Below are 228907 nucleotides of genomic sequence, written 5' to 3' on the forward strand. Positions count from 1 at the left end.
CGAGCAGCTACTGGGGACCAAGGTCTACCTGGACCTGCACGTCAAGGTCCTCAAGGAGTGGCAGCGCGACCCCAAGATGCTCGGGCGGCTGGGTTTCTAGACCGCGGGTGTCCGGGTTCGTCTAGCGAACGGCAGCCCCAACGATCCCCACGATCATCTCCCGCGCGTCCCGTCCCTCGGGAGTGGGCTGCAGCGGGTGCACGTGCAGTAGTCCCTGCTCCTCGATGTACCTGACGTCGACGCCGGCGGCGCGGGCCCGCTCCACCCCGAGTCGCGCGTCGGGCAGGACGATGTCGCGGGTGGCGGCGAAGATCGTGAGCGGCCCCAGACCGGCGAAGTCCCCGCACAGCGGGCTCACCCGCGGGTCGTCCACGGGTAGGTCGGCACGCCAGGCGTCGATGAACACCCTCGAACCCTTACGGGCGAGCCACGGGTCGCTGGGTTGGACCCGGTCGATGTCCGGGTTGTCCATCGCCAGGTCGAGCGCGGGGGAGATCAGGATCGTCGCCGGAAGACGTGACGCACCCCGATCCCGCAGCTCCATCGCCGCGGACAGCGCGATCTGACCCCCGGCGCTGTCACCGGCGAGACACACCAGGCCGTGCTCGGCGACCTCGTCCCGCACCAGGTCGGCCACTCCGGCCACCACGCTCGCCGCTGTTCCCCGGTTCGTCGCCGACACCGGGCCCGCCAGCGGGTAGATCGGCACCAGGACGCGGGTGCGGGCCTCGGCGGCCACCTGGGCGCACAGACGCCAGTGGGGCGCGCCGATCTCCTTGGCCCAGCCACCACCGTGGACGTAGACGACGGTGCCGCGGGCGGGCGTGACGGCGGGTTCCACCACGTAGACCGGCCAGCCGTGCCGATCGGCTCGGGTCAGTCGGACGTCGTCGCGCAACCGCGGCGGGGCGAACGACGCCGGACGCACCGCGGCCTCGTCGAGGAAAGCCCGCGCGCGGTCCGGGTCGGCGAACACGCGCTGACGCCGGGTGGCCCGGATCACGAGGGGAATCAGGCGGGACGCGAGACTGGGCACAGCGAGACTATAGCCGCCGTGCGGGAGCCGGGATCCCCTCCGGCGGGTGGCGGTGTCCGGCTCGGTCGCGCGCCCGGCGTGATACCCGCCGCAGCGGCCGGGAGTGGGACAATGACCGTCTGCGCCCACACCGAGAGGAGGTCCGCATGCACCCGTTCACCGACACTGGCCTGGTCGTGCGTACCTACGATCTCGGTGAGGCGGATCGGATCGTCACCCTGCTCACCCGGCACCACGGGTTGGTCAGGGCCGTCGCCCGTGCGGTGCGCCGTACCCGCTCGCGGATGGGCGCCAGCCTGGAGCCGTTCGCCGTGGTCGAGGTGCAGATCGCCCCGGGTCGTGGTCGAAGTGGTCTGGGGACCGTGAGGCAGGCGTCGAGTCGCGAGTCGCTGGCTCGCCCCCTCGTGGCGGACTACCCGGCCTACACCTCCGGCTGCGTGGTGCTGGAGACCGCGGAGCGGCTGGCGGGGGAGGACGGCGCCCCCACTCCGAGGCTGCTCGGTCTCGCCGTCGGCGCCCTCCGTTCCCTGGCCGAACACCGTCGCCCGCCCGGGCTGGTCGCCGACGCGTTCCTCCTGCGCGCCATGGCGGCGTCCGGCTGGGAGCCGGTCCTGGAATGCTGTGTGAGCTGCGGCGTGGTGGGCCCGCACCGGGCGTTCCACGTGGCCTCCGGCGGTACGGTATGCGTGCACTGCAGGCCGCAGGGCTGTGCGATGCTCACACCCGGCGTGACCGAGCACCTGTCGGCTCTGCTGGCCGGTGAGTGGGAGGCCGTCGCCGGCTCGTCGGCGGCCGTCATCCGCCAGGCCTCCGGCATCGCCGCCGCGCACCTGCAGTGGCATCTCGAGCGTGACCTGCGCAGCCTGCCCCTCGTCGACCGCGGGGTGGTCGACCGGGTTCAGGCCGTCGAGCCCCTGCCCGTCGAGCCCCTGCCCGTCGAACCCCCGCCCGCCGAACCCGTTGAGGAGCCTCGTGCCCGGACTACCCAGATTCCGTAGGCGCACCGCGTCGAAGGACGGCGCAGCGCCGGTGACCGTACGGCCGCCCACCCCGCACCCGTCGGGGGAGCGCCCACCCGCGATCCCGTCCGAGTTCGTGCCGCGCCACGTCGCGCTGGTGATGGACGGGAACGGACGCTGGGCCCAGGAGCGGGGCCTGCCCCGCACCGAGGGACACAAGCAGGGCGAGGCGGTGCTCATGGACGTGGTCCAGGGGTGCATCGAGATCGGGGTCCCGTATCTGTCCGCGTACGCGTTCTCCACCGAGAACTGGAAGCGCAGTCCCGAGGAGGTGCGCTTCCTCATGGGATTCAACCGGGACGTGCTGCGTCGCCGCCGCGACGAGATGCACGAGTTGGGGGTGCGGGTCCGCTGGGCCGGTCGGCGACCCAAGCTGTGGAAGTCGGTCATCTCCGAGCTCGAGGAGGCCGAGGAACTCACCCGGGACAACACGGTCATGACGTTGGCGATGTGCGTCAACTACGGCGGCCGTGCGGAGATCGTCGACGCCGCTCGCGACTTCGCGCGACGGGTCGCCGCCGGCGAGGTCTCGGCCGACGACCTGACGGAGGAGAACTTCTCCCGCTACCTCGACGAGCCGGACATGCCGGACGTCGACCTGTTCCTGCGCCCGTCCGGTGAGCTCCGCACCTCCAACTTCCTGCTGTGGCAGAGCGCCTACGCCGAGTTCGTCTTCCAGCACACGCTCTTCCCTGACTTCGACCGACGCGACCTGTGGGCGGCGTGCCTGGAATACGCCGAGCGGGACCGGCGATTCGGGGGAGTGGCGGAAGCCTGACCCGCAGCCCGACCGGTCGGACCCGCGCGCCGTCGTCGAGTGGTCGCAAATGGGGCGTCGCCCGCCGCGCGCTTCTGGGAAAACGTGAGCAGGATCGACCGATAGATGCAGGGGCGCCGCATCCGCGGGCGGACCCCGAGTCAGTCCGCCCGGCCCGTCGGCTCGCCCCTCCCCGCGGCGACGCACGCCGCGCAGAGGCCGAACAGCTCGACGGTGTGGGTCACCTCGGTGAAGCCGTGGGCCCCGCCGGCACGGTGCGCCCACGTCTCGACCCCCGGCTCTTCGACCTCCACAGTGAAGCCACACACCCGACACACCAGGTGGTGATGGTGCGAATCGGAGCACTTCCGGAAGATCAACTCCCCGGAGTCGGTGCGCAGCACGTCCACCGCACCGGCGTCGGACATCGACTGCAGGGTCCGGTAGACGGTGGTCAGCCCTATCGCGTCGCCGCGTTCGCGGAGCTCGGCGTGGAGGTCCTGGGCCGAACGGAACCCCTTGGACTCGTCGAGCAGCGCGGAGATGGCACTGCGCTGACGGGTCGAACGCACGCCGATCGACTTGTCTGGTGTGTCCACCTCCTACTCCTCCCCGGCGTGCCCGACGGCCGCCTCGACGATGTGCAACAGATGGTCGTCGAGAAGCTCGTAGCGGATCTCGCGTCCCCGGCGGTGTGCGGAGACGACGTTGGACGACTTGAGCACCCGCAGATGCTGACTCACCAGCGGTTGCGCGACCTCGAGGGCGTCCACCAGCTCGTGGACGCAGCGCGGCCCCTCGCGGAGTTGAAGCACTATCGCGATCCGCAACGGCGCCGACAGCGCACGGAGCAACTCGCCCGCGGCCGAGACCACGTGCTGCGGTGGCAGCGGCACGGGGGCGGCGTGGGAGCCGGGATCGTGGATCTCCGCGGCAGACCCGGCGTCGGCCGGGGACTCGGGTCCGGATGCCATTGGTTGCAACCTTCCGGGCGCGGTGGGGACCGGCGCCGTGTCGGGTGGGGGACCCCAGTATCCCAGACCGCCGGGGTGGACCGGATACCCTGGTGAGAAGTGCCGCGGGCGCCGGCCCGCGCCGAGGCCGTCCACCCCGACACCTCCGCCAACCGACTCACCAAAGGGAGAACCCCCGACGTGGCATCCTCAGCGTCCGTCATCGACACAGTCGTCAACCTCTGCAAGCGCCGGGGACTGGTGTACCAGTGTGGCGAGATCTACGGCGGAACCCGTTCGGCGTGGGACTACGGTCCGCTCGGAGTGGAGCTCAAGGACAACATCAAGAAGCAGTGGTGGCGGAACTTCGTCACCGGCCGCGAGGACGTCGTGGGCCTGGATTCCTCGATCATCCTGCCCCGCAAGGTGTGGGAGGCCTCGGGCCACGTCGACACCTTCACCGACCCGCTGGTGGAGTCTCTCCACACCCACAAGCGCTACCGCGCCGACCACCTCATCGAGGCCTACGTCGCCAAGCACGGGCGCGAACCGGCCAACGGACTCGCGGACATCAACGACCCCGTCACGGGCCAGCCCGGCTCATGGACCGAGCCGCAGTTGTTCTCCGGCCTGATGAAGACCTACCTCGGCCCGGTCGACGACAAGGAGGGCCTGCACTACCTCCGGCCCGAGACCGCCCAGGGCATCTTCGTCAACTACAAGAACGTCATGACCACCGCCCGGCGCAAGCCGCCGTTCGGGATCGGCCAGATCGGTAAGGCGTTCCGAAACGAGATCACCCCCGGCAACTTCATCTTCCGGACCCGCGAGTTCGAGCAGATGGAGATCGAGTTCTTCACCAAGCCCGACGAGGCGGACGAGTGGTTCAAGCGGTGGGTCGAGGACTGCTGGGACTGGTTCGTGGACCTGGGGATCGACCCGGCGAACATGCGCCGCTTCGACGTCCCGGACGACGAGCGTGCCCACTACTCGGCCGGCACGATCGACTTCGAGTACAAGTTCGGTTTCTCCGGCAACCCCTGGGGCGAGCTGATGGGCGTGGCCAACCGCACGGATTACGACCTCACCCAGCACCAGACCCACTCCGGCGAGGACCTGCAGTACCGCGACCAGGCCTCGGGCGAGAAGTACGTGCCCTACGTCATCGAGCCGAGCTTCGGCCTGACCCGGTCGCTGATGGCGTTCCTCATCGACGCCTACACCGAGGACGAGGCCCCCAACTCCAAGGGCGGCGTCGACACCCGCACCGTCCTCAAGCTCGATCGTCGCCTCTCGCCGTTCAAGGCGGCCGTGCTGCCGCTCTCGCGGAACGCCGACCTCTCGCCCAAGGCGCGGGACCTGGCCGCGCAGCTGCGTAAGAGCTGGAACGTGGACTTCGACGACGCGCAGGCGATCGGCCGGCGCTACCGCCGCCACGACGAGATCGGCACCCCGTTCTGCATCACCGTGGACTTCGACACCCTCGAGGACCAGGCCGTGACCATCCGTGAGCGGGACACCATGGAGCAGGAGCGGGTGGCCATCGACCAGGTCGAGGGGTACCTCGCGCAGCGGCTCATCGGCTGCTGACCCGGCGCTGGCACACTGGTCGGGTGAACAGATCCCGGTCCCCGCTGCGGGCGGTGTCCAGGGCCATCGGATGGCTCCTGGTCACCGCGCTGGTGCTGTGTCTCGTCGTCCCCGGTTTCATCGCGTTCCGTGTGTGGCACGTCGCGCGGGTGGACGACCGCACGGCGGCGGACGCGATCGTCGTCCTGGGTGCGGCCCAGTACGACGGCGTCCCAACCCCGGTGTTCCAGTCCCGACTCGACCACGCCGCCACCCTGTACGAGGAGGGAGTCGCCCCCCAGATCATCACGGTCGGTGGCAACCAGCCGGGTGACCGATTCACGGAGGCCGGTGCGGGTCGCGCCTATCTGGCCACGCTGGGGGTGCCGCCCACCGCGATCCTGGCGGTCGAGACCGGGTCCAACACGGTCGGCAGCCTGGACGCCGTGGCGCTGACCGTGCGTGACCAGGGGGGCGGTTCCGTGGTGCTGGTCAGCGACCCCACGCACTCGTATCGGGCGCGGATGATGGCCCGGGACGCAGGACTGGACGCGTGGACCTCGCCGACCCGACAGGGTCCCGCCGTCTGGACCCGGGAGAACCAGGTCCTGAGCATCATCCGCGAGACCGGCGCGGTGCTCTGGTACCAGTACCACCGGATCGCCGGAACGGACGTGGACTTCCCGGGCTGACCCGCAGCAGCCACCACCGGCCCGGGGCGGACCGGGACGACGACGACGGGGCGCACTCGCCCGACAGGAGACGCGCATGACGGGGTACGCGTACGACGCCGCAGACGCCGAGCGCCGGGTGGGTGAGGGACCCTCCCGGGCGCGGGGGACGGCCAGTGAGCGCAGCCCCTTCGAGAGGGATCGCGCGCGGGTCCTGCACTCGGCGGCACTCAGGCGGCTCGCCGACAAGACGCAGGTGGTCGGACCCGGGGACGGGGACACCCCACGGACCCGTCTCACCCATTCCCTCGAGGTCGCCCAGATCTCTCGCAGCATCGCCGCCGGGCTCGGCTGCGACCCCGACCTCGCCGACCTGGCGGGGTTGAGCCACGACATCGGGCACCCGCCCTACGGTCACAACGGTGAGCGCGCCCTCGACGAGGTCGCGAGAGGGTTCGGGGGATACGAGGGCAACGCCCAGACGATCAGGATCCTGACGCGGCTGGAACCCAAGGTCGTCGACGCTGACGGGCGCGGGGTCGGACTGGATCTCACCCGCGCCGCGTTGGACGCGGCCACCAAATACCCGTGGTTGCCGCGGGAGGGCACCCGGAAGTTCGGCGCCTATCCCGATGACGCGGACACCCTCGCCTGGATCCGCGTGGGTGCGCCCGGGGACACCCGGTGCCTGGAGGCGCAGATCATGGACTTCTCCGACGACGTCGCCTATTCAGTCCACGACGTGGAGGACGCGATCGTGGCCGGCAGGCTGGACCTGCGGTCGCTCACCGACCCGTCGGAGGTCGCGGCGCTGGCCGAGCTGGGCGCGCGTGAGTTCCGAGGGCCCGACGCGGACCAGCTGCGCGAGGCGGCCGGGCGGCTCGGTGCGCTCGACGCGGTCCGCGCCGTCCAGCCGTTCGAGGAGACCTTCGCGGGAGCGGTCGCCCTCAAGGCGCTGACCAGCGAGTTGGTCGGGCGGTTCGTCATGCCCGCCATCCACACCACCCGCGAGGTGCACGGTGAGATGCCGCACGGGCGGTACAGCGCCGCGCTCGAGGTGCCCCTGCACGTGGAGGCAGAGGTCGTGATGCTCAAGACCATGGCCGTGCGGTACGTGATGAGCGACCCGGGACACCGGGCCCGGCAGGACCGTCAACGCGACCGCATCCACCGGGTGGCCGAGTACCTCGCGCACTCGGCGCCGGCCGGACTCGACCCGGTCCTCCGTCCGCTGTGGGACGAGGCCCCGGATGACGCGGCGCGAATGCGCGTGATCGTGGACCAGGTGGCCCTCTACACCGAGAGCCGGCTCGAGCGGATCGACCGGGCGAGCGCCGGCATCCAGGCGGCCTGGGGCTGAACGGGCAGCCGGGTCACCCCACGGCCCGGGTGAGGTCGCCCACCAGGTCCTCGATGCCGAGCGCGCCGATGGACCCGCCGGGGGAGAACCCGGTCCGCACCACCACGAGGTCGGCGGACGGGACCACCAGAATGTACTGCCCGTCGTGCCCCGAGGCCCAGTAGGCATCCGCCGGAATCCCGGGCAGGCGCAGCGGGGAGCCGTCACCCGCGTCGTTGATCCACCACTGCGCACCGTAGGGCTCGGGCTCCCCGCCGGCCGGGACGACGCTCGTCGCGTAGTCCATCCATCCGGCGGGGAGTAGGCGGCGACCGTCGACCTGGCCGTCATCCAGCGTGAACTGCCCGAACCGCGCCCAGTCCCGCGGCGTGGCCCACAGGTACGAGCTGCACACCGACCGACCGGAGGCGTCGGCCTCGAGGACCGCGCTGGTCATCCCGAGCGGTCCGAACAGCAGTTGATCGGCCATTTCGGGCCCGAGGCCGGTGCGCTCGTGCAGCAGGTCGCACACGATGTTGGTCGTGCCGGACGAGTACTGGCGGACCGTCCCGGGGTCGTGGGCGAGCGGTTGGGCGGCGGCGAAGGCGGCCATGTCCGGCTCGGCGAACAGCATCTGCGTGATGGGGGTGCCGAGGTCGTAGTCCTCGTCCCACTCCAGCCCCGAGGTCATGCGCAGCAGGTCGTCGAGGGAGATCTGTGCCCGCTCGTCGGTCCACTCGGGGCGCAGGCCCGTGTCCGCCGGGTCGAGGTCGGCGGCCGGGAACTCCTGCTGTGCCCGCCCGACCAGGGTGGACGCCACGCTCTTGGCCATGGACCACCCGAGCTGCCGGGTGTCCGGCCCGAAGCCGTCGGCGTACCACTCGTCCAGTAGCTCGCCACGGTGGACCGCGACGAGTCCTCGCGTGCCCTCGACGCCGGCGGCCCGGTCGAGTGCCGCACCGACCTCGGCCGGGACGTCGGTGGCATGAGGCAGCCCGATGCCCTCCGGGCGATCCTCCGCCGGTCGGACGAGAGAGCTGTACTCGGAACCCTCGGCGCGGTCATCGCCCACCGCGCAGCCGTACTCGGAGGCCCAGGCCTGCTGGGCGAAGGCGACGCCCAGGACGGAGGAACGCGCCCACCCCTCGGAGTCGTCGATCTCCGTGCGCAGCAACGGCACCAGCGGGTTGGGCGGCAGATCGGACTCCGGGTCGTCACGATCTGTGAGGAAGTGGATCGCGCAGGCGTTGTGCGCGGCATATCCGGTACCGGTCATCAGCATCGGCCGGTACCAGGTGCCCACGGCCACCACCGCCGCGACCAGCAGAGCCAGGACGATCAGTATGGCAACGACGATCTTCCGACGACGGGTCATGGCGCTCAGAACCGCCCGCCCGCGCCGCCGCCGCCGAAGCCACCTCCGCCGAACCCGCCGCCGAAGCCACCACCCCCGCCGCCGAAGCCGCCGCCTCCGAACCCGCGGGAGGACCCGAAGCCGGAGCTGCCGCCGCGGAGCATGCCCTGGATCAACGCGCCGGCGACCATGCCGCCGACCATCGCACCGGTGTTGGACCCTCCCCGGCCACGACCGCCGTAACCGCCCCGGCCGCCGTAACCGCCGGTGTACTGCTGCCGCGAGGCGTCGTTCTGGGCGTGCCGCAGGGCCTCACGGGCCAGTTTGAGGGCGCGGTCGGCCGCGGGGAACGCCGCCGGCCCGGCGGTGGCCTCGGCCGTGGCCAATGACTGCTTGGCCGCGGCGAGTCGCGTCCTCGCGGCCTGTCCGATCACGTAGGAGCGGCTACCGATGTAGTCGTCCGCCTCGCGTACCGCGCCGCGGGCCCGGGTGAGGGCGGCCTGGCGCGCGGCCCGGGCGCGGTGGGCGGTCTCGGCCTCGTGCCCGGCGGCGGCGAGCGCCTCGTCGAGATCACGGTCCACGTCCACCAGCTCGGAGAAGGTCCCCAGCGGGTCGGTCTCGCCGTCGCGACGGGCCCGGTCGAGGGCGTCGCGTGCGGCGGAGGCCGCGTCGGTCAGGCTCTGGCCACTCCGGCCGAGGTCCGGAGACCGCAGGAGCCGGGCGGCCTGGCCCAGTTCCTCGTCGACCTCGGCGATCAGAGCACCGAGGTCGCGGCGGGCGGCGGCGATGTCGTCCGCGGCGTGGTCCACGCCGTCGACCAGTTTCTCGGCGCGCGACAGTTCTTCCTCGGCCGAGCTGATGGCGTCCACGGCCTCGGCCTGTTCGCCGACCGGTCGGGCGAGGGCGGTGCGGGCGCGAGAGGTCTCGGCCTCGGCGGCGGTCAGCAGCTCATCGGCGATCGTCAGGTTGTCCTCGATCGAGGCGAGCACGGCCGCGGGGAACCGGGATCGCAGGTCCGCCATGGACTGCTCGGCATCGGGGATGCGGGCGCGCAGGGTGACCGCGCGCCGGGTCAGGGCGTCGACCGAGGCGGCGCCGTTGATCAGCAGGTCGCGCATCTCGGCGAACGCCGTGGACTGGCCCTCGAGCACGCGTTCGGCACGTTCGGCCCGGGCGGCCACCTCGAGCAGCATCGCCCGGCGCTGGTCCGGGGTCTCGGGGATGTCGTCGTCGAGCCGCTGGATCAGCGAGTGCGCGGCCGCGACCTCCCCTCGGGCGGAATCGAGGGCGGAGCGGAACGGGCGTGTCCGCAGCTCACCGAACTCCCCGGCGGCGGTCTCGAGCGCCGTCGTGGAGGTGTCCACGGCCTGGTCGGCCTCGACCAGTCCGGCCCTGGCGCGGGCGTCGAGGACGTCCACAGGCAGCGCCGACATCCGGGCCGTGTCATCACCGGGGATCTCGCGGGCGGATTCGGCCTGCCTGGCCGTGCGGGTGGACCGTCGCCGGCGGGTGATCAGCAGGACCGCGGCCACCACGGCGATGATCACCGCGATGATCGCCAGCAGGGCCCCGCCGGAGAGCCCGGAGCCCGACCCCTGTCGTTCGAGCCCGTCGGCCGCGCCGATCGCCGCGCCGGCCCAGTCGTCGACCGCCAGTCGCGGCTCGATGTCCCGGTCGGCGATCCGCTGGTCCGCGGCCTGGTCGGCGGACTCGAACCAGTACCCGCGGTCCTGGACCGCCACTGCGAGCAGCACGTCGGAGGCCCCCAGGTCGGACAGTCGGGCGGTCTCCTGCGCCCACTGCTGGACCGGCACGCCGTCGAAGCTGTCGACGTAGGTCACCCAGAGCTGGATGTTGTCGGTCGACCGGAGTTCGGCGAGCCGGCTCTCCACGGCGGCGGTGTCCCCGCCCAGTACGCCCGCGGAGTCCGTGACCTGCTGCTGCAGCCGGGACGGCGGTTCCGCGGAGGCGGGGGGCGCCGCCCACCCGGCCAGGCTGACGAGGAACGCCGACACGAGCGCGACGGCCGCCACCGTGCGGGACCGTGGGCTCCGGACGGCGTAGGGGCGGGGTGGGGGTGCGATCATGCGGCCAGCGTATCGGCCCGGCGCAGGGGGCACGCCGGTCTCCTGCCCGGGCGGTTACTCTGGGCGGCATGGCAGGGCGGATTCCGGAGCAGGACATCGCCGCGATCCGCGAACGCACTCGCATCGAGGAGGTCGTCGGCGAGTACGTCGCGCTCAAACCAGGCGGCGCGGATTCGATGAAGGGGCTGTCCCCGTTCAAGGACGAGAAGACGCCCTCGTTCCACGTGCGGCCGCAGCACGGTTATTTCCACTGCTTCTCCACCGGTGAGGGCGGCGACGTGTTCGCCTTCCTCATGAAGATGGAGCACATCAGCTTCGTCGAGGCGGTGGAACAGCTCGCGGACAGGATCGGCTACCGCATCTCCTATGAGGGCGGCGGGCAGGTGATCCAGCGCGACCGCGGGACCCGTTCGCGACTGGTCCAGGCCAACGCCGCCGCGCAGAAGTTCTACGCCGAGCGACTCCATCAGGACGCGGAGGCCGAGATCGCACGGGCGTTCCTCACCGACCGCGGCTTCGACCTCTCCCACGCCGAGCGTTTCGGGTGCGGGTACGCGCCGACGGGCTGGGACACGATGAGCAAGCACCTGATGCGTCAGGGTTTCGAGCCCAAGGAGCTGGAATCGGCGGGATTGTCCAAGACCAGTTCACGGGGGACGCTGATCGACCGGTTCCACCGGCGTCTGCTGTGGCCCATCCGCAATCTCGCGGGGGAGGTGATCGGGTTCGGCGCCCGCAAGCTCTTCGAGGACGACACCCTGGGCAAGTACATGAACACGCCGGAGACGATGCTCTACAAGAAGTCGCAGGTGCTCTTCGGTCTGGACCTGGCCAAGCGGGACGTCGCCTCCCAGCGCCGGGCGGTGGTCGTGGAGGGCTATACCGATGTCATGGCCATGCACGCGGCGGGCGTGACCACGGCCGTGGCCGCGTGCGGCACCGCGTTCGGTGAGGACCACCTGTCCACCCTCCGGCGGCTGATGTTGGACGACAACTACTTCCGTGGCGAGATCATCTACACCTTCGACGGCGACGAGGCCGGCAAGAAGGCCGCGATGCGGGCGTTCTCCGGGGACCAGCAGTTCTCCGGTCGCACCTTCGTGGCGGTGGCCCCCGCCGGTCAGGATCCTTGCGACATCCGGCAGAAGAAGGGCGACGCGGCCGTCCGCGACCTGATTTCGGCCAGGGTGCCGATGTTCGAGTTCGCCATCCGGTCCATGCTGGAGGAATACGATCTCGACCACGCGGAGGGCCGGGTCGAGGCGCTCCGCCAGACCGTGCCGGTGGTGGCGGACATCCGCGACTCGGCCCTGCGTGACGAGTACGCCCGCCAGCTGGCCGGCTGGGTGGGGTGGGACGATCCCGCGACCGTGCTGCGCCGCGTCCGGGAGGAGGCCCGCAAGCGGGGTCGCGCCCGGGCGGCGGCGCCCGGCCCCCGCGGGCGCGGTCCGGGTGGACCCGGAGGTGGACCCCGCCCGTTGCGGGATCGTGCCGAACGGGGTGGGGTGAGATATGACGACGACGAGGCGGGCAGCCGCGCTAAGCAGCAGGCCCCCGCACCGCCGACGGGCGTCCCCCTGCCCTCGGCGGCCGACCCGGTGCTCTGGCCGCAGCGCGAGGCGCTCAAGGCGGCACTGCAGTACCCGGGCCTGGCGGGGCCGCTCTTCGACTCGCTGCCGGGAGAGTGCTACACCCATCCCGCCTACGCCCTGATCGCGGACGCGCTGTCCGCTGCCGGGGGGTGCGCCTCCGGGAAGAGCGGCGCGAACTGGGTGTCCGAGGTGTCCAAGGGCCTCGAGGACGACGGTCTGCAGCGGCTGGTGGGCCTGATGGCGGTCGAGACGCTCCGGGTGGCCGAGGACGCGCTGCCCCGCTACGTCTCCGGCGTGCTCGCCCGCCTGCAGGAAGTGTGGGTCTCCGGCCAGATCGCCGACCTCAAGTCCAAGGTGCAGCGGATGAGTCCGGCAGCGGACCCGGAGGGGTACTCGGCGCTGTTCGGGGACCTCGTGGCGCTGGAGGAGTACCGCCGCGGACTGCTCGAGCAGGCCGTGGGTGCCACGCCCGACATCGCCTGAGCCAGAGGCGGGATGGTGGGGTGCCGGCCAGCGCGAAGGTAGCGCGGCCGTCTGCTCCCCCTAAAGGCATTGTGACAACATCTTTATTAATCCGGTACGGTTGCTACACACCCGCCGTCGATAGGTAATGCCGGCCCAGGCGCGCGGGACTCTGACTGTTCCGGATAGGTAACCCATGCCCACGTCATCAGGTCGACTCCTACTCCCCGCCGTGCTCGCCGCGTGCGGTATCTGCCTCGGGGTGTCCCCGGCGGCAACCGCGGATGGATGGGACCAGGGTCCGGTCCGGTTCAGCGCATCCGGGGACGACCAGTGTCGGGTCCATTTCACGATCATCAACCAGACGAACGGGTACTACGCTGTCGACTTCGCGGTGGACGGGGAGGAGCCGACGTCGCTGGTGGGCGTGCCGGGGGTGTGGAGCCAGACCGGGGTGTCCGTCCGGTCCAGGTTCTCCTTCGACAGCGTCGCGTTTGACATCACCCGGGTCGTGGGGCGTCTGGGGGTGCAGAACTCGGCGCCGGCGCCCCCCGTCTTCGCCCCGGGAACGGCCCCCTACGTCACGGACCGGGACCCGATCACCACCACCAGAACGGTGGATCTGCTCGATCAGCCACGTCTGCCGAACCGGGCCTCCGACACGCACACCGTCACCTACCAGGTCGTGGTCGGTCCCCAGTCCGTGGACAAGGGTTTCGATCCCGCCGCGGGTCAGTTCGCCCTGCTCGAGACCGAGGTGTCCGGGTGCCAGACCGAGACCGTCTCGACGCTCACCGCGCCGCCGACCGCGGTCGCGGGAACACCGGTCGATCTCACCGTGCAGGTCGCACCCGCGGCGGCCGCCGGCACGGTCCAGTTCTTCGCCGACGACGAGCCGATCGGTGCCCCGGTGGGCGTCACCGGCGCATCCGCGACCCTGCCGCATGTCTTCTCCGAGCTCGGCGACCGCGTCATCACCGCGACGTTCACTCCGGCACCTGTCGCAGACGACTCCACGGACACCCCGTTCGCGTCGTCGACGGCAGAGCCGGTGACCATCGCGGTCCAGGGTGAGCAACCGGGCACCGGATCGCTCGGCCCGGGTTCACTCAGCCCTGGTTCGCTCAGCGTCCTGTGCGGTGAGGGCGCGCACGGGTCTTCTCACGGTGGGTCCCTGGGCTCGACGGGATCGGCCTCGACGGGATCGGCCTCGACCGGGTCGCTCGGATCGGTCTGTGATTCTCCGGGGAGTGCTGGATCAGCGGTCGAGGTGGGTTCGTTGCTCGGGTCGGGGTCGTCAAGTTAGCCGGCGCGGAGTGGCCTGAGCTGGCGATTTGGTTCGTTGGCCGCCCTCGCACTAAGGTGAGTTCTCGGTGTCCGACGTGCTCGTCGGTCGCCGGAAGCAATCCCCCATAGCTCAATTGGCAGAGCATTCGACTGTTAATCGAAGGGTTTCTGGTTCGAGTCCAGATGGGGGAGCAATGGGTCAGGCCAGAGGGATCTCTCCTCTGGCCTGATCGGCATTTCGGGGTCAGCCGGGCTGGAGGGTTCGGAAGTCGCCGCGGTCGAAGTCGACGCGGAACCTCCTGGAGTCGATCCGCCAGCCCGCCGGCGTCCTGGTCCACAGGTCGGAGTACTCGCCGAAGCACTCGTAGCTCAGCCCGGCCTGATCACCCGTCCCGAGGTGGAGCACCCGCGCGTACGTCAGGCTCCTCGCCCGGACCTCGTCTCCGTCGAGCGCGAGGTGCACCCTGTGGTTGCCCAGCAGATGCTGGGAGGGGCCACACCCGCCGAGGTGTTCCCGCACCGTCCGGACGATCTGCTCCCGACCGGCCGCCCCGTACCCGGTCGCGGATTCGGTGAACAGCTCTCCGAGTCCGGCCCAGTCGCGGGTGTCCAGAGCAGTGGCGATGTCTGCCAGCCGCTCGATGATCTGGTCCCTGTCACTCGTCATCCCTCTTTCGTAGCAGGGATCGCCGGGAGATCTCAGTCATCGTCGTTAACCTGGCGCCATGTCCGACGTCGCCGTCACCCTCTCGACCGGCCGCGTCCGCGGCACCGACCTCGGTGATGTCCACCGCTTCTACGGGATCCCGTACGCCGAGGACCCGGTCGGTGACCTGCGGTTCGCCGCCCCGGTCCGTAGAGGGCCATGGGACGGGGTCCGTGATGCGACCAGACCAGCCGCCACCGCCCAGAGGCTGAGGTTCGACCCGGACCCGGCGATCCCCGAGCCGATCGTCGCGGGCACCGACATCCTGCACGTGGACGTGTGGGCGCCGGCGGAGGGTGGCGACCACCCGGTGATGGTGTGGATCCACGGAGGCGGGTGGGAATCAGGCTCCTCACACCAGCCGTGGTTCGACGGGTCGACCTTCGCTCGCCGAGGGATCGTCGTGGTCTCGGTGGGCTACCGCCTCGGTGTCGAGGGCTTCACGCCGTTCCCCGACGCCCCGGACAACCGAGGGATGCTCGACTGGATCACCGCCCTCGAGTGGGTCCGGGACGAGATCGCCGTGTTCGGCGGGGACCCCGACAGGGTGACGGTCACCGGGCAGTCGGCCGGCGGGGGAGCGGTGCTGTGTCTGCTGGGTTCCCCGCCGGCGGCAGGGCTGTTCCACGGGGCGATCGCAGCGTCTCCGGCGGTCCTGAGGGCCCCGGCGACCCGCCCACCCAAGGGGGTCACCGCGGAGGGGCTGGCGGCCGGGGGGCGTGGCGCCGTGGACGAGTTCCATCGGCGCCTACGGCGGGAGAACCAGTTCACGCTCCCGTTCCGGCCGGTGGTCGGAGGCGAGACCCTACCGATCCCTCCCCTCGAGGCGGTCGCCGCAGGCCCGTCGACGAGTGTCCCGCTGCTGGTCGGCTCCACCGCGACGGAGTTCGAGGCTGTCTCGGACAAGCTCCCGGGCCCCGCGCTGGTGCCGGGGGCGGCGTTCATGGCGTTGTCGCAGCAACTTCCGAGGCAGGGGCTCAGGGCGTTGGCCCGGCAGTCGAACGGCCGGTCTCTGCGACGGAGCGTGGGCGCGGTGATCGACGCGGCCGCGATCCATTCCACGGTGGCCCGGGCCGCCGAGACGCGGGTGGCCGCCGGCGACCCGACCTGGGTGTACGACTTCTGCTGGACAGGAGGAAATGGGCCCAGGCACTGCGCGGACCTGCCCTTCTTCTGGGCCGTGCCGGACGGGGAGAACGTGGAACGCTATCTCGGCGCCCCGGCGCCGAGGGGTCTGGTCGAGGCGATGCACGACTCGTGGGCCGGATTAGTGATCGACGGCGATCCGGGTCATCCCGCCTACGAGTCACCCGAGCGGTTGGTCATGGCGTGGGACGACCCGCCCTCGCAGGTCGCCGACGGGCTCTCGGCAGTGCGTGCCGTCTGGTGGCCGGAGGACCGGTGAGGGGTCTTGCTACGATTGCGCGGCACGTGCCGGTGGATGTTCCCGGCGCGTGCGGGGGGCTATAGCTCAGTTGGTTAGAGCCGCGGACTCATAATCCGCTGGTCGCGGGTTCGAGCCCCGCTGGCCCCACCGGGAGGGGCGCCCGCTCCCTGGTCGGGCCGCCGAGGCCCGGTGATCCTCCACCCACAGCGCACCGGAGACTTATAGGTTTCCTCCCATGGACCGGACGGGGGGCATGGGCGATACCGCGCGCGGGGTCGGCGCCGTGGTCCTGGCGTCCGGCCTGTTCGGCGGTATCTTCTACCTCTCCGGGGTGATCGACGCCTCGGCCGAGGTGGTCTTCGGGTGGCGGATCGTCGTGACCTTCGCCTGCTACAGCCTCGTGTTGCTCGTCCCCCCGGGCCGCGCGATGGCGCGTGACTCCTGGGCGACCCTCACGCGGGAGTGGTGGACTCCGCTGGTGTTCGGGCTGCTGTGCGCACTGGTCGGGGTGCAGCTCTGGTTGTTCTCCTGGGCACCGCTGCACGGCCACGCTCTGGATGCGTCGCTCGGGTTCCTGCTCCTACCGCTGGCCCTGGTGATCGGCAGCCGGGCCGTCCTCAAGTCAGAGGTGTCGACCTGGCAGTGGGTGGCAGTGGGGATCGCCGCCGTCGCCGTCGCCGTCAACATCGCGGTGTCGCCGAGCCTGTCCTGGGTGACGTTCGTGATCTGCACGGGGTACCCGATCTACTTCGTCGTGCGCCGCCGTGTCGGCATGGACAAGCCGATGGCGTTCGGGTTGGAGGTGGCGGCGCTCAGTCCCCTCGGCGTGTGGCTGATCGTCTCGGGGGCCCGGCACCCGACCTCGGTCACCGGGATTCTCGCGCTCGTCTCGGTGGGCATCTCCGGGGCCGCCGCGATGGCGGCGTACCTGGCGGCCGCCAGGTTGCTCTCACTGCCTCTGTTCGGCCTTCTCGGCTATCTCGAGCCGCTCCTTCTCGTCGCCGTGGCGTTCGTGCTCGGCGAGAGGATCCGGGGCGTCGACACCATCACCTTCGGGCTGCTCGGTCTGGCCTTGGCTCTGCTCGCGGCCGAAGGCTACCGCGCGGCGCGACGGGATCGACGCCCCCGGGTGGCATCGGGATCAGGGACCCGTCGCGCCACCCGCTGAGGAGGGTCGCCCGGGACGCGGAGTCGGAGGAGTCGCGACACAGTCCCCGGGCACGGTCCTCGGGGACGGGGATCAGTACGCGAGTCCCATCCGAAGCGCGCCCACCGCCTCCGACAGCGCGGCGCGCGCGAGCGGCGTGGCGCCGACGGCGTTGACGAACGGGTGGACCATCGTGGAATGCCGACGGAGCGAGACCTTGACCCCCGCATCGGCCATCTTCCGCGCGTACGCCTCGCCCTCGTCGCGCAGCGGGTCGAAACCGCCGGTGGCGACGTGCGCCGGAGGCAGGCCGGAGAAGTCCTCGGCCAACAGCGGGGAGGCGCGCGGGTCGAGACGGTCGGCGTCGGAGCGCAGGTAGGTGGTCTCGTAGAAGTCCATGTTCCTGCCGGTGAGGAAGAAGCCCTCGCCGAACAGTTCGAACGAGCGGCTCCGCGCCGACATGTTGGTCGCGGGGACGAACAGCAGCTGGAAGTCGGGGGTCTCCTCGCCGGCGTCGCGGGTCTGTTGACACACCACCGCCGCCAGGTTGCCCCCCGCGCTGTCCCCACCCACCGCGATGCGCGTCGGGTCGACCCCGAGGGACTCGGCGTTGTCCCGCACGTAGCGGAACGAGGCCAGGGCGTCCTCGGCCGCGGTGGGGAAGAGGAACTCGGGGGCCAGACGATAGTCCACACTGAGGACCTTGAGACCGCCCATCCGGGCGATGTACCGGCAGGTCGCATCGTGGGAGTCGATGCTCCCGAGCACCCACCCGCCGCCGTGGAAGAACACGAGCATCGGTAGCGCTTCGTCGCCGTGGACGGGGGAGTACAGGCGGGCGGGCAGGTCGGCGCGGGTGGTCTCGTCGTCGGGATGGCCGGCGCCGGCGAGCGGGAGGACGAGGTCGTCGACGACGGCGAGCTCGATCCGGTTCCCCGAGACGGTGTACGCCGACCGCTCGACGGTCTCGCGCGCCTTCTCGAGCGGCATGTCCTCGTACTCGCCCTCGGACAGCAGGGACATCACCCTGACCCCGGCCTGGAAATGCGGGTCCAGCACCTGGCCGTCGATCCGCCGGGGCGCGCCGCCGGCCAGCTGGATCATCGGGCCGGGGAGAGAACCCGAGGCGGTCATGGCCGCCTTGGTGAGGCGGTCGGCGATCGAGGGGCGAAAGGTCCTGTGTCCGGACATCGGTGAGCGCATTGCCACATTGTGCAGAGGATGGAGAGGATGATCGTGGAGAATCGACGAAGGGACTGGTCATGCGTTCAGATTCGGACCCGGTGGTGCATGTTGAGGGCCTGGTCAAGACGTTCGGTGCCACCCGGGCGCTCGACGGCCTGGACCTGGAGGTCCGCCGCGGCGAGGTACACGGCTTCCTGGGGCCCAACGGTTCCGTGAAATCCACCACCATCAGGATCCTGCTGGGTCTGATGCGATCCGATTCGGGACGGGTGACCCTGTTCGGACGGGACCCGTGGCGGGACGCGGTCGACCTCCACTCCAGGTTGGCGTACGTCCCGGGGGAGGTGACGCTGTGGCCGCGCCTGACCGGGGGCCAGTGCATCGACATCCTGGGACGAGCGCTGGGGGGACTGGACCCGGCACGCCGGGACCAGCTGATCGAACGCTTCCGCCTGGACCCCACCAAGCGCACCCGTGACTACTCCAAGGGGAACCGGCAGAAGGTCTCGCTCGTCGCGGCCCTGGCGTCCGGCGCCGAACTGCTCGTGTTGGACGAGCCCACCTCAGGTCTGGATCCGCTGATGGAGCAGGTGTTCCAGGGCTGCGTCCGCGAGGCCATCGACGGAGGTTCCACCGTGCTGCTCTCCAGCCACATCATGGGTGAGGTCGAGGCGCTGGCCGATCGGGTGAGCATCATCCGCGACGGCCGCACGATCAGCTCGGGCACCCTGGGCGACCTGCGCCGCCACACCACCACGGAGGTCCACGCCGTCACCGACACCGATCCCCGCGCGCTGGAGACCGTCGGCGGGGTCGATGGTCTGCGGTGGGAGCGTTCCGGGGACGGGCGGTTCGACGTCCGCTGCCATGTGCCCGCCGAGCGGCTCGCCGAGGTCATGGGGATCCTGCACTCGGCCGGGATACACACCCTCACCGCCACCCCGCCCAGTCTGGACGACCTCTTCCTCTCCGCCTACTCGGGCGCGGGGGCCGCACAGGGACCTACAGAGACGGGCACGACCCCCGGCGGGTTACGGTGAACTCCGCATTCGCCGGCACCGGCCTACTGGCCCGGATCGACCTGCGGACGGGGTGGCGGTCCGCCGCCGCGTGGGTCCTCGGCCTGGTCGCGCTGTATCTGCTCACCGGCGTCTCGATAGCGGCCCTGTACGACACCCCGGAGAAGCTCGCGACCTACTCCGCGTCGCTGGGCGAGGCGATGGTGATGCTCAACGGACGTATAGCGGGGCTCGACACCCTGGGCGGGGTCATGATGAACGAGTTCGCGTTCATCGCCTCCTTCGCGATCCCGATCATGGCGATCGCACTGACCGCTCGGTCCACCCGCCGGGAGGAGGAGACCGGCAGGACAGAACTCCTCCTGTCCGCCCGGACTGGTCGGCTCGCCCCGGTCACCGCAGCCCTCGTCGTCGTCGCCGGTGTCTTCCTCCTCCTCGGCGCCGGGATCTGGGCCTCGACGCTCGTCATCCCGGTCGACCGGGCCGGGGCCGCGCTCTACGCCGCCTCGATCGTCGCCACCGGGTGGGTGTACGCCGCGGCCACCGCGGTGCTCGCGCAGGTGGTGGCCCACAACCGCACCGTGTGGGCGGCCGGCATGACCCTGGCCGGACTCACCCTCGTCCTGCGGGGGATAGGGGACACCAACGAGAACTGGGTGAGCTGGACCTCCCCCCTGGGGTGGCACGGGTTGGTCCGCCCGTTCGGTGACCCTTCAGCACTCCCGCTGATCGTGGCCGTGGTGGCGGCCGGAGTCCTGTCCGCCGCCGCCCTGTGGCTCTCCGGTCGCCGCGACGTGGGCGCCGGTTTGGTACCGGCACGCGCGGGGTCGGCCACGGCGTCGAGGTGGCGGGCGTCCGAGCTCGGCGTGGCGGTGCACCAGCACCTCGGTGCGTTCATCGGATGGACGGTCGGCGTCGTGGCGCTCATGACCATGTACGGCGCCCTGATGAACGTCGTGGTCGAGGCGATCATGTCCAACCCCGCCCTCGCGGCCTTCCTGGTCGAGTCCCCGGCCCTCGTCGACTCCCTCGTTCAGATGCTCGTGGTGTTCGTCGGGATCCTCGGCGCGGGGTTCGCCCTCCAGACCCTCGGCGGACTGCGGGGGGAGGAGACCTCGGGACGGTGGGAACTCGAACTCGCGGCCGGACGCTCGAGATGGGCACTGTTGGCCCTGCACACCGCTGTGGTCGCTGTGGGTGCCGTCCTGGTCGTGGTGGCGGGTTCCGCGGCCTTCGCGCTGGCCACCTCCGTCGCCCTCGACGACCCGGATTCGATGGGGCGCATCGTCGCGGCCGGGTCCTGGCAGATCCCGGCCACGCTCGTGTTCGTCGGTGTGTCGGTGGCCCTGTTCGGGTTGCTGCCCCGCATGCAGGCACTGGCCTGGGCGCTGTTCGCCGTCTCCGCGGTCGTCACGTTCATGGGCCCCACCCTGCGACTCACCGAGTCCCAGATGCGCCTGTCACCGTTCGGTGCGGTGGGGCGGGCGCCCGTCGGGCCGGTCGACACTGTCGGGGTGGCGGTGCTGCTGGTCCTGGCGGTCGCCCTGGTGGGCGCGGGGTTGGTCGGGTTCCGTCGGCGGGACGTGCCGCGGACGTGACCGCGGAGCTGACACACTGACCACACAGTTGTAGACGATCCGGCCGACGACGGCCCGATCTGACATCACCCGGGAGGAACACATGTCGGACGAGTTCGATCGAGACCGGTTGGACGCAGCCCTGGCGGTCGTCGAGGACTGGCCGGTGGAGAACGTCTCGGCAGCGGTCGTCGGTCCGGAGGGGCTCCTGGCCGTCCGTGGCGACGAGGCCCGCGTCTACCGTCTCGCCTCGGTGACCAAACCGATAGTCGCCGTGGCCGCGCTACTCGCGGTCGAGGAGGAGGCGATCTCCCTCGACGACCCCGCCGGCCCCGAGGGCTCGACCGTCCGCCACCTCCTGGCCCACGCATCCGGTCTCGACTTCAGTGATCGCGGGAAGGTCCGTGCCGGGCCGGGGGAGCGACGCATCTACTCTTCGGCAGGCTTCGAGGTACTCGCGGACCACATCGCCGAGGCCACCGGGATCGCCTTCCCCGACTACCTCGCCGAGGCCGTGTGTCAGCCGCTCGGGATGGGATCGACGGTGCTCGAGGGCTCGGCCGGCCACGGCGCGTCGGCCAGCCTCGCCGACCTGATCGCCTTTGCGACCGAACTCGTGGCACCGCGGCTCCTGGCGCCCGAGACACTGGAGGAGGCGGTGAACGAGCAGTTCCGTGGCCTCGACGGCGTCGTGCCCGGATACGGCATGCACAAACCGTGTCCATGGGGTCTGGGGTTCGAGATCCGGGAGGCCAAGTATCCCCACTGGACCGGCCAGCACAACTCGCCGTCGACGTTCGGGCATTTCGGTCAGTCGGGCACGTTGTTGTGGGTGCAGCCCGAGATCGAGACGGCGCTGGTGGTGCTCACCGACCGCGACTTCGGGGACTGGGCCAAGCCACTGTGGCCGGAGCTGTCGGACCGGGTGGTGGACGCCGCCACCCGTCGCAGCCGCCCGGAGGACTCCCTCGGGGGCTGACCCACCCTCCTCGCCGACACGCCGCCGGGGACTCACACCGGCGGGATTACGGTGCTGTAACTTTGCTGAGAATGCAGAAGTGTCGCTGGTGTAATTCGTTCACTTGAGGCACAGTTGTCTACTACAACCACATACGAATCATCGTTCACACGATATCGCGAGGTCGTTGGGGAAGACGTCCCTCAGTGAGTCGGGAGTGAAGCGATGTCTGATCTGAACCATTTCGCGGATACGACGACCGGCGTGGTGTTCATCCACGCCGCGCCTACCGCGTTGTGCCCTCACGTCGAGTGGGCTCTCGCGAGCACCCTCGACGCGTCCTCTGCCATGCGTTGGGAGGACCAGCCGGCCCAGCCGGGCGCCCGCAAGGCGATCGTGGACTGGATCGGTCCGGTCGGCACCGGTGCTCGCCTGGCCGATTCGCTGGCCAAGTGGTCGATGCTGGCCTTCGAGGTCACCGAGGACCCGAGCGACCTCGTCGACGGCGAACGCTTCTCCCACACCCCGGAACTCGGGATGTGGCGCGGCCAGACCGGCGCGAGCGGGGACGTGGTGATCGGGGAGAACAGGCTCCGGCACCTCATGGCCGCCGGCCCCGCCGCGTTCCACGCCTCGGTGGAGGCCGAGCTCGGCACCGCATGGGACCGCGCACTGGAGCCGCTCCGCGGTCACCCCGCCGCTGCCGAGGTCACCTGGCTCTCCCGCGTCGGCTGACGAGCGCTTTCAGGCCGGTCCCGGTTGGCGATTAGCGACTCACGACGACTCGCCGACGAACGCCCGCACCCTCTCGGGGTGCGGGCGTTCTCGCTCCCACGAAGCAAGCACCACGCCCGCCCCCGATAGAGCTGGGGACGGGCGTCGGGCGTCTGCGTGGGTCGAGTGGAACGCCCTCAGATCACAGCGGGATGTTCTTGTGCTGGCCCCGCACGTGGGAAGCGGCGTCCAGTGCCTCGGCGAGGCGCCGACGCGTGTCGGTGGGTTCGATGACCTCGTCGACGACGCCGATGGAGACCGCCCGGCCGACGCCCCCCGCGATCGCGGCATGCTCGTCGGCCAGCCGCTCGTGCAGGGCCTCGCGCTCGTCCTCCGGCGCGGCTGCAAGCGTGCGCTTGTGCAGGATTCCCACCGCAGCCTTGGCGCCCATCACGGCCACCTCGGCATCGGGCCACGCGAACACGGCGGAGGCGCCCAGCGCGCGCGAGTTCATGGCGATGTAGGCCCCGCCGTAGATCTTGCGGGTGACGAGGGTGACGCGGGCGACGGACGCCTCTGCGAAGGCGTGCAAGAGCTTGGCGCCACGCCGGACGACGCCCTCCCACTCCTGGGAGACCCCGGGGAGGTAACCGGGGACGTCGACCACGACGAGCAGCGGTACGCCGAAGGCATTGCACAGCCGGACGAACCTGGACGCCTTCTCGGCCGACTCGGAGTTGAGGCAACCGCCCAGGCGGAGCGGGTTGTTGGCGATCACGCCGACCGTGCGACCCGACATCCTGCCGAAGCCCACCACGATGCTGGGCGCCCACTTGGCCTGGAGTTCCTCGAAGGTCGTGCTTCCGTCCAGTTCGGACGAGTCGAGGATGCCGTGGACGAGGGGACGGACGTCGTAGGCCCGCTTGGGTGACTCCGGGAGCAACCCCGCGAGATCAGTGTGGTCGCCCTCGAGTGCGCGGAGATCGAACTCACCCTGCGCGGACAGGAGGTTCACCAGCCGCCTCGCACGGTGCAGTGCGTCCCGCTCGTCAGAGGCGGCGATGTGACACACACCGGACTTGCGGTGGTGGACGTCCTGGCCGCCGAGTCCCTCCATGTCCACCTGTTCTCCGGTGACGGAGCGGACCACGTCGGGCCCGGTGACGAAGATCTTGCCTGCCGGCGCCATGATCACGACGTCCGTGAGCGCGGGGCCGTACGCGGCACCACCGGCGGCGGGCCCGAGCACGACCGAGATCTGCGGCACGTGGCCCGAGGCGCGCACCATGGCCTCGAAGACGAGGCCGACCGCATGGAGCGCCTCGACGCCCTCGGCGAGTCGTGCCCCTCCCGAGTGCCACACGCCCACGACGGGCAGGTGCTCGTCGATGGCGGTGTCGATCGCGTGGACGATGTGACGGCATCCGTCCAGGCCCATCGCGCCGCCCATGACGGTGGCGTCGGTGGCGTAGGCGATCGTGGGTTCGCCGTCGATCAGTCCCCGCGCGGCGAGCGCGCCCGACGCATCGGGTTCCGTGAGGAATTCCAGAGATGCCGGATCGAAGAGGTTCTCGAGCCGGGCGACGGGGTCGCGCGGGTCGATCTGGGTGTTCTGGTCCACGGTGCTCGTGATGGTCATCGAATGCAGTCCTTTCCGCGACGCACCTCCCGGATGGGAGAGTGCGCTCCTTATGGACCCCCGGACTGGCTGGTGTGGGGGAGGCGAGCGATCCGGGACCCCCGTCCCTGATCGCGCCTACCGCCCGACACCCCGCGTGACGCGGGGTGCTCTCGTGTGTCGGGTCCCGGGCGTGGGGTGGGGACGCGGGCTCGTCTGGTGCACCGACCGCACCTTCGGCCCTGAACGCGTCCCCGCCCCGTGCTCCGGGACGTAGTGTCAGCTCTGGTCGATCTTCTGGATGTAGTCGACCGCATCCTGCACAGTACGCAACTTGGCGAGGTCCTCGTCCGGGATCTCCACCCCGTAGCGGTCCTCCGTCTGGACCGCGATCTCCACCATGGAGAGCGAATCGATGTCCAGATCGTCCACGAAGGACTTCTCCGGGGTCACCTCGGAGGGCTCGATTCCGGTGACCTCCTCGACGATCTCCGCAAGTCCGGAGATGATCTCGGCCTCGGTGCGTGCCATGTGGCGTCCTTTCTGGTGATGTCGTCGCGCCCGGTCGGGCACGGCGTGGTCGTCGAGACGCGACCGCCGGGCGAGGCCGGCGACCGCGGGTTCGTGGGGGTGGTCTACGCGCCGCTGAGAGCGGGGACGGCGTCGAGCGCGTCCTCCAGATCCTCGGGCGTGGTGACGCCGTGCCGGGGCACCTCGCGCATCATGCGCTTGGCCAGGCCGACGAGTGCTCCGGACGGTGGGAGTTCGACGAACGCGTCGACGCCGAGCTTGAGCATGGTCTGCGTGCACAGGTCCCAGCGGACCGGATGGGTGATCTGCGAGATCACGCGGTCGACGGCGTCCCGGCCCGAGGTGACGACCATGCCGTCGGCGTTCGAGAGCAGGGTCAGCTCGGGATCCCGGACCTCGATCGTGTCCGCGAGGGCGCGGAACCTCTCGACGGCCGATCCCATGTGTCGGGTGTGGAACGCCCCGGCCACGTCGAGGCGGCGCAGGCGGGCGCGACTCGGCGGGTTCTGCTCGAGCGCGTCGCACGCCTCGAGCGGCCCGGCGGCCACGATCTGCCCGGCGCCGTTGCGGTTGGCCGGTTCCAACCCGGCGTTCTCCAGGGCGAGGAGGACGTCTGCCTCGACCCCTCCCAGGACGGCGATCATCCCGGTCGGGCGGTCAGCGCAGGCCCGCGACATCGCGGCGCCGCGGACCGACGCCAGCCGGAGCGCGTCCGCCTCCGAGACCACACCGGCGATCGCGAGTGCCGCGACCTCACCGATGGAGTGTCCGGCGACGATCGTGTCGGCAGGCACCTGGCCCCGACGACGGAGTTCTGCGGTTCCCAGCAACGCGGAGGCGACCACCAGCGGTTGGGTCACCGCGGTGTCGGTGATCTCCTGCAGGGTCGCGGTGGTGCCCAGGCGCTCGAGATCGAGCCCGCTCGAGGCGGACCACTCGTCGAGGCGGGCCGAGGCGCCGGGTAGCTCGAGCCATGGCGCGAGCATTCCGGCTTTCTGGGACCCTTGTCCGGGGGCGGTGAGGCAAAGCACGAGTATCAGACAACACGTGTTGCCCTCCCTCGGATGATGTTCTCGTAGCCAGAAACACCGGCCGGATTTTGTGGGGTTCCCACAAATGCGGTGTTGAGTGGGCGAACATCTCTGTGAGCGGAGTTTTCGTTACACGGTGTGACGAGAGTGATTGTTTAGCTGTCCTGAGGGCTTCGTTCGGCGAACTTGCCGAGGACGAGGGCTATGCGCAGGACAAAAGCTTCCCTCGCGTCAAGCGGGTCGAACTCGGTGATCTGGCTCACCCGCTTGAGGCGATACCGCACGGTGTTGGGATGGACATACAACCCGCGCGCACACGCCTCGACGTGACCACCCGAGTCCAGGTAGGCCCTCAGGGTCTCCTCCAGGGACGGATCGGCGCCGCGGAGCGGGGTGACGATCCGCTCGACCAGCATCCCCGCCGCCGCGCGGTCCCCGCCCAGAACCCGCTCCGGCAACAGGTCGATCGACGCCACCGGACGAGGGGCACCGGGCCACCCGGTCGCGGCCGCTGCGCCGGCGATGGCCTCGGCAGCACTGTCCGGGGCCTCGGCGAGCGACCCCACGGTGTGTCCGACGACGACGGGCGCGTCGGGGGAGAAGGCGTCGAGCACCGCCGGTGGGACGGCAGAGGAGGACTTCAGCTCACCTGAGAGGATGACGACCAGGCGTGCCCCCTGGACCACGGCCAGCGCGTGCCTGCCCGCCGCGACGGCGGCTTTGTGCGTGGCGGGCACGGACGCCAGCCCCAGATCGGCCCTGGGGCGCCCCACGATGACGGTGGCAGCCGTGGTCGGGTCCCAGTTGAGCGCCGAGGCCCCGGAGGCGAGATCGGCGTGGCGGTCCCCGCGGACGACGGCGTCGACGAGCATCGCCTCCATGCGGGTGTCCCAGGCGCCCCGGTTCTCGGCGGCGGCCGCGTACACCGAGGCCGCGGTGAAGCCGAGCTCGCGCCCGAACTTCAGCACCGCGGCGATCATGAGCCCGCGCTGGCGCTCGTTGTGGGTGATCCGCGGCATCACCAATTCGAAGTACTCACACGTGGAGCGGACGAGCTGCACGGTCTCCTGGAGGGACAGGCCCTGGCCGAGGCCCTTGGGCAGCAGCTTGAACCCGGCGATCGTGTCGGTGTGCGGGGCCTCGGGGTTGCGCATCCAGGTGACGAAGTCGCGCACGGCGCTCTGGATGATCAGCTGGATCTCCGCCCGCTGGTCGGCGGACAGCCCGGCGAAGAACGGCAGGTCCTCCTCGAGGGACCGGACCGCCTCGGTGGACAGCGTCCCCGAGTACCGGGTGATGCGCTTGAGCAGCGCATCCGAGACCGGTCGCTGATCCGGGGCCCTCGCGGAACGGCGCCGGGACGGCTGTGCGGTCTGTGGCCCGGCCCCCGCCGCCGGTCCGGCCGTCTCGGTCACGCCACCCCGGGATCCGTCGTGGGCTCGGGCGCCGCCATGACGTCGTCGATCTTGTACAGGCGGGCCGCCTCGAGCAGGGTGCGCTTCTCGATGCTGCCCTCTCGGACCAGTCCGGCGAGGACCGCCACGATGATCGATTCGGCGTCGGTGTTGAAGAAGCGACGCGCCGCCGGTCGGGTGTCGGAGAACCCGAATCCGTCGGTTCCCAGGACGGTGAAGTCACCGGGGACCCATCCGCGGATCTGGTCCGGCACCGCCTTCTGGAAATCGCTCACGGCCACCTTCGGTCCCTCGCTGCCTTCGAGAGATGCGGTGACGAACGGGATCCGGGCGTGCTGATCCGGGTGCCGGAGCTCGTGACGTTCACACTCGTAACCATCCCGTGCAAGTTCGTTCCACGAGGTGGCCGACCAGAGGTCGGCGGCGACGTCCCACTTCTCCGCCAGTTCCTTCTGGGCCTCGGCGGCCGCGTACATCGCGACACCCGAGGCGAGGATCGACGCCTTGTGCGTACCCTTCTCGGCCTTGCGGAAGAGGTACAACCCCCGGAGCAGGGCGTCGGAGTCCAGATCCTCGGGCTCCGGCGGCTGCGGGACGGGCTCGTTATAGAGGGTGATGTAGAACGACACGTTGCGATCGAGGCCGTCGGTGTCGTTCTCGTGCGCCGCGCCCGGGCCGTACATCCGCTCGATCCCCGCGCGCATGATGTGAGCGAGCTCGAAGCCCCATGCGGGGTCGTACGAGATGATCCCCGGGTTGGTGGCGGCCAGCAGTGGCGAATGGCCGTCCATGTGCTGCAGTCCCTCACCGGTGAGGGTGGTACGGCCGGCGGTGGCGCCGAGCAGGAACCCGCGCGCGAGCTGGTCGGAGGCCGCCCAGATGGCGTCACCGGTGCGCTGGAAACCGAACATCGAGTAGAAGATGTACAGCGGGATCATGGGCTCACCGTGGGTCGCGTACGCGGTGCCGGCGGCGGTGAACTCGGCCACCGAACCGGCCTCGCTGATCCCCTCGTGCATGATCTGGCCTGTCTTGGACTCCTTGTAGCTCAGCATGAGGTCGTGGTCCACGGAGGTGTAGTTCTGTCCGTGCGGGTTGTAGATCTTCAGGGTCGGGAACCACGAGTCCATCCCGAAGGTCCGCGCCTCGTCCGGGATGATCGGGACCAGACGATCGCGTAGGGACTCGTCCCGCATGAGCTCCTTGCAGGTGCGGACCAGGGCCATCGTGGTGGCGACCGACTGCTTGCCCGAACCCTTGCGGAGCGAGGCCAGGGAGTCGATGTGCGGAACCGACACGGGTGTGAAGGTCTGTCGCCTCTCGGGCACGTGGCCGCCCAGCGCGGTTCTGCGCTCGAGCATGTAGCGGATCTCCGGCGAGTTGGGCCCCGGGTTGTAGTACGGAGGCAGTGTCGGGTCCGCCTCCAGTTCCTCGTCCGTGATCGGGATGAGCTGCTTGTCCCGGAACTGCTTGAGGTCGTCCAGCGTCAGCTTCTTCATCTGGTGCGCGGCGTTGCGTCCCTCGAAGTTCTGGCCGAGACCGAAACCCTTGACCGTGTGAGCGAGGATCACCGTGGGCTGACCGGTGTGCTCGAGCGACGCCTTGTAGGCGGCGTGGATCTTCCGGTAGTCGTGTCCGCCGCGGCGCAGGGCCCAGATCTCGTCGTCGGTCATGTCCTCGACCAGCTTGGCCGTGCGGGGGTCACGACCGAAGAAGTGCTCGCGGATCCAGGCGCCGTCGTTGGCGCGGAACGTCTGGTAGTCGCCGTCGGAGACGGAATTCATGAGGGAGACGAGAGCGCCCTCGGTGTCCTTTTCGAACAGCACGTCCCACTCCCGGCCCCACACCACCTTGATGACGTTCCAGCCGGCGCCTCTGAAGTACGACTCCAGCTCCTGGATGATCTGACCGTTGCCGCGGACCGGGCCGTCGAGGCGCTGGAGGTTGCAGTTGATGACGAAGGTCAGGTTGTCCAGCGCGTCGTTCGCGGCAACCTGCAGGGCTCCGCGCGAGTCGACCTCGTCCATCTCACCGTCACCGAGGAACGCCCACACGTGCTGCTGGGAGGTGTCCTTGATCCCGCGGTTGTGCAGGTAACGGTTGAAGCGGGCCTGGTAGATGGCATTCATCGGCCCGAGGCCCATCGACACCGTGGGGAACTCCCAGAACTCCGGCAGGCAGCGCGGGTGGGGGTAGGAGGGAAGCGAGCGTCCCGGGTGGCTCTTCTCCTGACGGAAGCCGTCGAGGTCGTGCTCGCGGAGGCGGCCCTCGAGGTAGGCGCGCGCGTACATGCCGGGTGAGGCGTGCCCCTGGAAGAAGATGTGGTCACCACCCCCGGGGTGGTCCTTTCCGCGGAAGAAGTGGTTGTAGCCGACCTCGTACAGTGGGGCCGCGCCCGCGTAGGTGGAGATGTGGCCGCCCACACCGATGCCGGGCCGCTGGGCGCGGTGGACCATGATGGCCGCGTTCCAGCGGATCCAGCGCCGGTAGGTGCGCTCCACCGACTCATCGCCCGGGAACTCGGGTTCGAGGCTGGTGGGGATCGTGTTGACGTAGTCCGATGAGGTGAGAGCCGGAAGGGGAACCCGCTGTTTCGAGGCGCGTTCGAGGAGCCTGAGCATGAGGTAGCGCGCCCGCTCGGGGCCTGCCTCCGCGAGCATGCCGTCGAGGGAGTCCATCCACTCCTGCGTCTCCTCGGGATCCGAGTCCGCGAGGTAGGACGCGACCCCCTCCCGGAGGACCGGCACGTTGGTGGGTGCGGAACCATCTCTGGTGCCTACGGTCTCGGTCATGCGTCTCGTCCTCACTTCTGCGATACGTACAGCGGCGACCCGGTGGGGTCACCACACATGTCGGGGTGCAGTGTCCGGTCGGCCGCACGCACCGCGGGTGTGGGGCGGATCGCGAGGTCGACCGGCCACGGGCCGTCGTCGGCCCATGACTTCCCTTGATTGTGCCCCAAAGCGTGATGCGCGACACCGGGCTGCTGTCTGACCGCCCAAATAGGCGGTAGTCGTTTCCCGTGGGAGGGTGCGCGGGTAGTGTTCCTGGTCAGCGAAAGACCAAGACGAACGAAGTCGGATACGAGGGAGGAACACCACGGTGGTCGCCGCGGCGAACCAGCAGGACGGGGCGGATCAGATTGCTGGTCAGCTCGAACTGACGAAGGACATGCTCGTTCAGGAGGTCGGATGGGATTCCGACTGTGACGAGTCGATCAGTGAGGCCGTCGAGGACGCCGTCGGATCGGAGCTGCTGGAGGAGGACACGGACGAGATCGTCGACGCGGTACTGCTCTGGTGGCGCGCCGGCGACGGCGACCTGGTGGACAGGCTCATGGACGTCGTGACCCCGTTGGCGGAGGAGGGGTCCGTGTGGGTCCTCACCCCCAAGACGGGGAACGACGGGCACGTGGAGCCCTCGGTGATCGCCGAGTCGGCCCAGACGGCCGGGATGCTCCAGACCCGCACCGCGGCCCTGGGGGACTGGGCGGGAAGCCGCCTGGCGTTGCGGAAGAACAGCATTCCGCGGAAGTAGAACGACGTTCCGCGGGCGTGATCGCACCCCCCCGGGGGTGCTCGGCCGCCCGGCGGTGGAGCACCCCCGGGGTGGGCTGATCTGACGAACACCGGCGCCGACGGCGCCGGTGTTCTCGCATGCACCGTGAGGGCACGCGGGACCGGAGCCGTGTCCGGATGCCCTCTGGGTCAGCTGCCCGGCCGCGACTCAGCTGCCCGGGGACTCCTCAGCTGCCCGGTCCGAGCAGGACCACCCCGCCGGACACCGACTGGGCGGGCCCCGGCAGCGGAACGCGGTAGGGTCGCCGGTCCTCGCCGGCGTACGGGGCGGCCCGGAGACCGCCGCCCCAGGCCCATAGGTCCCCGCTCCGGTCGATCCCGTACGACGCGGTCTCGGCGGCACCGATCCAGTCCATCGGCGGCACACCGGTGACCTTCTGGGGTTCCGCGATCGAGTTGTCCCCGGCGAGTCCGTCGCCGAGCACACCGGAGGACATCCGGCCCCAGGCCCAGACTCCCCCCTCGGAATCCCGGGCGAGTGCGAAGTCGTGACCGCCGGCCACCTGGACGACGTCGGACAGCCCGTCCACCCGGACCGCGCGGGGTGACTGGCCGCCCATCGGTTCCACGCCGAGCAGTCCGTGGACGTTGTTGCCCCACGCGCACACCTCTCCGGTGCTGGTGGCGATGACGGCGGCCCCGCCCGGGTTGGCCACGCTGACGGCGCCGGGTACGTCCCGGATCGTGCGGACCTGTGTCCCGTCCGGCTCGCCGATCACCTGGGTGAGGTTGATGCCCCATCCCTGCACCTTGCCGTCGGAGCGCAGCGCCAGGACGTTGAGCTGCCCGTCGGCCACCTCGATGACGTTCTCGACCTTGGGAACCGGGCCCGGGGTGGGTTGCTGTCGCTCGGCTCCGCGGTGGCCCCCGCTCGCGATGAACGAGTCGCCCCACGCGGTCACGGATCCGTCGGAGTGGGTCGTCAGGAATGCTCCGCCGACCGCCGCCACGGAGGTGGCATCCCGGACGCCGGGAACCTTCTGTGGCAGTGCAGCCGCGGGCCCGGTCGGCGTGCCGGCAAGGAGTCCCCGGTGATCCTCTCCGACCACCGAGACGGTGCCGTCGGGGTGGACCGCGGCGAGTACGGGGCCCGCATCCGCCACGGAGACGACGTCCTCCCATCCCCGGATCGGCCCCGGTGGGAGCGAACTGCGCACGACACCACCGAGGAGGACGGCCTGCCCCGGAACGCGCGGCGCGGGGGCCGGCGACGCCGAGGAGTCGGGACACCGCGGGGCGGACATCAGAGCGCGGTCGGCGGCGCTGCACCCGGTCGCGCCGGTCAGCGCCAGCGAGAGCGCGATGGCCGAGCCGACGGTCCTCCGGTGGTTCGTCATGGGGGGATTCTGCGGCGGAGACGGACGGTTGTCCAGAGGTTTCCCCATGGGTGTCCCGCGGGGTGGTTCCGCCGTCGCCACCCCCCGGAGGGCAGGCGCCCCGACAGGTCACCCCGGGGTCCACCGCGCCCGGGGGTGGGATAATCTGTCGCACGCCGTCCCGAATCACCGAGGCGGTCTTCTCGCGCGCGTAGCTCAGCGGTTAGAGCTCTGGTCTTACACACCAGCGGTCGGGGGTTCGAGTCCCTCCGCGCGCACTCATGAACAGACATCTGCTCCGCGCGCTCGGGACGGCGTTGGGCTTCGTCGCGGACGCCGCGTTCGCGGACCCGGGTCGGTGGCATCCCGTGGCGGGTTTCGGCAGCCGCGCGGCCGCGCTCGAGCAGGTGCTCCACCCGGACACCGGCCTCGATGGCGACACCGGGGCCCGCAGCGGGACCGGCATCCGCGCCCGGGGGCTCGTCTTCACGGTGGTGCTCGTCGGCGGGGCCGCGGTCACCGCGGGGGCCGCGGAGGCTCTCTCCGCCCGCCGGCCCGCGCTGCGGGTGGCCGTCACGGCGATCACGGTGTGGTCCTGCCTGGGCGGTACGTCCCTCCTCCGGGTGGCGGAGCGGCACGCGGTGCTGCTCGAGCGGGGGGACGTGCCCGCGAGCCGCGAGCTCCTGCCGTGGTTGTGCGGCCGGGACCCGAGCGCGCTCGAGGCCGGGGACCTGGCACGGGCCGTGGTCGAGTCGGTCGCCGAGAACACCTCTGACGCGGCCGTGGCGACCCTGTTCTGGGCGGCGGTGGCCGGACCCGCCGGAGCCGCCGCGCACCGGGCTGCCAACACCCTCGACGCGATGGTCGGGCACCGCTCGAGTCGGTACGTGGATTTCGGGTGGGCCTCGGCGCGACTCGATGACGTCCTGGGGTGGCCCGCCGCGCGTCTGGCGGCCGCCCTCACCGCAGCAGTCTCGCCCGTGGTCGGGGGAGAGCCCTCGACCGTCCTGGCCACGTGGCGCCGTGATGCCCGGGCGCACCCGAGCCCCAATGCGGGGGTGATCGAGGCGGCGTGCGCGGGGGCCCTCGGGGTCCGGCTGGGTGGGAGGACGCCGTATCCCTACGGAGTCGAGACGCGTCCCGGGCTGGGTCGGGGGCCCGCACCGCAGCCACACGATGTGCGCAGGGCGGTCCGTCTCATGCGGTACACCCAGGTCGCGGCAGCCGTCGGTGCCGTAGCGGCTCAGACCGTCCTCGGTGCCGTCGCGGCCCGGGACTGATCGGGGCCGCCGGGGCAGCGGTGGCCGCCGCGGCGAGGGAGCGCGGCCGGGGTCAGGTCCGGAGACGGTCCGCCCGGCGGTGGGCCCGCCGTTGTTCGGCGTCGTCGCGGTTCCCGTACCGGGCCCGGAGAGCGCGTTCGCGGGCATCCACGAGGGCGTCGTCGGCGTGGTCACCGTCCGGGTCGACTGGTGGCGCCGGGGTCTCGTCCGCCTCGGCGTCGCGGCGTCGCGCCCGGATCTCGGCCCAGGCGAAGTAGGCCAGGGCGAGCGGTGCCAGGACGCCGAAGGCGAGCCACTGCAGGCCGTAGGAGAGGTACGGGCCGTTCTCTATCCCGGGGATGGGCACCGGGGTGAGCGAGCCGGGCTGGTCACCGGGGAGCTGGAGATATCCGGCGGGCACGAGCGGGTGGTCGAGGGCCGCACCCAGGACGGAGGGGTCCAGGACCCTCACGGCCGGCAGTCCGTCCACCAGGACCGGCTCCGCCTGGCCGCTCTCCGCCGCCCGGATCCGCGCGGTGATCTCGACGGGCCCTGCGGGCGCGTCGGCGTACTCGGGGACCGTGTTGTTCTCGCCGACAGGGACGAAACCCCTGTTGACCAGGATCTCCGGCCCGTCGACCGGATCGAACACCGTCAACACCTGGTAGACCGGCTCACCATCCACCGCGCGGAGCCGCAGCAGTGCTTCCGCGTCGGGTTGCCACCGGCCGTCCAGCGTCACCAGCCGCCATTCGCGGTCGACGAACGCCTCGGGGGAGTCCACCACCTGCCTGAACGGGGCCGGCGCGGCCTCGATCGACTCGGCGAGGCGGGTGTTGCGGGCATCGAGGTCCTCGCTCTTGCCCAACTGCCACGGGGCCAGGAGAGCGAAGCACGCCCAGGCGAACAGCGACACGGCGAGCAGACCGATCAGCCAGCCGGGACTCAGAAAGCGCCGCAGACTCCGCATGTCCCCAGGGTATCCGCTAGGCCCGGACGGGCTAAGTCAGGAGGGCCCGCACCTCGGCGACCAACCCGGGGAGCGCGTCGGCGATCTGGAGACGGGTCCGGGTGAAGCCGTCGTGGTCGCCGTAGTAGGGGTCGGCCACGTCCTCGCCGTCCGCGGCGGGATCGAATCCCCGCAGGAGGCGGACACGATGCTCGTCGACTCCGGCGCCGAGGAGGTGGTCGCGGTGGCCGCGGTCGAGCGCCACCACCAGGTCGGCCCGGTGATCGGTGGCCGACAGTTGCGCGGCCACGTGCGTGCTGTCGTACCCGTGGGACTCGAGCTCGGCCGCGGCCCGCGGATCCATGCCGTCCCCGACGTGCCACCCACCGGTACCCACGCTCGAGACGGTGACACTGTCGCCGAACCCGGCGCCGGTGAACGCGTGCCGGGCCATGACCTCGGCCATGGGCGAGCGGCAGATGTTGCCGGTACAGACGAAGACCACGTGCACGCGCGGGTCACCACTCATGGATGATCCGCTCCAGCTCCGTGGTGTCCGCCGGGGACCAGCGGGCGCCGTCCCACTCGCCGGGGCTGCCGTAACCCCAGCGCACGATCGCCGTGGGGATCCCGTAGCGGGCGGCACCCTCCACGTCGTGCTCGCGGTCACCGATCATGAGGACGTGGCCCGTGCCGCCCTCGGCCTCCGGTACCGGATCCACGCCGAGCGCGGAGAGCGAATGCGCGATCACGTCGGCCTTGGCCGCCCGCCCGACGCGCAGGTCCGCGCCTCCGATGAACTCGAACGGGTCCTCGAGCCGGAAGTGCTCCAGGATCCGCCGCGCGGCCCGCTGGTCCTTGCTCGTCGCCACGGCCATCCGGAATCCGTGACCGGCCAGACTCGTCAGCAGGCCGTCCATTCCCTCGTAGACCGCGTTCTCGAGCCACCCCACGTCGCTGTAGCGCTCGCGGTACGCGCTCATCGCACGCTGTAGATCGGCGCCCCCGAGCCCCAGTGAGGCGAGGGTGTCCGGCATTGGTGGGCCGGCGATGGAGCGGATGTCTCGTGAGTCGTCCCACCGGGCGCCGACGGTGTCCAGCGCGTGGTGGAGCGACCTGGCGATACCGTCCAGCGAGTCGGTGATGGTGCCGTCGAGATCGACGAGGAGTATCGGGCGGTCGGGCATGCCGTCATCCTCTCAGACCCCGGCCGGCACGCGCCGCCACCCGTCGCCGCCGCCCCCGCGAGCCCCGCCTAGGCTGCCGGTCATGAGCGCCGCGCCCGGATCCGCGTCCGGACACCTGCCCGAGGGACCGTCGTGGGACGCGCTGCGTCACCACGGTGATGCCGAGCTGGTGCCGGGTGCGGTGGACTTCGCCGTCAACGTGCGAGGGGATTCTCCGCCCGCGTGGTTACGGGAGCGGTTGGCGGATCGACTCGGTGACCTGGGTGGGTACCCGACCGCCGACGACGGCGAGGCGGCCGTGGCCGCTGTCGCCGCCCGTCACGGGGTGGGGCCCGAGGGCGTGTTGTTGCTGGCCGGCGCATCGGAGGGGTTCCACCTGATCGCCGACCACGCGGCCCGCCGGGGCCTGTGCGCCGCCGTGCTGCACCCCTCGTTCACGGAGCCGGAGGTCGAACTGCGGCGGGCCGGTGTCTCGGTCGACAGGGTCATCCTGCCCCCGCCATACCGTCTCGATCCGGCGCTCGTGCCCGACGAGGCCGACCTCGTCGTCGTCGGTAACCCCACCAACCCCACCTCGGTCCTCCACCCCAGGGCGACCGTCGCGGCGTTGTGCCACCCCGGCCGCGTGACGGTCGTGGACGAGGCGTTCTGCGACGTGGTCTCCGACGAGGCCGGGCACACGCTGGCCGGCGCCCGGTTGCCCGGCCTGGTGGTGCTGAGGTCGTTGACCAAGACGTGGGCGCTCGCGGGACTGCGGGTGGGCTACGCGGTGGGGGATCCGGCGGTGCTGGCCGAGCTCGCCGCGAACCGGCCGCACTGGCCACTCGGGACGCTGCAACTCGAGGCGATCCGGGCCTGCCTGGGTCCCGTGGCGGACCGGGAACTGGCGGCGGCACGTGCGCAGGTGGTGGCCGAACGCCGGGCGATGGTGGCCACCCTCGAGGCCGCGGGGATAGCGGTCGTTGTGCCCCCCGACGCGCCGTTCGTCCTGGTGCGCACCCCGGACGGGGCGGATCCCGCCGCGTTCCGTGCGGGCCTGGCGCGCCGGGGGATCGCGACCCGCCGCGGGGACACCTTCCCCGGGCTCGACGCCACCCACCTGCGCCTGGCCGTCCGCGACGGCAGGATGGTGGACGGACTCGTCCGCGCGTGGCGGGCGGAGCGGGAAGGGGATCGACGATGACCACCGGTGGGCCCACCCTGGCCGACGTGATCGACCTGCTGGAGCACGCGTACCCGCCGCGGTTGGCCGAGTCCTGGGACCGTGTCGGTCTGGTCGCGGGCGACCCCTCCGCACAGGTCGGGACGGTCGTGGTGGCCGTCGACGCCACCGACGCGGTGGTCGACCACGCGCTCTCCCTGGGTGCCGATCTGCTCCTGGTCCACCACCCGCCCCTGCTGCGGGGGGTGCACTCGATCGCCGCCGACACCCCCAAGGGCCGCCTGCTGCACCGTCTGGTCCTGGGCGGCTGCGCCCTGTACGCCGCCCACACCAACGCCGACTCCGCGCGGCCCGGCGTCAACGACGCGCTCGCCGAGACGCTGGGGCTGAGCCCCGGCAGGCCGCTCGTCCCGACCGGTGACGGCACCGTCGACAGATGGGTGGTGACGGTTCCCGACGACGGCGTCGAGGACCTCCTCCACACGGTCTTCGCCGCCGGGGCCGGTCGGATGAGCGGGTACACCGAGTGTTCGTTCTCCGTGCCGGGCACCGGCCGCTTCCGCCCGGGCGACGGTACGGACCCGGCGATCGGCGTGATCGGCGAGCCGGAGCGGGTCTCCGAGACGCGGGTCGAGTTCGTGGCGCCTCCCGAGCTCAGATCCGAGGTCCGCCGGGCGGTCACGGCCGCACACCCGTACGAGGTCCCCGCCATGGACGTGTTGATCAATCACGCCGGGCCCGGCCCGGGCCCTGAGGACACCGGACTCGGTCGCGTCTGCGACCTGGCGGAGCCGATGTCGCTCGCGGAGTTCACCGCTCTCGTCGGCGCCCGGCTGCCGCAGACACGATGGGGGGTCCGCGCCGCTGGTGACCCGGACACGGAGATCAGGAGGGTCGCGCTGTGCGGGGGCTCGGGCGATTCCCTGCTGGGCGCGGCCCGGGCCGCGGGGGCGGATGTGTACCTCACCGGAGACCTGCGTCACCACGTGGTCGACGAGCACCTCAGGGTGGGCGGACCGGCCCTGGTGGACGCCGCGCACTGGGCGCTCGAGTTCCCGTGGTGCGCGCAGGCCGCGGCGCTGGTCGAGGAGGGGGTCGGGGTGGCGGCCACCGTGTGCGACCTGCGCACCGACCCGTGGACGGTGGCGTCGGGGGGAGAGGGCGACGGGCGGTAGTCTTGGCCCTCATGAAGGCCGACCCCACCGTCCAGCGTCGACTCGTCGACATCGCCGAGCTCGACCTGCGCCTGGGCTCTCTCGCGCACCGGCGGAGATCCCTCCCGGAGCAGGGGGTCCTGGACACGCTCGAGGCCGAGCGGCGTGCCGCCGTGGAGTCCGCGGCGCGGGCCCGGATCCACGTGGAGGACCTGGACCGGGCGATCGCCAAACTGAGCTCGGATCTCGACGCCGTGCGCAGGCGCCGCGCGAACGACGCCGAACTGCTGGCGGGCGGGGGGTTGTCCGACCGGCAGTCCACCGAGCTCGAGTACGAGCTCGGATCGCTCCACCGCCGCGAGGAGAATCTCGTGGCCGAGCTCTCCGAACTGACCGAGCGCCACGAGGCCGTCGTCGCCGACGTCCGCCACTCCGGCGCGATCATCACCGACCTCGACGCCCGTCTGGGCATGGCCACCACCGTCCGCGACACCGCACTCGCCGAACTCGAGGACTCCGTGACCGCCACGACCGCCGAGCGCGCCCGCCAGGCCGAGGACCTGCCCCCCGATCTCCTCGACCTCTATTCCCGTAGTGCCGCGGAGGCGGGCGTGGGCGCGGCGATCCTCAACGGGGGTCGGTGCTCGGCGTGCGCGATGGATCTCGACCGCACCACGGTGTCCGCGTTCCGGACCGCCCCCGCCGACGACGTCCTGACCTGCCCGGAGTGCGGCGTGATCGTGGTCCGCACGGACAACTCGTGAGCGGCGGCCCGGGTTGGACGGGCGCCACCGGGAGGCCCACCCGGATCGTGCTCGCGCGTCACGGTCAGACCCCGCTCTCGGTGGACCGTCGCTATTCCGGCCAGGGCGACCCCGACCTCACCGACCTGGGGGTGCTCCAGGCCGAACGGACCGCCGACCGCCTGGCGCGCATCCCGGAGCTGTCCGCCGTGGTCTCGTCCCCCCTGCGCAGGTGTCTGGGCACGGCCGAGCGCGCCGCCGACGCCGCGGGGGTCCCCCTGGTGGTCGCGGACGACCTCATCGAGACCGACTTCGGGCAGTGGGAGGGCCTGACCTTCACCGAGGCCGCCGAGCAGGACCCCGAACTACACGGACGCTGGATGTCGGACACCACCGTACCACCCCCCGGGGGCGAGAGCTTCGCCGTGGTCCGCGCCCGGGTCGAGCGGGGCCTGCGCCGGATCGTCGAGGAGAGGCCGGGCGGCGTGGTGGCCGTGGTCAGCCACGTCACCCCCATCAAGATGGCGATACGCGCTGCTCTGGGTGCCGGCGACGAGCTGCTCTTCCGGCTCCACCTGGACCTGGCCTCGGTGTCCGACGTGCGCTTCTACCCCGACGGGCCGACGTCGGTGCACCTGGTCAACGACACCTCGCACCTGGACTAGACTCCCCAGGGCGAACGAGTCGGCCGGACGGCCGCGGACAGGGGAACCGGCGCCAGCAGGCGGCAAGGCCCCGGTCCGAGGAAAGTCCGGACTCCACAGAGCAGGGTGGTTGTTAACGGCAACCCGGGGTGACCCGCGGGACAGTGCCACAGAAAACAGACCGCCGCGCTCGCGAGCGCGGTAAGGGTGAAACGGTGCGGTAAGAGCGCACCAGCGCCCCGGGCGACCGGGGCGGCTAGGTAAACCCCACCCGGAGCAAGGTCGAAGGCCGCACCGCCCGCGGTGCGGCTGCGCGGATGGAGTGCAGCGATGCACGGAAGGGCTGCTCGCCCGAGTCCGCGGGTGGACCGCTCGAGGTACCCGGTGACGGTGTGCCCAGATGGATGGTCGTCGCCCTCCGCGTGCGGAGGGCACAGGATCCGGCTTACAGGCCGACTCGTTCGCCCCAGCCCTCCCCGCGGACGTCCGCGGGACGCCTGACCGGGGCCGACGATCGCCTGCGGCCCGTGGAGACCGGCGTGGATATCATTCCGACCATGCCCGCGCCCGCACGCCCGATGAAGCTCCCCGCGCGGTCGGCCGTGCTCAGTGCCCTTCTCGGTGCGCACCCTGCGGAGTCGACGGCGTCGGGCATCGTCGACGTGGCCGTTCGGCTCGGGTTCCAGGAATCCGCCGTGCGGGTCGCGCTGACCAGGATGGTCGCCTCGGGTGACCTCGAACGGGACCGGGGGGTGTACCGACTCTCTCCCCGTCTCATCTCGAGGCAGGAGCGGCAGGATGCGGCGATCTCGCCATCCCTGAAGCCCTGGGACCGTCTGTGGTCGATGCAGGTCGTCACGGTCCCGGCCGACGCGGCGACACGTCTGGCGACCCGGTCCGAACTCACCGGGCTCCGGTACGCGGAGCTGCGCGAGGGGGTGTGGCTCCGGCCCGCCAACCTCGACATCGTCTGTTCTGAGGCATTGAAGGCCAGGTCGGAGGAGTTCTCCTGTGTCCCCACGGACGACGTCGACTCCCTGACCTCACGCCTGTTCGACCCCGCTGGATGGGCGCGCGACGGAGCGGCCCTTCTCGCCGCCGCCGAACACGCCGACGAGATGTCCACGCGTTTCGAGGTGGCGGCCGCGACGGTCAGGCACATCCTGCACGACCCGCTCCTCCCGGCGGAACTGCTGCCCGCCGACTGGCCCGGTGAGCGTCTCCGCGAGTCCTACCGGCGTTTCCGGACCGATTTCGGCCGCTTCGCGAGCGGCGTCCTGGGCACGGGCACCTGACCGCGCGGGATGTGGTCCGGCCCGGGCGGATCGGTAATGATTACACTATGGATCTGATCGTGCGAATCATGTAATACTCCGTCCATGGTGACGCACACGGTGACAAACCAGGCCCCGCCCCTGGTGGGGTACGACGCTGCCGAGCAGCCGGTGATCCTGGAGGCGCTGTCCCGGGCCGGGGCGGGCCACGCGGTGGACGAGCTGCACGAGGTCGGCCGACTCGCCGGGTCCGCCGACGCCCTCGAGTGGGGTGATCGTGCGGAGGCGAACCCTCCGCTCCTCCGGACCCACGATCGGTACGGGAACCGGATCGACGAGGTGGACTACGATCCGGCCTACCACGAGCTGATGCGCCGCGCCGTGGGGTTCGGTCTGCACGGCGCCCCGTGGGCGGACCCTCGGCCCAACCCCCATCTGGTCCGCGCCGCCAAGATGAGCGTGTGGGGACAGACGGACGCCGGCCACGGGTGTCCCGTGTCCATGACCTATGCGGTGGTTCCGGCGCTGCGCCGCTCTCCCGACCTCGCCGCGACGTTCGAACCGCTGCTGTCGAGCGCCGTCTACGACCCGGTTCTGGCCCCGCCGGCCACCAAACTCGGTCTGACGGCGGGGATGTCGATGACCGAGAAGCAGGGCGGGTCGGACGTCCGCGCCAACACCACCCACGCGACGCGGAACTCCGACGGGACGTACTCGATCACCGGGCACAAGTGGTTCACCTCGGCACCGATGTCCGATCTGTTCCTCGTCCTCGCGCAGGCGCCGGGTGGGCTCTCCTGCTTCCTGGTCCCGCGGGTGCTTCCCGACGGCTCGCGCAATCCGTTCCTGCTGCAGCGCCTGAAGGACAAGCTCGGCAACCGGTCCAATGCGAGCAGCGAGGTCGAGTACGACCAGACGACCGGCTGGATGGTCGGAGACGAGGGCCGGGGCGTCGCGACGATCATCGAGATGGTCAACATGACCCGGCTCGACTGCACGCTCGGTACGGCCACGGGAATGCGGGTCGGAGTCGCCAACGCGGTCCACCACGCGGTGCACCGGCGCGCGTTCGGCGCCGATCTCGTCGACCAACCGTTGATGCGCAACGTCCTCGCCGACCTCGCCGTGGAGGCCGAGGCGTCGACGACGGTCGCGCTCTGGCTCGCCGAACTGACCGACCTCGCCGTCGAGGGTGATCCGGAGGCCGACGCTCTCCGACGGATCGGCCTCACCGTCAGCAAGTACCACGTGTGCAAGCGCGGACCGATCCACGCGGCGGAGGCCCTGGAGTGTCTGGGCGGCAACGGGTACGTGGAGGAGTCCCGTATGCCGCGGCTCTACCGGGAGGCCCCACTGCTGTCGGTCTGGGAGGGCTCGGGCAACGTCGCGGCTCTCGACGTGCTGCGGGCCATGGCCAAGCAGCCCGAAACGGTCGAGACGTTCCTCGACACGGTCTCGACCGTGCGCGGGGCGGACCCCCGACTGGACGGCGCCGTCGATCGCCTGGGCGGGACGCTGGCGGCCGTCGCCGCCGGGCGGCCGGAGGAGGCGCAGTACGTCGCGCGCCGGGTGGTCGGGGACATGGCGGTGATCCTGCAGGGCTACCTTCTGCTCCGCCACGGCCATCCGGCGGTCGCCGACGCCTTCCTCGTCAGCAGGCTCGGGGGCGATCGCGGCGACGTCCTCGGCACGCTCCCGGCCGGCGTGGACACCTCCGCGATTCTCGACCGCGTCACCCCGAGGGTCGGGTGAGGGCCGTGGAGAACCACCCGGGCGTGACGGTCTCGACACAGGGTCCGGTGACCGTGATCGGCATCGACCGACCCGACGTCCGCAACGCCGTCGACCGGCCCACCGCGCAGGCGCTCGCCGACGCGTTCCGGGCCTTCGACGCCGACCCCGACGCCTCCGTGGCCGTGCTGCACGGCGAGCACGGGACCTTCTGCGCAGGTGCCGACCTGAAGGCGATCGCGAGCGATGAGGGCAACCGCGTCGCCGCGGACGGCGACGGTCCCATGGGGCCGACGAGGCTCCGACTGGGCAAACCGGTCATCGCGGCCCTGTCGGGACACGCGGTGGCCGGCGGACTCGAACTCGCCCTGTGGGCAGATCTGCGCGTCGCGGAGGAGAGCGCGGTGATGGGGGTCTTCTGCCGCCGGTGGGGAGTTCCCCTCATCGACGGCGGTACGGTGCGCCTGCCGCGACTGATCGGGACGAGCCGCGCGATGGACCTCGTGCTCACCGGACGCCCGGTGAGCGCTGCCGAGGCCGTGGACATCGGTCTGGTGAACAGGGTGGTGGCCGACGGTACGGCCCTGACCGCGGCGATCGACCTGGCCACCGAGATCGCGCGGTTCCCGCAGGAGTGCATGCGACGGGACCGGTTGTCGCTCCTCGAACAGGAGGGCCTCGACGAGGAGGCGGCGATCGGGAACGAGTACAGGCACGGACTCGTGTCACTGCAGGCCGGTGCGGTCGCGGGGGCGGCGCGGTTCGCCGACGGAGCCGGACGGCACGGGTCGTTCGGCGCGACACAGACCACGGAGGGGACCAACCGATGAGCGCCGACTACCGCACACTCACCTACGAGGTGACCGGGGCGATCGCCCGGATCACCTTCGATCGCCCCGAGCACGGCAACGCCATCACGGTCGACACCCCGATCGAACTCGCGTCCGCGGTCGAGCGCGCCGACGTCGACCCGGCGGTCCACGTGATCCTCCTGTCCGGGCGAGGGAAGGGGTTCTGCGGCGGCTACGACCTGTCGATCTTCGCCGAGGGGATGGGCCGAGGCGCCTCGGGCGAGGCCGGCGGATCCGTTCTCGATCCGGGCGTCCAGGCCCGCAACCACGACCCGGCCGCCACCTGGGACCCGATGGTCGACTACGCGATGATGAGCCGGTTCAACCGCGGGTTCTCCAGCCTGTTGCACGCGAACAAACCGACAGTGGCGAAACTGCACGGGTTCGCGGTGGCGGGCGGCACCGACATCGCCCTGTTCGCCGACCAGATCATCTGCGCCGACGACACCCGGATCGGGTACCCGCCGGCGCGGGTCTGGGGCATCCCGGCCTCCGGGATGTGGGCGCACCGGCTCGGCGACCAACGCGCCAAGCGCCTGCTGTTCACCGGCGACCTCATCACGGGGCGGCAGGCACACGAATGGGGACTCGCGATCGACGCGCCCCCGCCAGAGGAGTTGGACGACCGCACCGAGGACCTCGTCGGGCGGATCGCGCAGATGCCGATCAATCAGCTCGTCATGGCCAAGCTGGCGCTGAACAGTGCCCTCCTGGCGCAGGGGGTGGCCAACTCGGGCATGATCAGCACCGTCTTCGACGGGATCGCCCGCCACACGCCGGAGGGATACGCCTTCCAGGCGAGGGCCGCGGCCGACGGTTTCCGGGAGGCGGTTCGGCAACGAGACGAGCCGTTCGGTGACGCCAAGTCCCACGCCGGGCCTGGGAACCCGGCGACGACACGACCGTAACCGGGGGATCCGGGACCCCGCCGCGAGTAGGCTCCGGACACAGGAACGCCGAGCGAAACCGGGAGGTCCGTCGTGACGGAAGAGCAGTGGTATTTCGACATCGCCGCAGGTCAGGCGTTGCAGGGCAAGGTGACCAACTGGGACAACCGCATGGGTCCCTACGCCACCCGCGGTGAGGCGGAGGCGGCGCTGGCCAAGGCGAAGGCCCGCAACGAGGCGTGGGACGCCGAGGACGAGAAGGACTGAGACCGGACGCACCGGACGGGCGGTGCGTCGTGCCACCGGCCTATTTCTTGGTGCTCTTTTTCTTCTTCCGACGTCGCGCCGCGCGCCGGGACTCCGACAGTTCGCGGTAGGCGGCGGTGACGGTGGCCGCGTCGTTCTCGAACCCTTCGAGCGCGCGCTCGGAGAATCCGCGTTCGTGCTCGTAGAGCACCCCGAAGCCGAACGTCGACTCGCCCGCGGACTCCGCGCGCCTGGCGATCCGCCGGATCCACGTGCGGGCGGTCACGCTGTCCTGGACGTCTCCGAGCACCGTGTGCAGTCGCTGGCAGGCGGTGCGAAGCGGGGCGACGGACAGCCCGTCCGACTCCCGTAGGGCGCCGACGTTGCGTCGCAGGGCCTTGGCGCGCTTGCGGACCACGTGGGTCAGCTCCTCCCGCTGGGCCAGGGTCAGCTCCAGCGACTCGAGGTCGCGTTCTGTGCGGGTGCGGGCCTTGGTGAACTTGGCGAATTGCCGGTCCACCCCCCGCAGGATCATGTCCTCCGCCTGGCGCCTGCGCTTCTTCGTGGACGATTTCGGCGCGGACCCGTCAGACGAATCGGTGACCTCGGGCCCGGTGCCGGCGAGCTCGACGAGTAGGTGGAGCCGGTCGATCAGGTCGAGGTAGCGCTCGGAGCCCAGTGCGGCCGTCACCCGCGCGCCGGCCCGCCGCTCCTCCGCCCCGAGCTCGGCGCGGAGCCGCTGCCTGGTCACCGCGCTCACCACATCCTCGGGGTACCCGGCGGCCAGCTCCCCGAGCCGGTGGTCGACCACCTGGATGTCGCGGACCTTGCCCAGGACCGCGGCGAGTACCTTGAGCTCCTCGAGCACCGCGGCCAGGTCGATGTCCGTGTGTCCGGTCTCCGCTTCGAGCTCCTCGGCGAACGAGCTGATCGTGCTGCGGAGACCGCGGACCGCGACCCGCATCTGGTGGACCCCGACCATCGTGACGCGGCGGGCGGCCGGGTCGTGATCGAGGACCCGGTGCAGGTCCTCGCGCAGGGCGTCCTTGACGGCGGAGACGCCCCTGTCCGGAGGGTCGGGGAGGGGGCCGATGGCGCGGGCGAGTTTGGACGACGACGACGAGGTCGTGGCCCCGGCCGAGGTGCACGCGGTGGCGACGGCGGCGAGATGGTCCCGAGCCCGGGGCTGTGACGGATCGACCAGTTCCACCTCCCACTCCCGCCAGTCCCCGGCGGCGTCCGCGGAGGCGCCCGCGGCGACGAGGGATTCCGTCGAGACGTGGTCGTCGCAGAACTCCACGACGGCTGTCCCGTCGGCGTCGCGCAGGATCACGACGTGCCGCCGGTTGTCCACGCGGGCCACGGGCGCGAGCGGCCGGCGGCGGACCAGCCCCGCCACCGCGGCGACGAACTCGGCGGGGACGTCGTCTCCGTGGTCCAGGGGGAGCCGCAGCTCCACACGTCCCGCCTCGGACGGGAGTTTGAGGTGCCACCCGGCGTCGTCGCCGCCGGTGCGGCGTCTGAGCGTGACCTTGTGGCGGGTGAGGGAGAGGTCGACGGTGTCGTAGTACGTGGCGGAGAGCTCGTGCACCACCGGGTCGTCCGCCACCAGCGGGGCGAATGCGCTCGCGGTGGGGACCGGGGTGTCGGGCCCGACCTCGAACTTGCTCTCGATCTCCACCGTCTCGCTGATCGTCATGGACTGGTTGTATCAGGCCCGGGTGAACACGGCGTCCACCTCGTCCTGACCGGCCCGCCTCTCCTCGGACTTACTTGCGGGTAAGATCCCAGTGGTTCGGATCACATGCTCGTCGTTGGGAGAAAAAGTGGATCAGACGACAACCGTCGACGTCCTCGTCGTGGGGGCCGGTTTCTCCGGTCTCGGGGCGGCCATCAGACTCACCGAGGACGGAGTCGACGACCTGATCGTGGTCGAGCGGGGCGCCGACGTGGGCGGCACGTGGCGCGACAACTCCTACCCGGGGGCGGCGTGTGATGTGCCGTCCCACCTGTACTCGTACTCCTTCGCCCTCAACCCGGGATGGTCGCGTGCGTTCTCCCCGCAGGGCGAGATCTACGACTACATCCGCCGCGTCACCCACGACACCGGCGTGCGGGAGAAGATCAGGTTCGGCGTGGAGGTCACCGCCGCGCGCTTCGACGAGACCCGCGGCCGATGGGCGGTGAGCACGACGGCAGGGGAGTACGACGCGAGGGTGCTGGTTCTGGGCGTCGGCGCGCTGTGCGAGCCCCGGCTCCCGGAGATCGAGGGGATCGACGACTTCGCCGGCCCCGTCTTCCACACGGCCCGCTGGGACCATTCGGTGCCCCTGGCCGGTCGACGCGTCGCGGTGATCGGTACCGGCGCCTCCGCCATCCAGGTGGTGCCGTCCATCGCCCCGACCGTGGAGCATCTGGACGTCTATCAGCGCACCGCTCCCTGGGTTCTGCCCCGGATCGACCGGGAGTACCCGGGGTTCGAGAGGGCCCTCTATCGCAGGGTCCCCGGTCTGCAGCGTGCCGTCCGGGCGCTTCAGTACGCCAGCCGCGAGTTCCAGGTGGTGGGACTGACCAGGACCCGTGCGGCGCTCGCCCCGATCAAGGCGATCGGGCGCGCGCACCTGGCCCTGTCGGTGCGCGACCCGGAACTCCGGCGCACGCTGACCCCGAACTTCGAGATCGGGTGCAAGCGCATCCTGCTGTCCAACTCCTGGTACCGCGCGTTGACCCGACAGAACGTCGACGTGGTGACCACTCCCATCAGCCGGGTGACCGAAGGCGGGATCGTCACCGCGGACGGCGCCGAGCACCCGGCGGACGTGCTGGTGGTGGCGACCGGGTTCCACGTCACGGACTCCCCGTTCTTCGAGCGCGTCCGCGACGCGGCCGGCCGGAGACTGGCGGACAAGTGGTCGAGCGAGGGGATGGAGGCGTACAAGGGCACCACGGTCGCGGGCTACCCCAACCTCTTCGTCCTGGTGGGTCCCGCGACGGGCCTCGGTCACTCGTCGATGATCTACATGATCGAGTCCCAGCTGAACTACCTGGTGGACGCCATCCGCACCATGCGCGACCGCGGTCTGCAGACGGTGGAGGTCCGCGAGGCGGTCCAGAACGCCTACAACCGCGAGCTCCGTGAGAACACCGGAGAGACCGTCTGGGTGACCGGCTGCAAGAGCTGGTACCTGGACGCGAAGGGCAACGCCCCGGCCGTGTGGCCCGATTTCACCTTCTCCTACCGCAACCAGACCAGGGAGTTCGACCTGAGCGCCTACCGCCGGACCGCGATCGACCAACCCGCCGCGATGCCGACCGGGCAGGGGGCCCTCCGGTGAGCGCGCCGATCGGAAAGGTGATGGCGGCGCTGGGCGGGCTGACCGCCCGCCGTCCCCGCTGGCGGATGGACGGCAAGGTCGTCGTCATCACCGGTGCCGGTTCCGGCATCGGTCGCGAGCTCGCACGCGAGGCGGCCCGCCGGGGAGCCAGGCTGGCGCTGAGCGACGTCGACGTCGACGGACTGGCCGAGACGGTGAGGCTGGTGGGGGCGGAGACCTCGGCGGAGGTGCACTCCGACCGGCTCGACGTCACGGAGCAGGCGGCCGTCGCGGAGTACGCGGGCCGCGTGGTCGACCAGTTCGGCGTGGTCAACCTCGTCGTCAACAACGCCGGGATCGCGTTCACCGGGTCGGTCGAGCAATCCGGGTACAAGGACATCGCCCGGGTGATGGACGTGGACTACTGGGGGGTCGTCCACGGCACCAAGGAGTTCCTGCCGCACCTCATCGCCTCCGGGGACGGGCACATCGTCAACATCTCCAGCATCTTCGCGATCCTCTCGGTGCCCACCCAGAACGCCTACAACGCGGCCAAGGCCGCGGTGCAACAGTTCACCGAGTCCCTCCGGATGGAGATGCTCGCCGCCGGCCACCCGGTGGACGTCACCTGCGTCCACCCCGGGGGCATCAGGACCGCGGTCGCCAGGAGTGCCGGCGCGGCCGAGGGCCTGGACAGCGCGACCTTCGCCACGATCTTCGACGCCAAGTTCGCACGCACGGAGGCGTCGACGGCCGCGCGGGTGATCCTCGACGGCGTCGAGCGCCGCCGCGCGAGGGTGCTGGTGGGCCCGGATGCGCACGTGATCGACGCGCTCGTCCGGTTGTTCCCGGCCGGTTACCAGAAGGGCACGGTCGCCGTCTCCCGCCACTTCGGGGTGGTCTGACCCGACCACCCCGCCCGAGCGGGGGGGGTCAGGGTCGGAAGCGGTCGGTCGCCTCGAGCAGGTGATGTGTGGTGCCGGGTTCGGCCATCGCGTGCCCCGCGTCGGGGACGATGTGCAGGTCGGAGCCCGGCCAGGCCGCGTGCAGTTCCCACGCGCCTGCCACCGGACAGACCACGTCGTAGCGCCCGTGGACGATCACGGCGGGCAGGTGCGAGATCCTGTCCATGCGGTCCAGGATGGCCCGGCCGTCGAGGAACGCGTCGTTGACGAAGTAGTGGTTCTCGATGCGGGCGAAGGCCAGGGCGAACCTGTCGGCCTCGTCGTCGTCCCCGGTCCCGGGACGGGGGAGCAGGGTGGACGTCGTGGTCTCCCACGTCGTCCACGCTCGCGCTGCCGTGATCTCTGTCGCCGGATGACCGCAGTGCAGGAGGCGGTGGTAGGCGGCCACGTGGTCGAAGTCCTCCCGGTGGACCGCATCGGCTCCCTCGGCGGCCACGAGCGGCGCGAGGTAGCCCTCCCACGCGTCGGGGAACAGGTGGGCGGCGCCGCCCCGGTAGAACCAGTCGATTTCCGACGGCCGGCAGAGGAAGATCCCCCGGAGGACCAGGCCGCGGACGCGATCCGGGTGCTCCTGCGCGTAGGCCAGCGCGAGCGTCGTCCCCCACGAGCCGCCGAACACGAGCCAGCGCTCGATCCCCAGGGTCTCGCGCAGACGCTCGAGGTCGGCCACGAGATGCCACGTGGTGTTGACGGTGAGGTCCGCGCCGTCGGCGACGTGCGGCGCGCTCCGGCCGCAGCCGCGCTGATCCACCAGGATGATGCGGTAGGTCGCCGGGTCGAACATCCGGCGGTGCGCCGGGGTGGTCCCGCCGCCGGGACCTCCGTGGACGAACAGCACCGGCGATCCGTCCGGATTGCCCGAGCACTCCCAGTAGACGTTCTGACCGTCGCCCACGTCGAGCATTCCGGTCTCGTACGGCTCGATCCTCGGGTACGGGGTGCGGAGCGTGATCTGCTGGCTCATCGAGGCCGACCGCCCGGTCAGAAGGAGTGGTCCGGGCCGGGGAACTCGCGCGAACGGACCTCGTCGCCGTACTCCCGGGCGGCGTCGCGCAGCGTGTCGGCGAGCTGGGCGTAGCGCTTGACGAACCTGGCCGTCCGACCGGTGCCGTGGCCCGCCATGTCCTGCCACACCAACACCTGTGCGTCGCAGCCGTTGCCGGCGCCGATGCCGACCGTGGCGATGTCCAGCTCCGCGGTGACCTCGCGGGCGAGGTCGGCGGGGACCATCTCCATGACGACGGAGAACGCCCCGGCCTCCTGCACGGCGCGGGCGTCGGCCCGCAGTTCTTCGGCGGCGTCCCCGCGCCCCTGGACGCGGAAGCCCCCCAGGCCGTTGACCGACTGAGGGGTGAATCCGATGTGGGCCATCACGGGGATCCCGGCGTCGACGATCGCCCGGATCTGTGGGGCCATCCGCACGCCGCCCTCGAGCTTGACGGCCTGGGCGCCGCCCTCCTTCATCATCCGCGTGGCGGCGGCCACCGCCTGCACGGGGGAAGCCTCGTAGCTGCCGAACACCAGATCGGCCACGACCAGGGCCTTCGGCGCACCCCGGGTCACGGCCCGCACCAGCGGGATCATCTCGTCCTCGGTGACTGGGACCGTGGTGTCGTACCCGTAGACCACGTTGGCCGCCGAATCCCCGACCAGCAGGACCGGGATCCCGGCCTCCTGGAACACGCGCGCGGAGACGAAGTCGTAGGCGGTGAGCATGGGCCAGGGTTCCCCCGCGGCCTTGAGCTCGGCCAGGTGGTGGATCCGGGTCACCCGCGTCAGGCCCCGGGGTCCGGCGTCCGGAGTGCCACCGGAACCGTAGACCGGGGTGTCGGGGTTGTCGCTCATGGCGGTGTGGCCTTCCTACGGTGACCTCGAGGCCGGCGGGATGGCCGGTCCCCGGGTGGACAGGGGGCGGTGACGGACGGGGGCCGTCGCGAACGAGTCTGCCACGAGCCGGGGGGCGTGACTCCCCGGGCCACCGGGCGGGAGGCCCGCGAGCGGGGGCCCGGTGAGCGTGTCGGGGACCCGATGTCACACGCTCGTAACACGACAGGCACTAGGTTGGACGGCATGAACCGCCAGCAGGAGTACGTTCTCAGGACCTTGGAAGAGCGCGACATCCGGTTCGTCCGGCTCTGGTTCACCGACGTTCTCGGGACCTTGAAGTCAGTGGCCGTCGCCCCGGCAGAGCTCGAGGGGGCGTTCGGGGAGGGGATCGGCTTCGACGGCTCCGCCATCGAGGGGTTCTCGCGGGTCTCGGAGGCGGACACCGTCGCCAAACCCGACCCCTCGACGTTCCAGGTCCTGCCGTGGGCACACGCCGACGGTGGCCAGCACTCGGCGCGGATCTTCTGCGATGTCTTCAACCCCGACGGCAGTCCGAGCTGGGCCGATCCGCGCCACGTGCTGCGCCGCCAGCTCAACAAGGCCGCCGACCTCGGCTTCTCCTGCTACGTGCACCCGGAGATCGAGTTCTTCCTGTTCAAGGACCTGGACACCAACGGTGCCGAGCCGGTTCCCACGGACAACGGCGGGTACTTCGACCAGGCCGTGCACGATTCCGCCCCGCACTTCCGGCGTCACGCGATCGAGGCGCTGGAGGCGATGGGGATCTCGGTGGAGTTCTCCCACCACGAGGGGGCACCGGGGCAGCAGGAGATCGACCTGCGCTACGCGGACGCACTGAGCATGGCGGACAACATCATGACCTTCCGCTACATCGTCAAGGAGGTGGCCATGAACAACGGGGTGTGGGCGTCGTTCATGCCCAAGCCCCTCCGGGACCACCCGGGTTCGGCCATGCACACGCACATGAGCCTGTTCGAGGGCGACACCAACGCGTTCCACGACGCGGACGACGAGTACCAGATGTCCACCACCGCGAAGTCGTTCGTGGCGGGCATCCTGCGTCACGCCCCGGAGTTCTCGGCCGTCACCAACCAGTGGGTCAACTCCTACAAGCGGCTCATCGGCGGCGGCGAGGCCCCCACCGCCGCCACCTGGGGCCGTGCCAACCGCTCGGCGCTGGTGCGGGTCCCCATGTACACGCCCAACAAGGCCTCCTCGCGGCGCATCGAGGTCCGCAGTCCGGACTCGGCGTGCAACCCCTACCTCGCGTACGCGGTGATGATCGCCGCCGGGATCAAGGGCGTGCAAGACGGCTACGAGCTGCCGCCGGAGTCCGAGGACGACGTGTGGACCATGAGCCGGCGCGAGCGTCGTGCGATGGGCTACACGGACCTGCCGGGGAGCCTGGAGCAGGCCCTCGACGCGATGGAGGAGTCGGAGCTAGTCGCCGAGGCACTCGGTGAGCACGTGTTCGAGTTCTTCCTGCGCAACAAGCGGCGCGAATGGCGGGAGTACCGCAACGAGGTGACCCCGTACGAGCTCCGCAACTACCTCGCGTTGTGACCGGACGGTCGAGGTGAGCATGGATTCGTCGCGGTCCAGGGTGCCCAGCCCGGGCAGGCTCGGACTGCTCGACCAGCGCGCCGGGGACTGGTTGGACTACCTGGGGTGGACCGACGAGGACGCGATCCCGATGCTGTGGGCGCTCTCGCGCGCACCCGACCCGGACCTCGCCCTGGGGGCGCTGGTCCGGCTCAGGGAGGCGCTGGCCGCCGAGGCGCAGGGCGGCGAGGCGCAGGGCGGCGGTGGGGACATCGACGTGGCCGCGCTGGACTCGGCTCTCCGCTCGGATCTCCGGTTGCGCGGACGACTCCTGGGACTGCTCGGCTCGTCGAGCGCGCTGGGGGACCATCTGGTCGCGCAGCCCACCCGCTGGGCGTTGCTGCGTTCGCCGCTGCCCTCCCGTGAGGACGTACTGGCGGACCTTCTGGGAGTGGTCGACGCCGTGCCAGAGGCGCCCGTCGAGGGCGCACCCGCACCGTCCCAGTCCGCTGACCTGCGCAGCGTCGGAACCTATCGCGCGGCGGTCATCGGCGGCGCAGCCGTCAACGTGCTCCGGTCGGCCTATCGCGACCACGTGGCGCTCCTGGCCGCACACGACGTGGCGTCCACGGTCGAGGACGAGCCGGTCCTGCCGTTCGCCGAGGTGGGTCGTCGCCTCGCCGATCTCGCGGACGCCGCGCTGACCGCCGCGCTCGCGGTGGCGGTCTCCACGGTGTACCCGGACTCGCCCATGCCCTGCCGCCTCGGCGTGGTGGCCATGGGCAAGGGCGGGGCCCGCGAACTCAACTACATCTCCGACGTGGACATCATCTTCGTCTCCGAACCCGCGGACGCCAAGACCGGTCGGGTGGCCGGGGAGATGATGCGCATCGGCTCGATGGCCTTCTTCGAGGTGGACGCCGCGCTGCGACCCGAGGGCAAGTCCGGCGAGCTGGTGCGGACGCTCGAGTCACACGAGGCCTACTACAGGCGGTGGGCCAAGACGTGGGAGTTCCAGGCGCAGCTCAAGGCCCGCCCGATGACGGGCGACCTGGCCCTGGCCACCGAGTACTACGACACCGTGCACCCGCTGGTGTGGACCGCCTCCGAGCGGGACGACTTCGTGCACGACGTCCAGGCGATGCGTCGGCGGGTGGAGGAGAACGTCCCCGAGCCGCTCCGGGAGCGCGAGCTCAAGCTCGGTCGCGGGGGCCTGCGCGACGTGGAGTTCGCGGTCCAGCTCCTGCAACTGGTACACGGTCGCACGGACGAGGACCTACGTGTCGCCAGCACGGTGGACGCGCTCGGGGCGCTCCGGGCGGGGGGATACATCGCGCGGGAGGACGGCGCCAACCTGGTGGCCGCCTACGAGTTCCTGCGACTTCTCGAGCACCGTCTCCAACTCCAGCGGTACAAGCGCACCCATCTGCTCCCCGAGGACGGCGACCGCGAGGCGTACCGCTGGCTCGCCCGCGCCGCCCACGTCCGACCGAGCAGCCGGCACGACGCCGCGGAGGTCCTGCTCGAGCAGCTGCGTCAGGTCCGCAGCCGGGTGCGCAGACTCCACTCCAAGCTGTTCTACCGCCCGCTGCTGGACTCGATCGCCGCCTACGACGCGGAGGCCCTGTCCCTGAGCTCCGAGGCCATGGAGCGGCAGCTGGCGGCGCTGGGGTTCGGCGCACCGCGCCACGCACTCGGGCACCTCCGGGCCCTGGCCGGGCAGAACAACCGTCGCGGCCGGATCCAGGCGTTGCTCCTGCCCGCCTTCATGGAATGGCTCGCCGACACCCCGGACCCGGACGCCGGGCTACTGGCCTACCGCAAGCTGTGTGAGGAGCACCAGGACGTCACCTGGTTCCTGCGCATCCTGCGGGACGACAGCATCGTGGCGCGCCGCCTGGTGACGGTGCTGGGCACCTCCGCGTTCGTCTCCGAACTCCTGCTCCGCAACCCCGAGGTGATCCCGGAGCTGACCGACGGCGCCGAGGGGCCAGTGCTCGTGGCCTCCAAGGTCTCCGACATCGCCTCCGCGCTGTCCGCCTCGGCGTCCCGCCACCGCACCCCCGAGAAGGTCATCGCCGCCGCGAGGTCGTTGCGTCGGGCCGAGCTGGCCCGGATCGGCGCCGCCGACGTCCTGGGGTTGGTCTCCGTGCCCGAGGTCGGCAAACGCCTGTCCGCCGTGTGGCGGGCGGTGCTCGAGGCGTCCCTCGCGGCGGTGATGAGGGACATGGCTCCCGAGGGCCAGGCGCCGCCGGCCCGACTCGCCTACATCGGGATGGGGCGACTCGGCGGGGACGAGCTGTCCTACGGATCCGATGCGGACGTGATGATCGTGTGCGATCCGGTGGAGGGAGTCGCCGAGGACGTGGCCGTCCGATGGGCCGTCCAGGTGGCCGAACGGGTGGGCAAGTTGCTCTCCTCGCCGTCGTCGGACCCCCCGCTCGACCTCGACGCCGACCTTCGACCGGAGGGCCGCAACGGTCCCCTGGTGCGGACGCTCGCCTCCTACCGCGCCTACTACTCCAAGTGGGCCGAGACGTGGGAACTGCAGGCCCTGCTCCGGGCTGCGTTCGCGGCGGGGGATCGCGACCTGGGCCTGGACTTCCTGCACATGATCGACGAGTTCCGTTATCCGGCGGAAGGCGTGCCGCCCAAGGTGGTGCAGGAGATCCGGCGGATGAAGGCGCGGATCGACACCGAGCGGTTGCCCAGAGGGGCCGACCCGGCCACGCACACCAAGCTCGGGCGCGGCGGCCTGGCGGACGTCGAGTGGTGCGCCCAGCTGCTCACGATGCAGCACGCGGCGCGGGTCCCGGGCCTGCACACCACCACCACCCTGGAGGCGCTCGAGGCCGCGGCCGCCGCGGAGCTGCTCTCGGAGGGCGAGCGGGAGGCACTGGTCCAGTCGTGGCTCATGGCCGCCCGCACCCGCAACGCCCTGGTCCTGGCCCGCGGCAAAGCGGTCGACCAACTCCCCGGTCAGGGCAAGATCCTGGCGGCCGTGGCCAGCATCTGCGCCGGGTCATCCGACGGCGCGGAGTTCCTCAACCAGTACCTGCGGGTCACCCGACACGGCCGCAAGGCCGTCGACCACGTCTTCTGGGGTGAGATCTGAGGCGTGTTCCGGGTTCGGACCAGGGTTGTCACCGATGCGCCCCGGGGCCGCGCGCCGATACCCTGGGGTCATGGCTGTGAAGATGAACCTCACCCTCACCCTCGACGGCGTCACCTACGGTGAGCTGTACGAGTTCGTCGACGCGGTCCGGGCGGCCGGCGTGCCCGCCGACGAACGCGTGCGCTGTCTGGGGTCCGACGACATGGGCGACCGCTTCGAGGTGGAGCTCGGCCCGGACCTGCGCCGCGCCGGGGCGGCACGCGCGGCCTCGGGTGCGCTCGTCGGGGAGCCGGTCCCGCCCGCCGCGGGACCGTCGTCCTCACCGTCGATCGCCTCGGTGGCGGAGACGGTCCGCTCGATGGTCCGCAACGGTGACGACCTCGACCGTGTGATCGCGGCACTGGGGGACCTGCGCAAGTTCCTGCGGTGAGGCGACCCCGCCCGGTGGCCCGGGCGACGGCCGTCCTGGCCGCGCTGGTGGCCGCGGCGGGGATCGCTCTCCACCACTCGACCTCCGAGGTCCCCGCGGTCCTGGTCCTGGCCACGTTCGCGCTGTGGGCCTGGGCGTTCTCCCTCGTCGCGGTCCTCGCGGCGCTGCGCGCCCGCTCCGTGCTGTTGACGGTCGTGGCCGTGGCGCTGGTCGGGGCGGGGGCGGTCCAGTACGGTCCGCTGGTCTCACCCGCCCGTGGGTACGACGACGAGGGCGTCGACCTCCGGGTGCTGGTGCAGAACCTGGAGTTCGGCAGAGCCGACCCCGTCGACGTGGTCCGTGCCGTCCGTGGCGGCGGGGTCGATCTGCTGCTCACGGTGGAGGCCACCCCGGAGTCGGTCGACGGCCTCCGCGCGGCCGGGCTCGGCGAGACGCTCCCGCACGAGGCCTCGCATGCCGCCCCGCAGGCTGCCGGCGTCGCGGTCTGGTCGAGATACCCGCTCGCGCCGCCCGAGCGGGTCCCCGGCTTCAGCCTGGGGGTCCTGCGCACGGACATGGCCGGCCCCGCGGGTCCGGTGACGGTGGTGGCCGCCCATCCCGTCGCGCCGGTGTTCGACGCCGCGACCGCGGTCGAGGAGGCCGACCGGCTGAGGTGGTACCTCGGCGGGTTGCCCGGCCCGGCCCCCGTGGTGGTGGGGGGCGACTTCAACGCCACCTGGGACCATTCCCGGTTCCGCGGACTGCGTGGACTGGGCTACACCGATTCGGTCTCCGGCGGTGGCGACGGCTGGGTGCCCACGTGGCCCGCCGACAGGCGCGTCCCGCCACTGATCGGAATCGACCACGTGCTCGCGCGGGGAGCGTCGGCGGTGGGGGAGACCAGCACCGTCCGGGTGGGCGGCACCGATCACCTGGGCGTGATCGCGACGGTACGTCTTGCCGCGGACCGGGTCCGTTGACCTACGATGCGCACCATGAGTTCACGCATCCTGACAGCAGCGTCCGGCCTCGGCGCGGTCGCGCTCGCCGTGGTACTCGGGGGTTGTGGCGGAGCGACCGTGGAGGGGGAGGCGCCCGAGGTGGCCACGGAGTCCACCACGACGACCGCCGCGTCGAGCACCCCCTTCGCCGAGGAGCGACCCGAGAAGCCCACCGGGCCCGTGACACCGCCCCCGCCGCCCGAGCCGCAGCCGGAGCCGATGCCGGGGGAGCCCGCACCGGAACCACGAGCGGACGACACCCCGGCGGCCGAGCCCGCTCCCGTCGCCCCCGGGGGCGGTGACTTCGTCGCGCTGCTGCAGAGGCAGGACGTCGTGCTCCCCGAGGGCGTGGATCCGGTGGCCACCGCCGCGGAGGCCTGCGGCCGCTTCGACGGGGGCCAGCAGATGGACGAGGTCTCGGGGTGGCTCGGCGAGTACGGGCGGTTGGGCCCCGAGCAGCAGGGTTTCTTCCTCGGCGCCGCCGTGGGTACCTACTGCCCCCAGAACTTCCCCAAGCTCGGCTGAGCCCGGCCGGTGGGAGCCCGGCGTCTCACATCCGGCTGTACTTGGCCCGGCCCAGGGAGAAGACACCGTACAACGCGATTCCGACGCCGGTCACGATGAGCAGAATCTGCCCGAACGGCTGTTCACCGACCGTCCGCAGCGCCGCATCGAGGCCGCCCGCCTTCTCGGGATCCGCTGTCACGACCGCCGCGATGACGAGGCCGCCGAGGATCGTCAGGGCCGCGCCCTTGGCGATGTAACCGAGCTGGCCGGAGATGACGATGGCCCGCCCGACATTGCCGCCCCCGGTTCGTTCGAGTTCCTCGACGAACTTCTTGGTGACGCCCGTGTAGACGTGGTGCACGCCCACCCCGATGATCACCAGGCCCACCACGACGAGCGCGACCTTGCCCGGTCCGGAGCCGAGCAGCCCGGCGGTGGTGCCGGAGGCCGTCTCGGAGTCCGAATCGGATCCCCCCGAGGCGAACCGGGCGGTGGTGACGCCGAGCGCGAGGTAGACGGCGGCCTTGGCGCCCGCCTTGACCCTGTCCGAGGCCTCCTCGGAACCCAGGATCATCTCGATGACCTGCCAGAGACCCAGTGCGAGGAAGCCGATCGCGCCGGCCCACAGGAGGACCTGGCCACCCGGGGCGGAGGCGATCTCGGCGAGGGCACCGGAGTTGGACGCCTCCTCTCCGCCCGATCCGGTCGCGATCCGGATGGCGATCCACCCGATGAGCAGGTGGAGGATCCCGTTCATGACGAAGCCCGCGCGGGCGAGCCACTCGAGTGCGGGATGGTCGACTGCGGAGCGGGCGGCGCCCCGAACTGAGCGAGGGGGACTAGGTGTCTTCATCACAGCACTCTCCCATGAGCCCGGCCTCGCCACGACCTCGGCGGTTCACCACTCGATCTCGCCGAGGACGTCGTTCCGCCGACGAAGCTCGGCCACCCGCTGCTCGGCCGCGCGGTGCTCCTCGGAGCGGCGCCTGGCCTGTTCCGCGAGCGCGTCCGCCTCGACCTCGGCAAGGAGCAGCTGGAGACGGTCCTTCTGTTCACGCAGGGTCTCGACCGAGGTGTCCATCGCGATGAGCTTGCGTGAGCCCGCGCTGGCATGGAGGAACGGGTTCCGTTCGAGGATCAACCTCGCCTCCTCGGGATCGAGCACCCGCGAGAGCTTCAGCAGCACGGGGTAGCTCTCGCCGTCGCGGCCGGTTCCCGGTTCGTGGTCCGGGTCCAGGGCGGCCGCGACCACCTTGAGTGGTCGGGCCCTCGGGGAGGCGCTCCGGAAGTCCACGTCGTCTGCGTCCACGAGCTCCCGACCCCTTTCCGTTCCCCGCCTCGCGGCGTTCCCCGGTCCTGGGTCAACCGTAAACGCCCCGGCCACAGGGGCCGGGGCGTTTCAACGATTACGGAGCCGACGGATCAGCAGTCGTAGTACAGGTCGAACTCGTGCGGGTGCGGACGCAGGTTGACCGGGGCGATCTCCTTCTCCCGCTTGTACTCGATCCAGTTCTCGATGAGGTCCTCGGTGAACACGCCACCCGCGGTGAGGTACTCGTGATCGGCCTCGAGGCGATCGAGGACCGCGCTCAGCGACGTGGGGGCCTGCGGGATGTCCGCGGCCTCCTCCGGCGGGAGCTCGTAGAGGTCCTTGTCCACCGGGGCGTGCGGCTCGATCTTGTTCTTCACGCCGTCCAGGCCCGCCATCATCATCGCGGCGAACGCGAAGTACGGGTTGCCGGAGGAGTCGGGGCAGCGGAACTCGATGCGCTTGGCCTTGGGGTTGTTGCCCGTGATCGGGATACGGACGCAGGCGGAGCGGTTGCGCTGCGAGTACACCAGGTTGATCGGCGCCTCGTAGCCCGGGACGAGCCGGTGGTACGAGTTGATCGTCGGGTTGGTGAACGCCAGCAGGCTCGGCGCGTGGTGCAGGATGCCGCCGATGTAGTAGCGGGCGACGTCCGACAGTCCCGCGTAGCCGGCCTCGTCGTGGAACAGCGGCTTGCCGTCCTTCCACAGCGACTGGTGGGCGTGCATGCCGGAGCCGTTGTCCCCGAAGAGGGGCTTGGGCATGAAGGTCGCGGACTTGCCGTTCTTCCACGCGGTGTTCTTGACGATGTACTTGAAGAGCTGGATGTCGTCAGCCGCGTGGAGGAGCGTGTTGAACTTGTAGTTGATCTCCTGCTGACCACCGGAGCCCACCTCGTGGTGGAAGCGCTCGAGCTCGAAGCCGGCGTTGGTGAGGTTGGTCGACATCTCATCGCGCAGGTCGACGAAGTGGTCGTAGGGCGCCACCGGGAAGTACCCGCCCTTGGGGCGGACCTTGTACCCGAGGTTCGGCGAACCGTCGGCCTCGGACTCGGCGCCCGTGTTCCAGTTGCCGGCGATCGAGTCGACCTCGTAGAAGCCGTGGTTGGTACCCGAGCCGTAACGGACGGAGTCGAACACGAAGAACTCGGCCTCGGCACCGAAGAAGCAGGTGTCGGCGATTCCCGTGGAGATCAAGTACTCCTCGGCCTTGCGCGCGACGTTGCGGGGGTCGCGGCTGTAGGCCTCACGGGTGAAGGGGTCGTGCACGAAGCAGCTGATGTTGAGCGTCTTGGCCTTGCGGAACTGGTCGAGGCGAGCGGTCGACACGTCCGGTAGGAGCATCATGTCGGACTCGTGGATCGACTGGAACCCCCGGATGGACGAGCCGTCGAACGCCAGGCCGTCCTCCATCATGTCCTCGTCGAAGGCGGCGGCAGCGATCGTGAAGTGCTGCTCGGCGCCGGGCAGGTCGGTGAACCTGATGTCGACGTACTCGACGCCCTCGTCCTTGATGAACTTGATGACCTCGTCCGGAGTGGAGAATGCCACGATGTCGCTCCTCGTCTCTCTGTGCGACGGGCAACCGGTGCCGCCCGTCGTGCGGTGACCTCACGATATGGGCGAGGTGTTGCCCGGCCGTCAACCGAATGTTTCGGCAGTGTTACAGAGGCGGGCCGGGTGGTGTCCCTCCCAATAGGGGTCAGCCTAGTCAACCACTACGGGGGAACGTCGACACGGGGAGCGACCGGGCCCCGGCTACCCTGGGAAGCATGCGCGAAATTGCAGGATCATGGCTCTCCGGCCCGACCTCGTCCGGCAACGAGCCGGAGCAGGACTTCAAGGGTGAGCGGCTCGGGCTGCCCCGGTACGGCGAGGGCTCGCTCGCGCCGCTGGGGGTGCGTCTCGGCGCACTACTGGTCGACTGGTTCCTCGCCTACGGTTTCGTGGGACTCGTCGTCACACTCGGCGGACCGGGCCTGCTCGGGGGCGAGACGTTCTCTGCTGTGGCCAGTTGGGCGACCCCGCTGCTCTGGGGCGTGTCCGGCACCGTGTGCGTCTGGCTCTTCGCCCAGACGCCGGGACAGGCACTCTTCGGGATCGGCACCGCCCGGATCGACGCCGACGAGCGGGTCGGTGTCCTCCGCGCGATCGTCCGGGTCGCCTTCGTGTTCTTCCTACTCCCGCCCCTCGTCCAGGACGAGGACGGCCGCGGGCTGCACGATAGGGCGACGGGTACGGCTTTGATCCGGACCAGGTGACGCCCGATACGGATCCGGTGATCCGGCCGCGCGGATCCGGTGATCCGTCCGCGCTGATCTGCCGGGGCGACCGCTCCGGTCAGCCCCGTCGGCGGGCGCTGCGCTGCATGTTGCGGACCTTCGCACCCTGAGGGAGCGGGCCCTTGGGCATCTGGTTCTGGATGCCGGTCTTGGTGCCCAGCGCACGCAGCCGGGTGTCCAGTGCGTCGACCTTCGCGCGGTTGATGTTCATGGGGTAGCGCGTCAGGCGACGGTTGAGCTTGCGCAGCGGGACCTGCTCAGGGGTCGTCCCTTCCTCGTCGCCCACGATCAGCTCATAGATCGGGGTGTCACCGACGACCCGGGCGACCTTCTTCTTCTCCTGCAGCATGAGCGGCTTGAGCCGGTGTGGCTGTCCCTCGCCCACGAGGACGATCCCGCAGCGGCCGACCACGCGGTGCACGGCGTCGAAGCTGGTCGTCGCGGCGACGGCCTGGTTGACGCGCCAGCCCGATCGGAGCTGGTCCAGCGCCCACGCCGCCGCACCGGGCTGTCCTTCGGCCTTCGCGAACACGGTGTTCTGGACGCGGCGGGAGAAGATCACCATCGCGAGCATCAGACCGGTGAGGACACCCAGTGGGAGCATCCACCATTCCCCGCCCCAGAGGGAACCCAGGAGGAAGAACGCGACGGCGGAGAGGATCAACGCGCCGATCATCAGGGGCCACAGGAGTTTGTCCTGCTTGGACTGGATCTTCAGGGCCTCCCACATCTGCCCGCGCTGCGCCTTGCTCGCCTGCCGCCGTGCAGCCCGAGCCGCCTTCTTGTCCGCCTTGCTGACCTCGCTCTTCGCCATACCGTTCAGGATACGTGGCGGGCACCACCGTCCGGGAACCGCGGTTCGCCGCAGGGGTGGAGCGGCTGAGCCGGACGGGTGGCCCGGGTGAGACGAACGGGTGGCCCGGGTGAGACGAACGGGTCGGGCCTGGACGCGCGGAGGGTCAGGCCCGGGCGCGCGCCAGCACGGAGGAGGCCTCCTGCGAGGCGGCGCCGCCGGAGGTCAACTGTGCGAGGTGCTCCGGAACCTGCTGGCCCCGGTGTTCGAGAGCCTGGACGTACAGGCGCCCGGCCCTGTACGAGGACCGGACCAGTGGACCGGCCATGACCCCGGCGAAACCGATCTCGCGCGCCTGGTCGGACAGCTCCACGAACTCCTCCGGCTTGACCCAGCGGTCGATGGGGTGGTGCAGCGGACTGGGCCGGAGGTACTGGGTGATGGTGAGGATGTCGCACCCCGCGGAATGCAGGTCGATCATCGCGTCGACGATCTCCTCCGTGGTCTCACCCATTCCCAGGATGAGGTTGGACTTGGTGACCAGCCCGAAGTCGCGGGCGGCTCGGATGACTCCGAGGGACCGGTCGAACCGGAACGCCGGCCTGATGCGCTTGAAGATCCGGGGGACCGTCTCCACGTTGTGCGCGAGCACCTCGGGCCGTGACTCGAACACCTCCGCGAGCTGATCCGGATCACCGTTGAAATCGGGGATCAGGTTCTCGACGCCGGTGTTGGGGTTGAGTTCGTGGATCTTGCGGACCGTCTCCGCGTACAGCCACGCGCCACCGTCGTCGAGGTCGTCCCGGGCGACGCCGGTGATGGTCGAGTACCGCAGACCCATTTCGCGAACGGACTCCGCCACGCGCCGCGGCTCGTCCCGGTCGAGGGCACTGGGCTTGCCCGTCGCGATCTGACAGAAGTCGCAGCGCCTCGTGCACTGCTCGCCGCCGATGAGGAAGGTGGCCTCGCGGTCCTCCCAACATTCGTAGATGTTGGGGCAGCCGGCCTCCTCGCACACCGTGTGCAGACCGCCGGTCTTGACGAGGCCCTTGAGTTCCTTGTACTCGGGGCCCATCGTGGCCCGGGTCCGGATCCAGGAGGGCTTGCGCTCGATCGGCGTCTCGGCGTTGCGGGCCTCGATGCGGAGCAGCTTGCGGCCTTCGGGAGTGACAGTCACGGCCGCCAGCCTACGCTCGAATCACCTCACGGGTAGTCGTCCGTCGAGCGCCTCCACCACGTCGGAGGTGACCTGGTCGAGGACCTCCGAGACGGGCACGTCCCGTCCGAGTTCGGCCGAGAGGGAGGTGACCCCGGCGTCGACGATCCCGCAGGGGACGATCCGCGAGTATGCACCGAGATCACAATCGCAGTTGAGCGCGAAACCGTGCATTGTCACCCCGCGCTGGACCCGGATCCCGATGGCGGCGATCTTGCGCTCCGGCCGGCCGTCACCGGCCGGACACCACACCCCGGACCGGCCGTCCACACGGTCGACCTCCACCCCCATCCGGGCGCACGTGGTGATGAGGGCCTGCTCCACCCGGCGGACGTACTCCACCACATCGATGGGGTCCGACAGGGCGATGATCGGGTACCCGACCAGCTGCCCGGGTCCGTGCCAGGTGATCCGGCCACCCCGGTCCACGTCGACGACGGGGGTCCCGTCGACCGGGCGATCCGACGGCTCCGTGCGCTTTCCGGCGGTGTATGTGGCCGGGTGTTCCAGGAGCAGGATCGTGTCCCCGCGGGCTCCGTCGGCCCTCTCCTCGGCGAGCGACCTCTGCAGCTCCCAGGTGGGTGTGTACTCGACGGTGCCGAGGCGGCGGATCTCCGGCTCGACCGGATCGCGGCGCAGGGACTGACCGGTGTGGGACATGCCGTCCACTCTAGGCCGAGGGGTCCCACAGACGACGACGGGCGCCCTCCCGGAGGAGGACGCCCGTGGCGCTGTGGTCAGGACCTAGAGGCCGAGATCTCCCTCGAACTCGGCCCGCTGCAGACGGTCCTTGACCGTGGTGAGGAAACGACCGGCGTCCGCACCGTCGATGAGACGGTGGTCGTAGGTCAGCGGCAGGTAGCCCATCGACCGGATGGCGATCGACTCGCCGTCGTCGTCGGCGTCCACCACGGGGCGCCGCACGATCGCGCCGGTCCCCAGCATCGCCGCCTGCGGCGGGACGAGGATCGGGGTGTCGAACAGCGCACCCTCGCTCCCGATGTTGGTGATGGTGAACGTGCCCCCCTGGAGGTCGTCCGGGGTGAGCTTGGACGCCCGCGCCCGCTCCGCCAGGTCGATGATCGCCTTGGCGAGACCCGGGATGTCCAGGTCCTGGGCGTCGCGGATGACCGGTGAGAGCAGCCCCGCCTCGGTGTCCACGGCGATGCCGAGGTTCACCGAGCCGTGGTAGGTGATCTCGTTGGTGTCCTCGTCGTACGACGCGTTGACGTTCGGGTGCGAGACCAGGGCCTCGACCACCGCCTTGGCGTAGAACGGCAGGTAGGTGAGCTTGACACCGTGCTCGTCCGCGAACCGGCTCTTGGTCCGGGCCCGCAGTTGCGCGACGCGGCTCATGTCCACCTCGAAGACCTGCGTGAGCTGCGCGCTGGTCTGCAGCGACTCGCGGGTCTTCTTTGCCGTGATCTTGCGGATCCGGTTGGCCTTCTTGGTGGTCCCGCGCAGCTCGGCCAGTTCGGGTCGCACCCCGGCCGAGGACGGGCCACCTGCTGGGGCCTTCTTCTCCGCGGGGGCCTCGGTGTCGCTCTCGGCGCCACCCTCGGCCGCGGCGAGGACATCCTGCTTACGGATGCGTCCGCCGATCCCGGTGCCCTTGACGGAGTCCAGGTCCACGCCGTGCTCCTGGGCGAGCTTGCGCACGAGCGGGGTGACATAGGGGGAGGTGCCGGAGCTGGAACCCGTGGCGCCGCCCCCGCTCTCGGCCGCGGCGAGGACGTCCTGCTTGCGGATGCGCCCACTGGCCCCGCTGCCCTCGACGGTCTCGAGGTCGACCCCCTTCTCCTCGGCGAGCGACCGCACCAACGGTGTGGGGGACGGCGAGGTACCGGACTTGGCGGCTTCCGCCGGTTCCGCACGCTCGCCCTGCCTGCCCGAGGACCCCGGGCCGTCGGCCGTGTCCGCGGACTCATCGGCCTTGGCGGCGGCTTTCTCCGCCGCCTTCTTCTCGGTCTTCGGGGTCTTGCCCGCTGCGTCGTCCTGCTCGGCTGCGCCGGCGGCGTCGGTGGCATCGCCCTCCGCCTGCGCGGGGGCGTCATCGGGACGGGCGGACTCGGCGGCGTCGGACGTCCCCTCGTCCTCGGGCTCGTCGTCCTGGTCGGAGGTGTCGCCGTCGCCGATGACGGCGAGGACGGCTCCGACCTCGACGGTCTCGTCCTCGTCGGCGACGATCTTCTGCAGGGTGCCGGCGACGGGGGAGGGGATCTCGGTGTCGACCTTGTCGGTGGAGACCTCGAGCAGGGGCTCGTCCATCTCCACGGTGTCGCCGACGGCCTTGAGCCAGTTGGTGATGGTGCCCTCGGTGACGGACTCGCCGAGTTCGGGCATGGTGACCTCGGTGCCCTTGACGCCCGCTCCCTTTCCGCTGGAGCCGCCGGAGGACTTCGCGGGCTTCTCGGCGGGTGCCTCGTCGGCCTCCTCCGCGGAGGCGTCGGCCTCGTCGTCGGAGTCGTCGTCATCGGAGGAGGAGTCCTCCGCCGGCTCGTCGGCGGGCTCGTCGTCCTGGTCGGAGGTGTCGCCGTCGCCGATGACGGCGAGGACGGCTCCGACCTCGACGGTCTCGTCCTCGTCGGCGACGATCTTCTGCAGGGTGCCGGCGACGGGGGAGGGGATCTCGGTGTCGACCTTGTCGGTGGAGACCTCGAGCAGGGGCTCGTCCATCTCCACGGTGTCGCCGACGGCCTTGAGCCAGTTGGTGATGGTGCCCTCGGTGACGGACTCGCCGAGTTCGGGCATGGTGACCTCGGTGCCCTTGCCGCCCGCTCCCTTTCCGCTGGAGCCGCCGGAGGACTTCGCGGGCTTCTCGGCGGGTGCCTCGTCGGTCTCCTCCGCGGAGGCGTCGGCCTCGTCGTCGGAGTCGTCGTCATCGCCGTCATCGGAGGAGGAGTCCTCCGCCGGCTCGTCGGCGTCGTCCGATCCACCGGAACCGTCGTCGATGACCGCGAGTTCCCCGCCGATCTCGACGGTCTCGTCCTCGTCGGCGACGATCTTGGACAGCGTGCCCGCTGCGGGCGACGGGATCTCGGTGTCGACCTTGTCGGTCGAGACCTCGAGCAACGGCTCGTCGACCTCGACGGTGTCCCCCTCCTTCTTGAGCCAGCGGGTGACGGTGCCCTCGCTGACGGATTCACCGAGAGCCGGCATCTGTACGGAGAAGGCCATGGTGTCGTGACTCCTCAAGAGTTGTGGGCGCTGCCCGCCGGCGCGATCCGCACCCGCGTGAGCGGCGACATGGTGGTGAGCTATCGATTCTTCGAGACGACCCGGGACGGAACCACTGTGGCGGCCCGCCCGGACGATCGACCACCATTGTGCCCTGTGCCACCTGCCGGTGTCGGCGGACGCCCCGATCCCGGCGTCTGTGGGTGCCCGATCCGCCAGGCGGCCGCGCCATCACCGGTGCTCGGGCTCGGTACGATCGATTCGGCGTAGACGGCCCCACCCCGGACGGGGGGCCGACGGGAGGAGACCGACAGTGGCGATCCGCGATCTTTTCCGGCGGCGGCAGACGCGGATCCCCGCGGATCCCGCCGACCTCGCCCACTTCCGGTCCTGGTGCGAGACCCGGGTGGGGATCGAGGCGTACCTGGAGCCCGAGACCCTCGTGTCGGTGCCCGGACTCCTCCTCGTCGCGTTCGACGGCGAGTGGACGCGACGCCCGGTGGGGGATGTGGCCACCGCGCGCAAGCTCGCCGACCAGCTCAAGATCCCCCTCTACGACGCGATGGAGACCGGGTACCCGGACCGGATGCGGCTCTTCGAGGAGGTTCGGATCTCCCGCGAGCGCAAGGAGAGGGCCCGCCGGCTCCGCGAACAGATGCGCGAGAACGATTAACAGCACTGCCGCGCCATCCGACCGCACACCTGTAGCGGAGTTCCGCAGGCGACGTCTCGTGTTGCGAGCAATCGTGGGTCTGGCGTCCATCTGACTCGGATCGACCCCGACCGCTCCCATCGCTGGGTCGCGGCTCTGGGAGGGACTCACCATCGGCGCCGCCGACGGCCCCGGCGAGGACTCGAGACTATTGCGTAACTCATCCTTGATGGTTTTGAAACCTAAGAAGATGCACAGGAAATGTTGCCGTAACAGCAGGGCGAGAGTGTGTCTCTGGTCGCTCGAACCACTTGTGGATCACTTCCACGAGCGACCGGGTTTCCCTTCCCACTCAGAGAAATGAGCGCACATGCTCCAGATGACACCTCGCCGCAGGGCACGAGCGTTCGTGGCCGCTCTGTCCTGCGCCGGGCTCCTGGTCACAGGGCTGCCCAGCGCATCGGCGGCCTCTCCGCTCGACAGCCTCGCCGCCGGCAGTCTCGGATCGAGTACGGGCACTACTGCGCCAGACGCACCCGAGACTCCGGTCGAGCCCGATCCGGGCGAGCCCGATCCGACTGAGCCGATTGATGGCGGGGATCCGACCCTGCCCACCGTGACAGTCGTGGCAACCGGCGGCACCCTCGCCGGCCGGGCGACCACGCAGGACTCGTACTCGAACTACCGCGCCGGAACCTATCCGATGGCCGAGCTCATCCCCGAAATCGCCCCGGCCATCGACCAGATGGCCAACGTGGACATCGTGCAGTTCGGTAACGCCGGCTCAGGTGGTTACACCATCGCGCAGTATCGCGAGCTGACCCTGGCGGTCGAGCAAGCACTCGTGAGCTCGGATGCCGTCGTGGTGACCACGGGAACCGACACCATGGAGGAGTTCGGGTACTGGCTTGACGTCACTGTCCAGAGCAAGAAGCCAGTAGTCATCACGGGTGCGATGCGTCCGTGGGCTGCCGGCCCGACCCCGGATGTCGACCCGGTGTTCGGCAGTGACGGCCCCGCCAACCTGGTCCAGTCGATCCGGCTCGCAGCATCCCAGCAGACTTACTGCTTCGGCACCGTGCTGATGCTCAACGATGAGATACACGCGGCACGCGACGTCACCAAGGGCAACACCATGCGGACCGACACGTTCGAGTCCCGGAGAGTCGGCGTTCTCGGGTGGATCGACGGCGATCGGATCAGTCTCCCGCGTGGACCGTCCAGAGTGCTCGACTGCCAGTCCGACCGGTGGCTCACGCCCTTCGACCTGTCGGAGATCTCAGCGAGCGATCTGCCCAAGGTGGAGATCTTCTACAACTACCAGGAGGCCTCCGGGGATGCGATCCGGGGAATGGTCACCGGCGGGGCCACCGGAATCGTCACCGCCGGTACCGGTGCGGGCGGCATCTCCTCGGCGGCAGGCCAGGCTCGCCGCGATGCCATCGCTCAAGGGGTGTGGTTCGTCTCCACCAGCCGCACCGGCTCCGGGACGGTCGGCCCCACCAGTGCTGCGGGAATGATCTCCGGCAACGAGTTGCTCCCGCAGAAGGCCCGGTTGTTGCTCATCCTGAGCCGCGCCTACACCGACGACATCACCGTCGCCCGTGACTGGTTCGCCACGGCCGGCAATCCCGGGTTCGGCAACGCATCGGCTGCCGTGGACGTGCAGTCGGTCCCGGACGGGGTGCTCGAGCCGGTCGCGTGATCGCACCCCGTCCAGCGTGACCCGTGCGGACGATGTCAGCGCCCTGCAGTGGAGAATCGTCGAACATCTCTCACCGAGAGGCGATGTCCTCCAGGACCGCGAGCATCGTCCGCACGGGCACGCCCGTCCCACCCTTGGGCAGGTACCCCTCGGCGCCGCCGTCGTTGTAGGCCGGGCCCGCCACGTCGATGTGGGCCCACTCGACGCCCTCGGCGACGAACTCCTTGAGGAACAGGCCCGCGGAGAGCATGCCGCCCCAGCGGTGCGGGGTCACGTTCGTCAGATCCGCGACCTCGGAGTCCAGGCCGTCGCGGAGCTCCTCGGGAAGCGGCATCGGCCAGCCGCCCTCGCCGATCCCCCGGCTGAGCTCGGCCACCCGGTCACGAAACTCCTCGGTTCCCATGACCCCGGGGGACTTCTTGCCCAGCGCGACCATCTGCGCCCCGGTGAGCGTGGCGGTGTCGATGAGGTGGGACGGCGAGTCCTCGCACGCGCGAACGATGGCGTCGGCCAGGATCAACCGCCCCTCGGCGTCGGTGTTCTGCACCTCGACCGTCGTCCCGCCGTACATGGTGAGCACGTCGCCTGGCCGGTACGCGGTCGAGGACGGCATGTTCTCGGCCATCGGGACGGTCGCCACCACGGTCAGGTCGAGACCGAGCCGGGCGGCCAGGATGACGGTCGCGACCACGGCGGCCGCACCGCCCATGTCCATCGTCATCTGCTCCATGCCCGCGGCCGGCTTGATGGAGATGCCGCCGGTGTCGAAGGTGACGCCCTTGCCCACCAGGGCGACGGTCGGCCGGTTCTCGTTCCCCCGGTGCGTGAGTCGGACCAGACGCGGTGGCCGGGACGATCCGCCGCCCACGGCCAGGATGCCGCCGTATCCACCGTCGGCCAGGGCGGACTCGTCCATGATCTCCACCTCCAGGCCCGCGGCGGCCGCGAGCTCGGCGGCGCGGTCCGCGAAGGAACCGGGGAAGAGCAGGTTGGGTGGGGTGTTGACCAGGTCGCGTGCGAGGCCGACGCACTCGGCGATGGTGGCGGCCCGGGTCACCGCGTCCGCGCCGCCCTCCGCGACGAACACCCTCACGGAGTCCGCCTTCTCGTCGTCGTCGTTCTTCGCCGTGACCTTGGCCGGCCGGAACGAACCCAGCGCCGCCCCCAGCGCTACCGCCTCGGCGCGGTCGGCGTCGAGCAGGACCAGTGCGGCGCCCAGCCCACGGCACGCGCGCGCGGCTCCGCCGGCCGCCCGGCGGAGCGTCTCGTCATCGACGGCATCGACGGAGGACCCGAGACCGACGAGTACGACGGACCGGCCCGGGACGCCCTCCGGTGCCGGGACGCGGGTGGTGGACCCGACCTTGGTGGGGGCGCCGACGGAGTGGGCCAGCGTGGCCAGCGCCGCGGTGACCGCGCCGTCGAGACCGGGGGCGACGACGACGGGGGCCGCGTCCGAATTGCCGCCGCCATCACCGCGGTCGGTGCCCGCGGCGATACCGACAACCACCACCTCGGACTCGACAGGCGTCGTGACGGCCTCGATCGCGGCGAGGTCCGGGCTGTGGGTGAGGATCGACTGCGCGGTGGGCATGTAAGCACTCCTGATGGTCGGCGGGGACGTACGGGACGTCTCAGATGCCCTGATGACGTGGCGGGACCGCCACGACCAGGGCACCATAGTCTATCGACTACCGTGGGAGCAGAGCCGTACTGGAGATCGCGAGGAGTGGCCACATGACAGACACCGGGGACCTCTACGAGGGGCCGCTGCACTCTCGTCACGTGGAGGCCGGGGCCACTTTCGCCCCCTTCGGTGGCTGGTCGATGCCCGTGCAGTACTCGGGAACCGTCGCCGAACACCACGCCACCCGCACGACCGTCGGGTTGTTCGACGTCAGTCACCTGGGCAAGGCGCTCGTGACCGGCCCCGGCGCCGCCGGGTTCGTCAACACCTGCGTCACCAACGATCTCGACCGGGTCTCCGCCGGCAGCGCCCAGTACACGCTGTGCTGCGACGAGTCCGGGGGAGTCGTCGACGACCTCATCGCCTACCGCGTCTCCGACTCCGAGATCTTCCTCATCCCCAACGCCGCCAACACCGCCGAGGTGGTGCGACGGATGCAGGCCGCAGCGGCCGAGCGGGCGCCCGGGGTCAGCGTCACCGACGAGCACCGCTCCCGCGCCGTGATCGCCGTGCAGGGCCCACTCGCCGGGGAGGTCCTCACCGCGGTCGGGCTTCCCATCGACCTGGACTACATGGCCTTCGTCGACGCCGACTGGTCCGGTGTGCCCGTCCGGGTCTGCCGCACCGGGTACACGGGCGAGTACGGCTTCGAGGTCCTGCCCGCGTGGGATCAGGCCGGCCCGGTCTGGGACGCGCTGGCCGAGCAGGTCCTCGAGCGCCAGGGTGCGCTGTGTGGTCTGGGTGCCCGCGACTCACTGCGCACGGAGGCCGGTTACCCGCTGCACGGCAACGAGCTGTCCCTCGATCTCAGCCCGCTCGAGGCCCGCTGCGCGTGGGCCATCGGCTGGGACAAACCGTCCTTCTGGGGGCGCGACGAGCTGCTGCGTCAGAAGGAGGCCGGACCAGCCCGGCGCATGTACGCGCTCGAGGTCACGGGCCGCGGAGTGCTGCGCGCCGGCCAGACCGTGCGGGCCGGCGGACGCGACGTGGGCATCACGAGCTCCGGCACGTTCTCGCCGACCCTGAAGACGGGGATCGCGCTCGCGTTCGTCGAGCTGGACGCCGGCCTGAAGAAGGGCGACGAGGTCGTCGTCGATGTACGGGGGCGAGAGGTACCGTGCCGCCTCGCGGTACCCCCGCTCGTCGAGATCCGCACCCGCTGACCCGCCCCTTCTCACCTAAGCGAGACGACATGTCCCAGTTCGACATCCGCCCCTCGGCCACTCCGAGGACGGCCACCGAGCGCGAAGCCATCCTCGCCGCTCCCGGTTTCGGCAAGCACTTCACCGACCACATGGTCACCCTCCCGTATTCCGACGGGGCCTGGGGTACTCCCACCGTCGAGGCCTACGCCCCGCTGTCGATCGACCCCTCCGCCGTGGTGCTGCACTACGCCCAGACGATCTTCGAGGGCCTCAAGGCGTACCGGCAGGCCGACGACTCCATCGCCTCATTCCGCCCGGAGCAGAACGCGGCGCGCTTCAACCGGTCCGCGCAGCGGCTGGCCATGCCGACGCTGCCCGAGGAGCTGTTCATGGAGTCCCTCCGACAGATCGTGGCGATCGACCGCGACTGGGTTCCCGCCGCCGGCGGGGAGGAGGCGCTCTACCTGCGGCCCTTCATGATCGCGACGGAGACCGGCCTGGGGGTGCGGCCGGCCGACGAGTACCTCTACTCGGTCATCGCCTCGCCGGCCGGCGCCTACTTCTCGCGCGGTGTGGCCCCCGTGAGCGTGTGGCTGAGCACCGAGTACGTCCGCGCCAGCCCCGGCGGAACAGGTGCGGCGAAGTTCGGAGGGAACTACGCGGCGTCCTTGCGTGCCCAGGAGCAGGCCGCAGCCGAGGGCTGCGACCAGGTGGTCTGGCTGGACGCGATCGAGCGCAAGTACGTCGAGGAGATGGGCGGGATGAACCTGTTCTTCATCCTCGGTACCGGGGACTCGGCGGAGATCGTCACCCCGGAGCTGTCCGGTTCGCTGCTGCCCGGCGTGACCCGCGACAGCCTCATCCGGCTGGCGAGCCATCTCGGCTACCCGGTGACCGAGCGGAAGGTCTCGGTGGAGGAGTGGGAGTCGGGGGTCGCCTCCGGCGCGATCACCGAGGTGTTCGCCTGCGGCACCGCCGCCGTGATCACCCCGGTCGGCTCGGTCAAGCACGCCGAGGGCGGGTACACGGTCGGTGACGGCGGCCCCGGCGAGATCACCATGCGTCTGCGCGAGACCCTCACCGGGATCCAGCGGGGGTCCGTCGAGGACACCTTCGGGTGGATGACCACGCTCGCCTGACCGGGCCGCGGGGCGGGTTCGCGACCGACCCGATTCCATCGTGAAGAGCGTTCCGCACACGTTTCCCTAGAAGGGGGTGTGCGGAACGCTCTTCTCGTTAGCGCGCGAGCCTCACGTTGGCGCGCGGGCCTCGCGTTGGCGCGCGAGCCTCTCGGGAACGCTCGAGCCTCGCGTTGGCGCGCGAGTCTTTCGGGAACGCTCGAGCCTCCAGTTGACTCGCGAACCGCAGCTCAGGCAAGCATGACGGCGACGACCAGGGATGCGGCCGTGCCCGCCTCGATCCCCGCCCCCAGGACATCGCCGTTGACCCCGCCGAGGCGGCGGACGGCGTGGCGCGCGAAGCCCGCGGCGGCAGCGTAGAGCGACAGCCCGACCACAGCCCCGACGGTCGGGGCCCACCATGCCGCCCCCCACCACGTCGCCGGCCATCCCGACCCGGCAAGACCCGCTCCCGCCGCTGCGCAGATCACAGCGACGGCCACCACGGCGGCCCGGGACTGCGATCCGGCGACCATGGCGCCGAAACCCGTGGTGCTCGCCGCCGGGACGCCTCGTCGAAGTTGGATCACGGGCAGACACCGGGACAGGACGAAGGCCGCGATCGGTGCCAGCCACGCGCCGGACGCGACCAGGGCACCGAGGGCCGCGACCTCGGCGAGCAGGACCAGGACCAGGACTGCGGCCCCCATAGCACCCACCGAGCCGGAACGCATGATCTCCAGCGCGCGTTCGGGTCCGGCGTACGAGCCGAGGCCGTCCGCGGTGTCGGCCAGCGCGTCCACGTGCATCGCGCGGGTCAACGCCAGTACCGCGGCGATCCCCGCCACGCCTGCGATGACGGACCCCGCCCCGAGCGCGTACGCCCCGTGGGCGGTCGCGGTGGCGACCACCCCGCAGACGAGCCCCACCACCGGTAGCGCGGTCATGGCCCGACCGGCCTCGGGCGGACCCGGGACGCCCCGCCCGCCGACGGGCAGCACCGTCATCCAGGACAGGGCCAGGCGGACCGCGTCGACCACGGGAGGTCAGGCCTTGCCGCTGACCCCGGCGTCGGCGAAGGTCGCCATCTCCGTGAGGATCGCGATCGCGGCGTGGACGGTGGGAAGCGCGGCGACGGCTCCGCTGCCCTCTCCCAGGCGCATGGAGTGTTCGAGGATCGGGTCGAGCGAGAGATAGGTGAGCGCCGCGGAATGGGCGGGTTCGGCGCTCCGGTGACCGGCGACCCACCACTGGCGCGCCCCGGGTGCCAGGGATTCGGCGAGCAGCGCCGCGGCCGTGACCACCGCACCGTCGAGGATGCAGGGGGTCTTGCGGACCGCGGCCTGCGCGAGGAAGCCCGCCATCGCGGCGAGGTCGGCGCCCGCGACCCTGCGGAGCATCGCGACCGGATCGCGGAGGTCGCCGGAGGCACGGAACATCGCGTCCCGGATCGCGGCGGTCTTGCGCATCCATCCGACGTCGTCGATCCCGGTGCCGCGCCCGACCAGTTCGACCGGCTCGTGACCGGTGACGAGACAGGTGATCACCGTCGCCGGCGTGGTGTTGCCGATGCCCAGGTCGCCCGCGATGAGCAGGTCCGCCCCCGAGTCGACCTCCTCGTCGGCGATCCGGCGGCCGGCCGCGATCGCCGCCCGGACCTCGTCGGGACTCAACGCGTCCTCGCGGTCGATCGACCCGCTGGAGCGACGGATCTTGTGGTCGTCCAGCCCTCCGGGCCGCTCGGCAGCCATCGACATATCGGCCACGCGGACGGTCGCCCGCGCGGCGCGGGCCAGCACGGACACGGCCGCGCCGCCGCCCACGATGTTGTCGGCCATCTGCAGTGTGACCTCGCGCGGGTAGGCGGAGACCCCGTTCTCGGCGACGCCGTGGTCGCCGGCGAACACCACGACCCGGGCTCGGTCGAGCGGGCGGGGCGGGCACGCCTCCTGGCATGACGAGATCCACACCCCGAGCTCTTCGAGCCGGCCGAGCGAACCCGACGGTTTGGTCAGCGCGAGCTGCCGGGCGCGCGCCTCGTCCGCGACGGTGTGGGAAGGCGGGTGGACCGGGGGGAACGTCACGGGGTCGACGTAGTGCGCGACATCCGCCAGACCGGGGAAGTCGTGCGCCGAGAGCGCGGACCCCGACCCGGTCTCCGGCTCGTACTCCGTCCCGGTCTCCAGTGTGTTCTCCGACTCGGTCTCCGGCTCGAGGTCCCGGGCGGTTCCCTCGGCAGCCTGCGGGTCCGCGGCGGCCCCGGTCGCCCCGGCGGTCGCGGTCGCGCCGGCGGCCCCACCGAGGGTGGGTGTGGACGCCGCCGGGGGGGTCGGAACCGGTGAGGCGGGCTGACCGGGGGAGCTGCCCGGTGCGGCGGGGGCCCCGGGGGCGGAGAGGGGGAGGACCCTGCCCGCGACGACGAGGACGGCCGCGTCACACACCTCGGCCAGTCGCCGGTTGAGCGAACCGATCAGGTCCGAGAAGAGACGGCCGGAGTGGGTGTCGGGCACGACCCCCAGTCCGACCTCGGGGGAGACCAGGACGAGCGGACCCGGGTGGGCGGTGATCGCCGAGACGAGCGTATCGACCTCGCCGGACACCGCCGCCCCGCCGTCGGCCCACCCGAGGGTGGCGTCCATCCGGCGGGTGAGCCAGCCCCCGAGATCGTCGACGAGGACCGTGTCGGCCGGGTGATCGGCGAGCACCCGCGGGATCTCGTCGGTCTCCTCGGTGGACCACTCGGCGGGCCTGCGGTTTCTGTGTACGGCGATCCGGGCGGCCATCTCGCCGTCGTCATGGTCCGGTCGCGCGGTGGCCACGTACACCACGTCCCCGCCGGTGGCCGCGGCCACCGATTCGGCGTGGGCGGACTTGCCCGATCGGGTGCCGCCGAGGACGAGCAGGCGCATGGCGTTCCGGGCCTTTCCGTGAATCGTCGGTCAGGTCAGCTGTCGGTCAGGTCAGATGGAGTCGCCCGGGCGCACCCGGGGGCGGGGGGTGCGGAGCATCCGCGGCTGCGTCGCCCGCATCACCGCGTACCACCCCATCCCGAACCCGGTGTCCTCGGTGTCCGGGAACCGCTCCCGGACGACCCGGTTGACCTTGCGTCCGAGAAGGATGCCGTCCACCACCACCACGACGATCAGGATGAGGAACAGATTCTGGCTGTAGAACATCAGTTCCGGGTTGGGTATCAGCTGGAAGATGATCACGAACAGCGCGAGCGGCATGAAGAAGTTGATCAGGCGCCGGTGGGTGTCCACCCAGTCGCGGGCGAAACGACGGACCTCGCCGCGGTCCCGCGAGAGCACGTAACGGTCGTCGCCGGCCATCATGAGCTGGCGGCGCTCCTCACGGGCGGTACGCTGCTCGGCCCGCGCGGCCTTGCGCTCGTCCTTGGTCATGCTGGCCTCGGCGGCCTTCCGGCGCTCCTTGGCCTCCTTGCGGGTGACCGGCGCCGTGACGGGACCCGTCCGCAGGCCCCGCGCGCGCTCCTGGTCCCGCCGCTTGGGGGTGGGCTTGCCCTTGCCCGCGGGCCGACGGGCGTCCCCTGCAGGCTCCGGATCCGTGCCCGGGGAGGACTCCGGCCCGGTGTCGGTACCTGCGGAGCCCTTGCCGGGGTCGTCTTTACTGGAGCCGAATGCGCGCAACTTCACATACCCAGGCTAGGCGATCGATCCCCACCGAGGACATTCACCCGTCACTCCCCGCAGGCGTATCGTGTCAGGCGACGCGGCGTCCGGGGAATAGAGAGCTCCCCGGTGGGCGTTGCACCACCGTAGGACGCCACCGAAGACCCTCTCGGATCGCAAGGAGAACCGACATGACCACAGCGGAGAACACCGCCACGGAGACCACCGCCACCGGTGTGCTGCTCACCGACGCCGCCGCCTCGAAGGCCAAGGCACTCCTCGACCAGGAAGGCCGCGACGATCTGGCGCTGCGCATCGCCGTCCAGCCCGGTGGTTGTGCCGGCCTTCGGTACCAGCTCTTCTTCGACGACCGCTCGCTCGACGGCGACGTGGTGGACGACTTCGGGGGCATCAAGCTCGCCGTGGACCGGATGAGCGTGCCATACCTGACCGGAGCGTCGATCGACTTCGTCGACACCATCGAGAAGCAGGGCTTCACCATCGACAACCCCCAGGCCACCGGCTCGTGCGCCTGCGGCGACTCGTTCAACTGAGTCCACCCGGTCGCTGACGACCCGGGCCGATCGCTGGTCGGCCCGGGTCGTCTACTGTCTGGAGCATGTCAGTAGTCATCACGGGTTCCATCGCCACCGACCACCTCATGACCTTCTCGGGTCGGTTCTCCGAGCAGCTGCTGCCGGACCAGCTCGCGCACGTGTCGCTGAGCTTCCTGGTGGACTCCCTGCAGATCCGCCGTGGCGGGGTCGGCGGCAACATCGCGTTCGCGCTCGGCGTGCTGGGCCGGCGCCCGCACCTCGTCGGTGCGGCCGGAGAGGACTTCGCCGAGTACCGCGGATGGTTGGAGGACCACGGCGTCGACTGCTCGGCCGTCCACATCAGCTCCGCACTGCACACGGCTCGCTTCGTGTGCACGACCGACTCGGACATGGCCCAGCTTGCGTCCTTCTACCCGGGCGCCATGGGCGAGGCGGCCACCATCTCCCTGGCCCGCCTGGTCGACCGCATCGGTCGGCCCGAGATCGTTCTCATCGGCGCCAACGACCCGACCGCGATGAACTCCCACACGGCGGAGTGCCGCGAGCTCGGACTGGACTTCGCGGCCGACCCCTCCCAGCAGCTGGCGTTCCTCGACGGTGAAGCGGCCGCAGCGCTGGTCGACGGCGCCCGGTACCTGTTCACCAACGAGTACGAGTACGAGCTGCTGCTGAACAAGACCGGGTGGACGGCCGAGGAACTGGACGACAAGGTCGGTACCCGGATCACCACCCGCGGAGGCAAGAGCGTGGTGATCGTGGAGAAGGGCGCCGAGCCGCTCGAGGTGGGCATCGTGCCCTCGGACAACCTGCTCGACCCCACGGGCGTCGGCGACGCGTTCCGCGCCGGCTTCCTCACCGGCGTGGTCGACGGCCTCTCGCTGGAGCGTTCGGCCCAGTTCGGTGCTCTCATCGCCACCCACGTGCTGGAGACCACCGGCACCCAGGAGTGGAGCATCGACCCCACCGCCGCGCGCCGCCGACTCGCCGCGGCCTACGGGGACGAGGCCGCCGAGGAGCTCGCGGCGCTGCTGCCGGCCTGATCCCTCCGGCCCATACCCCCGAGCTGACGGCCGGGCGACCGACCACCGTCGACCAGCAACCGACGACAAGAGCGTTCCGCACGCATTCCCCGAGAGGGGGCGTGCGGGACGCTCTTCTCGATGAGTTGGGTCGGGCCGGACTAGAGGCGCACGGGGTAGTCCCGCTGTTCGATGTCCGGGGTGATGCGCCCCTCCACGAAGATGCCGTGCCAGATCATGAAGCACAGCATCGTCCAGATCCGGCGGCTGTGGTCGGACTCGCCACGTCGGTGCTCGTCGAGCATGCACATCACGGCGGCCTTGTCCACGAACTCGTCGGTGCCCGAGGCCAGGACCTGCCCGCGCGCCCAGTCGTGCAGCTCCGGTCCGGCCAGCCAGTGGCGGGTCGGGACCGGGAAGCCGAGCTTCTTCCGGTGCAGCACGTGCGCCGGCACGATCCGCTCGAGCGCCCTGCGGAGCGCGTACTTGGTGGTCCCGTGCGCGACCTTCTCCGTGTACGGCAGGCGTGAGGCGACCTCGTAGACTTCGCGGTCGAGGAACGGCACGCGCAACTCGAGGGAATTGGCCATGGTGACCCTGTCCGCCTTGACCAGGATGTCCCCACGGAGCCACGTGAACAGGTCCAGGTGCTGCATGCGGGCGACAGGGTCCCACCCACGGGAGCGCTCGTAGATCGGTGCCGTCACGTCCTGGTGGCTCCACTCGGGCCGGTAGTCGGTGAGCACCGAGCGGACCTGGTCCTCCGAGAACGAGCGCGCGTTGCCGTAGTAGCGGTCTTCGAGACTCATGGAGCCGCGATGCAGCAGGCTTTTCCCGCGGGTGCCCTCGGGGATCCGTGTGCTCACCCGTCCCAGCGAGCGGCGCAGGCCGCCGGGGATCCTCTCGAACGGTGCGAGCGAGAGCGGTTCCTTGTAGATGGTGTATCCGCCGAAGAGCTCATCGGCACCCTCGCCCGACAGGACCACCTTGACGTGCTTGCGGGCCTCGCGGGCGACGAAGTACAGCGGCACCAGTGCGGGGTCGGCGACCGGCTCGTCGAGGTACCAGATGATCTCCGGGATCGCGGCGGCGAACTCCTCGGGCGAGACCACCTTGACGATGTGCTCCACACCGATCGCCGCGGCGGACTCGGCGGCCACGTCCACCTCCGAGTAACCCTCCCGCTCGAACCCCGTGGTGAAGGTGAGGAGGTTCTCGTTGTGTCGACGGGCGAGCGCGGCGATGGCGGTGGAGTCGATGCCCCCGGACAGGAACGAACCCACGGTGACGTCGGCGCGCATGTGCTTGGCCACGGAGTCCTCGAGAGCAACGGCGATCTCCTCGTAGCGGCGCTCGGCATCACCGTCGGCGACCGGGACCACGGGGAAGGTCGGCTCGAAGTAGCGCTCGATCACCGGAGGGGAACCGGGGGAGAGGGTCGCGTGGCAACCGGACTCCAGGCGGCGGACACCGCGGGTCAGCGTCTCGTCCTCCGGGACGTACTGGAGCGTGACGTAGTGCTGCAGGGCGCGGGTGTCGAGAGAGGTGTCGACGGCGAGGAGGTCGACCAGTTCGGTGATCGACTTCTTCTCGCTCGCGAACGCGGTGCCCCCGGGGCCGGTCGCCATGTAGAGGGGCTTGATACCGAAGGGGTCGCGGGCCACGAAGAGGGTGCGTTCGACGGTGTCCCAGATCGCGAAGGCGAACATCCCGCGGAGCCGGCGGACGGCCGCGGGTCCCCAGTGGTGGAAGGCCACGACGATCGGCTCCCCGTCGCCCTCGGTCCGGAACTCGGCACCGAACTCCTCACGGAGCTGCGCCCGGAGTTCGACGTAGTTGTAGATCTCGCCGTTGAACGTCAGGGCGTAGCGGTCGGGGTTCTCGGGCGGGCCCCAGCGCAGCGGCTGGTGCGAATGAGCGATGTCGATGATCGACAGACGGTTGAATCCGAACGCCAGGTCGTCGTCGACCCAGGTCCCCACCTCGTCCGGACCGCGGTGACGCTGGCACCCCATCGCGCCCAGAACCCTCGATTCCTGGGCGCGGGCGGAGCCGTCGGGGGTGAGCAGACCAAGCAGGCCACACATTCGTCGGGTACCTCGTCGATCGTCGTCGGGGGTGGGGAGAACCCGCGTCTGCGGGCCACGATGGGTTCGAATACTACTGGTCCCGGGGCTCCCGCCCGCCGCGCCGGACGGTGGAGGGGTGGGTTCGGTGAAATGCCGGGACCCGCGGCTTCCAAACTGAGAGCCGTGGTCTACGATTCCTAAGTGTCCCGGCCACGTGGTCGGTGCCGCTGATCAGGAAGGCGTGATGGTGGAACAGCGTGACGGGCGTCGTCGGACGCGCAGGGCTGCACTCGCGGTGTCGCTCGGCACATTGGGCTTGTTTTTGTCCGGTTGCAGCCTCCACACCGACAACAAATGGTGGAACCAGACCATGAACTTCGGGTTCCCCAACGGGATCACGCCCGAGGGCATCGCCATCAGGGAGTTCTGGACTCTCACCGTCATCACGTCGCTCGTCGTCGGATTCTTCGTGTGGGGCCTCATCTTCTGGACCATGGCCTTCCACCGCAAGAGGAAGAACGACGACGGCGAGTTCCCGCGTCAGACCGCCTACAACGTGCCGCTCGAGCTGGTCTACACGGCCGTGCCGTTCGTGATCATCTCGGTGCTCTTCTACTTCACCGTCATCACCCAGAACAAGGTCCTGGACCTCCGGCCGGAGGAAGAGGTCGGCGTCAAGGTCGACGTCACCGCGTTCCAGTGGAACTGGAAGTTCGGGTACAACAAGGTCGACGTCGCGGGTGTGTCCATCGAGGACGGCACCAACGAGGAGGCCCAGCGTGCGGCCGAGGAGGCAGGCGTCCTCTCGGACGAGCAGCGTATGGCACTCGGCCACCACGGGGAGCCCGCCGCCGGTGGCCCGATCCATGGGCGCCTCGCCGAGGACAAGTCGTACCTCCACTTCAACAACATCGAGACCGTCGGCACCTCCGAAGAGGTCCCGGTCCTCGTCCTGCCGACCGGGACCCGCGTGGAGTTCCGTCTCGCGGCGGCCGACGTGATCCACTCCTTCTGGATCCCAGAGTTCATCTACAAGCTCGACGTCATGCCGCACCCCGGTCAGAACCAGCAGCTGAGCATGTTCCAGATCGCGGAGATCGAGCGTGAAGGCGCCTTCGTCGGACGGTGTGCCGAGATGTGCGGCGCGTACCACGCGATGATGAACTTCGAGCTCAGGGCGGTGTCGCCGGAGGCCTTCGCGGAGTACATCCAGTTCCGCCAGGACAACCCGACGGCGTCCAACGCGGAGGCGCTCGCGTCGATCGGCGAGGAGCCCTACTCCACGTCCACGGCACCGTTCAAGACCGGCCGCAGCGATACCCGCGACCAGAACAACATCATCGAGAACGCATCCGCTAACTGACGTCTCTCCCGGTATCACGCGAAGGGCTCCTGCACGATGAACGCAACAGTAAGAATCTTCGACGGACTGGTGGTCTTCCTCGCCATCCTGGCCATCGCGTACACCTACCTCACGGGCACCTCGCGCACCGGCATCGAGTGGGTGGGCTCCACCTCTCTCGTGCTCTCCGCCGGGCTGTGCCTGCTGATCGGTGGGTACCTCCGCTTTGTCGCGCGCCGGATCAGCACGCTCCCCGAGGACTACGAGGAGGCGGAGATCTCCGACGGCGCCGGTGAGCTCGGTTTCTTCAGCCCGCACAGCTACTGGCCGTTCTTCATCGCCTTCTCGATCCTCTTCATCGGTTTCGGCGCGGCGTTCTGGAACTGGTGGGTGTTGCTCGGGGGGGCGACCGCGCTGATCATCACCGCCTGTGCCCTGGTCTTCGAGTACCACTGGGGCCGCGAGAAGCACTGACCGACGGGTCCGACCCCACGAGGCCCCCACCGCGAGAAGCGGTGGGGGCCTCGTCCGTGAGGGGACACCGGCAGGAAGTCGCGTGTCTGGGACCACCGCTCGCAGCCGGGACCCGCGTCGGCGCCCCCGCAGTCGAGACCGTCTCAGACGTCGGGGACACCACCCGGGAACGAGCTCGGGCCGGGTCCCGCACAACGAGCTCGGGCCGGGACCCGCGCGGTGCGCAGGTCCCGGCCCGGATCATGTCCGGTGGTGGACTACAGTCCCATGTCCTTGGCGATGATGGTCTTCATGACCTCGTTGGTTCCGCCGTAGATCCGGTTGACCCGGTTGTCCGTGTACAGGCGGGCGATCGGGTACTCGTTGATGAACCCGTATCCGCCGTGCAGCTGCAGGCAACGGTCGATCACCTCGGCCGCGATCTCGGTGCAGAACAGCTTGGCCGATGCGGCCTCGGCCGCGGTCAGCTCTCCCTCGTCGAGTGCCTCGAGGGCACGGTCGGCGACGGCCTGCGCCGCGTCGACCTTCGCCTGACAGGCGGCGAGCTCGAACTTGGTGTTCTGGAACGAGGCGACCTCCTTTCCGAAGACCGTGCGCTGCTGGGTGTACTCCTTGGCGAAGCGCACCGCGGCCGCGGCCTGGGCGTACGCGCCGTATGCGATGCCCCAGCGCTCGGACGGCAGGTTCTGGCCGAGGTAGTGGAAACCACGGTTCTCCTCGCCGAGCAGATCCTCGACCGGGACCTTGACGTCGCTGAACGCCAGCTCTGCGGTATCCGAGGTGCGGAGACCGACCTTGTCGAGCTTGCGTCCCACGGAGTAGCCCTCGAGCTTGGTGTCGACGGCCAGGAGGGAGATGCCGAAGCGACGGTCGTCCTCGCGCGGGGGAGCGGTCCGGGCACAGACGATCACGCGGTCGGCGTGGACGCCGCCGGTGATGAAGGTCTTGGCACCGTTAAGGACGTAGTGGGTGCCGTCCTCGGAGAGCTTGGCCGTGCTCTTCATGCCGGCGAGGTCCGATCCGGTGCCGGGCTCGGTCATGGCCAGCGCCCACATCTCCTCGCCGGAGACGAACTTGGGCAGATAACGCTGCTTCTGCTCCTCGGTGGCCAGGGCCTTGATGTAGGGGAGTCCCAGCAGGACGTGAACGCCCGATCCGCCGAAGTTCACGCCCGCCCGGGCGGTCTCCTCGGACTGGATGGCCTCGAACTTGTGCGAGTTGATCCCGGCGCCGCCGTACTCCTCGTCGACGTTGATGCCGAAGACCCCGAGGTCGGCGAGCTTGTAGTAGAACTCGCGCGGCACGATGCCCGCGTCGAACCACTCCTGGAAATGGGGGGACACCTCGGACTCGATGAAGGCGCGGATGGTCTGGCGGAAGGCCTCGTGGTCTTCGTTGAACACTGTGCGGCGCAAGGGTGTATGCCTTTCCATTGGACGACCCGCCGTGAGAGGGGGGACGGGGCGATCAGGTGAATGTCTCCTACCAGAAGATCGTACAAGGCCGCGGAGCGCGGCACGGCGCGGGTTACCGACTGGTAGCTTCAGTCCCGTTCCACGCTGCTGTCCCTCGGTGGCCGGAAGTCGAGCGCGTCCGCCGCCACGATGCGGATCGGGCCTCGGATGTCGGCTCCGGAGACGACCTGGCCACGTTGCGTGATGGCGACGACACCGTCTGCGCAGAGGTCCAGGGCGACCTGTCGGGCTTGATCCATGAGCTCGCGCCATCGTTCGCCGCCGACCGTGCGGGCGGCGTCGCTGGGGCAGATCGAGCCCTCGCCGCGGGAGCGGAGCAGCGTCCGGATCGTCGCGGCCAACCGGTCCCGCGTTCCCTCCTCGGTCGGATCCCACCAGGGGGCGCCGCGCTCGCCCAGTGCGATCTTGGCGTCGTGGACCATCACCCGCGCAGCGTCGCCCTCGGACTTCACGAGCCGGCGGCCGGTCATGAGCGCGGAGACGAGTTCGGTTCTGAGGGTGTCCGGGATCGACGGGTCGGTGGCCCTCCATCGCCTTCCCCCGACCACGATGTAGCGACCGTCCTCGGTGTGTTCGACCTCGTTGCGCGTCACACCGCGATCATGCCCGCACTCGGTGGGGGTGTCACGAAACCCGCCGGTCGAGCCACGGAAACCCACCGGGCCGCTAGTGTAGAACGTGTTCTAGTGAGCGTCGGCCCGCGGCCGGTGTCCGGGCCGTGTGCCGGTGAAGTCGAGATGAGGAGAGCCCGTGACGACGCAGACCAGCACGTTCGATGCAGAGTTCGATGTGGTTGTGGTGGGATCGGGCGTCGCGGCGCTCTTCGGTGCGGCCGCAGCGGCGTCCCGGGGGTTGTCCACCTGCCTCGTCGAGAAGACGGACCGTTTCGGCGGCACCTCCGCGTATTCGGGCGGTGCGGTGTGGCTGCCCGGCAACGCCGTCCTCGCCCGCGACGGGCTGGAGGACTCGGTGGACACGGGCCGGACCTATTTCCGCGCCGTCGTGGGCGACCGGACCGACCACGACCTGCAGGACGCGTACCTGAACACCGGGCCGATGGTCGTCGATTTCCTCCAGGACAGGCTGGGTATCCCCACGAGGTTCCAGGCGTTCCCCGACTACTTCGACGCACCCGGGCGTCAGGAGGTGGGTCGTAGCATCTACCCCAAACCCATCACGGGGGAGGAGGTGGGTGAGCGCACCGGAGATATCCGCTCCTCGGTGCCGTCGGATCAGTTCGGTGCCCCGGAGGACACCGCCAGGTTGGAGGGCGGCCGTGCCTGGGTCGCCCGGCTCGTGCTGGCGTTGGACGCCATGGAGGCGGCTGAGCTCCGGCTGTCGACGGCTGCGGAGCGGCTCATCCGAGACGACACCGGGCGGGTCGTGGGGGTCGAGGTGCGCGACGGTTCGGGCGTCCGGTCGATTCGCGCACGTCGCGGCGTGCTGGTCGCGGCGGGCGGATTCGAGCGGTCGACGGAGTTGCGACGACGGTGGCAGCAGATGCCGACATCCGCCTGGTCGGCCTCCCACCCGGATACCGGTTCCGGGGACGCCGTCCGGATGTTCGATGAGGTCGGGGCCCGGCTCGACCTGCTGGACCAGTCGTGGTGGTGTCCGGCGACGCTGTTCCCCAACGGGCACGCCGCGTTCACCCTCGGCTTCCGCTCCGGGATCATCGTCGACGGCACGGGTCGACGCTTCGGCAACGAACTCCTGCCGTACGACCAGATGGGCCGTCGGATGCACGCCCGGATGGTCGACGGCGCGGGCGAGGAGTTCTGGTTTGTCTTCGATGATTCGGAGGCGGGCGGGTACCCGGCGATCTGTGTCCCCGCCCCCGATCCCGAGCAGCTGCGGGCGGCCGGCCTCTGGCACACCGCAGCGTCGATCGGGGAGCTGGCGGAGGCCATCGGTATCGATCCGGACGTCCTCGCCGAGAGCGTCTCCCGGTTCAACGGTCATGCCGCTCAGGGCAGAGATGACGACTTCGGTCGAGGCGAGGATCCGTACGGGCGGTTCTTCCTCGGCGCCTCCACGCCCGAGGAATGCCTGCGGCCACTACGGGATGAGCGACTGCACGCCGTGCGCCTGGTGCTGGGCGACCTGGGCACCAAGGGTGGTGCCGTGATCGACCCGAACGGGTCCGTGGTGGGTACGGACGGGTCACCTATCCCGGGCCTCTACGCCGCCGGGAACTCGTCGGCCTCGGTGTCCGGTGAGGCATACCCGGGTCCCGGGGTTCCCCTGGGGTCGGGCATGACGATGGCGTTCAGGGCCGTGGCCGACATGGCCGGGCAGTCGTTGCCGGTGGATCCCGCACCGGTCGCCCGGTGAACTGTGCGTCCACAGCATCTCCCGGTTGGCGGCGCACGGTGACCGCACCTCCCGGATAGTCCCACAGTCCTCCGCCGTCGCCCCCGAAGGATCACCCGACCCCGGTGGAGGAGGCGAGACGACCGCGGGCCGGAACTCCTGTCGGAGTTCCGGCCCGCGGTCGGGTGTCAGCAGAGGATCAGTGCTCGTCGTGCCGACGCGTACGGTTCTCCTGCTGCAACGTGGTGAGCATAGAGTGCTCGCGGTCGTGCTTGCCGTGATCGGCGTCGTCGAGATGACGCACCTCGTCGACCGGGTCGGCCGTGAGTGCGCCCCGCGGGGGCCGGCCGGCTGCACCGAGCTGGTTCATCTTCGTGGGCACCTTGGCACCCGCGTACTCGAGCGGAACCGCGTGACCGTGCTCGTCGATCCCACCCAGGGGCTGGTGGACCTCGACGAACTCACCCTGCGGCATCCGCATGATGATGCCGGTCTCGATCCCGTGCTCCAGGACCTCCCGGTCGGCCCGTTGGAGACCCAGGCAGAGCCGGTAGGTGAAGAAGTACATGACCGGCGGCAGCAGGATCAGACCGATGCGACCCGCCCATGTGGTGGCGTTCAGCGAGATGTTGAAGTGATATGCGATGAGGTCGTTGGATCCCATCAACACCAGGATCACGTAGAACGTGATGGCCATGACGCCGGCGGCGGTACGGACCGGAACGTCGCGCGGACGCTGGAGCAGGTTGTGGTGCGCGGTGTCACCGGTGAGCTTGGCCTCGATCCACGGGTACAGGAACATCACAGCGACCATCGCGCCGAGCATCACGGCCACCCAGAGGACTGCAGGGATGGTGTAGTTACCCAGGTAGATCTCCCACGCAGGCATCACGCGGGCGCCGCCCTCGGTCCACAGCATGTACCAGTCGGGTTGCGAGCCCGCCGATATATGGGATGGGTTGTATGGCCCGAGGTTCCATATCGCGTTGATGGTGAACATGCCCGAGAAGAGCATGAGCATCCCGACGGTGATGGCGCCGAACGCGACGGACTTGACCGCGAAGACCGGCAGGATCCGGACGCCGACGACATTGTTCTCCGTGCGGCCGGGCCCGGGGAACTGGGTGTGCTTCTGGTACCAGACCAGCGCGAGGTGCGCGGCGATGAGGGCCAGGATGATCGCGGGGATGATGAGCACGTGAAGGATGTAGAAGCGCGGGATCAGGAGATCGCCGGGGAAGTCCCCGCCGAAGATCATCCAGTGCATCCAGGTCCCGATCACCGGGAGCCCGACGATGATGCCGGAGGTGATCCGGATGCCGGTTCCCGACAGGACGTCGTCCGGCAGGCCGTAGCCGAGGAAGCCCTCGACGATGCCCAGCAGCAGCAGCACGCAGCCGATGACCCAGTTGGCCTCACGCGGGCGACGGAACGCGCCGGTGAAGAAGATGCGGATCATGTGGACGATCATCGAGGCGACGAAGAGCAGCGCCGCCCAGTGGTGGATCTGTCGGACGAAGAGCCCGCCACGCACCTCGAACGAGATGTTGAGTGCCGTCTCGTAGGCCCGGGAGATCTCGATGCCGTTGAGGGGCGCGTAGGCACCCTGGTAGATCACCTTCGACATCGACGGGTCGAAGAAGAGGGTGAGGTACACACCCGAGATCAGCAGGATGATGAAGCTGTACAGGGCGATCTCGCCCAGTAGGAAGGACCAGTGCGTGGGGAAGACCTTGTTGATCTGCCGACGCATGCCCTTGGCCATGGTGTATCGCGAGTCGAGGTTCTCCCCGATCGTCGCGATCTTGGTGTTGTTACTCATGAACGACGCTCCCAGAAGGCAGGTCCGACCGGCTCGATGAAGTCGCCGTTGGCGACGAGGTAACCCTCGTTGTCAACAGCGATGGGCAACTGCGGCAGTGCGCGCGCGGCGGGGCCGAAGACCGGCTTCGCGTACTCGAGCGCGTCGAACTGCGACTGGTGGCACGGGCAGAGGAAGCGGTGCGTCTGCTGCTCGTACAGTGAGGTGGGGCAGGCCAGGTGGGTGCAGATCTTCGAGTAGGCGTAGAGGTCGCCGTAGTTGAAGTTCTCCTGGCCCTTGCGCTTGATCACCCGGGCCGAGTCGGCCGGGCGGAAGCGGATCAGCATGACCGAGTTGCGCGCCCCGTGGATCGAGTGCATGTGCTCCTCGAAGTCGCCCAGGGCGCTCGCGGGAAGCGGGAACACCGACTCGAGTCCTCCGGCTGCCAGGTCCTCGACGTGGATGCGCTCGAGACGTCCCTCACCCGCGGGGGGATGTCCGTCCGGGTAGACCTTGCCGGTGTCGCGACCGAGGTACACCTTCTCGGCCGGGAGCCCGTCCGGTCGGGTGTCCGACGCGAGGGTCCACCCCGTGGTGTGCAGGGTGCCGTCTCCGGCGATGGTGAGTTCGCCGCGCCGCCACGGGTTCTTGACCATGCCACCGAGCGGCAGGATCGCGGACAGACCGATGAGCGCGACGCTCGCTCCGAGGAAGCCGCCCATCACCTTGCGACGGCCGAGGGTCGAGGTCTTCCAGGAGTCGTTGAGGCCGGCGACGAGGGTCCGACGATCGACGTCTTCCGACGGTCCGTCGTGACGGGTCTGGACCGAGATCTCCTCGGGGATGAACTTCTTGGTGAACTGCACCGCGCCGAAGCCCAGGAAGAGGATCGACAGGCCGATCGTCAGGCCGAGGAGGGGCGTGTACGCCATGTAGAGCCAGTAGCCGTCCTCACCCTGGCCGCGGTACTCCCACGGCCAGGCGATGTAGATCACGGCGAAGGCCAGCGCGAGGACCGCCGACAGTGCGAACCAGGTGGTGACGACTCGTGCGGCACGCTTCTCGGCTCGGGAGGTGACACCGTCCGGCCACCGGTTCTCGCGGAATCGGACGTCGACCTCGTCGAGCTCGGTTCCCAACCGGACGAGCTCGGCGTCGCCCATCCGGTCGAGGTCCGCGGGGGACGGGTTCTTGGGGGTCTCACTCATGAACGGGATCCGATCCAGAGGGTCGCACCGATGAGGGCGACGATGCCGACTAGCCAGATGGCCACACCTTCGGTCACGGGGCCGAGCCCGCCGAGCGCGTAACCGCCGGGCGAGACCTTGGAGTCCGTGTCCTTGATGAAGGCGATGATGTCCTTCTTCTCGTCAGGCGTGAGCTGACGGTCCGAGAACTTGGGCATGTTCTGCGGTCCGGTGAGCATCGCCTGATAGATCTCCTGCTCGTTGGCAGGGTCGAGAATGGGCGCGTACTTGCCCGCCGACAGCGCACCGCCGCGACCGGTGAAGTTGTGGCAGGAGGCGCAGTTGAGGCGGAAGAGCTCGGAACCGCGCGCGATCTCCTCGGCGCGGGCCTCGCCCGAGGCACCGCGCAGCGACCCCTGGGCGATCGAACCGTCGGGATCGGTGACGATCTCGGGGCCGCCGCCGAAGAGGTCGACGTACGCCGCGAGCGCGATGATCTGGTGCTCGCTGTAGCGCGGCTTCTTGCGCTCGGCCTGGGCCTCGTTGTTGGCCGCCGGCATACGCCCGGAATGGACCTGGAAGTAGGTGGCTCCCGCGCCCGTGCCGACGAGCGACGGACCGCGGTCCTCGACACCCTGAAGGTTCTGGCCGTGGCAGGTGATGCACGCGACGTCGTAGATCGACTTGCCCTCGGCGATGAGCGCGGCCTGATCCTGCTGGGCGGTCGCGACCTGGGGCTCGGGAACGACGGCCGTGGCGATGGCCCCGGCGCCGAGGAGACCGGCGGCGATGACGAGCGCGCCGGTCGCCTTACGGCGACGCTTCGACGAGGCCGGACGAGCCGGATTCACCGCGGGCTCCGGCGACGGCGTGTCCGCAGCGGGTGGGTGAGGTGAGTTCATTATGAGTTCCCTTTGGAGTTGGGACCTGCTGGACGCAGCGTCCTGCGGCCAGCTGACTACTGAATGAAGTAGATGGTGACGAAGAGGCCGATCCAGACCACGTCGACGAAGTGCCAGTAGTACGACACGACGATGGCCGCCGTGGCCTGGGCGGGAGTGAACTGGGACATCGTCGTCCGCATGACGAGGACGACGAACGCCAGGACGCCGGCCGCCACGTGGAGGCCGTGGAAACCGGTGGTGATGAAGAAGACGGACCCGTAGACGCTGGACGAGATCGTGGTGCCCTCGAGGTACATCTCGTAGTACTCGTAGGCCTGACCGACGAGGAAGACCGTGCCCATGAGGGCCGAGATGATGTACCAACGACGGAGGCCGAAGACGTCGCCCTGCTCGGCGGCGAAGACGCCCATCTGACAGGTAACCGAGGACGCCACGAGGATCGCCGTGATAGTCAGAGCGAACGGGACGTTGAGGTGCGTCGGGTAGGAGGGCCAGTCACCTCCCGAGTTCGCCTTGGAGACGAAGTACATCGCGAACAGCCCCGCGAAGAACATCAACTCCTGGGACAACCAGATGATGGTGCCCACACTGACCATGTTCGGCCGGTTCAGCGAATGAACGCGCTGAGCCATTGCCGATCCTGAGTTATCCACTGCGCTCGTCACGAGGCCAAGTATGACCCCTGAGGTGGGCGGAGGCTGCAGGGACCCCCGATTTCGGCGTGTCCCCACAGCGTTTTCGCAGGTCGTTCATAGAACTCCCCGGTCACCCGTCAGGAGACGCACCCCGTGCAGGGGTATCAGGGCCTTCTCAGGCTCCTCGACGGCTGTCGGGACGGGTCCGGTGATGGGAGTCCGCGGGCACCGGCGACGCGGCTGGTGGCACGATTGTCACTGTGCGGTCGGACGGTGACAGACCGCCGGGATCCAGGGAGAGAGGTCGGGACACGTGGGGAGTTCTGCAGCGTTCGACGAGGGCCGGTCCTGGCCCGGGGTACTCGGCACGCTCACGGCGGGTGAGGACCTGGAACCGGCGGACGCCCGCTGGGCGATGTCCCGGATCATGGAGGGCCTCGCGACGGACGCGCAGATCGCGGCGTTCGGGGTCGCACTCGACATGAAGGGGGTGACGGGTCCGGAACTGGACGCCCTGTCCTCCACGATGCTCGACTACTCGCGCCGGGTGCCGACCTCCCGGCCCTGCGTCGACATCGTCGGAACCGGTGGCGATCGGCAGGGAACGGTCAACATCTCCACCATGTCCGCCCTCGTCGTGAGCGCCTGCGGAGTTCCCGTGGTCAAGCACGGCAATCGTGCGGCGTCCTCGAAGAGCGGAGGGGCCGACGTGCTCGAGGCCCTCGGGGTGGCGATCGACCTGGGGCCGGAGGAGGTCGCACGGTGTGTCGACGAGGTGGGTGTGGCCTTCTGCTTCGCCCCCGTGTTCCATCCCGCACTCCGCTTCGCTGCCGCGCCCCGGCGGGAGATCGGCATCCCGACCGTGTTCAACATCCTGGGTCCCCTCACCAACCCCGCAGCCCCTGCGGCCAACCTCATCGGGTGCGCCTTCGACCGTCTGATGACCGTGATGGCGGAGGTCTTCGCGCTCCGCGGGCGCTCTGCGCTGGTCGTGCGGGGAGCCGACGGCCTCGACGAGATCACGATGACCGGGCCGACCCGCGTGCTGCGCGTCTCGCAGGGCCGGATCGACGAGGACGAGATCGCCCCCGGTGACTTCGGGATGGCGACGTGCGCGATCGAGGAACTGCGCGGGGGCGACGGACGCCACAACGCAACGGTGGCCCGGGACCTGCTGGCCGGCAAGAGGGGCCCCGTCAGGGATGCCGTCCTGCTCAATTCCGCCGCGGCGCTGGTGGCGTTCGACGGCCTCGATCGGGACGCAGACCTCGTGACCGCGATGACGTCGGCGTTGGATCGCGCCGCGAGGGCCGTGGACGACGGCGAGGCGGCCGGACTCCTGGACAGGTGGGCGGCCTTCAGCGCCGCGCGGGACTGATCCCGGCACTGCTCGTCTCCGAGGCCGCCAGTTCGGCTCTATCCGCCCACCCGGTCAGTCTGTGGGCGCCGTCGACGGGCAGTGCCCAGCACCCCGCGACCGACACGATGCGGGTGGGTGCGGAGTCGATCCACCTGTGCACGTTCCGGATCTCCGAGGCACTCGCGCCGGAGAACGGCCCGGGCCCGGGCTGCACGGTCGTGGCGCCCGCCCGGAGTGAGTCGATGACGGGCAGTGGGGCGGCTCCGGCCGGCACGATCCCTGACGCGGCGAGACGTCCGTGACGCACGACTGCCACGGCCCATGTCCGCGCGGGTCCGGACTGGGCCAGGACCAGCTCGCTCAGGCCGGCGGTGGCGGCGAGTTCCTGATGTCGGGTGAGGATCCGGACGAGGGTCGCCGCGCGATCGCGCAACCGGGCCGCACGCTCGAACGCGCCGCCCGCCGCGATCGCGTCGATCCGGTCGACCATCGCCCTGACGGCCGCCGAGTTCCGGCCGCGGACCAGGTCCTCCCAGTGCTGCGCGTCAGGAGGGGTGCCGAGGGTCTCGACGAGGTCCAGCCACGCCGCTCTGGCGTCCTCGGCTCTCCGGAACGGCCCGAGGGCGGACGGATGCTCCGGTGTGCGGGTCACCTGTCCACGGATCGCGCGCCCGGAGGGTGGGGAGAGCCACCACCCGCGACGGGGACTCCGCGAACGCCGGTTGTACGGCGGCTGCAGGGAGTCGATCAGCCGCTCCTCGACGGTCCACGCCTCGAGGAGGTGCGCACACCGCACCGACTCGACACTCGCGGCCAGGCCGACCATCGTGCGCATCCTGCTGCGTGAATCCGCACCGGAATAGTACGAGCGGGCCCTCCTCCGAACCGACACGGATGAACCCACGTACAGGGCGCCGCCCGCGCCGTCACGGAAGAGGTAGACCCCGGGGCCGGTGGTGAGCGAGTCGGTCAGCGCGGCGCGGCGGCGCACACCGGGGGCGAGGCGGCCGTCGTACGCCCGGAGTTCGGTCAGCGTGGCCACCCCGCAGTCGCCGACCCTGGAGATCAGGGCGTGGAGGACGTCGACGGTGGCGCGGGCGTCCTGGAGTGCCCGGTGGTTCGGCTCGATGGTGGATCCCAGATGGGCGGCGAGTTCACCGAGTCGGTGCCCGCGGGTCTCGCCCCGGTGCAGGATCCGACGTGCCAGGGCGAGCGTGCAGACCGACGGGGGATCCGGCCACTCATGGTCGGTCGATACGGCCGCGGCACGGAGGAATCCGAGGTCGAACCGCGCGTTGTGGGCCACCAGGACGGCGCCACGGGAGAATTCCAGGAACGTCGACATCACCTCGCCGAGGGTGGGCGCCCCGACGAGGTCGCCGGGGTCGATGCCGGTGAGCCGACTGATGTGCCCCGGCAGGGCACCGTCGATGGCGACGAACGTGGACAGCTCCGCCCGGATCTCGCCGCCCCGGACGCGGACCGCGCCGATCTCGGTGATCTCGTCGGTCCCCGGCCGGGTGCCGGTGGTCTCCAGGTCGACAACGACGAACGTCACCTCGGAGAGCATCGGCTCGAGTTCGTCGAACGCCGCCTGGACCCCCTGGGTCCCGGGCGGGCGGACCGGCTCGCGCGTCGGGGGAGTGGGCATGGCCCAGACGGTAGCGACCCGGTCCGACAGGGTGTGACGGACCGACGTGCGGCCGCCTCGGGGATGGATGTCGTACCCCGCCGATACGGTCGGCGTCGAGCCGCAGATCGCGGCCCGGTAACGAATGGGCAACACGCCCAGGACGGAGTGTGACGTAGATCATGTTCTCGATGGACTGCTCACGGTGTCCGGTCCGCCCGCGCCGGTGCGAGGACTGCGTAATCTCGGTGCTCTTCTCCGAAGAATCCCAGGTGGACGCGCTATCCGAGGAGTCGTGCGGGTACGTCCTGGAGCCGGATGTGCGATCGGCGATCGAGGTGCTCATGGAGCTCGGAATGGTCTCGAGCGTCGAGATCGTGGCGTCGGAAACGGCCGCCTAGCGGATGGACTGGACTTCGACGAGATGGTTTCGTAACCTTTTCGAGACCTCGGAAGTCATCACCCGCCCGCCGGTGGGGGGCCGGGGTCACCACCAAAGCGCCACCACGGCGCACCGGGGAACCACGTTCCACTGGGGTGAATCGCCCGAGGGCCGAGAGGTCCGGGCGTAGGACAGACTTCCGTGTCCGAACCCGTCAGCTAACCCGGTCGGTGTCCAGGAAGAAAGAGGAAATCACTCTCGTGGGAGCCCACAGCATCAAGGCCAGCTCGACCGGGCGCCGTGTCGCCACCGCAGGACTGCTCGCAGCGGGAGCCGCCATCGCCGGCGCCGGGACCGCGGCCGCCGCACCGGTGACCGTCGACGTCCCCGTCGAACTGCGTCTGCCCGGTGTGCCCGCACAGGTCACCGTCGATCTCCCTGAGGGCATCGCCCTCCCGGCCGGCCTCGCCCAGGCCGCCGCCGCACAGGCGGCCCCCGTCGAGTTCGCCGCCCCGGCGCCGCAGATCTCCACCGGTCAGCGCATCCTCGACGCCGCCAGCACCCGCGTCGGCTCGCCGTACGCATGGGGTGCCACCGGCCCCAACTCGTTCGACTGCTCCGGCCTGACCTCATGGGCGTACAAGGAGGCGGGCATCTCCATCCCGCGCACCAGCCAGGCCCAGATCGGCGGCGGGACCCAGGTCTCCAAGGCCGACCTGCAGCCGGGGGACATCGTCGCCTTCTACAGCGGCGCCAGCCACGTGGGCATCTACGCCGGTAACGGCCAGGTCGTGCACGCCCCGTACTCCGGCACGTCGGTGAGCTACGCGCCGCTGGACTCCATGCCGTTCTACGGCGCGACCCGCTACTACTGAGTCGCCTCGCACCACGCTTTTCCGCGGACCCCGCCGAGCACCGGTCACGTAACCGGTACCGGCGGGGTTCGTCGTCTGTACCATCTCGACCACGGAGCGTGACGGTGTCCCCGCCGCGCTCCGGCCGTCACCGAACAGAGACCCGAGAGTGCCACATTTCCCCATGACCCACAGAGTCCGGTCGGCCGCGCTCACCGCGGCGACTCTCGTCGTCCTGAGTTCCGGTGTCGTGACGGTGTCGGCCCAGACCGCGGACCCCTCCCGGGCCGTGGGTCCGGCGGAGATGGTGGGCCCGGCGCAGAGCACGGTCCGGGCCGGAGATGACTCGGCGGAGGGCCCACCCGGTGAGGACCTGGCGGAGCTGGCGAGATTGTCCGGGGAGGCCGGGGCGCTCGGGGAGGAGCTCCATCTGGCGCGGGCGGAACTCGAGCGGGCCAACGCCGAGCGGGACCGACGCGAGCGCGAGGCCGGGGTCGCCGCGGGCCTCGCCGTGGTCGCCGATGCCGGTGCCTCGCGCGACCAGTCCCTGGTGGATCGACTCGCGACCGTGCGTTATCGCGGGGGCGACACCGGGGCCACGCGGGCCGCCGTCCTCGCCGAGAGCCCGCGCGACCTGGTCGACCGGCTCGGTACGTTGCAGCGGCTCTCCGGCGCCACCACCACCGCACTGGACGCCTCGCGTGCCGCCTCGGTGGAGGCCGCCCGCCTCCGCAGGGACGCGGACGTGGCATCGGAGATCGCGCGGGCCTCGGCCCGGGACGCCCAGGGGCGGGCGGATGAGCTCGATCGGCGCTCGGAGGAGATGCGGGTGCGGATCGATGAGGTGAGACGTCGTGTCGACGCCCTCTCGGACGCGCAGCGCGCACTCTGGGCCGGCGGCCCCCTGGTCCCGCCCGGCTACGTCGCCCCGGCTGTCGACGGCGTCAACACGGCGGCGCTGAACGTGGCGCTCACCCGGCTCGGTTCCCCGTATTCCTGGGGGGCGACCGGCGCCGAGGAGTTCGACTGCTCGGGACTCATGGTGTGGGCGTACGCGCAGGAGGGGAAGACGCTACCGCGGTCGAGTCAGGCGCAGGCGGTGTCGGGCGCGCCCGTCGCGATGGCCGACATCCAACCTGGCGACCTGGTCATCTACTACCCGGGGGCGACCCACGTCGGTATGTACGCCGGCGACGGGCTGGTACTGCACGCGCCGACCTATGGCGTCCCGGTCAAACTCGAGAAGGTCGACGCGATGCCGATCAGCGGGATCCGTCGGTACTGACTCGGGGACGCCGGGCGGGACATCCCCGGACACTGTGGCAGTCTCGGACGTGATGACGAAGACGCTGCTGATCACCAACGACTACCCGCCGCGGCCCGGCGGAATCCAGTCGTACCTGGAGACCTATCTGGCGCATCTCGATCCCGAGGACGTGGCGGTCCTCGCCTCGACGTTCCGGGGCAGTGAGTCGACCGAGTACGACGACTCCCGTCCCTACCTGGTCGAGAGGGTGCCGACGGAGATGCTGCTGCCCACGCCGGAGCTCGCGGCGCGTGCGCGGAGGCTCGCCTCGGATTTCGGGGCGAGCACGGTGTGGTTCGGTGCGGCTGCGCCGCTGGCCGCGATGGCGCCCGTCCTCCGGGAGGGTCCCGTCACGCGGATCGTCGCCAGCACCCACGGCCACGAGGTGGGGTGGTCGATGCTGCCGGGTTCGCGGCAGGTTCTCAGACTGATCGGGGAGTCCACCGACGCCGTCACCTACGTGAGTGACTACACGCGACGTCGTTTCGCGGCGGCGTTCGGCCCACACGCCCGACTGGTGCACCAGCCGGGAGGGGTCGACACGGACAGGTTCCGTCCCGACCCGGTGCGGCGAAGGGCGATCCGGGAGCGATACGGGGTGGCCGACCGGGAGGTGATCGTGTGCCTGTCGCGACTCGTCCCGCGCAAGGGTCAGGACGCGCTCATCCGCTCGATGCCGGAGATCGCCCGCCGAGTTCCGGGAGCCGTCCTCGTCGTCGTCGGTGGTGGTCCGTACCGGCGGACGCTGGAAGGTCTCGCCCGCAGGCACGGAGTGTCCGACCGGGTCATCTTCACCGGTCGGATCCCGGCGGACGAGATCGTCGACCACCACCGGATGGCGGACGTGTTCGCCATGCCGTGCCGCACCCGGGGCGGGGGACTGGACGTGGAGGGGCTGGGGATCGTGTACCTGGAGGCCTCCGCCTGCGGTGTCCCCGTGGTGGCCGGCCGGAGTGGTGGTGCCCCGGAGACCGTCCTGGACGGGAGCACCGGTCTCGTGGTGGACGGGACCTCGGACGGCGAGATCGTCGAGGCCGTGGCCGGTCTGCTCTCGGACCGGCCACGCGCCTCCGCGATGGGCGTCCGCGGACGCACCTGGGTTCTCGGATCGTGGCGCTGGGAGGACCTGGCTCGCGACATGCGACGGGTGCTCTCCGGCGACTGACCCCGCTCCGACCCCGGTCCTGGCCTCGGGTCAGGCGTAGAGGTCCTCGATCTGTGCCGCGAACTTCTGGTGCACCACGTTCCGCTTGACCTTGAGGGAGGCGGTGAGCTCCCCGGTCTCCTCGGTGAACTGATCGGGCAGCACGTGATACTTCTTGATCGCCTCCGAGTGGGAGACGGTCCGGTTGGCCCGGGACAGTGCCTGGTCGAGATGCTCGATCATGTCCGCGTCCCGGAGCAGCTCGTAGAGCGAACCGGTCTTGCCGTGGTGGGCCTTCCACCGCTCCAGCGCCTCCGGGTCGAGGGTGAGCAGCACCGAGATGAACGGCTTGCCGTCGCCCACGCACACCGCCTCGGCGACGAGCGGATCGGCCCGGAGCGCGTCCTCGAGCTGGCTCGGGGCGACGTTCTTGCCCCCGGCGGTGACGATGATCTCCTTCTTGCGGCCGGTGATGGTCAGGTAACCGTCCTCGTCCAGCGACCCGAGGTCCCCGGTCCTGAACCACCCGTCGGAGAACGCTTCGGCGGTGGCGCGCTCGTTGCGCCAGTATCCGGAGGTCACCACCGGTCCGCTCACCTCGACCTCACCGTCCGGTGCGATCCGGACCGCACACCCGGGCAGCGGCTGGCCGACTGTGCCGATACGCATCTGACCGGGGGTGTTGACCGCGATCGCGGCGCACGTCTCCGTGAGGCCGTACCCCTCGAAGATGTTGACCCCGATGCCGTCGAAGAAGTGCGTCAGGCGCTCGCCTAGGGGTGCCCCGCCCGAGATGGCGATCTCGCAGCGTCCGCCGAGCGCCGCGACGAGCTTGGCGTAGACGAGCTTGGCGAACAGGGCGTGGCGGAGCCGGAGCAGCGGCCCGACCCGTCCACTGCGGTTGGCCTTGGAGTACGCGACAGCGGTGTCGGTGGCCTTGTCGAACATCCAGGCCTTGAGGGTGCCGCCGTCCTGGGCGGTGGCCTGTGCCTTGTTGAAGACCTTCTGGAACACGCGAGGGACGGCAAGGATGTAATGGGGCTGCATCTCGGAGAACGTGTCCACGAGATTGGTCAGGTCCGACGAGTGGGCGATGCGGACACCGGCGTGGAACCCGGCGTAGGTGATGGCGCGGGCCAGCACGTGGGCCAGGGGCAGGAACATGACGGTGGTCGCGTCCTGACGGAGGTACTGGTTGAACGGGGTCTCGAGGACCGCGAGGGCCTCGGACATGAAGTTGCGGTGGGTGAGCATGCAGCCCTTGGGGCGTCCGGTGGTGCCCGAGGTGTAGATCAACGTCGCGGGGGAGTCGGCGGTCACCCCGGCGCGCCGTTCGTCGAGTACCGAGTCGGGCACATCGGTCGCGCCCGCGGCGAGGGCGTCCAACGCGGGGGTGGCTCCCTCGATCACGAGGACGTCGGGGGCCGCCTCCAGCCCGGCGATCCCCTCGCGGGTGGTGGCGGCGTGGGTCTCCTTCTCGACGATGACGAGCCGGGCGCCCGAATCCTCCATGATCCAACGGATCTGCTCGGCCGAGGAGCTGTCGTAGACGGGCACCGTGACCGCGCCGGCGGCCCAGATCGCGAAGTCGATCACGTTCCACTCGTATCGGGTCGAGCACAGGAGGGCGACCCTGTCCCCGGCCTGGACGCCCCGGGCGACGAGGCCCCGACCCACCACGCGGACCGTCTCGGCGAACTCCCTGTTGGTGACATCCGTCCACCGACCGTCGACCGGCCGCTGGAACGCCACGTTGTTCGGCGTCCGCCCCGCACGGTCGTATGCCGCCTGGGCGCAGGACCAGTCGTCGGGGACGGTGAACGTGGCGGGGGCGGCGACGTATTCGCGCAAAGTGTCCTCCTGGTGGAGACGATCGATGGTCTAATCGCAGTGAGGACACACTATCCCCGGGGCCGGACGGCATCCACGTCACCCGTGTGCCCGGGCGCCGGTCGCCGGAGCGCATCCCGACCGAAGATATGTGAAGCTGGGGGATATGAGCGAGGACAACGGCGCCCCAGAGGTGTGGCCGACCAGCGACTCCACGGTGATCGACGCGACGGTCGAGGACGTGATGGCCGTCATCTCGGACTTCGATTCGTATCCCGAATGGTCCACGTCGATCCGGGTCGCCGAGGTCCTGTCCGTCGGCGCGGACGGTCGGCCGGACCGGGTCCGGTTCGCCCTGGAGGCGGGCGCGATCGTCGACGACTACGTCCTCGCCTACTCCTGGTCGGCGGACCACAGGGTCGTCGAGTGGAGGCTGGAGAGCTCGGCGCTGCAACGTGCCCAGAAGGGCTCCTATCGCCTCGAACCGGTCGAGGGCGGCACCAGGGTCGACTACGAGCTGGAGATCGAACTCGTGGTGCCGGTGATCGGCCGGCTCCGCGACCGGGCCGAACGGCGGATCCTCTCCGAGGCCCTGCGCGAACTCAAGCGCCGGGCCGAGTCGCGGTGACCGGCGCCAGGGTCGCGATCGTCATGGGGGGAGACCCCCCGGCCAGGTCGGAGGCGACCGCGGAGTTCCTGCTGGACGCGGGTGGAACCGCTCTGATCCTGACCGGGTACCCCGGTGCGGTGGATCCGCGGTTGGACACGACCGACGAGGGCCCCGTGGAGGTCCGTGTCGAGGACGCCACCGCGAGACTCGAGTCGTACAGGTCCGGTGCGGTGGATCCGGACGACGACGTTCTCGCGGCGCTGTCCACCGGAGGGGATGCGCCCCTCGCCTCGGTCCTGGGATGGGAGTACGCCCGGCGGGCGGCCGCCGCGGGAGTGTGGGACGTGGTGGTGGTGGAACTCGACGGCGACCTCGCGGCGGTCCGGAGGATCGCAGCGGCGGGGGAGTTGGCGGCGCTGGTGGAGTCGCGCTGGCCCGCGCACGTGCGGTTCGCCTCGATGGCCGCCGGTGACCGCGCGGACGCCCGGACCCGCGAGGCGCACCGACTGTCCCTCCTCGCGGCGGAGGTCTCGACGTTCCTCGCGGGGCCCCTCGAGGTGATGGTCGCGGGGAGTGCACCGGACCGGACCGCGGCGCTGGCCGAACTCGCCCGCGGCGCGGTCACCCCCTCCGTCTCCCCGGACGGCGGTGGCGGATACCGGGTGGAGTGCCCGGTGCCGGATCGTCCGACGACCCCGCCCGCGGTCGAGGGCGACGAGCTGCGGTTGGAACACGACGGTGTCCGGACGGTGGTGCGGCTGCCCGCGATGCTGTCCCGGTGCACGCTCGTCACCACACACTTCGACCCCGAGGCGCGCGCCGTGATCGCAGGCTTCGTCCCCGATCCCGAGCTGTGGCCACCTAATCTCGTCCCGTCCGGATTCGCCGACCGATCCGGGTAGTATCCGCTCCGTCAAGTCCCCCACGACGGAAGGTCCGGTGACCCAAGTTGCTGTACTGGTTGTTCAAGTACGTGATCATCGGGCCCTTCCTACGATTGACCAGTCGGCCGGTCATCACCGGCCGGGAGAACTTCCCGACCAGCGGGGCGGCGGTCCTCGTGGGCAATCACGAGTCGGTGGCCGACTGGCTGTTCACCCCGCTCCTGCTTCCCCGGCGGGTCACGTTCCTGGCGAAAAGCGACTACTTCACCGGTAGCGGGATCCGCGGCATGCTCAGCAGGTGGTTCTTCTCCGGGACCGGTCAGTACCCGATCGACCGCACCGACGCCGATGCCGCCCAGGCCGCTCTCAACGCGGGCCTCGAGGTCCTCTCGTCGGGTCAGATCCTGTGCGTCTACCCGGAGGGGACCCGGTCACCGGACGGGCGGCTGTACCGCGGCAAGACCGGGCCCGCCCGGCTCGCGCTGCGCGCCGGGGTCCCGATCGTCCCCGTGGGCGTGATCGGGACCGGTGAGTACATCCGCAAGGTCAACCGTCCCCACCGCCGGACCCGGGTCCGGGTGATGATCGGGGAACCACTCGACCTGACGCCGTGGGCCGGGCGGGAGGGCGACCGCGTGGCCGAGCGGGAGATCACCGATGAGTTCATGCGGCGCATCCAGGCGTTGACGGGTCAGGAGTACGTCCACGACATCTACGGCGCGGAGATGAAGAAGCGCTACGAGGCGGTGCGCGAGTCGGGGCGCAACCTCCTCGACCAGCCCGTCGAGGGACAGCGCTGACGCCGGTGCGCTACTTCTACGACTGTGAGTTCATCGAGGACGGCACCACCATCGACCTGGTGTCGGTGGGGGTGGTGGCGGAGGACGGACGCGAGTTCTACGCGGTGTCCACGGATTTCGACCCCGCGAAGGCCGGCCCGTGGGTCCGGCGGAACGTCCTGCCGAAGCTGCCCAATCCCTCCTCATCGGCCTGGATGTCGCGTGCGGGGATCCGGGACGGGTTGTACGCCTTCGTCACCGCACCGATCTCCGGGCCGGTCGAGCTGTGGGCGTGGATCGGGGCCTATGACCACGTCGCGGTGTGTCAGCTCTGGGGTGACATGACCCAGCTGCCAGCGGCGATGCCGAGGTTCACGCGGGACGTGCGCCAGCTGTGGGAGATGGCCGGGCAACCGGAGCTGCCCCCGCACCCGGGCGGAGCCCACGACGCCCTCGGCGATGCCCGCCATTCGTGGTTGAGATTCGGGGCGATCGCGGCGAAGGCGCCCCACCTGGGTCTCTGAGGTCCGCGCCGGCGGCGGTGGCGTATCCTCGCGGGGTGAGCAACTGGACAGTCGACGTCGACATCGCACAGCTTCCCGACCTCCCCCCGCTCTCGGCGGATCTCGATCGGCTGCTGGCGGACGCCCTGTCGCGACCCGCGCTGCAGCAACCGTCGTGGGATCCCGATCACGCCGCCGCGATGCGCAAGGTCCTTGAGAGCGTGCCCCCCATCTGCGTGGCCTCTGAGGTCGAGCATCTCTCGGACCGGCTTGCCGATGTCGCGCACGGGCGCGCGTTCCTGCTCCAGGGCGGGGACTGCGCGGAGACGTTCGAGGCCAACACCGAGCCGCACATCAAGGGCGTGATCCGCACGCTCCTGCAGATGTCCGTCGTCCTGACCTACGGCGCGTCCATGCCGGTGGTGAAGGTCGGCCGGATCGCCGGTCAGTACGCCAAACCGCGCTCCGCCGACCGGGACGCCACCGGCCTGCTCTCCTACCGCGGGGACATGGTCAACGGGCTCGACGCGGACGACACCGCTCGTGAGCACGACGCGTCCCGCCTGGTCCGCGCCTACGCCAACGCCGCCGCGGCGATGAACCTGGTCCGCTCCCTGACGGCCTCGGGAACGGCGGACCTGCACCGCGTGCACGAGTGGAACATGGAGTTCGTCGCCGGGTCGCCGGCCGGCGCGCGCTACGAGGCGCTCGCGGCGGAGGTCGATCGCGGGCTGCGGTTCATGGACGCCTGCGGTGTCTCCGACGAGAACCTGCGGTCGGCGGACATCTTCTCCTCCCACGAGGCGCTGGTACTCGACTACGAGCGCGCGATGTTGCGTCTGGCCGACGACGGGACGGGCCTCACGGGTGACGCGGAGCAGGGGCTGTACGACCTCTCGGCCCACTTCCTGTGGATCGGGGAGCGGACCCGTGGGATCGACGACGCCCACGTGGCGTTCGCCTCACTCATCGAGAACCCGATCGGTCTGAAGATCGGGCCCTCGACCACCCCGGAACTCGCGGTGGAATACGTGGAGAAGCTCGACCCACGCAATCGCCCGGGACGCCTGACGCTGGTCTCCCGCATGGGCAACGACAAGGTCAGGGACGCACTCCCGCCGATCGTGCAGGCCGTCGAGGCCTCGGGACACAAGGTCATCTGGCAGTGCGACCCGATGCACGGCAACACCCATTCCACGTCGAACGGCTACAAGACCCGTCACTTCGACCGGATCATCGACGAGGTCCAGGGCTTCTTCGAGGTCCATCACGCCCTCGGCTCGCACCCGGGCGGGATCCACATCGAGCTCACGGGTGAGGACGTCACCGAGTGCCTCGGGGGCGCCCAGGACATCTCCGACCTCGATCTGGCCGGGCGGTACGAGACCGCCTGCGACCCGAGGCTCAACACCCAGCAGTCGCTCGAGTTGGCCTATTTGGTGGCGGAGATGCTCCGCAACTGAGCCGTGGCCTGAGCCGGGACGGCCGCGCCCCCGGGGCCGCCCGGGCGGAGTCAGCCCAGTGCGTCGATCTCGACCCCGCTGCCCCGTGCCACGACCCGCCCGGGCAGGGGGTTCTGACCGTAGACGATCCCGCCCGGTGATCCGGTGTCGAGGGAAGGGGTGAGCCCCGCGTCCCGGAGAGTCCGCTGGGCGTCCGAGGCCCGGGACCCGAGGACGACGGGGACGGTCACCGCGTTGGACGGGACGACCCGCAGCACGGCGTTCGCGGGGTCGAGTCGCCGGCCGGCGGGCGGGTCGGTGCTGACCACCCGGCCGTCGGAGATCCGGCGGTCGGTCACGGGCGCCTCACGGACGATCGTGAACCCGGCCCTGCTGAGCACGTCCGTCGCCTCGTCCAGCGGCACGTCCCTGATGTCGGGGACGGTGAGGGCGTTGGAGACCAGCAGCGTCACCCCGTCTCCGCGGGCGACGTCCGATCCGGTGTCCGGGTCGGTGCCCACGGCCAGTCCGCCGTCCACCTCGTCGTCGTAGACCCGTCTGACCTCCGACACGGTGAGCCCGGATCCCTCCAGCGCGGCCCGTGCCTGCTCCTCCTCGAGGCCCGCGACATCGGGGACGCTCACCGGCGCGGGACCCGAACTCGTCACCATCGAGACCCTGGTCCCCACGTCGACGGTTGTCCCGGGCCGCGGTTCCAGGGCCACCACCTGACCCACCGGGACCGAGTCGGAGTGCTCGGTCCCGCCCCGGACCGGTTCGAGCGAGTTCTCCCGCAGGAGTGTGGACACGGTGTCGACGTCGCGTCCGGCACCCACCTCGGGCACGACCGGGCGGCCCACGGAGACCAGGACCGCCACCGTCTCGCCCCGGGGCACCCGGGTCCCGGCCTCGGGGTCGGTCCCGACCAGTCCGGCCCGGGGGACGTCGTTGCTGAACGCATCGCGGGTGGAGGCGGACAACCCGACTTCGTTCACGACCTCGGTCGCCTGTCCCACCGACATGCCCTGAACCGCGGGGACGGTGACGAAGCGTCCGGACCCGAGCCACCATCCGGCGACGGCGAGGGCGATGGCGACCGCCAGCACGACCACCAGCCACAGCAGGCCGAGCCTGCGTCGGGGACGGACGGGGGCCCGGTCCGGGACCGGTTCCACCTCCCCTCGGGCGTAGGACTCCTCGGCGACGGGGGGCGGCGGGACCGCGTCGAGTCCGACCCTCGTGTGCATCCGTGTGGGGACGGGGCCGTCACCGTGGCCGAGCGCCTCGCCGCTCTCGCGATCGGCGGCGTCGAACTCCGTGGCGCCGCCGGGCGCCGATCGCGCCGCGGCGGCGCGGGCCCGGGACCAGGACGACTGGCTGGGCGCCGGGACGACATAGGTGGGGAAGCGTCCGATCTCGGCCGCCCGGTCCAGGTCGTCGAGCATCTCCCCGGCATCCTGGTAGCGGTCCTCGCGGCTCCGCCGCGTCGCCCGGAGGATGAGGTGGTCGAGGTCCTCCGCCACGGAATCGGACTGGTCGGAGGGCGCCGGGACGTCGGTGTCGAGGCGCCGGTAGGCCACGGCGATCGAGTTGTCCCCGTTGAACGGGGGTTCGCCGGTGAGCATCTCGTAGGCGAGCACCCCCAGGGAGTACAGGTCCGAGCGCCCGTCGGTGTCGGCGCCGGAGATCTGCTCGGGGGAGAGGTAGGCGGCGGTGCCCATCACCACGCTCCGCGAGGTCGCCCTGGACTCGGCCACCGCGCGGACGAGGCCGAAGTCGGCGAGCTTCACCGCCCCGGTGGTGGAGATGAGGACGTTCTCGGGCTTGATGTCGCGGTGGACCAGCCCGGCCTCGTGGGCCTCGCGGAGGGCGCCGAGGAGGGGGCGGAGCACGGCGGCGGCGGCGTACGGGGGCATGGGGCCGCGCTCGTCCAGTAGTTCGCGCAGCGTGCCGCCCGGGACCAGTTCCATCACGAGGAAGGCGGTGTCCCCCTCGACCCCCTGGTCGAAGACCTGGACGATGCCGGGGTCGGAGAGCCGCGCGGCCGAGCGTGCCTCGAGGGTGAACCGGTCGACGAAGGCGCGATCACCGGCGAGGGCGGGGTCCAACAGCTTGACGGCGACATGGCGGTCCAACCGCTCGTCCGTGGCGAGGTGCACGATCGACATCCCGCCGCGCGCGATCACGGCGTCGAGTCGGTAGCGCCCGTCGAGCACGGTTCCCGGCCCTGGTAGCTGCCCGTCGTGAGTGGTCATGGAGTCCATTCTGCCCGTCGGCGTCCCGATCTCGGTATGCAACCGGGCCGTGCGCCCCGCGGTGGTGACCGCCGGGCCCCGCTGGGACTAACGTGGTGGCCGTGAGTACCGTTCCGCACTGTGATGACGTCCTGCCCGGGGACGTCGAGACGATCAATCTTCCCGAGGTGTCCCGGCGACTGGGCATCCCTGTCACCCGCGTGCACGACCTCCTCCGCGAGGGGGGGTTGATCGCCGTCCGACGTGCCGGTGTGGTGGTGGTCCCCGCGGTGTTCCTGGACGACGACGACGAGGTGGCGCGTTTCCTGCCCGGGCTCGTCTCGGTTCTCCGTGACGGGGGTTACCGCGACGAGGAGATCCTGCGGTGGCTCTTCACGGAGGACGACAGCCTGCCGGGTCGCCCCGCGGACGCGCTACACGGTCATCGGGCCCGGGAGGTCATCCGGCGCGCTCAGGCGATGGCGTTCTGACCCTGCCGGTGGCCCGCCACCACCACCAGGCCACCGCCAGCGAGGCGAGTACCGCGATCCCGGAGAGCACGGGGCTGTAGAGGCTGGTCGATCCGTTCGGCCCGATCGCCATGACCAGGAACACGGTCATCCCGACCGCTGCCGTGGTGGCCCGGGGCCCCGGCTTCGCCAGCACCCAGAACGCGGTTACCCAGACGTAATACCAGGGCCAGGCCAGCGAGTTGAGAACGACGAAGGCGAGCAACGCGAGCATGATGCCGCGGAGCGCCGTCATCCGGTCCCGGCGATGACGCCACCACACGGCGACCAGCACCACGGCGAGCACCACCCGCCCGACCTGCCGGGACACGGCGAGCACATCCTCGAATCCGGGGGAGTCGGTGACCGCGTGGTACAGGTGTGCTGCCGCCGTGGGTGCGCTGAGGTAGTTGATCACCCTGTCGGAGACGGCGATCGCGTTGAACCACCCGATCCCGGTACCGGAGGCGAGGGTTGCCAGCCCGAGGACGGCCACCGCGATCACGGCGGCCAGTGCAGTGTCCCCGAGGGCCCGGGCCACAGGTCTGGCCACCGACTGGTCCTCGCGCCGACGGGTCAGCGCGATCCACAGTAGGAACGGGGCGACGATCACCGCGGTGGCCTTGAACGCCACCGCGATCCCGATCGCCGCGCCAGCCCACGCCCGGCGACCGTCGAGGGCCAGAACGACAGCCCCGAGGCAGGCGACGAGCGGGAAGATCTCGTTGTGCAGCCCGCCCGCCAGGTGGATCACCGACAGCGGGGACGCGCACGCCAGCCAGACCGCGGCCCCCGGGTCCACCCCGGTGCGACGGGCCGCCATCATAAGGATCACGGTCAGTGCGGCCAGTGCCGCCAACACCGCCACGCGCAGGATGACGATCCCCACCGCGGGGTGCCCGCCGGACACGGCGACCACGATCCGCATGAGGATCAGGTGCAGCGGACCGTAGGGTGTCGCGGTCGACCGCCAGTCGGGGCTGACCTCGTCGGTGAAGGGTCCCGGGTTGGCCTCGGGGCCGACCTCGTAGGGATCGACCCCCGCGGCGGTCATCGCCCCCTGGGCGAGGTACGACCACGCGTCGCGGCTGAACATCGGCACCGCGGGCAGTGACGGTAGCGACCACAACGCGGTGGCCCAGACCGCGTCCCGCGTGGGGAGTCGGCCCGACAGCGCCCGGGGGCCCAGTGCCAGCCAGGCGGTGAACAGCAGGGCCACACCGATCCAGCACAGCACCAGGGCCAGGACCTCGCCGTGGCCGAAGGTGAACCCGAGCAGGCCCACGGCGACGGCGGGACCGCCGTCCATCGGCAGGGCGCCGGCACCGAAACCGCCGAGGGTCAGAAGCGCGGACCCGAGCATCCCGCGGTACAGGGCGGGGCCCGAGGGGCCGGACAGCGCGGCGCGGGCGGAGGAGGTGAGCGACCTGGCCACCACGGTGGCGCGCGCCCGCGCCGACGGATCCGACGAGGGAGGCGAGACGGCCCCCGGGGCCGGGCCCGGTGCCATCGTCACGCCCGACGACGGGTGGCGGCCTCGGCCAGGTCGCGCAGGGTGACCCGGCCGTGCTCGCTCACCGCGTCGGAACCGATCGCGTCCAGTGCCCGCACGGTGAGGGTGTCGATCTCCGCCTCGACGGAGGCGACCGCCCCCGAGTCCACGAGGATCCGGCGAGCCCGCTCGAGGTCGGCGGTGTCGAGGTCGGTGCCGAGGACCGAGAGCAGGAAATCCGCGTCCCCGGTCGGTGCCAGGGCCGTCGCCCTGGCCAACAGGAGGGTGCGTTTGCCCTCACGGAGGTCGTCCCCGGACGGCTTGCCCGTGACCTCGGGGTCACCGAACACACCGAGCATGTCATCGCGGAGCTGGAAGGCCTGTCCCACGGCCACACCGAACTCACGGAGCGCCGTGACGGTGTCGGCCCCGGCCCCGGCGAGCTCGGCACCGATGTGGAGTGGCCGCTCCACGGTGTACGCCGCGGTCTTGAAGCGGTTGACCCGGGCCGGCGTCAGCTCGTCCGTCGCGCCGGAGGACTCCGCGAGGATGTCGAGCATCTGACCCGAGAGCACCTCGGTCTTCATGGCGTACCAGGGCGCGAGCGCGCGGCCGAGCGCGGCCGGATCCGCGCCCGAGGTCACGAACATCTCGTCCGCCCAGGTCAGGGCCAGGTCACCGACGAGAATCGCCTGCGAGACGCCGTACCGGGCGGGGTCCCCGGACCATCCCAGGTCCCGGTGGGCGGCCTCGATCGAGCGATGGACGGTGGGTCTGCCGCGACGGGTGTCGGAGGCGTCCACGATGTCGTCGTGGATGAGGGCGCACGCCTGGATCAACTCGAGTGCCGCGCAGGCGGTGACGATCTCGTCCGGGACGACGGCGTCCGCGGGGCTCACCGCCGACCACCCCGCCAGGCCGAACCGGGGCCGCATCCGTTTGCCACCGTTCAGGACGAAGTCCGCGAGCAGACCCGCCAGGGTGTCGACACGATCGTCGACCCCTGACACGACCCGGCGCCGTCCGTCGAGATGGCGACGGAGGGCGCCGAGGATCCGCTCTCCGTCGTCTGGACGAGTCGCCGTGACCACGGTCACCATCCCTTCCGGGCACCGCCGCCCGGCAGCCCTCGTTACCGTGATCCTAGACGCCGGGCGGAGGTCGGCACCGGCGCGTGTCGGGCTACCCTGGTCCGGTGACCCAGCTACCCGACATCGACCCAGCGGGCGGCGACCGACACCCGAGTATCGTGGACCGGATCGCCTCGTCGAGCACCCCCAGGGTGCCCTTCTCCGTCGAGTTCTACCCACCCCGGGACGAGGCCGCGGAGGCACGTCTCTGGCGGGCCGCCTCCGTGTTCTCCGAACTGGGCGCGGCGTTCGTGTCCGTTACCTACGGGGCCGGCGGGTCCACCCGTGACCGGACGGTCAGGGTCGTCGAGAGGGTGGTCAGCGAGACCGACCTGGTGCCCATCGCCCACCTGACGGCCGTGGGGCACACGGTCGCCGAACTGCGCGAGATGATCCAGATGTACGCCGATGTCGGCGTCACCAACATCCTCGCCCTCCGGGGGGACCCCCCCGGGGACCCGCTGGGTGACTGGACCCCGCACCCCGAGGGCCTGCACTACGCGGAGGAACTCGTGCGACTGATCCACGAGGTCGGGGACTTCCACGTGGGGGTCGCGTCCTTCCCGGAGGGGCACTACCGGGCGCGGGACCTGGACCACGACACCGAGATCCTGCTCAACAAACTGCGCGCCGGCGCCGAGTACTCGATCACGCAGATGTTCTGGGACGTGGAGCACTACCTGCGCCTCCGGGACCGTCTCGCGGTCGCGGACGCGGAGCAGGCCGCCAAGCCGGTCATCCCCGGGCTCATGCCCGTGACGAGCCTCCGTCAGGTCCGCCGGATGGTGGAGCTGTCGGGGTGCGCCCTCCCGGACGGCCTGTCGGACCGGTTGCGCGCGGCGGCGGGTGACGGGCCGGAGGAGGACCGTGCCGCGGTCCGCGAGGTGGGGATCGAGTTCGCCACCGAGCTCTGTGAGCGCCTGATCGGCGAGGGCGTGCCCTGCCTGCACTTCAACACCCTCAACTTCTCCCGTGCCACACATGAGGTGCTGGCCAACCTGTCGATGGTCCCGTCCCCGGGGGTCGGGGCGAGCAGGGCCTGACGCGGTGCCCCCGCGGTCCGTGCGCCCCGTGGGATCCCCGCGAGGTCAGCGTACGAGCCGGTCCGACCGGGCCCGGGAGGTCCGGGCGGCCAGGATCGTCCCGATCGACACCAGTAGAGCAGCGCCTATCCCGACGATCATCCACACCGCGAAACCGCGGGTCGCCGGATCCGGGTAGGACGAGGACGCCTGCATCCGGGTGATGGACCCCGGCGCCGGTGTCCAACTCACCGAGTTGCCCCCACCGAGCGTGCCGTTCGTCTCCCCGATGCGGTTGGGGAACGTGAGGTCCACCCGGGTCGTCGCGGAATCCGCGCGGTCCTCCGGAACCCCGGAGAGGTCCACCGAGCCGGTGAACGAGACCGTGTCGCCGCTCCGGCGGAAACCCAGTGTGTACGGCCTCGCCCCCTCGACCTCGATGGCCAGGGACAGTGCGTCGACCTCGGCGAAGGTCAGCTGGGTGAAGTAGATCTCCCTGCCGGTGAAGCCGTCCGCGGAGTATGCGGTGATCCGCACCTTCTGCTCCAGGCCGGACGGAGTGGACAGCCGGTCCAGAGCGGCCGTCTGCGCCGGCTGGTCGCCGGCCACCAGGATGCGACCCGAGACGGTGTCGTCCTTCCGCACACTCATTTGGGCGTTCAGCTGCAGACACCCGGTGAGGACGAACAGCATCGTCACCAGGGCGGTGACGCCCATGATCCGGCGACGCACGGGGGAGTGTGCGGCCGTCACGGGGCTGGTCGCGGTGGTGCTCGGTTCGATCACGCTCGTCATTGTGCCCGCGTGCGGCGCCGACGCCGCGTCGACGTGCCGAGTCGGCGACCGACGAGACGCGCCACCGTCCTCCCGCTGGTGCCGATGACGCCACCGCCGGGATGGGTGGAGGCGCCCGCGAGGAACACGCCGTCGGCACCGGGGACGGTGTGTCCGGCGAGATCCGGGTGGGGCCGCATAGGGAGCATCTGATCGAGGGACATCTCCACGTGCATCACGTTGCCCCCGATCAGACCGAGTTCGGTCTCCAGGTCCTCCGGTGTCTGGACGTGACGGTGGACGATCGAATCGGTGAGCCCGGGGGCGAACCGCTCCGCGGCCGCGATGATCCGGTCCGCCTCACCCGGACCCGCCTCCGACCAGGAGCGCCCGTCCGCCAGATGCCGCGGGTGCCATTGCGACCACAGGGTCAGTTCGTGCCGGCCCGCCGGCGCCAGCGAGGGGTCGAGCGAGCTGAAGCTCATGGCGAGGACGGCGGGATCGGCATCGAGCCCGCCGGCCGCGGCGACCCCGTACCGGCGATCGAGTCGTCGGCGGTCCGTCACCAGCAACTGCAGACCGTGCGCACTGGTGGTCGTGGGCACACCCGGGTACCGGGGCAGATCGGTCGTGCCCAGCCGGACCACCATCCCGAGCCCGAACCCCGGACGGATCCTGCGGCGCCAGGCGTCGAGACCCTCCGCGGGGAGTTCGTGGGCCAGGAGGTCCAGGGTGGTGTGGACGTGACAGGCCGCCACGACGGCCGAGCAGTGCAACGACGGGCCCCCCGCGGTATCCACCCGCCAACCGGCCCCCGAGCGGCGGATCGCCGTCGCCCCGGCGCCCGCCGTGACCGATCCGCCACCGGCCCGGACGGCGGAGACGAGTGCGTCGGCGAGAGCGCCCGACCCGCCGATCGCACGGCCGGGAGGGGTCTGGTGCATGAGCGCGGCGAAACCGATCATCGGAGCGGTGCCGGGATGGGACATCGGCGGTCCGGACTGTGCGCCGAACCAGGACAGGGCGGCCTTGAGCCGCTCGGACGTGAAGGTCTGGTCGAGCAGCGCATCGCCGGAGGCCAGGAAGGTCTGGACCGCGCCGAAGGGATCCCGGAGATCGTCGCGTCCGAGGAACGCGGAACCCAGACGCGGAGCGGTGGCGCGAACGCTGAACCCCTTCATCATCCGCCCGGCGAGGACCTCCCACCTGCGGACGAATCCGCGGTAGGCGTCAGCGTCCGCCCGCCCGCAGGCTGCGGCGATGCTCGCACAGGTCTCGTCGAGGTCGCGGTGGAAGACGATCGGCGGGGTGTCGCTGCCCGGCGGGGCGGGGGCGAAACCCCACGGGTCACAGTCCACGTACCTCAGTCCGTGGGCGGCCAGGTCGAGCTCCTCCGGGATGCCGGTGTGCCGGATCATCAGGTGGGCTGACGAACCACGGTCCGTGCGGTGCCCGGGGTAGCGCTCGACGGTGGAGGTGGCGCCGCCCAGGACGGTGTCCTTCTCCACCACGTGGACGTCGAGCCCGGATCGCGCGAGATAGGCGGCGCAGACCAGACCGTTGTGACCGGAACCGATCACCACGACGTCATGACTGTTGTTCACGCGGGCCTCCGTGTTGGGTGAGGGGGAGCGACCGCGAGAGTACGGCGAACGGCCGGGCGTCGCCTTCGAACCTGTAGGCCCTGAGCACATCCGAGAAGCCCATCGACCGGTACAGCCGCCACGCCCCGTTGGCCTCGTCGGGGACCTCGGGGGTCGAGAGCAACACGGATCCCTCCGTGCGGCCGGACAGGAACCGCCGGAGTAACGCAGTGCCTATGCCGTGCCCCTGAAAGCGGGGGGAGACGTGGAGCTCCGTCAACTCGACGTAGTCCGTCGGCAGCCGCTGATCCTGTTCTCGCAGCCCTCGTGCCACCTGCTCGTACCACCACTGGCCGGGTGATCCCCGGTAGCCGTAGCAGATGGCGACCAGGGGCCCACGGGCGTGACCGAGAAGGCGCCGACGCGGCGCCTCGAAGGCCGCGACCCCGGACCACCCCTCACGGTGGCTGTGCTCCATCCACGCGGGGGCGCGGGATCGGATCACCTGGGACGGGTACCCCATGGCGTCGACGTAGACACCGAGCGCCTCCGGCAGTCGGTCACGGAACTCCCCGGCGTCCAGGCTGGTGATCACGGTGTCCATCCACCCCATCTCATCACGTGCACGCGTTCGCGACCGCGAGTTGTGTCGTACCCCGCCGATACCGTGCGGTGCAGAAGGGGAGGTGCAGCGGAGATGGCGTCGAGAACCGCAGTTCGTGCGCCGGGCGGGGGTGGCATCGGGTCCCTCGGTCGGGCAGGGCGTGCCGAGGTCCACCGGGGCCGGGCTCTGGCCGCGGCGTCACCCGCCGAGCGGTTTCTCGAGTCCTACCGGGCGGCCCGTTCGGCCGCGGCCGCGCTCCTGTCCCCGGGACCGCGTCGCAGGGGCCCGTCCGATGTGTGGCACCGGCTCGCGGCAGAGGTTCCCGAGCTGGCGGAATGGGCCTCCGCCTTCGGCGGGTACTCGGCCCTCGCGGCCGCCGTGGAGGACGGGCTTCCCCGTACGGTCACACCCCGCATGGCGGACGATTTCCTCTGGGCTGTTGGTCGCTTCCTCGACCTCGTGGACGAGCGGTTGGGAGTACTGGGTCCGGCGGCGTGAGGTCGAGGACGCCGTGTCGGGCGAGCTTCTGCTGCGTCCACGGAATCCCGGTGGTCACCACCGCCTTCCGCTCGTATGATGGAGTCAACCCTTGACCGGCTGATCCCCGTAGACGGTCGACGTCACACGGCCGAGCCGGCCGAGCTCGTAACCGCGAGCGTTCTAAGGAGGTCGAAGTGCCCCTGTCAGAGCACGAGCAGCGCATGCTCGACGAGATCGAGAATGCGCTCTACGCCGACGACCCCAAGTTCGCGTCGTCTGTCCGTAAGACCGGTGGGACCGGCGGCCGCCGTCCTGCCGGGCTGGTGGTGATCCTCGGTCTCGTGGGGGTCGCGCTCCTCGTGGGCGGGTTGGCACTCGACTTCAAACCGGGCGGGTTTCCCGTCCTCAGTCTCGTGGGTTTCCTCGTGATGTTCGCGGCAGGCGTGCTGGCAATGCGCTCGGTGCCGTCCAAGGCGTCGCCATCGGCCGGTTCCGCGGGCGGAGCCCGGGTGCCGGGTACGGGTAAGGCGTCCACCAAGGGAGCCGAGGGGCAGAGCTACTCCTCTCGCATGGAGGATCGTTTCCGGCGTCGCTTCGAGCAGTAGCCAGAACGACTGATCACGTCCCGGGAGGGGCGAGCGCATCCGCGCTCGCCCCTCCCGCCCATTTCGGCGGCGAGTGTCGCGGCTGACCGGGGACTCATCGACGTCGGGACGCCCTGCGGCGGCTCGCCCCACAATGCGCCCCCCGGCTCTCCACTTCGCCCCACCCGGGATCCATCAATCGCCCCGTGGGCCTGAAATAGTCACAGAAACCACAGGGGTTCGCTTTCCGAGGTCGTCTCCGACCTGACCCGTGGCGGGAAATGTGGCTGGCCATGGCTCGTTAGAGGGCTCTGAACTGGGAAGACATACGTAGGTGGGGAGAAGTGGGGCGCAGGCCTTGTTTGTGGGGCGTTGTGGGGTACAGTGGGGGACGCGAGGAGCTCGAAGGGGCCTGAACCCAGGAGGTGGCGGGTGACCGACACCGATCCCACCGACTCCGAGCGTGAACGAGCCTTCGTCGGGTACGGGACGCACCGTCCCAAGCTCGACGACAAGGGGCGGCTGACGATCCCCGCCAGATTCAGGCCTGGACTGGCCGACGGGGTGGTCGTGTGTGGGTGGTTCACCAACACGCTCTCGGTCTTCCCGGAACGCGAGTTCGACGCGTTGGTCAGAAAGGTCCGGCCGACCGCCAACCTCAGTGAGAGGCACATGGCGTTCTTCCGGCTCCTGGTGAGCGGCGCGGAGGTCCAACAACTCGATTCGCAGGGACGGGTCTCCATTCCGGCGAGTCAGCGGAACTACGCGGGCCTCGACAAGGACTGCGTGGTCAACGGCCTCGGAGAGCGTCTCGAAGTCTGGGACGCCGAGGCATGGGACCGCTACAGCGCGGAGAACCTCCCCGTGTTCTCCGAGATGGAGGGCACCTCCCTGGGGATCGAGTTCTGATCCCCGGGACGGACCCGTACGACTGCACGACGGAACGACAGCACGACTGCACGACTGCACGACTGCACGACGGACGGAGCCCCCCGGCCCCTGCCCGGCACCACCCTGACGTACTTCCCCAACGCCAGGTGGGTACCGGACGGGGACCAGGGGGCTCCACCACAACCGGAGCACCGATGACATCCGGACGCGAGGGAGGCGACATGGCGGACGAGCCCGACTCCGACCGCGCGGCTGCCCGGTCCGGTCACATCCCCGTCTTCCTCGACCGCACCCTCGAACTCTTCCGGCCCGTCGTCGACGCCGCGGCCGCGGGAGGCCGCCGCCCGGTGATCGTCGACGGCACCTTGGGCCTGGGCGGCCACACCTCGCATCTCCTCGCCGAATTCGACGACCTGAGGGTGGTCGGGGTGGACCGCGACCCGGAGGCCCTCGAGATCGCCACCCGCAGACTCACCGCCTACCGGGACCGGTTCACTCCCGTTCACGCCCGCTTCGACGACTTCGACCTGATCGTGGACAGCCTCCCCGAGGACGCGAGGGACGGGGCCGGCCCGGCGATCGACGGCGTGCTGCTGGACTTCGGGGTCTCCTCGATGCAGCTCGACGTGGCCGAACGTGGTTTCGCGTACTCGGTCGACTCCCCGCTGGACATGAGGATGGACCCCACCACGGGCCCGACCGCCGCCGACATCCTGGCGGACTACCCCCGTAACGACCTCGCCAGGATCTTCCGCGTCTACGGCGAGGAGCGGTTCGCGCGTCAGATCGCCTCCGCGATCGTGCGCCGCCGCGAGACCGATCCGATCGCCTCCAGTGCCCAACTCGTCGAGCTGCTCTACGACACCATCCCGCAGGGCGCCCGCCGCACCGGCGGGCATCCGGGCAAACGCGTCTTCCAGGCTCTGCGCATCGAGGTCAACGCCGAGCTCGAGGCTGTGGAGAACGCGGTCCCCGGGTACCTCGACCTGCTGCGGGGTGACGGGCGGGCGGTGTTCATGGCGTACCACTCGCTCGAGGACAAGATCGTCAAGCGTGAACTGACCACCCGGACCGCCTCGCGCACCCCGGCCGGTCTACCCGTGGAACTGCCCGGACACGGACCTGAGTTCGAGGCCGTGACCCGGGGTGCGGAGAAAGCCTCACAGTCCGAGATCGATCACAACCCGCGCTCGGCCTCGGTCCGGGTGCGCTGCGTCCGGCGTATCGACGGGAGAACCTCATGACGAGCACGATCGACACGTCGGATCCCGCCGACGACCTCGACACCCGGCCCGGCACCACGACCGAGGGCGCCGCGCCGGTCAGAGGCGTCGGGGCCGTGGGACTGCGCCGGAAGCCGGTCACCCGCTCGGTCCGGGGCCGTCGTACGGTGGTCGTCCCCGCGGAACGGCTAAGTCCTGCCGAGCTCGCGGGGAGGATCCCCTTCGTCGTCGTCATGCTCCTCCTCATCGGTAGCGGCGTCGGCGGCACACTCCTGCTGTCCGCGCAGACCACCCAGGACACCTACAACCTCAAGAACGCGCGTGACGCCAACGTGCAGCTCGTCGAACGCATGGAGGCCCTCCAGGCGTCCAACGAACGCGCCCGGTCGGCGGAGGTCCTGGCGCAGCGCGCCGAGAAGCTCGGGATGGTCGGGGTCGCCAGTGCCCCGATCCTCACCAGGGGCTCGGACGGTGTGATCGAGGTGGTCGGCGAGCCCGAGGCGAAGCTCGGCGCGCCGGTCAAGCCGCTGCAGCCGGCTCCGGTAGCGTCCGAACCGTCGACGTCGCCCGACCGGGGCGGATTCGACGCACCGCCCGCGCAGGCGCCCCAGGACAGGACCCCTCGCGGGGTCGCCCCCGTCCCGTATCCGCCACTCGCCGCTCGTCCGGCCCCCGTCGCGCCGCCGGCGCCGATGGACGAGCCCGCCGCCCCGGCCCCGGCCGAGGCCCCCGCACCCCCGGTTCCCGCACCCGCCCCGGGCGTTGACGCCGCGACACTCGCGCCGGTGCCCGGCCCCCTCTACTGACGACACGACCTGCGAAAGGCCCCCGATGACCGATCGACGCAACCCGGGACAGGGACCGCGAGTCCCCTCGGGGGCCCCTCGTGGCAGCCGGTCGGGCGATGGTCGGCCCCCCACCCGCTCCGGCAGGGTCCTCACCTCGGCGTCGACGGACCGGCGGTTCACCTGGATGCGCTCCGCCTTCGTGGTGATCATGGTGATCGCGCTGGTCAAGCTGCTGTGGGTTCAGACGATCGGCGGCACCGAACTCGCGGCCCGGGCGGAGAGCCAACGGCAGGTCCATCAGGTGCTCCCCGCCACCCGCGGCGCCATCGTCGATATGCACGGCGACCCGATCGCGTTCACCCGGGAAGCCCGTGATCTGTCCATCCAGCCACTGGTCGAACAGCGCAACGCCGAGGCGCGCAGGGAACTGGACCGCACCAAACCCACCTGGGACGAGCTGGTCGACGAGATCGGTGACGAGTTCGAGTCCGTGCTCGGGGACAAGGTGGACCGGGAGGAGATCGAGGCCAAGCTCACGTCCGAGGGTGGCTTCACCTACCTCGTCCGCAACGTCGACGTGACCCAGGCCAACGCGATCACCAGGAAGTTCCCGATGATCGGCGCGGAGCGTGTGGACATCCGCGAGTACCCGGGCGGTGCCCTCGCGGCCAACGTGGTGGGAGCCACGTCGAAGAGCGACGACGGCAAACTCATCGGCCTGCAGGGCATCGAGGCGTCCTTCAACGACGAACTCGACGGCGAGGACGGCCGGCAGACCTTTGACAGGGCCCAGGACGACACGGTGATCCCGGGGACGCTGCGGAACGTCTCGGCACCACGCGACGGCGACACGATCCGCCTGACCCTCGACGCGGACCTGCAGTGGCACGTCCAGAAGGCGGTGCAGTCCGCCAAGGACTCCTCGGGCGCGCAGAGCGCGTCCGCGGTCGTGTTGGACTCCCGGACCGGCGAGGTCCGCGCGATGGCCAACGACAACACCTTCAACCCCGCGGTGGGGATCGGCGCCGAGCTCGAGCGCGGGGCCGACCTCGGTAACCCGGCGATCACCTCGCCGTTCGAGCCCGGGTCGGTGCAGAAGATCATCACCGCCGCAGCGGCGATCGAGGCCGGGCTGACCGATCCCGGGGAGGTCCACTCCGTGGACGGGAGTATCAGTATGGAGGGGGTGACCGTCTCCGACGCGTGGCAGCACGGACCCACGCCGTACACGACCACGGGCATCTTCGGGAAGTCCTCCAACGTCGGGACCCTCATGCTGGCCCAGCGGGTCGGCAAGGAGCCGTACTCGCAGTATCTGGAGAAGTTCGGGTTGGGGCAGCGCTCCGGAATCGAACTCGCCGGTGAATCGGACGGGTTGGTGCCCGACCTGCAGAACTGGCAGGGCGGTACCTTCGCCAACCTGCCGATCGGCCAGGGTTTGTCCATGACGACCCTGCAGATGGCGGGTATCTATCAGACGATCGCCAACGACGGGGTCCGGGTGCCGCCCCGGATCGTCGCCGAGCGGGTGGACCCGGACGGTGAGACCCATGTGTCCGAGCGGCCGGAGGGCGAGCGGGTGGTGAGTGAGCAGACCGCTCGCACGGTGCGCGACATGTTCCGCTCGGTGGTCCAGTCCGGGCCGGGGGCACAGGCGGGAACGGGCCCTCAGGCCGCTGTGGCCGGTTACCAGATCAGCGGTAAGACCGGTACGGCCCAGCAGATCGACCCGTCGTGTGCGTGCTACTCCAACTCGCGTTACTGGATCACCTTCTCCGGGATCCTGCCCGCCGACGATCCGCGGTACGTGATCTCGATCATGCTCGACGCCCCCCAACGCGGCGCCCTCGGCGCGTCCGCCGCACCGCTGTTCCACGACATCGCCTCCTGGCTGGTCAACCGGGACAACATCCCGCCGTCCGCCCCCGCAGCGGACCTGATCCTGCAGGCGCAGTGACCCGCGAGCGGCAAGGTAGCGTGTAGCGGGTTCACGGGGGGTCACGGACAACGAGAGGCGGGTCGAGGACAGGCTATGACGACAGCGGCACAGCTGGCGGACGCGGTGCGCGCCGGCCTCCTCGGCGACAGGGAGGCAGCCCACACGGAGCTCACCGGCGCCACCATCCGGGCCCAGGACGCGGTGCCCGGCACGCTCTTCGCGGCGCTGCCCGGAACCAGGATCCACGGCGCCTCGTTCTGTTCGACCGCGGTCGAGGCGGGCGCCTCGGCCGTGCTCACCGACGCCGAGGGTCTGGAGCTGATGGGGCCCGCCGCCGAGCGCGTCCCGGTCCTCGTGCACCCCCATCCGCGGTCCGTCCTGGGCGAGGTGGCGGCGGCCATCGTCGGGGACCCGTCCGCGGAGCTGGACGTCGTGGGGATCACCGGGACGTCGGGCAAGACCACCACCTCCTATCTGGTGGAGGCCGCACTCGAGGGCTGTGGCCTCGTGGCGGGGATCATCGGTACCACGGGCAGCCGGGTGGGCGGGCGACACCTGCCGAGCAGCCTCACGACCCCTGAAGCCCCCGAGTTCCAGGCGCTGTTGGGTGCGATGCGCTCGGAGGGCGCCCGCGCCGTGGCCGCCGAGGTCTCCAGCCACGCGCTGCGGCTCGGCCGGGTGGACGGGACGCGGTTCGCCGTCGGCGCGTTCCTCAACCTCTCCCAGGATCACCTCGACTTCCACCCGAGCATGGACGACTACTTCAGGGCCAAGGCCCGACTCTTCGATGCCGATGCCGACACGGGTTCCGCGGTGCGGCCCGCCGAACGGGCCGTGATCGTGATCGACGACGACTGGGGGAGGCGTCTGTTGGCGTCCCGGCCGGACGCGGTGACCGTCTCGGCCGATCCCCGCGGGTCGGCCGACTGGACGGCGGGCGAGGCGCTGACCACCGACGGCGATCGCCAGGCCTTCGCCGCGTGGGGACCGCACGGCGTGACCGTGGAGGTCGATCTGCCACTGCTCGGCCGCTTCAACGTGGCCAATGCACTCGTCGCGCTCGCGATCGTCGACTCCCTCGGGTTGGACGTTCGGGCCGCGGCCGCCGGGCTTCGGAACGTGAGGGTTCCGGGCCGGCTCGAGCCCGTGGTCCGGGGCCAGGACTTCCGGGTGCTGGTGGACTACGCCCACAAACCCGCCGCGGTCGCCGCGGTCCTCCGCTCCGTGCGTGCGCAGACCAGCGGGCGGGTCGCCGTCGTCCTGGGCGCGGGCGGGGACAGGGACCCGGGCAAGCGACCTCTGATGGGGGCTGCGGCCGCGGAGGTCGCGGACCTCGTGGTGGTGACCGACGACAACCCGCGAAGCGAGGACCCGGCCGCGATCCGCGAGGCCGTCCGGGCGGGCGCCGAGTCCACAGCGACCGGGGGCACCCGCATCGAGGAGATAGGGGACCGGGGGGCCGCGATCGCCGCGGCGATCGACTGGGCCCGCGCCGGCGACGCCGTGGTGATCGCGGGCAAGGGCCACGAGACCGGGCAGGAGATCGACGGCGCGGTCTTCCCCTTCGACGACCGGGCCCGCGCGGCCGAAGAACTCATCAGACGCATGCACTACACCGACCCATCGGTCCAGACGGAGGACAGCACCTCATGATCGACCTCACCCTCGGCGAGATCGCCGGGATCGTCGGCGGTCGGTTGGTCGGCGGCGACCCCTCGACCGCGGTCACCGGTTCCGTCGAGTTCGACTCCCGTCGTATAGAGCCGGGCGGACTGTTCCTCGCACTGCCCGGCGAGCGGGTCGACGGCCACGAGTTCGTCGCCCGCGCGAAGCAGGCGGGCGCGGCGGCGGCAATGGTCGCCCGCGAGGTCACCGAGGTCCCCGAGGGCGCGGGCCCGCAGATCGTGGTGCCCCCCGTGGACCGGCGCGAGACCAACGCCATGGCCCTGGCCGCGGATTCCGACGGGTCCGGAGCGGCGGTACTGGCGGCGCTCGGGTCCCTGGCGCGCGCCAGCGTGGACAGGCTGGTCGCCGACCACGGTCTCGTCGTGGTCGGGATCACGGGCTCCTCGGGCAAGACCAGCACCAAGGACCTCATCGGCGCGGTCCTCTCCGCCGCCGGGACGGTCATCGCGCCGCCCGGATCGTTCAACAACGAGATCGGACATCCCTGGACCGCCCTCCGAGCCGACGAGTCCACTGACTTCCTGGTGCTCGAGCTGAGTGCTCGCGCGCCGGGCAACATCCGCGAGCTCGCGGAGATCGCGCCCCCGAGGATCGGGGTGGTGCTCAACGTGGGGACCGCGCACCTCGGGGAGTTCGGGTCGCGCGACGTCATCGCCGCCACGAAAGGTGAGCTGGTCGAGGCCCTGCCGGATGCGGCCCACGGAGGGGTCGCGGTGCTCAACGCCGACGACGACCGGGTCCTGGGAATGGCCGGGCGGACCTCCGCCGAGGTCGTGACGGTCGGGTCGCGCCGGTCCGCGGACCTCCGCGCCGAGGACGTGCGGCTCGACGACGAGGTCCGGGCCTCCTTCCGGCTGGTGACCCGGGACGGCGAGGCCGACGTGGCCCTCCGCGTCCACGGCGAACACCAGGTGGGTAACGCCCTGTCGGCCGCCGCCGTGGGTCTGGCCTGCGGCATGGACGTCGCCGCGGTCGCCACCGCCCTCGGCACCGCCCGGGCCGCCTCCGCCCGGCGGATGGACGTCCGGGTCACCACCGACGGTGTCACCGTGATCAACGACTCCTACAACGCCAACCCCGATTCGGTGCGGGCCGCCCTCAAATCGCTCGCGGTGATGGCGCGGTCGGGAGGAGGACACCGCCGGACCTGGGCGATCCTGGGCGAGATGGCGGAACTCGGCGACGACTCGGTGACGGAGCACGACCTCATCGGACGGTTCCTCGTGCGCCTCGACGTGTCCCAACTCGTGGTGGTCGGCCGGGGTCGACCCCAGCGCGCAATGTTCCAGGGGGCGGTGCAGGAGGGCTCGTGGGGATCGGAGGCGGAGCACGTCGAGACCGCCGAGGAGGCGTTCGCCATCGTGGACGAGCGCGTGCAGCCGGGTGACATCGTGTTGGTCAAGGCCTCGGCGGCCGTGGGCTTGTGGAGCGTCGCGGAGCATCTGCTCGCGTCGCGTGGTGAGGAGAAGTCCGAATGACCCAGATCATGATCGCGGGCATCGTCGCCTTCGTCGTGAGCATCTTCCTCACCCCGGTGCTCATCATCTATTTCCGGCGGCACGGCTTCGGGCAGGAGATCCGCCTGGAGGGCCCGCAGTCACACATGAGCAAGCGCGGGACCCCCAACATGGGCGGGATCGCGATCCTCGCCGCGGTGTGGCTGGGGTACATCGTGGCCGGGCTGGTGGGGCAGGTGACGGTGGGCGGTGGCGGGTTCACCGCCTCAGGCCTGCTCATCCTCGGACTGGCGACCGCGTTGGCGGTGGTTGGGATGATCGACGACGGCCTCAAGGTCTTCAAGCGGCACAACAAGGGCCTGGGCATCCTGTCCAAGACCGTCGGTCAGGTGCTCGCGGCCCTCGCCTTCGGCATCCTGGTCCTGGGATTCCGCAACGACGACGGGCTGACCCCTGCCAGCAGGTCGCTGAGTTACGTGCGGGACTTCGTCGCCGTGACCTTCCCGGTTGTCGTCTTCCTCGTCTTCATCGTCCTCCTGGTGTACGGCTGGTCCAACGCGGTCAACTTCACCGACGGTCTGGACGGGCTCGCGGCCGGTTCGATGGCCATGGTCATGGGCACCTACGTGGTGTTCAGCTTCTGGCAGTTCCGGTACTCGTGCTTCTCCACGGCGGAGGGGGTGGACCTGTCCGGGTGCTACCAGGTCCGGGATCCTCTCGACATCGCCGTGGTGTGCTCCGCCGCGCTCGGGGCGTGCCTGGGCTTCCTGTGGTGGAACGCGGCGCCGGCCAAGATCTTCATGGGCGACACGGGGTCGATGTTCCTCGGCGGCATCGTCGCCGGTGTCTCGGTGGTCTCCCGGACCGAGCTCCTGATGGTCGTCGTCGGCGCGGTCTTCGTGATCGAGTTCGTCTCGGTACTCATCCAGGTCGCGGCGTTCCGCACGACCGGCCGTCGTCCGTTCCGGATGACACCCATCCACCACCATTTCGAGAACGGCGGGTGGGCCGAGACGACCGTGACCATCAGGTTCTGGCTCCTCGTGGCCATCTCCTGTGGCCTGGCCATCGCGCTGTTCTACGGTGACTGGCTCGCGAGCTCGACGGGATGACGGACGTGACACGGGACAACACGATCCAGAACGGGACGACTGGACCCGGGACGACGCGGCGGCGTGTGGGCATCGGCGACCTCGCCGGCGCCCGCGTGCTCGTCCTCGGCGCCGGGGTGTCCGGACCGGGGGCCGTCCGGATCCTCCACGCGCTCGGCGCGGAGCCCGTGGTGGCGGACTCACGACCGGAGGCCGTCGAGCTACTGCGGGGGGCGCTCCCGGACGGCGTGACCTGTACCGGGGTCGGCCTCGACCGCGCTGCGGAGTTGCTCGTCGACACCGGCCCGGGGCGCGTCGACCTGGTGGTGACCAGCCCGGGGTGGCGGCCGGACTCCCCGCTGCTGCGGACCGCGGCCGAGGCCGGCCTCGAGCTGTGGGGGGACGTCGAACTGGCCTGGCGCGCCGACGCGGCCGGGATGTTCGGACCGCCACGGACGTGGCTCGCGGTGACCGGGACCAACGGGAAGACCACCACCACCTCGATGCTCGAGGCGATCTGCCTGGAGGCGGGGATGGCCGTGCGCGCGTGCGGCAACATCGGCCTGCCGGTGACCGAGGTGCTCCTCGCCGAGCCCAGGGTGGAGGTCCTCGCCGCCGAGCTGTCGAGTTTCCAGCTCCACTGGGCCCCCGGGTGCCGACCCGACGTGGGGGTGGTCCTCAACGTCGCGGAGGACCACCTTGACTGGCACGGGTCGATGGAGGCCTACGCCGCGGCCAAGGCACAGGTGCTCACCGGGCGGGTCGCGGTGGCCGGTGCCGAGGACGAGATCGCCTCCCGACTCCTCGCCGCGGCCCCGGCCCCGAGGCGGATCGGGGTGCGCCTCGGCGCACCCGGCGCCGGCGAGTTCGGTGTGATCGACGGTGTCCTCACCGCGCGGATCGGTGATCAGGAGGGCGACGACGACGAGGTGGCGCTGCTGCCCGCCGTGGACGTCCGGCCGCCCGGGCCCGCGGGCGTCCTCGACGCCCTGGCCGCCGCCGCCGTGGCGATGTCCGTGGGGGCGCAGGCGGAGCACGTGGCGGCCGCGCTCCGGGGATTCACGGTGGCCGCGCATCGCGCCGAGCTCGTCGACACCGTCGACGAGGTCCGCTACGTGGACGACTCCAAGGCGACCAACCCGCACGCCGCGCGCACCTCGCTGCTGGCGGGCGGGAAGATGGTGTGGCTCGCCGGCGGTCTGCTCAAGGGCGCCGATGTCGACCCGCTGGTGGCGGAGGTGTCGCACCTACTCCGCGGTGTGGTCCTGATCGGCCGCGACCGCGGGCGGATCGCCGAGGCATTGTCCCGACACGCGCCGGGGGTGCCCGTCGTGGAGCTGGCCTCGGGAGACGATGACGGTGCGGCGGCTCCCGACGAGCCGCAGCAGACGATGGACCGCGCGGTCGCCGAGGCCGCACGGATGGCCACCGGAGGCGACACCGTACTGCTCGCCCCCGCCGCCGCGTCGATGGACATGTTCACCGACTACGGCCACCGCGGGCGCAGCTTCGCGCTCGCCGTGGGCCGGGTCGCCGGGAGGTAGGGCATGGCACTTCACGAACCCGCTCGCCGGGACGACGCCGACGATGCCGGCGCCGCGACCCGGCCCGATCTGTTGGGGCGCATCGCCGCGCCACTGGCCGCGATCAACCGTGCGCCGCTGACCTCGTACCACGTGGTCATGGTGGTCACCGCCCTGCTCACCGTGATCGGCCTGGGGATGGTGCTGTCGAGCTCCAACGTCCTCGCCTTCTCCGGCGGTGGCACGCCGTTCGACATCTTCCTGCGCCAGGCCGTGTTCGTCACGATCGGCTGGGTGGGGTTCGTGGTGGCCCTGCGCATGCGGTTCGAGCTGCTCCGGGCCGCCGCGCTGCCGATGCTCCTGGTGTCCATCGGTCTGCTCATCGCCGTGCTGATCCCGGGTGTGGGCATGGAGATCAACGGCTCCCGAGGGTGGATCGACCTCGGTTTCTTCGCGATCCAGCCCGCGGAGATCGCCAAGTTCACGTTCATCATCTGGGCGTCGTCGGTGGTGGCCAAGCGCATCCGCACCGGGTACTGGCTCGACCTGCTCTTCCCGGCCATCGTGGGGTACGGGGTGATCGCCGCCCTCGTCGTGGTCGCCCCCGACCTCGGCATGGCCACGGCGGTGACCATCGCCTTCCTGTGCGTGCTGTGGTTCTCCGGGTACCCCACCCGGCACTTCGTGTGGGTGATCGCGTTCGGCACCGTCGTGTTCGGCGTGCTCGCCGTGACGTTCGCCTACCGCTTCGAGCGGGTCAGGACCTTCTTCAACACCTTCGTCGGCGACTTCTCGAACCCCCAGGGTTCGGCCTACCAGTCGTATCAGGGGATGCTCTCGCTCGCCGAGGGCGGACTGTTCGGTGTGGGCCTGGGGCAGTCCAGCGCCAAGTGGTTCTACCTTCCCGAGGCGACCAACGACTTCATCTTCGCCATCATCGGGGAGGAGCTCGGCTGGTTCGGTGCCGCCGTGGTCGTCACGCTGTACCTGGCGCTGGGGTGGGCGGGCATGCGTGTCGCGCTGCGGTCGGCCGACCCGTTCCGTCGTCTGCTGGCCGGCACGATCACCACGACGATCGTGCTGCAGGCGTTCATCAACATCGGGTACGTGGTGGGCCTGCTCCCGGTCACCGGCCTCCAGCTGCCCCTCATCTCCAACGGTGGCACCTCGGCGGTCGTGACCCTGGCCTCCCTCGGACTCCTCGCCAACTGCGCCCGCCACGAGCCCGAGGCGATCTCGGCGATCCTCAGCTCCCCGGAGCGACGTCGGCGTCGCTGGTTCACCCTCCCGGACCCGCGCCCGTACACCCCCGAGCGCCCGGTCCCGGCCTCGGACGCACCCGGCCGCTCGAGTGCCGGTGCCCGTCGCTACGGCGAGCCCGTCACCCGGCAACCCGCACCCCGGTCGTCCACCGCCCGTGCGGCGGCCGCGGGACCGTCGGCCGCCCGATCGTCCGGAGCGCGCTCGGCCGGAGCACGGCCGTCCGACCCACCGGCCCGGGATAGGTCCGCGGCCGCCCGCAGGGCCGCCCAGCCCGCTCCGGCCCCGCGCCCGGCGCGCGGGGCACCCACGGGCCCGGCGTACGAGTCGATGCCGATCCCGGCCGACACCGCCCGCGATCGTCGTCGTGGGGCCACCGCCATGACCGGTCGCAACGCCCGCGGTGTCCGCGGTCGTGAGGCCGACCGTCGCCAGCCCCGACGCCCCGCACCCGACCCCGGATCACGGCAGTCCCCGGGCGCCGGCGGTCCCAGCCCGATCCACCGGGGACGGGAGCGATGACCGCGCCGCGCCGTGACGGTCCCTCGGTCCTCGTCGTGGGGGGTGGCACCGCGGGTCACATCGAGCCCGCCCTGGCCGTCGGTGAGGCGGTGGCAGGGCTCGACCCCGCCGCTCGCGTCACCGCCGTCGGCACCCCCAGGGGGCTCGAGACGGAGTTGGTCCCGCGCCGCGGGTTCCCGCTCGAGTTGGTCGACCCCGTGCCGCTGCCCCGCAGCGTGGGTGGGGACCTGTTCCGCCTGCCCACCCGGTTGGTCCGCGCGGTTCGTGGCGCCCGCGACGTGCTGCGCCGGACGGAGGCCGACGTCGTGGTGGGCTTCGGCGGATACGCGTGTGTCCCCGTGTACCTGGCGGCAGCCCTCACCAGGGGTCGCGTCCCGATCGTGGTCCACGAGGCCAACGCCCGCGCGGGGATCGCCAACAAGCTCGGAAGCCGGTTCGCGGTGGCCACCCTCGCCGCGGTGAGCGACTCCGGGCTCGACGCCCGGGTGGTGGGCAATCCGGTGAGGCGGGCGGTGACCGGTCTCGACCGGCCGGCCCTCCGAGCCGAGGCCCGGGCGGCCTTCGGGCTGGACCCCGACGCGCCGACCGTGCTGGTCGTGGGCGGATCCCAGGGGGCGCGGTCCCTCAACACCGCGATGGCCGCGGTGGCGCAGGAGTTCTCCGACTCCGGAGTCGGGGTGCTCCACGCGGTGGGACCCAAGAATCTCGGTGACGCACCGGTCGTGGCGGGGGATGGCCCCGCCTACGTGACGGTGCCGTACCTGGACCGGATGGACCTGGCGTACGCGGCCGCCGACCTGATCCTGTGTCGGTCCGGCGCGATCACGGTGGCCGAGGTGTCCGCCGTGGGGCTCCCCGCCGTGTTCGTCCCGCTCCCGCACGGCAACGGGGAGCAGGCCCTCAACGCCCGCGACCTGGTCGCGGGTGGTGCGGCATTGCTCGTCGAGGACGCCGCACTCACCCCGGACCACCTGCGGTCCACTGTCCTGCCACTCGCCCTGGACCGGGACCGACTGGACAGCATGTCCGCGGCCGCCGTCAGCGGCGGTTCACGAGATGCGGCGGAGGTCGTGGCGCGGATCGCGCTCGACGCCGCCGGGAAGGCCCGGCGTTGACCGAGAGCACCACACCAGAGGCCCGACCCACCGGGGACGACGTCACGGCGGGGTCCGTTCCCGCAACCCTGACCCGGGTCCACATGATCGGCATCGGCGGCGCGGGCATGTCCGCCGTCGCGCGGATCCTGCTCGACCACGGTGTGGCGGTCTCGGGAAGCGACGCCAGGGATTCGGCGGACCTCCGGGCGCTGGAGACGCGCGGCGCGGTGGTGCGGGTCGGCCACGACGCGTCCGCGCTGGACGCGCTCGACTCCCCGCCGCAGATCGTGGTGGTCTCCAAGGCCGCGATCCCCGCGGACAACCCCGAGCTGGTCGCGGCCCGGGCCGCCGGGATCCCCGTGGTCACGCGCTCCCAGGTACTGGGTCACCTCGCCCGCGCCGGTCGCTCGATCATGGTGTGCGGCACGCACGGGAAGACCTCCACGACGTCGATGCTGATCGCCGGGATGCTGGCCGCCGGTGCCGACCCGTCCTTCGCGGTGGGCGGCACGGTCCTGCAGTTCGGCACCAACGCCCACGGCGGGACCGATCCGGTGTTCGTGGCCGAGGCCGACGAGTCCGACGGCTCACTGGTGCACTACGAGCCCGACGTGGTGATCCTGACCAACGCCGAGCCCGACCACCTCGACCACTTCGGCACCGCCGAGGCGTATTTCGAGGTCTTCGACACCTTCCTCGCCAGGATCCCGGACACCGGCGTCCTGGTGGTCTGCCTGGACGACGCGGGAGCCGCCGAGCGCGCCCGCCGGGCGGCGGCCGCGGGGGTCCGGGTGGTGGGGTACCGCACCACGGCCGGTCCCGAGACCGACCTGCCGGTGGTGGGTGAACTCGCCGGGATCGACGTCGATTCGAACGGGACCCGGGCCGGGCTCACCCTGGACGGGCGGTCTCGAGGCGAACTCCACGTGGGGACCCCGGGTCGACACATGGCGCTCAACGCGCTCGCCGCGCTCCTGGCCGCCCGGGAGGTCGCCGGGGACGCCGGGATCGACGTCGACGACGTCCTGTCCGGTCTGTCCGGATTCGGGGGAGTGGGCCGTCGGTTCGAACCGAAGGGCACGGTAGCCGTCCAGGGTGGCCTGGTGCGGGTGTTCGACGACTACGCGCATCATCCGACCGAGGTCAGGGCGGTCCTGAGTGCCGGGCGGGAGATCGTCGCCTCGGACGGTGGCCGCCTGATCGCGGTCTTCCAGCCCCACCTGTACTCGCGCACCCGCATCTTCGCCGAGGAGTTCGGTCGGGCGTTGTCCCTGGCCGACGAGGTGGTGGTGGTCGACGTGTACGGCGCGCGCGAGCAACCCGAGGAGGGTGTCGACGGCGGCCTCGTCGCCCGCCACGTGAGCTCGCCGGCCCACCACGTCCCCGACCTCGACGCCGCCCTGTCCACGGTGCTCGGGATCGTCCGGCCGGACGATGTGGTCTTCACGCTCGGGGCCGGTGACATCACCACGCTCGGCCCGAGGATCGTGGCCGGGCCCGCGGGGAGCGGGACGGGGTCATGACGAGGGCCACGCCGTGAAGGGGGCTCAGCGGTGACCGACGAGCCACTCGATCAGCCGACGGACCCGGCGGCCTCGGACGACCCGGACCGGAGACTCGCCGCGGCGGCCGTCCGGAGCTCGGACGAGCGGGTACGTCACTCCGACCCCGCGGTGCGGGCCACGCTGCGCAGGCGACGTCGCCGCACCAACCGCATCTATATCGGGCTCGGAGTGGCGCTGGTCGTCCTCCTGGTGGGGTACATCGCGCTGTACTTCCTGCCGGTGTTCTCCGTCCGGGAGGTCCGGGTCGTCGGGACCCGGACCATTCCCGTGGAGGCGGTGACCGAGCGCGCGGCGGTGTCCCCCGGGACCCCGCTGCTCCAGGTGGACACCCACGCGGTGGCGCGCCGCGTGGCGGGGATCCCGAGGGTGGACCAGGTCACGGTCAAGCGGGACTACCCCTCGAACCTGCGGATCGAGCTGATCGAGCGCACCGCACTGGTCGTGGTCGAGGTCGACGGCGCACGGCACCTGGTGGACGGGCAGGGAATCGATTTCGGGGAGGGGGACCCGCCTCCCGGCACCCCCGAGCTCACCGTGGGGGACGGCGCCCGGTCCGACCTGCCCGGGATCGTCCGGGACCTGTCGACGGTCTTCGCCGAGGTCCGGGGGACCGCGGGACAGGAGATCGCGTCCGTCGAGGTGGAGAGTCCGGCGTCGATCGTCCTCACCCTCGTCGACGGTCGCACCGTGGAGTGGGGGGCCGCGGGTCGCGACCACGAGAAGGCGGTCGCCCTGCAGATGGTCCTCGAGCAACCCGGGCAGATCTGGAACGTCTCCAATCCGGCGTTGCCGGCCTCACGGTAGACCGACACGCCCGCGAGCCTCGTGGACGTGCGGGGCCGGTGCCCCTACCGTGTGATCCGACGGCGGAAACCGCCTCTGACCAGCAACTTTAACCCTCAAGTAGAGGGTGAGAGTTAGGCGAGAGTCTTTCGTCGAGACAGCATGCAACCGAGCACGACACCCCCAAAGGAAGGCCGGGCCTCGATGAGCTCACCGCACAACTACCTCGCAGTCATCAAGGTCGTCGGAATCGGGGGCGGCGGTGTCAACGCCGTGAACAGGATGATCGACGAGGGCCTCAAGGGCGTCGAGTTCATCGCGGTGAACACCGATGCGCAGGCGCTGCTGATGTCCGACGCCGACGTCAAGCTCGACGTCGGTCGCGAACTCACACGCGGCCTCGGCGCCGGCGCCGACCCGGAGGTCGGGCGCAAGGCGGCGGAGGACCACAAGGACGAGATCGAGGAGGTCCTCAAGGGCGCGGACATGGTCTTCGTCACGGCCGGGGAGGGTGGCGGTACCGGCACCGGTGGCGCGCCGGTCGTCGCGGCCATCGCCCGCAAGCTCGGCGCGCTCACCGTCGGCGTCGTCACCCGCCCGTTCTCCTTCGAGGGCAAGCGTCGCGGGGGACAGGCCGAGGCGGGGATCGAGGGCCTGCGCGAGGCCTGCGACACCCTGATCGTGATCCCCAACGACCGCCTGCTCCAGCTCGGGGACGCCGGCGTGTCCATGATGGAGGCCTTCAAGACCGCCGACGAGGTCCTCCTCAACGGCGTCCAGGGGATCACCGACCTCATCACCACCCCCGGCGTGATCAACGTCGACTTCGCCGACGTCAAGGGCGTCATGTCCGGGGCCGGCAGCGCGCTCATGGGGATCGGCTCCTCGCGGGGCGAGGGTCGGGCGTACAAGGCCGCGGAGGCCGCCATCAACTCGCCGCTCCTGGAGACCACGATGGAGGGTGCCAAGGGCGTGCTCATGTCGATCGCCGGCGGCAGCGACCTGGGCCTGTTCGAGATCAACGAGGCCGCGACGCTCGTCCAGGAGGAGGCGCACCCCGACGCCAACATCATCTTCGGGACCGTCGTCGACGACTCCCTCGGCGACGAGGTGCGGGTGACCGTCATCGCCGCCGGGTTCGAGGGCGGGTCCCGGCAGTCCTCCGGTTCGGGTCTCCCGCGGCGCGGCCGTCATCACCTCGACGACGACGAGGTCCCCGGCGCCTCCGGCGACACCGGCGGGGCCTCCGGGCTCGGATCGACCCCGCTCGACGGCGGTCGTCGCGAGGAGCGCCGCGAGTCGGGTCAGCCCGGCGCCGGTTCCCAGGGATCGCGCCGCCGGGACGAGGACGACGACATCGACGTCCCCCCCTTCATGCGGCACTGACCGCCGTGGCCACCCACGGCCCCGGGCGCGTCCGCCGGGTCATCACCACTCGCCGCGGAGGCGCCTCCACCGGGGACTTCGACTCGTTCAACCTCGGTGACCACGTCGGAGACGCCCCGGCCGCGGTGGCGGCCAACCGGGCCCGTCTCGCGCGCAGGCTAGGCGTGGCGGCGACGGACGTGGTGTGGATGGATCAGGTCCACGGCACCCGGATCGCCCGGGTCACCCGCCCCACGGGCGGGGCCGTCCCGGCGACCGACGGGCTCGTGACGGACCGGCCAGGCCTGGCACTGGCCGTGCTGAGCGCCGATTGCGTGCCCGTCCTCGCCGCGGACGAGCAGGCCGGGGTCATCGGCGCGGCCCACGCCGGTCGGAAGGGTGCCGTCGGCGGTATCGTCCCCTCGCTGATCGGGGCCATGACGTCGTTGGGGGCCCGCCCCGAGAGGATCTCCGTCCTGCTCGGACCGGCCGCGGCGGGGCGACACTACGAACTGCCCGACGACCTCGCCGACGAGGTCGAGGCGGCCCTGCCGGGCAGCCGCACCCGGACCGTGGACGGGACGGCCGGGGTGGACCTGCGCGCGGGCCTGGCCCGGCAGCTCGCCGGACTCGGCGTGGTCCGCGTGGACACCGACCCGCGGTGCACCATCGCCGACGACTCCCTCTTCTCCTACCGCAGACAGGGTCGCACCGGACGCCAGGCCAGTGTGATCCTGCGGCAGCTCTGACCTGCTGGCGACCGGCCGGGCCGCTGGCGATAGATTGAAGACATGCAGCGATGTCCCCGCCCGGAGCCCGCCCGCCGTGACTGATCCCCGATCTGAGGAGTTGGCCGCACGGCTCGCCGAGACCAGGGAGCGGATGGACGCGGCGCTGGCGGCCGCGGGACGTCGCGATGGCGTCGACCTCGTCGTCGTCACCAAGTTCCACCCCGTCGCAGATGTCGTACGGCTCGCCCGCCTGGGGGTCCGGGACCTGGGCGAGAACCGCGTCCAGGAGGCGGCTGCGAAGGTGGCCGACCTGTCGGCCGCCGAGCCGGATCTGGCGGCGGCGGTGCGCTGGAACATGATCGGCCACATCCAGTCCAAGAAGGCCGCCGCGGTGGCCGGATGGGCGGACCGCGTGCACTCGGTCGACTCGACCAGGGTCGCGGACGGTCTCCAGAAGGGTCGGGCACGGGCCGCGGCGGAGGGGGAGGGCCCCGGGGAGCTCCCCGTGCTGCTCCAGCTGAGCCTCGACGGCGACATCTCACGTGGCGGGGCGGCCCGCGAGGACCTCCCCGGGCTCGCCGACCACGTCGCGGGACTGGACCACCTGCGGCTGGTCGGACTCATGGTGGTGCCCCCGCTGGACGGGACACCCGCCGCCCACTTCGCCGACGCCGCCCGGGTGGCGGAGGAGCTGCGGCGCGACCACCCGGGGGCCCGCGAGTTCTCCGCCGGGATGTCCGGCGATCTGGAAGCCGCGATCGCCGCCGGTTCGACGTGCGTGCGTGTCGGAACGGCGATCCTCGGGCCGCGACCAGTAGTTTGAGGTCCAGCATCGTGGGGCCTCTCCCCACGAGGAACGGCCCGCGACGACCCGTATCAGGAAGGTCCCCGGAAGATGAGCGCAATCGCCCGGTTCAAGGAGTACTTCGGAATGGCGCCCGTCGCGGCGTACGAGGACGAGTACCTGGACGACTACGACCGACCGGTCCACCACGACATCCGCGGCTCCCGTGCGCTGCACGAGACCGACGACCTCGGTCCCGTCGCACGTGATCGCCGCGAGGACTACGGGTACGCGGCCGACCGCTACGGCGAGGACGCGGCCCCTCGGGCCCGACTCGCCGACCTCGATCCCGTCGAGGACCACCTCGCGGACCGCCGGCAGCGCGGCGGCCTCGACGAGCCGACCCCCCGCCCGCGGCGCTACCACGCCGCGGAGGCCGGAGCCCGCGCCTCGCTGCGCGGCGTGCCCGTCACCCGCGGCGCCGTCGCGCTGGCGCCCGAGGAGGACTTCGTCGAGGACGGTCTGGTGACCCTGCCCGAGACCGTGGTGGAGCGTCCACGGGGATTCGGTGACGGCAAGAGCCTCGGCGAGCACTTCCGCGCCGGTCGCGCCGTGGTGCTCGATCTGTCCACCATGGCCTCCGGCGACGCCCGCCGGATGGTCGACTTCGCCGCAGGACTGGTCTTCGGTCTCGACGGCCGCATGGAGAAGGTCACCGACCGCGAGCGCACCTTCCTCCTGCAGCCCGCCGGGATGGACCTCACCGAGGCCGAGGTCCGCGACGCCGTCAACGGCGCGTTCCGTCGCTGACCCCCGGGCGCCCACCCCGCCTGACCGGGTGCCGGCGGCGCGGCTCCGACCACTGCCAGTAGGGTTATGTCGTGCGTGAAATCCTGCTGGTCCTTTACATCATCACCCAGGTCTTCTGGTATCTCCTGCTCGCCAGGATCGTCGTGGAGATGATCGCCTCATTCTCCCGCGGCTGGAATCCCCGTGGCTTCCTGGCGGTGATCCTCGAATGGCTGTTCACCATCACCGACCCGCCGGTCAAGGCGCTGCGCAAGGTGATCAAGCCCGTGCGGCTCGGCCAGGTCTCCCTGGATCTGTCGGTCCTCGTCCTCTTCGTGATCATCATCGTGGTCCAGCTGATCCTGCGGATCCTCATGGCCAGCGTCGCGTGAGCCGGGCCGGCGGCCGTAGGTGACGCCCGCGGCGGGCCGCAGGTGACGCGCGGGCCGAATGTGACTAGATTGGCACGCGTTAAGGTAGTAATGAAGTCGTGGGTCCGGTTCGAGAACGCCGGGCCGGCACCCGAGACGACCACGAGGGGTATCCCATGCGCTTGACTCCAGCCGATGTGCACAACGTCGCGTTCTCAAAGCCGCCGATCGGTAAGCGGGGCTACAACGAGGACGAGGTCGACCAGTTTCTCGACCTCGTAGAGGAGGAGCTCGGAAAGCTCGTGGAGGACAACGACGACCTCCGTCAGCGTGTCGAGGAGCTGAACAAGGACCTCGAGAAGGCCCGCAAGGCCGCCGATAAGTCCGACAAGACCCCAGGTGACTCCGCGAGCGGTTCGGGTGCCGGCCGCGTCGAGGAGCCCCGGGCCGCCACGCCGGCCGCCGCGCCCCCCGCGCCGACTCCGGCCCCGGCCGCGGCCACCCCCTCCCTCGCGAAGAGCGAGGACAGCGGTGCGGCGAACTCCGACACGCACCTGCGTGCCGCCCGCGTTCTCGCGATGGCGCAGGAGATGGCGGACCGGCTGACCGGGGAGGCCAAGAAGGAGTCCGACGGGCTCATGGCCAAGGCGCGCGGCGAGTCCGATCGGCTGGTCGGCGACGCCAAGACGCAGTCGGAGAAGATGGTCGGCGACGCCCGCAGGGAGGCCGACAAGATCCTCGGCGAGGCCAAGACCAAGTCCGACGGGATCGTCAAGGACGCCCAGTCGCGCTCCGAGCAGCAGATCAAGGAAGCCCAGGCCAAGGCGGACGCCCTGCAGGCCGACGCGGAGCGCAAGCACACCGAGATCATGGCCACCATCAACCAGCAGCGTGGCGTGCTCGAGGGCCGGATCGACCAGTTGCGGACCTTCGAGAAGGACTACCGCAGCCGCCTCACCAGCTACCTCGAGAACCAGCTGTCCGAGCTCGGGAAGTCCGGGTCGGCAGCCCCGGCCGCCCCGGCGGAGAACGCCGGTGCGCCCGACCAGAGTTCCAAGAAGGACGGCGGCCACCGCGCCGAGTAGCCCACCCGCGTCGACGCGTCCGGTCCCCGCCCCTGCCCAGGGTGCGGGGACCGACGTATATTCGGTGAGTGGGATCGCCCCGGAGGCCGGTGCGCCCCAAGACACGCACCACGGCAGGAGGACCGCATGCTCGTCGCCGCACTCGGACTGACGATCCTCGGATTCGCCTTCCTCGTCGCCGCCGTGGCCACCGGTCAGATCGGGTGGGCGTGGGCCTGCATCGTGGTCGGCGCCCTCGGCCTGTTGCTGCTGGTCATGGATCTCATCCGCGGTAGGTCCGCGCGGGACGGTTCCGGACGGGAGCGGTCAGAGGTGGCGGACGAGGCGGACGCCCACACCGACAGGTAACATCACCCCATGTCCGGCGGAGAGCCGGATGCGCTGCGATCCGGCCATCACCGGGGAGCGCTCGGAAGAACGGCCGGTCCCGATGCGGGGCGGCTCAGTAGAACCGAACGGGGGAGCCCGACCGAGCCCCCGACCCACGAGTGGGCGTCGCACGTCGTCGTCAAACGGGGTGGTACCGCGGACGGACACGCCAGCCGTGTCCGGATCGTCCCCGAGCGCAGGCCTGTCGGCCCCACGGGTACACACTCGTGCGGGCCCCGTACCGCGAGGAGTCCGCCCGCATGAGCACCGAGCCCACCGCCACGGGTAGCGCGTTCCCGATTCTCGACCTCACCGGCGGTACCACGGCACAGTCGCCGTCGTTCCCCGCCCTCGAGGAGACCGTCCTGGCCCGGTGGGACCAGCGCGACACCTTCCGGGAGTCCGTCCGCAGACGGGCGGACGCCGAGGAGTACGTCTTCTACGACGGCCCCCCGTTCGCCAACGGTCTACCCCACTACGGGCATCTGCTCACCGGGTACGTCAAGGACGTCATCCCGCGCTACCGCACCATGCGCGGATACCTGGTCGAGCGCCGCTTCGGCTGGGACTGTCACGGGCTGCCCGCCGAGCTCGAGGCCGAGAAACAGCTGGGGATCACCGAGAAGTCGCAGATCCTCGACATGGGTCTGGCGGAGTTCAACTCGGCCTGCGAGAAGTCGGTCCTGCGCTACACCGACGAGTGGGAGGAGTACGTCCACCGTCAGGCCCGCTGGGTGGACTTCGAGAACGACTACAAGACCCTGGACATCGACTTCACCGAGTCCGTCCTGTGGGCGTTCAAGCGGCTCCACGACAAGGGCCTGGTCTACAAGGGTTTCCGCGTGCTGCCGTACTCCTGGTACGAGCAGACGCCCCTGTCCAACCAGGAGACCCGGTTGGACGACGCGTACAAGATGCGTCAGGACCCCGCGGTCACCGTCGGCCTGCCGCTCGAGGCGCCGCAGTCCAGCCCGTTCCACGGCGCCGAGGCGCTGGTCTGGACCACCACCCCCTGGACCCTGCCCTCCAACCTCGCCGCCGCCGTCCACCCCGACATCGACTACTGCGTGGTGCAGGTGAACTCCGGCGAGCTCGCCGGCCGCCGCTTCGTGGTGGCCGAGGCCCGCCGCGGGGTGTACGAGCCCGAGTTCGGCGACGACGCCGAGGTGGTGGCGACGGCGAAGGGCGCCGATCTGGTGGGTCTGACGTACGTCCCGCCGTTCGACTTCTTCTCCGGTCACCCGGGCGCGCACGTCGTGCTGTCGGCCGACTACGTCACCACCGAGTCGGGCACCGGCATCGTCCACCTCGCGCCCGCCTTCGGTGAGGAGGACAAGGACGCCTGCGACGCGGCCGGCATCGAGTTGGTCATCCCGGTCGGACCTGACGGCAAGTTCACCGCCGAGGTGCCCCCGTACGCGGGCCAGCTGGTCTTCGACGCCAACGCGCCCATCTCCCGCGACCTGCGTGCCGCGGGTCGCCTGATCCGGCACGAGACCATCGAGCACTCCTACCCGCACTCCTGGCGCTCCGGGCAGCCGTTGATCTACATGGCCCTGCCGGCCTGGTTCGTCAAGGTCACCGCGTTCCGAGACCGGATGGTCGAGCTCAACCGTGAGCACATCACCTGGATGCCCGAACACGTACGCGACGGGCAGTTCGGCAAGTGGCTCGAGGGCGCACGGGACTGGAACATCAACCGGAACCGGTACTGGGGCGCGCCGATCCCCGTGTGGGAGTCGGACGACCCGGCCTACCCGCGCGTGGACGTCTACGGCTCCCTCGACGAGCTCGAGGCCGACTTCGGGGTGCGGCCCACCGATCTGCACCGTCCGTACATCGACGAGCTGACCCGGCCCAACCCCGACGACCCGACCGGCAGATCCACCATGCGGCGGGTGGCCGACGTGTTCGACTGCTGGTTCGAATCCGGGTCCATGCCGTTTGCGCAGGTCCACTACCCCTTCGAGAACAAGGAGTGGTTCGAGACCCACAACCCGGGCGACTTCATCGTCGAGTACAACGGTCAGACCCGCGGCTGGTTCTACACGCTGCACGTCCTGGCCACGGCGCTGTTCGACCGTCCCGCGTTCACCCACGTGGCCGCCCACGGGATCGTGCTGGGCAACGACGGGCTCAAGATGAGCAAGTCCAAGGGCAACTACCCGGACGTCAACGAGGTCTTCGCCCGCGACGGCTCCGATGCCATGCGCTGGTTCCTCATGAGTTCCCCCATCCTCCGCGGTGGCAATCTCGTGGTGACCGAGCAGGGCATCCGGGAGGGCGTGCGTCAGGCCATGCTGCCGCTCTGGAACTCCTACAGCTTCCTGCAGCTGTACGCCGCCGAGCGCGCCACCTGGCGCACGGATTCCCCGCACGTGCTGGACCGCTACATCCTGTCCCGGTTGGCCACGACCCGGGACGCGATGACCGAGGCCCTGGAGACCACGGACATCGCCGCCGCCTGCGACGAGCTGCGACAGTTCGCCGACGCCCTGACCAACTGGTACGTACGCAGGTCCCGGTCCCGGTTCTGGGCGGGGGAGGCCTCGGGGCAGGACTCCCGCGACGCCTTCGACACCCTCTACACGGTGCTGGAGACGACGATGCGGCTCGCCGCCCCGCTCCTCCCGCTCATGTCGGAGGTCGTGTGGACCGGTCTGACCGGGCGCGAGTCGGTCCACCTCGCGGACTGGCCGGCCGCCGACGAGCTGCCGCGGGACGCCGGGTTGGTCGAGGCCATGGAGGCCGTGCGGTCGGTGTGTTCGACCGTCTCCTCGGTGCGCAAGGCCAAGCAGCTCCGCGTTCGCCTGCCCCTGAACTCCCTCACCGTGGCGATGCCCGACGCCGAGCGTCTCGAGCCGTTCACCGGGATCATCGCCGACGAGGTCAACGTGCGCCACGTCCACCTGACGAGCGACGTGGCGGCCCACGGGCGGATGGAGTTGGCCGTCAACGCCCGCGCGGCGGGGCCGCGGTTGGGCAAGCAGGTGCAGGCGTGCATCAAGGCCGCCAAGACGGGGGACTGGTCCGAGGCCGACGGGGTGGTCATCGCCGGTGGGGTCGAACTGCAGGAGGGTGAGTACGAACACCGCCTCGTGGCCGCGGACCCGGAGTCGACGGCCGCGCTCCCGGGCGGGGCCGGACTGGTGGTGCTGGACCTGGCCGTCACCGAGGAGCTGGAGGCGGAGGGCTGGGCCAAGGACCGGATCCGCGAGATCCAGGAGGCCCGTCGCAGCGCCGGGTTCGACATCTCCGACCGCATCCGGGTCCGCCTGGAGGTCCCGGCGGCCCGCCGCGAGTGGGCCGACCGTCACGCCGGGTTGATCGCCGGCGAGGTCCTGGCCACGGACTTCGGGGTGGTCGACGCGCTCGACCCGGGCGAAGGTGAGCCCGCCGAGCTCGCCGAGGGCGTCAGGATGACGCTGGCCCGGGTCTGACACGGACCGGGCCTGAGCCGAGACGGGAGCCGGCATGGCTGACGGGCAGGACCGCTGGGTCCTGCACGTGGACATGGACGCCTTCTTCGCGTCCTGCGAGCAGCTCACCCGGCCGACCCTGCGGGGTCGGCCGGTGCTCGTGGGGGGCGTGGGGGGCCGCGGCGTGGTCGCGGGGTGCTCGTACGAGGCCCGCGCCCGCGGCGCCCGCTCGGCCATGCCCTCGCACCAGGCCAGGCGGCTCGTGGGCCCCTCGGCCGTGTTCGTCTTCCCCCGGATGGCGGTGTACCGGGCGTTGAGCCGACGGGTGTTCGAGGTGTTCGCCGAGCACGCGCCGGTGGTCGAGCAGGTGTCGGTGGACGAGGCGTTCCTCGAACCGCCGGAACTTCGGGGCGCCGACCCCGAGCGGACCCGCCGGTGGGCGCAGGACCTGCGGGCGGCGATACGTGAGGCCACGGGTCTGCCGGCCTCGGTGGGGGCGGGCGCGGGCAAGCAGTACGCCAAGATCGCCTCCGAGCTGGCCAAGCCCGACGGGGTCGCGGTGGTGCCGCGCCGCGATCACACCGAGGTCCTGTATCCGCTCCCGGTCCGGAGTCTGTGGGGCGTGGGGCCGGTGGCGGGGGAGCGGCTGTCGCAGTTCGGGATCTCGACCATCGGCGATCTGGCCGCGATGGACGACGACGACGTGGTCCACGCGCTCGGGAGGACCGTGGGGCCGGCGATCGCCCGGATCGCGCGGGGGTACGACGACCGGCCGGTGCACGAGCGGGCCGAGGCCAAGCAGATCAGCGCCGAGAGCACCTTCGCGGCGGATCTCACGACCGCCGGTCAGGTGGCCGGGGCTGTGCGCAGGTCCGCGGAGGGCGCTCACCGGCGGCTCCTGGGGGACGGCCGAGCGGCCCGGACGGTGACGGTCAAGGTCAAGCGCACGGACTTCACGTCGATCACGCGCTCGTACACCCTGCCGGCGGGCACCACGTCGCTCGAGACCATCGTCGCCGTGGCCCGGTCCCTGGCCCCCGATCCCCTGGACTTCGGCGCGATCCGGCTGCTGGGCGTGGGCCTGTCGGGGCTCACCGAGATCCACCAGGACGCGCTGTTCGAGCAGGAGTTCCTCCCCGGTGCGCGGCATGTCCCCGCCCAGGACGAGCTCGAGGACCTCCCCGACATCGTCGGGATCGGGACCACCGTCACGACCGACGACGACGAGGCCGCGGTCGGGGGTGGGGCGTCATCGGCCGCGGACGACGGCCTCCACGCGCCTCCTGCGATCGGGGCGTGGCGTCAGGGACTGGAGGAGAGGTTCCGCACGGGCTCGGACGTGCGCCATCCCGAGTTCGGCCACGGTTGGGTCCAGGGCTCCGGCCACGGCCGGGTGTCGGTCCGGTTCGAGACGGCCGTCACCGGGCCCGGGAGGATGCGGACCTTCGCCGAGGACGACCCCGCCCTGGAACTCGCCGATCCGCTCGACTCGCTCGGGTGGTGACCCCGGCCCGGGTGACTTCTCAGCTGTAGAGGTGGTACCTGGACCACTGGGCGCGGACCTCGTCGGCCTCGGCGCGCGCGAGCAGCGCGGTGAGCAGGACCCGTGCCTGAGCAGAGCGCAGGTACCCGCAGCTCAGGACGCCCCGCGTCGCGAGCTCGGCGCCCCCGCCGGGACCCGAGTACGTGGGCGTCGCCTCGCCCCGCGGCACGCGGGTCGAGGTCGTCACCACGATGTCCGGGCGCGCCGCCGCCAGGTCCGCGACGGCCTCGGCGACCAGTGGCGGGAGGTTGCCGGACCCGGTCCCCTCGAGCACGAGCCCGCGGGCTCCGGCGTCGACGCAGGCCCGCAGCGCCACGGCGTCGGACCCGGGCGGGCAGGAGACGACGTCCACCCGGGTGCCGGAGAAACGGGCCCGGCCGGGGAGCGTGGGTCGTTCGAGTTCCGGTGGCAGGCCCTCGACCGGCAGGTCCGGGGCGTTGCGGGCGAAGGCGACGGGCTCCGTGGTGTGCCACTTCCGCACCCCCCGGGCCTGGAGGATCGCCCGTCCCAGCACCACGAGGACACCGAGGCCGCGTGAGACCGGGTCGGCAGCGAGCAGCACCGCGTCGAGGAGGTTCGCGGGGCCGTCGGACTCGGGGTGGTCGGCGGGTAGCTGGGCACCGGTCACCGCCACCGGGCGGGGGTCGGTGTGGTGGAGGTCCAGCGCCATGACCGACTCCTCCAGGGTATCGGTCCCGTGGGCCACCACCACCCCGGTCACGCCCGGATCGGCGAGGGCGCCGGTGACCGCGTCGACCAGGCGGTCCCACTCCGCGGGGCCGAACGTGGACGAGTCGGCGTCCAGCACGGCTCGCGCACTCACGCGTATCGAGGGCGGGAGCACCGAGCGGAGCCCGTCCAGCATGGCCTGCGTGGCGACATCCGAGTCGCCCGCCACCACCACCCCTCCCGGCACGGTGGAGGCGGTGATCGTGCCGCCGGTGGTGCAGATCACGACGTGGGGGGTATCGGTGCTGGTCTCGACGCTGGTCACCCGGTCCACAGTGGTGGGCGCGCGACCCGTCGTCAACCACCCGGGCCGTGGTCGGTGGAACAATGGCGCACCGGTACCCGTTGGGCCGGTGAACGGCCCGACAGCTGCACATCACGACGAAAGGACCATGCGTGAGTCTTCGACGGACCATCGCCGCAGTCTCCCTGTCCGCCTTCGCCCTGGGCGGACTCGCCGCGTGCGGCGGGGACGACGACACCCGGCCCAACACGGCACCGGCCCCCACAGCCATCGAGCAGGAGGGCCCCACCGTGCCCACGGCCGAGGAGCTGACCCAGCTGCTCGCCCGGGCCTCCGACCCGGCGGTGCCGTTGGAGGAGAAGGTGGACCTGGTCGAGGGCGGCGCCGAGGCGCCCGAGCTCTTCGACCAGATCGCGGCCCTCAAGGCCGAGCAGGGCGCCGACGTGACCATCACCGGTGCCGCCGAGGGCGACATCCCCGGCACGCTCATCGCCAACGCGGTGATCATGCAGCCCGGCCAGGAGGACATCAACGTCCAGGCGCAGTTCATCCAGCAGGGTGGGCAGTGGCAGCTGCAGCAGTCCTTCGCGTGCGCACTCATCACCAACGCCGGGCTCGAGCCGCCGGCGACCTGCCAGGTCGCCTGATCCCCTCAGGTGTCGCCGGGTTCTAGCCCGCGCCGCGGAAGTCCAGCACCGAGTCCTCGTCGTAGGTCGTGCGTCGGCCCGAATCCGGGTCCACGTACACGGCCCGCGTCGAGGACTCGGTCGTTCCGTCGACGGGCAGCGGTGCCCGGAGGTCCACCGTGAGCTCTCCCGACCCCGTGACCTCGTACGCCTCGACCTCCAGCGTGACGCCCGGGCCCCCGTCGGGTGCCGGGGCGTTGAGGGTCGCGGCGGTGTCGGGCGCCCCGACCTCCAGGGTCACGGTCGCCACGTCGCCGTCGAGGGCGGTCAGCTCGTAGGTGACGGCCCGTTCCGGCGCCACCGCGTCGTCGACGACCCGGGTGACGGTCCACCGGGCACCCACCCCGATCGCCTCCGTCGGCCACGCGACGGTCGCGTCGGACACGGCGTTCGCCGTGATCTCCACGCCCGCGCGCGCGGCATCCGTCGCGGTGGCCGGGGCCTCCAGCGAGAGGCCGCGGACGATGCCGTCGGCGCTGCGGGTCCAGGTGACCGCGAAGCCGGGAGCGGTGGCGAACTGGGCTGTGCGGAGCTCGTCCACGGAGGTGAAGTCCCGAGCCGTGACGGTGGCCCGCTGGGCGCCGTCGACATCCGGTTCCGACAGGCCCTCGACGGTCAGCGTCTGCTCGGGGGTCTCGTCGATCCTCGGCTCCGAGCCCGGCACGGTCGTGCGAGCCGTTGCCGACCTGGTGACGGCGACGGTCACGGGCTCACGCGAGGGGGCGTAGGCCAACACCCTCAGGTCCCCGGAGCCCTCGTCGAGGAGTTCGACCGTCGGGGCGGGGCCGGGGTCCACCTCCACCGCCGGTTCCAGGGCCTGGTCCTCCTGCGCGCCGACCGCCGAATCTGTGGGGGAGTCCCCGCCGTCCGAGCACGCGGCCGCGGAGGCCACGAGCGCAGCGACCAGTGCGGTGACGAGGAGCCGGCGACCCACTCGCGTGGGTCGGGACGGGCCGGAGGCACGGGGTGTTCGGGGGTTCACGACCCCCGAGCCTAGAGGGTCCACCCACCGGGCCACCCGGCCCCGCCGGGGGATCAGGGATACTGGACCGCATGACGGAGACCAACGGGACGCGGTCCGACGCGACGGGGACGACGCCCGGCGGCGCCGGTGCCGGCCATTTCAGGGCGGGGCCGGTGGTCATGCTGCTGATCGCCGGGGTGATCATCACGGCGGACCAGGTGACCAAGGCCCTGGCGGTGTGGGGACTCGAGGGACAGGACCCGATCCGGATCGTCGGCGACACCGTTCGACTGCTCCTCCTGCGCAACCCCGGGGCGGCCTTCTCGATGGGGACCGGCTCGACCGTCGTCCTGAGCATCGTGGCGACCCTGGTCGTGCTGGGATTGCTGTGGTTCTCGCGCCGGGTCCACTCGCTGTGGTGGGCGTGGGGACTCGGGTTGATCCTGGGTGGTGCGGCAGGGAACCTCGTCGACCGGTACCTCCGCTCGCCCGGGGTGCTGCGTGGACACGTGGTGGACTTCGTCTCGGTGGGCTGGTGGCCGGTCTTCAACGTCGCCGACTCGAGTCTGGTCGTCGGTGTGATCGTGGTGGCCATCGCGGTGTTCAAGGGAGTGGAGGTCGACGGATCGCGGGCGCTGGAGGAGAAGCGTGGGCTGGTGGAGAAGGACGCCGTGACGGAGCGTCGTGACGGCGAGGACGGCAGCGGCCCCGTGGGCGGATCGCATGGGTGAGCTCCGCACCTTCCCCGTCCCGGACGGTCTCGACGGGATGCGGGTCGACGCGGGCGTCTCCCGCCTGCTCGGGATCTCGCGGACCGCGGTCGCCGACCTCGCCGGCGAGGGCAAGGTGCTGATCGACGGCCGGGCCGTGGGCAAGTCCGACAAGCTCACCGGGATGTCGTGGATCGAGGTCGAGATGCCCGATCCGCGGGCCGAACCGGCAGTGGTCGCCGAGCCGGTGGAGGGGATGGCGGTCATCTACTCCGACGCCGATCTCGTCGTCGTCGACAAGCCCGTCGGCGTGGCCGCCCACCCCTCCGTGGGCTGGACCGGCCCCACCGTGATCGGGGGGCTCGCGGCCGCCGGGTACCGCATCTCCACCTCGGGGCCGCCGGAGCGCAAGGGCATCGTCCACCGCCTCGACGTGGGCACCTCCGGCCTGATGGTGGTGGCGGCCTCCGAGCGCGCGTACACGCTCCTCAAGCGGGCGTTCCGCGACCGCACGGTCGACAAGACCTATCACGCGCTGGTCCAGGGACACCCCGATCCGCTGTCCGGGACGATCGACGCCCCCATCGGCCGCCACACCTCCAACGACTGGCGGTTCGCGGTCACCTCCGACGGCAAGCACTCGATCACCCACTACGACACGCTCGAGGCGCACCAGGCCGCGACGCTGGTCGAGGTGAAACTGGAGACCGGGCGCACCCACCAGATCCGGGTGCACTTCTCGGCCCTCCACCACCCGTGTGCGGGCGACCTGACCTACGGCGCCGATCCGGTGCTGGCCAGGCGGCTCGGGCTGGAGCGCCAATGGCTCCACGCGGTGGGGCTCGGGTTCGACCACCCGGGCACCGGTGAGCGCGTGGACTTCGCGAGCTCGTACCCCGATGACCTCCAGCACGCGCTGGACGCCCTCCGCGCGGCGTGAGCAGCCCCGCGGGCGCCGGTCGGACGACTCCCCGCTCGGCCGGCCTGCGGGTTCTCAGGATCGCGGGCGTCGGGGTGGTGATCGTCCTGGCGTTGGTCGCCATCCTCACCGCGCTGCGCACCGAGCTCCCGCGCAGCCCGGGGGTGATGAGCGACGCGCTCGGCCCCGAGAACGGCGAACCGGTCGACGACTACCTGGCGCGTGCCGTGAAATCCCTGGGTGACGACGGCGAGAACCCCGCCACCGGGGCGGACGACCTCCGCTGGGCCCTCGTGACCGCCGGCCGGGCGTGGACCGTGCCCGAGGCGTCCGGCGTGGTCCGGGAGCTGCCGCGCGTCTCGGGGCTCTACGTCCAGGTTCCGGTCGAGGGCGTCGCGATGCCGGTGACCGGGGTGACGCTGGCCGAGCCGGTGGCGGGGGAGTCGGGCCGCGAGCAGGTGTTCGACCGCGGGGTCCGCGACGTGGTGGAGCGTCTGCGCGGCGGCCGCCCCGTCGGCCCCGGGGCCCAGGCCCCACCCGACGCCGACCGCGCGGACGCGACCGCCGCGCTCACCGTGTCGCGGATCCGATCCGGGGCACCGGCGATCATCGGTCTGCTCGCCCGGGGCACCCCGGCGCAGCTCCGGACAGTGGCCGGACAACCGGGGGTGCGGGCGGTCGAGGCCCTCCCCGCCGACGCGGTGTGGGAGCGCTTCGCGGTCCGCCCGCTCCAGCCCCAGCAGGTCGACGCCGCGTTCCCCCTGCCCGACGACGCGCCCGTGCCGTCGGCGTGAGCGCGCGGGTGCCGGGGTGGTGCGGATGACCGAGCGGGGTGGGGAGCTCCGCGGGCGGGATCCCGCCGACCGGTCGGTGGCACTCGGGATGCTCGCCGGGGTCCTGGCATACACGCTCTGGGGCTTCTTCCCCGCGTTCTTCCCGATGCTCGAGCCCGCCGGCGCGGTCGAGATCGTGGGCCACCGCATCGTGTGGTCGCTGGTGATCATGGCGCTGGTGCTCACCGTCATGCGCCGGTGGCGGGAGCTGTGGGCGCTCGACCGCCTCTCGTGGGCGCGGATCGCCGGCGCCGCCGCGTTCATCACCGTGAACTGGGGTGTGTACGTCCACACGGTCAACTCCGAGCGGGTCACCGAGGCGGCACTGGGATATACGATCAACCCCCTGGTGAGCGTGCTCCTGGGAGTCCTGGTCTTCCGCGAACGGCTGAACCGCCCCCAGGTGCTCGCGGTGGCCCTCGCCGTCGTCGCGGTGGGGGTTCTCACCGTGGGGTACGGGCACTTCCCGTACCTCTCGGTTCTCCTGGCGACGAGTTTCGGGCTCTACGGGGTATTCAAGAAGACGCTCCGCGCGGACCCGGTGGTGGGGATGACCGGGGAGGTACTCATGATCGCACCGGTCGCGCTCGCCGTCCTGGTGTGGCTGGGCGCGACCGGCGCGGGCACGTTCACCGGCCACGGGGTGGGGCACGCGGCGTTGCTCGCCACCTCTGGGCTGGTGACCGTGGTGCCGTTGCTGTTGTTCGCCGTGGCCGCCCAGCGGATCCCCCTGGCCACCGTCGGGATGCTGCAGTACATCATCCCGGTCCTGCAGATGGCCTGGGGGATCCTGGTGGTCGGGGAGCGACTGGACTCCGTCCAGTGGACGGGCTTCGCGTTGATCTGGGTGGCGGTGATCGCGTTCACGCTGGCGGGACGGTCACGCCGCTCGACGCGTGCTGGCGTTTCGGGTCGTGTCGGATAACCGACCTACACTGGGCCGGACAAGCCGTAGGAGGAATGCTGCGTGGGCGGATCCCAGTTCGTGCATCTGCACAATCACACCGAGTTCTCGATGCTCGACGGGATGGCGCAGATCAACCCGATGTTCGCCGAGGCCTCCAGGCTCGGGATGCCCGCGGTGGGCATGACCGACCACGGCAACATGTACGGGTCCTCGGACTTCTACAAGCAGGCCGTCAAGACCGGGATCAAGCCGATCATCGGCATCGAGGCGTACGTCGCACCCGAGTCGAGGTTCAACAAGAAGCGCGTGCTGTGGGGTGAGAAGCACCAGAAGGGCGACGACGTCGCGGGTTCGGGCGCCTACACCCACATGACCATGGTCGCCGAGAACGCGACCGGCCTGCGCAACCTGTTCCTGCTGTCCTCGCTGGCCTCCTACGAGGGACAGCTGGGCAAGTGGGCCCGGATGGACGCCGAGATCCTGGCCGAGCACTCCGAGGGGATCATCGCCACCTCCGGGTGCCCCTCCGGCGAGATCCAGACCCGACTGCGCCTGGGCCACCACAAGGAGGCCTACGAGGCGGCCGAGAAGTGGCAGTCGATCTTCGGGAAGGACAACTTCTTCCTGGAGCTCATGGACCACGGGATCGACATCGAGCGGCGGGTCCGTGAGGACCTGCTCAAGCTCGGCAGGGACATGGGCATGCCGCCGCTGGTGACCAACGACTGCCACTACGTCACCCGCGAGCAGTCCCACGCGCACGAGGCGATGCTGTGCGTGCAGACCGGCAAGACCCTCGCCGACGAGAACCGCTTCAAGTTCGACGGCGACGGGTACTTCCTCAAGTCCGCGGCCGAGATGCGCGCCCAGTGGGACTCCGAGGTCCCCGGCGGGTGCGACAACACGCTGTGGATCGCCGAACGCGTCCAGCCGTACGACGAGATCTGGGCGCCGAAGGACCGGATGCCCAAGTTCCCCGTTCCCGACGGCGAGACGGAGGACACCTGGCTCGCCCGGGAAGTCCACAAGGGCCTCGAGTGGCGTTTCCCCGCGGGGGTTCCGCAGGAGTACCTGGACCGCGCGGCGTTCGAGCTCGAGGTGATCAAGGGCAAGGGGTACCCCGGGTACTTCCTCGTGGTCGGTGACCTCATCGAGTACGCCCGCTCCATCGGGATCAAGGTCGGACCGGGTCGAGGGTCCGCGGCGGGTGCGCTGGTGGCGTACGCGCTCAAGATCACCAACATCGACCCGATCGAGCACGGCCTGCTGTTCGAGCGGTTCCTCAATCCGGAGCGCCCGTCCGCCCCGGATATCGATATCGACTTCGACGACCGTCGCCGCGGCGAGATGATCCGCTACGCCAGCGACAAGTGGGGCGCCGACAAGATCGCCCAGGTCATCACGTTCGGCACCATCAAGACCAAGGCGGCCATCAAGGACGCCGCGCGCGTGAACTTCGGCCAACCCGGCTACGCGATCGCCGACCGGATCACCAAGGCCCTGCCGCCGGCGGTCATGGCCAAGGACATCCCCCTGTCGGGCATCACCGACCCCAAGCACGAGCGGTACGGCGAGGCCTCGGAGGTCCGCCAGCTCATCGAGACCGACCCGGACGTCAAGCGGATCTACGACACGGCCCGCGGACTCGAGGGCATGGTCCGGCAGGCGGGGGTCCACGCGTGCGCGGTGATCATGTCCTCCGAGCCGCTGCTCGACGTGATCCCCATGTGGAAGCGCGCGCAGGACGGCGCCCTGATCACCGGGTGGGACTACCCCTCGTGTGAGGACATCGGCCTGCTCAAGATGGACTTCCTGGGTCTGCGCAACCTCACGGTGATCGGGGACTGCCTGGAGAACATCAAGTCCAACCGCGGTGAGGAGATCGACCTCGACACGCTCAGCACCGACGACCAGGCGACCTACGACCTGCTGGCCAGCGGTGACACCCTCGGTGTGTTCCAGCTGGACTCCGGTGGCATGCGTGAGCTGCTCAAGCGCATGAAGCCGACCGGCTTCAACGACATCGTGGCAGCCCTCGCGCTGTACCGACCCGGCCCCATGGGGATGGGGACGCACTGGAACTACGCCGACCGGAAGAACGGCAAGCAGGAACTGGTGCCGATCCACCCGGAGCTGGAGGAGCCGCTGCGGGTGATCCTCGGTGAGACCCACGGTCTGATCGTGTACCAGGAGCAGATCATGGCCATCTCCCGCGAGCTCGCGGGATACACCGCCGGTGAGGCCGACGGGTTCCGCAAGGCCATGGGCAAGAAGAAGGCGGAGGTCCTCGCCGCCGAGTACGAGAAGTTCTCGGGCGGCATGTTCGAGCGCGGTTTCTCCAAGGAGGCCGTGGACGCCCTATGGGGGACCATCGAGCCGTTCGCCTCGTACGCGTTCAACAAGTCCCATGCGGCCGGCTACGGGCTGGTGTCCTTCTGGACGGGTTACCTCAAGGCCAACTATCCGGCGGAGTACATGGCCGCCCTGCTCACCTCCGTGGGTGACGACAAGGACAAGGCCGCGCTGTACCTGTCCAACTGCCGGCAGATGGGGATCCGGGTCCTGCCGCCGTCCGTCAACGAGTCGCTCACCAACTTCGCCTCGGTGGGCACGGACATCCGGTTCGGTATGGGTGCGGTCCGCAACGTCGGTTCGCACGTCGTGGACTCCGTCGTGGCCGCCCGCACGGAGAAGGGGGCGTTCACCGATTTCTCCGACTACCTGGCCAAGATCGACCAGACCGCGTGCACAAAGAAGGTCACGGAGTCGCTGATCAAGGCCGGGGCGTTCGACTCCCTGGGGCACCCCCGCAAGGGACTGTTCCTGGTGCACGCCGACGCCGTCGAGTCGGTGATGTCCACCAAGAAGGCCGAGGCGGTGGGCCAGTTCGACCTCTTCGGCGGGGCGGACGCGGACGAGTCGGGAGGCGCCTCCGCCTTCAGCGACGTCTTCGCGGTCCGCGTCCCCGACGAGGAATGGGAGATCAAGCAGAAGCTGGCGCTCGAGCGGGAGATGCTCGGTCTCTACGTCTCGGGCCACCCGCTCGACGGTCTGGAGTCCGCGCTCGCCGCCAAGACCGACACGTCGATCGCGACGATCCACGAGGGCGAGCTCGCGCACGGCACCGCGGTGACCATCGGCGGGATCATCTCCGGCGTGGACCGGCGGGTAAACAAGAACGGCGAACCGTGGGCGATCGTGACCATCGAGGACTTCAACGGAAGCGTCGAGGTGCTCTTCTTCCCCAAGACGTACCGGCTCGCCGCGCTCGACATCGCCGAGGACGCGGTCGTCCTGGTCAAGGCGCGCATCAACATCCGCGAGGACCGGGTGTCGGTGTTCGGCGACACCCTCGAGGTGCCGGACCTGGTCGTCGGCGGCAACGGCGCCCCGCTGGCGCTGACCCTGCCCACCCGGATGTGCACCATCGAGACCGTCACCGCCCTCAAACAGGTGCTCGGCCGACACCCCGGACCCTCCGACGTCCACCTGCGGCTGGTCAACGGGAGTTCCTCGACGGTGTTGCGACTGGACGACCATCTGCGGGTCGAGACGTCGTCCTCGCTCATGGGGGATCTCAAAGCGCTGCTCGGGCCGGGTTGTCTCACCGGATGACCAGTTGGCGGTGACGGACCGCACGGTGGGACACTGGTCGTCGTGACCGTCACCGATTCCGCCGCGACCCAGGTTGTGACCCCCGACGACATCGACATCGCCGCCCGCCGCATCGGCGACGTGATCCTCGCGAGCGAACTGCACCAGAGCGAGCGGTTGAGCGAGCAGACCGGCGCGACCATCCTGCTCAAGCGCGAGGACCAGCAGGCGGTCCGGTCGTACAAGATCCGTGGCGCGTACAACCTGATGTCGCAGTTGACCGGTGACGAGCGCAGCGCGGGCGTGGTGACGGCGAGCGCGGGCAACCATGCCCAGGGCGTCGCCTTCGCCTGCCGGAGCCTCGGGATCAACGGTCGGATCTACGTCCCCACCAACACCCCCAAGCAGAAGCGGGACCGGATCCTCGCCCACGGACGCAACTGGGTTGAGCTGGTCGTCACCGGCGTCAACTTCGACGCGGCCCAGACCGCAGCCCGCGCCGACGCCGAGCGGACCGGGGCCACGATGGTCCCGCCGTTCGACCACCCGGACACCATGGCCGGTCAGGGAACCATCGCGGCGGAGATCCTCGCGCAGCTCGACCGGGTCCCCGACGCGGTGGTGGTACCGGTCGGCGGCGGCGGGCTGGTGGGCGGACTCGCCACCTACCTGGCGGAGTACGCACCCGACTGCAAGATCATCGCCGTGGAGCCCGCGGGAGCCCCGTCTCTGACCCGCGCTCTGGAGGCGGGTGAGCCGGTCACCCTCGACACCGTGGACACCTTCGTCGACGGTGCCTCGGTGGCCAGGCTCGGGGACTTCCCGTTCGGGGTGATCTCGTCGATGACAGAGCGGATCCAGGTCCTCACCGTGGACGAGGGCGCGGTGTGCACGGCGATGCTGGAGCTGTACCAGAACGAGGGGATCATCTCCGAGCCCGCCGGCGCGCTGGCGGTCACGGCACTGGAGCAGCTCGAGATCGAGGAGGGCGCGACGGTCGTCTGCATCATTTCGGGCGGCAACAACGACGTCTCCCGGTACAGCGAGATCATCGAACGCTCGTTGGTGCACCAGGGGCTCAAGCACTACTTCCTGGTCAAGTTCCCGCAGGAGCCCGGCCAACTGCGTCGATTCCTGGACGAGGTGCTGGGTCCGGAGGACGACATCACGCAGTTCGAGTACCTCAAGCGCAACAACCGCGAGTACGGGGCCGCCCTCGTGGGCATCGAGCTCGGCTCCGCCACGGGCCTGCACTCCCTGCTCGAGCGCATGGACGCCTCCCGGATCGACTGCGAGCGGCTCGAGCCCGGCACCGCGGCGTACGAGTACCTGACCTGAGCCCCGCCTACCCGGTGACGAGGCGGGTGCGCACCACCGCGAACCCGAACGCCTGACAGAAGACCGAGTCGTCGTCCACCACCGCCCCCGAGGTCAGCACCGCCTCACCGGCCACCGGCACCCTGGTCGGCTCCGTTCCCAGGTTCACCACCAGCGCGAGCGATCCGCGGTGGACGATCAGCCAGCGGCCGTCGTCGGCCTCGACCCCGCACCGCACGCGCACGGACCCGAGCCACGGATCGGTCAGCTCGGGCTCGGCCCGCCGGAGGGCGATGAGCGCGCGGTATCCCCGGAGGATCTCGGCGTGCTGGTCCTCCGTCTGCTCGGACCGGTCCAGCACCGACCGCCGGAACGTCTCCGGGTCCTGGGGGTCGGCCACCGTGGCCGGGTCCCATCCCATCTCGGCGAACTCGCGGGTCCGGCCGCGGCGCACGGCGTCGGCGAGCTCGGGCTCGGGGTGCGAGGTGAAGAAGCAGAACGGGGTGCGGGCGCCCCATTCCTCGCCCTGGAACAGCATCGGGGTGAAGGGTGAGCACAGGACGATCGCGGCCTTGGCCAGCTGCTGCGCCGGGGTGAGGTTCACCGACGGCCGGTCACCCGCGGCGCGGTTGCCCACCTGGTCGTGGGTGAGCGTGTACGCCACGAACCGGCTGCCCGGTACCCGTCCCACGTCCAGCGGGCGGCCGTGGACCCGACCCCGGAACGCCGACCACGTCCCGGCGTGGAGGAACGCCCCGGTGAGGACCTGTCGCAACACCTCGAGCGAGCCGAAGTCCGAGTAGTAACCCTGGCGTTCGCCGGAGACCGCTGCGTGGACGGCGTGGTGCACGTCGTCGTCCCACTGGCCGGTGAGGCCCAGGCCACCGCCCTCACGCGCGGTGACCAGCCGGGGGTCGTTCTGGTCCGACTCCGCGATCAGCGACAACGGTCGGCCGAGGTGGGCGGAGAGGGACTCGACCTCCACCGCCAACTGCTCGAGCAGGTGCACGGCGGAGGCGTCGTGGAGGGCGTGTACCGCGTCCAGCCGCAGGGCGTCCACGTGGAACTCGTCGAACCAGCGCAGTGCGTTGTCGATGATGTACCGGCGCACCTCGCCCGAGTGGGGGCCGTCGAGGTTGAGCCCCGATCCCCACGGTCCGTCGGCGGCGGACAGATACGGGCCGAATTCCGGCAGGTAGTTCCCCGACGGCCCGAGGTGGTTGTAGACCACGTCCAGACACACTCCCAGCCCGCGCGCGTGGCAGGCGTCCACGAACTGCTGGAACGCGTCCGGCCCTCCGTACGGCTCGTGCACGGCGAACCACGCAACTCCGTCATAGCCCCAGCCGTACTCGCCGTTGAACCCGTTGACGGGCATCACTTCGACCATGTCCACGCCCAGCTCCACCAGGTCGTCGAGGTGCTCGATCGCGCTGGTCAGGGTGCCACCGGGGGAGAAGGTGCCCACGTGCATCTCGTACAGCACTGACCCGGCCAGCTGCCGACCCGTCCACGCCGAGTCGGTCCAGCGCGTCTCGTCCACCCGGTGCACCCGCGAGAGCCCGTGTACGCCATCGGGCTGACGAGCCGAACGCGGGTCGGGACGCGCGTCGCCCACCTCGCCGTCGTCGCCCGTCACCACGAACCCGTAGTCCCTGCCCTGCTCCCGGACGACGGTCGAGGACCACCAGCCGTCGGCGGTGCGGTGCATGGCGATCGGATCGGCGTCGGCGGAGTCCAGGACCAGGCCGACGGCCTCGGCTGTCGGCGCCCAGACGGAGAACGTGTCACTGCTCGGGAAGGTCACATCCCCAGGGTAGGGAAAACCACCGGGGGTGGGGCGGCGATACTGGTCCCATGACCGACCCCGGGACACGTGTGCTCAGGCTGTCCGCCGGCCCGGACGTCACCGGTGAGTACGAGGAGAAGCGCTCGAGGTTCCTCGCCGTGCTGAGGAGGTGCGACGACGAGGAGGCCGCCCGCGACCTGATCGCCGACCTCCGCCGTGCCCATCCGGACGCGCGCCACCACTGCAGCGCCTTCCTGGTGGACGTGCCGGGGTCGAGCCGGATCGAGCGCTCGAACGACGACGGCGAACCCTCCGGAACCGCCGGCACCCCCATGCTGGAGGTCCTGCGCGGCAGCGGGGTGACAGGAGTGGGTGCGGTGGTCGTGCGGTGGTTCGGTGGCACCCGGTTGGGCACGGGCGGCCTGGTCCGGGCGTACGGCTCCGCGGTGGCGGCCGCCCTCGACGAGGCGTGGCGGACGGCTCGGGTCGTGGAGGTCACGCGGACCCCGGCGTGGCGTGCCGAGGTCGACCACTCACTGGCGGGAGGCCTCGAGGGAGCCGTCCGCGGGGCGGGGGCGCGGGTGCTCGGCGTGGACTACGGCCGTCGGGTGGCGTTGACCGTGGCCGGGGACCTCGAGGTGCTGGGGCCGATCCTGGCGACCCGGACCTCCGGTGGCGTCGAGTGGCAGCCCGCAGGGGTGGCGACCACCGAGAACGCGGCGCGACGTCGAGATGTGGAATCCTGACGGTATGAGCATGCAGCCCTACCAACCGAACTCGATCGAGGTCCAGAAGCAGCAGGTGCGCAAGGATGCGCGCACCACGGCGATCGCGCTGGGCGTGACCGTGGTGGCGCTGCCGATCGCGTTGTTCGCCAGCTCGTTCTTCACCGTGGTGGCGATTCTCGCCGGGATCGTGGCGATCTACAAAGGCAACCAGGTGCGCCAGGCCATCTCGGGGAAGCCCAAGAAGCGCGAGCTGTACTGACGACAACCGGAGTGACCGGGGGGCGGCCGGTACCGCCGTGCGTCCCCGGTCAGCCGTGGCGGCGGACCACGTCGGTGAGATCCGCCCGATCGGCCCGGAAGGTGTTGGCGGGGTGCTCGGGGTCGGCGTAGCCGAAGGCGATCCCGCACACGATCAGCCGGTCCTCACCGATCCCAAGGTGCTCGCGGACACCGTCCGAGTAGAGCGCGAGCGCGGCCTGGGCGCAGGTGGCCACGCCCAGCGAGGACGCCGCCGCCAGGAACGTCGCCACATAGCCACCGCAGTCCACCGCGCCGTAGGTGCCCAGGCCCGCGTCCGAGGTGATCACCGCGACGTGCGGTGCGCCGAAGAACCGGTAGTTCTCCAGCATCTGCGTCAGCCGTGCCTCCTTGTCCGAGCGCTCGATGCCCAGCGCGGTGTAGAGGCCGTAACCGCTGGCCCGCCGCCGTTCGCCGTACACGCCCTCGTAGCGCTCGGGTGCCGGCAGGTCCGAGCGCATCCCGTTGGCCAACACGTACTCCGTGAGATGCCTGCCGAACTCGGCGGTCGCCTGTCCGGTCACCAGGTCGACCTGCCAGGCCTGCGAGTTGCACCAGGATGCCGTGCGCTGGGCCATCTGCAGGATCCGGTCGATCGTCTCCTCGGGAACGGGGTCGGACGTGAACCCTCGGCAGCTGTAGCGGTCGTCGAGGATCCGCTCGAGCGTGGCGGCGGCGTCGGTCATGGGCCCTCCAGGAGGTCGTGCGGAACTGTGATGTCAGTCTCGCACGGGGGCGCGCGGCCCCCGGCCGGGGCCCGTCCCGAGCCCCGGCCGGATCCTTCCTGCAGCCGAGTGGCCGCGGTCCAGTCAGCCCGCCGGGGTGCCGGCCACGTCCACGCTCCAGGTGACGCCGAACCGGTCCGTCAGCATCCCGAAGCCGGCGCTCCACGCGGACGCCGCGAGGGCCTCGATGACCGTCGCACCCTCGGCGAGGGCGCTCCAGTACCCCTCCGCCTCACCCAGGGTGCTGACGTTGACGGAGACGAAGAACGGCTGATCGGTCACCGTCATGCCGTTCCGGCGGGTCGTGAGACCACCGAAGGGCTCGTGGCGTCCGGGGACGTCGTAGGCCATCACGCTGAAACCGCTGTCCGCGATGACGCGGCCGAAGACCACCTTCCCGGCGTCCGGGGCGTCCTGGGGCATTCCGAGATCGCCGTAGGTCGTGATGTGGACCTCGCCGCCGAAGACGCTCCGGTAGTGCGCGAGCGCCTCCCGTGCGGTGCCCGGCAGGTTGAGATGTGTGGTGGTGGTGACTGACATGGTGACTCCCTCAGGGTGGTACCGACTCCGCGGCGATCTGCCGCTGGATCGAGTGTGTCGCCACGTGAGGACACCCCATGTCCTCTTCTCCGCGAGAATGGGAGCATGAGCGGAGCTCCCGAGCGGACACTGGCGTTGCTCTCCCTCCTGCAGTCCCCGAGGAGTTGGCGGGGTGAGGAGTTGGCGCAGCGCCTGGAGGTGACGACCCGCACCGTGCGTCGTGATGTGGACCGTCTCCGCGAGTTGGGGTACCGGATCCAGGCGGTGAAGGGGCCCGACGGCGGGTACCGGATGGAGTCGGGGACGGAGTTGCCGCCGCTGCGGTTCGACGACGAGCAGGCGGTCGCGATCGCCATCGCCCTGCGTCTCGCGGCCGCCACGGGCGTCGAGATGGGTGATGCCGCGCACCGCGCGCTGGCGACGGTACGGCAGGTGATGCCCTCACGGTTGCGGCACCGGATCGACGGGATCCGGTTCGAGGGCACACCCCACCCCGCCGGCGTCGACTCCTCCGGTGTCGCCCCCGACGTCGTGGAGGCCGTCAGCGAGGCCGTCCGGAAGAGGATGACCCTGCGCTTCGGATACCGCGACCCCGATGCCCCGTCCCGGCGGACCCAACCGCACGGGGTGGTGGCCCGGAACGGACGCTGGTACCTGGTGGCGTGGGATCTGGACAGGGACGACTGGCGCACGTTCCGGCTGGACCGCATGACCCCGCGAACACCCACCGGGCCCGCCTTCGAGGCCAGGGGGATCCCGACCGGCACCGCGACGGGATTCCTCGCGAGCCGATCGAAGGGGTCCGGCCACGACGACGGGTGGCCGTGCGTCGGGGAGGTCGAGATCGACCTCCCCGTGGCCGACGTGGCCCGCTGGGTGCACGACGGCGAGGTCGAGGCGCTGTCGGCGCACTCCACCCGGGTGTCGCTCGGGTCGTGGTCATGGGTGGGCGTGATCGCCGCGGTCGTGCGATTCGACGCCGGGTTCCGCGTTCTCGGCCCCGACGGACTGCTCCGGGCGGCGCGGGAGGTCGAGGCCCGGTTGGCCGCCGCGCAGCCACCCGGTGACGGTGTCCCGACCGGTTAGCGACGACCGGTCTCGCTATCCTCGCCCTATGGCAGTGCGGGTGGACGCGTGGACGTGGTCGGTGCGGCTGTTCCCGTCGCGGACCAAGGCGGCGGCCGCCTGCCGCGGCGGGCACGTCAAGGTCAACGGGGAGGCGGTGCCACCGTCGAAGGGTGTCGTGCCCGGAGATCGCGTCCAGGTGACCGGCACGCTCGGTCGGATCCGCGTCCTCGAGGTCGTCCGGACGGTCAACAAACGGGTGGGCGCCCCCGTGGCCGTGACCTGCTATATCGATCACTCGCCACCGCCTCCGCCCAGGGAGGTCCTGGCCTCACAGCCCCGGCGGGACAGGGGAGCGGGGCGGCCCACCAAGCGTGAGCGACGCGAGACCGACCGCCTCCAGGGCCGCGGGTAGGGCCGATCCGCAGCCGGACCGCCACCGCGAGTCGGCGCGGACCCGGGAGCTCAGTCGTCCTCGCGGACGATCATCACGACCGGCGACCCGTTCAGCAGGTCGCCGACGTCCACCCGGCCCGAGACCGACGAGCCGTCCGGGCGTACCGCCCAGGTGCCCTCCGGGAGCAGGACCTCGGTGCCGCCGAACTCGCCGGCCCCGACCACCGCGGTGCGCCGCCTGGCGATCATGCCGACCGCGGCACGACCGTCGACGAGCCTGGTGAACGCCACCACGTCGGCGGCGGCGGGACCCCGCACCGGAAGCGGAACGTGCGCGCCGGCCGCCATCTCCGCCGGGTGCGCACGCCGGAGCCGCAGTGCCTCACGGACCAGCGCGAACTTGGGGTGCCCGCTGTGGGCCACCGCGCCGGACCGTAGGGGCTCGTAGTCCACGAACCGGCGGTTGTCAGGGTCGACCAGCGAGTCCTCCCACACCTCCGTGCCCTGGTAGACGTCGGGGACGCCGGGGGACAGCAGCTGCGTCGCCTTGGCGATCAGCGAGTTGTCCCGTCCGGCGGGGGCGATCCGGCTGACGAAGGGGGCGAGCAGCGCCCCGCCCGAGTCGAGGAGGGTGTCGATCCACCGGTGGGCCGCGGATTCGAAGTCCGCGTCCTGATCGGTCCAGGTGGTGTGCACGGCCGCCTCACGCAGGGCCTTCTCGGCGTAGTCGTGCAGGCGGGATCGCAGGCCGTCGGCGGGCTCGTCGTGCTCCGGCCACACTCCCACGATCACCTGGAGCAGGAAGTAGCCCGCGTCCTCGGCGGGCGGGGGGTACGTCCGGAACACCTCGGAGACCAGATCCGCCCACTCGTCGGGCAGCTGGGAGAGCACCGAGATCCGGGCGCGGACGTCCTCGCCCCGCTTGGTGTCGTGGGTGCTGAGCGCCGTCATGGCCAGCGGAGTGGCGAGCGCGCGCTCGGCCATCGCGAGGTGGAACGCCTCCACCGGCATGCCCATGCGGCCCGGCGAGCCGCCGACCTCGTTGAGCGAGACCAGCCGGCCGAGCCGGTAGAACAACCGGTCCTCCTCGGCCTTGGCGGTGGCCGCGCCGGTCACCTGCGCCAATCGGATCGAGGCCTCGGCCCCACGGGCCAGAGCCCCGGCCACGAGACCCAGTGAGGGAGCCAGGTCGGGGCGGTCGCGGTGCAGGTCGTCCAGTATCGCCGGCAGGGTCCCGCGGAGGACGGGATAGTCGGCGCGGTAGGCGGGCGTGCGCTCGATCACCGCGACCAGTGCCTCGCGGAGCAGGGCGTCCTCGCCGTCGTCATCACCCGTCACGTCACTCGGCTCCCTGCCGAGGGCGGCCTCGCGCCGCACCGCGCGGGTGAGCCGTCCCAGCTCGGGGGCGAGGTCCTCCAGGACGATCTGGCGCTTGAGACGGGCGGACTGCTCGTGGACCTGCTCCTCATCGCCGGGGCCACCGCAGTACCGGGAGGCCAGTTCGGTCAACCGCGCCTGCCCGCTGTGGTCCACCAGCATCTGGTCGATCAGCCGGAGGGCGTCGTAGCCGGTCGTCCCGTCGACGGGCATGGCGGGCTCGAGCACCTCGGCGGGAGCGAGGATCTTCTCCACCAGCAGCCAGCGGTCGTCGCCGGCCAGCTCGCGGAGACGCCGCGTGTAGCCCACCGGGTCGGCGAGCCCGTCGGGGTGGTCGACCCGGATGCCGTCGACCAGGTCCTCCTCGCACCAGCGGCGCACCTCGGCGTGGGTGGCGTCGAAGACCGCGGGGTCCTCCTGGCGCAGCCCGGCCAGCCCGGTCACGGTGAAGAACCGCCGGTAGCCCAGGAGCGGCTCCCGCCAGTGGACCAGTCGGTAGTGCTGGCGGTCGTGCACCTGCTGGGCGGTCCCGTCCCCGGTGCCGGGGGCCACCGGGAAGCGATGGTCGTAGAAGTGCAGCTCGGTCTCCGCACCGTCCGGATCGGAGCCGTCGGTGTCGGTGTCCGGGTCGGTGGGGGCGACGACGACGAGGTCGGCGACGTCGTCCGGTGAACCCAACACCGGGATCGCTATCCGGCCGTCCGCCCCGTTGCCGGGTTCGGTGTCGAAGTCGAAATACGAGAAGTAGGGCGACTCCGGGCCCCGGCGCAACGCGTCCCACCACCAGCGGTTCGATGCCGGACGGTCCACGCCCAGGTGGTTGGGGACGATGTCCACCACCAGGCCGAGCTCGTGCTCGCGGCAGGCGGCCCGCAGCGACCGCAGGGCGCTGATCCCGCCGAGTTCCGCTGCCACCGTGGTCGGGTCCACCACGTCGTACCCGTGGGTCGATCCCGGGGTGGCCTCGAGGATCGGCGACAGGTACACCGATCCCACGCCGAGGTCGGCGAGGTAGGGGACCAGGTCCTCGACGTCGGCCAGGACGAAACCGCGGCCGTCCGGGTCGGAGGCGGGCGTCCGCAGTTGAATGCGGTAGGTGCTCGCCAGGGCCGCACCCCTGCGCAGCGGCCCGGCCCCGGTCAGATCCGCGGTGGCCACGGTCAGGAGACCTTGCGCAGCACGATCGTGCCGCGGTCGGCCACGGTGATCGACTCGTCCGAGCTCAGTTCGCCCTCGCGCTCCTCGAGGTGGACCGCGGTGTCCAGGACGACCTCCCAGCTCTCGGCGTACTCGGACCCCAGCAACGAGAACTCGATCGGCTCGTGGTGGGCGTTGAACAGCAGGAGGAACGAGTCGTCGACGATCCGCTGGCCACGCTCGTCGGGTTCGTGGATGCCCTCGCCGTTGAGATAGACGGCCAGGGACTTGCCGAAGCCGGAGTCCCAGTCCTTGTGGGTCATCTCCGAGCCGTCGGGGCTGAACCAGGCGATGTCCTGGGGGTCCTCGTCGTCGCGGAGCACCGTGCCGAAGAACCGTCGCCGGCGGAACACCGGATGGTCCTTCCGCAGTCGGACCAGGGTGCGGGTGAACTCGAGGAGGTCTTCCTTCTCCTCGTCGAGGTCCCAGCTCATCCAGGCGATCTCGTTGTCCTGGCAGTACACGTTGTTGTTTCCGCCCTGCGTGCGGGCGATCTCGTCACCGTGGGCGATCATCGGCGTGCCCTGCGAGAGGATCAGGGTGGTCAGCATGTTGCGCCGCTGCCGGTGGCGCAGGCGCAGCACCTCGGGGTCATCGGTGGGACCCTCGACCCCGCAGTTCCAGGAGCGGTTGTGGCTCTCGCCGTCGTTGCCGTCCTCGCCGTTGGCCTCGTTGTGCTTCTCGTTGTAGCTGACCAGGTCGTTGAGGGTGAAGCCGTCGTGGGCGGTGACGAAGTTGATCGACGCGGTGGGGCGACGTCCGGTGTTCTCGTACAGGTCCGAGGAACCGGTCAGGCGGGAGGCGAATTCGCCGAGAGTGGCGGGCTCGCCACGCCAGAAGTCGCGGACGGTGTCGCGGAACTGCCCGTTCCACTCCGTCCACAGCGGCGGGAAGTTGCCCACCTGGTAGCCGCCCTCGCCGACGTCCCACGGCTCGGCGATCAGCTTGACCTGGCTGACCACCGGGTCCTGCTGGACGAGATCGAAGAACGAGGACAATCGGTCGACGTCGTGCAGCCCCCTGGCCAGCGCGGAGGCGAGGTCGAACCGGAACCCGTCGACGTGCATGTCCAGGACCCAGTACCGCAGTGAGTCCATGATGAGCTGCAGTGAGTGGGGATGCCGGACGTTGAGCGTGTTCCCGGTGCCCGTGTAGTCCATGTAGTGCTGTTCGTCGCCCTCGACCAGGCGGTAGTAGGCCTGGTTGTCGATCCCGCGGAAGGCGATGGTGGGTCCCATGTGGTTACCCTCCGCGGTGTGGTTGTAGACCACGTCGAGGATCACCTCGATGTTGGCGTCGTGGAACGCCTTGACCATGGCCTTGAACTCGCTCACCGCGTCGCCGGGCTTCTCCGCGAAGGCGTACTCGTTGTGCGGGGCCAGGAAGCCGAAGCTGTTGTATCCCCAGTAGTTCCGCAGTCCCATGTCGATCAACCGCTGGTCCTGCATGAACTGGTGCACCGGCATCAACTCGATCGCGGTGACGCCGAGGTCGGTCAGGTAGTCGATGATCGCCGGGTGGGTCATGCCGGCGTAGGTGCCGCGCATCTCCGCCGGGATGTCGGGGTGCGTGGCGGTCATGCCCTTGACGTGCGCCTCGTAGATCACGGTGTTGTGGTACTCGTGCCGGGGCGCGCGGTCGTTGCCCCAGTCGAAGTAGGGGTTGATCACGACGGTGGTCATGGTGTGACCGAGGGAGTCCTCGGTGTTTCGTCGGCCCGGGTCGTCCAGGTCGTAGCTGTGCAGGCTCGGGTGGCCGTCGAACTTTCCGTCGAACGCCTTGCCGTACGGGTCGAGCAGCAGCTTGGAGGGGTCGCAGCGCAGACCGTTCTCGGGCTCGTACGGCCCGTGCACCCGGAAACCGTAACGTTGCCCCGGGGTCACCCCGAACAGGTAGCAGTGCCAGATGTGCCCGTCGACCTCGGTGAGCTCGACGCACTGTTCACCGCCGTCCCGGTCGATCAGGCACAGGTCGACGCGCTCGGCCACCTCGGAGAACAGCGCGAAATTGGTGCCGGTTCCGTCATACGTGGCACCGAGGGGGAAGGCGGTACCAGGCCAGGCACGGATGAGCTCTGGGGCGGACTGCTGCGCGTCGTCGTTGGTCACAAGGCCCAACAGTAGTGCGTATCGGGGCGGGTGCCGCTGTGCCGGGCCCCCGGCGGTCACCACCAGCCGGTCGCGGGCCCCATCTGCCGGGCCAGTTCGCCCGACGCGGACCGCACCCACGACCCCGAGAGGTGGTGGGAATCGTGGTAGACGATCACGTTGCCCACAACGACCGGGCAGTTCGCCGGGTCGCACAGGCCGTCGGTGAGGTCGATCAGTCGGACCGAGTCGATCCCGGCCCCGGCGAGCCCGGCCGGGTTGATCGGTGCGATGGACCGCTCCCGGGGCATCCCGCACTCCTCGGGGGTGCCGCCGTCTCCCAGACAGTCCCCGGCCCGGATCGGGCCGCGACCCTGGTTGAGCCACGGGGTGTCCCGGACGGCGATCACGCCGATGCCCTGTTGGTCGAGTGCGCGCCACAGGTCCACGTACTGACGCGGGGTGACGTCCGGACCCACGACCCCCACCGGCCGGGTGGCGGTGGTGAACACGAAGTCGGGTGCCAGGCCGACGAGGGCGGCCAGGGCGGCGGGCGTCCACTCGGCACAGCTCTCGTACAACAACTCGTCGCTGTCGGACACCGAGGCGTCCAGGGTCAGCGGACACCCCATCTTGAGCACCGTGACTACTCGGAAGCCGTAGTGGCGCCCGACCTCGTCGAGGCCGCTGATCCAGTGCTCGGCGTGTGAGCCACCCACCAGTGCGATGGTGCGCGGTGCGGTGACGTCGCCGTACACACACATCTGCACCTCGGCGGATTCGAAGTTCGAGATGCAGCCGTCCAGGGTGCTCACAGGCAGGTCGTTGGCCACCTGCAGCAGCGAGGGGACGTAGTCGGCGTCCTCGGGGACCGGGATGTCGTCGAAGAAGGCGCGTGCACCGGGGTGGTCCGGGTCGGTGAGGGAGTCGACATAGGGCACGGCCGAGCGCGAGGCGGACGTGGCGGACCACCATCCGACCGTGCCGAGGCTGGCCACCGCGGCCACCACGACGAGTGCGGTGGCCTGGACGAAGCGACGCTGATCGCGCGCGTTACGACCGGCCCCCTTACGGAGCGAGTCACGCTTCTGGGCAGCGGGGGTGGTCCGGCTGCGTGCCCGGCTGGCCATACGCAGCGGTCGCTCGACGTACTTCTCGGTCAGCAGGGCGAGCACCACGGAGACCGCGACGATCACCAACCCCGACGCCAGCGTGATCTCGGCCTGCCGGTCGTAGGAGAGCCAGAGGATGAGCAGCGGCCAGTGCCACAGGTACAGGGAGTACGAGATGTCGCCCAGGCGGCGGAACACCCGCGCGGACAGCAGCCAGGTGACCGGGTCCCTCCGCGGTGTCGCGCGCTCACCCTCGGGGAGGTTGCCGCCGAGGATGATCAGCAGGGCCCCGCCGATCGGATACCAGGCCAGGGGCCCGGGGAAGTAGGCGGCGCCGTCGATGACGAAGCCGCAGCTCACGATCAGCGCCAGCCCGGCGACGGTGCTGAGCATGCGCAACGGCCACGGCAGCACGATCCCCGCCAGCAGGATCGCCACGAGACCTCCGACGAGGAGTTCCCACATCCGGGCGCCGGTGTCGTAGTAGTTCCAGGGCTGGTTGACGGCCTGACCGTAGGCGGACCACCACACCGAGGCCGCGGTACCCGCGGCCACCACTCCGAGGAGCATCCACTTGGGCGTGCCGGCTCGCCCGGCGAGCCGCCACATCGCGGTCAGGCCCAGGACGACGGTGAGGGCGACGAGATAGAACTGCCCCTGCACCGACATGGACCACAGGTGCTGCAGCGGCGAGATGGTGGCGTCGGCCGCGGCGTAGTCCTGGGAGGTGAGCGCGAGTTCCCAGTTCTGGTAGTACAGCAGCGAGGCGAGGGTCTGTTCGAAGATCGCCGACCACTGCGTAGGGGGCTTGATGAGGATCGTCCCCACGACGGTCGCGGCGACCGTGACCACGAGCGCCGGGTACAGCCGACGGACCAGTCGCGTGAGATGGGGGATCGGGTTGAGCGCCGTGCGCCCGTCCGAGGCGCCGCGCAGGAGCGATCCCAGGAAGAAGAACCCGGAGAGGGTGAGGAACACATCGACGCCGCCGGAGACGCGGCCCATCCAGATGTGGAACACCACGACCAGTGCGATGGCCAGCCCGCGGAGACCGTCGATGTCGTGCCGGTAGGCCATCTTCCCGCGCCGGCGGCGAGCAGGCGAGATCGGAGTGCTGGTGGCCACTGGCGAGTACATCCTGACGGGTCGTCCGGTCTGTGCGGGCGCCCCGACTCTACGGGCGCGCGCACCGAAGAGCATGGCGGAGCCGCGTCCGATTACACCACAGACGGTCGACGGCGCCCGCGTTGGTACAGTCCGGCCCATGCTCAGCTCGCCGCCGATCCGCGCCGTGGGGACCCTGTCGGGAGTCATCGGTCCGGCCGTCGTCGCGCTGCTGGTGTGGATCGTGGCGGCACCCCGCTCGGAGTTGCTCTCGGTGGGCGGCGGAAGGGGGGTGCGGCTCCCGGAGTCCGGGACGGACGGCGGCAGCCAGCTCCTGATGCTCATCGTCCTTCTCGGCGCGGCTGTGGTGTGCGCCGTGGTGGTCCTGTGGCACCGCCACCCGGGTCTGCGCAGGCCTGGCGGTGTCCCCTTCCTCGTGCTGCTCCCGGGGCTGACGTGCGCGTTCGCCGCGGCGGCCGCGTCGCCGCTCGCCGCGCTCCTGGCGCCGCCCGCGGAGGACGCACCGTACGGATCGGTGGTGGCGCAGTCTCCTGCGGCGGGGGCGCTGTTCTTCGACCGGATGATCTACGGGACATCGGGGCCGTCGTGGGACTGGTTTCCGCCCGGGGCCGGATGGCTGGTCTTCGGCGCGATGATCGGTGCCTTCACCGTCGCGGTGCTGGCCCACTTCAGCCACTCGCCGGAGTTGCTGGACGGGGTCGCCGGAGCGCCGCCGGAGTCGGCTGCGCCGGGCCGGCTCGCCTGAGCTCTACACGCGGTTCTCGGCGGCGGGGTCGACAGGCGGCCGGAGGGTCGCGAACTGGTCGGTGATCCGCAACCTGCGCTCGGAGAAGCGGTACAGCGCGGCGGGACGACCCCCCGAGGGCCCCGGTGGCGCGCTTCGTCCGCAGCGCACCAGCTCGCCCCGCCTGGTGAGTACCCTCTGCAGGTTGGTCGGGTCCACAGGATGCCCCAGGGCGGCGCCGTAGAGCTGAGCGAGATACGACAGCGTGAACTCCACGGGCGCCAGGGCGAACCCCAGGGTCGAGTAGGAGAGTTTGGCCGCGAGGCGGGCGCGGGCGCGGGCGACGATCTCGGCGTGGTCGTAGACGGTGTCGGGGAGTCGGTCGACCCGGAACCAGGCCGTGTCGTCGGGGATGGCCGGGTCGGCGTCGCTGGGGAGGACGCCGAGGAAGCCGGAGGCGAACACGCGCCGGCCGGGGATGCGGCCGGGGTCGGAGAACTCCGCCACCGATTCCAGGTGACTGAGCGAGCGCACATCTACCTTCTCGGCGAGCTGCCGGGTGGCGGAGGCGGGCAGGTCCTCGTCGTCGCGGACCTCACCGCCGGGCAGCGCCCACCGTCCGGCGGCGGGCCCCAGGGAGTGCTGCCAGAGCATCACGTGGAGTGTGGGCGCGGTGGCACCGGGGGCCGGTCGCACCTGGGTCACCACGACGAGCACCTCGTGACCGGTGTTACACTGCATCATGTTTTCGATTGTAAGTCGAAAACAGGGCCGGTGGCGTATCGGCCCACAGAACCGACCCGGGAGGGGGCAGCGATGAGCACTGCCACAGGACACGGCACCACGGTCGCGCCGCGGCCCGACACCAACGTCGGACGGCTCGACTCGCCGCTGGCCGCGAGAATCCGCCACGACGGCGCGGTGTACACGGGCGTCGAGCCCGACGCGGAGTGGGCCGCCGAGATCCGCCGCCTCGCCGCCGAGCGCGACGCGGTGATCCTCGCCCACAACTACGAGGTCCCCGCGATCCAGGACATCGCCCACCACGTGGGGGACTCCCTGGCCCTGTCGCGCATCGCCGCGGAGGCCGAGCAGTCGACCATCATCTTCTGCGGCGTCCACTTCATGGCGGAGACCGCCAAGATCCTCTCGCCGGACAAGACCGTCCTCATCCCCGACGAGGCGGCGGGATGTTCGCTGGCCGACTCCATCACCGCCGAGCAGTTGGCGGAGTGGAAGTCCGAGCACCCCGATGCCGTGGTGGTCTCCTACGTCAACACGACCGCCGCGGTGAAGGCCCTCACGGACATCTGTTGCACCAGCTCCAACGCGGTCGAGGTGGTCGAGTCGATCGACCCGGAGCGCGAGGTGTTGTTCCTTCCCGACCAGTTCCTCGGCGCGCATGTCCGACGCAAGACGGGCCGGGACAACGTCCTCGTGTGGGCGGGCGAGTGCCACGTCCACGCCGCGATCAACGGTGACCAGCTCACCGCCAAGTCGCAGGCCCACCCGGGCGCCGAGCTGTTCGTCCACCCCGAGTGCGGTTGCGCCACGAGCGCGCTGCACCTCGCCACCGAGGGTGCGGTGCCGGCCGACCAGGTCAAGATCCTGTCCACCGGCGGGATGGTCGACGCCGCCCGCGCCTCGGGTGCCCGCGAGGTCCTGGTGGCCACCGAGATCGGGATGATCCACCAGCTGCGCAAGGCGGCTCCGGAGATCGATTTCCTCCCGGTCAACGACCAGGCCAGCTGCCCCTACATGAAGATGATCACCCCGGCCGCGCTGCTGCGCGCGCTCGTCGAGGGTGCCGACGAGGTGCACGTCGATCCCGCCACGGCCGAGGCCGCGCGGGGGTCCGTCGAGCGGATGATCGCCATCGGCAACCCGGGATCCGGGGAGTGACCGGCGCGGGCGTGGGCTCGCCGGGATCCGGGTGCGACGACGACGAGCTCTTCGACCCCGACACCCGTGCCGACGCGCTGACCGCGATCAGGCGCGCCCTCGAGGAAGACCTGCGGTACGGACCGGATGCCACCTCGCTGGCCACCGTGCCCGCGGACTCCCGGGCCACCGCACGGCTCGCGACCCGGTCCGACGGGGTGGTCGCCGGGTTGCCGCTGATCGGGATGGTCCTGACCGAGGTGCTGGGCGCCGACCACTCGGTCACGCTCCGCGCGAGAGACGGTGACCGCGTCTCGGCCGGCGACGTGGTGGCCGAGATCACCGCTCCGACGCGCGGGCTGCTCACCGCCGAGCGGACCCTGCTCAACCTCGTGTGCCACCTCTCCGGGGTGGCCACCGCGACCCGGGCGTGGGCCGACGAGCTCAGCGGCACCGGCTGCGCCGTGCGCGACACCCGCAAGACGATGCCCGGCATGCGACTGCTGCAGAAGTACGCCGTCCGCTGCGGCGGCGGGGTCAACCACCGCCTCGGCCTCGGGGACGCCGTCCTGGTCAAGGACAACCACGTGGTGGCAGCCGGTGGGGTGGTCCCGGCGCTCGCCGCCGTGCGCGAGCGGTTCCCGGATCTGCCCTGTGAGGTCGAGGTGGACTCGCTGGAGCAGCTCGACCAGATGCTCCACTCGGGCGTGGACCTGGTCCTGCTGGACAACTTCCCCGTCTGGCAGACGCAGATGGCCGTGCAGCGGCGGAACGCGATCTCGCCCCGCACCCGGCTGGAGTCCAGTGGCGGCCTCGGTCTGGACGTCGCCGCCGACTACGCGCGCTGTGGTGTCGACTTCCTCGCCGTCGGCGGGCTCACCCACTCGGTCGCGGTTCTCGACCTCGGCCTGGATATGTGAGGTCCACCGCACCCTGCCGTCCGGGTGAGGTGTGGACCGCCGGAACCCGCGTAAAGTTTGATGACATGACGGGCTTCTGGGACACGAGCGAGAAGAGTACTCCGGCGGAACGCCGACAGCAGCGGATGGCGGAGGCCCGCCGACGCGTGGAGTCCGGGGAGAACACCTCGCCGCCGCCCCCGCGGCCCGCCCCCGGCAAGCCCGTCCGGAGCCGCTCGGCCCGCTCACCCAGGGCTGCCACCGTGGACCCGCTCTCCGTGACAGGGGCCCAGTTCGCCGTCTGGCGTAGTGTCCAGCACTTCTGCGCCACCGACTCGCTCCCGGACGCCCGCGGGGCCGATCTGGACCTGCTGGTGGCCTGGTCGGACTCCATCCAGCCGTTCCGGCTGCGACAGCGGATAGTGGCGCGCCTGGACTCCCAGGGTGCGTGGTTGCCGGTCTGCTACGCCAAGGACGGCGCCCGCGAGGCGATCACCCAGGCGCAGGCCGATCGCTACCGCGAGGCCAGGCTCGGCGAGTCCACGCTCTCCGGTGGAGCGCAGAAGCCGCTCAGGGAGACCGACCACCCGGAGACCACGACCTCGCTCTGAGCAGGGAGCTCAGCGGGCGGCGAGTGCGAACCGCCGGCCCCGCGGTCGCGGGCCGGTACTGAGAACCAACTCGTCGGCACCGGACTCACGACCGGCCGGGCCCGTGGTCTCCTTGGTGGCGGTGACCTCGTCGTCGTCGCGAATCTCATCAGCGGCCGAGCCGTCGTCGGTCCGCTCGCCGGTCAGGTCCACTGCCTCGGCATCGCCGGGATGCTCGTCCACCGCGACGATCGCCCCCTCCCGCTCGAGATCGATGATCGCGGTGCGGGCCGCCCGGGCGTAGCGCAGGTTCCGCATCGCGGGGGTGTCCGTATCGGGGTCTGAGGGGTCCACGTCGGCCAGCCTGAGCGGCTCTCCCGAGTGGGCCTCGTAGGCCTCACAGACCGATTCGACGATCTCGTCCACCCCCAGGCTCTCCCACTCCCCGAGCTTGTCCACGACGATCATGCGGGCGCGTTCCAGTGCGTCGGGGCCAGGGTCGGTCGCGGCGTCGATGGCGGAACGGATCTTCTCGGCAGTAATCTTGTCAGTCGAACTCATGACCCGAGCCTGCCAGTCCCGGCGCCGGGATGCAGCCGGTCGCGCGGCCGCGCGCGGTGTGCTCCGGCGGACCGGCGGCTGGGTCTACTCGGCTAGGACGACAGCTCGGCCATCACGCGCGGGACCTCGGACAGCAGCTCCCGGGCGAGGAAACCGGTGGGCCCGACCCGCACCGCGAGCCGTTCACCGGCCCGGCCGTGGGCGAAGGTGGCCCAGGCGGCGGCCTGAGCGGGCTCCGCGCCCCGGGCGAGCAATCCGGCGATGACCCCGGCCTTGACGTCTCCGGACCCGGACACCCCGAGCCCCTGGGTGCCCGATTCGTCCCGCCACAGACGGCCGTCGGGTGACGCTATCCACGAGGTGGCCGCCCCGGACACCACCACGGCCCGGGTCCGCCGGGCGAGGTCGGTGACCCGGCGTGGGGTGTCGGCCTCGACCTCGGACTCGGGGACGTCGAGGGTCCTCGCGAGCTCCCTGGGGTTCGGCGTGAGGACGCAGCGCCCGTCGAGGTGGGAGACCCCGTCCGGATCCGAGGTCAGGTACGCCAGGGCGAGCGCGTCCAGGACCAGCGTGCAGTCGAGATCGGGGACGACCCGGCGGAGCAGCTCTTCGGCGACCCCGACGTGGCCGAGGCCGGGCCCGATGACGACGGCCGCACAGCCCTCCGCAAGCTCGCAGATGGTCTCCGCACCGGCCGGGGTCAGCTCGCCCTCCTCGTCCTCGGGTAGCCCGACCGTCATCGACTCCGGGATCCGCAGCGCCAGCCCCGGCGCCACGGAGGAGGCCGTGGCGATCTGGAGCTTGCCGGCGCCGGCGCGTAGCGCGGCCTCCGCGGCGAGGAGCACCCCGCCCGGGGTCGTGCGACCGCCTCCCACCACGAGCACCCGGCCCCGGTTCTCCTTGCCGCCGCCGGGCGCGGGAAGGGCCCAGCCCCGCAGACGGTGGGAGGTCAGGACCATCTCCTCGTTCTCCGACGAACCGCCGTTCACCGGCCGTCCTCATCCGCCGCGGACCCCTCGCGGGTCGTCGGTGCCGCCGCCCGCTCCACGGCCGTGGTGTCGGCGTACCGCTCGAGTTCCAGCGCCGCGCCGCCGTGTCGGTACGTGGTGACCGAGCAGTTGGGGAGGGGATCCTCACGGTCCACGTGGAGGATGTCCTGCTCGGCCATCTGCTCCAACGCCACGCGGAACCCCATGATCACCGCCTGGTGGCTGAACACGCACAGCCTCTCGCCGGCGTACTGCTGACGCAGGTCGGTGAGCAGGTAGCGCACCCGCAGGACCACGTCCGTCCAGCTCTCACCGCCCGGGGGCCGGTAGTAGAACTTCCCGATCCGGTCACGCCGCTCCGCCTCCTCCGGGAAGCGGTCACGAATACCGTGACCGGTGAAACCGTCGAGGATTCCCAGATCCCGCTCGCGGAGCCGCTCGTCGGTGAGGAGAGTCGCGTCCAGACGGGCGGCCTCCAGTGCGGCGGCGGCGGTGTCCGCCGCGCGCCGATACGGGGAGGTCAACCACACCGTGGGTCGGTGCTCGTCCGGCAGGGCGGCGAGCCAGGAGCCGACGGCCGACGCCTGGGTGAACCCGGTATCCGACAGGGGGGTGTCGGCGTCCCGGTAGTCCAGGTCGAGGCGGTGCGCCCCGGCGGCCCGGGCCTCGTCGTCGGCGACGTTCCCCACGCTCTGCCCGTGGCGGACGAGCAGGAGTCGGGCGAGTTCGGTCATGACCGCAACCTACCCATCCGCATCCCGCCCGGCCGCGGACTCACGGCGTGAGGACGATCTTCACGGCCCCGTCCTGCTTCTTCTGGAAGATCTCGTAGGCGTGGGGGGCCTCGGCGAGTGGGAGCCGGTGCGTGGCGAAGTCGTCCACGCCCAGTGGATCGGCGTCGGTGAGCAGCGGCATGATGTCCGGCACCCAGCGCTTGACGTTGGCCTGCCCCATCTTGAGCGTGAGCTGCTTGTCGAACATCGTCAGCATCGGCAACGGGTCGGCGACGCCGCCGTACACGCCCGACAGCGAAATGGTCCCGCCGCGGCGCACGATGTCGATGGCGGAGTAGAACGCGGCGAGCCTGTCCACTCCCGAGTGCTCCATCATCTTCTTGCCCAGGAACTTCGGCAGCATCCCCACCGCCGCGTGGGCCGCCGTGGCCACGGGGGACCCGTGCGCCTCCATCCCCACCGCGTCGATCACGGAGTCCGGCCCGCGGCCATCGGTCATGTCACGGATCACGTCGCCCAGTTCACCGGGGAGCTCCGAGGGGTCGAGTACCTCGACGCCCCGGTGGGCCTGCCGGGCCCGGCGCTCTGCGACCGGATCCACTCCGATGACGCGGTGCCCGCGGTGGGCGGCGATCCGGGCGGCCATGTCGCCGATCGGTCCCAGCCCCAGGACGACGACCGTCCCGCCGTCGGGGATCTGGGCGTACTCGACCGCCTGCCAGGCCGTCGGCAGTACGTCGGACAGGTACAAGTACCGGTCGTCGGTGTGCTCGTGCGGAACCTGGATGGTGGTGTTCTGCGCCTGCGGGACCCTCAGGTACTCGGCCTGACCGCCCGAGACGCTGCCGTACAGCTCGGAGTACCCGAACAGTGCGGCGCCCATGCCCTGGTCGCGGACCTGGGTGGTCTCGCACTGGGTGTTGAGGCCCTTGTCACACATGTAGCAGTGGCCGCACGAGATCTGGAACGGCATCACCACCCGGTCGCCGGGCTTGAGGTCCGTGAGACCGGACCCCACCTCCTCGACGATCCCCATCGGCTCGTGGCCGAGGATGTCGCCCTCGTTCATGAACGGCCCGAGCACCTCGTACAGGTGCAGGTCGGATCCGCAGATGTTCGTGCTGGTGATCCTGACGATCGCGTCGGTGGGATCCTCGATCCTGGGATCGGGTACCTCATCGACGCGGACGTCGCGCTTGCCGTGCCAGGTGACCGCCTTCATGGCAGGCTCCTCTCGCTGGTCGTGTCATGCGCGCTCACGCATATCTACGACGCTACGAGTCCGTGGGAGTCGATGCATCCGGTCGCCCGAGGCGGTAGATCTGAGTGGTGACCGATCTCCGCCAGCCCCGCGTAGTGATCATCGGCGCGGGAGTCGCGGGGATAGCCGCCGCGCACACGTTCAAGCAGGCCGGGCTGAGCGACGTGACGATCTGCGAGAAGGGCACCGACGTCGGCGGGGTGTGGCACTGGAACCGCTATCCGGGCCTGACCTGCGACGTCCCCTCGCAGCTCTACCAGTTCGGGTTCGCACCCAAGGCCGACTGGTCACACGTCTGGGCATCTGGGGAGGAGATCCAGCAGTACCACCGGGACGTGGTGGAGCGTGACGGGCTGAACGAGTGGTTGCGGCTCGGGACCGAGGTGACGGACGCCGTGTACGACGATGAGTCCGCCACCTGGACGTTGACGACGGCAGCGGGGGAGGTGCTACACGCGGACTTCGTGGTGTGCGCGACCGGGGTGCTGCACCACCCGTTCGTGCCCGATATCGACGGGCTCGACTCGTTCGCCGGACCGGTCGTCCACACCGCCCACTGGGACCCGGGTCTCGAGACCGGCGGAAAGCGGATAGCGGTGATCGGCTCCGGTTCCACGGGAGTGCAGATCGTCTCCGCACTGCAGCCGGAGGCGACACGGCTACTGCACTTCGCCCGCTCCCCGCAGTGGATCCTCTGGGCGCCGATGGGTGTCCGGCAGCCCGCACCGCTCACCGCCCTGCTCCGTCGGTCGACCGGACTGCGGCGGAGGCTGTACGCGGCGGCCCTGTGGGCCTCGGGGATCCTCGCGGACGTGGTCCTCAGGCCGACCTGGCGGCGTGGCGCGGTGCAGGCCTATGCCCGGTGGAGTCTCCGCCGACAGGTCAGCGATCGTCGGCTCCGCGAGGAGTTGACCCCCGACTACGAACCACTGTGCAAGCGCCAGGTCGTCTCAGGCACCTACTACCGCGCCATCACCGCCCCCAACGCGGAGTTGGTCACGGGTTCGATCTCCGAGGTGACGCCCACCGGCATCCGTACCGGCGACGGCGTCCACCACGAGGTCGACGTGATCGTGCTGGCCACTGGTTTCCGAACCCACGAATACATGCGTCCCATGCGCATCACGGGCCGGGACGGACTGAGGCTCGATGAGGCCTGGGCGGCCGGCCCGCGCGCCTACCGGATGACCGCGATCCCGGGGTTCCCCAATCTCTTCACCGTCCTCGGCCCCAACTCGCCGACCGGGTCGATCCCTCTGCAGTTCTCGGCGGAACTCACCGCGCGATACATCGCGCAGTGGATCGAGCGATGGCGACTCGGTGAGTTCGACGCGGTCGAGGTCACCGAGCGGGCCACCGCCGAGTTCTCCCGCGCGGTGGGTGCGGCGATGGGTCCGACGGTGTGGAACACCGGGTGCACGTCCTGGTACCAGACCGCCGGCGGGGAGATCGATCTCTGGCCCTTCGACCGGAAGCGGATGGAGCAGATGCTCGACCACCCCGATGAGCGGGACTTCGACCGGGTCCCGCGCGGCTCCTGAGAATGCGGTGCACTGCCGGTCGCGAGGTGGATAAAGTAACTGCCATTCTCCGGACGTAGGCCAACTCGTCGGCCGTGTCGATGGTGGTGACTATGAGTAATCCGTCAGGTGGCTCCGGTTGGGACGGTTCCAGCGGGAACGACGGGGGGTGGGGGCGGGCGGCATACGGAACGGCTCAACGGGCTCCCTCCCGCAACGGCCTCATGTGGGCGATGGGTGTGCTCATCGTGGTGCTGCTCGTCGTCCTCGCCGGCGTGGGTGGCTACCTCGTCGCCTCGGACGGCGGGGAACCGGGCGGGGTGCCAGCATCGTCGACGAGCTTCGTGGAACCGGCTACGGTGTCCCCCGGCCCGGAGGCGATGCCGGCAACCGCTGCTCCGTCGGAGAGACCCTCCGGCTGCGACCCGGACGAGATCGCGAGCGAGGCGGGTATCGCCCGTCGGAACGTCAACGTGGACCGGTGCGCGGGAGCGTGGGCACTGGCGCACGTCGTTGTTGCGCAGGGCGAACCCGCCGGGGACACGCAGTACATAGTGAGTCGTGTCGGTGGGAGCTGGACCCGATACACCGGGATCCCGTCCACGATTTGCCGTCAGGAGGCGGAGGCCGACGGCATGCCCGCTGAGATCGCTGCGGTCCTGGACGACTGCCGGTCCTCGGGCGCATCAACCGGCGATCTGGGACTGAGTGTCCCCATGTCCCGCCCCGCGTGCGACGGGCGGGGGATCGTGGTCCTGTACTCCGCCGTCACCCCGGGTGCGTATGCGCAGGAGATCTCTGCCGCGCTGGCGCAGAACCCGGGTGCGTCCTACTTGCGCACCGATATGGCGTGCCCCTCGCTGCGCGCGAGGGACGAGAACGGCAACGTCATCTATGCCGTCTACCGTGCGTCCGGGTACTCCCGGCAGGAGCTGTGCGCAGACGTGCGAGCAATGGGTCCGCCCGCCTACGGCCGCTGGCTGGACACCACCAGCGACCCGACGGTGCTGGTCACCTGCTGAACACGCCGGTGGCTCACCGCAGGATGAGGGGGATGTGCTGCTCTGCCGCGGTATTGGCCCCGTGGTGGCCGAGGAGGGTCGATTCCATCTTCTCGTGGTGGGTGCGGGCGAGGATGACGCCGCCGGTGGCGACCGCGATGACGTGACCCAGACGGTCCGCATGTTCCCGGCCCGGACCGAACAACTGCTCGTCCAGTGCCTCTTCCCGGCTCAACACCCGCGCGTGACCCGCCAACTCCTCGCGCCAGGCGGCCAACACCGCCGATTCCGACCCGGCCCTGGCGTGTACGTGCCGTACCCGGGCTTCACCGGCGACCGCCTCGACGTCCATGAGGAGCGACGGGGTGGCATCGATATCGATCACGGTCTCCGCGGCCACCATGCCGTGGTCGGCGGTGACGAGCATCCCGCAGTCGGGGGGCAGATCCGTCGCCAGGTCGGCGACGAAGGCGTCCACCTCGCGCAACGACTGAACCCATTCCGGGGAGCCCGGACCGTGGATGTGTCCGATGAGATCGAGGTCGCCGAAGTAGGAATAGACGAACCGTCGGGAGCGCGAGGGATCGGCGACGACATCGAGTACCGCCTCGCGGATCTCCTGCAGTGAGATCGCCGGACGATACTCGCCCTCCGTCCGGAACGCGGCGCGGGTGAGGCCGGATCCCCGGAAGTCCTCGCGCATGACGTAGGTGACGTCGACCCCCTCCTCGGTGAGCAGTTCGAGAAGACTCGGCAGCACCTGCACCTCACGGGGAGGGAACCGGTCCAGCGCGGAGGGCCCCTCCGCCGACCCCGTGGTCCAGCGAAGCGAGTTGAAGACGGTGGGTGTCTCTGCACCCTCGTCCGGGAGTGCGAAGCTGTACCCGACGATCCCGTGGCGAGAGCACGGCGCTCCCACCGCAAGGCTGGTCAGGCTCGTGGCCGTGGTGGCGGGGAATCCCGCGGAGATCATTCGCGTGGTCATCGCCGAGAGGGTGGGGGCGACCTCGGCGTGCTGCCGGATGAGTTCGGCGCCGAGACCGTCGACCAGGACGAGCACAGTATCCCGCGTGGGCGGGAGCGCCAGTGGGTTGCGGAGGTCGACGCCCAGGGAGGCGGCGATCGACGGCATGACGTCTGCCAGCGAATGGTCGGCGGGGGTCGTCGGGATCCCGGTCATGGCTCCACTCTCCCTCATCGCGCCCGCGTGCGGTGCGGACCGGCGCCGTGCGGGCAGACGGCATGAGGCCGTGGGGGCAGACGGCTTGAGGGAAAGGCGTGACGTGACGACGTGGTGGTCGTGACGTAACACTGCCCCGCCCGTGACGGATATGTGATGGACTCAAGAATCGTTAACTCATCGTGGGGCTCGCGCCCCCGTCATGCTCGGAGATCACTGTGACCAGATCCATTGCCTGCGCCGGTGCGCTGGCCGCCGCACTCCTCGTCTTCTCGACCGGCGCGGCCGCAGCGCAGAGCGCGGACGGCCTGTCGTCGGGCGCCCTCGACTCGTCGTCGCTCACCGGTTCCGCCGGCACGGATACCGATGCGGGCACCGGCGGCGGCCTCGGCTCCGCCGGCGACCTGCTTCCGGCCTCCGTCACCGGTTCGTTGCCCGGTTACACCTCCGGTCCGGTTGGTTCCGTCGCCAGCGCCGTCTGTGGAATCGGCACCGTGGCCGGCACGGCGGCCAACCTGGCGGGCATCCCGCTGCCGCCCATCGGGGTCGTGTGCATGGTCGTCAAGCCCGTCGCGGAGTCCGTCGACTTCCTGATGCGCGGGGACGTCCCGGGATCGGTCGACGCCGTCATCGGCGGGGTGCCCGTGGTGGGCGGCTCGCTGGCCGGAGCCGTCAACACGGACTCGGCGACCGACGTCGTGGAGGGTTCGCTGGGCGAGGAGCGGCTCGGCTCGATCACCGGGTCCTCGGTGTCGCCCGAGGAGTCGCCGGAGCTCTCCCCGGTGAACTGACCCGGATCAGCGCCGACCGCGCCCGAAGGCGTGGGGTTCGACCGGTCGCTGCGCGCTGGGGAGCCCGGCCACGACGAGTCGGTAGGACTCCGTGACCAACTCCTCGACCACATCGGGGCCGAGGCTCCCCCCGGGGTGCAGTGAGATCCAGTGCCTCTTGTCCATGTGGTAGCCGGGGGTGATGTCCGCGTGCGCGTCACGCAGGGCGAGGCCGTCGGAGGGTGATGCCTTGATCACCACGAGGGGCTCGTCGTCGACCACGGTGTGGATCATGAACACCCTGCCTCGGACCTTGTAGACGTCGGCGTCCGGTCCGAACGGGAACTCCAGGGTCGTCGCCGGTAGCTCGCGTGCCCGCATCGCCGCACACCTCTGGAGTTCCCGCCCGTTCATCCCACCGACGCTACGACACGCTGCGGGCTCCGTCATCGATAAGAGCGTTCCGCACACCTGCTTCTCGGCCGACGAGTTCGGAACGCTCTTGGCGACTCGTGCGACTTTCGGGATCCGCGGGGTCGGTCGGTCCCGGTGCGAGGGGATTGGCGAGGGTGCCCGCGAACTGCAGCGAGCCCGCCTGATCCGTCAGATCCACCATCTGCCGGGTGTCGCGCAGTTGCAGACGGTTCAGGCACGAGTGCCGGAACCGCGGCGCGAACAGCGCCTCCCACGTCGCCGCGTCGACCTCTCTCCGGTCGCCGGCATCGCCGGACAGCGTCAGGAGGCACCGGCGCGTCTCGTCCCAGAATTCCGACGCCGGTAGCACCCCGGACTCGTCGAGGATCGCGGCCAGGTGACGCAGGACCCCGTCCATCACGTCGGTGTGGATGCTCAACGCCGCCGTCTCGGCGTCCACGACGTGACGGATCCGCTCTATCCCCTCGGGCAGCGGTCGGTCGGTCACCACGGCCACCTCCTCCCCGATGTCCTTGAACAGCACCCGGCGTGGCAGGTGGTCCGGGCCGATCACCACGATCACGTTCTCCCCGTGGGGCATGAACACCAGCCCGTGCGCGAGCAGACAGCGGGCCACCGGCAGAACGTAGGAGTCGAGAAGCGCGCGGAGCCACGTGCGGGCGTCCGACCCTGACCGCTCCAGGTGTTCGACGACGAGGGGGCGCCCGTGCAGGTCGACGTGCAGTAGGGAGGCCAGCGTGAAGGCCCGCTCGCCCTCCGCCAGTCGCGGCACCGGGCTCTCGCGCCACAGGGCGGCGATCATCTTGGTGTGCGGCCCCTCTTCCGAGACGCCGGACTCCGCTGCGCGGTGGTAGGCGTCGCCGGTGTACCCCACCGCTGCGACCTCGCGCAGGATGCCGAAGTCGAGCGCCCGGAGCACGGGATCCCCGGCCACCAGACCGGCCACCCAGTCGTTGACCGCCGGGGTGTCACGCATATACCGAGGAGACAGTCCGCGGGTGAAGCCCATGTTCTGCACCGCCAGTGCCGTCTTGACGTACCCGCGCTCGGGACGGGTCACGTCGAAGAACGTGCGGACGGACTGCTGAGGGCGGTACTCGCTGCGGGACTCGCCCAGGTGGACGAGGTCGCGGCGGGCCAGGTCGGGGCCGAACGCCACGGCGATCTTGTGCTGCCACTGCCACGGGTGGACGGGGATGAGGCGGTACCGGTCCGGATCGAGGCCCAGCTCCCGAAGTCGTGCGTCGCACCTGTCGAGGTCGTCACGGCCGAACTCCCGGAGGTAGTGCTCGCTCTCCTCCAGCCCGGCCACGGTGGCGAGGTGGCTGAGTTCACGCCGGGCGGCGAGCCACACCAGACGCACCGTCGCGGGGGCCTCCGGGGTGTAGCGGTGTCGGTCGGTCAGCCCCAGTCCGATTCTCCCGTTGTTGGCCACGAAACCCGGGTGCCCCTCGGTCATCGCGGCCTCGACCTCCTGCAGGTGGGCGCCGGCGAGTTCCTGCACGGGGCGGGCGCGGTGGTGCAGACAGAACGCGGCGGACCCGAGGGTCGCGGCGATCTCCTCCAGATAGACGCCCACAAGAGATTCGGGGACCCCGAGCACCGGGGCCAGCGCAGTGATGAGGGCCAGGGCGTCGGGTTCGACCGGCTGGCCGGCGATCTCCCGGCGCAGCGAACCCTCGTCCACCACCCAGTGCTCCAGAGGCAGGACCCGCCCACGGAACAGCCACCTCTCCTCACCCGCGCGCACCCCGTACACGCCCGGGTCCGCCGTGGCGTGTGGCGAGACGAGTCGCTCGTGAGAGAACTCGGCCAGCGCCTTGGCGCACAGGTGGCGGTGGGCCCGTCGCATCGCGTGGCCGGTGAGGTGCGCGTGGGGTTCGGCACCGGTCGACGGGCGTGACGACGACACGGCCCGTGTGGTCCGGCCGATCTCGGAACCCCGGAAGTCCCCGACGTCACAGAAGGAGAGCAGGGCGGTCTTGTCGGCGAGCTCCACCGGCCCGCCCTCCCGGAACCCGGCCCGGGCGTTGAGCCGGTGAACGGGGGTGTTGCGGATGTCCGGCTCCACCACCACACGCCGGGCGCCCAGCGCACCGAAGGCGGTCTCGCAGATCGCGCCGATCACGGCGGCCGTGGTACCCGGCACGGGGGTTCGCGAGGGGGCGACCAGCAGGTGCATGCCCAGGTCCCCGGGTTCGTGGGGGTACCTGCCGTCGAGCTCGACCGCGGCCGGGTCGTAGAACACCGCCAACCCCACTCGCAGTCCGTCGATTTCCACCATGTGGACCTGCCGGTGTGGGCTGTCCTGCCAGTCGCGGAAGAACGCCGAGATCTGGTCGGGCGCCATGTGCTGCATGCCCCAGTACGCCGACCCGGGGTGCGACAGCCAGGCGTGGAGGGTCCCGACGGTATCGGCGTCCGAGGGCAGGGTCGAGAGCGAGACGAGCCCGGCGGGAGTATTGACGGTGTGGTGGTTCATCGGGCCTCCTGGGCCTGCTGGTCGGCGGGCGAGCGGTGCTCGGCGGACGTGCCGGGTCGGGTCGGATCGGTCTCCCGGGCGGGGCTGGACCCGCCTGCCGGGACACCGAACCGCTGGAACGCGATACGTGACTCGACGGGGTAGACCTCGCGACCGGTGACGGACCGCAGGATGATGCTGTTGCGCATCGCCCCCATCCCCAGGTCCGGGGCACTGAGACCGTGGGTGTGCTCCTCCGCGTTCTGCACGTGGACACGCCGATGCGCGAGGTCGATGGTGTGGTCGCGCGCCACGCGGTAGCGACGGGGCCGGCCCGCGCCGGCCTGCTCGGGTCCGGGATCCTCCCAGTCGATCTCCGAGGCGATCCCGTCGAGGAACCGCGGAGCGGTGGGAGAGTAGCCGGTGGCCATCACCAGACCGTCCGTGTGGTGCTGCCAGGCCCGGCCCGTGTCGTTGCAGTGCAGGTCCAGGCGGATCCCGGCCTCGTCGACGGTGGCTCCGTCCAGGGCGGTCGCGGCGACCAGCAATCCGGTGTCCAGTCCGTGGGCGGACCGGCGGTAGAGCAGGTCGTGGATCTCGTTGATCAGCTCGGCGTCGATGCCCTTGTAGAGGGACCGTTGCTCGCGCAGCAGCCGGTCCCGCGTGCCGGTGTCGAGACCGTGGAAGTGGTCGATGTACTCCGGGGAGGTCATCTCCAGGGTGAGCCTGGTGTACTCCATGGGGAAGAACCGGGGGGACCGGGTGATCCAGTCCACCCGGGGGCCGGAGTGCCCGGACGTCGCCACCAGGTCGTGATAGATCTCGGCGGCCGACTGGCCGCTGCCCACGACGGTCACCGAGTCCAACCCGAGCAGATCGTCGCGCCGGTGCAGGTAGTCGGCAGCGTGCAGCGCGACCTGTCGGCCCGCGTGTGGGGAGGCGCCGTCGAGCGAGTCCGTGTCGACAGGCGACCACGGGGTGGTGCCGATCCCCAGGGCGAGATGCCGGGCGCGGTAGGTCTCCGTGCCGTCGGAGGTGATCGCGGTGACCCGGTAGACGGGACCGTCCTCGTCGTCGGTCGCTCCGTTCCCCCCGGCCGACCCGCCCCCGGCGTCCTGGGCCGTCTCGCGTCGGACGTCGACCACCTGCCGTCCCCACCGGAGTCCACCCACCCGCTCGGAGGCCCAGCGACAGTACGCGTCGTACTCCGCGCGCAGGGGCTGGAAATTCTCGCGGATGTAGAAGGGATACAACCGGCCCACCTGTTTGAGATAAGACAGGAACGAGTACGGCGAGGTGGGGTCGGCCAGCGTGACCAGATCGGCCAGAAAGGGCACCTGGATGGTCGCGTCGTCGAACATGAGTCCGTGGTGCCACTCGAAACCCTCGCGGGCGTCGAGGAAGACGGCGTCGATCTCCAGCGGTTCGGCGAGGCACGCCAGCCCGAGGTTGAACGGACCGATGCCCACCCCCAGCAGGTCGTGGATCTTCCCGCTCATGACAGCACCCCCGCGGTGGTGGCCTGGCGCATCCCGTCGGCCAGGTACTGGGCCGCCTCCCGGACATCGGCGAGCACGGCCGCCACGTCCTGGTCCGACAGTTCGGGGTCCAGGATGGTGAGCTTGAGGCAGGGGCGGCCGTCCACCACCGTCGCCGCGACCACCGAGCGCCCCTCGGCGAATAGCGCGTCCCTGACGGGACGGACCAGGGCGTCGGACTCGTCGGGGTCACACCCCCCGGGCCGGGGGCGGAACAGGACGGTCGACAGTGCCGGCCTGCGGACCAGCTCGAGGTCGGGCTCGGAATCGATGGTCCGACCGATCCGCCGGGCCACGTCGATCGCGTCGTCGAGCATGCGGCCGATCCCGTCGGCGCCGAGTACGCGCAGCGTCATCCAGAGCTTCAGCGCGTCGAAGCGGCGGGTGGTCTGCAGGGACTTGTCCACGGCGTGGTCGTCACCGTCCGCGGGGTTGAGGTAGTCGGCGCTGACGGTGGAGTGACGGAAGCCGGAGCCGTCCCGCAGGAGCAGAGCGGACGCGGCCACCGGCAGGAAGAAGGTCTTGTGGAAGTCGACGGTCACCGAGTCCGCCAGCCCGATCCCCTCGAGTAGATCGCGGCGGGTGGGGGAGACCAGCAACCCGCCGCCGTAGGCGGCGTCCACGTGCAACCAGACGTTGTGACGTCGACAGACCCCTCCGATCTCCCGCAACGGGTCGATCGCGCCGTGGTCGGTGGTCCCGGCCAGGGCGACGACGGCCGCGACCTCGTCACCTGCGTCCGCCACGGACGCCAGGGCCCGGTCGAGGGTGGTGGGGTCCATGCGGTCTCCGTCCCCGGGCAGGACGATCACGGCGTCCGGTGCCAGGCCGAGCAGACGCGCGGCCTTGACCACGCTGAGGTGTGCGTGCTCGCCCGTGACGATCCGCAGTCGGGGCAGACGCGCGCAGCGGTCCGCGGGTGTGGTCCCCCCGGGGCCGGGGCGGGAGAGCCGATCCTCGCGTGCGGTGAACAACCCATGGAGGTTGGACTGCGAACCGCCGGTGGTGAAGACGCCGTCCGGCGTGACCCGGTCCGGCCGGTCGAACCCGATCAGGTCGGCGACCCAGTCGACGAGTTTCTGCTCGATGAGGCACGCCGAGGTGCCCTGGTCCCACGTCTCCACTGCGGTGTTGACTGAGGTGGCGAGTGTCTCGGCGGCCAGCGCGGGGATGGTGACCGGACAGTTGAGGTGCGAGAGGTAGCGGGGGTGGTGGTACCCGACGGCGTGGTCGAGGTAGAGCGCACGCACCTCCACCATGGCCTTGTCGAGCGTCCCCAGCGGGGCCGCCAGATCCACCGCCGCGGTCTGCGCCGCGAGATGGGCGGGAGAGGCGGACGAGCGCGGGGTGGTACGACCGTCGAGGTATCGACCGACCTCGGCGGTCGCCGCGGCCAGGGCGGCGGCGTGGTCCTTCCGGCTGCGGTGGTTCAACAGGTGTTCGTTCACGGGTGCTCCGAACTGATCGGGGACGTGGGTACCGGCGAACGCTATGAGGGTAGGCTAGCCTAATCAACACTAGGGTGATATGAATCACGTTGCGGCCCAAGCGAAGTGGGAATGTGGGAGTACGGCCTTGCGTTTCGGCGTATCGTCGCTCTACTGTTGCCCCGATAAGGTAAGCCAAGCCTAATCGGCTTTGATCCCACTCGGAGACCCCATGAGTTCACTCGCCGTCCGATCCCGTGTCCGTCCGGTCGACGCCCCTGATCGTGCACGGCTCGTGCTGATCCTGGCAGCGCTCCTCGCGACACTGGCGGTGTTGGCCGGGTGCACGACGGGCTCGGTGGATGGATCGCAGGACTCGGCCGCGGCGACCGACGTCGAGCGCGACGGGGACTTCCCCCGCACGATCACCCACGCGTACGGGCAGACGGAGATCACCGAGCCGCCCCAGCGGGTGGCCACGATCTCCTGGGTCAACGCGGATGTCTCGCTGGCGCTCGGGGTGGTGCCGGTCGGCATGCCGAGGAACTCGTTCGGCGGCAACGCCGGTGGATCCACCGACTGGTTCGACGCCGAGCTGGAGTCGGTCGGCGGCGAGATGCCCGAGCTTTACTCGGAGACGGACGGCATCAACACCGAGGCCATCGCCGCGCTCCAGCCCGACGTCATCCTGGGTGCCTACTCCGGGATGACCGCCGAGGAGTACGAGACCCTGTCCAAGATCGCCCCCACCATCGCGATGCCCGAGGGCGACGTGGCCTTCGGCACGCCCTGGCAGGAGTCGACCCGCCTCATCGGCGAGGCTCTCGGCCGCTCGGAGCGGGCGGAGGAGCTCATCGACGAGGTGGAGGACCGGATCGCTCAGGTCGCCGACGATCACCCGGGCGTCCGGGGGACGACCTTCATCTACGGGACGGTGGACCCCGACGCGGCCGAGAAGATCTACGCCTTCACCGACGTGGACAACCGACCGCGCTTCCTCGAACAGTTGGGCATGGTGCAGGCTCCTGTCGTCTCCGAGGCCTCGACCGGTGCCGCGGACCAGTTCGCCGTGACCTGGTCGCCCGAACGGGCCGACGAGCTCGTCTCGGACATCCTGGTCACCTACGCGGCGTCGCCCGACGTGCGCGCCGCGATCGAAGCGGACCCGTTGCTGGGTCGGATCCCCGCGGTCGAGGCGGGCCGGATGGTGGTGCAGACCGACGAGCAGCAGGTGCTGTCGATCTCGGCGGCGTCGCCGCTCAGTCTGCCCTGGGCGCTCGACAACGTGGTCCCGGACATCATCGCCGCCGCGGAGCAGAACTGACCGATGCAGGTGACCGCGACGAGCCGGATCGATCCCGCCACCGCGGGACCGCCGGCCGCCCCGGTGCGGACTTCCGTACCGGGGCGTCGCCGCGTGGTGCTGGGCACCGTGACCTCCTCGGTGCTGCTCGTCGTGTCGGTGGCCGCGTCCCTTTTCCTCGGATCCCGGTCGGTCGACCCCGCCGTCGTCGTCTCGGTCCTGACCGGACTTCCGTCCCAGTTGATGTCCGGAGACCTCGCGGCGGCCCTGGCCCCGGGGTCCGGCGCGGGGATGGACGAGGCGGTGGTGACCGCTCGCGTCCCCCGCACGATCACCGCGATCGTCGTGGGTGCCGCACTGGCCGTGGCCGGCGCCGGGCTGCAGGGTGCCACCCGGAACCCGCTCGGTGACCCGGGGTTGCTCGGGCTGACCGCAGGTGCCGCCCTCGGCGTGGTGCTGGGGTTGGCGCTGGCGCCCACGGCGGGCCCGACCGCGGTCGCCGTCTTCGCCGTCGTCGGGTCGCTCGCCGCCGGCATGGTGGTCGTGGGGGCCGGGCGCCTCGGCGCCGACTCCGGCACCGGACTTGTGCTCGCGGGAGCCGCGGTGACGGCCGGCTGCACCGCGGCGACCTCGTCGCTGGTCATCGCGCTCCCCGGCGTGCTCGACCGGTTCCGTTTCTGGGGACTGGGATCAGTGGCGCGCTCCGGGGCCCCGGAGATCACCGCCGCGTTGCCGTTCATCCTCCTGGGACTCGCCCTCGTCCTCGCCGGAGCCGCGTCACTCGACGCACTCGCGCTGGGCGACGACCTGGCACGGGGGCTCGGGGTCGGGCCGGTGGCCGGACGGGCGGTCGTCCTGGGGGGAGTGGTGATCCTGTCCGGGGTCGCCACCGCGCTGGCCGGTCCGATCGCGTTCCTCGGGCTCCTCGTCCCCCATCTGCTGCGCCGGCTCGTCGGGGTCGGCAGCAGGGTGGTCCTGGGGTTGTCCATGATCGTGGGCCCCGTCGTCCTGCTCCTCGCCGACACCGTGGGGCGTGTCCTCGCCCCGCCGGGTGAGATCGCCGTCGGTGTGATGACGGTGGCGATGGGCGTGCCGTTCCTGATCGCCATGCTGCGGATGAACCGGGGGGTGGGTGCCTCGTGAGCACCGCAGTCCTCGACCGGCCCGCCGACCGTGTGGAGACGGAGGAGCTCGTCCGGACGCTCTCCGCCGGACGCCGGAGGCGCGCCCTGCTCCTGGTACTCGCACTCGTCGTCGCCCTCCTGGCGGCAATGGCCGTCCGCGTCCTCCTGGGTCGGTACACGGTGACCATCCCCGACTTCCTCGCCATCCTCGGAGGGGCGACCATCCCCGGCGCGACCTTCGTGGTGATGGAGGACAAGCTTCCCCGCGCGGTGCTCGGCGCGCTGGCGGGGCTGGCGTTCGGCGCCTCCGGAGCCCTGTTCCGTCGGGTCCTGGGCAACCCGCTCGCCAGCCCCGACATCCTGGGCATCTCCCACGGGGCGTCCGCGGGGGCCGTCGCCGGTATGGCGTTCTGGGGGCTGCGCGGGGTGGCGATCATCCCCGCGGCGCTCCTCGGGTCCGCGGTGGCGCTGGCCCTCGTCCTGAGCGCCTCCGCGGGACGCCACACCGGGATCGTGGGCCAGCGATTCCTGCTCGGCGGCGTGGCCGTGGCCGCACTGGGCACCGCCGTGGTGACCCAGCTCATCGCGCGACTCCCACTGGCGGGAGCGCAGGAGGCCGCGGTCTGGACCGTCGGCTCGCTCTCCGGTGCCTCGGTCCAGCGAATCGTGTGGCTCGGGGCCACCCTGGCGCTCCTGCTGCCCCTGGCCATCTGGTTGCACTCCGCCCTCCGGCCCGCGGAGCTGGGGCCCGAACTCGCGGTGGGGTTGGGTTCCCGGCCCGTCCCCACGCGCGCTGCCGCGCTCGGGGTGGGCACCGTGCTCGCCGCCGCCGCGACCGCGGTGGCCGGTCCCCTCGCCTTTGTGGCCCTGCTCGCCACGCCGATCGCCACCGCACTCGGCCGTGGACGCCCCAGGATCGTCGCCGCCGCACTCACCGGCGCGGTGATCGTGGTGGTGGCCGACATCGTGGCCTCCGAGGCCCTCAGCACCGTGGACCTGCCCACCGGTGTGGTGACCGGCGCGCTCGGTGCCCCCGCCATGCTCTGGATCCTCCTGCGCTCCCGAAAGGTCGCCTGATGAGTATCACCACCCCCGTCGCCACCGCGTTGCCAATGGAGTCACCGCCCGGTTCCGCGCCCGCCTTCCGCCTGCGTGGGCTGACCCTGGGTTACGGGGCCGACCCCGTGATCCGGGATCTCGATCTGGACATCCCCAGCGGCCGCACCACGGTGCTGATCGGCGCCAACGGCTGCGGCAAGTCCACCATCCTGCGGGCCCTGGGTCGCCAACTCACCCCGCTCTCCGGATCGATCGAGGTGGCCGGGCGGGACCTGGCCACCGTCAGGTCGCGCGAGCACGCCAGATCGGTGGCGTTCCTCCCGCAGTCGCCGCTGGTGCCCGAGGGCCTCACCGTGGCGGAGTTGGTGGCCCGCGGCCGCCACCCGCACCGGCGGTGGTGGGGGTCGGGAGACGGCGACGACGGCGCGGTCGCCGAGGCGCTGGACCTCACCGGCACCGCGGGCTTCGCCCATCGCCGGGTCGAGGAACTCTCCGGCGGCCAGCGCCAGCGGGTGTGGGTGGCGTTGGTGTTGGCCCAGGCGACCCCCACGCTCCTGCTCGACGAGCCGTGCTCGTTCCTCGACCTGGCCCACCAGCTGGACGTGCTTGACCTGGTCCGCGATCTGCCGCTGCCGGCCGGCCACGACCCGGATCCGGACGGCCCCGGGGCGGGTCGCCGGACGGTGGTGGCCGTCCTCCACGAGCTCACCCTGGCCGCGCGCGTGGCCGACCACCTGGTGGCCGTGGCCGAGGGTGGGGTGGTGGCCGCGGGGCCGCCCGATCAGGTGATCAACCCCGAGACGCTGCGCCGGGTGTTCGACCTGGAGGCCGACATCATCAGCGACCCGCTCACCGGCCATCCCGTGGTGTTGCCGCGGGGACGAACGAAGGGGACAGTATGACCGCTATCGCCGTAGAGGCCCCGATCCTCGTCGCGCGGACCCGGGTGGTCCGGGTCCGTGCACTGGGGGAGTCCTACCTGCGCCTGGTGTTGGCCGGCCCGGATCTCTCGAGGTGGTCACGTGACGTGGTGGACCCGGGGACGGTGCGTGACGCGTACATCAAGGTGTTCGTCCCCCCGCCGGGCGGGCGGGGGATCGTCCCCGACCCGCTCGCCATCCGGGAGTGGTTGACCCTGCCCGAGGAGGACCGGGGGTGGATGCGGACCTACACCGTGCGGCGGGCCGACTCGATGGAGCTCGACGGCGAGCGGGTCCCCGCGCTGACCGTGGACGTGGTGGTCCATCCCGGTGCGGACGAGGGACCGGGTTCGGGATGGGCGCGGTCGGTCCGTCCCGGGGACACCGTGCACCTCGCCGGCCCCGGGCGGGGTCACGCCCCGTGGGCGGCGTGGGCACCGGGAGCCGCCGGCCGGGTGGTGTGCGCGGGTGACGAGACCGCGGCGCCGGCCCTGCTGTCGATCGCCGGGGAGCTCGCCGCGGAGCCGCGGGGGAGGAGAGAGGTCCGGATCGTCCTGGAGTTGCCGACACCGGCCGACGTGCTCGCGCTGTCGACCGAGGCGCCGGAGTCCGTCACCCTGCTGGCGCGGTCCGGTGAGCGGGGACACGCGCTCGTCCATCACCTCGGCGGTCTGCTGGGCGTGGGTCAGGGGTGCGTCGAGTCGGTCCTCGACGGACGCCGTCCCGCCGAGCGGGAATGGCAGACGGCCACCACCGTCTCCGCCGGGGATCCGTATGTGTTCCTGGCCGGGGAGGCGGGTCTGGTCCGCGCGATGCGACGGCTCGCCGTGGACGGCGCCGCGATACCCAAGGGGGCCGTGTCGTTCATGGGCTACTGGCGCCGGGGTTCGGCCGAATCCTGAGCGGTCGACCGGATCACGTCGTCTCCCCGCCCTCGTCGGGTGCCGGGTACGACGGATCCCGCAACGCGCCGAGCAGACGCGGATACCGCGATCCGGGCAGGCGGTTCCCGACGGGATCGAAGTGCAGGTTCTCGTCGTCGTCCTCCCAGGTGTCCACCGTCACACGCCCGAGGGTCTCCCATCTGCCCAGCGGAGTGGCGTGGTGGAGGGTCCACGTGCCGCCGTCGCCTGTCGGGATGGCGGCCAACAGTAGCTGCCGCCCGGCGACCCTGACGGGGAACATCGAGGTCATGGTGCGGCCGGTCGTGCGCCATCCGGTGGTCAGTACGTAGCGGCTGATCGGACCCAGGCCCGTGCTCGCCAGCAGGATGTCCACGGGGCGGTCGGCGTGGATGCGGATGGCCATCCCGCCGATGTCGGGGACGACGTCCGGCAGACCCACGGCGCGCGAGAAACGGATCGTCGCCGGCCACCTGCCCGTGATGTCCAGGAGCGGTGAACCGGTGCGGCCGACCCCGGTCACGCTCAGGGTCGCTGTGGCGACGATGCCCTTGGGGTGCAGGGCCTTGGGGCGTGCCAGGCGCGTCACCGCCGCCGCGACCCCGAAGACCGATCCGAGGAGACCCGCGACGGGAGACGAGCGCACGGCCACCTCGGCGGAGGGCTCCGGGCGGCGGTCGGCGGGAACGTGGACGGAGGTGCCGCGGGCGGTTCTCCGATGGGTGCGGGGCATGACCTCAACGATACGCAGTGGCGGGTCTCCCACCGCGGGGTCACGGTCGGCGCATTCGCGACCACACGCGAGGAGGGCGGCTCAATCGTCGACGCCGCGGGCCGCCAAGGCGTCGCCGAGCTGGTCGGCCGTGGTGAGCGCCCCGAGCACGGTGGGGACGACCAGCGCCCTGATCGACATGCCCAGGCCGCGTGCCTTGCGGGCCTCGGTCACCTGCCGCAACTGCCGGGCGAGCAGGGGGATCGCTCGGATCGTCAGGACCAGCACGAGCGCGACCCGATCCGGCGAGACCCCGACGCGGCGCAGCGGCTGGGCGGCCCGGGTGACCGCGTCGAGCATGTCCGAGACCTTGGTGGTCAGCGCGACGAGGCCCGCCACCGCCACCGCCACGAGAAGCGCTCCGCTCACCCGCAGTGCGGTGTCGAGGTCGGCGACGATCCACTGCAACACCAGGATCGCGAGCAACATCGGCAGCACCGGCCGCACCTGGTCCCAGGCGGCGCGTGGGCGGATCCGGCCTACGGTGTAGAGCACCGCGGCGAACCCCAGCGCGGGCAGCACGTGCCAGGCTTCCCGCACCGACAGCGACACCGCGAGGATCAGCGCGCAGACCAGGAGGATCTTCAGGCCCGCGGGCAGGCGGTGGAGCAGCGAATCCCCGGGTTGGTAGGTGGCGAACACCTAGACCCCCGACGCCGAACCGGTATCCGGGCTCGAACCGGTATCCGAGCCCGAGCCGGGACCCGAGCCCGAACGCAGCGCGATCCGGCGGTACCCCGCCAGCGCGGCCGCGGGGACGTCATCGATCACCACCCGGCCTCCGTCCACCACCAGCACGCGGTCGAAGTCGGCCACCAGGTCCAGGTCGTGGGTCACCACCACGAGCTGCTGGGGGAGTCCGGCGAAGGTCTCGGCCACGAGCGCGCGGTTGCGCAGGTCGAGCAGGGTGGTGGGTTCGTCGGCCACTATCACCGACGGCTCGATCACCAGCACCGCCGCCAGGGCGAGCAGTTGCTTCTGCCCGCCGGACAGGAGGTGGCAGGGGTGATCGGCGTGACCGGACAGGTTGTAGGTGGCGAGCACCTGGTCAACCCGTCGTCGTCGGTCCTCGCGGTTCAGGCCCGAACGGCGCAGGGAGAAATCCACGTCCTCCGCGACGGTGGGCATGACGATCTGGGTGTCCGGATCGGTGAAGCAGAAGCCCACCCGGCGGCGGACCCGGGCGCCCTTGCGGCGGGTGTCGAGGCCGTCGACGGTCACCGTGCCCGAGGTGGGGACGACCAGACCGTTGATCATCCGCGCGAGCGTCGACTTGCCACCGCCGTTGACGCCGACGATACCTATTCGCCTCTCGGACAGCACCAGATCGATGTCGGCGAGGACGGTCCGGTCTCCGTAGGCGTGGTTGACGCCCTCGAACCGGATCTCGGTGCCGCGGTCGTCGGCCGCGCGGGGGTCGGTCACGCGGGGGTCGAACGCTGCCCACGCAGCGGGGCGATCAGACCGGGCCGCGCCTTGTGGACCTGGACGGCGACGACGGCCGTGATGACCGCCTTGACGAGGTCTCCGGGAACGAAGACCCCGTTCGCCGCGATCGCGGCCGTCAGCGTCAGCTCGGTGCGGAGCAGCATGCCCACCACGCCGAAGGCGTAGATGACCACGATGCCGCCGAGGATGTTGATGAGCAGACCGGGGATCAGCCGGTACCGCGGCATCAGCATCGCGGTGAGCAGGCCGATCACGACGACGGCCGGGAGCCAGCCGATGAGGAAGCCGGCGGTGGGACTGGCCAGCGCGGTGAGTGTGGAACGACCGCCGGCGAGGACGGGCAGCGCGAGACCGATCACGATCACCGCGAGCACTGACAGCAGACCCTTGCGCCAGCCCAGCAGCGCGCCGGCGAGCATGACGCCGAGCGTCTGCAGCGTGATCGGCACCCCCGCGGAGCCGATGCTGATCTGACCGGGGAGACCGAGGACGACGATGAGGGCGGCGAACACCGCGATCTGGGCGAGATCTCGGGTTGCGCTCCGGGCCGGGGCCTGATCGATGGAGGTGCTCACGTGGACTTCCTTGTCACCTGAAAAACTGATCGACGATGTACGGGGTTCATTGTTGCCCCTGTCACCCCGAACCGCCTCATCGGGGTGGGCGGCTCCGCGTGTCCGGTCGCGGGCGGGGCCGCACTGGCTTAGAGTGACCTGAATCACATCCAGCGGTTCGGGGGACCAGTGACGACTCGATCCCAGCGCGTCTTCGGCGAGGTCATCGCCGCATTCCTCGTGGCTGTCCTGGCGGTCGTCCACCTGCCGGCTCACGTCAGCGCGCAACCCTATGCCGTCTACCTGGACGTCGCGGCCGACAACCCGCACGGCGAGTCGGCGGGAGGCTTCTCCACCGCCATGACCACCGATCGCGAGCAGTTGGCAGCGGCGCTCGACGTCGTGCGGGCAGCAGGCGTGGCGCCGGAGCGATACGGGACCCTGGCTCGTCAGTACTGGCTGGTCGTCGGTGCGGAGAACGCGGGGATCGACCTCGCCGAGTGGGAGCCGGCCCGGGGGCTGGAGGCGAACCTGGAGACGGTCGACAAGGTGTACGTGAACTACCTGCGGTTGTACAACTCCCACGACGGGTTCTGGTGGACCGGGATGGCCGGGTTGGCCGGGATGTCGTTCGCCGCGGGGTTCTGGGACCTCGACGAGGTGGGGGGCGTGCTCAGCGTGCCCGGGGTGCACGAGGTCGGGGTCGGGGTCGGTGACGCGTTGAGAGGAGTGCCGTGGGAGCTGGCGGCCGGGATGCCGCGCGACGTGCGACTACTGGCCACCGCGGGCCCGACGCTCACGCGACCGGACGTGGACTGGTATCTGCACCGGTTGCTGATCATGCAGCGCAACATCTTCATGGACATGGTCCCGATTCACGAGGCCTACCTGGCAGGGGGGTTGCCGGCGGTCAGGGAACTCGCGGCGGGCGGGGCGTATGACGACTACGCGCTCGAGGCCTGGCGGAGGCTCGACGAGGGCTCACCGGACGGTAGGTCTGAGGGGCTGCTGCGGATGGCGTCGCGGGAGCAGAACCAGATCATCGCCGACCAGTGGGACGCGACGTCGGCCGGCCGTGGGGACGTCGGTCGGGTGCTCACCTACCTCACCACGGTGGGCGGTGCCCCCGATATCCCCGGCGCCTCCACCCTGGGCGAGTTCCGCCCGCTGTCGGTGCGCGCGGATGTCAATGGCCAGCCCACGGTGATGCAGACCCCGCTGCCCGCGTTCAACTGGGCCGACAGGGAGCCCCGCTGGGAGTACATCGAGCAGGATCTCGTGCCGGCGTTCCGATCGCTCGTGCGCGACCGGCCGGCGGAGGCACCGGGCTACCTGGATGTGGGTTTCCGGCCGCGGGCCGAGCAGAACCGCATCCTCGCGCGGCTGCCGGTGTTCGCCGGGCAGATGACGACGGGGTGGGCGATCGGGCCGGGGTGACGCGAGACTCGTGGGTCGCTACCCCGTCGCCGTGCCGTCTCACCGGTCAACCCGGCGGATCGATGAGGGCGTCCACCGCGGTGAGCACCTCGTCCAGGGGCCGCCCGCCCTCGATGAGTTCGGAGGCCTTGAACGTCACGGCCATGACCAGCTCGGTCGTCAACCGCGGATCGGAGGGGGACGACTCGGCGAGCGAGTCACGAAGCGGGGTGGTCATCTCGGTGTGCATCCGGGTCAGCCGGTCCCGTGCCGGGCCGTCGGGGAGTTGCGCGGCCAGCGCGGTGAGGATCGCGTGGTCGCCAGCGGCGACCAGATCCAGGGTCGTGTGCACGTAGGCCACGACCCCCCGGCGCCCGCCGCCTGCGTCACGCACGGCCCCCGTGACGGTGTCGATCCACCGTGGCATGAGGTCCTCCGCCACCGCGACGACCACCTCCGCGCGCGAGGAGAAGTAGGTGTAGAAGTTCGACCGCGTCATCCCCGCCCGGGCGGTCAGCTCGTTGATGTCGGGCGGCGTACCGGGGGCCTCGGAGAGCATCGACCGGGCCGCGTCGAGCAGGGCCCGACGCTTGGCGTCCCGGTGTTCGCCCACGGTGGGGGCGTCGATACGTGGAATGTCGGTCTCCCGTCACCTTCTCGGCGGAGGCCCGATCATACGTGGACGTGCGGTCATACGTGCGCGTGCAGCCGCCCGTCGACCATCTCGAGGACCCGGTCGCAGTGTTCGAGGATCTCGTGGTCGTGCGTGACCAGAACCGTCGCGACGCCGTTCCGGTGGGTCTCCTCGGCGAGCAGGCGCACCACGTCGTGGCTGTTCCTTCGGTCCAGCGCGGCGGTGGGTTCGTCCACCAGCAGCAGCTCGGGCGAGGACATCAGGGCGCGGGCGATGCCCACCCGCTGGCGCTCGCCGCCGGACATGGTGGCCGGGCGGCGGCGCGCGCGGTGGGGCAGGCCGACGGCCTCGAGCAGGTGGTCGGGATCGCGGAGCCGGGACCGGTCTCCGCCGAGTGCTCCCACGAGCCGGAGTTGGTCGCGGGCGGTGAGAGCGGGCATCAGGTTGCCGGACTGGAACACGAACCCGACGTGGTCGCGCCGGAACCGGGTGAGGTCCAGGCGGCCGAGACCGGTGAGGTCGCGGCCTCCCACCTCGACGGTGCCGGAGGTCGGGGACAGGAGCCCCCCGGCCACGGCCAGGAGGCTCGACTTGCCGGCTCCGGAGGGGCCGACCACGGCCAGCACCTCGCCACGGGCCACCTCTACGTCGATCCCGGACAGCGCGTAGAGGGTGTGGTCGCCGTCCCGGAAGGTCAACTCGACACCGCTCAGGCGAAGACCCGGGGTGGTGGCGTCGCCGGTGCGTGTGATGGTCATCGGTTCTCTCCCAGTGCGCTGTGCGGGTCGACGGCGGTGATGCGGATGGTGGCGAGGGTGGCACCGGCCAGCCCCAGTGCCAGGAGGAGGACGGCGCCGAGTGTGATGGGTCCGGTCTCGAGGGCGAACGGCATGCCGGTCCCCACCAGGAAAGACCCCACTCCCACGCCGATGGCCACACCGACCGCGATGGACCCCACCAGAAGGATGAACGCCTGCCCGACCGCGTCGACCAGGAGTCGCACGGTCGAGGCGCCCATGGCCCGCAGGACCGCGATCTCGCGAGAGCGTTGGACGGTGAGGATGGCGAAGAACGCCCCGACGACCAACGCCGAGATGGCGTACAGGAACCAGGTGATCATCGACATCGTCATCATCTCGGCCTGGTAACCGGGCGAGGAATCGAACGCCTCCTCAAGGGTGCGCGCCGAGGTGTCGGCCGCGATATCGCCGGTGGACAGGTCGGGTAGCTCGCCGTCGACCCCGGTGATGGCCACCACGCTGTACTCCTCGCGGGCGCCGGCGCGTGGCTCCTCGCCGAGGCGTGTACCGGCGTGGACGTCCTGCCAGGTGGGCAGGGTGGTGAAGGCCATGTCGACGTGGCCGAAGGTGTGCTGGTCGGCCGCGATGCCGACGACCTCGAGGGGGATCCCCAGTCGGTCGACCGTCACCGTGTCGCCCAGGTCGACGTCGTCGGCTGCGGTAGCACTGATGAGGATCTCCCCGTCGGACGCGGGCGCACGGCCCTCGGCCACCTCGGGGACGAGCGGACCTTGCGGGTCGGCGCCGATGAGGGTGAGGTCCACCGGGGTCCCGGCGGAGGTCCTGGCGTTGATGATCGACAGACCCATCGGTGTGGCCATTGACACGTCGGGTCGTGCGGCCCAGGCCTCGACCTGGTCGGGCCCGACAACTGACCGGGTGAACGCCGAGTCGGTGCGGGTCTCGGGAGCGAACGCGACGGCCTGGACGGGCATGCGCTGCAAGCCGGAGACGCCGTCGTTGACCAGTCCCGAGGACAGCCCGGCGAGGAGAACCATGAGGACGCTGATCAGGGCCACGACGGACCCCATCAGGGTGAATCGGGATCGCGCGTAGATCAGTTCGCGCCAGGCGAGAAACATGGAGGCCTTCCGGCATCGACATCGGGAACGGAGAAGATGCTAACACTGTGTCAGTATCATGCTGACATAGTGTCGTGAAAGTCTCACTGTGTTGTGGGGTCGGCCGGACCCGGTGATTCGACCCGGCCCGCGGGTGTGGGCGGGTACTCCTGGTAGATGCCCCGCGTCATTCCCGACACCCCCGTCTACGGCCACCCCTCCGAGGAGAGGGTCGTGGAGCTGCTCGCCGATCAACTCTCCGAGGACAGCCTGATCGTGGTGGGCCAGCGTGTCTCCACCGCGGAGAAGGAGCACGAGGTCGACATCCTCGTGGCGGTGCTACGTCGGTAACGACCCGCGATGGCCCGCCAGATACCAGCGGTGGACCCACATGCTGGTCTTCCCGCACGCCTCGATCCCCGACGACTTCGCGATGCCGACTATCCGACGCGACCGCATCGTGCACAGGGGCCAGCTCGATCAGCTCGCCCATCGCGCGTGCCTGTTGGCGCAGATTTCCGGCCCGCAGGATCGGCCGTTCCTGTCCGTCGACACCGTCAACCGACTGGCAGAGGTCCTCGGTGGACGGGGGCTCCCGCAGCGCGACGTGGTGACCCGCGCCGCGGAGAACGCCGACATCGCCGATGCGCTCACCCGCGAGCAATCGGTTCTGCGCCGGGCAGTTGACGCACTGCCACGCGTGGAGATTCGTGGTGGCGCGGGTAGCGGCAAGACCTACCTCGCACTGGAGCAGGCGCGGCGTCTGTCGAGGGCCGGGCAGCGCGTCGCGTTGATCTGCTACTCGCACGGCCTCGCGGGATACCTCAGACGCGTCACGAGCGGATGGAAGAGGCGCGAGCAGCCCGCGTACGTGCGGGAGTTCCACGCGCTGGGCGTCGAGTGGGGCGCACCCGCCGGGCCCGACGAGCGGGTCCGGTCCGAGGCGACGGTCCGTTGGTGGGAGGAGGAGCTCCCTCGCCTCATGGCGGAGCTGGCCGACGACCTGCCCGACGGCAGGAGGTTCGACGCCGTGATCGTCGACGAGGCCCAGGACTTCGCCGACAGCTGGTGGCGTCCGGTCATCGGTGTGCTGCGCGATCGTGAGCTCGGCCGTCTGATGATCGTCGGCGACGACGGGCAGAGCATGTTCCGGCGGACTGGTCGGCCGCCCGTCGACCTGGTGCCGCTGGTGCTCGATCACAATCTGCGCAACACGCGCCAGATCGCCAGGGCCTACCTGCCCCTGGTGGGGCAGCGGATGGAGCTGCGCGGCGGCCCGGGGCACGCGGTCCGCTACGTCTAGGTGCCGGAGGGTGCGGACCCCGTGGCGACCGGCGACGACGAGGCGATGCGGCTGCTCGACGAGGGCTGGGAGCCGCGGGACGTCGCGTTGCTGACCACCGGATCGCGGCACCCCATGCAGGTCGAGTTACAGGAAGGCGGGAATGACACCTACTGGGAGACGTTCTGGAGTGGCGAGGACATCTTCTACGGCCACGTGCTCGGGTTCAAAGGCCTGGAGCGCCGCGCCGTGGTGCTGGTGTGCAACCACCACGACGGCATGGACCGGGTCCGCGAGAGGGTGTACGTGGGGCTGTCACGGGCAACCGATGTACTGGTGGTGGTGGGTGAGCCCGGTGCGACATGAGGCGCCAGGCTGGCGGGTGGGTGCCGGCGCTGTGCTCACGAGCCGAAATGGGGGACCACCGCCCGGCCCGGTGAGGGGCCGGGCGGTGGTGAGGCGGTTCAGGAGCCGCGGTCAGCTTCCGAGGTCGGCGGAGCCTTCGACGATCTCGGCCTGCTCCGCCTTCTGGGCTCCGTGGGAGACGGTGATCTTGCGCGGCTGGGCCTCCTCGGCCACGGGGATCACCAGGCGCAGCACGCCGTCGCTGTAGTCGGCCTCGATCTTGTCGGTCGCGAGGCCCTTGCCGAGGGCGAGCTGCCGGGCGAAGGTGCCCGACTGGCGCTCATGCATGAGCCACTGCGCATCGCCCTCCGCTGGCGCGCGGCGCTCGGCACGGACGGTGAGGGTGCGGTCCTCCACGTCGATGTCGATGCTGGAGGGATCCACGCCCGGCAGGTCGATGAGGCCCACGAAGCGATCGCCCTCCTTGTACAGGTCCATCGGCAGTGAGGTGGAGGCGGTCGCGCTGCGCAGTCCCTCGCCCAGGAGGCGATCGAGCTCACGGAACGGATCGAAACGGGTGGTGGTGGCCATGATGGTCTCCTTCAGGACTGGTCGGGGTGCGCCCGGCGTCTCCGGGATCGCACACGGTTCAACTCGCCGCCGTAGTTGAGTATTCCCGACTCAGGGCGAAAATGTGACTTGAGCCTGGTGCGCTCAGCCCAGCGCGTCCGCGGGCAGAAATGGCAGGAGTGCCGCGAGGGATCCGGCCTCGAACCCGATGTCGGCGATCGACCCGGAAAGCGAGCCCGACACCGGGTCCCCGTCCTCCACGGAGCACTCGCCGGCATCCGTCGCAGCCGTCCGCAGACCGGCCCCCTCGGTGGCGCCGTCGTCGGCCCACAGGAAGCGGACCCGCTCGGAGGTGCCGGTGGCGCCCCCCAGCGTGCACTCGACGGTCTCGCGGTGGGAGGCGAAACCCTCGTTGGCGAGGTTGGGCATGCCGGCCGGCCGGGCGTGGAGGGTGCCGTCGGTGACGAACCCGGTCCCGTTGAAGGTCATCTCGAGCGAGCGTCCCTCGCACACCTCGTCACACAGCACCCGCAGGATTCCGTCCACCTCGTCGTAGTCGAGCGCCATCACGCCCGTGAACGGTGAGGTGTACTCCTGCATCTCTGTCACCGCACCTCCGGCGCCCAACTGCACGAAGTGGACCTTCCCGGTGCCCTCCACGCCCACGGCGAAGGCTCCGCCGAACACCTCGGGGAGGTATTCGATCGCCTCGAGCCCGGCATTCGCGCCGACCGGCCCGGTGAGGGCGGCCAGCGAGTACTCGTCGGTCGCGCTGAGCGTGCCGGAGTCGCGGTCGGTCGGCAGGACGAAGCGCAGGACCGACGGTCGGCTGGTGCTACTGGCGTCGTTGTTGCGCTCGGTGGCCACGTAGATCGCGCCGTCCGGTCCCACGGTGACGCCCTCGGAGTCGGGTCGGCCCGAGCCGTCGGGGTACTTCAGGACGAAGGTCCGGGCGACCGAGTATGTGCCGGAGGCGAGGTCGTAGGCCAGGACGTAGAGCGTGCCGGTGCCGTTGTTGACCACGTAGGCGGTGCCGTCGGCCGCGATGTCGACGCCCGACATGTCGTCGTCCTCGGCGAAGTCGCCGCCGAGCGCGACGGGGGTGATCGTCAACGGGTCGAAGGGCCAGGCTGACGTCTCGACCGGGTCCTCCCCGATGGCCGCGACGTTACGCCCGTTTCGGGTGGATTCACCTGTCACGGCGAACTCGCCGGTCTTGTCGGGGATGCGGCCCCATGTGGTGGGGGAGTGACCCGACCAGGTGGTGGAGTCGACGATCGCGCCGCTCGCGTCCCGGAGGATCACCGAATCGTTGCCGCCGAGCCCGAAGTAATCCGGGTCCACGTCGGTGTAGACGGACCAGTATCCGCCGGACTCGATGGTGGTCCCCTCGGGGATGACGATCGGATCGTGCGTCGGGTCGTCGTCGATCAGCGTCCACCCCGAGATGTCCACATCCTGCTCGGTGTCGAGGTTGGCCAACTCCACCCAGTCGCCCACGGGGTCGCCGTTGGACTCGACCTCGTTGATCACCACGGTGGTGGCGGGCGCGGCGGGTGCGGCGGCGGGAACGCCGATCGCCGCGCCGGCGGCGAGGGCGACCGTGAGGACGCCTGAGCTGATGGTTCGTGAGCGCATCGGGGGCCTTTCCTGGGCAATGATTCAGTGACTGACCAGGTGACCGTAGGAGGGTCGGGTGCCGGGTCCGTGTCCGATGGGTGGCGACGAGCTGAACAGTCGTTGCGGTCGGCCGCCGGGCACCGGCAGGTGCACCCGGCCCGAACTGATGGAACCGATCAGGCTCCACGAACCGTCGAATCGATCAGAAGGACCTGGAGACGACCGACGAGCGATCAAAGACGAGGCAGGGCGACGAGTGAGCACACCACGACCGGGACGGGCCCGCAGGCCGCAGAGGTGGGACCCGCTGTCGCCGTCCCGTGTCATCTCTACGGTCGTGCTGCTACTCCTGGGGGCGGTGGGTGTCTCGGTCGGAGCGTGGAGGGGTGTGTTCCCGATCGAGGGCGGCCTCCGTCCAGAGGAACTTCCCGCCCACTTCATGCTGCTCACCCTGAGCCTGATGCTCTTCCTGGTGGCCGAGCTCTCGGGGTCCGTGCTGCTCTGGCGAACCACGTGGAGTGAGCGGACCATCACGATGTGCATCGCGTCGATCCGTGGCCTCATCGCCGCGTACGGAATGGTGTCCACGGTGGTGTTCGCTCGTGCCGCAGAGTCTGCCTGGGCGTGGAGCGCCGTCATCCCTGTGGCGTTCATGGCCTACGTCGTGCGTATGGAGATAGGCCTCCGAAGGGAGATTGAACCCCTTCAAGCCGAGGCGCGGCTACTGCCTGGCCAGGCTCACCAGGAAGTCGATCGTTCCGGACGGCTCCACGGCGACAAAACCGAGGCTCGGAGGCTCGACCCCCACCTCGGCCCAGGTGAGGGGGACGGCGCCGGAGGCGATCAGGTCGTCGCCCGACCGTAGGACGGTCACCTCGGTTTCCTCACGCACGGTCGTGCCCTTGATGGTCAGCTCGACCACCATCGGGATCGACACCGTTGTGCCGTCCGACGGCACCGCAGCCAGATCCACAGGTTCGGCCACAGTGAGTGTCGCCGAGGGGTGGGACGCGGAGTCGAGGATCTGGGGCGAGCGGGCCTGTGCGTCGCGCTGGTCGATGTCCGTCTGGATTCCCGCCACCTGGACGTCGAACGATGCGGACTCGAGGGTGGTCCCGGACACGACCGCCCGCCCGCTCACCTGGTCAGTGCTCCCCACGACGGTGACCGGTTCCCCCCGCAGGATCTCGTTGACCGTGTACCCGGCAGTCGTCTCGTTGGGCGCGGTCCCCGGGACCACCACCCACGATCCCTCCAGGTCCCCGGTCGCCACCTCGGCTCCGTCGACGGAGACGGTCGGGGCCGGTGCGTCGTCGCCACCGCGTACAGCCTTGTAGAGGTAGGGCGCCGCGATCAACGCGATGATGACGACGACGACCGCAGCGCCGATGATCCAGGGGAGTCTCCGCATGTGACGAGCTTAGAAGTCGATGCCCCGTTCCGCAGTGACAAGGCGTTGAGGATCGACCGTCGAAATGATGAGTCGACCTGGCTCCCCCTCAGGTCGATGACGTGGCGTTCAGGACCTTGATTCGCGACTCTTATCACGGAGCGTCACTTATTCTCATTCTCAGCGGCAGGTTGGTCGCGAGCGTGTTCGGGTAGCCGGGAGGCGCGACATGGGCCAGAACCCTCCTTCTCAGTGGAGTGATTACCCCACGTCGGAGTTCGGACAGATCTCTCAGGCGAGCCCGGGGGCGACCACCCAGAAGCAGTCGATGTCCCCGGCAACGGCCGTGATGATCACACTGATGGCCGTGCTGATCGTGGGTCTCATCGCAGTGGTGGCGTTCCTGATGATCCCGCGATTCACCGGTACGACCGCTGCACCCGTGACGTCGACGGTGTCCGCCACCGCGACGGCCCCGAGTGTCGTGGAACCGGACCGGCCTCAGGTCCAACCGGCGCAGCCTGCTGCACCGTCCGGCTCGTTCATGTGCTCGAACGTCGGCGGGGGCCCGCTCTCGCATTCCGCGGTGGGCTCATCAGTCACCTCGTGCGAGTTCGCAGTGTCAGTCCGTTCCACTTACCTCGCATCCGGAGGCAACGGGGGCCCGATGACCATCGACGCCTACAGCCCGGTGACGGGCACGACATACACGATGTCCTGCTCGGGTGGTCCCGTCGTGACCTGCACCGGTGGCAACAATGCTGTCGTATACATCTACTGATGGGATCGGTAGGTAGACGATGGTCAGCGGCCTCGGCCGCCTGTGCGCTCGTAGTGGTCGCGACCGGGTGCAGCGCGCTCACCATGGAGGGCGGATCCCCGCAGACCGTCTACGTCACTTCCACAGTCACCACGGTCACGCCGGGTCCAATTGAGCAAGGCGGAGTCGGAAGGTCGGACACCGCTCCGGGCACGGTCTCACCGGCCGCCGACCCGACGGCCGGTTGGGCGGATCTCGACGGCGTGATCGGTGGTACCTCGAGACCGGTCGGTATCGCCGTCACGGCGGTCGGTGGCGGGTCGGATGTGCTGTCGGCGGGAGACGTGCGGTCGGGTGTCGCCTGGTCGACCATCAAGGTTCCCCTGGCCGTCGCGGCGGCGCGTGCTTCCCCGTCCTCGCTCGAAGCGGCGACCACCGCGATCACTGCTTCCGACAACGCCGCAGCCGAGAGATTGTGGGACTCTCTCGGCGGGGGAGCAGCCTCGGCGTCCGGGATCAGTGCAGTACTCGCGGATGGGGGTGACAGCACCACGCAGGTGCCGACAGCCCGCACCCGTGCGGAGTACTCGATTTTTGGTCAGACCCAGTGGCCGCTCGTAGATCAAGCGCGGTTCGGCAGTCTCCTACCGTGCATCGGATCGTCGAACCGAGTTCTCGATCTGATGGGCCAGGTGTCACCCGATCAGAGCTGGGGACTCGGCCGCATACCGGGGGCTCGCTTCAAAGGTGGCTGGGGCCCCGGTGAGAGTGGCGGTTATCTCGTGCGACAGTTCGGGATAGTGCCGGCCGCAGAAGGGGAGTTGGCCGTGGCCATCGCGGTCGAATCAGCGTCATTCGACGAGGGCGTCGGGACACTCTCTGGAGTAGCGGATGCGCTTGCTCTACGGCTTCCTTCGATCCAGGGTGGGCGGTGCTGATCGGCTACACCACCCCGAGCTCGCGGGCCCTGGCCACCGCGGCCGTCCGGGACGTCACACCGAGTTTGTCGAACACGTGCACGAGGTGCGTCTTGACCGTCGCCTCGGACACGTGCAGGGACATCGCGACCTGCCGATTGGTCTCGCCCGTCGCCACCGCTCGCAGCACGTCCACCTCGCGATCGGTCAACACCGGCCGAGGGGCGCGCAGCCGGTTCATCAGCGTGGCGGCGACAGTGGGGGAGAGCGCGCTCTCCCCGGCCGCGGCGGCGCGGACGGCGGCCAGCAGCTCGTCGGGGCCGGCGTCCTTGAGGAGGTAGCCGCAGGCCCCCGCCTCGATCGCGCCGATGATGTCCGCATCGGTGTCGTGACTGGTCAGCACCAGGACCTGCGGCGGCGACTCGAGGGCGCGAAGTCGCTGGGTCGCCCTGACCCCCGCGGAGGCGTCACCCGCGAAGCGCAGGTCCATGAGCACCACGTCCACGTCGCCGATCCGCGCCCGCTCGACAGCACCGTCAGCGGTGGGGACGTCGGCCACCACCTCGATGGCGGGGTCCGACGCGACCAACGCGCGAAGGCCTGTCCGGACCACCGCGTGATCGTCCGCGATCAGAACGCGCACGCTCGTCGTCGTCATATCCCCGAGCCTCCCACCGCCGTCGGCAGCACGGCGCGGATCGTGGTCCCCGTTCCGGTCCCGGAGCTCACGTCGAACTCTCCTCCCAGCCCCGCCACCCGACGCGCCATCCCGTCCAGACCGAACGATGCGGTGGGCCGCGGCGCGGCGACGTCGAAACCCCGACCGTCATCGCGTACCTCGAGCGCGACCGCGGTGGAGGAACCGGTCAGCTCCACCTCCACCCTCGAGGGTGAGGCGTGTGCGACCGCGTTGGCCAACGCCTCCTGCGCCACGCGGACGAGCACGGCCGCGACCTCGGCGGGAGGGTCGGACTCGAGGGAACAGTCGGCGGTCACCTCGATCCCAGGATGCTCTGCGCGTGTCCGCTCCGCCACGCGGCCCAATGCGCCCGCGAGCGACACGCCGTCGAGTGGAGCGGGCCGTAGCGCGGCGATGAGACGGCGGGTCTCGGTGAGGTTCACGCCGGCCACCTCTCGCGCGAGGCGGGTCTGGTCGACGGCCGGGTGCGAGGGATCGGCGCGCTCGACGGCGTGCAGCAGCATCCCGATGCTCGCGAGCCCCTGGGCGACGGTGTCGTGGATCTCGCCGGCCAGGCGGGCCCGCTCGGACTCGCGGCCCACCTCGCGCTGGTGTCGAGCCAGCTCGGAGCGGGTCCTGACCAGCTCGGCGATCACCTCGCGCCGTGCCCGGGACTCCCGGTCGAGCGCCCGGACACCGGTGGCCAGTCCCACCGCCACGAGCGCCCCCACCGCGGGGCCCACGACCCCGGCGGGAGTAAACCCGCCGTGCATCCCCAGAGCCACCACAGCCACGGTGGCGAGCGCCGCGACCGCCGCGACCCCGGCCCACACGGCCAGAAGGAACTGGGCCAGGAAGAACAACGGGAACGCCAGGTAGGCGGCCTCCGGCACCCTGACCACCAGGACCGACCACAGCGCCAGCACCGCGGCGAGCCACCACAGCCGCGCGGTCCGGCCGGTCCCGTGCAGGCGGTCCCACACAGTCCCCGCCAGGTACACGACGGTGAAACCGACCGCGGCCACCACAGCCACGAGGTCCGGTTCGCCGGCCGTGTCCCGATGTGCGCTGACCAGCGTGAACGCGAGCAGCGCCGCCACGAGGGTGTGCAGGGCCACCTGCAGCTGGGTGAAGACCGCGCGCACCGCGGCCGATTCGGGAGGCAGCTCTGTGCTCGCTCGGGGGCGGGAAGGGCCGGTCACCCGGTCGACGCTAGCCGCCGCGGTCGCCCCGGGCATCCATCGAAGGATGGATGCGGCGCTCCATCTTCCTGGTTCCCGGGACCATCCGCTCGGGGGATTCGTAGGACCCGGCCGGCGACGAACCTGGACGCATACCACCACGAGAGGAAACCCCATGTTCTTCGCACTCCGCGACCTGCGCACCGCGCGGGGCCGCTTCGCGCTCATCACGGGCGTCGTCCTGCTGCTGTCCGTGCTGGTCGCCGGCCTGCTCGGGCTCACCGCGGGCCTGGCGCACCAGAGTGTGTCCGCGCTGCGGGCCCTGGGTAGCGGGGACGCGACCTTCGTCCTGCCCGCCGACGAGGACGGGGCCGTCGACCTCGATCGCGCCGCCCTCACCGGCGAGCAGGTGGGCCGGGTGACCGCCGCCGACCCCTCGGCCGTCCCCCTCGGCGTCGCCCGCATCCGCGTGGACGACGGGACCGAGACCGGCGCCTCGGCCGTCGCCGTGGGTCTCGGCGGCCCCGTGGGATCGGTGGCCCCGCCGGCATCGGGGGAGGTGCTGACCTCTACAGGTGTCGACGACGAGGTGGGCGCCGGCGCGACCGAGCTCAGGATCGAGGGCAGTGCGCTACGCGTCACCGGAGGGGTCGGCGACCTGTGGCATTCGCACACCCCCGTCGTCGTCACCGACCTGGCCACGTGGGCCGAGCTCGCTCCTCGCGGTGGGGCGGCCACCGCCGTCGCCGTCTCGTCCGAGGGCTCGGTGACCCAGCCCGGTCTGGCGGCGGTCGACCCCGAGGGCCTGGTGTCCTCGTTGCCCTCACACCGCGCCGAGAACACCTCGCTGAACACCATGACGTACATGCTGCTGGCGGTCACCGCACTGGTCGTTGGTGCGTTCTTCGCCGTCTGGGGGATGCAGCGCCGCCGCGACGTCGCGGTGCTCAAGGCCCTGGGTTCGTCCACCGCAGCGGTGGTGCGCGACTCCGTCGGTCAGGCGGCCATCGTCCTGGCGGTGGGCGTTTCAGGCGGCGTGGGGATCGCCGCGCTGTTCGGAATGGTCGCGGGCGGGGCGGTGCCCTACGTCGTCTCGCCCGCCACCACCGTGTACCCCGCCGTGCTCCTGGCGGTCCTCGGGCTGGCCGGAGCCGCCGTCTCTCTGCGCCCCGTCGTCTCCGCGGACCCCGCCACCGCACTCGGTGCGCTCCGGTGAGCCGGAGCCCCATCCGCGACGGCGCGACCTCGTCGTCACACCCTCTACCTCTCCAGGAGAACCCCATGTCCCATGCCACTGTTCGCTGCGCCGCTGACCCCGATGCCACCGCGACCGCGGGGTTGCGGATGGAGGACGTCGTCCTGACCTACCCCGACGGCGACGGCCGGCTCACCGCCGTGGACCACGTCTCGTGCGGGATCGACCGCGGCCGCAGTCTCGCGGTGACCGGACCCTCCGGCTCGGGCAAGTCCAGTCTGCTGGCCGCCGCGGCCACGCTCACCCCGCCGGATTCGGGCCACGTGTGGCTGGCGACCCGCGACGGCGAGGTGGACCTGGCGGCGGCGAGCGCTCGACGGGCGGCCGAGCTGCGCCGGACGGAGATCGGCATCGTCTTCCAACAGTCCAACCTGGTCGAGTCCCTCACCGCGCGCGAGCAACTCGAGGCCATGGCGTGGCTCGGCGGGCGGCCGTCGCGGGCCCGCCGCGCCGAGGTGCGTGAGCGTGCCGACGCGTTGCTCGACAGGGTGGGCCTCGGTCCGATGGCCGGCCGTCCGGTGGGAGCACTGTCGGGAGGTCAGCGCCAACGGGTGGCCGTCGCACGAGCGCTGGTCAACGGCCCGTCGGTGCTTTTGGCGGACGAGCCGACCAGTGCCCTGGACTCGGAATCGGGCGCCGTCGTGGTGGACCTGCTCCTGGGCACGGCGCGGGAGTTCAACGTGGCGCTGATGCTCGTCACGCACGACCACGCGGTGGCGGCGCGATGTGATGCCCGCGTGCACCTGGTGGACGGGGCGGTCCGGCCCGGCTAGGTGCAGCAGTTCGGGTCGAGCGCGGCGCGCAGGGCGTCGATCGCCGATCCGCGGGCACGGTGGAACACGCTCATCCCGCGCCGCTCCGACTCGATCATCCCGGCCTCGCGGAGCCGGCCCAGGTGATGGGACGTGGTGGACTCGGCGACGCCGGTGGCCGCGGCCAGGTCTCCCGTGCGGACTTCGCCGTCGTCACTGGTGAGCAGGAGAGAGAGGAGCCGGATACGGACCGGGTCGGCGAGGGCCTTGAGTCGCAGCGCGATCTCCACGGCGTCCTCGTGGCCGATCGGCCCCGCCGACACGGGCGCGCAGCAGACCGGCGAGCTGACGTCGAGGAGGGGCAGGGCCTTGGGCATGCCCGTGAGTATAGCCAGGCTTCTTGACGAACATCGAAAAGGCTGGTTTCCTGGGCGGTGCACAAATTCGATATTCATCTCAGAGGTAGGGGTTCCGACCATGTCCCGTGTACAACTCGCCCTCAACGTCGACGACGTCGACGAGGCCGTCCGGTTCTACTCGACGCTCTTCGGCGTCGAACCCGCCAAGCGCAAGCCCGGTTACGCCAACTTCGTGGTGGAGCAGCCGCCCCTCAAGCTGGTCCTGCTCGAGAACCCGGGCCAGGGGGGCTCGCTCAACCACCTGGGCGTCGAGGTCGAGTCCAGCGAGCAGGTCCACGGTGAGATCGCGCGACTGACCGACGCCGGCCTGTTCACCGACGAGGAGATCGGCACCACCTGCTGCTTCGCCACCCAGGACAAGGTCTGGGTCACCGGCCCCGGGGGTGAGCGGTGGGAGGTCTACACCGTCCTCGCCGACTCGGAGACGTTCGGGACCTCGCCGGTGGTGGGCGACGACACCAGGAACGACGACGACGAGGCCGGCATGTGCTGCGCGTGAGCGGTCGGAGGGTGCGCTCGACCGCGTCCACGACACCCGCGTGGGTGGCATGAGGGAGGCCCGGGCCCGGGCGCACCTAGACTGGTTCGCGGCCGTCGGCCGGTTGCTCGGCGTCCCGTGATCAAAGGAAAGGCCACACCATGCTCTCCCGCATCGACCTGCGCGGTCGCACCCTCGGTACCGCCGAGCTGCGTCGCACGCTCCCGCGAGGCGCCGCCGACGTCGACTCCGTCGTCGACACCGTCCGCCCGGTGGTCGAGGCGATCCGGGAGCACGGGGCCTCCGCCGCGCTCGACTACGGCGAGAAGTTCGACCAGGTGCGGCCCAGCTCGGTCCGGGTCCCCGCCGAGCTCATCACCGAAGCCGGCGAGGCCCTCGACCCCGACGTGCGCGCGGCGCTGGTCGAGGCCATCCGCCGCGCGAGGATCGTCCACTCCGCACAGCGGCGCTCGGACACCGTCACCGAGGTCGCCGCCGGCGGCTTCGTCACCGAGAAGTGGGTGCCCGTCGAGCGGGTGGGCCTCTACGTTCCCGGCGGCAAGGCCGTGTACCCGTCGAGCGTCATCATGAACGTCGTGCCGGCGCAGGTCGCGGGTGTCGGCTCGCTCGTGGTGGCCTCCCCGCCCCAGGCCGACTCCGGTGGCTGGCCGCACCCCACCATCCTCGGCGCCTGCGCGCTGCTCGGCGTGGACGAGGTCTGGGCCGTCGGCGGCGCCCAGGCTGTGGCCCTGCTCGCCCACGGCGGCGAGGACACCGACGGCCGGGAGCTCGAGCCCGTCGACATGGTCACCGGACCCGGCAACGTCTACGTCACCGCCGCCAAGCGACTGTGTCGCAGCGTCGTGGGGATCGACTCGGAGGCCGGCCCCACGGAGATCGCCGTCCTGGCCGACCACACGGCCGACCCGGTGCACATCGCCTACGACCTCATCAGCCAGGCCGAGCACGACCCCGATGCGGCGAGCGTGCTCGTCACCGATTCGGTGCAGCTCGCGGACGCCGTCGCCCGGGAGGTCGAGGCCCGCTACACCGTCACCCTCAATGCCGATCGCGTCCGCGAGGCGCTCGAGGGCCCGCAGTCGGGCATCGTCCTGGTGGACGACATCGACGCCGGCCTGCGCGTGGTCGACGCGTACGCGGCCGAGCACCTGGAGGTGCAGACCCGCGACTCCGCCGCCGATGCCGCCCGGGTGCGCAACGCCGGGGCGATCTTCGTGGGCGCCTACTCCCCGGTTCCGCTCGGCGACTACGCGGCGGGCTCGAACCACGTCCTGCCCACGTCGGGCACCGCCCGGCACTCGTCCGGGCTGAGTGTGCAGACCTTCCTGCGCGGTATCCACGTCATCGACTACGACCGCGCCGCGCTCAAGGAGATCGCCCCGACAGTCGTCGCGCTCGCCGACGCCGAGCGGCTCCCGGCCCACGGCGAGGCCGTCCGGGCCCGCTTCGAGGACCTCACCGCCGAGGAGGAGGACCAGTGACCGGCACCCCCCGGCCCGGAGTCGGCCTGGACGCGCTGCCGCTGCGCGAGAACCTGCGCGGCAAGAGCGCCTACGGAGCCCCGCAACTCGAGGTGCCGGTGCAGCTCAACACCAACGAGAACCCGCACCCGCCCAGTGCTGCACTGGTCGCCGACATCGCCGACGCGGTGTCCGCGGCGGCGGCCGACCTCAACCGTTACCCGGACCGGGACGCCGTCGACCTGCGCACCGACCTCGCCGCCTACCTCGCGCGGCAGACCGGGGTCGAGGTGGACGTCGACATGGTGTGGGCGGCCAACGGCTCCAACGAGATCCTCCAGCAATTGCTCCAGGCCTTCGGCGGGCCCGGGCGCAGTGCGATGGGCTTCGTCCCCAGCTACTCCATGCACCCGATCCTCGCTGCGGGCACGGACACCGAGTGGATCCCGGTCGACAGGGGCGCGGACCTGGCGATCGACGTCGAGGCTGCGCTGGCGGCGATCGCCGGGCACCGCCCCGACGTCGTCTTCCTCACCACGCCCAACAACCCGACGGGCCACGTGATCGAGCTCGACGACCTTCGGCGGCTGATCGACGCGGCTCCGGGAATCGTCGTGGTCGACGAGGCGTACGCGGAGTTCTCCCCGTCGCCGAGCGCGTGCACGCTCCTGGCCGAGTACCCGGCGAAGCTGGTCGTCTCGCGCACCATGAGCAAGGCCTTCGCCTTCGCCGGCGGGCGGCTCGGGTACTTCGCGGCCGACCCCTCGTTCGTCGACGCCGTGCTGCTCGTCCGCCTGCCGTACCACCTGTCGGTGATCGCGCAGGCCGCCGCCGCGGCCGCGCTGCGCCACGCCGAGGAGACCCTGGCGTCGGTCGCCCTGCTGGCCGAGGAGCGCAAGCGCGTCACCGCGGGACTCGAGGCGCTCGGTTACGACGTGCTGCCCAGCGAGGCCAACTTCGTGCTCTACGGGCCCTTCGTGGACGCGCCACGCGCGTGGCGACGCTACCTCGACGCGGGCGTGCTCATCCGCGACGTGGGCATCCCCGGCCGTCTTCGTGCGACCATCGGGCTGGAGAGCGAGAACGACAGGCTGCTGCAGGTGAGCGCCGAGTTGGCGGGAACAGAGATCACCACGACGAGGGAGAGACGATGAGCGAGCAGGGCGGACGCGTCGGTCGCGTCGAGCGCACCACCAGGGAGTCGTCGATCGTCGTCGAGATCGACCTCGACGGCACCGGCCGGACGGAGATCGCCACCGGCGTCCCGTTCTTCGATCACATGCTCACCGCGTTCGGCCAGCACGGCGCGTTCGACCTCACGGTCCGGGCGACGGGCGACGTCGAGATCGAGGCACACCACACCGTCGAGGACACCGCCATCGTGCTGGGCCAGGCGCTCGGGAAGGCACTGGGCGACAAGCGGGGCATCCGCCGCTTCGGTCAGTGTTCGATCCCCATGGACGAGACGCTCGCCGAGGCGGTCGTCGACGTCTCCGGGCGCCCGTACTGCGTCCACACGGGGGAGCCCGACGTCATGATCGGCTACGTCGTCGTGGGCCACGACAGCGCGCCGTACGGCACCGTGCTCAACCGGCACGTGTTCGAGACCCTCGCGTCGCACGCCCGCATCGCGCTGCACGTCCGCGTGCACTACGGGCGCGACCCCCACCACATCACCGAGGCGGAGTACAAGGCCGTCGCCCGGGCGCTGCGCGCCGCGGTGGAACCGGATCCGCGGATCAGCGGGATCCCCTCGACCAAGGGCGCTCTGTGATGGCGAAGTGACCGCGGGGGTCGAGAAGCCGGGCGCGTTCGCACAGCTGGCCCGGACCCCCGGCGTGCCGGCGGCGTTCGTCCTGGTCCTCCTCGCCTTCGGCGGCTTCTCGCTGCTCCTGCCCGTGGTGCCACTCGCCGTGGTCCGGGGTGGGGGCAGCGAGTTGGTCGCCGGTGCCACCACCGGTGTGTTCATGACGGTCACCGTGCTGGTCCAACTCCTCACCCCGAGGATCACCGCGGCGATCGGCTACCGCTGGGTGCTCGCGATCGGCAGCGCGCTCCTCGGCCTGCCCTCTGGGCTGCTCGCCCTGTTCGACGGGCCGTTCGCGGTGCTCGCGGTCAGCGGCGTGCGTGGGGCGGGCTTCGGCATGATGACGGTCGCCGGCTCCGCACTGGTCGCGGAGCTCGCGCCACCCGGGATGCTCGGCCGCGCCACCTCGCTGATCGGCCTGGCGGTGGGGATCTCCGAGGCCATCTTCCTGCCCGTCGGGCTGTGGCTTCTGGAGGTCTTCGGTCTGGCCACGGTCGCGTGGAGCGCGACGGCGTTCGGCGTGGTCGGTCTGCTCGCGGCGGCACGACTCCCCGACGTGCACCCCGCTCCCGCGAGGCCTTCCGACCCGTCCGCACTCGGCCGCCGGGCGATGCTCGTCCTGCTCGCCGGGCCGTTCCTGGTCATGGTGGCGGTGTCGCTGCCGTACGGCGCCGCCGCGTCGTTCCTCTCGCCCGCCCTGGACTCGATCGTCTCGGGCAGCGGCGCGGTCGTCGCGGGGGTCGGGCTCGGATTGCTCGGGGTGGGCGTGATCGTCGGGCGCACCTTCGCGGGCCTCGTCTCCGATCGGCGCGGTCCCGGCGCCCTGGTCTGGCCCGGACTGGCGGTCTCGGCGCTCGGCATGGCCGGCATCGCCGGCCTGCTGTCGGTGTCGGCGAACCCGTGGTGGTTCATCGCCCCGACCGTGGTGTTCGGACTCGGGTTCGGCGCCGTGCAGAACGAGGCGCTCGTCGCCTCGTTCGAGCGGATGCCGCGCTCGCGCCTGGGGACCGCGTCCGCCTCGTGGAACATCTCCTTCGACGCGGGCACGGGTCTCGGGTCGGTGGTCATGGGCGGCGTCGCCGGCTTCGGATACGTCGTCCTGTTCACGGTCGCGGCCGGCGTCGTCCTGCTCGTGGGTGGCCCGGCGGCGGTGGGCGCCCGGCGCACCCGGCCGACGCGTGATCTGACCTCGCCCGCCACGGACGATAAAGTGAGCCCATGACCTCACAGGCCCCGCAGGTGGCGCTCCTCGACTACGGCTCGGGCAACCTCCGCTCGGCCCATCGCGCGCTGGAGCGTGTCGGCGCCCGGGTCGAACTCACCTCCGATCCCCAGGTGGCCACCGAGGCGGACGCGCTCGTGGTCCCGGGGGTCGGCGCGTTCGCGGCCTGTATGGAGGGCCTCCGGGCGGTCAAGGGGCCGCGGATCATCGGCGAGCGTCTGGCCGGCGGTCGCCCCGTTCTGGGGATCTGTGTGGGTATGCAGGTCATGTTCGAGCGCGGGACGGAGTTCTCGGACGGCGAACACGCCGATTCCGGGGCGGCGGGCTGCGGCGAGTGGCCCGGCGTGGTCGAACGCCTCGAGGCCCCGGTGCTGCCGCACATGGGGTGGAACACCGTCGAGGCACCCGAGAAAAGCGTCCTGTTCGCCGGCATGCCCGCCGACGAGCGCTTCTACTTCGTCCACTCCTACGGGGTGCAGCGATGGGAGATGGAACCGTCCGACCACCTGACCCCGCCGGATGTCACCTGGGCCCGGCACGGCACGAGATTCATCGCCGCCGTGGAGAACGGCCCCCTGTCGGCCACCCAGTTCCACCCCGAGAAGTCGGGGGACGCCGGCCTGCAGCTGCTCGAGAACTGGATCAGATCCCTTGGCTGACCGCCGGGGCCGCCCGGCGCCCGTGTCGTTCGCGGTACTGGCGTTGGGTGTCTCCGGGGCGGGGGTGCTGTCCCTGGGTCTGACCGCCCTGGCGGTGGCACTGCTCCCGCTGCCACCGGTGGGACGGGCCGTCGTGGCGCTGGTCGGGGTGGTCCTGACGGTGGTGGCCATGGGGGTCGCGTCCACCCGCATCACCGACAGGGCGATTCGTGCCGAGTACGGGGACGAGCCCGCCGTCGAGGCCGGGGTCGGGTCCGGCGTGGACCCCGGGGAGCCGTCGGAACCCGTCGAGGGCGATGGGGAACGCCCCCGGGCGGACGGACTACGCTGATGCCCGTGACCAACGCTTCATACCTCGAACTCCTGCCCGCCGTGGACGTCGCCGACGGCCAGGCCGTCCGCCTGGTGCAGGGGGAGGCCGGGACCGAGACCTCGTACGGATCTCCCCTCGAGGCCGCGATGCAGTGGCAGCGGGACGGGGCCGAGTGGGTCCACCTGGTGGACCTCGACGCCGCCTTCGGTCGCGGGACCAACCGCGACCTCCTGGCCGAGGTCGTCGGCGCGCTCGACGTCAAGGTCGAGATGTCCGGTGGCATCCGCGACGACGACTCGCTGGAGGCCGCCCTCGCGACCGGCTGCGCCCGGGTCAATCTGGGGACCGCCGCTCTGGAGAACCCGGAGTGGTGCGCCTCCGCGATCGCCCGCCACGGGGACCGTATCGCGGTGGGGCTGGACGTCCGTGTGGTCGACGGCGAGCCCCGACTCCGTGGCCGCGGGTGGGTGTCCGACGGTGGCAACCTCTGGGAGGTGCTGGAGCGTCTCGACAAGGACGGGTGCGCGCGTTACGTCGTGACCGACGTCTCCAAGGACGGGATGCTGAGCGGTCCGAACCTCGAGATGCTCTCCCAGGTGTGCTCGGTCACCGCAGCGCCGGTGGTGGCGTCCGGCGGGGTGTCGTCCGTGGCCGACCTCGAGGCCATCGCGACGCTGGTGCCCGAGGGCGTCGAGGGCGCGATCGTGGGCAAGGCCCTCTACGCCGGTCGCTTCACCCTCCCCGAGGCGCTGGCCGCGGTGAGCGTCCGCTGAGCCGGCAGTGACCACCCGGTGGCTCCACCACACCCCATGACCTCGAGCAGGAGGCCCGAGATGACCGATCAGACCGGTAACACCCTGCCGACGGACCTGTCCGTCGACCCCGCGGAGGCGCTCGCGCTGGCGGCCCGCGTGCTCGAGGAGGTCACCCCCCGCTTCGTCGAGGGACTGGGTGCCGAGGGCACGCGCGCCAAGGGCTCGCGCAACGACTTCGCGACCGAGCTCGACCTCGAGTTGGAACGTCGCATCTCCGACGCCCTGCGCGAGGGCACCGGACTCGAGGTTCACGGCGAGGAGTTCGGCGGTCCGCCGGTCAACGAGGGCACCCTCTGGGTGGTCGACCCGATCGACGGCACGGCCAACTACTCCCTCGGCATCCCCACCACCGGCATCCTCGTCTCGCTGGTCCACGAGCGGCAGCCCGTCCTCGGGCTGACCTGGCTTCCGCTCCTCGGCATGCGGTTCACCTCGATCGCCGGGGGCCCGCTCAAGGAGAACGAGGAGGAGATCCCGCGGATCGCCGACGTCTCCATCCGCGACGTCGCGCTGGGCCTCGGGTCGCTGAACACCGGCGCCCGCACCACCTACCCGCCGGCCTATCGACGAGAGGTGTTCGAGCAGCTCACCCTCGACGCCGCCCGAACCCGCAAGTTCGGGTCGACAGGGGTCGACCTGTCGTTCGTGGGCTCCAGCCGGTTGTCCGCGGCGGTGAGCTTCGGGAACTACGCGTGGGACAACGCCGCGGGCGCCTCCCACATCCGCGCTGCCGGGGGAGTGGTCACCGATCTGACCGGTGAGCCGTGGTCGATCGACTCCCAGTCGATCCTCGCCGCCGGCCCGCGAGCGCACGCGGAGGTCCTCGGCACCATCCGCGAGCTCGGCGAGCCCGGCAACTTCTTCGAGGCGGGCCGTCGCCGGGCCACCCCCGGTCCCGACGGCAACCGTCCGTGGCTCGACGGGGAACGGTGACGCGGGCATGACACTCGCCACCCGGGTGATCCCGTGCCTCGACGTCGACGCGGGCCGCGTGGTCAAGGGAGTGAACTTCCTCGATCTGCGGGACGCCGGTGATCCGGTCGAGCTGGCCGCCGCCTACGACGCGCAGGGCGCGGACGAGCTGACCTTCCTCGACGTCACCGCGTCGTCCTCGGGGCGCGGAACCATGCTCGACGTGGTCACACGCACCGCGGAGCAGGTCTTCATCCCCCTCACCGTGGGGGGCGGGGTACGCGCTGCCGAGGACGTCGACCAGCTGCTCCGCGCCGGGGCGGACAAGGTCAGCGTCAACACCGCCGCGATCGCGCGTCCGGAGCTCCTCGAGGAGCTCAGCAGGCGCTTCGGTTCCCAGTGCATCGTCCTGTCCGTCGACGCGCGGACGGTGCCGGAGGGCGAGGCCCCCACACCGTCGGGGTGGGAGGTCACCACCCACGGCGGTCGCCGGGGCACCGGGATCGACGCCATCGAGTGGGCCCGGCGTGGCCAGGAGCTGGGGGTGGGGGAGATCCTGCTCAACTCGATGGACGCGGACGGCACCAAGGCGGGGTTCGACCTGGACATGGTCCGTGCGGTCCGCGCGGCCGTGACGATCCCCGTGATCGCCTCCGGCGGGGCCGGCGCGGTCGAGCACTTCGCCCCCGCGGTCGAGGCCGGCGCCGACGCGGTCCTCGCGGCGAGCGTCTTCCACTTCGGCGAGATGACGATCGGCGACGTGAAGAGGGCCATGGCGGCCGAGGGGATCACGGTCCGATGAGCGATCCAGCCCTGGACCCGTCAATCGCCGACCGGCTCACCCGGAACGCGGAGGGTCTGATCGCCGCTGTCGTGCAGGACGCGACCTCCGGTCGAGTCCTCATGATGGCGTGGATGGACGACGCCGCCCTCGCCGAGACGCTGGCCACGCGGCGCGGGGTGTACTTCTCGCGCTCGCGCGGGACGCGGTGGGTCAAGGGGGAGACCTCCGGCCACGTGCAGCACGTGCGCAGCGTGGAGATCGACTGCGACGGCGACACCGTCCTGCTGAAGGTGGACCAGACCGGGGCCGCCTGCCACAACGGCACGGTCAGCTGCTTCGACACCGACACACTCCTCGGGGAGGACTGAGCCCGTGCCCTTCATCCAGATCAACCAGCTCGACGGGATGGACCCCGAGTCCAAGGCCCGGGTGATCGAGGCCGTCACCGCCGCCTACGCCGAGGCCGCGGGCAAGGACCCGGCCAAGGTGTGGGTGCTCGTCAACGACATGCCGCACGACTCGTTCGGGATCGGCGGCCGGGTCGTCGGATGAGCACCAGGACCACCACCTTCGAGCAGTTCCGGGCGCTCGCCTCGGGCCACCGGGTCGTCCCCGTGGTGCGTACGGTGCTCGCCGACTCCGAGACGCCGCTGTCCGCGTACGACAAACTCGCGGCCGACCGGCCCGGGACCTTCCTGTTGGAGTCGGCCGAACACGGCCGGTCATGGTCGCGGTGGTCGTTCATCGGCTGCGGGTCGGCCGCGGCGTTGACCGTGGACGACGCGGGTGAGGCCATGTGGCTGGGGAACGTGCCCGCGGGGGCGCCGACGGGTGGCGACCCGCTCGACGCCCTGCGCCGGACCCTCGACCTGTTGAGGACCGACCAGATCGCGGGCCTGCCGCCGCTGACGTCCGGGCTGGTGGGTTACCTCGGGTACGACATCGTCCGCCGACTCGAGCGCATCAGCCCCGACACCACCGACGACCTCCATGTCCCGGAGCTCGTCCAGATGCTGGCCACCGACCTGGCGGCGTTCGACCACCACGAGGGCCGGATCCACCTGATCGCCAACGCCGTAAACTGGGACGGCAGTGACGATCGGGTCGAGGAGGCCTACGCCGACGCGGTGGCCAGGGTGGATTCGATGACGGCGAGGCTCGCGGCCCCCGGCGCCGGCGGGGTCAGCGTGTTCGACACCCCGGATCCGCAGTTGCGCCGCCGCACCGACGAGTCGACCTACCACGCGCGGGTGGCCGACATCATCGAGCAGATCTACTCCGGGGAAGCCTTCCAGGTGGTGCTCAGTCAGCGCTTCGAGGTCGACACCTCGGCCTCGCCGCGGGACGTCTACCGCATCCTGCGCACCACCAATCCGAGCCCCTACATGTATCTGATGACGGTCCCGGACGGCAGCGGGGACGACGGCTTCGGTGGCACCGCGTTCACCATCGTCGGATCGAGCCCCGAGGCCCTGGTCAAGGTGCAGGACGGGCTGGCCACGACCCATCCGATCGCCGGGACCCGGCCGCGGGGTGACGACGACGAACACGACGTCCTGCTGGCCAAGGACCTCGTGGAGGACGCCAAGGAGAACGCCGAGCACCTGATGCTGGTGGACCTGGGTCGCAACGACCTCGGTCGCGTCTGCGAGCCGGGCTCCGTCGTGGTGACCGAGTTCCGCCAGGTCGAGCGGTACAGCCACGTCATGCACCTGGTCTCCACCGTGACGGGCCGCCTCGCGGAGGGGCGGACGGGCATCGACGCCGTCACGGCCTGCTTCCCGGCCGGAACCCTCTCGGGCTCGCCCAAACCACGCGCGCTGCAGATCATCGAGGATCTCGAGGACACCCGCCGCGGGGTCTACGGGGGAGTGGTCGGTTATGTGGACTTCGCGGGCAACGCCGATCAGGCGATCGCCATCAGGTCCGCGGTACTCAAGGACGGGACCGCCTACGTCCAGGCCGGTGCCGGGATCGTGGCGGACTCGGTCGCCGCGTCGGAGGACGAGGAGTGCCGCAACAAGGCGATGGCGGTCCTCCGGGCCGTCGCGGCGGCGGACACGTTGAGGCCCGCGGGCCCCACGGGTGACCCTGACGGCGCGGACACACCGGGGGAGGGCCGGTGACCCAGAAGGCCCGGCTCCGCATCCCCGTCGTGCTGCTGCTCCTCGGCGCCGTCATGCTGTGGATCGCCTCCCGGATGGTGTGGGTGGACGTGGTCGCGTTCAACGATCAGTCGGGGGAGGCCCGACGCAGTCTGACGGGTGCGCAGTGGCAGCCGGCGCTGGTCCCCTTGGCGGTGGGTGCTCTCGCCGCGGTGGCCGCGGTGGCCCTGGTCCGGGGGACGGGGGCCCGGGTGGTCGGGGCCGTCGTCGCCCTCCTGGGCCTGGCCACCGGCGCGCTGCTGGTCTCGACCGTCGGCGGTGTGGACCAGGGACGCGTCCACTCCACGGTGACGGGTGAGGAGGGGCTCGGCCGCACCAACGCGGGCCCGGGTGCGCCAGGCGCGCAGGCGGTGCCGGAGTGGTCGGAGATCACGGAGATCTCGACCCGGGCGCCCGGTCCGGTTCTCACCGGAGCCGGAGCACTGGCCCTCGTCGCGGCCGGAGCCGTCCCCCTGATCTGGCCGGCCCGGAGGGTTCAGCGGGATGACCGCTACGTGACCCCGGGGGCGCGCCGAGCTGACCCGGAGTCCGGCGGGGAGACCGCGGACACCGGTCGTGACCTGTGGCAGGAACTCGACGACGGACGCGATCCCACGGGCTGAGCATCCCCGACCGGGTCCCGATTCTCAGAACCCCGCCTGCTGCCTCTATTGTTGATCTCGATCACACTTCCTGCCCGAACACTGCAGAGGGAGGTCACGGTGGGTACCGTGCTCGACTCGATTATCGACGGGGTCCGCGAGGACGTCGCGGCCCGCGAGGCTGTCATCGACCTCACTGCGGTCAAGAAGGCGGCCCGGTCGGCGCCGGAACCGCGTGACGCGCTCAAGGCGCTCCGGGGCGCAGGGGTCGGCGTCATCGCCGAGGTCAAGCGTGCCAGTCCCTCGAAGGGGCCGCTCGCCGAGATCCCCGACCCCGCCGTGCTGGCCCGGATGTACGAGGAGGGCGGGGCCCGCGTCATCTCCTGCCTGACCGAGGAACGCCGCTTCAACGGCAGTCTGGCGGACCTGGACGCCGTCCGCCGCGCCGTCGACATCCCGGTGCTCCGCAAGGATTTCGTGGTGGGTCCGTACCAGATCCACGAGGCCCGGGCGCACGGCGCCGATCTCGTGCTGCTCATCGTGGCCGCCCTGGAGCAGGACGCGCTGGTGTCCCTGCTGGACCGGACGGAGTCGCTCGGGATGACGGCACTGGTGGAGGTGCACACGGAGGAGGAGGCGGATCGCGCCCTCGAGGCCGGCGCCACCGTCATCGGTGTCAACGCCCGAAACCTCAAGACCCTCGAGGTCGACCGCGACGTGTTCTCCCGCATCGCGCCCGGCCTGCCGTCCGGGGTGGTCAAGATCGCCGAGTCGGGCGTCCGTGACGCGTCCGACCTCCTGGCGTACGCCAGCGTGGGCGCGGACGCGGTGCTCGTCGGCGAGGGCCTGGTGACCAAGGGCGACCCGCGCGCGGCGTGCAACGCCCTGGCCACGGCGGGTTCCCACCCGTCCTGCCCGCAGGGACCCCGCTAGGCCCCCGTCGCACGCTTCCGGCAGACTGGGAGCCGTGAATTCTAACGAGCTGACACCGCTGCCCTCGATGGGAGACGTGCTCCGGACGACGACCGGACACGAGCCCGACCAGCGAGGCCACTGGGGAGCGTTCGGCGGGCGCTACGTCCCGGAGGCGCTCATGGCGGTCGTCGACGAGGTCGCCGACGCCTACGCCAAGGCCCGTGCCGACGACGCCTATCTGAACGAGCTCGACCGTCTCCAGCGCGACTACTCGGGTCGGCCGTCGCCACTGTACGAGGCGGGGCGTTTCGGGGCCGAGATCGGCGCCCGTGTCTTCCTCAAGCGCGAGGACCTCAACCACACCGGATCGCACAAGATCAACAACGTCCTCGGTCAGGTGCTCCTCGCGCACCGCATGGGCAAGAAGCGCGTCATCGCCGAGACCGGGGCCGGCCAGCACGGCGTCGCCTCCGCTACGGCCTGCGCCCTGCTCGGCCTGGAGTGCAAGATCTACATGGGTGCGGTGGACGTCCGTCGCCAGGCGCTCAACGTCGCGCGGATGCGTCTGCTCGGCGCGGAGGTCGAGGCCGTGGAGGTCGGTTCCGCGACCCTCAAGGACGCGATCAACGAGGCGATGCGGGACTGGGTCTCCCGGGCGGACGACACCTACTACGCGTTCGGCACCGCCGCCGGCCCGCACCCGTTCCCCGCGATGGTCCGCGACTTCCAGCGGGTCGTGGGCACCGAGGCCCGCGCCCAGATCCTGGAGCGGATCGGGCGCCTGCCCGATGCCGCCGTGGCGTGCGTGGGCGGTGGGTCCAATGCGATCGGGTTGTTCCACCCGTTCATCGACGACTCCTCGGTCCGCCTTGTGGGCTGCGAGGCGGGCGGCGACGGGGTGGCGTCCGGTCGCACCGCCGCGACCGTGAACGCCGGGAGGCCGGGTGTCTTCCAGGGCTCGTACGCGCACCTCATGCAGGACGAGGACGGCCAGACCATCGAGTCGCACTCCATCTCGGCGGGACTGGACTACCCGGGCGTCGGGCCCGAGCACTCGTACCTGTCCGACATCGGTCGGGCCGAGTACCGCCCGGTGACCGACACCCAGGCGATGGACGCGTTCGCCCAGCTGTGCCGCACAGAGGGGATCATCCCCGCGATCGAGTCCGCCCACGCGATCGCCGGGGCGGCGCAGCTCGCCGCCGAGGGTGTCGACCTGATCCTGGTCAACGTCTCGGGTCGCGGCGACAAGGACGTCGACACCGCCGCCCGGTGGTTCGGCCTGTTGGGCGGGGGGACCCCGCCCGAGGCCGGGGTGGACTCGAGCCGGGGTGCAGACGACGGCGAGGGCGACTACGCGGACGGGGGAGTCGAGGGATGAGCGTTCTGAGCGAGGTCTTCCAGGGGTGCCGTGCCGAGAACCGGGCCGCCCTCATCGGCTACTACCCGGCGGGGTACCCCACGGTCGAGGGGTCCATCGAGGCCGTGCGGACGATGGTCGCGGGCGGGTGTGACGTCATCGAGGTGGGGATCCCGTACTCGGATCCCATGATGGACGGTCCCACCATCCAGGCGGCCGCGGATGTGGCGCTGGAGGCAGGCTTCCGGATCCGGGACACCTTCGCCGTGGTCCGAGCCGTCGCCGAGGCCGGCGCGGTCCCGGTCGTCATGAGCTACTGGAACCCGATCCTCCAGTACGGCGTCGACCGGTTCGCGGAGGACCTCGCGGCGGCCGGGGGGACCGGGGTCATCACACCGGACCTCATCCCTGACGAGGCGCAGGACTGGATCGCCGCTACGGACGCACACGGGATCGACCGGGTGTTCCTGGTCGCGCCGTCGTCGACGCCCGAACGGCTGGCCATGACGCTGTCCCACACGAGCGGGTTCGTCTACATCCAGGCGGTCATGGGTGTGACCGGAGCGAGGGACGTGGTCTCCGACGCACCTCGCACACTCACCGCACGGGTCCGTGAGCACTCGGACCTGGCGTGCGGCGTCGGACTCGGGGTGCGCAACGGTGACCAGGCCGCGGAGATCGCCTCCTATGCGGATGGCGTGATCGTGGGGTCCGCCCTCATCACCGCGGCCACCGAGGGGAATGAATCCCTGGCCCGGCTGACGGCCGAGCTCGCGGCGGGCGTGCGTCGGCCGGGGGCCGGCTCGTGATCCCGAGTCCGCCCCAGGGGGTCTGGGAGCTCGGGCCGTTCCCGCTGCGCGCCTACGCGCTGTGGATCATCCTCGGCATCGTCGTGGCCATCTGGTGGGGCGAGAAGCGATGGGTCGCCCGCGGCGGGCGCGCGGGGGTCGTGCTCGACACCGCGCTGTGGGCCGTCCCCTTCGGGCTCGTGGGTGGTCGTCTCTACCACGTGGCCACCGACTGGTACCGCTACTTCGGGGAGGGCAGGAACCCGGTCGACGCGCTGAAGATCTGGGACGGCGGTCTGGGGATCTGGGGCGCCGTCGCGCTGGGCGCGGTCGGCGCCTACATCGGACTGCGCCAGCAGGGCATCCGGGCGATCGGTGCCTTCGGCGACGCGGTCGCCCCGGGCATCGTCCTGGCACAGGGGATCGGGCGTCTGGGGAACTACTTCAACCAGGAGCTCTACGGTCGCGAGACCGACGTGCCCTGGGCACTGGAGATCTACCAGCGCTACGACGAGAGTTACGGGTACTCCGAGACCATCGGTCGCTCCACCGGGCAGGTGCTCGCGACCGTCCACCCCACGTTCCTCTACGAGTTGCTGTGGAACGTCCTGGTGGCCGTGGCGCTGGTGGTGATCGATCGCAGGTTCAGGCTCGGACACGGTCGGCTCTTCGCCCTCTACGTGGCCCTGTACTGCTTCGGGCGGTTCTGGGTGGAGTTGCTCCGTGCGGATGCGGCGACCGAGATCCTCGGGCTGCGCATCAACACGGTCGTCTCGGTCGTCGTCATGGTGGCCGCGCTGGTCTACGTGTGGCGGGCACGTCGGGGACGCGAGGACCCGTCGGAACTGCGTGCCCCCGAGGACCTGACCGGCGGGTCCCCGGAGGACGCACCCCCGTTGGCCGGTCGTTGACGTCGCGTTAACCGGTCATCCCGGTGAGGGGACTAGATTGGTACGGGTGAACCGTCGTACCAAGATCGTCTGCACCCTGGGTCCCGCCGTCGCGTCGGAGGCCGGCATCCGTGAACTCGTCGATGCCGGGATGAACGTCGCCCGGCTCAACTTCAGCCACGGAGACCATGCCGACCACGAGGCCAACTACCGCTGGGTCCGCAAGGCCTCCGATGAGTCGGGGCACGCCGTCGGTGTGCTCGCGGACCTCCAGGGCCCCAAGATCCGGCTCGGCCGCTTCATCGAGGGTCGCCACGAATGGGCGGAGGGCGACACGGTCGCCATCACCGTCGCGGACGTGGAGGGCACCAAGGACCGGGTCTCCACGACCTACAAGGGGCTGGCGACCGACGCCCGACCCGGCGATCGACTGCTCGTGGATGACGGCAACATCGGCCTGACCGTGCAGCGGGTCGAGGGCGACGACGTCCACTGCGTCGTCACCGAGGGGGGCACGGTCTCGAACAACAAGGGCGTGTCCCTCCCGGGGATGAACGTCTCGGTTCCGGCGCTGAGCGAGAAGGACATCGCTGACCTGCGCTTCGCCCTCGCATTGGGTGTCGACTTCATCGCCCTGTCCTTCGTCCGGTCGCCGGCGGACGTCGACCTGGTGCACGAGATCATGGACGAGGTCGGGGTGCACGTCCCGGTGATCGCCAAGCTCGAGAAGCCCGAGGCCGTCAAGAACCTCGAGTCCATCGTCCTGGCCTTCGACGCGATCATGGTGGCCCGCGGCGACCTGGGAGTGGAGCTGCCCCTGCAGGACGTTCCGCTGGTCCAGAAGCGGGCGATCCAGATCGCGCGGGAGAACGCCAAGCCGGTCATCGTGGCCACACAGATGCTCGAGTCCATGATCGCCAACTCACGGCCCACCCGCGCGGAGGCGTCCGACGTCGCCAACGCCGTGCTCGACGGTGCCGACGCCGTGATGCTCTCGGGCGAGACCTCCGTGGGCAAGTACCCGATCGACGCGGTGCGGACCATGTCGTCCATCGCCCTCGCGGTCGAGGCCGACTCCACCGCCGCGCCGGACCTCGTCCACATCCCGAGGACCAAGCGCGGGGTCATCTCCTACTCGGCCCGCGAGATCGGGGAGCGGCTGGGCGCCAAGGCGCTCGTCGCGGTGACCTCGACCGGGGACACCGTCCGCCGGCTCGCCCGCCTGCACAGCCACCTGCCCCTGATCGCCATCACCGGCGATCCGCGCATCCGGAGCCAGTTGGCTCTGACGTGGGGCACCGAGACGTTCCTGACCGACCGGGTCCACGAGACTGCGGAGCTCGTCAAGGTGACCGACGAACTGTTGCTCCCCCTCGAGGGCTACAACGAGGACGATCTCATCGTGATCGTCGCGGGAAACGTGCCGGGCGTCGAGGGCTCGACCAACTTCATCCTCGTGCACCGGATGGGCGAGGCGGACCACTGATCACCTTCGGGTAACAACTCGGTAGCGCCGGTGAGCACCCGCTCACCGGCGCTTTCGTATCTATTCGTGCTTGTGACGTGACAGAGCCGAGATACATCTGTTACCTTTTTGGAGGCCACCGGGGAAGCCGGTCGGCCCGCCGCTTCGCCAACGCACCGAACTCCGAGGTTTCCCCTGATGTCCGACGCCACTCGAATCACCTTCACCGAGCTCGCCGATCGACTCGGTGTGGCCGGCTCCGGCGCGACCGCCGGCCGCCACCGTTCCGCCCGTTCCGCGGGTGGGATGGGTCGCATCGTCGCCGGCGCCGTGGCCGGTGCCGCTCTCACCGGTGGCGTCGCGATGGCCGCGGCCCCCGCCGCCTCGGCCCAGTCCGCCGACATCGACGTCAACCAGCTCGGCCAGATGGCCCAGGAGTTCGCGCAGGGCATCGGCCTGAACGAGGCGCAGCTGCGGGAGTACGCCATCGATCCCGCGATGTTCGGTTCACTCGGCTCGCCGTCCGCCGCGGTCGGCGGTGCCCACGTCCCGACCTACGGCCCCATCACCTCGGGCTTCGGTCCGCGCTGGGGGACCTTCCACAACGGCACCGACTTCGGGGCCCCGATCGGTACGCCGATGTTCGCCGCCAAGTCCGGCACCGTCGTCGCCGCCGGCCCGGCCTCGGGTTACGGGCTGTGGATCCGTATCCAGACCGACGACGGGTACCTGCTCGAGTACGGCCACAACGACCAGAACTTCGTGTCGGTGGGCCAGCGCGTCCACGCCGGTCAGGTCATCGGCACCGTGGGCAACCGCGGGTACTCGACCGGCCCGCACCTGCACTTCGGCGTGCGCAACCCCGCCGGCCAGTGGATCGACCCCGTGCCGTGGCTGCGTGCCAACGGCGTCGCCGTCTGATCGGACCACTCGAGCAGACCGCTCGACCCGCCGGAGCCCCGGACACCCAAGGTGTCCGGGGCTCCGGTCGTTTCACGTGCAGACCAATGGCTGGTTCTGCATATGTGGCAGGGTGGACGGGGTCCGGGCCGGGGCTCCGCCTGATCCGGCCCGGAGCCGAACCGACCTCGAGGAGAAACTGGGTATGTCACAGACCGTCAGGGGCGTCATCGCCCGTACCAAGGGTGCGGATGTCGAGCTCGTCGACGTCGTCGTCCCCGATCCGGGACCTAACGACGTCGTGGTCCGCGTGCAGGCGTGCGGCGTCTGCCACACCGATCTCGCCTACCGCGACGGCGGCATCAACGACGAGTACCCCTTCCTGCTCGGTCACGAGGCGGCGGGGATCGTGGAGACCGTGGGTGACCGCGTGACACACGTGGCCGAGGGCGACTTCGTGGTGCTGAACTGGCGCGCGGTCTGTGGCGAGTGCCGGGCCTGCAAGCGCGGCCAGCAGCAGTACTGCTTCGCCACGCACAACGCGTCGCAGAAGATGACCCTCACCGATGGCACGGAACTCAGCCCGGCGCTCGGTATCGGTGCGTTCATCGACAAGACCCTCGTCCACGAGGGGCAGTGCACCAAGGTGGACCCGGCGGCCGACCCCGCCGTCGCGGGACTGCTGGGCTGCGGCGTGATGGCCGGCCTCGGCGCCGCGGTCAACACGGGCAACGTCACGCGCGGCCAGTCCGTCGCCGTGATCGGGTGCGGCGGTGTCGGTATCGCCGCGGTCGTGGGTGCCCGACTCGCGGGCGCCTCGACCATCGTGGCCGTGGACCTCGACGACACCAAACTCGAGTGGGCCCGCGAATTCGGGGCGACCCACGTGGTCAACTCCTCCGGCACGGACCCCGTGACCGCGATCCAGGAACTCACGGGCGGGTTCGGCGCCGACGTGGTGATCGACGCGGTCGGCCGGCCCGAGACCTACGAGCAGGCCTTCTACGCCCGTGACCTCGCGGGCACCGTGGTCCTGGTGGGTGTGCCCACGCCCGAGATGCGGCTGGAGATGCCGCTTCTCGACTTCTTCGGCCGCGGCGGGTCGCTCAAGTCCTCCTGGTACGGCGACTGCCTCCCCGAGCGCGACTTCCCGATGCTGGTCGACCTGCACCTGCAGGGACGGCTGCCTCTCGAGAAGTTCGTCAGCGAACGCATCGGTCTGGACGCGGTCGAGGCCGCGTTCGGCGCCATGAAGTCCGGATCCGTCCTCCGATCGGTGGTGACCCTGTGAGCGAGACCCACACCAGTGCCGGTACTGCCGGCGGCCTGCGCATCGAGAAGGTCGTGACGAGCGGCGTCTTCGCCCTCGACGGCGGCGAGTGGGAGGTGGACAACAACATCTGGATCCTCGGTGACGATTCCGAGGTGTACATCATCGACGCCGCCCACACCGCCCAGCCGATCATCGACGCGGTGGCCGGGCGCACGGTCAAGGGCATCCTGTGTTCGCACGCCCACAACGACCACATCACCGTCGCCCCGGAGCTCGCCCGCGAGCTCGACACCCGGGTCTTCGTCCACCCCGGCGACCAGATGCTGTGGGAGGAGACCCACCCGACGGTCGCACACGAGGACCTCGAGGACGGGCAGGTCTTCCAGATCGCCGGGACCGGGTTCACGGTCATGAACACCCCCGGCCACTCGCCGGGCTCGTGTGTCTTCCACGTCCCCGAGGCCGGCGTCCTGTTCTCCGGCGACACCCTGTTCTCCGGAGGGCCCGGCGCCACGGGACGGTCGTACTCCGATTTCCCGACCATCATCACCTCGATCCGCGACCGGATCCTCACCCTGCCCGCCGAGACCCTGGTCCACACCGGCCACGGTGACGGGACGAAGGTGGGCGAGGAGTCCCCGCATCTGGAGGAGTGGATCGCCCGGGGCAGCTGACCGGGCACGATAGGGGGATGACGACGACGGACCGCGTCCCGGAGACGGGCCGGCGCACCCCCTGGCACACACTGCCCACCGCAGAGGTGGTCTCCCGGCTCGGCGCGGGGTCGAACGGCCTGACCCGCGCCGAGGCGTCGCGTCGCCTAGCCGAGCACGGTCCCAACACCCTGCCGGTCGCGGCCGGGGTGCCGGCCTGGAGACGGGTTCTGCGGCTGCTCCGCGACCCCATGATCATGGTCCTGGCGGTGGCCGCCGTGGTGAGCGCCGTGATCTCGCGGGAGTGGGAGACCCCGGTCGTCATCCTCCTGGTGGTGGTGCTCAACACCGTGCTGAACTACGTGCAGGAGACGCGGGCCGAGGAGAGCCTGGCCGCGTTGCGCGACATGGCGGTGCCGCACAGTCGGGTGGTGCGGGGCGGTGCCGAGGTGGAGGTGGACAGCGCGGACCTCGTCCCGGGGGACGTCGTGGTTCTGGAATCCGGCGACCGGGTCCCCGCTGACGGTCGCGTTCTCGAGGCGTCCCGGTTCCAGGTGGCGGAGTCGGCCCTGACCGGCGAGTCGGTCCCCGTGGACAAGACGGCGGGAGCGGTGGCCGCCGCGGATGCGCCGCTCGGTGACCGCACCGGCATGGTGTTCATGAACACCGAGGTCACCCGCGGCCGAGCGCGAGTGGTGGTCACGGGGACCGGTGAGCACACTGAGATGGGGGCGATCGCCGAGCTGCTCGGCGGGGCGGGCGGCGAGCAGACGCCGCTCCAACGGCGGATCGGGGTCCTGGCCCGGGTCCTCACCGTGATCGCGTTGGTCGTGGTGACGCTGGTGATGGGGATCGGACTGGTGCGCGGGCAGTCCTGGGAGGACATGCTCCTCAGCGCCGTCTCGCTCGCCGTGGCCACCATCCCGGAGGGCCTCACCGCCGTGGTGGCGTTCACCCTGGCGATGGGCGCCTCGAGGCTCGCCCGTGAGGGGGCGATCATCAAGAATCTCGCGGCGGTGGAGACCCTCGGGTCGACCAGCCACATCGCCACCGACAAGACCGGGACCCTCACCCTCAACGAGATGACCGTGACGCGAGTCGTCGCGAACGGTGCCGTCCACACCGTCACCGGGACCGGATACGAGGCGGCCGGCGCGGTCCTGTCGTCCGATCCGGATGCCGTTCCGGACCTCCGGAGGGCGGCGGTCGCCATGACGCTGTGCAACGACGCGATCGTGACCGACGGCGAACTGGTCGGCGACCCCACCGAGGGTGCCCTGCTCGTGGCCGCCACCAAGTGCGGGCTCGACGTGGAGGGACTGCGTGTCGCCCGGCCGCGGGTGGCCCAGGTGCCCTTCGACTCCGACTACAGGTTCATGGCCACCGTCAACCGCTCACCGGGCGGGGGGCTCGCGCTCAGCGCCAAGGGGGCCACGGGTGCGCTCCTGCCCCGGTCGACCCACATGTGGAACGGCACGGATGCCGTAGAGCTCACCGATGAGCTCCGTGAGACGATCCGTCACGCGACCGATGAACTGGCCGGACGTGGTTTACGGACCCTGCTCGTCGCGGGGCGTCCGTTCGGGGACGGACCCGGCGAGGTCGCAGTCGACGAGAGCGTGCTCCTCGACGAGGTGCGGGGGCTGACCGTGTTCGCGGTCGTCGGCATCGTCGACCCGCCCCGGTCCGAGGCCGCCGAGGCCATCCGGGTGGCGCGCGCGGCCGGGATCTCCGTCCACATGATCACCGGTGATCACCTCGTCACGGCCTCGTCGATCGCCCGCGACCTGGGGATCGAGGGGGAGGCGGTGCGAGGGGTCGATCTCGACGGGATCGACGACGACGAGCTGTCCGAGCGGGCCCCCGGGATGGGAGTCCTTGCTCGGGTGTCCCCCGAGCACAAGATCCGGATGGTCCGGGCCCTGCAGTCCGGCGGGGACGTGGTGGCCATGACCGGCGACGGCGTCAACGACGCGCCCGCTCTGAGTCAGGCCGACATCGGGATCGCGATGGGGATCACCGGCACGGACGTCTCCAAGGGCGCGGCCGACATGGTGCTCACGGACGACAACTTCGCGACGATCGTCTCGGCAGTCGAACAGGGCCGCGGGATCTACGACAACATCGTCAAGTTCGTGAAGTTCCAGCTCACCACCGCGTGGGCGTTCGTCCTGGTGTTCCTCGCCAGCGGGCTGTTCGGTCTGGCTGCCGTGCCGTTCACCGCCCTGCAGGTCCTGCTGGTGAACATCGTCATGGACGGCCCGCCGGCCATGGCGCTGGGCGTGGAGCCAGTGGAGAAGAACGCGATGCGACGGCCGCCCCGACCCGCTGACGAGCAGATCCTCACGGCGTCGAGACTGGTGCGGATCCTGTGGCTGGGGGTCGTCATGGCCACCGGGACGCTGCTGGTCCTCGCGTTCGCGGAGTCGATGTTCCCCGAGCGCGCGGGCGTGCCGTTGTTCGCCACCACCCTCGCCTACGCCGCCTTCGTGTTCTTCCAGGTGTTCAACCTGATGAACGTCCGATCCACGGACGGCTCGGTGTTCTCCCGGGACATGGCGCACAACGCCCCGATCTGGGTGGCGCTGGCGGCGGTCCCGCTGCTGTTGGTGGCCGTGGTCCAGGTGCCCTTTCTCCAGGGGATCTTCGACACCACCCCGTTGCACGCCGACGAGTGGTTGTTGGCGGTCGCGGTGGGCTCGTCGATCCTCTGGCTCGAGGAGCTCCGGAAGGTCGTGGCGAGGTGGCGTGCTCGGCGGCAGGAGGGATCGGGCACGATGGTGGTGGTCTGACGCGCCCCTGTCGGGGGCGCCGCCACCGGTGATGCCGGTGGACGCGACGTGGTCAGGCAGAGGAGGAGTCACGATCATGGGCAGGGTCACCGCCAGCAACACCATCGTCATCGAGGCGCCCGTCGCGACCGTGACGGCCGCGATCGCGGACTACGCCCAGGTCCGTCCCCGGATCCAGCCCGAGCAGTTCACCGCGTACAGGTTGATCGAGGGTGGCCAGGGGCACGGCACCGTGGCGGCGTGGAACCTCCAGGCCACCAAGAAGCGCAGCCGGGACGTCAAGGCCACCGTGACCGTGGACGAGGCCGCCGCGCACTGGTCGCTGGTGGAGAAGGACGCCAACTCGTCCATGGCGACCACCTACACGGTCCGCGAGGCCACCGGGGGTGCGCTGGTGGAGATGACCACGTCGTGGGACGGGGCCGGGGGAGTGGGCGGGTTCTTCGAGCGGCTCTTCGCGCCGGCCGGACTCAAGCGGATCCAGCACCAGTTGTTGGCCAACCTCAAAGCCGACGTCGAGGGGTAGGCCGAGCACTCAGCGGTCCGGGGCGTCCGTAGCCGGCCTTGTCGTCGTCGTGTCCGATGCCCCGGGCTCGCCGGTGGCGGTCGCGGTGACGTCCACATGCTCGGGGGTATTCCCACCGGTGGCCACCTCGGCCGACGCGAGGTCGGTTCCCGACGGGGCCGCCGCCGCGGCGGCCTCGCGGGCGGCCTCGGCCTGGGCCGAGCCGGTCCGGAGCACGATCGGTGGCAGGAAGGCCAGGACCACCGAGGCGACGACGGCGAGGATGCCGGCGACCAGATAGATCTCCGACATGCTCAGGGCGTAGCCCTGTTCGAAGGGGTGGGCCACCAGCTCGGGCAGGCGGTTGATGACGGACGAGTCCTTGGTGACCGTCTCGAGCGCACCCGCACCCGCGCCCGACACCGGGTCGGCGAGGGCCTGCACGATCCCGAGTGCTTCGGGGTCCGCGCGCAGAGCCGGGTCGGCCAGGCCCTCCTGCACCCCGCGGGCGAGGCTGCCGTCTGCGCCCGCCTGCTCCAGCTCGCTGGTGATGGAGCCCCCGACCCGGCTGAAGAGGATCGACAGGAACACGGCCACCCCGGCGGTGCCGCCGAGCTGGCGGAAGAAGGTCGCGGACGCGGTGGCCACGCCGATCTCGCGCGGACTCACGGCGTTCTGCACGATCAGGGTGAGTGGCTGCATGCAGTTGCCCAGGCCGATTCCCAGCACCAGCATGTAGCCCATGACCAGGGTCAGCGAGGTGTCGGCGTCGATGGTCCACAGAAGGAACAACCCGACGGCCGAGATGGCGGTGCCGAGGATCGGGAACTCGCGGACCCGGCCGGTCTTGGAGATGAGCTGGCCGGACACGATCGAGGCGCCCATGAGCCCGGCCACCAGTGGAAGCATCATGAGTCCGGACTCCATTGGGTCGGCTCCATGGACGATCTGCATGTACAGCGGGAGGGTCATCAGCCCGCCGAACATGGCCATTCCCACGATCACCCCGCCGGCGGTGACGATAGCGAAGGTGCGGTCCCGGAACAGTCGCAGAGGGATGAGGGCCTCATCTCCCGCCCGCGCCTCCACGATGAGGAACAGGCCGATCCCGGCCAGCCCCACGACGTAACAGGCGAGGGCCGCCGGCGAGCCCCATCCCCATGTGTTGCCCTGCTCGGCCACCAGGAGGAGCGGCACCAGACCGACGACGATCGTGGCGGCTCCCGCCCAGTCCACCCGGTGGTCCACGCGGACGTTCTTGACGTTGAGGGTGATCATCACCAGCGTCAGGGCCATGGCGCCGATGGGGACGTTGATGAGGAAGATCCATCGCCAGCCGTCGATCCCGAAGATGGTCTCGGCGCCGGCGAAGAAGCCGCCGACGACCGGGCCGATGACCGAGGACGAGGCGAACACGGCGAGCAGGTAGCCCTGATACTTCGCGCGTTCGCGGGGCGGGATGATGTCGCCGATGATCGCCAGCGAGAGCGACATGAGGGCGCCCGCCCCCAGCCCCTGGATCCCGCGGTACAGCGCGAGCGTGTACATCGAGTCGGCGAGGGTGCAGAGCAGCGAACCGAACACGAAGATGACGATGCCGATGACGAAGAACGGTTTGCGCCCGTAGATGTCCGAGAGCTTGCCGTAGAGCGGCGTCGAGATGGTCGAGGTCATCAGGTAGGCGGTGGTGACCCAGGCCTGCGCGTCGAGGCCCTGCAGATCGTCGGCGATGGTCCTGATGGCGGTCGACACGATGGTCTGGTCCAGGCTGGCGAGGAACATGGCCGACATGAGGCCGGCGAGGATCACGAGGATCTGGCGGTGGGAGAACTCGCCGTCCTCACCGGCCTGGACCGTGACGGGTGCGCGGTCGGTCATCAGTTCTCCTTGGCGGACGTGAGGGCGTCGATCTCCGCGCGTAGCGATTCGGCGAGTCGGGTCAGTCCCTCGTCGAGCGAGGCGGCCTGCTCGGGTGTCCAGTCGGCCAGCACGCCGGCCATCCACTGGCCCCGTCCGGCGAAGACCCGGGTGACGAGGTCGCTTCCCTCGGGCGTGAGGGTGACGACGCTCGCGCGCCCGTCATCAGGGTCGGGGACCTTGGTGACCAGGCCGAGGGTCTCGAGGTGACGTACCTGACGGCTCACCACAGAGATGTCGGTGTGGACGCGGTCGGCGAGGGCGGTGACTCGCGCGGGTTCGTCGTGGATCGCGAAGAGCAGGGGGTGGGTCGACGGCTCGAGTGACTCGTGGAGTCGCGGCGCGGACATGTTCAGTGCCCTGAGCATCTTGACCACCCTGGACAGGTCCACAGCCAACTTCCCGCCCTGTTCGGCATCTATCGCCACCCTGATCTCCTCGGCCCGGATTAAATTGCTTGCAGCAAGCAAGTATAACGGCGTGCGCGCAGAGCGGCAACCCGGGTCTGGGGCGGGGCCAGGGGGCGGCCCTCGCCGGGCCGGACCTGGCGGACGCTAGGCCTCATCGGCGTTAACATCACCCCGGGCCGCTGCGCACACCCTCGCCCTGTGGCGAGTGCGGATTGCAGGTGGGTGCGGCGGGCGGTCCGCCGGAGGCGCACGCCAACTCTAAACACCGCTAACTGTTGACAGTTGACAGAGATGTGCATCACAATAGGTGTGACCTGAACGGCGGTGGGCAGCGGGATCGA

The 228907-nt window shown here is 70.7% G+C and carries 204 protein-coding genes, 3 tRNA genes, 1 other RNA gene, 2 pseudogenes and 1 riboswitch (1 of these 211 only partly in view); of the genes and pseudogenes, 132 read left to right on the forward strand and 78 right to left on the reverse strand.

Annotated features, from left to right (window positions below; translation table 11 throughout):
• Positions 1 to 100, forward strand: partial view of a GTPase Era gene (era, locus tag ABIE38_RS02305; protein ID WP_354053825.1) — the end only. 809 nt of this gene lie to the left of the window's left edge; only the last 100 of its 909 coding nucleotides appear in the window; the start codon falls outside the window, past its left edge; it ends in the stop codon at positions 98 to 100.
• Positions 101 to 121: 21 nt separating this feature from the next.
• Here the strand turns inward: era and ABIE38_RS02310 are convergent, their stop codons facing one another.
• Positions 122 to 1036 (reverse strand): alpha/beta hydrolase fold domain-containing protein, encoded by a 915-nt coding sequence (locus tag ABIE38_RS02310; protein WP_354053826.1) that lies wholly within the window; start codon positions 1034 to 1036, stop codon positions 122 to 124.
• Positions 1037 to 1182: 146 nt separating this feature from the next.
• Between ABIE38_RS02310 and recO the strand changes: the two genes are divergently transcribed.
• Together recO and ABIE38_RS02320 are read left to right on the forward strand one after the other, a co-directional pair.
• The gene (recO, locus tag ABIE38_RS02315; protein ID WP_354053827.1) at positions 1183 to 2034 is read left to right on the forward strand and encodes a DNA repair protein RecO; all 852 of its coding nucleotides are present in this window, start codon (positions 1183 to 1185) and stop codon (positions 2032 to 2034) included.
• Positions 2009 to 2833, forward strand: coding sequence for an isoprenyl transferase (locus ABIE38_RS02320; RefSeq protein WP_502914702.1), 825 nt, complete (start codon positions 2009 to 2011; stop codon positions 2831 to 2833). The genes recO and ABIE38_RS02320 overlap by 26 nt, the downstream gene beginning before the upstream one ends.
• Before the next feature lie 140 nt (positions 2834 to 2973).
• Here ABIE38_RS02320 and ABIE38_RS02325 read toward each other — a convergent pair whose 3' ends face one another.
• Both ABIE38_RS02325 and ABIE38_RS02330 read right to left on the reverse strand, forming a co-directional pair.
• Positions 2974 to 3411, reverse strand: coding sequence for a Fur family transcriptional regulator (locus tag ABIE38_RS02325; protein WP_354053829.1), 438 nt, complete (start codon positions 3409 to 3411; stop codon positions 2974 to 2976).
• 3 nt (positions 3412 to 3414) lie between these two features.
• Positions 3415 to 3786 (reverse strand): ArsR/SmtB family transcription factor, encoded by a 372-nt coding sequence (locus ABIE38_RS02330; protein WP_179524973.1) that lies wholly within the window; start codon positions 3784 to 3786, stop codon positions 3415 to 3417.
• 180 nt (positions 3787 to 3966) lie between these two features.
• Between ABIE38_RS02330 and ABIE38_RS02335 the strand changes: the two genes are divergently transcribed.
• From ABIE38_RS02335 to ABIE38_RS02345, 3 genes are all read left to right on the forward strand, one after another.
• Positions 3967 to 5355, forward strand: coding sequence for a glycine--tRNA ligase (locus tag ABIE38_RS02335; RefSeq protein ID WP_354053830.1), 1389 nt, complete (start codon positions 3967 to 3969; stop codon positions 5353 to 5355).
• A 53-nt stretch (positions 5356 to 5408) separates the two neighbouring features.
• Complete coding sequence (locus ABIE38_RS02340; RefSeq protein WP_354054070.1) at positions 5409 to 6026, forward strand: YdcF family protein; 618 nt, start codon at positions 5409 to 5411, stop codon at positions 6024 to 6026.
• 76 nt (positions 6027 to 6102) lie between these two features.
• Positions 6103 to 7365, forward strand: coding sequence for a deoxyguanosinetriphosphate triphosphohydrolase (locus ABIE38_RS02345; RefSeq protein WP_354053831.1), 1263 nt, complete (start codon positions 6103 to 6105; stop codon positions 7363 to 7365).
• Positions 7366 to 7378: 13 nt separating this feature from the next.
• On the opposite strand, the gene ABIE38_RS02350 is transcribed toward ABIE38_RS02345, so the two are convergent.
• Both ABIE38_RS02350 and ABIE38_RS02355 read right to left on the reverse strand, forming a co-directional pair.
• A complete protein-coding gene (locus tag ABIE38_RS02350) occupies positions 7379 to 8719 on the reverse strand; it encodes a serine hydrolase domain-containing protein (RefSeq protein ID WP_354053832.1) in 1341 nt (446 codons plus the stop codon).
• A gap of 5 nt (positions 8720 to 8724) precedes the next feature.
• Complete coding sequence (locus tag ABIE38_RS02355) at positions 8725 to 10785, reverse strand: TPM domain-containing protein (protein WP_354053833.1); 2061 nt, start codon at positions 10783 to 10785, stop codon at positions 8725 to 8727.
• Positions 10786 to 10853: 68 nt separating this feature from the next.
• On the opposite strand from ABIE38_RS02355, the gene dnaG reads away from it, so the two are divergent.
• The 3 genes from dnaG (at position 10854) to ABIE38_RS02370 (ending at position 14318) form a co-directional block, all read left to right on the forward strand.
• The gene (gene dnaG, locus ABIE38_RS02360; protein ID WP_354053834.1) at positions 10854 to 12860 is read left to right on the forward strand and encodes a DNA primase; all 2007 of its coding nucleotides are present in this window, start codon (positions 10854 to 10856) and stop codon (positions 12858 to 12860) included.
• Between the two features lie 175 nt (positions 12861 to 13035).
• Positions 13036 to 14145: an Ig-like domain-containing protein gene (locus ABIE38_RS02365; protein WP_354053835.1), complete on the forward strand. Its 1110-nt coding sequence runs from the start codon at positions 13036 to 13038 to the stop codon at positions 14143 to 14145.
• 100 nt (positions 14146 to 14245) lie between these two features.
• Positions 14246 to 14318, forward strand: a tRNA-Asn gene (locus tag ABIE38_RS02370).
• 52 nt (positions 14319 to 14370) lie between these two features.
• Here ABIE38_RS02370 and ABIE38_RS02375 read toward each other — a convergent pair.
• On the reverse strand, positions 14371 to 14793 hold the full coding sequence (locus ABIE38_RS02375) for a nuclear transport factor 2 family protein (protein ID WP_354053836.1): 423 nt from the start codon (positions 14791 to 14793) through the stop codon (positions 14371 to 14373).
• Between the two features lie 58 nt (positions 14794 to 14851).
• On the opposite strand from ABIE38_RS02375, the gene ABIE38_RS02380 reads away from it, so the two are divergent.
• The 3 genes from ABIE38_RS02380 to ABIE38_RS02390 all read left to right on the forward strand — a co-directional run bounded on the left by ABIE38_RS02380 (position 14852) and on the right by ABIE38_RS02390 (position 17387).
• Positions 14852 to 16237, forward strand: a complete 1386-nt coding sequence (locus tag ABIE38_RS02380) for a carboxylesterase/lipase family protein (protein WP_354053837.1) — start codon at positions 14852 to 14854, stop codon at positions 16235 to 16237.
• Between the two features lie 55 nt (positions 16238 to 16292).
• Positions 16293 to 16366: transfer RNA gene (locus ABIE38_RS02385), tRNA-Ile, on the forward strand.
• 88 nt (positions 16367 to 16454) lie between these two features.
• Positions 16455 to 17387, forward strand: a complete 933-nt coding sequence (locus ABIE38_RS02390; RefSeq protein WP_354053838.1) for an EamA family transporter — start codon at positions 16455 to 16457, stop codon at positions 17385 to 17387.
• 72 nt (positions 17388 to 17459) lie between these two features.
• On the opposite strand, the gene ABIE38_RS02395 is transcribed toward ABIE38_RS02390, so the two are convergent.
• Positions 17460 to 18569: an alpha/beta hydrolase gene (locus tag ABIE38_RS02395; protein ID WP_354053839.1), complete on the reverse strand. Its 1110-nt coding sequence runs from the start codon at positions 18567 to 18569 to the stop codon at positions 17460 to 17462.
• 59 nt (positions 18570 to 18628) lie between these two features.
• Between ABIE38_RS02395 and ABIE38_RS02400 the strand changes: the two genes are divergently transcribed.
• The 4 genes from ABIE38_RS02400 (at position 18629) to ABIE38_RS02415 (ending at position 22840) form a co-directional block, all read left to right on the forward strand.
• Positions 18629 to 19591 carry an ABC transporter ATP-binding protein gene (locus tag ABIE38_RS02400; RefSeq protein ID WP_354053840.1) on the forward strand — a complete coding sequence of 321 codons (963 nt, stop codon included), beginning with the start codon at positions 18629 to 18631 and terminating at the stop codon, positions 19589 to 19591.
• On the forward strand, positions 19588 to 21168 hold the full coding sequence (locus ABIE38_RS02405; RefSeq protein ID WP_354053841.1) for an ABC transporter permease: 1581 nt from the start codon (positions 19588 to 19590) through the stop codon (positions 21166 to 21168). The genes ABIE38_RS02400 and ABIE38_RS02405 overlap by 4 nt, the downstream gene beginning before the upstream one ends.
• A gap of 82 nt (positions 21169 to 21250) precedes the next feature.
• Positions 21251 to 22126 (forward strand): serine hydrolase domain-containing protein, encoded by an 876-nt coding sequence (locus ABIE38_RS02410; RefSeq protein ID WP_354053842.1) that lies wholly within the window; start codon positions 21251 to 21253, stop codon positions 22124 to 22126.
• A gap of 204 nt (positions 22127 to 22330) precedes the next feature.
• On the forward strand, positions 22331 to 22840 hold the full coding sequence (locus ABIE38_RS02415; RefSeq protein ID WP_354053843.1) for a DUF3145 domain-containing protein: 510 nt from the start codon (positions 22331 to 22333) through the stop codon (positions 22838 to 22840).
• A gap of 181 nt (positions 22841 to 23021) precedes the next feature.
• Here the strand turns inward: ABIE38_RS02415 and ABIE38_RS02420 are convergent, their stop codons facing one another.
• The 5 genes from ABIE38_RS02420 to aceE form a co-directional block, all read right to left on the reverse strand.
• Positions 23022 to 24458 (reverse strand): acyl-CoA carboxylase subunit beta, encoded by a 1437-nt coding sequence (locus ABIE38_RS02420; protein ID WP_182636993.1) that lies wholly within the window; start codon positions 24456 to 24458, stop codon positions 23022 to 23024.
• A 258-nt stretch (positions 24459 to 24716) separates the two neighbouring features.
• On the reverse strand, positions 24717 to 24968 hold the full coding sequence (gene acpM / locus ABIE38_RS02425; RefSeq protein ID WP_095719155.1) for a meromycolate extension acyl carrier protein AcpM: 252 nt from the start codon (positions 24966 to 24968) through the stop codon (positions 24717 to 24719).
• Positions 24969 to 25072: 104 nt separating this feature from the next.
• The gene (locus tag ABIE38_RS02430) at positions 25073 to 25999 is read right to left on the reverse strand and encodes an ACP S-malonyltransferase (RefSeq protein ID WP_179524988.1); all 927 of its coding nucleotides are present in this window, start codon (positions 25997 to 25999) and stop codon (positions 25073 to 25075) included.
• A gap of 155 nt (positions 26000 to 26154) precedes the next feature.
• Positions 26155 to 27414: a PucR family transcriptional regulator gene (locus ABIE38_RS02435; RefSeq protein WP_354053844.1), complete on the reverse strand. Its 1260-nt coding sequence runs from the start codon at positions 27412 to 27414 to the stop codon at positions 26155 to 26157.
• Positions 27411 to 30206 (reverse strand): pyruvate dehydrogenase (acetyl-transferring), homodimeric type, encoded by a 2796-nt coding sequence (aceE, locus tag ABIE38_RS02440; protein ID WP_354053845.1) that lies wholly within the window; start codon positions 30204 to 30206, stop codon positions 27411 to 27413. Before aceE ends, ABIE38_RS02435 begins: the two co-directional genes overlap by 4 nt.
• Positions 30207 to 30516: 310 nt before the next feature.
• Here aceE and ABIE38_RS02445 point away from each other — a divergent pair, with 310 nt between their 5' ends.
• Positions 30517 to 30951, forward strand: coding sequence for a DUF3052 family protein (locus tag ABIE38_RS02445; protein ID WP_182636074.1), 435 nt, complete (start codon positions 30517 to 30519; stop codon positions 30949 to 30951).
• Between the two features lie 208 nt (positions 30952 to 31159).
• Here ABIE38_RS02445 and ABIE38_RS02450 read toward each other — a convergent pair whose 3' ends face one another.
• Complete coding sequence (locus ABIE38_RS02450; RefSeq protein ID WP_354053846.1) at positions 31160 to 32329, reverse strand: RCC1 domain-containing protein; 1170 nt, start codon at positions 32327 to 32329, stop codon at positions 31160 to 31162.
• A 184-nt stretch (positions 32330 to 32513) separates the two neighbouring features.
• On the opposite strand from ABIE38_RS02450, the gene ABIE38_RS02455 reads away from it, so the two are divergent.
• Positions 32514 to 32586 (forward strand) — tRNA-Val (locus tag ABIE38_RS02455).
• A 3-nt stretch (positions 32587 to 32589) separates the two neighbouring features.
• Positions 32590 to 33588: a cobalamin biosynthesis protein gene (locus ABIE38_RS02460; RefSeq protein ID WP_354053847.1), complete on the forward strand. Its 999-nt coding sequence runs from the start codon at positions 32590 to 32592 to the stop codon at positions 33586 to 33588.
• 52 nt (positions 33589 to 33640) lie between these two features.
• On the opposite strand, the gene ABIE38_RS02465 is transcribed toward ABIE38_RS02460, so the two are convergent.
• The 3 genes from ABIE38_RS02465 to ABIE38_RS02475 are packed head-to-tail and all read right to left on the reverse strand — an operon-like array spanning position 33641 to position 35703.
• Positions 33641 to 34537, reverse strand: a complete 897-nt coding sequence (locus ABIE38_RS02465) for an SURF1 family cytochrome oxidase biogenesis protein (protein WP_354053848.1) — start codon at positions 34535 to 34537, stop codon at positions 33641 to 33643.
• A gap of 31 nt (positions 34538 to 34568) precedes the next feature.
• Positions 34569 to 35045, reverse strand: coding sequence for a low molecular weight protein-tyrosine-phosphatase (locus ABIE38_RS02470; protein ID WP_354053849.1), 477 nt, complete (start codon positions 35043 to 35045; stop codon positions 34569 to 34571).
• Positions 35035 to 35703: an HAD hydrolase-like protein gene (locus ABIE38_RS02475; RefSeq protein WP_354053850.1), complete on the reverse strand. Its 669-nt coding sequence runs from the start codon at positions 35701 to 35703 to the stop codon at positions 35035 to 35037. The genes ABIE38_RS02470 and ABIE38_RS02475 overlap by 11 nt, the downstream gene beginning before the upstream one ends.
• A gap of 82 nt (positions 35704 to 35785) precedes the next feature.
• Here ABIE38_RS02475 and cobC point away from each other — a divergent pair, with 82 nt between their 5' ends.
• The 10 genes and pseudogenes from cobC to ABIE38_RS02525 all read left to right on the forward strand — a co-directional run bounded on the left by cobC (position 35786) and on the right by ABIE38_RS02525 (position 44416).
• Entirely contained in the window at positions 35786 to 36886 is a 1101-nt protein-coding gene (cobC, locus tag ABIE38_RS02480) for an Rv2231c family histidinol phosphate aminotransferase CobC (RefSeq protein ID WP_354053851.1), read from the forward strand.
• Entirely contained in the window at positions 36883 to 38040 is a 1158-nt protein-coding gene (locus ABIE38_RS02485) for a Nif3-like dinuclear metal center hexameric protein (protein ID WP_354053852.1), read from the forward strand. The genes cobC and ABIE38_RS02485 overlap by 4 nt, the downstream gene beginning before the upstream one ends.
• A gap of 11 nt (positions 38041 to 38051) precedes the next feature.
• Positions 38052 to 38783 carry a zinc ribbon domain-containing protein gene (locus tag ABIE38_RS02490; protein ID WP_354053853.1) on the forward strand — a complete coding sequence of 244 codons (732 nt, stop codon included), beginning with the start codon at positions 38052 to 38054 and terminating at the stop codon, positions 38781 to 38783.
• Positions 38784 to 38791: 8 nt separating this feature from the next.
• Positions 38792 to 39427: pseudogene (locus ABIE38_RS02495) on the forward strand (histidine phosphatase family protein); the annotation flags it as partial.
• Between the two features lie 15 nt (positions 39428 to 39442).
• An RNA gene (rnpB, locus tag ABIE38_RS02500) (RNase P RNA component class A) lies at positions 39443 to 39870 on the forward strand.
• A gap of 93 nt (positions 39871 to 39963) precedes the next feature.
• A complete protein-coding gene (locus ABIE38_RS02505; RefSeq protein ID WP_354053854.1) occupies positions 39964 to 40701 on the forward strand; it encodes a PaaX family transcriptional regulator C-terminal domain-containing protein in 738 nt (245 codons plus the stop codon).
• An 84-nt stretch (positions 40702 to 40785) separates the two neighbouring features.
• Entirely contained in the window at positions 40786 to 42432 is a 1647-nt protein-coding gene (locus ABIE38_RS02510; protein ID WP_354053855.1) for an acyl-CoA dehydrogenase family protein, read from the forward strand.
• 5 nt (positions 42433 to 42437) lie between these two features.
• Positions 42438 to 43241 (forward strand): crotonase/enoyl-CoA hydratase family protein, encoded by an 804-nt coding sequence (locus ABIE38_RS02515; protein WP_502914703.1) that lies wholly within the window; start codon positions 42438 to 42440, stop codon positions 43239 to 43241.
• Entirely contained in the window at positions 43238 to 44170 is a 933-nt protein-coding gene (locus ABIE38_RS02520) for a crotonase/enoyl-CoA hydratase family protein (RefSeq protein ID WP_354053856.1), read from the forward strand. The genes ABIE38_RS02515 and ABIE38_RS02520 overlap by 4 nt, the downstream gene beginning before the upstream one ends.
• A 72-nt stretch (positions 44171 to 44242) precedes the next feature.
• Positions 44243 to 44416, forward strand: coding sequence for an SPOR domain-containing protein (locus ABIE38_RS02525; RefSeq protein WP_354053857.1), 174 nt, complete (start codon positions 44243 to 44245; stop codon positions 44414 to 44416).
• 40 nt (positions 44417 to 44456) lie between these two features.
• On the opposite strand, the gene ABIE38_RS02530 is transcribed toward ABIE38_RS02525, so the two are convergent.
• On the reverse strand, positions 44457 to 46094 hold the full coding sequence (locus ABIE38_RS02530) for a CYTH and CHAD domain-containing protein (protein ID WP_354053858.1): 1638 nt from the start codon (positions 46092 to 46094) through the stop codon (positions 44457 to 44459).
• Positions 46095 to 46221: 127 nt separating this feature from the next.
• Between ABIE38_RS02530 and ABIE38_RS02535 the strand changes: the two genes are divergently transcribed.
• Positions 46222 to 47730 (forward strand): flavin-containing monooxygenase, encoded by a 1509-nt coding sequence (locus ABIE38_RS02535; protein ID WP_354053859.1) that lies wholly within the window; start codon positions 46222 to 46224, stop codon positions 47728 to 47730.
• A gap of 65 nt (positions 47731 to 47795) precedes the next feature.
• Positions 47796 to 48614, forward strand: coding sequence for an SDR family NAD(P)-dependent oxidoreductase (locus ABIE38_RS02540; protein WP_354054072.1), 819 nt, complete (start codon positions 47796 to 47798; stop codon positions 48612 to 48614).
• Between the two features lie 28 nt (positions 48615 to 48642).
• Here ABIE38_RS02540 and pip read toward each other — a convergent pair whose 3' ends face one another.
• Positions 48643 to 49638, reverse strand: coding sequence for a prolyl aminopeptidase (gene pip / locus ABIE38_RS02545; RefSeq protein ID WP_354053860.1), 996 nt, complete (start codon positions 49636 to 49638; stop codon positions 48643 to 48645).
• A gap of 17 nt (positions 49639 to 49655) precedes the next feature.
• Positions 49656 to 50519, reverse strand: a complete 864-nt coding sequence (panB, locus tag ABIE38_RS02550) for a 3-methyl-2-oxobutanoate hydroxymethyltransferase (protein WP_354053861.1) — start codon at positions 50517 to 50519, stop codon at positions 49656 to 49658.
• A gap of 225 nt (positions 50520 to 50744) precedes the next feature.
• On the opposite strand from panB, the gene glnA (ABIE38_RS02555) reads away from it, so the two are divergent.
• From glnA (ABIE38_RS02555) to ABIE38_RS02575, 5 genes are all read left to right on the forward strand, one after another.
• Positions 50745 to 52085: a type I glutamate--ammonia ligase gene (gene glnA, locus ABIE38_RS02555; RefSeq protein WP_354053862.1), complete on the forward strand. Its 1341-nt coding sequence runs from the start codon at positions 50745 to 50747 to the stop codon at positions 52083 to 52085.
• A gap of 19 nt (positions 52086 to 52104) precedes the next feature.
• Positions 52105 to 55179: a bifunctional [glutamine synthetase] adenylyltransferase/[glutamine synthetase]-adenylyl-L-tyrosine phosphorylase gene (locus tag ABIE38_RS02560; protein ID WP_354053863.1), complete on the forward strand. Its 3075-nt coding sequence runs from the start codon at positions 52105 to 52107 to the stop codon at positions 55177 to 55179.
• Between the two features lie 70 nt (positions 55180 to 55249).
• Positions 55250 to 55609 carry a hypothetical protein gene (locus tag ABIE38_RS02565; RefSeq protein WP_354053864.1) on the forward strand — a complete coding sequence of 120 codons (360 nt, stop codon included), beginning with the start codon at positions 55250 to 55252 and terminating at the stop codon, positions 55607 to 55609.
• Positions 55606 to 56568: an endonuclease/exonuclease/phosphatase family protein gene (locus ABIE38_RS02570; RefSeq protein WP_354053865.1), complete on the forward strand. Its 963-nt coding sequence runs from the start codon at positions 55606 to 55608 to the stop codon at positions 56566 to 56568. Before ABIE38_RS02565 ends, ABIE38_RS02570 begins: the two co-directional genes overlap by 4 nt.
• A gap of 15 nt (positions 56569 to 56583) precedes the next feature.
• Positions 56584 to 57114, forward strand: a complete 531-nt coding sequence (locus ABIE38_RS02575; RefSeq protein WP_354053866.1) for a DUF732 domain-containing protein — start codon at positions 56584 to 56586, stop codon at positions 57112 to 57114.
• Between the two features lie 25 nt (positions 57115 to 57139).
• Here the strand turns inward: ABIE38_RS02575 and ABIE38_RS02580 are convergent, their stop codons facing one another.
• The 3 genes from ABIE38_RS02580 to glnA (ABIE38_RS02590) all read right to left on the reverse strand — a co-directional run bounded on the left by ABIE38_RS02580 (position 57140) and on the right by glnA (ABIE38_RS02590) (position 59955).
• Positions 57140 to 57949, reverse strand: coding sequence for a DUF1206 domain-containing protein (locus ABIE38_RS02580; protein WP_354053867.1), 810 nt, complete (start codon positions 57947 to 57949; stop codon positions 57140 to 57142).
• 45 nt (positions 57950 to 57994) lie between these two features.
• Complete coding sequence (locus ABIE38_RS02585; RefSeq protein WP_354053868.1) at positions 57995 to 58405, reverse strand: hypothetical protein; 411 nt, start codon at positions 58403 to 58405, stop codon at positions 57995 to 57997.
• Between the two features lie 113 nt (positions 58406 to 58518).
• On the reverse strand, positions 58519 to 59955 hold the full coding sequence (gene glnA / locus ABIE38_RS02590; RefSeq protein ID WP_179525014.1) for a type I glutamate--ammonia ligase: 1437 nt from the start codon (positions 59953 to 59955) through the stop codon (positions 58519 to 58521).
• A 221-nt stretch (positions 59956 to 60176) separates the two neighbouring features.
• Between glnA (ABIE38_RS02590) and ABIE38_RS02595 the strand changes: the two genes are divergently transcribed.
• Positions 60177 to 60665, forward strand: a complete 489-nt coding sequence (locus ABIE38_RS02595) for an RDD family protein (RefSeq protein WP_354053869.1) — start codon at positions 60177 to 60179, stop codon at positions 60663 to 60665.
• A 79-nt stretch (positions 60666 to 60744) separates the two neighbouring features.
• On the opposite strand, the gene ABIE38_RS02600 is transcribed toward ABIE38_RS02595, so the two are convergent.
• The 4 genes from ABIE38_RS02600 to sucB form a co-directional block, all read right to left on the reverse strand.
• Positions 60745 to 61500 carry a DUF4191 domain-containing protein gene (locus ABIE38_RS02600; protein ID WP_182637997.1) on the reverse strand — a complete coding sequence of 252 codons (756 nt, stop codon included), beginning with the start codon at positions 61498 to 61500 and terminating at the stop codon, positions 60745 to 60747.
• A gap of 145 nt (positions 61501 to 61645) precedes the next feature.
• On the reverse strand, positions 61646 to 62656 hold the full coding sequence (gene lipA, locus ABIE38_RS02605) for a lipoyl synthase (RefSeq protein WP_354053870.1): 1011 nt from the start codon (positions 62654 to 62656) through the stop codon (positions 61646 to 61648).
• Between the two features lie 21 nt (positions 62657 to 62677).
• Complete coding sequence (lipB, locus tag ABIE38_RS02610) at positions 62678 to 63355, reverse strand: lipoyl(octanoyl) transferase LipB (RefSeq protein ID WP_354053871.1); 678 nt, start codon at positions 63353 to 63355, stop codon at positions 62678 to 62680.
• Positions 63356 to 63439: 84 nt separating this feature from the next.
• Positions 63440 to 65872 carry a 2-oxoglutarate dehydrogenase, E2 component, dihydrolipoamide succinyltransferase gene (gene sucB, locus ABIE38_RS02615; RefSeq protein WP_354053872.1) on the reverse strand — a complete coding sequence of 811 codons (2433 nt, stop codon included), beginning with the start codon at positions 65870 to 65872 and terminating at the stop codon, positions 63440 to 63442.
• A gap of 313 nt (positions 65873 to 66185) precedes the next feature.
• On the opposite strand from sucB, the gene ABIE38_RS02620 reads away from it, so the two are divergent.
• Both ABIE38_RS02620 and ABIE38_RS02625 read left to right on the forward strand, forming a co-directional pair.
• Positions 66186 to 66545: an oxidoreductase gene (locus tag ABIE38_RS02620; protein WP_354053873.1), complete on the forward strand. Its 360-nt coding sequence runs from the start codon at positions 66186 to 66188 to the stop codon at positions 66543 to 66545.
• 595 nt (positions 66546 to 67140) lie between these two features.
• Complete coding sequence (locus tag ABIE38_RS02625) at positions 67141 to 68229, forward strand: asparaginase (protein ID WP_354053874.1); 1089 nt, start codon at positions 67141 to 67143, stop codon at positions 68227 to 68229.
• Between the two features lie 70 nt (positions 68230 to 68299).
• On the opposite strand, the gene ABIE38_RS02630 is transcribed toward ABIE38_RS02625, so the two are convergent.
• Positions 68300 to 69823 (reverse strand): leucyl aminopeptidase, encoded by a 1524-nt coding sequence (locus ABIE38_RS02630; RefSeq protein ID WP_354053875.1) that lies wholly within the window; start codon positions 69821 to 69823, stop codon positions 68300 to 68302.
• Positions 69824 to 69966: 143 nt separating this feature from the next.
• Here ABIE38_RS02630 and gcvT point away from each other — a divergent pair, with 143 nt between their 5' ends.
• Positions 69967 to 71079 (forward strand): glycine cleavage system aminomethyltransferase GcvT, encoded by a 1113-nt coding sequence (gene gcvT, locus ABIE38_RS02635; protein WP_354053876.1) that lies wholly within the window; start codon positions 69967 to 69969, stop codon positions 71077 to 71079.
• Between the two features lie 29 nt (positions 71080 to 71108).
• On the forward strand, positions 71109 to 72200 hold the full coding sequence (locus ABIE38_RS02640; RefSeq protein WP_354053877.1) for a branched-chain amino acid aminotransferase: 1092 nt from the start codon (positions 71109 to 71111) through the stop codon (positions 72198 to 72200).
• Between the two features lie 230 nt (positions 72201 to 72430).
• On the opposite strand, the gene ABIE38_RS02645 is transcribed toward ABIE38_RS02640, so the two are convergent.
• The 3 genes from ABIE38_RS02645 to ABIE38_RS02655 are packed head-to-tail and all read right to left on the reverse strand — an operon-like array spanning position 72431 to position 75835.
• Positions 72431 to 73219, reverse strand: coding sequence for an adenosylcobinamide-GDP ribazoletransferase (locus ABIE38_RS02645; protein ID WP_354053878.1), 789 nt, complete (start codon positions 73217 to 73219; stop codon positions 72431 to 72433).
• Positions 73220 to 73225: 6 nt separating this feature from the next.
• Complete coding sequence (cobT, locus tag ABIE38_RS02650) at positions 73226 to 75088, reverse strand: nicotinate-nucleotide--dimethylbenzimidazole phosphoribosyltransferase (RefSeq protein ID WP_354053879.1); 1863 nt, start codon at positions 75086 to 75088, stop codon at positions 73226 to 73228.
• A 51-nt stretch (positions 75089 to 75139) separates the two neighbouring features.
• Complete coding sequence (locus ABIE38_RS02655) at positions 75140 to 75835, reverse strand: DUF3043 domain-containing protein (RefSeq protein ID WP_354053880.1); 696 nt, start codon at positions 75833 to 75835, stop codon at positions 75140 to 75142.
• Positions 75836 to 76002: 167 nt separating this feature from the next.
• Between ABIE38_RS02655 and ABIE38_RS02660 the strand changes: the two genes are divergently transcribed.
• The gene (locus ABIE38_RS02660; RefSeq protein WP_107756186.1) at positions 76003 to 76365 is read left to right on the forward strand and encodes a HesB/IscA family protein; all 363 of its coding nucleotides are present in this window, start codon (positions 76003 to 76005) and stop codon (positions 76363 to 76365) included.
• 65 nt (positions 76366 to 76430) lie between these two features.
• Positions 76431 to 77408, forward strand: coding sequence for a carbohydrate kinase family protein (locus ABIE38_RS02665; protein ID WP_354053881.1), 978 nt, complete (start codon positions 76431 to 76433; stop codon positions 77406 to 77408).
• Positions 77409 to 77548: 140 nt separating this feature from the next.
• Here ABIE38_RS02665 and asnB read toward each other — a convergent pair whose 3' ends face one another.
• Positions 77549 to 79474: an asparagine synthase (glutamine-hydrolyzing) gene (gene asnB / locus ABIE38_RS02670; RefSeq protein ID WP_354053882.1), complete on the reverse strand. Its 1926-nt coding sequence runs from the start codon at positions 79472 to 79474 to the stop codon at positions 77549 to 77551.
• A 226-nt stretch (positions 79475 to 79700) separates the two neighbouring features.
• On the opposite strand from asnB, the gene ctaC reads away from it, so the two are divergent.
• The gene (ctaC, locus tag ABIE38_RS02675; protein ID WP_354053883.1) at positions 79701 to 80819 is read left to right on the forward strand and encodes an aa3-type cytochrome oxidase subunit II; all 1119 of its coding nucleotides are present in this window, start codon (positions 79701 to 79703) and stop codon (positions 80817 to 80819) included.
• Between the two features lie 36 nt (positions 80820 to 80855).
• On the forward strand, positions 80856 to 81272 hold the full coding sequence (locus tag ABIE38_RS02680) for a cytochrome c oxidase subunit 4 (protein ID WP_354053884.1): 417 nt from the start codon (positions 80856 to 80858) through the stop codon (positions 81270 to 81272).
• Between the two features lie 257 nt (positions 81273 to 81529).
• Here the strand turns inward: ABIE38_RS02680 and ABIE38_RS02685 are convergent, their stop codons facing one another.
• Both ABIE38_RS02685 and ABIE38_RS02690 read right to left on the reverse strand, forming a co-directional pair.
• Positions 81530 to 82687, reverse strand: coding sequence for an acyl-CoA dehydrogenase family protein (locus ABIE38_RS02685; protein ID WP_354053885.1), 1158 nt, complete (start codon positions 82685 to 82687; stop codon positions 81530 to 81532).
• 128 nt (positions 82688 to 82815) lie between these two features.
• A complete protein-coding gene (locus ABIE38_RS02690) occupies positions 82816 to 83340 on the reverse strand; it encodes a DUF3253 domain-containing protein (RefSeq protein WP_354053886.1) in 525 nt (174 codons plus the stop codon).
• Positions 83341 to 83497: 157 nt separating this feature from the next.
• Between ABIE38_RS02690 and ABIE38_RS02695 the strand changes: the two genes are divergently transcribed.
• Positions 83498 to 85081 (forward strand): FAD-dependent oxidoreductase, encoded by a 1584-nt coding sequence (locus tag ABIE38_RS02695; RefSeq protein ID WP_354053887.1) that lies wholly within the window; start codon positions 83498 to 83500, stop codon positions 85079 to 85081.
• A 178-nt stretch (positions 85082 to 85259) separates the two neighbouring features.
• Here ABIE38_RS02695 and qcrB read toward each other — a convergent pair whose 3' ends face one another.
• Genes qcrB through ctaE form a run of 4 tightly spaced genes read right to left on the reverse strand, consistent with a single transcriptional unit; the run spans position 85260 to position 89618 of the window.
• Entirely contained in the window at positions 85260 to 86882 is a 1623-nt protein-coding gene (gene qcrB, locus ABIE38_RS02700; RefSeq protein WP_354053888.1) for a cytochrome bc1 complex cytochrome b subunit, read from the reverse strand.
• Positions 86879 to 88069 carry a cytochrome bc1 complex Rieske iron-sulfur subunit gene (gene qcrA, locus ABIE38_RS02705; protein WP_354053889.1) on the reverse strand — a complete coding sequence of 397 codons (1191 nt, stop codon included), beginning with the start codon at positions 88067 to 88069 and terminating at the stop codon, positions 86879 to 86881. The genes qcrB and qcrA overlap by 4 nt, the downstream gene beginning before the upstream one ends.
• Entirely contained in the window at positions 88066 to 88950 is an 885-nt protein-coding gene (gene qcrC, locus ABIE38_RS02710) for a cytochrome bc1 complex diheme cytochrome c subunit (protein WP_182644065.1), read from the reverse strand. The genes qcrA and qcrC overlap by 4 nt, the downstream gene beginning before the upstream one ends.
• Positions 88951 to 89006: 56 nt before the next feature.
• Positions 89007 to 89618, reverse strand: coding sequence for an aa3-type cytochrome oxidase subunit III (gene ctaE, locus ABIE38_RS02715; RefSeq protein ID WP_354053890.1), 612 nt, complete (start codon positions 89616 to 89618; stop codon positions 89007 to 89009).
• Between the two features lie 283 nt (positions 89619 to 89901).
• On the opposite strand from ctaE, the gene trpD reads away from it, so the two are divergent.
• A complete protein-coding gene (gene trpD, locus ABIE38_RS02720) occupies positions 89902 to 90966 on the forward strand; it encodes an anthranilate phosphoribosyltransferase (protein ID WP_354053891.1) in 1065 nt (354 codons plus the stop codon).
• Here the strand turns inward: trpD and ABIE38_RS02725 are convergent.
• Positions 90947 to 92599 (reverse strand): DEDD exonuclease domain-containing protein, encoded by a 1653-nt coding sequence (locus ABIE38_RS02725; RefSeq protein WP_354053892.1) that lies wholly within the window; start codon positions 92597 to 92599, stop codon positions 90947 to 90949. The two genes, trpD and ABIE38_RS02725, sit on opposite strands and share 20 nt — an antisense overlap.
• Positions 92600 to 92826: 227 nt before the next feature.
• Between ABIE38_RS02725 and ABIE38_RS02730 the strand changes: the two genes are divergently transcribed.
• The 4 genes from ABIE38_RS02730 (at position 92827) to ABIE38_RS02745 (ending at position 96285) form a co-directional block, all read left to right on the forward strand.
• Entirely contained in the window at positions 92827 to 92979 is a 153-nt protein-coding gene (locus ABIE38_RS02730) for a hypothetical protein (RefSeq protein ID WP_354053893.1), read from the forward strand.
• An 80-nt stretch (positions 92980 to 93059) separates the two neighbouring features.
• A riboswitch (cyclic di-AMP (ydaO/yuaA leader) is annotated at positions 93060 to 93207 on the forward strand.
• 13 nt (positions 93208 to 93220) lie between these two features.
• The gene (locus tag ABIE38_RS02735; protein ID WP_182644068.1) at positions 93221 to 93835 is read left to right on the forward strand and encodes a C40 family peptidase; all 615 of its coding nucleotides are present in this window, start codon (positions 93221 to 93223) and stop codon (positions 93833 to 93835) included.
• A 163-nt stretch (positions 93836 to 93998) separates the two neighbouring features.
• A complete protein-coding gene (locus ABIE38_RS02740; RefSeq protein WP_354053894.1) occupies positions 93999 to 95099 on the forward strand; it encodes an NlpC/P60 family protein in 1101 nt (366 codons plus the stop codon).
• 52 nt (positions 95100 to 95151) lie between these two features.
• The gene (locus tag ABIE38_RS02745; RefSeq protein WP_354053895.1) at positions 95152 to 96285 is read left to right on the forward strand and encodes a glycosyltransferase family 4 protein; all 1134 of its coding nucleotides are present in this window, start codon (positions 95152 to 95154) and stop codon (positions 96283 to 96285) included.
• 30 nt (positions 96286 to 96315) lie between these two features.
• On the opposite strand, the gene ABIE38_RS02750 is transcribed toward ABIE38_RS02745, so the two are convergent.
• On the reverse strand, positions 96316 to 98115 hold the full coding sequence (locus ABIE38_RS02750; RefSeq protein ID WP_354053896.1) for an AMP-dependent synthetase/ligase: 1800 nt from the start codon (positions 98113 to 98115) through the stop codon (positions 96316 to 96318).
• Positions 98116 to 98260: 145 nt separating this feature from the next.
• On the opposite strand from ABIE38_RS02750, the gene ABIE38_RS02755 reads away from it, so the two are divergent.
• Genes ABIE38_RS02755 through ABIE38_RS02775 form a run of 5 tightly spaced genes read left to right on the forward strand, consistent with a single transcriptional unit; the run spans position 98261 to position 102333 of the window.
• The gene (locus tag ABIE38_RS02755) at positions 98261 to 98722 is read left to right on the forward strand and encodes an SRPBCC family protein (RefSeq protein ID WP_182609375.1); all 462 of its coding nucleotides are present in this window, start codon (positions 98261 to 98263) and stop codon (positions 98720 to 98722) included.
• The gene (locus ABIE38_RS02760; RefSeq protein WP_354053897.1) at positions 98719 to 99606 is read left to right on the forward strand and encodes a hypothetical protein; all 888 of its coding nucleotides are present in this window, start codon (positions 98719 to 98721) and stop codon (positions 99604 to 99606) included. Before ABIE38_RS02755 ends, ABIE38_RS02760 begins: the two co-directional genes overlap by 4 nt.
• Before the next feature lie 47 nt (positions 99607 to 99653).
• Positions 99654 to 100388, forward strand: a complete 735-nt coding sequence (locus ABIE38_RS02765; protein WP_354053898.1) for a lysophospholipid acyltransferase family protein — start codon at positions 99654 to 99656, stop codon at positions 100386 to 100388.
• A gap of 5 nt (positions 100389 to 100393) precedes the next feature.
• Positions 100394 to 100891: a polyadenylate-specific 3'-exoribonuclease AS gene (locus ABIE38_RS02770; protein WP_354053899.1), complete on the forward strand. Its 498-nt coding sequence runs from the start codon at positions 100394 to 100396 to the stop codon at positions 100889 to 100891.
• Positions 100892 to 100926: 35 nt separating this feature from the next.
• Positions 100927 to 102333, forward strand: coding sequence for a class II 3-deoxy-7-phosphoheptulonate synthase (locus ABIE38_RS02775; RefSeq protein WP_179525047.1), 1407 nt, complete (start codon positions 100927 to 100929; stop codon positions 102331 to 102333).
• A 50-nt stretch (positions 102334 to 102383) separates the two neighbouring features.
• Here ABIE38_RS02775 and pknB read toward each other — a convergent pair whose 3' ends face one another.
• Complete coding sequence (gene pknB / locus ABIE38_RS02780; RefSeq protein WP_354053900.1) at positions 102384 to 104567, reverse strand: Stk1 family PASTA domain-containing Ser/Thr kinase; 2184 nt, start codon at positions 104565 to 104567, stop codon at positions 102384 to 102386.
• Between the two features lie 101 nt (positions 104568 to 104668).
• Here pknB and ABIE38_RS02785 point away from each other — a divergent pair, with 101 nt between their 5' ends.
• The gene (locus ABIE38_RS02785; RefSeq protein ID WP_179525049.1) at positions 104669 to 105037 is read left to right on the forward strand and encodes an Rv2175c family DNA-binding protein; all 369 of its coding nucleotides are present in this window, start codon (positions 104669 to 104671) and stop codon (positions 105035 to 105037) included.
• Here ABIE38_RS02785 and mptB read toward each other — a convergent pair.
• Positions 105006 to 106565, reverse strand: a complete 1560-nt coding sequence (mptB, locus tag ABIE38_RS02790) for a polyprenol phosphomannose-dependent alpha 1,6 mannosyltransferase MptB (RefSeq protein WP_354053901.1) — start codon at positions 106563 to 106565, stop codon at positions 105006 to 105008. The genes ABIE38_RS02785 and mptB overlap by 32 nt on opposite strands.
• Positions 106566 to 106567: 2 nt before the next feature.
• The gene (locus ABIE38_RS02795; protein ID WP_354053902.1) at positions 106568 to 107647 is read right to left on the reverse strand and encodes a polyprenyl synthetase family protein; all 1080 of its coding nucleotides are present in this window, start codon (positions 107645 to 107647) and stop codon (positions 106568 to 106570) included.
• Between the two features lie 95 nt (positions 107648 to 107742).
• On the opposite strand from ABIE38_RS02795, the gene metF reads away from it, so the two are divergent.
• On the forward strand, positions 107743 to 108720 hold the full coding sequence (gene metF / locus ABIE38_RS02800) for a methylenetetrahydrofolate reductase [NAD(P)H] (protein ID WP_354053903.1): 978 nt from the start codon (positions 107743 to 107745) through the stop codon (positions 108718 to 108720).
• 45 nt (positions 108721 to 108765) lie between these two features.
• On the opposite strand, the gene ABIE38_RS02805 is transcribed toward metF, so the two are convergent.
• The 3 genes from ABIE38_RS02805 to ABIE38_RS02815 are packed head-to-tail and all read right to left on the reverse strand — an operon-like array spanning position 108766 to position 111660.
• Positions 108766 to 109494, reverse strand: a complete 729-nt coding sequence (locus tag ABIE38_RS02805; RefSeq protein ID WP_354053904.1) for an LppM family (lipo)protein — start codon at positions 109492 to 109494, stop codon at positions 108766 to 108768.
• Positions 109491 to 111077 (reverse strand): phytoene desaturase family protein, encoded by a 1587-nt coding sequence (locus ABIE38_RS02810; RefSeq protein WP_354053905.1) that lies wholly within the window; start codon positions 111075 to 111077, stop codon positions 109491 to 109493. The genes ABIE38_RS02805 and ABIE38_RS02810 overlap by 4 nt, the downstream gene beginning before the upstream one ends.
• On the reverse strand, positions 111061 to 111660 hold the full coding sequence (locus ABIE38_RS02815; RefSeq protein ID WP_354053906.1) for a GNAT family N-acetyltransferase: 600 nt from the start codon (positions 111658 to 111660) through the stop codon (positions 111061 to 111063). Before ABIE38_RS02815 ends, ABIE38_RS02810 begins: the two co-directional genes overlap by 17 nt.
• 93 nt (positions 111661 to 111753) lie before the next feature.
• Between ABIE38_RS02815 and ABIE38_RS02820 the strand changes: the two genes are divergently transcribed.
• From ABIE38_RS02820 to ABIE38_RS02930, 23 genes are all read left to right on the forward strand, one after another.
• Positions 111754 to 112158: an SAV_6107 family HEPN domain-containing protein gene (locus ABIE38_RS02820; RefSeq protein ID WP_354053907.1), complete on the forward strand. Its 405-nt coding sequence runs from the start codon at positions 111754 to 111756 to the stop codon at positions 112156 to 112158.
• 176 nt (positions 112159 to 112334) lie between these two features.
• The gene (locus ABIE38_RS02825) at positions 112335 to 112745 is read left to right on the forward strand and encodes an SCO2097 family morphological protein (RefSeq protein ID WP_354053908.1); all 411 of its coding nucleotides are present in this window, start codon (positions 112335 to 112337) and stop codon (positions 112743 to 112745) included.
• Positions 112746 to 113156: 411 nt separating this feature from the next.
• Positions 113157 to 113633 carry a division/cell wall cluster transcriptional repressor MraZ gene (mraZ, locus tag ABIE38_RS02830; protein ID WP_354053909.1) on the forward strand — a complete coding sequence of 159 codons (477 nt, stop codon included), beginning with the start codon at positions 113157 to 113159 and terminating at the stop codon, positions 113631 to 113633.
• 203 nt (positions 113634 to 113836) lie between these two features.
• Entirely contained in the window at positions 113837 to 114859 is a 1023-nt protein-coding gene (gene rsmH, locus ABIE38_RS02835) for a 16S rRNA (cytosine(1402)-N(4))-methyltransferase RsmH (RefSeq protein ID WP_354054073.1), read from the forward strand.
• Positions 114856 to 115644: a cell division protein FtsL gene (gene ftsL / locus ABIE38_RS02840; protein WP_354053910.1), complete on the forward strand. Its 789-nt coding sequence runs from the start codon at positions 114856 to 114858 to the stop codon at positions 115642 to 115644. The genes rsmH and ftsL overlap by 4 nt, the downstream gene beginning before the upstream one ends.
• Before the next feature lie 25 nt (positions 115645 to 115669).
• The gene (locus ABIE38_RS02845; RefSeq protein WP_502914704.1) at positions 115670 to 117583 is read left to right on the forward strand and encodes a peptidoglycan D,D-transpeptidase FtsI family protein; all 1914 of its coding nucleotides are present in this window, start codon (positions 115670 to 115672) and stop codon (positions 117581 to 117583) included.
• Positions 117584 to 117658: 75 nt separating this feature from the next.
• Positions 117659 to 119218 (forward strand): UDP-N-acetylmuramoyl-L-alanyl-D-glutamate--2,6-diaminopimelate ligase, encoded by a 1560-nt coding sequence (locus tag ABIE38_RS02850; RefSeq protein WP_354053912.1) that lies wholly within the window; start codon positions 117659 to 117661, stop codon positions 119216 to 119218.
• Positions 119215 to 120729, forward strand: coding sequence for a UDP-N-acetylmuramoyl-tripeptide--D-alanyl-D-alanine ligase (locus tag ABIE38_RS02855; RefSeq protein WP_354053913.1), 1515 nt, complete (start codon positions 119215 to 119217; stop codon positions 120727 to 120729). The genes ABIE38_RS02850 and ABIE38_RS02855 overlap by 4 nt, the downstream gene beginning before the upstream one ends.
• Positions 120726 to 121820 carry a phospho-N-acetylmuramoyl-pentapeptide-transferase gene (mraY, locus tag ABIE38_RS02860; protein WP_179525064.1) on the forward strand — a complete coding sequence of 365 codons (1095 nt, stop codon included), beginning with the start codon at positions 120726 to 120728 and terminating at the stop codon, positions 121818 to 121820. The genes ABIE38_RS02855 and mraY overlap by 4 nt, the downstream gene beginning before the upstream one ends.
• Complete coding sequence (gene murD, locus ABIE38_RS02865) at positions 121817 to 123343, forward strand: UDP-N-acetylmuramoyl-L-alanine--D-glutamate ligase (protein ID WP_354053914.1); 1527 nt, start codon at positions 121817 to 121819, stop codon at positions 123341 to 123343. The genes mraY and murD overlap by 4 nt, the downstream gene beginning before the upstream one ends.
• Positions 123344 to 123346: 3 nt before the next feature.
• Complete coding sequence (gene ftsW, locus ABIE38_RS02870) at positions 123347 to 125104, forward strand: putative lipid II flippase FtsW (protein ID WP_354053915.1); 1758 nt, start codon at positions 123347 to 123349, stop codon at positions 125102 to 125104.
• Complete coding sequence (gene murG / locus ABIE38_RS02875) at positions 125101 to 126219, forward strand: undecaprenyldiphospho-muramoylpentapeptide beta-N-acetylglucosaminyltransferase (RefSeq protein ID WP_354053916.1); 1119 nt, start codon at positions 125101 to 125103, stop codon at positions 126217 to 126219. The genes ftsW and murG overlap by 4 nt, the downstream gene beginning before the upstream one ends.
• Positions 126220 to 126302: 83 nt before the next feature.
• Positions 126303 to 127724 carry a UDP-N-acetylmuramate--L-alanine ligase gene (gene murC / locus ABIE38_RS02880; RefSeq protein ID WP_354054074.1) on the forward strand — a complete coding sequence of 474 codons (1422 nt, stop codon included), beginning with the start codon at positions 126303 to 126305 and terminating at the stop codon, positions 127722 to 127724.
• A 30-nt stretch (positions 127725 to 127754) separates the two neighbouring features.
• Positions 127755 to 128570: a cell division protein FtsQ/DivIB gene (locus ABIE38_RS02885; RefSeq protein WP_354053917.1), complete on the forward strand. Its 816-nt coding sequence runs from the start codon at positions 127755 to 127757 to the stop codon at positions 128568 to 128570.
• 183 nt (positions 128571 to 128753) lie between these two features.
• Positions 128754 to 129935 (forward strand): cell division protein FtsZ, encoded by a 1182-nt coding sequence (gene ftsZ / locus ABIE38_RS02890; RefSeq protein ID WP_354053918.1) that lies wholly within the window; start codon positions 128754 to 128756, stop codon positions 129933 to 129935.
• A 5-nt stretch (positions 129936 to 129940) separates the two neighbouring features.
• Positions 129941 to 130663 (forward strand): peptidoglycan editing factor PgeF, encoded by a 723-nt coding sequence (gene pgeF / locus ABIE38_RS02895; protein WP_354053919.1) that lies wholly within the window; start codon positions 129941 to 129943, stop codon positions 130661 to 130663.
• Positions 130664 to 130739: 76 nt separating this feature from the next.
• On the forward strand, positions 130740 to 131468 hold the full coding sequence (locus tag ABIE38_RS02900) for a YggS family pyridoxal phosphate-dependent enzyme (RefSeq protein ID WP_354053920.1): 729 nt from the start codon (positions 130740 to 130742) through the stop codon (positions 131466 to 131468).
• A gap of 72 nt (positions 131469 to 131540) precedes the next feature.
• Complete coding sequence (locus ABIE38_RS02905; protein WP_354053921.1) at positions 131541 to 132239, forward strand: cell division protein SepF; 699 nt, start codon at positions 131541 to 131543, stop codon at positions 132237 to 132239.
• Positions 132240 to 132310: 71 nt separating this feature from the next.
• On the forward strand, positions 132311 to 132610 hold the full coding sequence (locus tag ABIE38_RS02910; protein WP_354053922.1) for a YggT family protein: 300 nt from the start codon (positions 132311 to 132313) through the stop codon (positions 132608 to 132610).
• 155 nt (positions 132611 to 132765) lie between these two features.
• Complete coding sequence (wag31, locus tag ABIE38_RS02915; protein ID WP_354053923.1) at positions 132766 to 133674, forward strand: DivIVA-like cell division protein Wag31; 909 nt, start codon at positions 132766 to 132768, stop codon at positions 133672 to 133674.
• 126 nt (positions 133675 to 133800) lie between these two features.
• Positions 133801 to 134022 carry a hypothetical protein gene (locus tag ABIE38_RS02920; protein WP_354053924.1) on the forward strand — a complete coding sequence of 74 codons (222 nt, stop codon included), beginning with the start codon at positions 133801 to 133803 and terminating at the stop codon, positions 134020 to 134022.
• A gap of 281 nt (positions 134023 to 134303) precedes the next feature.
• The gene (gene ileS / locus ABIE38_RS02925) at positions 134304 to 137483 is read left to right on the forward strand and encodes an isoleucine--tRNA ligase (protein WP_354053925.1); all 3180 of its coding nucleotides are present in this window, start codon (positions 134304 to 134306) and stop codon (positions 137481 to 137483) included.
• Between the two features lie 34 nt (positions 137484 to 137517).
• Complete coding sequence (locus ABIE38_RS02930) at positions 137518 to 138966, forward strand: DNA polymerase IV (RefSeq protein ID WP_354053926.1); 1449 nt, start codon at positions 137518 to 137520, stop codon at positions 138964 to 138966.
• Between the two features lie 19 nt (positions 138967 to 138985).
• Here the strand turns inward: ABIE38_RS02930 and ABIE38_RS02935 are convergent, their stop codons facing one another.
• Positions 138986 to 139999 carry an asparaginase gene (locus ABIE38_RS02935; protein WP_354053927.1) on the reverse strand — a complete coding sequence of 338 codons (1014 nt, stop codon included), beginning with the start codon at positions 139997 to 139999 and terminating at the stop codon, positions 138986 to 138988.
• Between the two features lie 131 nt (positions 140000 to 140130).
• Here ABIE38_RS02935 and ABIE38_RS02940 point away from each other — a divergent pair, with 131 nt between their 5' ends.
• Positions 140131 to 140625, forward strand: a complete 495-nt coding sequence (locus tag ABIE38_RS02940; protein ID WP_354053928.1) for a WKL family lipoprotein — start codon at positions 140131 to 140133, stop codon at positions 140623 to 140625.
• A 22-nt stretch (positions 140626 to 140647) separates the two neighbouring features.
• Here ABIE38_RS02940 and ABIE38_RS02945 read toward each other — a convergent pair whose 3' ends face one another.
• On the reverse strand, positions 140648 to 141646 hold the full coding sequence (locus ABIE38_RS02945; RefSeq protein WP_354053929.1) for a hypothetical protein: 999 nt from the start codon (positions 141644 to 141646) through the stop codon (positions 140648 to 140650).
• A gap of 71 nt (positions 141647 to 141717) precedes the next feature.
• On the opposite strand from ABIE38_RS02945, the gene lspA reads away from it, so the two are divergent.
• From lspA to ilvA, 6 genes are read left to right on the forward strand one after another with little or no spacing between them, the layout of a single operon-like run.
• Positions 141718 to 142359 (forward strand): signal peptidase II, encoded by a 642-nt coding sequence (gene lspA / locus ABIE38_RS02950; RefSeq protein ID WP_354053930.1) that lies wholly within the window; start codon positions 141718 to 141720, stop codon positions 142357 to 142359.
• On the forward strand, positions 142352 to 143278 hold the full coding sequence (locus tag ABIE38_RS02955; protein ID WP_179526215.1) for an RluA family pseudouridine synthase: 927 nt from the start codon (positions 142352 to 142354) through the stop codon (positions 143276 to 143278). The genes lspA and ABIE38_RS02955 overlap by 8 nt, the downstream gene beginning before the upstream one ends.
• Complete coding sequence (locus tag ABIE38_RS02960; RefSeq protein ID WP_354053931.1) at positions 143275 to 144051, forward strand: hypothetical protein; 777 nt, start codon at positions 143275 to 143277, stop codon at positions 144049 to 144051. The genes ABIE38_RS02955 and ABIE38_RS02960 overlap by 4 nt, the downstream gene beginning before the upstream one ends.
• A gap of 25 nt (positions 144052 to 144076) precedes the next feature.
• Positions 144077 to 145015: an EamA family transporter RarD gene (rarD, locus tag ABIE38_RS02965; protein ID WP_354053932.1), complete on the forward strand. Its 939-nt coding sequence runs from the start codon at positions 144077 to 144079 to the stop codon at positions 145013 to 145015.
• Positions 145016 to 145057: 42 nt separating this feature from the next.
• Positions 145058 to 148612 (forward strand): DNA polymerase III subunit alpha, encoded by a 3555-nt coding sequence (gene dnaE, locus ABIE38_RS02970; protein ID WP_354053933.1) that lies wholly within the window; start codon positions 145058 to 145060, stop codon positions 148610 to 148612.
• A gap of 42 nt (positions 148613 to 148654) precedes the next feature.
• Entirely contained in the window at positions 148655 to 149929 is a 1275-nt protein-coding gene (gene ilvA, locus ABIE38_RS02975; RefSeq protein WP_354053934.1) for a threonine ammonia-lyase IlvA, read from the forward strand.
• Between the two features lie 7 nt (positions 149930 to 149936).
• Here the strand turns inward: ilvA and treZ are convergent, their stop codons facing one another.
• Positions 149937 to 151715: a malto-oligosyltrehalose trehalohydrolase gene (gene treZ / locus ABIE38_RS02980; RefSeq protein ID WP_354053935.1), complete on the reverse strand. Its 1779-nt coding sequence runs from the start codon at positions 151713 to 151715 to the stop codon at positions 149937 to 149939.
• A gap of 50 nt (positions 151716 to 151765) precedes the next feature.
• Between treZ and ABIE38_RS02985 the strand changes: the two genes are divergently transcribed.
• Both ABIE38_RS02985 and ABIE38_RS02990 read left to right on the forward strand, forming a co-directional pair.
• Positions 151766 to 152443 carry an IMPACT family protein gene (locus ABIE38_RS02985; protein ID WP_354053936.1) on the forward strand — a complete coding sequence of 226 codons (678 nt, stop codon included), beginning with the start codon at positions 151766 to 151768 and terminating at the stop codon, positions 152441 to 152443.
• A 4-nt stretch (positions 152444 to 152447) separates the two neighbouring features.
• A complete protein-coding gene (locus tag ABIE38_RS02990) occupies positions 152448 to 152684 on the forward strand; it encodes a hypothetical protein (RefSeq protein ID WP_182637816.1) in 237 nt (78 codons plus the stop codon).
• Positions 152685 to 152733: 49 nt separating this feature from the next.
• Here the strand turns inward: ABIE38_RS02990 and ABIE38_RS02995 are convergent, their stop codons facing one another.
• Together ABIE38_RS02995 and ABIE38_RS03000 are read right to left on the reverse strand one after the other, a co-directional pair.
• Positions 152734 to 153408 (reverse strand): nitroreductase, encoded by a 675-nt coding sequence (locus ABIE38_RS02995; RefSeq protein ID WP_354053937.1) that lies wholly within the window; start codon positions 153406 to 153408, stop codon positions 152734 to 152736.
• Positions 153409 to 153531: 123 nt separating this feature from the next.
• Positions 153532 to 153987: a VOC family protein gene (locus tag ABIE38_RS03000; RefSeq protein ID WP_354053938.1), complete on the reverse strand. Its 456-nt coding sequence runs from the start codon at positions 153985 to 153987 to the stop codon at positions 153532 to 153534.
• 105 nt (positions 153988 to 154092) lie between these two features.
• Between ABIE38_RS03000 and ABIE38_RS03005 the strand changes: the two genes are divergently transcribed.
• Positions 154093 to 155073 carry a helix-turn-helix transcriptional regulator gene (locus tag ABIE38_RS03005; protein WP_354053939.1) on the forward strand — a complete coding sequence of 327 codons (981 nt, stop codon included), beginning with the start codon at positions 154093 to 154095 and terminating at the stop codon, positions 155071 to 155073.
• Between the two features lie 28 nt (positions 155074 to 155101).
• Complete coding sequence (locus ABIE38_RS03010) at positions 155102 to 155467, forward strand: RNA-binding S4 domain-containing protein (protein ID WP_354053940.1); 366 nt, start codon at positions 155102 to 155104, stop codon at positions 155465 to 155467.
• A gap of 50 nt (positions 155468 to 155517) precedes the next feature.
• On the opposite strand, the gene treY is transcribed toward ABIE38_RS03010, so the two are convergent.
• Genes treY through ABIE38_RS03025 form a run of 3 tightly spaced genes read right to left on the reverse strand, consistent with a single transcriptional unit; the run spans position 155518 to position 162346 of the window.
• Positions 155518 to 157983 (reverse strand): malto-oligosyltrehalose synthase, encoded by a 2466-nt coding sequence (gene treY, locus ABIE38_RS03015; RefSeq protein WP_354053941.1) that lies wholly within the window; start codon positions 157981 to 157983, stop codon positions 155518 to 155520.
• 2 nt (positions 157984 to 157985) lie between these two features.
• Positions 157986 to 160130, reverse strand: coding sequence for a glycogen debranching protein GlgX (glgX, locus tag ABIE38_RS03020; protein WP_354053942.1), 2145 nt, complete (start codon positions 160128 to 160130; stop codon positions 157986 to 157988).
• A gap of 56 nt (positions 160131 to 160186) precedes the next feature.
• Positions 160187 to 162346 carry an acyltransferase family protein gene (locus tag ABIE38_RS03025; RefSeq protein ID WP_354053943.1) on the reverse strand — a complete coding sequence of 720 codons (2160 nt, stop codon included), beginning with the start codon at positions 162344 to 162346 and terminating at the stop codon, positions 160187 to 160189.
• A 139-nt stretch (positions 162347 to 162485) separates the two neighbouring features.
• On the opposite strand from ABIE38_RS03025, the gene ABIE38_RS03030 reads away from it, so the two are divergent.
• Positions 162486 to 163091, forward strand: a complete 606-nt coding sequence (locus tag ABIE38_RS03030) for a hypothetical protein (RefSeq protein WP_354053944.1) — start codon at positions 162486 to 162488, stop codon at positions 163089 to 163091.
• A gap of 3 nt (positions 163092 to 163094) precedes the next feature.
• Here the strand turns inward: ABIE38_RS03030 and ABIE38_RS03035 are convergent, their stop codons facing one another.
• Entirely contained in the window at positions 163095 to 163814 is a 720-nt protein-coding gene (locus tag ABIE38_RS03035; RefSeq protein ID WP_354053945.1) for an NUDIX hydrolase, read from the reverse strand.
• A 72-nt stretch (positions 163815 to 163886) separates the two neighbouring features.
• Between ABIE38_RS03035 and nadA the strand changes: the two genes are divergently transcribed.
• The 3 genes from nadA to ABIE38_RS03050 all read left to right on the forward strand — a co-directional run bounded on the left by nadA (position 163887) and on the right by ABIE38_RS03050 (position 166461).
• Positions 163887 to 164972: a quinolinate synthase NadA gene (gene nadA / locus ABIE38_RS03040; RefSeq protein ID WP_354053946.1), complete on the forward strand. Its 1086-nt coding sequence runs from the start codon at positions 163887 to 163889 to the stop codon at positions 164970 to 164972.
• Positions 164973 to 164983: 11 nt separating this feature from the next.
• Positions 164984 to 165871, forward strand: coding sequence for a carboxylating nicotinate-nucleotide diphosphorylase (nadC, locus tag ABIE38_RS03045; protein ID WP_502914708.1), 888 nt, complete (start codon positions 164984 to 164986; stop codon positions 165869 to 165871).
• 65 nt (positions 165872 to 165936) lie between these two features.
• Positions 165937 to 166461, forward strand: a complete 525-nt coding sequence (locus ABIE38_RS03050) for a hypothetical protein (protein ID WP_354053947.1) — start codon at positions 165937 to 165939, stop codon at positions 166459 to 166461.
• Positions 166462 to 166470: 9 nt separating this feature from the next.
• Here ABIE38_RS03050 and ABIE38_RS03055 read toward each other — a convergent pair whose 3' ends face one another.
• From ABIE38_RS03055 to ABIE38_RS03070, 4 genes are all read right to left on the reverse strand, one after another.
• Entirely contained in the window at positions 166471 to 167001 is a 531-nt protein-coding gene (locus ABIE38_RS03055; RefSeq protein ID WP_354053948.1) for a hypothetical protein, read from the reverse strand.
• A 92-nt stretch (positions 167002 to 167093) separates the two neighbouring features.
• Entirely contained in the window at positions 167094 to 167990 is an 897-nt protein-coding gene (locus tag ABIE38_RS03060; RefSeq protein ID WP_354053949.1) for an NAD(P)H-hydrate dehydratase, read from the reverse strand.
• The gene (locus ABIE38_RS03065) at positions 167987 to 168724 is read right to left on the reverse strand and encodes a histidine phosphatase family protein (RefSeq protein ID WP_354053950.1); all 738 of its coding nucleotides are present in this window, start codon (positions 168722 to 168724) and stop codon (positions 167987 to 167989) included. Before ABIE38_RS03065 ends, ABIE38_RS03060 begins: the two co-directional genes overlap by 4 nt.
• Before the next feature lie 40 nt (positions 168725 to 168764).
• Entirely contained in the window at positions 168765 to 169946 is a 1182-nt protein-coding gene (locus tag ABIE38_RS03070) for a zinc-dependent alcohol dehydrogenase (RefSeq protein ID WP_354053951.1), read from the reverse strand.
• Positions 169947 to 170050: 104 nt separating this feature from the next.
• Here ABIE38_RS03070 and ABIE38_RS03075 point away from each other — a divergent pair, with 104 nt between their 5' ends.
• Positions 170051 to 171526, forward strand: coding sequence for a flavin-containing monooxygenase (locus ABIE38_RS03075; protein ID WP_354053952.1), 1476 nt, complete (start codon positions 170051 to 170053; stop codon positions 171524 to 171526).
• A 92-nt stretch (positions 171527 to 171618) separates the two neighbouring features.
• Positions 171619 to 172527 (forward strand): serine/threonine protein kinase, encoded by a 909-nt coding sequence (locus ABIE38_RS03080; RefSeq protein WP_354053953.1) that lies wholly within the window; start codon positions 171619 to 171621, stop codon positions 172525 to 172527.
• A gap of 13 nt (positions 172528 to 172540) precedes the next feature.
• On the opposite strand, the gene ABIE38_RS03085 is transcribed toward ABIE38_RS03080, so the two are convergent.
• The gene (locus ABIE38_RS03085) at positions 172541 to 173686 is read right to left on the reverse strand and encodes an alkaline phosphatase family protein (RefSeq protein WP_354053954.1); all 1146 of its coding nucleotides are present in this window, start codon (positions 173684 to 173686) and stop codon (positions 172541 to 172543) included.
• Positions 173687 to 173904: 218 nt separating this feature from the next.
• On the opposite strand from ABIE38_RS03085, the gene ABIE38_RS03090 reads away from it, so the two are divergent.
• Complete coding sequence (locus ABIE38_RS03090) at positions 173905 to 174477, forward strand: hypothetical protein (RefSeq protein ID WP_354053955.1); 573 nt, start codon at positions 173905 to 173907, stop codon at positions 174475 to 174477.
• 6 nt (positions 174478 to 174483) lie between these two features.
• Here ABIE38_RS03090 and ABIE38_RS03095 read toward each other — a convergent pair whose 3' ends face one another.
• From ABIE38_RS03095 to ABIE38_RS03110, 4 genes are read right to left on the reverse strand one after another with little or no spacing between them, the layout of a single operon-like run.
• Complete coding sequence (locus tag ABIE38_RS03095; RefSeq protein WP_354053956.1) at positions 174484 to 174870, reverse strand: MmcQ/YjbR family DNA-binding protein; 387 nt, start codon at positions 174868 to 174870, stop codon at positions 174484 to 174486.
• A 10-nt stretch (positions 174871 to 174880) separates the two neighbouring features.
• A complete protein-coding gene (locus ABIE38_RS03100) occupies positions 174881 to 177373 on the reverse strand; it encodes a GNAT family N-acetyltransferase (RefSeq protein WP_354053957.1) in 2493 nt (830 codons plus the stop codon).
• A complete protein-coding gene (locus tag ABIE38_RS03105; RefSeq protein WP_354053958.1) occupies positions 177370 to 178851 on the reverse strand; it encodes a lysine N(6)-hydroxylase/L-ornithine N(5)-oxygenase family protein in 1482 nt (493 codons plus the stop codon). Before ABIE38_RS03105 ends, ABIE38_RS03100 begins: the two co-directional genes overlap by 4 nt.
• The gene (locus tag ABIE38_RS03110; RefSeq protein WP_354053959.1) at positions 178848 to 180338 is read right to left on the reverse strand and encodes a pyridoxal phosphate-dependent decarboxylase family protein; all 1491 of its coding nucleotides are present in this window, start codon (positions 180336 to 180338) and stop codon (positions 178848 to 178850) included. Before ABIE38_RS03110 ends, ABIE38_RS03105 begins: the two co-directional genes overlap by 4 nt.
• A gap of 211 nt (positions 180339 to 180549) precedes the next feature.
• On the opposite strand from ABIE38_RS03110, the gene ABIE38_RS03115 reads away from it, so the two are divergent.
• Genes ABIE38_RS03115 through ABIE38_RS03135 form a run of 5 tightly spaced genes read left to right on the forward strand, consistent with a single transcriptional unit; the run spans position 180550 to position 185625 of the window.
• A complete protein-coding gene (locus ABIE38_RS03115) occupies positions 180550 to 181641 on the forward strand; it encodes an iron-siderophore ABC transporter substrate-binding protein (protein ID WP_354053960.1) in 1092 nt (363 codons plus the stop codon).
• Between the two features lie 3 nt (positions 181642 to 181644).
• The gene (locus ABIE38_RS03120; protein WP_354053961.1) at positions 181645 to 182763 is read left to right on the forward strand and encodes a FecCD family ABC transporter permease; all 1119 of its coding nucleotides are present in this window, start codon (positions 181645 to 181647) and stop codon (positions 182761 to 182763) included.
• Positions 182760 to 183821, forward strand: a complete 1062-nt coding sequence (locus ABIE38_RS03125) for a FecCD family ABC transporter permease (protein WP_354053962.1) — start codon at positions 182760 to 182762, stop codon at positions 183819 to 183821. Before ABIE38_RS03120 ends, ABIE38_RS03125 begins: the two co-directional genes overlap by 4 nt.
• Positions 183821 to 184705, forward strand: coding sequence for an ABC transporter ATP-binding protein (locus ABIE38_RS03130; protein WP_354053963.1), 885 nt, complete (start codon positions 183821 to 183823; stop codon positions 184703 to 184705). Before ABIE38_RS03125 ends, ABIE38_RS03130 begins: the two co-directional genes overlap by 1 nt.
• Complete coding sequence (locus tag ABIE38_RS03135; RefSeq protein ID WP_354053964.1) at positions 184702 to 185625, forward strand: siderophore-interacting protein; 924 nt, start codon at positions 184702 to 184704, stop codon at positions 185623 to 185625. The genes ABIE38_RS03130 and ABIE38_RS03135 overlap by 4 nt, the downstream gene beginning before the upstream one ends.
• Before the next feature lie 13 nt (positions 185626 to 185638).
• On the opposite strand, the gene ABIE38_RS03140 is transcribed toward ABIE38_RS03135, so the two are convergent.
• From ABIE38_RS03140 to ABIE38_RS03155, 4 genes are all read right to left on the reverse strand, one after another.
• Positions 185639 to 186358: a catalase family protein gene (locus ABIE38_RS03140; RefSeq protein ID WP_354053965.1), complete on the reverse strand. Its 720-nt coding sequence runs from the start codon at positions 186356 to 186358 to the stop codon at positions 185639 to 185641.
• 81 nt (positions 186359 to 186439) lie between these two features.
• On the reverse strand, positions 186440 to 187039 hold the full coding sequence (locus ABIE38_RS03145; protein WP_354053966.1) for an energy-coupling factor transporter transmembrane component T family protein: 600 nt from the start codon (positions 187037 to 187039) through the stop codon (positions 186440 to 186442).
• Positions 187040 to 187822, reverse strand: a complete 783-nt coding sequence (locus ABIE38_RS03150) for an energy-coupling factor ABC transporter ATP-binding protein (protein ID WP_354053967.1) — start codon at positions 187820 to 187822, stop codon at positions 187040 to 187042. It abuts the gene before it with no gap.
• Positions 187819 to 188421 carry a biotin transporter BioY gene (locus ABIE38_RS03155; protein WP_354053968.1) on the reverse strand — a complete coding sequence of 201 codons (603 nt, stop codon included), beginning with the start codon at positions 188419 to 188421 and terminating at the stop codon, positions 187819 to 187821. Before ABIE38_RS03155 ends, ABIE38_RS03150 begins: the two co-directional genes overlap by 4 nt.
• 168 nt (positions 188422 to 188589) lie before the next feature.
• On the opposite strand from ABIE38_RS03155, the gene ABIE38_RS03160 reads away from it, so the two are divergent.
• Positions 188590 to 189837 carry a hypothetical protein gene (locus tag ABIE38_RS03160; RefSeq protein WP_354053969.1) on the forward strand — a complete coding sequence of 416 codons (1248 nt, stop codon included), beginning with the start codon at positions 188590 to 188592 and terminating at the stop codon, positions 189835 to 189837.
• 46 nt (positions 189838 to 189883) lie between these two features.
• On the opposite strand, the gene ABIE38_RS03165 is transcribed toward ABIE38_RS03160, so the two are convergent.
• From ABIE38_RS03165 to ABIE38_RS03175, 3 genes are all read right to left on the reverse strand, one after another.
• Entirely contained in the window at positions 189884 to 190429 is a 546-nt protein-coding gene (locus ABIE38_RS03165; protein ID WP_354053970.1) for a TetR/AcrR family transcriptional regulator, read from the reverse strand.
• A gap of 77 nt (positions 190430 to 190506) precedes the next feature.
• Entirely contained in the window at positions 190507 to 191208 is a 702-nt protein-coding gene (locus tag ABIE38_RS03170) for an ABC transporter ATP-binding protein (protein WP_354053971.1), read from the reverse strand.
• Complete coding sequence (locus tag ABIE38_RS03175) at positions 191205 to 192332, reverse strand: ABC transporter permease (RefSeq protein ID WP_354053972.1); 1128 nt, start codon at positions 192330 to 192332, stop codon at positions 191205 to 191207. The genes ABIE38_RS03170 and ABIE38_RS03175 overlap by 4 nt, the downstream gene beginning before the upstream one ends.
• A 156-nt stretch (positions 192333 to 192488) precedes the next feature.
• On the opposite strand from ABIE38_RS03175, the pseudogene ABIE38_RS03180 reads away from it, so the two are divergent.
• A pseudogene (locus tag ABIE38_RS03180) lies at positions 192489 to 193959 on the forward strand (AAA family ATPase).
• Between the two features lie 111 nt (positions 193960 to 194070).
• On the opposite strand, the gene ABIE38_RS03185 reads toward ABIE38_RS03180, so the two are convergent.
• The 5 genes from ABIE38_RS03185 to ABIE38_RS03205 all read right to left on the reverse strand — a co-directional run bounded on the left by ABIE38_RS03185 (position 194071) and on the right by ABIE38_RS03205 (position 201076).
• Positions 194071 to 194529 carry an Hsp20/alpha crystallin family protein gene (locus ABIE38_RS03185; RefSeq protein ID WP_354053973.1) on the reverse strand — a complete coding sequence of 153 codons (459 nt, stop codon included), beginning with the start codon at positions 194527 to 194529 and terminating at the stop codon, positions 194071 to 194073.
• Between the two features lie 123 nt (positions 194530 to 194652).
• Positions 194653 to 196146: a lamin tail domain-containing protein gene (locus ABIE38_RS03190; RefSeq protein WP_354053974.1), complete on the reverse strand. Its 1494-nt coding sequence runs from the start codon at positions 196144 to 196146 to the stop codon at positions 194653 to 194655.
• Between the two features lie 703 nt (positions 196147 to 196849).
• The gene (locus tag ABIE38_RS03195; RefSeq protein ID WP_354053975.1) at positions 196850 to 197539 is read right to left on the reverse strand and encodes a YceI family protein; all 690 of its coding nucleotides are present in this window, start codon (positions 197537 to 197539) and stop codon (positions 196850 to 196852) included.
• Between the two features lie 1681 nt (positions 197540 to 199220).
• A complete protein-coding gene (locus tag ABIE38_RS03200; protein WP_354053976.1) occupies positions 199221 to 199853 on the reverse strand; it encodes a response regulator in 633 nt (210 codons plus the stop codon).
• Positions 199850 to 201076 (reverse strand): sensor histidine kinase, encoded by a 1227-nt coding sequence (locus ABIE38_RS03205; protein ID WP_354053977.1) that lies wholly within the window; start codon positions 201074 to 201076, stop codon positions 199850 to 199852. The genes ABIE38_RS03200 and ABIE38_RS03205 overlap by 4 nt, the downstream gene beginning before the upstream one ends.
• A 154-nt stretch (positions 201077 to 201230) precedes the next feature.
• On the opposite strand from ABIE38_RS03205, the gene ABIE38_RS03210 reads away from it, so the two are divergent.
• A complete protein-coding gene (locus tag ABIE38_RS03210) occupies positions 201231 to 202271 on the forward strand; it encodes an FtsX-like permease family protein (protein WP_354053978.1) in 1041 nt (346 codons plus the stop codon).
• 65 nt (positions 202272 to 202336) lie between these two features.
• A complete protein-coding gene (locus ABIE38_RS03215; protein ID WP_354053979.1) occupies positions 202337 to 203083 on the forward strand; it encodes an ABC transporter ATP-binding protein in 747 nt (248 codons plus the stop codon).
• Here ABIE38_RS03215 and ABIE38_RS03220 read toward each other — a convergent pair.
• Positions 203080 to 203439: an Rv2640c family ArsR-like transcriptional regulator gene (locus ABIE38_RS03220; RefSeq protein WP_017836078.1), complete on the reverse strand. Its 360-nt coding sequence runs from the start codon at positions 203437 to 203439 to the stop codon at positions 203080 to 203082. The genes ABIE38_RS03215 and ABIE38_RS03220 overlap by 4 nt on opposite strands.
• Before the next feature lie 100 nt (positions 203440 to 203539).
• Here ABIE38_RS03220 and ABIE38_RS03225 point away from each other — a divergent pair, with 100 nt between their 5' ends.
• The 24 genes from ABIE38_RS03225 (at position 203540) to ABIE38_RS03340 (ending at position 226260) form a co-directional block, all read left to right on the forward strand.
• The gene (locus tag ABIE38_RS03225; protein WP_354053980.1) at positions 203540 to 203980 is read left to right on the forward strand and encodes an ArsI/CadI family heavy metal resistance metalloenzyme; all 441 of its coding nucleotides are present in this window, start codon (positions 203540 to 203542) and stop codon (positions 203978 to 203980) included.
• A gap of 140 nt (positions 203981 to 204120) precedes the next feature.
• Positions 204121 to 205461 carry a histidinol dehydrogenase gene (hisD, locus tag ABIE38_RS03230; protein WP_354053981.1) on the forward strand — a complete coding sequence of 447 codons (1341 nt, stop codon included), beginning with the start codon at positions 204121 to 204123 and terminating at the stop codon, positions 205459 to 205461.
• Entirely contained in the window at positions 205458 to 206594 is a 1137-nt protein-coding gene (locus tag ABIE38_RS03235) for a histidinol-phosphate transaminase (protein WP_354053982.1), read from the forward strand. Before hisD ends, ABIE38_RS03235 begins: the two co-directional genes overlap by 4 nt.
• On the forward strand, positions 206591 to 207214 hold the full coding sequence (gene hisB, locus ABIE38_RS03240; RefSeq protein WP_179525136.1) for an imidazoleglycerol-phosphate dehydratase HisB: 624 nt from the start codon (positions 206591 to 206593) through the stop codon (positions 207212 to 207214). The genes ABIE38_RS03235 and hisB overlap by 4 nt, the downstream gene beginning before the upstream one ends.
• A 7-nt stretch (positions 207215 to 207221) precedes the next feature.
• Complete coding sequence (locus ABIE38_RS03245) at positions 207222 to 208469, forward strand: MFS transporter (protein ID WP_354053983.1); 1248 nt, start codon at positions 207222 to 207224, stop codon at positions 208467 to 208469.
• Positions 208466 to 209128, forward strand: coding sequence for an imidazole glycerol phosphate synthase subunit HisH (gene hisH, locus ABIE38_RS03250; protein WP_354053984.1), 663 nt, complete (start codon positions 208466 to 208468; stop codon positions 209126 to 209128). Before ABIE38_RS03245 ends, hisH begins: the two co-directional genes overlap by 4 nt.
• Positions 209121 to 209459, forward strand: a complete 339-nt coding sequence (locus tag ABIE38_RS03255; RefSeq protein ID WP_354053985.1) for a hypothetical protein — start codon at positions 209121 to 209123, stop codon at positions 209457 to 209459. Before hisH ends, ABIE38_RS03255 begins: the two co-directional genes overlap by 8 nt.
• A complete protein-coding gene (gene priA / locus ABIE38_RS03260; protein ID WP_354053986.1) occupies positions 209459 to 210214 on the forward strand; it encodes a bifunctional 1-(5-phosphoribosyl)-5-((5-phosphoribosylamino)methylideneamino)imidazole-4-carboxamide isomerase/phosphoribosylanthranilate isomerase PriA in 756 nt (251 codons plus the stop codon). Before ABIE38_RS03255 ends, priA begins: the two co-directional genes overlap by 1 nt.
• A 60-nt stretch (positions 210215 to 210274) precedes the next feature.
• Positions 210275 to 211189 (forward strand): inositol monophosphatase family protein, encoded by a 915-nt coding sequence (locus tag ABIE38_RS03265; protein WP_354053987.1) that lies wholly within the window; start codon positions 210275 to 210277, stop codon positions 211187 to 211189.
• Between the two features lie 7 nt (positions 211190 to 211196).
• Entirely contained in the window at positions 211197 to 211970 is a 774-nt protein-coding gene (gene hisF, locus ABIE38_RS03270; RefSeq protein ID WP_354053988.1) for an imidazole glycerol phosphate synthase subunit HisF, read from the forward strand.
• Positions 211967 to 212320, forward strand: coding sequence for a phosphoribosyl-AMP cyclohydrolase (hisI, locus tag ABIE38_RS03275; RefSeq protein ID WP_354053989.1), 354 nt, complete (start codon positions 211967 to 211969; stop codon positions 212318 to 212320). Before hisF ends, hisI begins: the two co-directional genes overlap by 4 nt.
• A 4-nt stretch (positions 212321 to 212324) precedes the next feature.
• Positions 212325 to 212504 carry a tautomerase family protein gene (locus ABIE38_RS03280; RefSeq protein WP_354053990.1) on the forward strand — a complete coding sequence of 60 codons (180 nt, stop codon included), beginning with the start codon at positions 212325 to 212327 and terminating at the stop codon, positions 212502 to 212504.
• Positions 212501 to 214078 carry an anthranilate synthase component I gene (locus ABIE38_RS03285; protein WP_354053991.1) on the forward strand — a complete coding sequence of 526 codons (1578 nt, stop codon included), beginning with the start codon at positions 212501 to 212503 and terminating at the stop codon, positions 214076 to 214078. Before ABIE38_RS03280 ends, ABIE38_RS03285 begins: the two co-directional genes overlap by 4 nt.
• Positions 214075 to 214719, forward strand: a complete 645-nt coding sequence (locus ABIE38_RS03290; protein WP_354053992.1) for a TIGR02234 family membrane protein — start codon at positions 214075 to 214077, stop codon at positions 214717 to 214719. The genes ABIE38_RS03285 and ABIE38_RS03290 overlap by 4 nt, the downstream gene beginning before the upstream one ends.
• Positions 214720 to 214818: 99 nt before the next feature.
• The gene (trpC, locus tag ABIE38_RS03295) at positions 214819 to 215631 is read left to right on the forward strand and encodes an indole-3-glycerol phosphate synthase TrpC (RefSeq protein ID WP_179525147.1); all 813 of its coding nucleotides are present in this window, start codon (positions 214819 to 214821) and stop codon (positions 215629 to 215631) included.
• Positions 215632 to 215698: 67 nt separating this feature from the next.
• A complete protein-coding gene (gene trpB, locus ABIE38_RS03300; RefSeq protein ID WP_095717257.1) occupies positions 215699 to 216994 on the forward strand; it encodes a tryptophan synthase subunit beta in 1296 nt (431 codons plus the stop codon).
• Positions 216991 to 217782, forward strand: coding sequence for a tryptophan synthase subunit alpha (gene trpA, locus ABIE38_RS03305; protein WP_354053993.1), 792 nt, complete (start codon positions 216991 to 216993; stop codon positions 217780 to 217782). Before trpB ends, trpA begins: the two co-directional genes overlap by 4 nt.
• Positions 217779 to 218672 (forward strand): prolipoprotein diacylglyceryl transferase, encoded by an 894-nt coding sequence (gene lgt, locus ABIE38_RS03310; RefSeq protein WP_354053994.1) that lies wholly within the window; start codon positions 217779 to 217781, stop codon positions 218670 to 218672. Before trpA ends, lgt begins: the two co-directional genes overlap by 4 nt.
• A 46-nt stretch (positions 218673 to 218718) precedes the next feature.
• Entirely contained in the window at positions 218719 to 220137 is a 1419-nt protein-coding gene (pyk, locus tag ABIE38_RS03315; RefSeq protein WP_354053995.1) for a pyruvate kinase, read from the forward strand.
• A gap of 177 nt (positions 220138 to 220314) precedes the next feature.
• Entirely contained in the window at positions 220315 to 221037 is a 723-nt protein-coding gene (locus ABIE38_RS03320) for a M23 family metallopeptidase (RefSeq protein ID WP_354053996.1), read from the forward strand.
• Between the two features lie 184 nt (positions 221038 to 221221).
• Positions 221222 to 222307 carry an S-(hydroxymethyl)mycothiol dehydrogenase gene (locus ABIE38_RS03325; RefSeq protein ID WP_354053997.1) on the forward strand — a complete coding sequence of 362 codons (1086 nt, stop codon included), beginning with the start codon at positions 221222 to 221224 and terminating at the stop codon, positions 222305 to 222307.
• Positions 222304 to 222963 carry an MBL fold metallo-hydrolase gene (locus tag ABIE38_RS03330; protein ID WP_354053998.1) on the forward strand — a complete coding sequence of 220 codons (660 nt, stop codon included), beginning with the start codon at positions 222304 to 222306 and terminating at the stop codon, positions 222961 to 222963. The genes ABIE38_RS03325 and ABIE38_RS03330 overlap by 4 nt, the downstream gene beginning before the upstream one ends.
• A gap of 17 nt (positions 222964 to 222980) precedes the next feature.
• Positions 222981 to 225734 (forward strand): cation-translocating P-type ATPase, encoded by a 2754-nt coding sequence (locus ABIE38_RS03335; RefSeq protein ID WP_354053999.1) that lies wholly within the window; start codon positions 222981 to 222983, stop codon positions 225732 to 225734.
• A gap of 76 nt (positions 225735 to 225810) precedes the next feature.
• Positions 225811 to 226260 (forward strand): SRPBCC family protein, encoded by a 450-nt coding sequence (locus tag ABIE38_RS03340; RefSeq protein WP_354054000.1) that lies wholly within the window; start codon positions 225811 to 225813, stop codon positions 226258 to 226260.
• Between the two features lie 9 nt (positions 226261 to 226269).
• On the opposite strand, the gene ABIE38_RS03345 is transcribed toward ABIE38_RS03340, so the two are convergent.
• Positions 226270 to 228117: an MDR family MFS transporter gene (locus ABIE38_RS03345; RefSeq protein ID WP_354054001.1), complete on the reverse strand. Its 1848-nt coding sequence runs from the start codon at positions 228115 to 228117 to the stop codon at positions 226270 to 226272.
• On the reverse strand, positions 228117 to 228584 hold the full coding sequence (locus ABIE38_RS03350) for a MarR family winged helix-turn-helix transcriptional regulator (RefSeq protein ID WP_354054002.1): 468 nt from the start codon (positions 228582 to 228584) through the stop codon (positions 228117 to 228119). The genes ABIE38_RS03345 and ABIE38_RS03350 overlap by 1 nt, the downstream gene beginning before the upstream one ends.
• Positions 228585 to 228907: the final 323 nt, after the last annotated feature.

This window comes from Dietzia sp. 2505 (genome assembly GCF_040546785.1).
In the GTDB taxonomy this organism is placed as follows: Bacteria; Actinomycetota; Actinomycetes; order Mycobacteriales; family Mycobacteriaceae; genus Dietzia.

Bases quoted from the DNA above. Each gene is read 5' to 3' on its own strand.
- recO (WP_354053827.1), top strand. From the start codon at position 1,183: ATGCACCCGTTCACCGACACTGGCCTGGTCGTGCGTACCTACGATCTC.
- ABIE38_RS02330 (WP_179524973.1), bottom strand. From the start codon at position 3,786: ATGGCATCCGGACCCGAGTCCCCGGCCGACGCCGGGTCTGCCGCGGAG.
- ABIE38_RS02345 (WP_354053831.1), top strand. From the start codon at position 6,103: ATGACGGGGTACGCGTACGACGCCGCAGACGCCGAGCGCCGGGTGGGT.
- ABIE38_RS02350 (WP_354053832.1), bottom strand. From the start codon at position 8,719: ATGACCCGTCGTCGGAAGATCGTCGTTGCCATACTGATCGTCCTGGCT.
- ABIE38_RS02355 (WP_354053833.1), bottom strand. From the start codon at position 10,785: ATGATCGCACCCCCACCCCGCCCCTACGCCGTCCGGAGCCCACGGTCC.
- dnaG (WP_354053834.1), top strand. From the start codon at position 10,854: ATGGCAGGGCGGATTCCGGAGCAGGACATCGCCGCGATCCGCGAACGC.
- ABIE38_RS02365 (WP_354053835.1), top strand. From the start codon at position 13,036: ATGCCCACGTCATCAGGTCGACTCCTACTCCCCGCCGTGCTCGCCGCG.
- ABIE38_RS02375 (WP_354053836.1), bottom strand. From the start codon at position 14,793: ATGACGAGTGACAGGGACCAGATCATCGAGCGGCTGGCAGACATCGCC.
- ABIE38_RS02380 (WP_354053837.1), top strand. From the start codon at position 14,852: ATGTCCGACGTCGCCGTCACCCTCTCGACCGGCCGCGTCCGCGGCACC.
- ABIE38_RS02390 (WP_354053838.1), top strand. From the start codon at position 16,455: ATGGACCGGACGGGGGGCATGGGCGATACCGCGCGCGGGGTCGGCGCC.
- ABIE38_RS02395 (WP_354053839.1), bottom strand. From the start codon at position 18,569: ATGCGCTCACCGATGTCCGGACACAGGACCTTTCGCCCCTCGATCGCC.
- ABIE38_RS02400 (WP_354053840.1), top strand. From the start codon at position 18,629: ATGCGTTCAGATTCGGACCCGGTGGTGCATGTTGAGGGCCTGGTCAAG.
- ABIE38_RS02410 (WP_354053842.1), top strand. From the start codon at position 21,251: ATGTCGGACGAGTTCGATCGAGACCGGTTGGACGCAGCCCTGGCGGTC.
- ABIE38_RS02415 (WP_354053843.1), top strand. From the start codon at position 22,331: ATGTCTGATCTGAACCATTTCGCGGATACGACGACCGGCGTGGTGTTC.
- ABIE38_RS02420 (WP_182636993.1), bottom strand. From the start codon at position 24,458: ATGACCATCACGAGCACCGTGGACCAGAACACCCAGATCGACCCGCGC.
- acpM (WP_095719155.1), bottom strand. From the start codon at position 24,968: ATGGCACGCACCGAGGCCGAGATCATCTCCGGACTTGCGGAGATCGTC.
- aceE (WP_354053845.1), bottom strand. From the start codon at position 30,206: ATGACCGAGACCGTAGGCACCAGAGATGGTTCCGCACCCACCAACGTG.
- ABIE38_RS02450 (WP_354053846.1), bottom strand. From the start codon at position 32,329: ATGACGAACCACCGGAGGACCGTCGGCTCGGCCATCGCGCTCTCGCTG.
- ABIE38_RS02460 (WP_354053847.1), top strand. From the start codon at position 32,590: ATGAACAGACATCTGCTCCGCGCGCTCGGGACGGCGTTGGGCTTCGTC.
- ABIE38_RS02465 (WP_354053848.1), bottom strand. From the start codon at position 34,537: ATGCGGAGTCTGCGGCGCTTTCTGAGTCCCGGCTGGCTGATCGGTCTG.
- ABIE38_RS02470 (WP_354053849.1), bottom strand. From the start codon at position 35,045: ATGAGTGGTGACCCGCGCGTGCACGTGGTCTTCGTCTGTACCGGCAAC.
- ABIE38_RS02475 (WP_354053850.1), bottom strand. From the start codon at position 35,703: ATGCCCGACCGCCCGATACTCCTCGTCGATCTCGACGGCACCATCACC.
- cobC (WP_354053851.1), top strand. From the start codon at position 35,786: ATGAGCGCCGCGCCCGGATCCGCGTCCGGACACCTGCCCGAGGGACCG.
- ABIE38_RS02485 (WP_354053852.1), top strand. From the start codon at position 36,883: ATGACCACCGGTGGGCCCACCCTGGCCGACGTGATCGACCTGCTGGAG.
- ABIE38_RS02490 (WP_354053853.1), top strand. From the start codon at position 38,052: ATGAAGGCCGACCCCACCGTCCAGCGTCGACTCGTCGACATCGCCGAG.
- ABIE38_RS02505 (WP_354053854.1), top strand. From the start codon at position 39,964: ATGCCCGCGCCCGCACGCCCGATGAAGCTCCCCGCGCGGTCGGCCGTG.
- ABIE38_RS02510 (WP_354053855.1), top strand. From the start codon at position 40,786: ATGGTGACGCACACGGTGACAAACCAGGCCCCGCCCCTGGTGGGGTAC.
- ABIE38_RS02520 (WP_354053856.1), top strand. From the start codon at position 43,238: ATGAGCGCCGACTACCGCACACTCACCTACGAGGTGACCGGGGCGATC.
- ABIE38_RS02530 (WP_354053858.1), bottom strand. From the start codon at position 46,094: ATGACGATCAGCGAGACGGTGGAGATCGAGAGCAAGTTCGAGGTCGGG.
- ABIE38_RS02540 (WP_354054072.1), top strand. From the start codon at position 47,796: ATGGACGGCAAGGTCGTCGTCATCACCGGTGCCGGTTCCGGCATCGGT.
- pip (WP_354053860.1), bottom strand. From the start codon at position 49,638: ATGAGCCAGCAGATCACGCTCCGCACCCCGTACCCGAGGATCGAGCCG.
- panB (WP_354053861.1), bottom strand. From the start codon at position 50,519: ATGAGCGACAACCCCGACACCCCGGTCTACGGTTCCGGTGGCACTCCG.
- glnA (WP_354053862.1), top strand. From the start codon at position 50,745: ATGAACCGCCAGCAGGAGTACGTTCTCAGGACCTTGGAAGAGCGCGAC.
- ABIE38_RS02560 (WP_354053863.1), top strand. From the start codon at position 52,105: ATGGATTCGTCGCGGTCCAGGGTGCCCAGCCCGGGCAGGCTCGGACTG.
- ABIE38_RS02565 (WP_354053864.1), top strand. From the start codon at position 55,250: ATGGCTGTGAAGATGAACCTCACCCTCACCCTCGACGGCGTCACCTAC.
- ABIE38_RS02575 (WP_354053866.1), top strand. From the start codon at position 56,584: ATGAGTTCACGCATCCTGACAGCAGCGTCCGGCCTCGGCGCGGTCGCG.
- ABIE38_RS02580 (WP_354053867.1), bottom strand. From the start codon at position 57,949: ATGAAGACACCTAGTCCCCCTCGCTCAGTTCGGGGCGCCGCCCGCTCC.
- ABIE38_RS02595 (WP_354053869.1), top strand. From the start codon at position 60,177: ATGCGCGAAATTGCAGGATCATGGCTCTCCGGCCCGACCTCGTCCGGC.
- ABIE38_RS02600 (WP_182637997.1), bottom strand. From the start codon at position 61,500: ATGGCGAAGAGCGAGGTCAGCAAGGCGGACAAGAAGGCGGCTCGGGCT.
- lipB (WP_354053871.1), bottom strand. From the start codon at position 63,355: ATGTCCCACACCGGTCAGTCCCTGCGCCGCGATCCGGTCGAGCCGGAG.
- sucB (WP_354053872.1), bottom strand. From the start codon at position 65,872: ATGGCCTTCTCCGTACAGATGCCGGCTCTCGGTGAATCCGTCAGCGAG.
- ABIE38_RS02630 (WP_354053875.1), bottom strand. From the start codon at position 69,823: ATGCCCACCGCGCAGTCGATCCTCACCCACAGCCCGGACCTCGCCGCG.
- gcvT (WP_354053876.1), top strand. From the start codon at position 69,967: ATGACAGACACCGGGGACCTCTACGAGGGGCCGCTGCACTCTCGTCAC.
- ABIE38_RS02640 (WP_354053877.1), top strand. From the start codon at position 71,109: ATGTCCCAGTTCGACATCCGCCCCTCGGCCACTCCGAGGACGGCCACC.
- cobT (WP_354053879.1), bottom strand. From the start codon at position 75,088: ATGCGCCTGCTCGTCCTCGGCGGCACCCGATCGGGCAAGTCCGCCCAC.
- ABIE38_RS02660 (WP_107756186.1), top strand. From the start codon at position 76,003: ATGACCACAGCGGAGAACACCGCCACGGAGACCACCGCCACCGGTGTG.
- ABIE38_RS02665 (WP_354053881.1), top strand. From the start codon at position 76,431: ATGTCAGTAGTCATCACGGGTTCCATCGCCACCGACCACCTCATGACC.
- asnB (WP_354053882.1), bottom strand. From the start codon at position 79,474: ATGTGTGGCCTGCTTGGTCTGCTCACCCCCGACGGCTCCGCCCGCGCC.
- ctaC (WP_354053883.1), top strand. From the start codon at position 79,701: ATGGTGGAACAGCGTGACGGGCGTCGTCGGACGCGCAGGGCTGCACTC.
- ABIE38_RS02680 (WP_354053884.1), top strand. From the start codon at position 80,856: ATGAACGCAACAGTAAGAATCTTCGACGGACTGGTGGTCTTCCTCGCC.
- qcrB (WP_354053888.1), bottom strand. From the start codon at position 86,882: ATGAGTAACAACACCAAGATCGCGACGATCGGGGAGAACCTCGACTCG.
- qcrA (WP_354053889.1), bottom strand. From the start codon at position 88,069: ATGAGTGAGACCCCCAAGAACCCGTCCCCCGCGGACCTCGACCGGATG.
- qcrC (WP_182644065.1), bottom strand. From the start codon at position 88,950: ATGAACTCACCTCACCCACCCGCTGCGGACACGCCGTCGCCGGAGCCC.
- ABIE38_RS02725 (WP_354053892.1), bottom strand. From the start codon at position 92,599: ATGCCCACTCCCCCGACGCGCGAGCCGGTCCGCCCGCCCGGGACCCAG.
- ABIE38_RS02740 (WP_354053894.1), top strand. From the start codon at position 93,999: ATGACCCACAGAGTCCGGTCGGCCGCGCTCACCGCGGCGACTCTCGTC.
- ABIE38_RS02745 (WP_354053895.1), top strand. From the start codon at position 95,152: ATGACGAAGACGCTGCTGATCACCAACGACTACCCGCCGCGGCCCGGC.
- ABIE38_RS02755 (WP_182609375.1), top strand. From the start codon at position 98,261: ATGAGCGAGGACAACGGCGCCCCAGAGGTGTGGCCGACCAGCGACTCC.
- pknB (WP_354053900.1), bottom strand. From the start codon at position 104,567: ATGACCACTCACGACGGGCAGCTACCAGGGCCGGGAACCGTGCTCGAC.
- mptB (WP_354053901.1), bottom strand. From the start codon at position 106,565: ATGGCACCGGGCCCGGCCCCGGGGGCCGTCTCGCCTCCCTCGTCGGAT.
- ABIE38_RS02795 (WP_354053902.1), bottom strand. From the start codon at position 107,647: ATGGTGACCGTGGTCACGGCGACTCGTCCAGACGACGGAGAGCGGATC.
- ABIE38_RS02805 (WP_354053904.1), bottom strand. From the start codon at position 109,494: ATGACGAGCGTGATCGAACCGAGCACCACCGCGACCAGCCCCGTGACG.
- ABIE38_RS02815 (WP_354053906.1), bottom strand. From the start codon at position 111,660: ATGGACACCGTGATCACCAGCCTGGACGCCGGGGAGTTCCGTGACCGA.
- ABIE38_RS02820 (WP_354053907.1), top strand. From the start codon at position 111,754: ATGGCGTCGAGAACCGCAGTTCGTGCGCCGGGCGGGGGTGGCATCGGG.
- rsmH (WP_354054073.1), top strand. From the start codon at position 113,837: ATGGCGGACGAGCCCGACTCCGACCGCGCGGCTGCCCGGTCCGGTCAC.
- ftsL (WP_354053910.1), top strand. From the start codon at position 114,856: ATGACGAGCACGATCGACACGTCGGATCCCGCCGACGACCTCGACACC.
- ABIE38_RS02845 (WP_502914704.1), top strand. From the start codon at position 115,670: ATGACCGATCGACGCAACCCGGGACAGGGACCGCGAGTCCCCTCGGGG.
- ABIE38_RS02850 (WP_354053912.1), top strand. From the start codon at position 117,659: ATGACGACAGCGGCACAGCTGGCGGACGCGGTGCGCGCCGGCCTCCTC.
- ABIE38_RS02855 (WP_354053913.1), top strand. From the start codon at position 119,215: ATGATCGACCTCACCCTCGGCGAGATCGCCGGGATCGTCGGCGGTCGG.
- mraY (WP_179525064.1), top strand. From the start codon at position 120,726: ATGACCCAGATCATGATCGCGGGCATCGTCGCCTTCGTCGTGAGCATC.
- murD (WP_354053914.1), top strand. From the start codon at position 121,817: ATGACGGACGTGACACGGGACAACACGATCCAGAACGGGACGACTGGA.
- ftsW (WP_354053915.1), top strand. From the start codon at position 123,347: ATGGCACTTCACGAACCCGCTCGCCGGGACGACGCCGACGATGCCGGC.
- murG (WP_354053916.1), top strand. From the start codon at position 125,101: ATGACCGCGCCGCGCCGTGACGGTCCCTCGGTCCTCGTCGTGGGGGGT.
- murC (WP_354054074.1), top strand. From the start codon at position 126,303: ATGATCGGCATCGGCGGCGCGGGCATGTCCGCCGTCGCGCGGATCCTG.
- ftsZ (WP_354053918.1), top strand. From the start codon at position 128,754: ATGAGCTCACCGCACAACTACCTCGCAGTCATCAAGGTCGTCGGAATC.
- ABIE38_RS02905 (WP_354053921.1), top strand. From the start codon at position 131,541: ATGAGCGCAATCGCCCGGTTCAAGGAGTACTTCGGAATGGCGCCCGTC.
- wag31 (WP_354053923.1), top strand. From the start codon at position 132,766: ATGCGCTTGACTCCAGCCGATGTGCACAACGTCGCGTTCTCAAAGCCG.
- ABIE38_RS02920 (WP_354053924.1), top strand. From the start codon at position 133,801: ATGCTCGTCGCCGCACTCGGACTGACGATCCTCGGATTCGCCTTCCTC.
- ileS (WP_354053925.1), top strand. From the start codon at position 134,304: ATGAGCACCGAGCCCACCGCCACGGGTAGCGCGTTCCCGATTCTCGAC.
- ABIE38_RS02930 (WP_354053926.1), top strand. From the start codon at position 137,518: ATGGCTGACGGGCAGGACCGCTGGGTCCTGCACGTGGACATGGACGCC.
- lspA (WP_354053930.1), top strand. From the start codon at position 141,718: ATGACGGAGACCAACGGGACGCGGTCCGACGCGACGGGGACGACGCCC.
- ABIE38_RS02955 (WP_179526215.1), top strand. From the start codon at position 142,352: ATGGGTGAGCTCCGCACCTTCCCCGTCCCGGACGGTCTCGACGGGATG.
- rarD (WP_354053932.1), top strand. From the start codon at position 144,077: ATGACCGAGCGGGGTGGGGAGCTCCGCGGGCGGGATCCCGCCGACCGG.
- ABIE38_RS02985 (WP_354053936.1), top strand. From the start codon at position 151,766: ATGACCGACCCCGGGACACGTGTGCTCAGGCTGTCCGCCGGCCCGGAC.
- ABIE38_RS02990 (WP_182637816.1), top strand. From the start codon at position 152,448: ATGAGCATGCAGCCCTACCAACCGAACTCGATCGAGGTCCAGAAGCAG.
- ABIE38_RS02995 (WP_354053937.1), bottom strand. From the start codon at position 153,408: ATGACCGACGCCGCCGCCACGCTCGAGCGGATCCTCGACGACCGCTAC.
- ABIE38_RS03000 (WP_354053938.1), bottom strand. From the start codon at position 153,987: ATGTCAGTCACCACCACCACACATCTCAACCTGCCGGGCACCGCACGG.
- ABIE38_RS03005 (WP_354053939.1), top strand. From the start codon at position 154,093: ATGAGCGGAGCTCCCGAGCGGACACTGGCGTTGCTCTCCCTCCTGCAG.
- ABIE38_RS03010 (WP_354053940.1), top strand. From the start codon at position 155,102: ATGGCAGTGCGGGTGGACGCGTGGACGTGGTCGGTGCGGCTGTTCCCG.
- ABIE38_RS03030 (WP_354053944.1), top strand. From the start codon at position 162,486: ATGCTCAGCTCGCCGCCGATCCGCGCCGTGGGGACCCTGTCGGGAGTC.
- ABIE38_RS03035 (WP_354053945.1), bottom strand. From the start codon at position 163,814: ATGATGCAGTGTAACACCGGTCACGAGGTGCTCGTCGTGGTGACCCAG.
- nadA (WP_354053946.1), top strand. From the start codon at position 163,887: ATGAGCACTGCCACAGGACACGGCACCACGGTCGCGCCGCGGCCCGAC.
- ABIE38_RS03050 (WP_354053947.1), top strand. From the start codon at position 165,937: ATGACGGGCTTCTGGGACACGAGCGAGAAGAGTACTCCGGCGGAACGC.
- ABIE38_RS03055 (WP_354053948.1), bottom strand. From the start codon at position 167,001: ATGAGTTCGACTGACAAGATTACTGCCGAGAAGATCCGTTCCGCCATC.
- ABIE38_RS03065 (WP_354053950.1), bottom strand. From the start codon at position 168,724: ATGACCGAACTCGCCCGACTCCTGCTCGTCCGCCACGGGCAGAGCGTG.
- ABIE38_RS03070 (WP_354053951.1), bottom strand. From the start codon at position 169,946: ATGAAGGCGGTCACCTGGCACGGCAAGCGCGACGTCCGCGTCGATGAG.
- ABIE38_RS03080 (WP_354053953.1), top strand. From the start codon at position 171,619: ATGAGTAATCCGTCAGGTGGCTCCGGTTGGGACGGTTCCAGCGGGAAC.
- ABIE38_RS03085 (WP_354053954.1), bottom strand. From the start codon at position 173,686: ATGACCGGGATCCCGACGACCCCCGCCGACCATTCGCTGGCAGACGTC.
- ABIE38_RS03095 (WP_354053956.1), bottom strand. From the start codon at position 174,870: ATGAACGGGCGGGAACTCCAGAGGTGTGCGGCGATGCGGGCACGCGAG.
- ABIE38_RS03100 (WP_354053957.1), bottom strand. From the start codon at position 177,373: ATGAACCACCACACCGTCAATACTCCCGCCGGGCTCGTCTCGCTCTCG.
- ABIE38_RS03105 (WP_354053958.1), bottom strand. From the start codon at position 178,851: ATGAGCGGGAAGATCCACGACCTGCTGGGGGTGGGCATCGGTCCGTTC.
- ABIE38_RS03115 (WP_354053960.1), top strand. From the start codon at position 180,550: ATGAGTTCACTCGCCGTCCGATCCCGTGTCCGTCCGGTCGACGCCCCT.
- ABIE38_RS03120 (WP_354053961.1), top strand. From the start codon at position 181,645: ATGCAGGTGACCGCGACGAGCCGGATCGATCCCGCCACCGCGGGACCG.
- ABIE38_RS03130 (WP_354053963.1), top strand. From the start codon at position 183,821: ATGAGTATCACCACCCCCGTCGCCACCGCGTTGCCAATGGAGTCACCG.
- ABIE38_RS03135 (WP_354053964.1), top strand. From the start codon at position 184,702: ATGACCGCTATCGCCGTAGAGGCCCCGATCCTCGTCGCGCGGACCCGG.
- ABIE38_RS03140 (WP_354053965.1), bottom strand. From the start codon at position 186,358: ATGCCCCGCACCCATCGGAGAACCGCCCGCGGCACCTCCGTCCACGTT.
- ABIE38_RS03170 (WP_354053971.1), bottom strand. From the start codon at position 191,208: ATGACCATCACACGCACCGGCGACGCCACCACCCCGGGTCTTCGCCTG.
- ABIE38_RS03175 (WP_354053972.1), bottom strand. From the start codon at position 192,332: ATGTTTCTCGCCTGGCGCGAACTGATCTACGCGCGATCCCGATTCACC.
- ABIE38_RS03185 (WP_354053973.1), bottom strand. From the start codon at position 194,529: ATGGCCACCACCACCCGTTTCGATCCGTTCCGTGAGCTCGATCGCCTC.
- ABIE38_RS03190 (WP_354053974.1), bottom strand. From the start codon at position 196,146: ATGCGCTCACGAACCATCAGCTCAGGCGTCCTCACGGTCGCCCTCGCC.
- ABIE38_RS03195 (WP_354053975.1), bottom strand. From the start codon at position 197,539: ATGCGGAGACTCCCCTGGATCATCGGCGCTGCGGTCGTCGTCGTCATC.
- ABIE38_RS03200 (WP_354053976.1), bottom strand. From the start codon at position 199,853: ATGACGACGACGAGCGTGCGCGTTCTGATCGCGGACGATCACGCGGTG.
- ABIE38_RS03210 (WP_354053978.1), top strand. From the start codon at position 201,231: ATGTTCTTCGCACTCCGCGACCTGCGCACCGCGCGGGGCCGCTTCGCG.
- ABIE38_RS03215 (WP_354053979.1), top strand. From the start codon at position 202,337: ATGTCCCATGCCACTGTTCGCTGCGCCGCTGACCCCGATGCCACCGCG.
- ABIE38_RS03220 (WP_017836078.1), bottom strand. From the start codon at position 203,439: ATGCCCAAGGCCCTGCCCCTCCTCGACGTCAGCTCGCCGGTCTGCTGC.
- ABIE38_RS03225 (WP_354053980.1), top strand. From the start codon at position 203,540: ATGTCCCGTGTACAACTCGCCCTCAACGTCGACGACGTCGACGAGGCC.
- hisD (WP_354053981.1), top strand. From the start codon at position 204,121: ATGCTCTCCCGCATCGACCTGCGCGGTCGCACCCTCGGTACCGCCGAG.
- hisB (WP_179525136.1), top strand. From the start codon at position 206,591: ATGAGCGAGCAGGGCGGACGCGTCGGTCGCGTCGAGCGCACCACCAGG.
- hisH (WP_354053984.1), top strand. From the start codon at position 208,466: ATGACCTCACAGGCCCCGCAGGTGGCGCTCCTCGACTACGGCTCGGGC.
- priA (WP_354053986.1), top strand. From the start codon at position 209,459: ATGCCCGTGACCAACGCTTCATACCTCGAACTCCTGCCCGCCGTGGAC.
- ABIE38_RS03265 (WP_354053987.1), top strand. From the start codon at position 210,275: ATGACCGATCAGACCGGTAACACCCTGCCGACGGACCTGTCCGTCGAC.
- hisF (WP_354053988.1), top strand. From the start codon at position 211,197: ATGACACTCGCCACCCGGGTGATCCCGTGCCTCGACGTCGACGCGGGC.
- hisI (WP_354053989.1), top strand. From the start codon at position 211,967: ATGAGCGATCCAGCCCTGGACCCGTCAATCGCCGACCGGCTCACCCGG.
- ABIE38_RS03285 (WP_354053991.1), top strand. From the start codon at position 212,501: ATGAGCACCAGGACCACCACCTTCGAGCAGTTCCGGGCGCTCGCCTCG.
- trpB (WP_095717257.1), top strand. From the start codon at position 215,699: ATGGGAGACGTGCTCCGGACGACGACCGGACACGAGCCCGACCAGCGA.
- trpA (WP_354053993.1), top strand. From the start codon at position 216,991: ATGAGCGTTCTGAGCGAGGTCTTCCAGGGGTGCCGTGCCGAGAACCGG.
- ABIE38_RS03320 (WP_354053996.1), top strand. From the start codon at position 220,315: ATGTCCGACGCCACTCGAATCACCTTCACCGAGCTCGCCGATCGACTC.
- ABIE38_RS03325 (WP_354053997.1), top strand. From the start codon at position 221,222: ATGTCACAGACCGTCAGGGGCGTCATCGCCCGTACCAAGGGTGCGGAT.
- ABIE38_RS03335 (WP_354053999.1), top strand. From the start codon at position 222,981: ATGACGACGACGGACCGCGTCCCGGAGACGGGCCGGCGCACCCCCTGG.
- ABIE38_RS03340 (WP_354054000.1), top strand. From the start codon at position 225,811: ATGGGCAGGGTCACCGCCAGCAACACCATCGTCATCGAGGCGCCCGTC.
- ABIE38_RS03345 (WP_354054001.1), bottom strand. From the start codon at position 228,117: ATGACCGACCGCGCACCCGTCACGGTCCAGGCCGGTGAGGACGGCGAG.